This window comes from Microbacterium sp. MYb54 (assembly GCF_002979515.1).
Lineage (GTDB): Bacteria > Actinomycetota > Actinomycetes > Actinomycetales > Microbacteriaceae > Microbacterium.
The window spans coordinates 1-217,640 of record NZ_PCPA01000006.1 but is presented as its reverse complement, the minus strand read 5'-3'; the positions used below and the strand labels follow the sequence as shown (position 1 = coordinate 217,640).

Genomic DNA, 217,640 nt, shown 5'->3' with positions numbered 1-217,640 from the left:
CCGCTCCTCCCGCTGCTCCCGCTCCCCCTCCCGCCGCCGCTCCCGCTCCCGCGTGGGACGCCGCGCCGAGCGCCACCCCGGCCGCACCGGCCGCTGGCTATCCGGCTGCGGGTTACCCAGCGCCCGAGGCGCCCGTCTACCCGCAGCCCCAGCCCACTCCGCCCGGACGCGTGCTCTCGATCGTCGGTCTCGTGCTGGCCTTCCTGGTGGCTCCCGTCGGCCTCATCATCAGCATCGTGGCGGCCGTGAAGCTCGGCAAGGCCAAGCAGCCGAAGGGTCTCGCCATCGCCGGCATCATCGTCGGCGCGCTCGTCACCATCTTCTGGATCATCCTCGTGGTCATCCTCGTCGCGGTGGCGGCAAGCCTCGTCGGGATGTGCGGAGAGCTCGGCGCCGGAGTATGGGAAGTCAACGGCGTCACCTACACCTGCGGTTGATCCGCACCTGACGCGAACAGCGAGAGGGACCGGATGCGCATCGCATCCGGTCCCTCTCGCTGTGTCGGTGTCGACTACTTCTTGTAGTTCGGAGCCTCGACCACGATCTGCACGTCGTGCGGGTGCGACTCCTTGAGCCCCGCCGAGGTGATGCGTACGAACTTGCCGCGCGTCTTGAGCTCTTCGATCGTGCGCGCACCCACGTAGAACATCGACTGCCGCAGGCCGCCGACCAGCTGATACGCCACGGCGGCGAGGGGTCCGCGGTACGGCACCTGTCCCTCGATGCCCTCGGGGATGAGCTTGTCGTCGCTGGGGACGTCGGCCTGGAAGTAGCGGTCCTTGGAGTATGAGGTCTGCTTGCCGCGGGTCTGCATCGCACCGAGCGAGCCCATGCCCCGGTACTGCTTGAACTGCTTGCCGGACTGGAAGACGATCTCACCGGGCGACTCGTCGGTACCGGCCAGGAGCGAGCCGAGCATCACGGCGTCAGCACCGGCGACCAGCGCCTTGGCGATGTCGCCCGAGTACTGCAGGCCGCCGTCGGCGATGACCGGGACCCCGGCGGGACGTGCGGCGAGGGAGGCCTCGTAGACCGCGGTGACCTGGGGCACACCGACACCGGCCACGACACGCGTGGTGCAGATGGATCCGGGACCGACACCGACCTTGACCGCGTCGACGCCGGCATCGATCAGCGCCTGTGCGCCTTCACGGGTCGCGACGTTGCCGCCGATGATGTCGATGTGCTCGAACGACGCGTCGGCCTTCAGTCGGCGGACGATGTCGATGACGCCCTGGGACTGGCCGTTCGCGGTGTCGACGACGAGCACGTCGACCCCTGCATCGCGCAGCGCCTCTGCACGCTCCCAGGCGTCGCCGAAGAAGCCGATCGCCGCACCGACGCGCAGTCGACCCTGATCGTCCTTGGTGGCGAGCGGATACTTCTCGCTCTTGTCGAAGTCCTTGATGGTGATGAGACCGGCGAGCTTGCCCTCGTCGTCGATCAGCGGCAGCTTCTCGACGCGGTGCTTCGCGAACAGCGCGATGACCTCGCCTGCAGCGACGCCGACCCGAGCCGTGACGAGGTTCTCGCTCGTCATGACGTCTTTGACGAACGTCGTCTGGCGCTCGAAGCCCGAGACGAAGCGCATGTCGCGGTTCGTGATGATGCCGACCAGCTTGCCCTCGTCATCCACGACGGGAAGACCCGAGATGCGGTACTTCGCACAGAGGTTGTCGACCTCTTCGACCGTCGCGTCCTGCGTCGTCGTGATCGGGTCGGTGATCATGCCGGACTCGCTGCGCTTCACGCGGTCGACGTGCGCGGCCTGGTCGGCGATGGCGAGGTTGCGGTGCAGGATTCCGATGCCGCCCTCACGAGCCATCGCGATCGCCATGCGCGACTCGGTGACGGTGTCCATCGCACTCGAGAGCAGCGGAGTGGCGACCGAGATACGCCGGGTGATGCGCGAAGACGTGTCGGCTTCGCTGGGGATGACGTCTGTGTGCCCGGGGAGCAGCAGCACGTCATCGTACGTCAGTCCGACGAAGCCGAAGGGATCGTGCTGTTCCATGGATTCTCCTTCTGCGCGAGTCGCGCATGTCCGAGTGCGAGGGGGGTGGTCGACGTCGGCCGGTGCGGGGCCTCGGCCCGTATGAAGATTCTAAGCGAGACACGCCCGAGAACATTCCCAGAAGCCCGTCGTTACCGGACTGTTGACACGGACCGTAGGTGAATCGCCGATCGCGCATTACGCTCAAATGCGTCGTCCATCCCTGCGGTCGAACCCGACACCGCAGAGACACAGCACTCATAGTGGAGGTTGCGTGGGACCCACAACAATCGTCGTGCAGCGAAAGCGCCCCTGGGTGGTCGCGCTGCTCGCTATCCTCATGGCGCTCACCGCGTTCGTGTTCCTGCCCCCCTCATCGGCTTCGGCCGAGACGACGGACGACGGACAGGAGGTCACAGAGTTCTACCTCGCCGGTGTCGTCACCTTCGATGATCAACCCGTCGAAGGCGTGGTCATGTCCATCGATGGCAAGGGCTTCAAGGGCGAGACCGAGACGGACGCCGAGGGCAAATGGCGTCTCTACGTGCCCGAGAAGGCGAAGTACACCCTGACGGTCGACGAGTCGACCCTTCCCGACGGCGTCATCGTCGACGCGTCACTCCTGCCACCGGGGACGCAGCCGATCTCCGGCACGACGGCCTCCTTCGAGGTCGAGTTCGGTCTCACCGGAACCAAGATCATGAATCTGTTCCTCGGTGAGGGCGAGCGGGTCACCGTCTCCTTCATCGACCAGCTGCTCTCGCGGCTGGTCGGCGGCCTGAACTTCGGCCTGCTGCTGGCGCTCGCCTCGATGGGTGCAGCATTGATCTACGGCACCACGCGGCTGTCGAACTTCGCGCACGCCGAGATGGTGACGTGGGGCGGATTGGTCGCGCTCGTCACGACCACGTTCTGGCACCTCCCGCTCTGGGTCGGCATCGCCGCGGCCGTGATCGGCGGCGGGCTGTTCGGCTGGGCGCTCGATGCGGGCCTCTGGCGTCCGCTGCGAAGGCGCGGCCTCGGGGTGGTGCAGCTGATGATCGTCAGCATCGGGCTCTCGCTCGCGCTGCGCTACGTCTTCCAGTTCATGATCGGCGGCGGCACCTACCAGCTGCCCGGCGCCAGTCCGACGCCCATCCAGTTCGGACCGATCTCGCTGTCCTACATCGACATCATCGCCATGAGCGTGAGCATCGTCGTCATCATCGCTGTCGCCTTCTTCCTCACTCGAACCCGCATCGGCAAGGCGACCCGCGCGATCTCCGACAACCCGCAGCTCGCTGCGGCATCCGGTATCGACGTCGACAAGGTCATCCGGTACGTCTGGATCCTCGCCGGCACTCTCGCCGCGATCTCCGGTGTGCTCTGGGGCTACTTCCGCCCGGGCGTGAAGTGGGACATGGGTATGCAGATGCTGCTGCTGATCTTCGCCGCCATCACGCTCGGTGGCCTCGGTACGGCCTTCGGCGCTCTCGTCGGCTCTCTCATCGTCGGTATCGCGGTCGAGGTCTCGACGCTGTGGATCCCGTCGGACCTGAAGTACGCGAGCGCGCTCGTCGTGCTCATCGTCATCCTCCTCGTGAGACCGCAGGGTCTGCTCGGACGCAGGGAAAGGTTGGGCTGATCGCCATGGACTTCGGAAGCATCTTCTCCAACACGGCCGTCTACCTCTTCAGCCCGGTCACCATCGCCTACGCGCTCGCGGCGACCGGTCTCGCCGTGCACTTCGGATACGCCGGCCTGCTCAACTTCGGCATGGCCGCGTTCATGGCGATCGGCGGCTACGGCTACGCCATCTCGGTGCTCAGCTTCGGCCTGCCCTGGTGGATCGGCATGCTCATCGGATTGCTGGGAGGCGCGTTCTTCGCCGTCCTCCTCGGCATTCCGACGCTGCGCCTGCGCGCCGACTATCTCGCCATCGCGACGATCGCCGCCGGCGAGATCGTGAGACTGCTGTTCACGACGCAGCTCTTCGACGAGTTCACGAATTCGGCCGACGGGCTCGCGCAGTACAACGGCGGATTCCGCGACGCGAACCCCATCCCCCCGGGCACATACGGGTTCGGGCCGTGGATGTACAGTGCGAACGACCTGTGGAACCGCGTGTTCGGCGTGATCGTCCTCGCCGTCGCCATCCTGCTGGTGTGGGCGCTGATGCGCAGCCCGTGGGGGCGAGTCCTCAAGGGCATCCGCGAAGATGAGGACGCCGTGCGCTCGCTCGGCAAGAACGTCTTCGCCTACAAGATGCAGGCGCTCGTCGTCGGTGGTGTGATCGGCGCGGCCGGCGGGATCATCTTCGTCCTCCCCTCGGCGGTCGTCCCCGGCAGCTATTCGACGTCGCTGACGTTCTTCCTGTGGACGATCCTCCTTCTCGGTGGCGCCGCCACGGTGTTCGGACCCACGCTCGGTGCCGTGCTCTTCTGGGTCGTGTTCGCCTTCATGGCCAACCTGCTCCCATCCCTGGCGAAAGCGGGCCTCCTGCCGATGTCCGACAGCCAGGCGTCGACGCTCGTCTTCGTCTTCGTCGGCGTCGCCCTGATGCTGCTCGTGATCTTCCGCCCGCAGGGAATCCTCGGAGACAAGAGGGAGATGACCTTTGTCAAGTGAACTGACCCCAGAATCGGTCCCCGCGTCCGGCGACGCGATGGTGACCGCCGCACCCGCGACGGGAAGCATCCGACGCCCGAAGACGACCGGCCTCACGAAAGGCGAGGTGAAGCCGGGCGTCGCCAAGGTCGATCCGATCCTCATCGTCGATGCCGTCCAGCGCCGCTTCGGCGGTCTGACCGCCGTCGACGTCGACCACGTCGAAGTGCCTCGGGGTGCGATCACCGCGCTGATCGGCCCGAACGGAGCGGGAAAGACCACTCTCTTCAACCTGCTCTGCGGATTCGACAAGCCCAACAGCGGAACCTGGTCGTTCGACGGCCACAGCCTCTCCGGCGTCCCTTCCTTCAAGGTGGCCAGGATGGGGCAGGTCCGCACTTTCCAGCTGACCAAGTCGCTCTCGCTGCTCACGGTCCTCGAGAACATGAAGCTCGGCGCTCCTCACCAGCGTGGCGAAGGCTTCTGGGCCAGCCTGTTCCCGTTCCTGTGGCGGGCGCAGGACACCGAGATCGAGGGCAAGGCGCGAGAACTGCTCGCACGCTTCAAGCTCGACGCGAAGGAGAAGGACTTCGCCGCATCGCTGTCCGGCGGTCAGCGCAAACTCCTCGAGATGGCGCGAGCGCTGATGAGCGATCCGACGCTGGTGATGCTCGACGAGCCCATGGCCGGCGTCAACCCCGCCCTCACGCAGTCGCTGCTCGACCACATCCTCGACCTCAAGGAGCAGGGGATGACCGTGCTGTTCGTCGAGCACGACATGCACATGGTCCGCCACATCGCCGACTGGGTGATCGTGATGGCCGAAGGACGCGTCGTCGCGGAGGGGCCTCCCGACGAGGTCATGGAGAACCCCGCGGTCGTGGACGCCTATCTGGGCGCGCACCAGGATCTCGACCTGGGAGCCGTCACCGGACGCATCCCGGTGCTCGAGGATGCCACCGCGATCCGCCTCCGCGAGAAGATCGAAGCAGAAGCCGAGGCCGAGCTCGAAGCGAGCGATACGGACCCCGGCACCGACGGGAAGGGCGCCGCATGAGCGCGGAAACGCCGACGAACGCATCACAGGCCCCCTCACCCGACGACATCGTGGTCGAGCTGAAGGACGTGCACGCCGGGTACCTCCCGGGCGTGAACATCCTCAACGGCGCGAACCTCGTCGCCCGTCAGGGTGAGCTGATCGGCATCATCGGTCCGAACGGCGCCGGTAAGTCGACTCTCCTCAAGGCGATCTTCGGACTGGTCAACGTGCGAAGCGGCGACATCACGGTGAAAGGCGAGAGCATCGTCGGTCTGAAAGCCGACAAGCTCGTCCGGCGCGGGGTGGCCTTCGTGCCGCAGACGAACAACGTGTTCCCGTCGCTCTCGATCGAGGAGAACCTGCAGATGGGGCTCTATCAGAACCCCAAGATCTACCCGGAGCGGCTCGAGTTCGTCACCGGCATCTTCGCCGAGCTGGGCAAGCGCCTCAAACAGCGCGCCGGGTCTCTCTCCGGCGGTGAGCGCCAGATGGTCGCCATGTCGCGCGCGCTGATGATGGACCCATCGGTGCTGCTCCTCGACGAGCCGTCTGCCGGCCTCTCCCCCGTGCGTCAGGACGATGCGTTCATCCGGGTCTCCGACATCAACAAGGCCGGCGTCACGACGATCATGGTGGAGCAGAACGCCCGCCGCTGCCTGCAGATCTGCGACCGCGGCTACGTGCTCGATCAGGGTAAGGACGCCCACGAAGGCACCGGCCGGGATCTGCTGAACGACCCGAAGGTGATCGGTCTCTACCTCGGAACGCTCGGTACCGACGCGGCCTGAGCCGCGCAGTCAGCACCCACGACAAAGGCCCCGGATCAGATCCGGGGCCTTCGTCTTGTGATCCTGAGATCAGTTGGTGCGGGTGATCATGTTGTCGGCACCGTACTTGTAGATACCGATCGAGGCACCCTGGGGGTCGCCTGCCTCATCGAACGTGATGTCGCCGGAGTACCCGTTGTAGTCGGCCACGCCGCCGTCGTTGATGATCTTGGCGCACTCGGCGAAGGTGGTGCACTCCTTGCCGTCGCCGGAACCGCCCGACACTTCCTGCATCTTGCCGGCGATGTCCGTGCCGGTGGTGGAACCGGCCGCGAGCGAGGCGAGCGCCACGAGGATGACGGCGTCGTAGGCCTCAGCCGCGTAGGTGAAGTCCTTGACCTCGGGGTTGCCCTCACCGGTCCAGTAGGCCTGGAGTCGGTCGGTGAAGTCATCTGCGAGTGCCGGACCGGCCTTGGTTCCCTGCGCGCCTTCGAGCGAGACCGGGATCTCGGTGCCGTAGTCGGACAGGTTGCCGTCGACCATGTAGAACTTGTCGGCGGAGATGCCGGCGTTCACCAGCAGCGGCGCGATGGTCTTGAACTGATCGAACGACACGATCGCGACAGCGTCGGGGTTCTGAGCCTTGATGGACTCGACCTGCGCGTCGAACTGCGCATCACCGACGTTGAACGAGACCGACTCGACGACCTCGCCACCGGTGCCCTCGAACGTCGACGTGATCGCGTCGTTCAGGCCGGTGCCGTAGGCGTCGTTCTGGTAGATGATCCCGAGCGTCTTGGCGCCGTCCTCGGCGATCAGGTTGCCGAGCACCTCACCCTGGAGCAGGTCGCTGGGGGCGGTACGGAAGTACAGGCCGTTGTCGTCCCACGTGGTGAAGTCGGGCGACGTGTTCGAGGCCGAGATCTGCAGGATCCCCGCACTCACGTTGCCGTCGAGGATGAGCTTGGAGACACCGGATGCGGCGGCTCCGACGATGGCGGAGACGCCGGCGCCCTGCAGCTTCGTGATCGAGGTCTCGTAGGCCTTGGTGTCGGTGTCGCCCTCGTCTTCGGCCGTCAGGTCGATGGTGACTCCGGCGGCAGCGTCGTTGACCTCCTGCACCGCGAGTCCGACACCGGACTCCATGGGCGGTCCGAGGAACGCCAGCGAACCCGTCTGCGGAAGCAGCGATCCGAGCTTGAGCGTCAGGTCGGCAGCTGGCTTGTCGCTGCCGCCGTTCTCCGAGCTCGGCGTGCTGCTGCAGCCGGCGATGACGATGGCGGATGCACTGATCAGTGCGATCCCGGCGAAGACCTTCGCTGTGCGCGAGCCCTTCAATGCGTTCAGGATGCTCCCTTGCGTAACTGAACGTGGATTGTGACCACAATCGGGTGCTCTAACACTAGGCCGTGAGGTCTGCGCGCAGGGGTCGCAAGTATCTCGGTGCGTTAACGATCCGACACCGGGTTTCCGCGCTGGTGAGCCTCGGGATCAGACCGCGGCGACCTGCGGGATCCTGCGCCCGCGACGCGCATTGAGCAGCAGATCGACGACGAAGACCGCGATCGCGATCCACACGATGATGAAGCCCGCCCAGCGCTCGGCCGGCATCGGCTCATGCAGGACCAGCAGGCCGATGAGGAACTGCATCACCGGGGTGATGAACTGGATCATCCCGATCACGGTGAGGTTGATCCGGCGGGTGCCGGCTGCGAAGAGGAGCAGGGGCACGGCGGTCGCGACGCCGGCGAAGGCGAGCAGCAGGGCGTGCGTCCACCCGTTCGTTCCCATCGTGATTCCGGTGGTCTGCGCGACGACGATCAGCTGAACCACCGCGATCGGGATCAGCCAGAACGATTCGAGGGTCAGGCCGCTGACCGCGTCGACCGCGGGACCGATCTTCTTCTTGATGAGCCCGTACACCCCGAAGGAGGCGGTCAGCGACAAGGCGATCCACGGGACGTCGCCGTACGCGACGACGATCACGACGACCGCGATCGCCGCGATCGCGATGGCCGCCCACTGCAGTCTGCGGATGCGTTCCTTCAGTACGAAGACGCCGAGCAGCACGGTCGTGATCGGGTTGATGAAGTAGCCCAGGCTCGTCTCGATCACGTTGCCGCTGAGTGTCCCGATCAGGAACACCTGCCAGTTGACGTAGATCAGGAGGCCTGCGAGCGCCGTCCACCCCAGCAGTCTCGGCTGGCGGAGGATCACCCCTAGCGCCGCCCAACCACGCATCACCGTGAGCAGCAGAAGACAGAAGACGAACGACAGCAGCACCCGCCACGCCACGACCTCCCAGGGCCCGGTCGGCAGCAGGAGGAGGAAGTAGAGGGGAAGCACACCCCAGAGGAGATAGGCGGCTCCGGCGTACGCGACTCCGGCTGTCTGGGTCGCGCGGGTCGTCTCGGGAGTCACCGCACAACCCTATGCCCGCCCCGAGTGCTCGAACTTCCCGTGCGGTGGGCCCGGCGGAGTTTGGCAGAAAACGGATGGCCGCTGGCGGACGCAGAAGGGGGCTCGGATGCGATGCGCATCCGAGCCCCCTTCGAGGACCATGGCCCTGACCCTTCGAGAAGGGCCGGAAGCCGGGTTCAGCAGATCAGCGGACGACGACCGCGAGGACGTCGCGAGCGGACAGGACGAGGTACTCGTCTGCGCCGAACTTCACCTCGGTGCCACCGTACTTGCTGTACAGGACACGGTCGCCGACGGCGACGTCGATCGGAACGCGGTTGCCGTTGTCGTCGATGCGGCCGGGGCCGACAGCCACGACCTCGCCCTCCTGGGGCTTCTCCTTGGCAGTGTCGGGGATGACCAGGCCACTCGCGGTGGTCTGCTCGGCCTCGACCTGCTGGATGACGATGCGGTCCTCGAGCGGCTTGATGGAAACCGACACGGTCTACCTCTTCTTTCTTGACGCTGACACGAAAGACTTGTTCGCACTCTCAACCCGAGAGTGCTAATCCAGTCTAGGCGCTCCGCTGGCACTCATGCAATGCGAGTGCCAGTGCGCGCCTCGGTTCGCCCCACCGAGCGGGGAATTAGGCTGAGGGCGTGGAGATGTCCGAGCTGCGTGCCCTGCTGACCCCCGCCGGTCTCGAGCTGCTCGATGCGGTCGGGCCGATCGGATCGACCGCCGACGTCGCCAGGGCCGTCTCGCGGCTGCGCGCCGAGGGGCACTCCCCCGAACTGGTCTCCGCGGTCGTCGGGCAAGCTCATCTGCGATCCAAGGCGACGGCGAAGTTCGGACCGTTCGCGGCGCGGATGCTGTTCACTCGCGCGGGCCTCGAGCAGGCGACGAGACTCGGCGTCGCCGCCCGGCATGCGCAGCGGATCCGCAGCGCGGGCCTCACCCGGGTCGCCGATCTGGGCTGCGGCATCGGGGGCGACTCCCTCGCCTTCACCGGAGCAGGACTCGACGTGATGGCCGTCGACGCCGACGAGGTCACCGCAGCGATCGCCGCCTACAACCTGGCTCCGTTCGGGGACAGCGCGGTGGTGCGTCACGGCACCGCAGAAGACGCCCTGCCCGCATCGGAGAGCCCGAGCACCCGCGCGATCTGGATGGATCCGGCCCGACGCACCTCCGGACACAGCGAGACCCGGCGCGTCTCCGCCGACGATTACTCGCCCTCGCTGGAGTGGGCGTTCGACGTCGCGGCCCGCCATCCGACCGGCATCAAGCTCGGACCGGCCCACGACCGCGACACGCTCCCCTCCGACGCCGAGGCGCAGTGGGTGAGCGCCGACGGCAGCGTGGTCGAACTCGTCGTCTGGAGCGGTGTCCTCGCCAGAGAAGGAGTGCGCCGCTCGGCCCTCGTGATCCGCGACGACCGCTCGCACGAACTGACCGCGCCCGCAGATGCCGCCGACGAACCGGTGCGCGAGCTCGGAGCCTTCCTGCACGAGCCGGACGGGGCCGTCATCCGCGCACGCCTGATCGGCGACGTGGCCAGGAGTCTCGACGCCGGAATGCTCGACGAGCACATCGCCTACCTGACATCGGACACGGCGCTGACGAGCCCGTTCGTGCAGTCTTTCCGCGTGCGTGAAACTCTTCCAGCAAGCCCCAAGGCGATCAGTGCCGCACTCAAGGCGCACGGCATCGGACGCCTCGAGATCAAGAAGCGCGGGGTCGATGTGGACCCTGCGACGTTCCGCAAGAAGCTCGTGCTGCGCGGCGACAAGGAGGCGACGCTGATCCTCGCACGAGTGGGCGACAAACGTCTGGCGATCCTCGCCGACCGGGTGCCGGCCGCAGGCTGATCAGCACTCAGCCGCCCGTACCGCGCCCCGGTGGCTCGACCTCGATCGGATCACCGGGAGGGGCCTCCACGAGAACGGAATCCCCCGGCGTGACGCTGAGTTGCGCAGGCGCTGCGGTGACGACCAGGTACGGGGTCTGCCACCTCGTGAACCTCGCCTCGAGCATCGACGAACCGACCACCGCACCGTCGGCTACGCCGACGTCGTCGACCCGGGTCCCGATCCCGGACTCCAACGCCGCGGCGAGGGGCATGCACGTCGTCTGGTCACGGGCATCGACGATGAGGCACTTCTCGATATCGCCCTGATCCGAGAACCTGTCGCCGATCCATACGGGCGCCGAACGGAAGTAGCCGAGGATCGCGATCGAGAAGGCGAATCCCTCGTCGGCGAGCTCTTCTGCACGAGCACGCTCCTCGCCCGCGAACTGTGAGGACGACGTGGGTGACATCGTCCATCGCTGCAGAGCGACCATGGGCTCACCCGCCGTCGAGACGAGCATCGTGGCACCCACACCCTCCATGCCGGAAGGGTCATCGTCCGAGTCGTCGCGTGCGATGGGGAACGACACGTTCAGTCCCCGCCCGACGTCACCGCCTCTGAGGCAGCTCGACTGCGATTGTTCGCCGACATCGAGGATCAGACACACGAAGGTGGCATCGTCTTTGGTGGCATACCAGGCCAGGGCGTTCTCGTCGCGGGCGACTGCACGGAGCGAGCCGGGATCGAAGTCGGCCGCGGCGAGCACGTCACGGCGCTCCTGCTGCGCCGCCGTCAGCACGATACCGTCGGCGCGCGGCGCGAACAGCGCCCATCCGGTGATGACGCCGGTGGCCAGAAGCAGCACGGCGAGCACGGACACGCCCACCCGATACTGCCGCAGGGCACGACGGATGGTGCTCCGTGCGTTCGACGTCGCCGGCACGGGATCAGCCGCCTGTGCGAACGCCTGCTCGTCATCCTCCCCCTGATCCGGGGCATCATCGTGCGGGGACTCCGGCCGCTCGTCTGCGGAATCCTCGCTCGACGATGGGGACTCCGCTGGCGTCGACAGCGATCGGTACCGGTCTTCGAGTTCGCGCAGCCGCTTCATCTCGTGGTCCGCCATGAGGCCATCACGGCTGTAGGCCTTGCGCTGGAGCGCCCGCAGCTCGTCGGCGTCACTCTCTGGCAGCATCGTCGGCACCTCCCACACGCGTGACCATCAGAGACGAGCTCCCGTTGCTCGCGGTCGGAAGCTCGAGGCGGGTGACGTCGCCGCTCTCGTCGTCGACCACGTTCAGCACCAGCGTGGCGCTCTGCTCCTGCATCGTGAGCGCGTCGGCGCAGACCCGCGGGAACTGCTCATCGGAGCCGTCGTAGATGAGGCAGGTCTGGAAGCCCTTGACCTCCATCCCCGTCCACACAGGCACCTCACCGTCGTAGCCGATGACCCAGAGCGAGTTGATCTCGAACCCCTGCGCCGCGATCCGCTTCGCCTTCTCCGCCTCTTCGGCGTTCGCATACATCACACCATTGGTGGTGCCGGGGCCGTATTCTTCCGTGCGGGCGGCGACGGCAGGTTCGCCGGATGCGGTGAACATCATCTGCACGTTGAGCTCACGTCTGACCTCGTCGCTCGATTCCAGAGTGACTGCTCCGAACAGACCCGTCTTCTCGACCGTCTCGGTGAGCTCGCAGTTGGGCAGCGCCGACGCGGATTTCGCCACGAGCAGGCACGTCCTCTCGCCGTCGTCTTTGGTCGCCGTCCAGATCACCGCTCCCTGCTCGACCGCGAGGGCGCGCACGGATCCCTGGTCGTAGAGGTCTCCGGCGAGCAGAGCGCCCTGCCACTCCTGCTGCTGTGCGGACAGAGCGACCGGAGCAGGACCAGACCTGCCGAAGAGCATCCATCCGACCCCTGCACCGACCACCACCAACGCCGCGGCTACGAGCACGGCCGGGCGCCAGTGCGCGCGCAGCAGAGAGCGTACGGTCTCCACGGGATCGCGTGTGTCTCCCCCGGCTGTCGACGAACCGGCATCCGCGGCGGCGAACGACTCAGCAGCATCGTCCTGCCGATGCTCTGCCTCAACGCCGCGGAGTTCGCCGGCCCCTTCGCCGGGCAGCCGTGCCGTGGCCGGCGACGACGCGACATCGAGCGGTGTCGCCGAGTCGAGCGGTGTCGTCGTGTCGACGGACGCAGCGGCAGGCACGAACCGACGCCCCTCGAGGTCGTCCAGCCTGAGTGCTTCTGCCTCGGTGAGCGCCGCGTCCCGGCCGTAGGCCCGCGCCTGCAGGGAGCGCAGTTCCTCGACCTCGTCGGCACCCAGCATCGCGTCAGCCGAGCCTCTCGAACTGCATGCCTGCCCAGACCAGCCACCCCAGGCTGTACACGGTGGCGCAGAGCCCGAGCACGAGGGCCCAGCGCGCGATCGCCCGGCTCTCAACGGGGCGACGCAGCGACATGATCGCGGCGATGACCGCGACGACGGCGACCGGGATCCCCCAGCCGACGAAGAACGAAGCTCCGAGTGCCACGATCGCGGCGAGCAGGGCCCACGGTGCGAGCCTGGTGTCATCGATCTGGGCGGCTCCCGTCGACGGCTCCCACTCGGTCTCATCCGGAGCATCGATGTCGGGCCCGCTCGCCACCACCGGTTCGATGCCGACGGGGCCGGTCGGCAGCCTGGTGTAGCCGTCGCGGCGGGCGCCCGGGAGTCGCGCCGACCCTGCCGGGTGCTCGACCTCGTCGCTGGGGCGTTCGATGCGCGCCGACGGCGTCGTCGAGTCCTTCGCGTCGGCGAAACCTGGGGCGTCGCTCATGCCGGCACCGCCTCGGCGATCTGGATCTCGGTCACCGGGAGGGTCGAGTCCGCACCGAACGCCAGCGTCGATGGACGGCGGCCCGACGAGATCAACTCAGATGCGAGTGCCGCGATCATCGCGCCGTTGTCGGTGCACAGCGACAACGGCGGGATGCGCACCGTGACACCCGCTGCTTCGGCTCGTTCGAGAGCGACCTCGCGCAGACGCCGGTTCGCGATCACTCCTCCGCCCAGCAGCAGTCGCGGGACACCGAGGTCGGCGCAGGCGGCGAGCGCCTTCGTGACGAGCACGTCGACGACGGCCTCACGGAAGCTCGCGGCGACATCGGCGACCGGGACATCGATGCCGTCGGCCTCGCACCGCTCGACCCAGCGGGCGACAGCCGTCTTCAACCCGGAGAACGAGAAGTCGTAGCGGTGCTTCGCCAGGTCTGACGCGCGGGAGAGTCCCCGCGGGAACCGGATCGCGTTCGGGTCGCCGTCAAGAGCCGCACGGTCGATCTCCGGACCACCCGGATACGGCAGCGACAGGAGGCGGGCGACCTTGTCGAAGGCCTCTCCCGCCGCATCGTCCATCGTCTCGCCCAGCAGCTCGACGTCGGTGGTGAGATCGCGCACGTGCAGCAGCGAGGTGTGCCCGCCCGACACGAGCAGCGCGATGGTCGGGTATTCGAGAGGAGCGGAGTCGGCGGTGAGGATGTCGGCAGCGATGTGCCCGACGAGGTGATTCACCGCGTAGAGCGGCTTGTCGATCGAGACGGCCAGTCCCTTCGCCGCTCCGACTCCGACCATCAGAGCGCCCGCGAGTCCTGGACCACTCGTGACGGCGACCGCATCGAGGTCGCCGAGGCGCACACCGGCCTCGGCGAGCGCGGCGTCGATCGAGGGTTGCAGCGCCTCGAGATGCGCGCGTGCGGCGACCTCCGGCACGACCCCGCCGTACCTGGCGTGCTCGTCCATGCTCGACGCGATGGTGTTCGAGAGCAGGGTGCGTCCGCGGACGATGCCGATGCCCGTCTCGTCGCAACTCGTCTCGATACCGAGGACCAGTGGTTCGCTCATGCGGTCGTCTCCTCGGCGGTTGTGGCGGATGCCGGGTGACGGCGCAGCTCCAGGCGCATCACGATCGCATCGACGTCGTCCGGCTGATAGTAGTGCGGACGACGCGCGAGCTCCTCGAACCCCTCGGCGAGGTAGAGCCCCTCGGCGGAGGGATTGTCGGCTCGGACCTCGAGGAACACCTCACGCGCGCCACGCTCCACGGCCGCCGAGAGTAACGCGCGAAGAAGTGCCCTGCCCCTCCCCTGCCCCCGGTGCTCGGCGAGGAGGGCGATGGTCTGGATGTCGGCATCGGCGCTGCCGCGAAGGGTGCGCACCCCGCCGTATCCGATCACGACGCCGTCGTGCTCGTCCACGAGATATCGGCCGTGCGGGCTCTGCAACTCGGCCGACATGGTCTCGGAGCTCCAGGCATCCGTGGGGAACGACCGCGTCTCGATGGCCATGATCGCGTCGAGGTCTTCGGGCGTCGCGTCGCGGAGAGTCATGTCCCCACCTTCTTCGGCGCACCGGGAAGGGTCACATCGGGGTGGCGCATGTAGAGGGGTTCATCGCCCGTGAGCGTGCGGCCCGCAGCGAGCGCCCGTGCTCCCACCCGCGCCAGGTCCGATGCGGACAGCGTCGTCACGTCGATGCGGCGGATGCCGTCGAGATGCGCGTCGGCATCCACAGCCCGCACCAGGACGGTCTCGGCGACGACAACCGGGATCCCGTCCGCATCGACACCGTCGAAGACCGTGATCGCGACTTCACGGCGGCGCGCGTCGGTGACGATCGCGAACGGCGTCGTCTCGGTCTCGAGCATCGTGAGTGCTGCCGCGAAGTGGCTGGGGACGGGGATGACCGGGAGCCCGCGTCCGAGCGCGAAGGCGCGTGCCGTGGCGATGCCGATCCGCAGCCCGGTGAAGGGACCGGGGCCCATGCCTGCGACGACATGTGTGACGTCGCCGTCACCCGCCTCCTGGAGCGCATCGACGAGCAGGTCGCCGATCACCTCGGCGTGGCCGAGGGGGTCGGCGGCGCCGACTTCGGCCCGTCGTGCCCCGTCGGCATCGATGAGGGCGACAGCCGTGCCCAGAGAAGTGTCGACGGCAAGGATCACGACTCCAGATTAGCCGTCGTCACGCTGGGAAAGCGGTCAGCGCCGGCCCGGGCCGCGTATCAGCCGAGCGGAGCGCGCAGGGGGTAGTCCTGGTCCTCGAGGATCACCTGCGAGGCGGCTCCCGTCGTGCGGTTGACGATCACGGGAGCCAGCAGGTTCACGCTCACACCATCGGCTGCGGGGTGGGCGACCACGAGGATCAGCGCGTCTTCGGCCGATCCGAGCGCCAATCCGCCGGCCTGCTCGTCGGTGAGGATCGGCGCGTACTCGCTCAGCACCGAACTCGGGTCGATGAGGTACAGGCGCAGGTCGGCGTCGTCGACAGCCCGCATCGCGAACAGGCCGTCCGCACCGTCGATCGGCGCGAGGGCGAAGTCGACATGCGGCGCGAAGCCGGGCGGCGGCGCGAGGAAGGTCAGCGCGACGGTCATCGCAGGAAGTCCATGAGCGAGGGCTGGAGGACGCGCGCGTTCACGGCGAGCGCCGAGCGGTACACGAGCTCCTGCGCCTGCAGGCGCACGAGCACCTCGATCGAATCGACGTCCTCGACCGCGACTCTGCGGGATTCGAGGGACACGGAATTCTGCACTGCCGCCTCCTTGGCGCGTTCGATCTGAGATTGCCGGGTGCCGACCGAACCCTGCACTCCCAGCATGGCAGTTCGACGGCTGTCGATCTCTGCCAGCCGGGGACCGACGTTCGTGCCGGAGCGAAGGTCGGCTACGATCTTGTCGACGAGGGCGAACACCGAATCATCTCCGGTGCCGTAGACGGCGGCGCCGTCGGTGTCGACACGCACCGATGCCGCGTCGGACACCCGCCGGGAGACTTCCGCCCCCGGCACACCGCTGTGGCTGTAGTCCGCGGCGAACGCGGCCGTGTCAGAGGTCCCGGCGAACACCGAGCGGCCGAGCAGCCGGGTGTTGGCCTGGGAGAGCAGCTCTTTGCGGATGCCCTCGAGCTCGACGGCCAGGGCCTCTTTTGCCGTGGCGTCGAGAGCGCCGTCGTTCGCGCCCTGAGCCGTCAGGTCGCGCACCCTCCCCAGCAGAGCAGTGCTCGCGGTGATGGCGCTGTCGGCCGCGGTGACCCAGGCCAGTCCGTCGTCGATGTTGCGCGCATACTGCTCGATGCGGCGCTGCTCCGAATGCAGAGCCATGGCGGTGGCCGCGGCCGCCGGATCCTCGGAAGGGGTGGCGAAAGCACGCTGAGACGTCGCCTGCTCCTGCAGACGCGCCAGCTCGGTGAGGTTTGACTGCAGCTGGCGCATCGCCGTCTGCGTCATGGACGATGACGTCACTCGAGAGATCACGGTGCTCCTTCGATCAGCGTCCGACGAGACCCGTGCGGTTGATGAGCACGTCGAGCGCCTCATCCACCGCGGTCATCACGCGGGCTGCGGCCTGATAGGCGGTCTGGTAGGTGAGCAGGCTGATGGTCTCCTCGTCGCCGTCGACGGCGGCGACCGACTGCTGCGCCCCGACCGCGGCGACCGCGGCGGAGTCCGAGAGCTTGGCGCGCTGCACATCGGCGGCCGTCGCGACCCCGAACCGGGTGACCTGATCCGACCACAGCGCATCCGGAGAACCGGCACGACGGCCGATCTGGGAGATCAAGTCGGCGTTCGTCGCATCCAGCGCACCCGACCCGGGCGCTGCGAGCGCCAGCTCGGAGGCCGATCCGACAGCGACCGTCAAGCCGAGCGCTGCGGATCCGGTGGTGGGGAGGGTGAAGAAGTCGCCGCCGGCCTGGCCGGTGGAGGTGACGCCCGCCCGGTGCTGCGTGTTCATCGCCTCGGCCAGGGCCGTCGCCACCTTGTCGTAGGTCGCCGCGAGACCGGCGAGCATGCCGCCATCGGCTGCGGGGGCGAGGACCGAGAGTGAAGCACCCAGCTCGCCGCCGTCGATCGAGACGGGAAGGTCGGGTGCGGAGGCCCAGGAGAGGCTGAAGCGCTGACCGGAGTCGATCGAGGCCGGCCCCGTCAGCACGAGGTGGCGGGAATCGGAACCGGCGACCAGCGCATTGCCGCCGAGCCGGACGGTCATCGTGCCGTCGCTCTCGATCGTCGCCGCGGCCCCGGACATCCTGGCCACGTTCTGCGCGAGGAGACTCCGCTGGTCCATCAGCTCGTTCGCCGAGCGGCCGGACGCGAGGGCGTCACGGATCTCGCCGTTGAGCACGGCGATCTGGTCGGCGGTCGCATTCACCTGTGAGACGGTGCGATCGGCGGAGTCACGCGCGTTGCTCCACTGGGTGGCGACGTTGCGGTACCCGCCGGCGATGTGGGAGGCGAGCTCCTTGGCTGATTCCAGGATGCTGGATGCCGCGGCCCCCGAGTCCGGAGTGTTCGCGAGGTCCTGCCATCCGGACCAGAACTTCGACAGCCTGGCGGCCAGTCCGTTCGCGGTGGGCTCGGCAAGTGAGGCCTCGATCGTGGTCGCGGCCACCGCCCGCGTGGACCAGTAGCCCGACGCACCGAGTGCGTCGCGGACCCTGGCGTCGAGCAGAGCGTCACCGAGGCGGGCCACGCCGTCGATCGAGACGCCGTGCCCCGGCAGGGCTCCGACGCTGAACCGGCCGGTCTGCGCGACGGCTGAGACGGCTGAGGTCATCACGCGCTGGCGGGTGTATCCCTCGGTCTTCTGGTTGGCGATGTTCTGCCCCACCACGTCCATGCCGCGGCGAGCGGCTGCCAGCCCACTGGCCGCCGTGTTCAATCCACTGAAGGTCGACATGATCCCCTCTCGGTCACATCTCGGTATCGATGATGCGCGCTGCGTCGTCGCGGGCGCGGTCGCCCTTGGTCGTGTATTCGCCGGTGTCGTGTCCGAGCGCGGCGATCGTCTCCTGGGTGGCGCGGAGCACTCCGCTGAGCTGCTCTGCGTTGGCGTCGCGCATCTGCTCGACCTCGGCGGCGAGCCTCGTGAGCGCGCGCATGTGGTCTGCGAACACCTCCTGCCACGCGCCTTCCGGCGCGTGCTCGATCAGCTCGCGGATCGTCGCCGTCTCGGGAGCTCCCCACTCCTCGGCGACGGTCGCGACCTCGACGGTGCGGGCGAGTCCCGCGCCACGCAGCCGGTCGAGCACCTGGTCGATCTCACGCGCGGCAAACTGTATCCACTGGGATCGTCCGGCTGCGAGAAGCAGCTGCTGTTCGTCGAGCTTGAAGAGCAGCATCTCGAGCAGTTCGCGCTCGCGCCACAGCTGTATCGATAGTTCGTTGGCTCCCATGATCCCCTTTTCCCCAGTGATCGCCCCGCCTGACAACGCGGCCAAAGGTCACTATCGGCCAGCGCTTGGCTAACGTTACTATGTGGAACGGCGATGGATAGTTCTCCCCATGTACAAATTACGACCTATGTGATATGTGCATCTATTCATCTCCTTGGAACTCCCGGAGTGCATCCAGAGAGGTGGATCATCCCCCATGTCGTCGCGCGCTGAGCGCAATCTGCTCGTCGAGAGCAACCTCCCCCTGGTCGGATACCTCGCCGCCGAAACCCACGCCCGTGCAACCCACATCCCCCGCGACGAGCTCGCCGCCGTCGGAGCGCTCGCGCTCGTGACGGCCGCCGATGCCTTCGACCCCGCACTGGGCGTCCCGTTCGGCGCCTACGCACGCCGCCGCATCCTCGGTGCGTTCGCCGATGAGATGCGCTCGATGGATTGGGCTTCCCGCGGCATCCGCAAGCGCATCAAGGAGACGGTGGCGGTTCGCGAGACCCTCACCGCCGGACTCGGCCGGACGGCGACAGCCACCGAGGTCGCCACCGCGATGGGCGTGACGAAGGAGGTCGTCCTCGAGGCGTTCGGGGATGCCGCGCGAACCGTGACCACACTCGAAGATCCCGGCGCACGCGACGTGGCGGCCGAGATCCCGCTTCCCGAGGAGTCGGCGCTCGTCGGCGAGCGGCGCGAGGTGCTCGAGCAGGCCGTCGGCGCACTCCCCGAGCGCATGCGCCGGATCGTGCAGGCGGTGTACTTCGACGAGCGACCGGTCAAGGAGATCGCCGAGGAGCTCGGCGTGACCCACTCCGCGGTGTCGCAGCAGCGCTCGGAGGCGATCCGATTGCTGCGCGATGCTCTGGATCGATACTTCGCGGAAGGCGCAGCCCCCGTCACCACGACGCGCGTCTCCCCCGCAGCCCGCGATGCGTACTTCTCCCGGATCGCGGATGCGAGCAGCTCCCGGATCGCAGATGTCTTCCGGGAATCGACGCCCGCCTGACCGCTATCACCGCCCGCTCTGCTAACGGGCGCGTTCCCTCCGCCGATAGGTGTGGACGGGAGACCACGGATGGTCTCCCGCACAACAACATTCACGGAGGAGAACCCTTATGGGTATGCAGATCAGCACGAACGTGTCGGCACTCAACGCCTACCGCAACCTGTCCAACACGCAGAACGACCTGTCGAAGTCGCTCGAGAAGCTGTCCAGCGGATTCCGCATCAACCGCGCAGCCGACGACGCTGCAGGCCTCGCGATCTCCGAGGGCCTGCGTTCGCAGGTCAACGGCCTGAACGTCGCGGCCCGCAACGCCCAGGACGGCATCTCGGTCATCCAGACCGCGGAAGGCGCCCTGACCGAGGTCCACTCGATCCTGCAGCGCGTTCGCGACCTGACCGCTCAGGGTGCGAACGACTCGAACAACGCGAAGTCGCGCGACGCGATCCAGAAGGAGATCAACACCCTCGGTGATGAGCTCACCCGGATCGCCGGCAGCACGAACTTCAACGGCATCAAGCTGCTCTCGGGCGGCGACACGCTGACGTTCCAGGTCGGTGCGGGCTCCGTCGCCGCTGAGGACCAGATCTCGGTCGCCCTGACCGACTTCGCCACCCTCGGCGCCGACATCAAGACGCTCGCGGCGACCATGACGGACGCTGCGACGTACGGAACCGCGCTCGCGGGCATCGACACGCAGATCCAGGCGGTCTCGACCGCACGCGCCGGCTACGGTGCGCTGCAGAACCGCTTCGAGTCGACCATCAACAGCCTCAACGTGTCGGCGGAGAACCTCGCCGCTGCCGAGAGCCGTATCCGCGACACCGACATGGCGTCCGAGATGGTCAAGTTCACGTCGAAGAACATCCTGTCCCAGGCAGGTACGGCGATGCTGGCCCAGGCCAACCAGGCCAACCAGGGCGTGCTCCAGCTCCTGCGCTGAACCACGTCATAGGGTCCGGGCGCCCACCGGCGCCCGGGCCCTGTCCGCTCCCGACTCGGAAAGGCGACCATGTCTCTCTCGCTCGACGGCCTCGTGTCCGGCCTGAAGACCACAGAGGTCATCAAGGCCCTGATGGAGGTGCACGCCATCCCCCGCTCGCTCCTCAAGGCGAAGATGGATGACAAGAACGGCATCGTCTCCCAGCTGCAGACCCTCAACACCGCGGTCCAGAACCTCGCCACCGCCGCCGAGAAGGCAGCCTCGCGCGACGGATTGGCCCGCTTCACGACCTCCTCGTCGTCGCCCACCGTCACCGTCGCCACGCGAACGGGCGCCACTGCACTCGCAGCCGACATCGTCGTCGACAAGGTCGCCAAGAACCACACCATCGTCTCCGCCGCTTCGAAGGGCTGGCCGGTCGACCCGCCGGTGATCACCCTCCAGAATGCGAAGGGCGAGCGCGTGCAGGTCACGGCCGACTCCACCTCGATGCAGGATGTCGCCCAGGCCGTCAACGAAGCAGGCTTCGGCATCGTCGCCACCGCCGTGCCCGCCGGGCGCGACGCCGACGGCAACATGACGCACCGTCTGCAGCTGCGCGCGGCCGACTCCGGCGAGGCAGGACAGTTCCACGCCTACCGCGGCGACCTCTCCGCCGTCGAGGCCGGCACCGCATCCGACCTCTCCACCGAAGCCGGAGCGGCCGTGATCGACGTGGGCAGCAACGCCCAGCTGCGGCTGTGGGCCGGCACGAGCGCGGAGCAGGTGCTGACCTCATCGAGCAACACCTTCACCGATCTGTTCGACGGCGTCGACGTCACCGTCTCCGCCGCATCAGCCACCCCGGTCACGATCGGCGTCGCCGTCGACACCGCGGCACGCACCAAGGCCTCAGCCGACTTCATCGCCGCGGTGAAGGACATCCTGACTCGCATCGACAACGGATCGAAGGCGACCGTGGCGGCGAACCAGGGCGAGAAGACGAAACTCGGCGTCTTCACCGGCGACAGTGCGATCCGGGGCCTCCGCAACGCCCTCGCCGACGCCGTGCAGCACCCGGTCGACGGGGTCTCCCCCTCATCCATCGGCATCTCCTCCGACATGTACGGCGTGATGAGCTTCGACGAGGAGAAGTTCGCCGAAGCCCTCGCGAAGGATCCTGACGCGGTAGCCGGACTCTTCTCCGACATCGCCTCACGTGTGCAGGACACCGCCAAGGTCTACTCCGACAAGTACGAGGGTCTGCTCACCACACGCATCACCGGGCAGCAGAGCGAGGTCAAGGGCCTCGGCGAGCAGATGGAGCGCTGGGACGTGCGCCTCGCACAGCGCAAGGCCTCGCTCGAGCGCACCTATGCCCGCCTCGAGGTGATGCTGTCGCAGATGCAGTCGCAGTCGTCGTACCTCACCTCGCAGATCGCCGCCCTGCCGGGCTCGAGCTCAGGGAAGTGAGCATGAACGCCGCACTCCGCGCCCAGCAGCGCTACCGCGAGGATGCCGTCCTCTCGGCACCGCCCGAGCGTCTGGTGACGATGCTCTACGACCGCCTCCTGCTCGACATCGAACGCGGTGAGAACGCGCAGCGGGCCGAGGACTGGGTGGAGGCGAACGCGCAGCTGCAGCACGCGCAGGCGATCGTCTCCGAGCTGTCGTCGTCGCTGACCGACGACTGGAACGGCAGCGCCGGCCTGCGCTCCCTGTACGTGTTCCTCTCGCAGACGCTCATCGGCGCCAACATCGGTCGCGACCCCGAGCGCACGCACGCGTGCCACGAGATCATCTCCCCGCTGCGGGACGCCTGGCACGAAGCCGCACGGACCGTGGCCGAGGCGCGGTCGTGAGCGTCGCCGAATGGACCCTGATGCTCGATCGACTCGAGAGAGACGCTGAGCGGATCCTCGCCTCAGCGCCGGGCACCGCCGATATCGACGACATCGCACCGTGGATGCCGCCGGCCACATCGCTTCCGCCCGCACTCGCCGACCGGGCGCGACAGGTGGTCGAGCTCCAGCGTTCGGCGATGGAGCGCACCAGGGCCGATCTCGACGGCCTCAAGCAGCACCTCGGCGCCGTGAGTCGCATCCCGAGCACCCGGCGGCCGGAAGAGCCCGCCTACCTCGACGTCGACGGGTGAGACCGCTCTCTAACATCGCGGATCCTCCTGCCGATAGAGCAGTGAGAGCACGGATGGCTCGCAAGACTCGGCCATGGATCGGCCACACCAGCCACACACGGGGAGCCGGTTCGTGTTCGATTCTGTGACCATCAACGCGCTGACGAGTGCGCTCGACGGCCTCGCGCTGCGCCAGCGCGCGATCTCCGACAACATCGCCAACATCAACACTCCGAACTATCACGCCAAGCGCGTGCAGTTCGAAGATGCGCTCGCCCGCTCGATCGATGCGGGCGACGGGCGGGTCGGGGCATCGGTCGGCACCTCCCTCGAGCCGACGCGCCTGAACGGCAACAACGTCAACCTCGACACCGAGACCCTGTCCAGCATCGACACGATGCTGCGCTACCAGTTCGCCACGCAGGCCGTGAACGGTTCGTTCACGTCGATGCGCACCGCGATGAGGACCTCATGACCTTCGACGCGATCGGCATCGCCGGCACCGGACTGACCGTGCACCGCAAATGGCTCGACGCCATCAGCGACAACATCGCCAACATCAACACCGCCGCGCCGAGCAACGGGGCCGCTTTCCGCCAGCGATACATCCTGGCCCAGACCAGCGACCAGTCACCCGGCGTGTACGTGGCAGGCACCGTGCAGGGCAGCGCGCAGGGACGCCTCGTGCACCAGCCCGACCACCCGCTCGCGGACGCGGACGGGTATGTGCGCTACCCCGACATCGACCTCGGCGACCAGATGAGCCAGCTCATCCTCGCCCAGCGCGGCTACCAGGCCAGTGCGGCGATCGTCGACCGCGCACGCAACTCCTACGAATCCGCACTGCAGATCGGACGCAGCTGATGCCCCCCATCTCCGGCATCGAGGGCATCTCCTCGGCGTTCACCCTCGCCCCGCCGACGGGCCCCGCGAAAGCGACGGACGACACCGCCTTCGCGAACAGCGTGACCGGTGCGATCGACGAGCTGCGGTCGCTGCAGTCCGAATCCGACAAGCTCAAGGTCGCCGCCGTCACCGGCGACCTCGACGACATCCACTCGGCGATGATCGCGTCCTCGCGCGCGTCGGTCACGCTCGAACTCGTCGCCGCCGTGCGCAACAAGGGCGTCGACGCGTTCAACGAGATCATGCGGATGCAAGCCTGATGCCCCAGGCCGTCACGAACGTGTTCCAGCGGATCGGACGCGTGATCGCGGGCTTCTCGCTCGCGCAGCGCACGATCGCGATCATCGGCGTCGCCGTGCTCGCGCTCGGGATCGTCGCTCTCTCCAGCTGGCTCAGTCGTCCCACCTACACCCCGCTGTTCTCCGGCATGAGCGCCTCCGATGCGAACGCCGTCGTCGAGCAGCTGCGGTCGTCTTCGGTCCCCTACGAACTGGCCGACGGCGGGGCGACCGTGCTCGTTCCCGAGAAGGACGTCTACGACCAGCGGCTCGCCGCCGCCTCCGCAGGGCTTCCCGGCGCCAGCTCCGGCGGGTACTCGCTGCTGGACAAGATGGGCGTCACGACGAGCGAGTTCCAGCAGTCCGTGACCTTCAAGCGCGCGATCGAGGGTGAGCTCGCAGCGACCATCTCGTCGATCAAGGGTGTGACCGCGGCATCGGTGCAGCTCGCGATCCCGGAGGAGAGCGTCTTCGTCTCGGAGACGGTCGATCCCACCGCATCCGTGTTCGTCGAGACGTCCGGCAGCTCGACGCTCTCGCCGAAGCAGGTCGAGGCGATCGTGCATCTGACCTCAGCGGCGGTCAGCGGCATGAAGCCCGAGAACGTCGCCGTCGTGGATCAGAGCGGTCAGACGCTCTCGGCTGCAGGCGTCGGGACCACCGGCGGCATGGACCAGCAGGCCAGCGACTACGAGGCGCGGGTGACGGCGAGCGTGCAGCAGATGCTCGACACCGTCGTCGGGCCGGGCAACGCCAAGGTGACGGTGGTCGCCGAGATCGATCATTCAGCCAACGAGCGCGTCGAGGAGACCTACACGCCGGCCGAGGGCGCTCCCCCGCTCACCGAGCAGACCAGGACCGACCGGCAGAACGGCTCGAGCTCGAACGCCGGTGTGCTCGGTCCCGACAACATCGCGGTGCCATCGGCCGACGGCGACGGGACGTCGGAGTCCACCGAGACGTCGAAGACCAACGCGGTCAACAAGAGCACGCAGAGCACCTCCACTCCGGCCGGATCGCTGCTGCGCCAGTCGGTGTCGGTCGCGATCGACTCCGGTGCGGGCGGCGACCTGAGCACCGCGCAGCTGAGCGACCTGGTCGAGACCGCTGCCGGGATCGACACCGATCGCGGTGATTCGATCGCCGTCGAGCTCGTCTCCTTCAACCAGACCAGCTCCGAAGCAGCGCAGACCGCACTCCAGGCGGCCAAGGAGGCCGAGGGCGCTGAGCGCCAGGCGGGCCTGCTGAACACCATCATCATCGCCGCGGCGATCGCCATCCCGCTGCTCGCAGGTCTCGCAGCCCTCATCATGCGCGCGCGGCGACGCAGCAGTGCCGCCACCGAGTTCGACCAGCTCTTCGGCGATCGTCCGCCCGCGCTCTCCGCCCTCGACGCGGGCGCGACCGCGGCGATCGATCAGTCCCCCACGACGCCCCTGGCGTTCCTCGAGACGGCGCCCGATCCGGAGCCTGAGCCTGACCCCGAGCCCGCACAGGTCAGCCTCGAGCGCCGTAGGGCGGAGATCGACTCCCTCACCCGGCAGGACCCGAAGCGCACCGCCGACCTGCTGCGCACACTCATCGACGACAGGCAGCAGGTATGACCGCACTGACCGACCGGCAGACGGCGGCCGTCGTGCTGATGAACCTCGACCGCGCCCAGGCCATTGAGGTGATGAAGCACCTCACGGAGGCGGAGGCGGAGGCCGTAGCCGCCGAGATCATCGACCTGCAGAATCTGGATGCGGCGACCACCGCCCAAGCCCTCGGACAGTTCCACCGGATCGCGTCGGGGCACCTGCCGCCGGCACGTGGCGGACGCGATATCGCCGCCGGCCTGCTGGAGGCCACTTTCGGCGCCGAGCGCGCCGCCGCTGTGCTGGGCAGAGTCGGCTCCTCCTCGATGGCTTCCTCCTTCGAGTTCCTCGGATCCGCCGATCCGGCGCAGCTGGCGACGATGCTCGACGGCGAGCTCCCCCAGACGGTCGCCCTCGTGCTCGCGCACCTCCCCACCGATCGGGCCGCAGCCGTGCTTGCCGCACTCCCCGACCCCACCCGCACCGATGTCGCCCACGCCATCGCGACGATGGGGACCGCATCGCAGGAGGCGATCGCGATCGTGGCCGACGCGCTCAGATCACGGACCGGAACCTTCGCCACCCGAGATGCACCCGAAGTGCTCGGCGGCGTCGAGCCTCTGGTGGAGATCATCGCCCGTTCCGGCGCGACCGTCGAGAAGGCGCTGCTGGCGAGCATCGAAGACCGGGACAGTGCGCTCGCGGAGGACATCCGCTCGCGCATGTTCACCTTCGCCGACATCGTCAAGCTCGACGACCGCGACACCCAGCGCGTTCTGCGGGGCATGGACATCCGTTCGCTGGCACTCGCGCTGAAGGGCGCACACCAGCCGATCGCCGACCTCATTCGTCGCAACGTCTCCGAGCGCAACCGGGAGAACCTCGACGAGGAGGCCCGCACGATCGGCCCGGTGCGCGTGTCGCAGGTCGAGGAGGCCAGAGCCGAGATCGTGCGCACGATCCGGGCTCTCGAGGCCGCAGGCGACATCACGGTGCAGCGAGCCGACGAGGACGAGTATGTCTACTGACGCCTTCTCGCCGGTGCTGTTCCCGCGTCTGGACGCAGGCGGGGGCGGCGAGGAGCATGCCCGCGCTCGGATGCGCGGCTACGCCGACGGGCACGCGGAGGGCTTCCGCGCCGGTCTCGCCGAGGCCGAGTCGGCGCAGCGCCTCGCCGAAGACGAACGGAACGTGCGCGCGAGAGCTGCAGCCGACGAGCTCGAGCACGCGATCGCGACGCTCCACGCGGCGGCCCACTCCCTGGGTGATCGGGAGCGCGAGCTGACATCGGCAGCGCAGGAGCAGGTGCTGAGCTGCGCGATCGAGCTCGCAGAGCTGATCATCGTCGGCGAACTCTCCGACGCCGGAGCCTCTGCGGCCGCTGCGGCCCGACGTGCGATCGCCGGCGTCGACCCCACCGAGATCCGCGAGGTGCGCCTGCATCCGGACGACCTCCGCACGCTTCAGGCATCCGCTGACGGGCTGGCCGCCTTCGCCCTCATCCCCGACGACACACTCGCGCGCGGCGACGCGGTTGCGACACTGGACCACGGCCACATCGATGCCCGGATCGGGAGCGCACTCGAGCGCGCCCGTCTCGCTCTGACCGAGGCCGGTGCATGAGCGCCTGGGGCGCGGTGCGCGAAGCGGTGCGACCGGAGCGGGTCGGTGCGGTCTCGCAGGTACGCGGTCTGAGCGTGCAGGTGCGCGGACTCGAAGGCGCGGTCGGTGATGTCGTGACACTCGACGGGGTCGATGCGGAGGTCGTCGCCATCGGGGAAGGGGGACTCCGGTGCATGCCTCTCGGAGCAGTCGCCGGCCTCACGGTCGGGGCCCCGGTGCGCGGCCGCGGAGGTGCACTGCGCGTGCCCACCGGAAGCGCCCTGCTCGGACGCGTCTTGGACGGTCTGGGACGACCGATCGACGGCAAGGGACCGCTCACCGGCGCGATCCCGGTGTCCCTGGACCACCCCACGCCCTCGATCATGGGGCGCGACCGGATCGACTCGCCGCTTCCGCTCGGAGTGCGCGCTCTCGACACGCTCGTGAGCGTCGGGCGCGGCCAGCGCGTCGGACTCTTCGCCGGCTCCGGAGTGGGAAAGTCCTCTCTGCTGTCGATGATCGCTCGGGGAACCGAAGCAGAGGTGACGGTGATCGCGCTCGTCGGCGAGCGCGGCCGTGAGGTGCGCGAGTTCATCGAGGACGACCTCGGGCCCGAGGGACTCGCCCGCTCCGTCGTGGTGGTCTCGACCTCGGACCAACCGGCCATGGCGCGCATCCGTGCGGCCTACACCGCCACGCGGATCGCCGAGGCCTTCCGCGATGACGGCGCCCACGCCATCCTGATGATGGACTCTCTCACCCGCGTGGCGATGGCACAGCGGGAGATCGGCCTGTCCGCCGGGGAGCCTCCGGCCACCCGCGGGTATCCGCCGTCGACGTTCTCGCTCCTTGCCGGACTGCTCGAGCGGGCGGGTACCGACAAGCGCGGCTCGATCACAGGTATCTACACCGTGCTCGTCGACGGCGATGACCACAACGAGCCCATCGCCGACACCGTCAGGTCGATCCTCGACGGTCACGTCGTGCTCGATCGTGCGCTCGCGCTGTCAGGTCACCATCCCGCGATCGATGTGCTCGGCTCCGTGTCACGAGTGGCCGGCAAGGTCACCGTCCCCGAGCGCAGGGCGCACGCGGCGACGCTGCGTGCTGTGCTCGCGGCCCGGCGCCGCGCGAACGACCTCATCGACATCGGCGCCTATCAGCCCGGCGCAGACGCCCGTATCGACGCCGCGATCGCCAACGAACGGGCGATCAGCGCCTTCCTCACCCAGCCCCTCGACGAGACGAGCGAGATCGGCGAATCATGGCGGCGACTGGACGAGCTCGTCGCAGCCTTCGGAGGAGTCTCATGAAGCGGTCCTTCTCTCTGGCCGGTCTCCTGCGCGTGCGCGAGATCCAGGAGCGTGCAGCGGCGCAGCGGCTCTCCCGTGCAGTGCTCGACGCCCGACACACCGAGGCCCGGGACCGATCGCTCCGCGCGCACCTGTCAGGAGTGGGAAGCGAGGCCGTCGATGTCCGCTCCCTCGCCGCCCTCGCCGCGGCCAGAGTGGCAGGCCGGTCCCTGCTCGCCGACCTCACGACACTGTCTGAGCTTCAGGAGCAGATGGTCGACCAGGCTCGCAGCGAGCATGCCGAGGCAAGGAGGGCGATGCGCGGACTCGACCGCCTCGCCCAGGCGCACGCCGTGCAGGTGCGCGCTGCCGAGCTGCACGCCGAGCAGTCGGAGCTCGACGAGATCGGATCGCGGACCAGCGCGGAGGGCCAGCAATGACAACTCTCGGCATCATCGACCTGCTCGACGCGCGGGGGCCGCGACTGCCCGGATCGGCGTCGTCGTCGCGGAACGTCACGCCCGGAGCTGCGGCCTTCGCCGACGTCATCCAGGACGCCTCGCGCGCCTCAGCCGAAGACACGGATGGGGCTCCCTCCGGCACGACGACCGATGATGCCTCGGCTGATTCGGCGAGCACACCCCCGGCCACCGCCGCACCGGTCCTGCCGACGATGCTCCCGACACCGGGCACCGCACTCACCACCGGCGCGCACGGGGTCGCAGAGGCACCCGACGACGAATCGGCAGCCATCCTGCCCGCTGTTCCGGTGGAGTCCACGGCCGAGAGCACCGGTTCGACGAACGCCGAGGGGAAAGCCGCCTCGGTCATCGCCGACGCCGCGGGGCTCACCGCTGCCACGACCGGATCGACCAGCTCGCCGGCGAACGCTACGGGAGCGGCCGCCGCGGCCACGCCAGTCGAGGCCACCCGTATGCAGCCGCCGCCCGAGTCGGCACTGAACCGCGCCCCTGCGACGACGAGTGCTGCCGCGCCCGCTGGAGTCACCGCCGCCGCTGCCGCCACCGCTCGCGGTGCAGCTCCGGCCACCGAAGCAACGCCCCTCGTCGGCACGGTCGACGACGACGCAGAAACCGCCGCCGCTGCCCCGCGCCTCGCCGTCGACAGCTCGACGCCCAGCGGCGCGGTCGCATCCGGACGGCCAGGCATCCGGACGGAGGCCGACCGACCGGGAACACTCGATGCGGCGACGACCGGCCCCGACGCCTCGCCGGATGCTGCATCCACACCTCTGCCGGCCGGCACGACATCCGCTCCGGCCCCCGTCTCCGCGCCGACGCAGACCGCCACCACGGGCGGAGAGCTCACCCCGCCGCCCGCCGTCGGCAGCACCGCTGCGTCTACGGCTGCGGCACCAGCAGCTCCTCCGGTCGCCGTCTCCGTCGCCCGCCCCGTGCTGCTCCCCCAGATCACGGCGCCCGTTGTCTCGCTCGCGCAGGCTCCGGACGGCGACCACAGTCTCACGCTGACCGTGTCACCGGAGAACCTCGGTCCCGTGACGGTGCGCGCACACATCTCGGGCGGCGCCATCCACATCGAGCTCCACGCCCCGAACGAGCTCGGCCGCGAAGCGCTGCGTGCGATCCTCGTCGACCTCCGGCGCGACCTCGCCGCGGCAGCACCACACGCATCGCTCCTGCTCTCGACCTCGGATGACGGCCCCGGCTCGTCGAACCCGCAGAACTCCGCGAACGGCGGTTCTGCGAACGGTACGGCGACGGGAACGGCCGGTGGCCAGCCCCACGGTAGAGCAGCCGCGGGCCGAGGGGGCACCGGCACCCATCCCGGACCGGACGGCGACCCGCCCCTCCCCGACGGGACAGCTCCCGCCCCCTTTGTCTCGCCGCACGGCGGCATCGAAGTCTTCGCCTGATCCGAGAGGAAATCCATGACCGCGGTCGAACCCATCTCCGGCACCATCCCGCCCACCGGCGTGCAGACGGGCAGCACCACGCCTCCTGCCGAGCGCAAGAAGACACTCGACTCCGAGGTCTTCCTGAAGCTGCTGGTGACGCAGTTGACCAATCAGGACCCCAGCTCGCCCATGAACACCAACGAGATGATCTCGCAGACCACGCAGCTGGCCTCCATGGAGCAGCTGACCGCGCTCACGGCGACCTCGACCGAGAGCTTCGCGCTCAGCATGCGTCAGACCGCCGCCGCGCTGATCGGCCACGAGGCGCAGTACGTCGATGAGAAGGGCGTGACGCAGAAGGGCATCGTCACGTCGGTCTCGTACGCCGGCCCCATCCCGCTCGTCACCATCGGCGAAGCATCCATCCCCCTCGATGCCGTCTCCGGCGTCTCCGTCGCTCCCCGCCCGCAGTCCTGACCAGCCCCCTTCCAGAAAGGCATCACCATGCTCCGCTCTCTGTTCGCCGGAATCTCGGGTCTGCGTTCGCACCAGACCATGCTCGACGTCACGGGCAACAACATCGCCAACGTCAACACGACCGGGTTCAAGGCCTCGGCCGTGCAGTTCCAGGACTCGCTCTCCCAGCTCGTGCGCAACTCGATGATGCCGCAGCAGGCCGCCGGCGGTCAGAACCCCGCCCAGGTCGGTCTCGGCGTGCAGGTGGCCGGCATCAGCACGAACTTCGCCTCCGGAGCTCCCCAGCCCACCGGCGTGCCGACCAACCTCATGATCTCGGGCGACGGGTTCTTCGTCGTCCGGTCGGGCGGCGAGACCCTGTACACCCGCAACGGCGGCTTCTCGTTCGACGCGAGCGGCAAGCTGGTCTCGGCCGACGGCGCTCTCGTGCAGGGGTGGACTGCACAGAACGGCGTCATCGTCCCCGGTCAGGGCATCGGCGACATCCGGCTGCCCGTCGGAGCCCTGAGCCCCGCCACGGCCACCACCACCGCCCGAGTCACCGGCAACCTGCCCTCCGGTGCCGCGGTCGGCGAGCAGCTGGTACGCGACATCAAGACCTACGACGCCGAGGGCACGGCCACCTCTCTCCGCCTCACCTTCACCCGCACCGCCACGGGATGGAACGTCACCGAGCCTGGCGGCACGAACACCGCCCTCACGTTCGTCGACGGCAAGCAGGCCGGTGCCTCTTCCATCGTCTCCGGCGGCGTCGCTGTCGACCTCTCGGCGGTCACCGGGTTCGCGGATGTCAGCGACCTCGCGATCAAGGAGCAGAACGGCAAGCCCGCCGGCACCCTGAGCTCGTACGCCCTGATGAACGACGGCAGCCTCGTCGGCACGTTCAGCAACGGCGACACCGAGGTGCTCGCCCGCGTGGCGCTGGCAGGCTTCGTCAACCCGGGCGGGCTCGAGAAGGCCGGCTCCTCGCAGTTCCGCCCGAGCGGCAACTCCGGTGAGCCGACGCTCGGACAGGCGGGCACCGACGGCCTGGGCGGCATCATCAGCGGCGCGCTCGAGATGTCGAACGTCGACCTGTCGCAGGAGTTCACCAACCTGATCGTCGCGCAGCGCGGCTTCCAGGCGAACGCCCGCATCATCACCACCAGCGACGAGGTGCTGCAGGAGCTCACGAACCTCAAGCGCTGAGTCGTCGGAGGCCGCGGCAGTTCGTGAGATCACGAGCCGCCGCGGCCTCCGTGCTGTCAGACCAGTTCGCTCACCAGCTGCTCGATGCGCGCCCTGATGTCGTCGCGGATCGGGCGCACGGCGTCGATCCCCTGGCCTGCCGGGTCGTCGAGCTTCCAGTCCTCGTAGCGCTTGCCGGGGAAGAACGGGCAGGCATCTCCGCATCCCATGGTGATGACGACGTCCGATGCCTGCACCGCTTCGGTCGTCAGCACCTTGGGCTGTTCGGCGGTGATGTCGATTCCGAGTTCACTCATGGCCTCGACGGCGGTCGGGTTGATCTGGTCGGCCGGCATGGAGCCTGCGGAGCGGACTTCGATGCGGTCTCCGGCTATGTCGCGGAGAAACCCTGCGGCCATCTGTGAGCGCCCGGCGTTGTGCACGCAGACGAAGAGGACGGAGGGTTTGGTGGTCGTGTCGGTCATGATTGCTCCTGGTCGGAGGGCGGTCAGGCGGGCGGTCAAGGAAGAAGGTCGTCGACGAGTGCGCGCACACGTCCGGCGATGTCGTCGCGGATGGCTTCCACGCCTTCACGAGAGGCGAGTGCAGGATCACCGACCGCCCAGTCGTCGTAGCGGACGCCCGGGATGATGGGGCAGACGTCGCCGCAGCCCATCGTGATGACGACGTCGGCGGCGCGGACCGCGTCGTCGGTGAGCGGCTTCGGGAACCTGTCTGCCGCCCGGTCGCCTTCGATCTCGGCGAGCAGCGAGCGGACGTGTGGGTGGATGACGTCGGCAGGAGCAGACCCTGCCGAGCGCGCGACGACCTTGCCGGCTGCGAGTTGGTTCACGAGCGCGGCGGCGAGCTGCGAGCGTCCGGCGTTGGCGACGCAGACGAAAAGCACCTGTGGCACGGAAGCATCGCGGTCGCGGGTCAGGTCTGCGAGGCGCTGACGGGCGAAACGCTCGGTGAGGGGAACGAGCGCTGAGGTGACGCGGGCGGTTCGTGCCAGTGCGGTGTAGGACTCGCGGACGGTCGTGAGGACGACGTCGGCCTCGAGCTCAGGAACTTCCACTGCCAGCTCCTCCGCGAGACGGGTTATCCGGGCGTCGAAGTCTGGCCGAAGCTGATCTTCATCGGAATCGCTCCACGGTGAGACCGTAGCCGGAGCGAATGAATCCAGCAGGGCCGTGACGGCGCTGCGACGACTCGGGTCGATTCGGTACCAGACCCAGGTTCCACGGCGCTCGGAGGTGAGGACATCGACGCCCTTGAGCACCTTGAGGTGATGCGACACCGTGGGCTGCGAGACGTCGGCGAGCTCGGCGAGGTCGCACACGCAGGACTCTCCGCGCGGGTCGGAGGCGATGGCCGACAGCATCCGCAGGCGGAGCGGATCCGACAGCGCCTTCAGCGTGGCCGCTACGGAGGTGGCAGCTTCCAGCCCGATGGCGTGGGTGGCGACGGGACTGCAGGTGTCGGTGTCGGTCGTGACGGTGACGTTCATGACAGCATCCTCTCAGCGGTGTACGGGTCGGTGTGGAACCAGCGACGAGCGGCCCAGAGCGAGACATAGACGAGTCCGACCAGGACCGGGACCTCGATCAGCGGGCCGACGACTCCGGCGAGGGCCTGACCGGAAGTCGCCCCGAAGGTGCCGATGGCGACGGCGATGGCGAGCTCGAAGTTGTTCCCGGCCGCAGTGAACGCCAGCGTCGACGAACGCGCGTACCCGAGCCCGAGCGCCTTTCCGATCAGAAGGCCGACGAACCACATGACCGCGAAGTAGACCAGCAGCGGGAGCGCGATCCGCGCAACGTCCCACGGCCGGCTGGTGACCTGTTCGCCCTGGAGGGCGAACAGCAACACGATGGTGAAGAGGAGGCCGTAGAGCGCCCACGGGCCGATCTTCGGCAGGAAGCTGTCTTCGTACCAGTCGCGCCCCTTCATCCGCTCACCGATGAGGCGAGAGGCGAAGCCGGCGACGAGAGGGATACCGAGGAAGATCAGGACATTCAACGCGATCTGCCAGACCGAGATCTCCAACCCCTGCGAGTCCAGCCCCAGCCACCCGGGGAGGACTGTCAGGTAGAACCAGCCGAGGAATGAGAACGCGACAACCTGGAAGACCGAGTTGATGGCGACGAGGACCGCTGCGGCTTCGCGGTCGCCGCAGGCGAGGTCGTTCCAGATGACGACCATCGCGATGCAGCGCGCGAGCCCGACGATGATGAGTCCTGTCCGGTACTCGGGCAGGTCGGGCAGAAACACCCAGGCGAGGGCGAACATGAGCGCCGGGCCGACGAGCCAGTTGAGCACCAGCGAGGAGGCGAGGAGCTTCTTGTCTCCGGTGACCGCAGCGACCTTGTCATAGCGGACCTTCGCAAGCACCGGGTACATCATCACCAGCAGGCCGAGGGCGATGGGGATGGAGATTCCACCGACCTCGAGGCGGGCCAGAAGGTCGGAAACGCCAGGGATGAAGCGACCGACGACGATGCCGCCGACCATTGCCAGACCGATCCACAGCGGCAGCCAGCGGTCGAGAGCGGACAGGCGGCGGGTGGCCGGCGCGGCGGTGGGCACGGTTGCGGTGCTCATGCGAAGGCCTTCTCGTTCTCGGTCGTCGCCACCGGTGCGGGCTCGTCAAGCGCGGCCAGGTAGTGCTGGGCATCCTGAGCTGCGGCGCATCCGGTGCCGGCTGCGGTTATCGCCTGCCGGTAGGTGTGGTCGACGAGGTCGCCGGCGGCGAACACTCCTGCGAGGGTGGTGCGGGTGGAGGGGTGCTCGACGAGCACGTATCCATCGGCGTCGGTGTCGACGAGCCCGGCGACGATCTCGGAGCGCGGGTCGTGACCGATGGCGACGAAGACGCCGGTGGCCGCCAACTCGCACTCATCGCCGGTGACGGTGTCGCGCAGGGTGACCGCTTCGACCTTCTCGGCCCCCACGAGGCTTGCGACTTCGCTGTTCCAGGCGACGTCGATCTTCGGGTGATCGAGCACACGCCGGGCCATGATCTTCGAGGCGCGGAACTCGCCGCGGCGGTGTACGACCGTGACTTTCGATGCGAAGCGGGTGAGGAACAGTGCCTCCTCCATCGCGGAGTCCCCGCCGCCCACCACGACGATCTCCTGCTCACGGAAGAAGAAGCCGTCGCACGTCGCACACCAGGACACGCCACGACCGGTGAGGCGCTCCTCATCCGGCAGCCCGAGCTTGCGATAGGCGGAACCCATCGTGAGGATGACGGCGCGGGCGAGGATGGTCTCTCCGGCGCCGGTCTCGATGGTCTTGATCGGTCCGTCGAGGTCGACCCGAATCGCGTCGTCGAGGAGGATGCGTGCGCCGAAGCGCTCCGCCTGCGCACGCATCGACTCCATCAGCTCAGGCCCCTGGACGCCATCGACGAACCCAGGGAAGTTCTCGACCTCCGTCGTGGTCATCAGTGCCCCGCCCGCAGTCACGGAACCGGCGAGCACCACGGGCGCGAGGCCGGCGCGAGCAGCGTAGACGGCTGCGGTGTACCCCGCAGGACCGGACCCGATGATCGCGAGCTCAACTTCTTGAATCGACATGTATCTATATTGACATTCATCGATACTGTGGGCAAGTGGGACAGGACACGGGATCCCCCATGGACACACAAGAGGGAGCCTGTCCGCGTCCGGCGAACAGGCTCCCGCAACACTCCTGACGGCTAGTTGGCCGAGACGCGGGTGGGCTGAAGCTGCACAAGCGGGGTCGTACAGCAGCTTCCGCCGCCGCTCGTGTCGAAGTCGCCCGCTCCACCGCAGACGCCGGTGTCCGGGAGGACGAGTTGGTTGCTCTGGGCGGCGATCACGTCGCCGGCGAGATGCGCGGCGACGCTTCGCGCCTGCTCGAAGCCGGTGAGGGCGAGGAAGGTCGGAGCTCGTCCGTAGCTCTTCGCCCCGATGATGAAGAAGCCCTCTTCCGGCTGGGTGAGTTCGCGCGCTCCCGTGGCACCGATGGATCCACAGGAGTGGATGTTCGGATCGATCTCAGCAGCTATCCCGGCCACCGCTTCCAGCGAAGCATCCAACGCCACTCGCAGCTCGGACAGGATGCTGAGGTCAGGGCGGAAGCCTGTCAATGCAAATACGCGAGAGACGCCGGTCACCTCATTCCCGTTCTCCGCCGTGATCGTGAGCGCGCCTCCCACGTCGCGAATCTCGGACACGCGGAAGCCGCCGACGACTTCCACGAGTCCGGACTCGATGGCCTTTCGTGCTCGCCCGCCGAGGGCGGCACGTTCCGGGAGTTCATCCGCAGCACCGCCGCCGAACGCGTGCATCGTCGCCCCGCGGCGCATCAACCAGGTGATTCTCGTGTCCGGGTTTCGCCGAGCGAGTTCGCTCAGCCGGAGCACGGCATGGGTGGCGGAGTGCCCGGACCCGATGACGACGACGTGCTGTCCCGCACATGCAGTCGCATCATCGGGGATGCGATACGAGATCCGAGATGCTGCACGCTTCTCTCCGAGCGCGGGGAAGCCATCCGCCCCCGCAGGGTTCGGAAGCTCCCAGGTACCGCTGGCGTCGATGACGGCGCGGGCGACGAGTCGGGCCTCGTTGCCGTCGGCGTCGACGGTGTGCACGATGAACGGCTGGCTCTTGCGGCCTCCATCGACGACCTTGTCGCGGCCTTGACGCGCGACTCCCGTGACGGTCGTCGCGTAGTGAACCCGCTCGCCCAGCGCATCCGCGAGCGGGGCCAGATAGCCGCTCACCCATTCCGCTCCGGTCGGATACCCCGAGGACGGCGCAGCCCATCCCGTCGGCTCGAGCAGGCGGCGCGCGGCTGTGTCGGTGAGCTCCGGCCAGGCCGAGAACAGGCGCACGTGTCCCCATTCGAAAACCGCGGCGGCAGGGCCTTGCCCGCGCTCGACGACGATCACGTTCTCGTCGCGTTCGACAAGATGCGCCGCTGCGGCGAGACCCTGCGGGCCCGCTCCGATGACGACGACAGGAAGCTCAGACATCACATCTCCTCAAATTGAAAAACTTCAATATGAAGACTGTCGTTCATCTATCGAAGATTGTCAATACGTGCCAGAATAGACCTGTGCGCTTGCCAATGACGATCGAATCGACCAGTTGCTGCGTCCCGCCGATCACCCCTTCGATGACGGTCGAGGATGCCGAACGCGTCGCCCGGGTCTTCAAAGCGCTCGGCGATCCCACACGCGTCCGGTTGTTGTCACTCATCGCCGCCGGAGCGGGCGGAGAAGCGTGCATCTGCGATCTGACCGAGCCCGTCGGCCTCTCCCAGGGCACGGTCTCCCACCACATGAAGCTCCTCGCGGAGGCAGGCCTCGTCACCCGTGAGCAGCGCGGCAAGTGGGCCTACTTCGCTCTCAACGTCGACGCGATGGATGCTGCCGCCGGCGCCCTCCGCGCGGTGTGAGCCCAGCCAGCACTCCGCCCTACTGGAAGCCGCGCCAGGGGAAAAAGGCATCGACCGCTTCACCCGATGAGGGTGATTGACGGGCGACGGACGACGGACGACGGGCCGAGACCGCACCATTGGCTATGGAGAAAGAAGCCCCCGCGGAGACGACCCGCACCTCTCGTGTCGTCGACATCCTCACCGTGATCCTTCTCTCGGTGACAGCGGTGTTGACGGCCTGGTGCGGATTCGAAGCGTCGAAGTGGGGCGGCGAGATGTCGATCGCGTTCAGTCAAGCTTCCAGCGCTCGGATTCAGGCAGCCTCAGCGGAGTCGACGGCCCAGGCGGCACGTCAGTACGACCTGACGCTCTACACCGAGTGGGTACTGGCAGAAGCCAACGGGCAGGACGACCTGGTGCGCTTCGTCGAGGAACGCTTCACCGAGGAATTCGCCGTCGCATTCGACGCGTGGAACGCAGAAGGACGCGCCTCACGCGGCCCTCTCGCCATGTCGGAGTATGTGCCGCCCGGCACAGTGGAGGCCCAGGAACTCAGCGCACGCGCCGATACGAAGTTCGATGAAGCCCTCACCAACAATCAGCGTGGTGACGACTACTCGCTGTTGACGGTGCTCTTCGCGCTCGTCCTGTTCTTCGCCGCGATCTCGCAGCACCAATCCGCCCCGTGGCGACGCCGAGTATTCCTCAGCCTGGCCGGCGTCATCGCCATCGGCGGGATCGCCACGTTGCTGACATTCCCCATCAAGATCTGAGCGCCATGTGGTTGCGGAACCTATCCGAACTCGCGAAGCTCCGAAGTCATATCGCCACCGGCGTCGCCCGTGTTGACGGTGCCCTTGGGCTCGAAGAGGATCGCATGAACTTCTTCGTCGGCGCGTGGGCAGTGCTCGACGCCCTGGGGAACGACGAAGACATCGTTCGGTCCGAGCACGACATCGCGGTCGCGGAACTGGATCGTCAGCTGCCCCTGCACCACCATGAAGAGCTCGTCGGTGTCGGGATGGGTATGCCAGACGAACTCTCCGAGCAGCTTCACGACCTTGACGTCGTAGTCGTTGATGCTCGTCAGACGGTGCGGCTGCCAGTGCTCGGTGATGTCCGCCAGTGCCGCCTGCACGTTCCGCATGCCTTCATCCATATCGCCAGCCTACGGGCGTGACATCGAGCGTTGCGGGGCCGGTACTGTCGTCTCTGGGAGAAACGGAGCCGGTCATGAATGCGGTCGACGCTGTCGGAACCATCGCCGAGGTCCTCTCGTGGATCGGCCTCGGGGTCGGGCTCCCTCTGCTCGCCATCGTGCTGCTTGTGAAGGTGCACGACGACTCCTGGCTGCCGCAAGAGGTCGTGGTCGTCGAGGACGAGAGCGGCCGGGCGCGCGCCCGCTGGTTCGCCGCGGGCGACTTCCGCGAACGCCCGCTCCGTGCGGACGAAGCCCACCACTGGCACGGACGCGAAGATGTCGATGCCTTCGTCAGTGAGCGGCACCCCTCCCTGATGCGATTCGAACCCCGACGGCCACTCCTGCATGCGTTCCAGGTGCTCGGGATCACGCTGGCCGGCGTCGGTGCTGCCGCAGTCGCCCTGTCGATCGTGCTCCTGTTCGTCGGTTGACGGGTGCGGTGTCCGTGGAACGCGATCCCGGGCAGGATGGAGACATGCCTGAATCTCCGCTCGCCGCTCGCCCCTGGCTCGACTCCTATGCGGAGGGCGTCCCCGCCGAGATCGAGGATCCGTCGCAGACGTTGCCGGAGATGCTCTCGGCGAGCGTGAAAGCTTTCGGCAGGCGTCCGGCACTGGACTTCTTCGGTGCTGTCACGACCTACCGGGAGCTCGGAGAGCAGGTCGAGCGCGCCGCCGAGGGTCTGCGGCGGCTCGGGGTCGGCAAGGGCGATCGCGTCGCTCTGGTGCTGCCCAACTGCCCGCAGCACGCCGTGGCCTTCTACGCGATCCTCCGACTCGGCGCGATCGTGGTCGAGCACAACCCCCTCTACACCGCCCGCGAGCTGCGGCACCAGTTCGAGGATCACGGTGCGCGCATCGCCATCGTGTGGGACAAGGCCGTCGACACGATCGCCGGCTTCCCGGCAGACGTCAGGGTCGAGCACATCGTGAGCGTCGACATCACCGCGGCGATGCCGCTTTCGAAGCGCCTCGCTCTTCGCCTGCCCGTGCCCAAGGCACGCGAGTCGCGCGCGAAGCTGACCGGTGCCCCGAAGGCTCGGCATCTCATCGCGTGGAAGAGCCTTGCCGATCACCGGCGGATCTCACGGCGGGTGCCGGGACCGACGCTGGACGACACCGCCCTGCTGCAGTACACCAGCGGTACCACGGGTTTGCCGAAGGGGGCGATCCTCACTCACTCGAACCTCCGCGCCAACGCGATGCAGGGACGAGCATGGGTGCCCGGCCTCGTCGACGGCGAGGAGACGTTCTACGGCGTGCTGCCGTTGTTCCACGCCTACGGAATGACCCTGTGCCTGACCTTCGCGATGAGCATCGGGGCGAGACTCGTGCTCTTCCCCGCGTTCGATCTGGGTCTGGTCACGGCGGCGACACGTTCGGCTCCGCCCACCTTCCTCCCCGCCGTCCCGCCGATCTATGACGCTCTGGCTCGCGCGGCCGCCCGCGGCACGATCGACCTCTCGACGGTCCGCTTCGCGATTTCCGGAGCCATGAGCCTTCCGGTCGCCACCGTGCAGCGCTGGGAGGAGGCGACCGGAGGCCTCCTCGTCGAGGGCTATGGAATGACCGAGAGTTCACCGGTCGCGCTCGGCAACCCGATGGGACCGACGCGTCGTCCCGGCACGGTCGGCGTGCCGTTCCCGAGCACGGAGATCCGTGTCGTCGATCCCGCAGACCCGACCGTCGACAGGCCGGCCGGCGAGGCGGGCGAACTCCTCATCCGCGGACCGCAGGTCTTCCAGGGCTATTGGGGGCGTCCGGGCGAGACGGCGGATGCCCTGCTGCCTGATGGCTGGCTCCGCACCGGCGACATCGCTCAGGTCTCGCCCGATGGATTCGTGAGCATCGTCGACCGCCTGAAAGAGCTCATCATCACCGGCGGGTTCAACGTGTCGCCCAGCGAGGTGGAAGACGTGCTGGCTGCGCACCCCGATGTCATCGCCGCCGCGGTCGTCGGCCTTCCGCGACCCCATGGTGGCGAAGACGTCGCCGCCGCGGTCGTCCTCCGCGACGGCGCTGCCCTCGACGTGGAGGCACTGCGCGACTTCTGTCGCACGCGGCTCACCCCGTACAAGGTGCCCCGCCGCATCAGCGCCGTCGACGACCTTCCCCGATCGCTCATCGGCAAGGTGCTGCGTCGTCAGGTGCGGGATCGACTGCTCGCCGATCGCTGAGGGCTGCAGCTGCTTGTGGCGCAGACTTACAGTTCACGGCAAGTGTGTTTCTGCGCCACGAGATCGAACTTCGAGCTCCTCCGCCATCCGCCTGACTAACGCCCAGCGACCTCCGGCCGACAGTCACCCCCGACAGCCCAGGACGGGCCGTCGGGTCCGTGCTCCCCGGAACGCGGACGGATCTTTCCAGGATGGAGCCCATGATCGTCCTCACGCGCCTGAACCGTTCTCGGTTCGCGGTGAATCCCGACCTGATCGAACGTGTCCAGGCGACGCCGGACACGACGCTGATCATGGTCGATGGCGCGACCTTCGTCGTCACCGAGACGATGGACGACGTGATCGCGCAGATCACCCGCTTCCGCGCCGGAGTGCTCGCCGCAGCCGCCGCCATGATCAACGCTGCCGGAACGGATTCCGCGGCCCCCGCTTCTGAGGCCGGTCTCTGATGGATCCGTCTCTCATCCTCGGGCTGGTCCTCGCGTTCGGCGCCCTGATCGCCATGATCAACCTCGAAGGCGCGACCATCGGATCGCTGCTGATCCCCGCCCCGATGGTGCTGGTCTTCGGAGCCACGATCGCCGTCGGCATCGCGAGCGGCACCGTGCGCGATGCACTGCATGCGGTCAAGTCGCTCCCCCGCGCCTTCCGCGGCGAGCGCCGCACCGCGTCGAGCATGATCGACACGGTGGTCGGCTACGCCGAGAAGGCGCGCGCCGAAGGGCTCCTCGCCCTCGAGCAGGGGCTGGAGGACGAGAAGGATCCGTTCCTGCGGCAGGCTCTGCAGAGCATCGCCGACGGCACGGATGCGGAAGACCTGCGGACCCTGCTGGAGGATGAGCTCACCTCGACCGCCGCCCGCAACCGCACCGCCTCACGCTTCTACATGACGCTCGGCGGCTTCGCGCCCACGGTCGGCATCATCGGCACCGTCGTCTCCCTCACGCATGTGCTGGAGAAGCTCGACAAGCCCGACACCCTCGGTCCCATGATCGCGACGGCATTCGTGGCGACGTTGTGGGGTCTGCTCTCGGCCAACTTCATCTGGCTGCCCATCGGCGGACGCCTCCAGCGTCTCGGCGAGCTCGAGCTCGAACGCATGACCGTGCTCATGGAGGGCATGCTCGCGATCCAGGCCGGCGCCCCGCCGCAGTTCGTCGGAGAGCGCCTGCGCGCCCTCGTGTCCGAGCGCCCCTCCGCCCGCTCCGGCCGTCACGCCCGCACCCGAGCAGCCGAGGAGACGGAGCAGGCGTCATGAGCGTCCGTGCCCGTCGCCGCGTGCCCCAGGAGGAGCACAGCGGTCCGGACGAGCGGTGGATGGCGTCCTACATGGACATGGTGACGGTGCTGATGTGCATGTTCATCGTGCTGTTCGCGATGTCGACCGTCGACCAGGAGAAGTTCGAGGCCCTCAGCGCCTCCCTCGCGACCGGCTTCGGCCAGGAGCCGTCCGACGACGTCGATGTCACGACGGGTGTGGTCGTGCCTCCTGAGCTGGTCGACGAGAAGGGCGAGGACTTCGCCGACGTCGACCTCGCCGCGGCGCAGACCGAGTTCAGTGAGCTCTCCGCCCTCCGCGAGCGGTTGCGCCAGGTGCTCGCCCAGAACGGACTCGAAGCCGATGTCACCTTCACGATCGACGAGCGGGGCCTCACGATCGGACTCGTGAGCGCCGAGACGTTCTTCACCACGAACAGCACGACCCTCAGCTCCACCGCCGTCCTGGTGCTCGATGCGCTCGGGTCGGTGCTGGTCACCACCCCGAACGAGATCTCGGTCGAGGGCCATGCCGACGTCCGCGGATCGGTCGCCCCCTACCCCACCAACTGGGAGTTGTCGTCGGGCCGTTCCACCCAGGTGCTGCGGCATCTCGTCGAGGCCTCGGGACTCCCGCCTGCACACCTGAAGTCGGTCGGATTCGGCGACACCCGTCCGGTCGCCGCGGGCGACGCGCCCGAGGCGCTGGCGCAGAACCGCCGGGTCGACATCGTCATCCTCTCCGATGCCAAAGAGGAGGTGCGCGCGCTCATCCCCCAGGCCCAGGCGGGAAAGCCGTCTTCCTGACCCGCTCTTCCACCTAACGCACGCCGATCACCGCCCGATAGTCCGGTTCGTGGTGATCGAGGACAGCGTGCGCTCAGATGTGCGCGCAGGGACGGCGACGAAGACCGCCGAAGTCGAGGTGTACGACTTCGGCCGCTCGGCGACCCTCTCGCGAGAGCACACCCGGTCCCTGGAACTCGCTTTCGAGACGTTCTCCCGGCAGTGGTCCGCCCAGCTCTCGGCGAAGATCCACGTACGCGCCACCATCGCCGTCGAGCACGTCGGCATGATGACCTACAGCGAGTACGCCCAGTCGCTGCCGACGACCACCACCATGATCGTGTGCGCGCTGCCGGACTCCGAAGAGCGCCTCATCGTGCAGCTGCCGACCTCCGCCGCAACGGCCTGGATCGTGCAGATGGTCGGCGGGCGAGCAGCGTCCGCCTCAGAGGAACGCACGTTCACCCCGATCGAGCAGGCCCTGATCAGGTCGCTGATCGTCGACGCGATCGACCACCTCACCGGAGCGCTGGACGGCCTGCTGCCGGTCGGGGTGACCGTGAGCGGCATCCAGTACAGCTCGCAGTTCGCCCAGGTGGCTGCGGCCGGCGAACCGGTCATCGTCGCGCGATTCTCGATGCGCCTCGCCGGCCGGACAGTGCCGACGAGCGTCATGCTGCCGGCCTCCGTCATCGCCGGCTTCACCGTGCGCCCCTCCGACACCGACCGTTCGGCGGCCCCGGGCCTCGTTCGCCGCCAGGTGGAGGTCACACCGGTCGAGCTCGCACTGCGACTGGCTCCGCGTGCTGTGCTGCCGCGCGAGGTGCTGGATCTGGCAGTCGGCGACATCATCGCGTTCCCGCACTCGGCCGACCGGCCGATGGTCCTCGCCGTCGACGACCAGATCGTCGCCACGGCCGCCGTCGGCAGCGCCGGGGCGCGACTGGCATGCGTCGTCACCACCACCGTTCCCGATCCCGCCTTCGCCGAGGAGCCAGCGTGACAACCACCACCACCTACGAAACCGCCGTCGCGGCCGCCTTCGCCGCGTCGCTGCCGACCGCCTCTCCTCTCGTCGCCCGCGCCTCGCAGGTCTCCGGCGACACCGGCGACGCCGTGATCGTGCAGTTCGTCGGCGAGGCGAGCGCGCAGTTGGCCGTGCAGCTGTTCGAACCCGAGATCCTCGTCGACGGCCTCGGTGGCACCCCGCTCACCGACCGGCTCCGCGATGCCCTCGACGCCTCGACGAGCGCTCTCGGATCCGGTGCCCTCGGCGACGCCACGATCGGCGATGCCTCGGCTCTCTTCGCCGACCCGGCAGCGCAGCTCTTCGACCTGCAGGACGACGCTGATCACACGATCGGGCGTCTCGCCGTGATCGTCACCCGCGCTCCGGCCGGAGCCTCGAACTCCTCGCGTCGGCTGCACCGCATCGCGGGCGTCGAGATGGAGCTCACGGTGGAGATCGGACGCACCAGGATGGCGGTGCGTGACGTGCTCGATCTGGAGCCTGGGCGCATCGTCGAGCTCGACCGCTCTGCCGGCGCTCCGGCCGACATCAAGCTCAACGGACGCATCATCGCGCACGGCGAGGTCGTCGTCGTCGACCAGGACTACGCGGTGCGCATCACCCGCATCCTCGAGAACGTCGAGGCCTGACCCTGGACGACCTCATGCTCGGCCTCCGGGTCGTGCTCTCGCTCGCGGCCGTGCTCGGGGTGCTCTGGTTCCTGCAGCGCCGCATCGCACGCACGCAGGCGCGCCGTCGCGACGGTGAGGTCATCACGGTGCTCGGACGCCAGGGCGTCGGCCCGAAGGCGCAGATCGTGGTCATCCAGACCGATGACGCCCGGTACGTCCTCGGCGTCACCGAGCACGGCGTGAGCGTCGTCGATCGACTGCCGGTCAAGGCCACCGGCCTCGCGGACGAACAGGCTCGTCCTGCGTGGTCGGAAGCCACATCGGACGCGGCCTCCGACGCCGAGGAGTTCGACCGCATCCTCGCCGCCACCGCCCTGACCGAGACGGCGCGCACCACGTCGATGGAACCTGCGCCTCAGCGCCGCGTGCGCCACCGCAACGATCCGCTGCGCGGTTCCATCCTCTCCCCCGAAACCTGGCGGCAGACCGCCGAGGCCATCCGGCGCACGCGATGAGCGCTCCCCGTGGGGTCGTCGACGGGCGAGCGCTGCGAAGAATCGCGCTGATCCTCGCCGCCGCATTCGCGCTGGTCGTCGTGATGACGCTCCTCACGGGCACCGCGGCCCACGCCCAGGTGACGCCGGATGATCCCGGTGAGGGCGTGACGATCGACATCAACGGGGTCGACGGCGGTCCCTCAGGATCGATCCTGACCCTGCTGGGCATCACCCTGCTCTCGGTCGCCCCGGCTCTGCTTCTGATGATGTCGTCGTTCACGAAGATCTTCGTCGTGCTCGCGATGACCAGGAACGCCCTCTCGCTGCCGACCATCCCGCCGAACCAGGTGCTGGCCGGCCTCTCGCTCTTCCTGTCGTTGTTCATCATGTGGCCGGTGCTCACCGAGATCAACACGGTCGCCGTGCAGCCATACATCGACGGCACCCTCACCTTCACGCAGGCGATCGACATCGGTCAGCTGCCGCTGCAGGAGTGGATGCTCCGCTTCACGCGCGAAGAAGACCTCGCCCTCATGACGCGGATGGCCGGTCAGCCCAACCCCGAGGACCCCTCGAGCGTTCCGATGTACACGCTCATCCCCGCGTTCATGATCTCCGAGCTGCGGGCCGCGTTCATCATCGGCTTCGTGATCTTCATCCCGTTCCTGGTCATCGACCTCGTCGTGGCTGCGGCCCTGATGTCGATGGGCATGATGATGCTCCCGCCCGTCATGATCTCGCTGCCGTTCAAGATCCTGCTGTTCATCCTCGTCGACGGCTGGGGGCTCATAATCCGTGCCCTCCTGGAGAGTTACGGAGGGGTCGGATGAGCCCGGAGGCTGTCATCGACATCGGCACCCAGGGGCTGATCATCGCGGCGAAGCTCGCTGCACCGGTCCTCGTCACCGCGCTCGTGGTCGGGTTCGCCATCTCGCTGCTGCAGTCCATCACCCAGGTGCAGGAGGTGACGCTGTCGTTCGTGCCCAAGATCGTCGCGGTCGGAATCGCGCTGCTCATCTCGGGGAACTGGATGATCGCGGAGATGATCGCCTTCACGAACGAGATGTTCGCCCGCATCCCCTCGCTGCTGAGCGGATGACCGCGTGTACATCCCGATCGACTTCGCCTGGCTGGAGGCCACGATGCTCGCCGCCGTGCGCATCACGGCGTTCATCATGATCGCCCCGCCCTTCTCCTACGGGGCGATCCCGGTGCGGGTGAAGGCGATGCTCGCGATCGGTCTCTCGCTCGCCGTCGGCACGGCCGTCGCCCCCGGCTACGAGAATCTCGACACCGGGCCCTTCCTCGGCGCCCTGGTGCTGCAGCTGGTCACCGGTTCCCTCCTGGGCTTCCTCGTGCTGGTGTGCTTCGCCGCCCTCCAGGCCGCTGGCAGCCTGATCGACGTGTTCGGCGGGTTCCAGCTCGCGCAGGCCTTCGACCCGCATTCGCTCGTGAACGGCGCCCAGTTCACGAGGCTCTTCCACCTGACGGCGCTGACCCTGCTCTTCGCCTCCGGGGGCTACCAGCTGATCCTCGCGGGTCTCGCCCGCAGCTTCGAGGCCGTGCCCGTCGACGGCATGTTCGAGATAGCAGGCCCCGCCGAGCTCCTGGTCGACGGTGTGACCCAGCTGATGCTCGCCGCCGTGCAGATCGCCGGCCCGCTCGTGCTCGTGCTGTTCCTCGCCGACGTCGGCCTCGGACTGATCACGCGTGTGGCACCGGCGCTGAACGCCTTCGCCATGGGCTTCCCGGTGAAGATCCTGCTGACGCTGCTGCTCGCCGGCACCGTCTACGCCGTGCTCCCCGGCATCGTCGATGCCCTCGCCGCACAGGCGCTGCGGATGATGCAGGGGGTGCACGAGTGAGCGGCACCGACAGCGGAGAACGCAGCGAGAAGGCGACCGACAAGCACCTCGGCGAAGCCAGGAAGAAGGGGCGTCTGTCGCGCAGCCAGGACCTCACGGCCTGGTTGGGGATCGGCGCAGCGGCCGTCACGATGCCCGCAGCCATCGCCCTCGGCGCATCAGCCGGCACGGAACAGCTGCTCACGCTGACCTCCCTGGTCGACGCCCCCACGCCTGAGGCGGCACTCGCAGCCCTCGGCCGGGGCCTCGCCTCGGTGCTCCCGACGCTCACGGTGATGCTGGCCGCCGTCGCCATCGTCACGCTGATCGGAGCCGTCATCCAGGGTGGCGTGCACCTGAAACCGCTCAACGGACGCTTCGAGCAGTTCAACCTCGTCAACGGGATCCGCCGGGTGTTCGGCATGCAGGCGCTCTGGGAGGGCGCCAAGGCCCTGCTGAAGACCGCCGCCATCGGCATCGCGCTGTGGTTCGTGATCGCGAGCCTGATGCCCGTGCTCACCGCCAGTGGAGCGCACTCGATCTCGCGTCTTCTCGGCACCGCGTCCGAGGGCACGATCGCGTTGCTGCAGACCGCGATCGGCGTCGGGCTCGCTCTCGCGGCGATCGACATGTTCGTCGTGATGCGCCGCAACCGCAAGCACACCCGCATGACCAAGCGCGAGATCCGCGACGAGAACAAGAACTCCGAGGGTGACCCGCTCATCCGCCAGCAGCGGCGTTCGCGTCAGCTCGCCGTCAGCCGCAACCGCATGATCGCCGCCGTCGCCGGCTCCGATGTCGTCGTGGTCAACCCGACCCACATCGCGGTCGCGCTGCGGTACGAGCCCGGCCGCGCAGCCCCCAAGGTCGTCGCGAAGGGCAGCGGCGTGATCGCGGAGCGCATCCGTGACGAGGCCGTGCGCGCAGGGGTGCCGCTGGTGCGCGAGATCACGCTCGCCCGAGCCCTGCACGCCGCGTGCCAGCTCGGCCAGGAGATCCCCGAAGACCTGTACAACGCCGTGGCCCGCGTGCTCGTGTTCGTCGACTCGCTGCGACGACGCGGAGCCGCCCGCGGCATCCACTCCCTTCCCTACCGGAGGACCGCATGAGAGCGCTGCTGACCAAGTTGATGGTGCCGATCGGAGTCGTGGGCATCATCATGCTGCTCGTCGTCCCGATCCCGCCGTTCCTGCTCGACATCCTCATCATCCTGAACATCATGTTCGCGCTCGTGATCCTGCTGACGTCGATGTTCGTGAAGAAGCCGCTCGACTTCTCGGTGTTCCCCTCGCTGCTGCTCGTGGCGACACTGTTCCGGCTGGGGCTCAACGTCGCTTCGACCCGTCTCGTGCTCGGCGAGGCGTACGCGGGTCAGGTGATCGAGGCGTTCGGGGCGATCGCCGTCGGCGGCTCGCTCATCATCGGTGCCGTCGTGTTCCTCATCCTCGTCGTCATCCAGTTCGTCGTCGTGACCAAGGGCGCCGAAAGAGTCGCCGAGGTCGGCGCCAGGTTCACTCTCGACGCGATGCCCGGTAAGCAGATGGCGATCGACGCCGACCTCAACGCGGGACTCATCACCGACACCGAGGCGAGGGAGCGCCGAGCCGAGGTGGCCGCTGAGGCCGACTTCTACGGCGCCATGGACGGTGCTTCCAAGTTCGTGAAGGGCGACGCGATCGCCGGGCTCGTCATCATCATCATCAATATCGTCGGCGGCATCGCGATCGGCATCGTGCAGCACGGCATGACGATCGATGAATCCGTGAGCACGTACAGCCTCCTCACGATCGGCGACGGACTCGTCACGCAGATCCCTGCGCTCCTGATGGCCGTCTCCACCGGCATGATCGTCACCCGCTCCACGGCCGAGGCGGAGATGGGCACCGCGGCATCGGCCCAGCTCGGCCAGTCCCGCAACGCGTTGATCATCGCAGGATGCGCGGCGATCATCATGTCGCTCATCCCGCACATGCCGATGTTGCCGTTCGTCGCGATCGGCGCACTGCTCCTGCTGATCGCACAGCGCATCAAGGCGAACCAGAAGCGCGAGGAGGCGGATGCGGCGCAGAGCCCGACCGTCGCACCGACCGATCAGCCGGAGGAGCTGATCGAGAAGATGCGGGTGCACCCGCTTGAGATCCTGCTCTCCCCCGACATCGTCGACCTCGTCACCGGCGGCCCAGACGACCTGCTGGCACGAGTGAAGGCCCTCCGTCGCCGGATCGCACTCGATCTCGGTCTCATCACCCCGCCCGTGCGCACCCGCGACAGCATCGAGCTCTCGCAGTCGACCTACGTCATCCGCATCGCCGGAGTCGAGACCGGCAGAGGCACTGCACCGGTCGGCTCGGTGCTCGCTCTGGGGCAGGGGCTCGATTCACTTCCCGGCAGCGCGACGCTCGATCCGGTGTTCGGGCTCGAAGGCAAATGGATCCCGATGGAGATGCGTCACAGCGCCGAGTTCTCCGGCGCCACCGTGATCGACCGCGCGAGCGTGATCATCACGCACCTCTCCAGCGTGATCCACGCGCACGCCGCACGCCTGCTCAGCCGTGAAGACGTGCGCCAGCTCACCGATGCCCTCAAGCAGGTCTCCCCCGCCGCGGTCGAAGAACTCACCCCGGCGCTCCTGTCGCTGGCCGAGATCCAGCGCGTGCTGCAGGGCCTTCTCGCGGAGCGCGTGCCGATCAACGACCTCAGCCGCATCTACGAAGCGCTCGCGCTGCGGGCCAGGACCTCCACCGACCCCGAGGGCCTGATCGAGGCGGCCCGCGGCGCACTCGGACCCGCGATCGCCGCCCGGTTCGCAGAAGCCGGCACGTTGCGCGTGGTGATGATCAACCCGCTCCTCGAACAGGCGATGCTCGAGAGCCTGCGTCCCGGCGACGACGGCACCCAGATCGTCTTCGATCCGCAGCGCATGGAGGCCGTGGTCGAATCCGTGAAGCAGGCCGTCTCCTCGGTGCGTGAAGGCGGGGAGCCGGTTCTGGTCTGCGCCCCGTCGCTGCGGCCGGCCGTGCGCCGCCTGGTCTCGGCCCAGACCGATGGGCTTCCGGTGCTCTCGTACACGGAGGCGACGTCCGCAGCCCTCACGATCGAGACCGTCGGAGTGGTGCGAGACATCCCCGCGCCGGCGGTCGGCGTCGTCCCGGCAGCACTAGGCTGAACGAATGCTGGTTTTGACGAGGCGGATCGGTGAGAGCGTACGCATCGACGGCGACATCGAGATCACGCTGCTCGAGATCAAGGGCGACAGCGTGCGGATCGGTGTGAAGGCGCCGCGCGAGACGCGTATCCAACGGACCGAGATCATCGAGGCGGTCGTCGCCGAGAACGTGTCGGCTGCGGCCGAGACCGGTGCCGGTGCGGAAGACGCGATCGCCGCTGCCCTCGCACGCAGTCGCGAGACCCGTACCTCGTAGCCCCAGCGCGTCTCAGACGCGCGTCAGATCCGCTGCCGTGGCCCGCTTCCACTGGTCGCCGCCGGCAGCCCGCGCCCTGGCCGCCGCCCTGCCCGCAGCGGCCACGAGCGCGTCGTAGTCGTAGCCGACGACCGATGCGGTAGCCCAGCCGATACTCGCAGACGACCTGATCCCCGTCACCGTTGTCTCTCTGTCGATCACCGAGATGCGCGTCAGGATCTCGCGCAAGTGGTGGCGCACCGACTCGTCGCCGCCGCGGATGACGACGATCGCGCGGCCGTCAGCGACCCGATCGGCGTCTGCCGACGCCGGGAGGGCCTCCTGGATGTCGTGATGGAACCGATCGACGATAAGGGCGAACGCCGAACCCGTCGACGCCTCTCTGAGGTCCTCGGGGTCGTCGAGGCGGATGTCGAGGATCGACCATGGAAGGTCCTTCTGCTCCTCGGCCTTGCGGAGCCGACGACGTGCCCGGTCCGCGATGTCGTCGGCGTCTTTCTTCTTCTGCTCCGACCGCACCATCAGCACCAGGGTGAAGGCCGCGCAGGTGCTCACCACCACGGTGCCGACGGCGTTCATCCCGCGCAGCGCACTCAGCTGAGCCTCGGTGCCGGCCCCACCGGATACCAGAGCGGATGCCGCGCTCACGACAGCGACCACGACGAAGCCGCATGAGGCGAGAGCCAGCGGAAGCTCGATGTCTCTGACCGCCGTCCTGTCGCGCAGCAGCTCGTAGGCCACCAGCCCCGCGAAGACGGCGCTTCCGAGGAAGACGAGCTGGAACGAGGGCAGGTACCAACCGCTGCCGGCCGTGGCCACCAGGAGCGTGGGGGCGATCAGGACGAACAGGATGACGGGCCACCAGCGCGCCCGCCGCCCCAGATGCATCCGCAGGCCGATCCAGACCAGTGGTTCGAAGCACAGCAGCAGCGCGGATGCCGCCCCTCGCAGCACCGGCTCCTCGGTCTGCTGGCCCGCGAGCCAGAGGTAGGCCCCCAGCATCCCCAGGCCGAAGGCCGCTCCCCAGGTCACGGTCGCCCTGCTCGGGCGCGCGAGTGTGGCGAGGCCGATCACCATGGCCGTGAGCACGGTGACGACGGCCACCATGCTCGTGGTGATGTCGACGTTGACGGGAACGAGAGGGCTCACGCCTGCACCTCCTCGAGGGAACGCGGCGGAAAGCGGAGTGTCACGCGGGTGCCGACCCCGATCTCGCTGGCAACGTCGATGCTTCCCTCGTGCGCGGCGACGATCTCCCGCACGATCCCCATGCCCAACCCCGTCCCGCTGATACCGGCGCGCACGGCGCTCTCCGTGCGGAAGTACGGCTCGAACACGCGTGACAGCTCCTCCGGCGTCATACCGAACCCGTCGTCGGCGATCGTGACCTGCGCCTGACCGGTGCTGGCGGTGTCGAGGCCGACGTCGATGCGCCCGCCGGCCGCGGTGTACTTGGCGGCGTTGCTGAGAAGGTTGTCGAGCACCTGTCGCAGCCGGAAGGGGTCACCGGCGATCACGAGACTCGTAGCGCCTGCGATCTCGAGCTGTTGCCTGTTGCCCGAGATGACCGGCGCATACGAGGCTGCGGCCGCTTCGACGACCTCGCGCAGATCCACGGGGGCGAACGGCTCCTGAGCGGCGCGACTCGTCTGCTGCAGGATGCTCGCGACCAGGTCCTGCATGCGCTCGCCCGCGTGCGCGATGATGTCGAGTTGCGCCGGCACGCGCCCTGGGAGGTCGTCGCGCTCACGGAGCAGTTCGACGTGGCCGATGATCGCGGTGAGGGGGTTGCGCAGCTCATGGGAGACGACGGCGTTGAAGGTGCGCCTCTCCTCGTCGACCTCGAGCAGTGCCGTCACATCATCGATCACGACGAGAGTGATGTCCTCACCCTCTCCCACGCTCGCCATCGGCTGCGTGCTCACCTCCAGCGCACGCCACTGTCCCGTGCCGTCGAACAGCCACACCCTCTCGGCATGCAGCTGCTCTCCGCCGGCGGCCCTGGCCAGCGAGGTGCGCGACGGCGGCAGAGCCGTGCCGCGCCTGGCGTCGTACTCGACCGCGGCCGAGGGCAGCGCGGCGCCGAAGCGATCGCGTCCGTAAAGCGCCCGATAGGCGTCGTTCATCTGGAGGATGCGTCCGCCCGCCGTGACGACGACGAGCGCGATGCTCAGCGCATCGACGATCTGGATGACTCGGTGCTGGTTCGCCTCGGCACGTTCGGCTGCGCGGTTGACCTGCTCGGAACGGCGTTGCAGGAGTCGGCGCGCGGCACGGGAGCGCTGCGAGCCGATGCGGACCGTCACGCCGAGGAAGCCCAGGGTGATCACGAGGGTGAGCAGCCGCAGCAGGATGTCGGCCGGGGTGCCGCTCTGGTCGGCGAACAGCACGAGGGTCGCGCTGATGAAGGCGATCCCGCCGAGAACCCAGGGCATCGTGAAGTACGTGGCCAGCCAGACGACGGGGAAGACCCAGAGGAAGCCGAGCCTGAGATCGGGGGCGTTGGTGGTGAGCCCCACCGCGAGTGCATCCAGGAGCGGCACGACGGTCGCCGCGGTGCGCGGGAGCCGATGCCAGGGCACGGCCAGGGTCACGAGGGTGGTGACGATCACGAGACCGGCACCGGCGACGACGAGCTGGTTCGCGAAGGTCTCCGGTTTGAACGCGGTGAGCATGACGACGATCGCCACGATGCTGCCGGTGAAGACGAGTTGCCAGCGCCAGATAGACACGGTGCGGACCATCAGCGCTCACCCTCTCCGTCGAACCTCAGCTTTGCCGCAAGATTACTCAAAGATCGTTCGAGCCCGCTCTTCAGGCGACCTCGCACCCCTAGCATTCTGAGTGGGGGCCGACACTGCGACTGGGGAACAACGCAGACGCTGGGGCCACGCGAGTGGGGATTCGCAGGCAACCGGGACCGTGGTTGGGGAACCACGGTCCCGCCCCTCGGCGTTCACGGACCATCGGCCGACGTGAGTCGATAGCCGACGCCGCGCACCGTCTCGATATACCGCGGCTGCGTCGTGCTGTCGCCGAGTTTTCGTCGCAGGTTCGCGATGTGCGTCTCTATCGCCCGTTTGTCCGGCTCGCTCACGTAGTCGTTCGACCCCTCGGGGGCGCCACGCAGCCCGCGGGCGAGATCCGCTTTGCTGCACACCCGGAGTCCGGCCTCGAGCAGCATCGCGAGCAGATCGAACTCGGTCGGTGTGAGGTCGATCCGCCGCTGTCCGATCAGGACCATCCGCGTGTCGAGGTCGAGGCTGAGGTCCCGATGCACTCGGCCCCGCCAGGTGAGGACAGTGGCTCCATCCAGCGCCTGGTCGGCGTGTGCCACCGACCGGAGGGCATCCGCGACTCGCGGTCCCGCGACCTGGGCCTCGGGGAGACCGGTGCCGGGAAAGCGAGGATCCGGAAGCCGGTGGCGCCGGAGCAGAGCCTCGATGCGGGCACGGAGCTCGCGCGGCCGGAACGGCTTCACGAGATACTCATCCGCTCCCGAGGTGAGCCCGAGCACGACGTCGGACTCGTCGGACAGCGCGGAGAGCATGATGATGAACGTGTCACTGATCCGCCGGATGCGCTTCGCGACCTCGAACCCGTCGATACCGGGGAGGTTGATGTCGAGCGTCGTGATCACCGGGTGGTGCTCTTCGATCGCCGCGAGCCCGTCCAGCCCGGATCCGGTGAGGATCGTCTCGAAGCCTGCCGCGAGGAAGACCTCGTCCAGCAGCGACCGCACGTCGGAGTCGTCTTCGATGATCACGGCGACCAGCGCGGGGTTCGCTCCTTGGGTCATGAGATGCTCTCGCGCACGATCGTCACGATCCGCGGTGCATCGGCATCGAGTTCCGAGGGGTCGAGTTCCGAGGGGTCGAGGTCCGATGCGCCGATCGGGCGCTCGAGCTCGATGTCCCACCAGGAGTCGGCCAGCTCCTCCGCCATGCCACGGCCCCACTCGATCACGACGACCGAGCGCTCGAGGTCGAGATCGAGGTCGTCGAGTTCTGCCGCCGACCCGAGCCGATACGCGTCGACATGCACGAGCGGCGCCCGGCCGACCAGCGACGGATGCGTGCGGGCGATCACGAAGGTCGGGCTCTGCACGGGGCCGCGCACTCCGAGCCCCTCGGCGAGTCCGCGGGTGAAGGTGGTCTTACCTGCTCCCAGAGGACCGGTGAGGATGAGGAGGTCACCGGGCTCCAGCTGTTCGCCGATCCGAAGACCGAGCTGCTCCATCGCCTCGCTGGTCGCGATCTCCCGGCGTCCGAGGAAAGCGGGATCGACACTCATACGGTCCGCCGGGGTACGCGCGGGCCGATGCGCGTCACGATCTCGTAGTTGATGGTGTCTGCCGCGTCCGCCCAGTCTGCGGCGGACGGCACCCCGAGAGTGGGATCACCGAACAAGACGACCTCGTCGCCGATCGACACCGGGGTGTCGCCGACGTCGACGATGAACTGATCCATCGCGATGCGTCCGACGTTCACGAACCGGCGCCCGCCGATCGAGACGGGAAGCCGGCCGGAGGCGTTGCGCGGCACACCGTCGGCGTAGCCGAGCGGCACGAGCACCAGAGTCGTGTCGCGGTCAGTGCGATGGTCATAGCCGTAGGAGACGCCGGTTCCGGCGGGAACACGACGGACGGCCGCGATCGCTCCACGGAGCGTCATCGCCGGGCGCAACCCGAGCTCGGCGGAACTGCGGTCGTCGAACGGCGACAGCCCGAAGAGCCCGACACCGATCCGCACGGCGTCGAGCCGCATCTCCGGCAGGTCGATCGCCGCAGCAGTGGCGGCGATGTGCCGGATCTCCGGGTGGATGCCGAAGGATTCCGCAGCCACGACCCCCTCCTGGAATTTCGCGAGCGCAGCTCTGTCGTCTTCCACCGAGGTGTTGGAGAGGTGGCTGAAGAGTCCGACGATGCGCAGGCGTCCGATGCGCTCGAGACGCGCGGCCTCGGCCAGCACCCGCCCCCAGTCCGCCGGGGCGATGCCGTTGCGCGACAGTCCGGTCTCGAACTTCAGGTGCACGCCGACCGGACGGTCGACCGCGGCTGCCGTGGCGGCTGCCTCGAGCTGGTCGAAGGATGAGATCCCGACCTCGATGTCTTGCGCGGCGGCATGCTCGAACCGCTCCCCCGGCGCGTGCAGCCACGCCATGATCGGGGCATGAACGCCCTGCCTGCGCAGCTCGAGCGCCTCGGGGATCTCTGCGACGCCGATGCGCGTCGCACCGGCGGAGAGCGCGGCGACGGCAGCGGCAGCCGCTCCATGTCCGTAGGCGTTGGCCTTGACGATCGCGATCACGTCCACGCCGGTGAGCCGGCGGAAGTGCCGCACGTTGTCGGCGATCGCGTCGAGGTCGATGGTCGCTTCACGGAACGGGACGGTCACAGCGGTGCTCCTTCGGCGACGACGAACGCGGCGGCGAGGCCGGCATCGTGAGTGAGGGTCAGATGAAGCGTGAGGATTCCCCGTTCCTGGACGACGGCTGCCGTCGAGCCGGAGAGAACGAAATGGGGGCGACCCGAGGGCTCCGATGCGATCTCGATGTCGGTCCAGTGCACACCGTCCGAGCCGCCGAGCGCTTTGATCAGCGCCTCCTTGGCGGCGTAGCGCGCCGCGAGCGACGGGAGTCGCAGAGCGCGCTCCGACGGGGCGAAGAGTCGCTCTCGCAGTCGTGGCGTCCGTGCCATCGTCCGCTCGAATCGCGGGATGTCCACGAGGTCGATGCCGGTGCCGATGATCACTCGCTCAGCCTATCGAGCATGCTTCCGGTTGAGATCGCCCAAATGGCCCCGTTTCCGGTGGAAACGAGGCCATTTGCGCGATTCGGAGAAGGGCTTACTCGACCGTGACGGACTTCGCGAGGTTGCGCGGCTGGTCGACGTCGAGTCCCTTCGCAGTGGCCAGAGCCATCGCGAAGATCTGGAGTGGGACGACCGCGAGCAACGGCTCGAACATCGCACCGGCGAGCGGGATGTGGATGACCTCGTCGGCGAACGGCAGCACGGCGGCGTCGCCCTCCTCGGCGATCACGATCACACGGGCACCGCGGGCGCGGATCTCCTGGATGTTCGAGACGACCTTGGAGTGCACGAGTGCCGAATGACGCGGAGACGGCACCAGGACGAACACCGGCTGCCCCGGCTCGATCAGCGCGATCGGGCCGTGCTTGAGCTCGCCGGCCGCGAACCCCTCGGCGTGGATGTAGGAGATCTCCTTGAGCTTGAGCGCACCCTCGAGCGCGATCGGGTAGCCGACATGGCGACCGAGGAAGAGCACCGAGCGGGTGTCTGCCATCCAGCCGGCGAGCTGGGTGACGTGCTCGTGCTCGCTCTCGAGCACCTTCGCGATCTTCTCCGGAAGAGCCGCGAGCTCGGCGACATCGACCGATGCGTCTGCCACCGCACCACGCACCCTGCCCATGTGCAGACCGAGCAGCAGCAGCGCGGTGATCTGGGCGGAGAACGCCTTGGTCGAAGCGACCGCGACCTCGGGCCCGGCGTGGGTGTAGACGACGGCGTCCGACTCGCGCGGGATCGTCGCGCCCTGCGTATTGCAGATGGAGAGTGTGCGCGCGCCGCGCTCTCGGGCGTACTTCACGGCCATGAGCGTGTCCATGGTCTCGCCCGACTGGCTGATCGAGACCACCAGGGTGTCGGCGCCGATGACCGGATCGCGGTAGCGGAACTCGTGCGCGAGCTCGACGTCGACCGCGACGCGCGCCCACTGCTCGATCGCGTACTTGCCGACGAGCGCCGCGTACGACGCTGTGCCGCAGGCTGTGATGATGACGCGGTTGATGCCGATGAAGAGCTCGTCGAGGCCTTCGAGCTCGGGGATGACGACCTGGCCGTCCTTGATGCGACCGCGGATCGTGTTGGCGACCGCCTCAGGCTGCTCGGCGACCTCCTTGGCCATGAAGCTGGACCATCCACCCTTTTCGGCAGCAGCGGCGTCCCACGACACGTCGAACGGCTCGGGCTCGACCGGAGTACCGGCGAAGTCCATGACGGTGACGGCGTCCGGGGTGATCGAGACGATCTGATCCTGACCGATCGCAAGCGCCTTGCGCGTGTACTCGATGAAGGCGGCGACGTCGGAGCCGAGGAAGTTCTCCCCCTCGCCGAGTCCGATGACGAGCGGGGAATTGCGGCGGGCGCCGACCACGAGACCAGGGTGGTCCTCATGCATCGCGAGCAGGGTGAAAGCGCCCTCGAGGCGGTTCACGACGCTGCGGAACGCCAGCTGCAGGTCTCCGCCGTTGTCGGCGTACGCCCGGCCGAGGAGGGCGGCTGCGACCTCGGTGTCGGTCTCGCTGCGGAACACGACGCCGTCGGCGAGCAGCTCTTCGCGCAGCGCGGAGAAGTTCTCGATGATGCCGTTGTGGATGACGGCGAGCTTGTCGTCGTCGGCCAGGTGGGGGTGCGCATTGCCGTCGGTCGGCCCACCGTGCGTCGCCCAGCGGGTGTGTCCGATGCCGGTCGACCCATCGGGGAGCGGCGCGTCGGCGAGCGAGTCACGCAACACGGCGAGCTTGCCCGCCTTCTTGCGCATCCCGAGCGAGCCGCCGCCGTCGATGACGGCCACTCCCGCAGAGTCGTACCCGCGATACTCCAGGCGGGCGAGGCCGGCGAGAAGGATGTCCTGGCTGGGGCGCGGGCCCACGTATCCGACGATTCCACACATGCGGTCAAGAGTAAGCCGGAATTTTTGGGAGCCGTCCGTACATTCTCGGGAGGCACCGTCGATCATCGACCGGACCGCATCGGTGCGCTTGCGAGCCGTGTCAGAGCTTGCGCAGCAGCACGGTCTCGACGTCGTGGTCCGCGCCCTTGCGCAGCACCAGACGCGCACGATGCCTGGTGGGCATCACGTTCTCGACGAGGTTGGGCATGTTGATCTCGTTCCAGTACCCGAGCGCCGTGGTGATCGCCTCCTCGTCCGTGAGGTGCGCGAACACGTTGAAGTACGACGAGGGGTTGCTGAACGCGGCCTGGCGCAATGCAAGAAAGCGGTCGACGTACCACTTCTCGATGTGCGAGGTGTCGGCGTCGACGAAGATCGAGAAGTCGAACAGGTCGCTGACGGCGACGTCGTTCGGAGCCGGCGGCGGCTGCAGCACGTTCAGTCCCTCGACGATCACGACGTCGGGGCGACGCACCACGACGTTGGCGTCCGGCACGATGTCATATCGCATGTGGGAGTAGAACGGGGCGCGCACTTCGGTGGCGCCGCTCTTCACCTCGGTGAGGAAATCGATCAGCGCACGGCGGTCGTACGACTCGGGAAATCCCTTGCGGTCCATGATCCCGCGACGCTCGAGCTCGGCGTTCGGGTACAGGAACCCGTCGGTGGTGACCAGCTCGACCCGGGGCGTCCCCGGCCAGCGGCTCATGAGCTCGCGCAGCAGACGCGCGATCGTCGACTTGCCCACCGCCACGGATCCTGCGACGCCGACGACGAACGGCGTCGTGGTGTCATCCTCTTGGAGGAAAGACGACGTCGCGGCACCGAGGCGCTTCGTCGAAGTCGCGTACAGGCTGAGCAGCCGACTCAGCGGAAGGTACACCTCGCGCACCTCGGTGAGGGAGAGGCGGTCCCCGATGCCCCGGAGCTCCACGACCTCGGTTTCGGTGAGCGGCTGATCGAGCCCGGCCGCGAGCCGAGCCCATTCTGCGCGGCCGATCTCCCGGTAGGGCGACAGCGGCAGCGTGGGGTCGGCGGTGGTCACGGAGTACATCGTATCGGGGGGCGAGTATTCTCTTCCCGTGCGCCTAGGAGTCCTCGACATCGGATCCAACACCGTCCACATGCTGGCGGCCGATGTCCGCCCAGGTGGACGTCCGCTCGCGACGACCAGCGACAGGACGGTGTTGCGCCTCATGCGCTACCTCGCACCTGACGGCTCGATCTCCGAGGAGGGCGTGGTCGCACTCGAAGTCGCGGTCGCCCAAGCGCGCCGCGTCGCCGAGAGCGAGCGCGTCGACGCATTGCTCGCGACGGCGACGAGCGCCGTTCGCGATGCACGCAATGGTGCAGACGTGATCGCCCGCATCGAAGCAGCCCTCGGTCAGCCCCTGCAGGTGCTCGACGGCGAGACCGAAGCCGAGCTGACGTTCCTCGCGGTACGCCGCTGGTTCGGCTGGTCTGCCGGGCAGATCCTGCTGCTCGACATCGGCGGCGGCTCTTTGGAGATCGCGGCAGGGGCCGAGGAGATGCCCGACGCCGCGGCATCCGTACCCCTCGGCGCAGGACGCATGACCGTGCAGTTCCTGCCGAACGATCCTCCAGGCGAGGTCGACGTCGAGCGATTGCGCGCCCACGCCGAGACCACTCTCGCGGCAGTACTGCCCCCGTTCGCAGCACTCCCCCGCCCCGACCACGTCGTCGGATCGTCCAAGGCGATCCGCTCGCTCGCTCGACTGGTCGGCTACCCGGTGCCCGGATGGTCGGGAAGCGAACGGATGCTGCTGCCTCGGCCAGCACTCGGCTCCTGGATCCCGCGGCTCGCGCGCCTCCCTGCCTCAGCCAGGCAGGAGCTGCCGGGCATCACGCCGGACCGGACGTTCCAGATCGTCGCCGCTGCGGTGTCGTTGCACGCGGCGATGACCGCGCTGCAGATCGACGAGCTGGAAGTGTCCCCATGGGCTCTGCGCGAAGGCGTGCTGCTGCGATACATCGAGCAGCTGAAGTGGAGCGATACTCGAAGCTGAAGAGCGACAGGGAGCCCGACGCAAGAGGCACTGTTGCCTTCCCCGTCCGCGCCGGTATCCTCTGACGAAGCGAGCACTTCCCCGTCCGCATCATCCGCTGGTCGGTGAGGAACGAGCCCGGCGAGCACCGGCCATGGTCGGTGTCGTCCCCACGGTCATCAGCGTCGGGGGGTGCTGCATGGGTCAAGGCAACATCAGAGAGATCAGCACTGCGGAGTTGATCGCCCACGGCGTCCGCGCCGTCGGCGCCCGCTCGCCGCTTCACGCCTTGGAGCGGACGCCGGGCCCGGTGATCCTGCTGTCACTGCATGGCACCACCACCGAGTTGGCGATCGACACCACGACGGCTCACCCCGAGCACGCCGTCTTCGCGTTCGTCGACGCAGCAGGACTGTCGACGAAGACACCGGACGGGCCGTGGACGCAGATCGAGGGCGGAGTCGTCCTCGCCGCGCCAGGGGTCACCCACCACGTGCGCTGCGAAGGCGCCTGGCGCGTGACAGCCGCCTACGTTCCTCGCGCCGCGCTGGGGGCCTTCGTCGCTGCTCTGCCGACTGTCGCCTGGATCCTCACCGAACGTCGGCCACTGGATCGGGCGATGCAGGCCTTCATCGAGCAGATCCTCGACACCGATGACCCGGCGACGTCGATCGAACGGTATGCGATCGAGCACCTGATCGTGGAGATGAGCGGTGCGATCCTGCTCGACCGTGTCGGCGCGGCTTCCGGTCAGCGCTCCCCGAGGGCTGCGCTGCGCGACCGAGCCGTGGCGGTCATCGCGCAGCAGTGCGGTGACCCCGCTCTGAACCCGACGCTGGTCGCCCGTGAGGTGCAGTCTTCACTGCGTCAGCTTCAGCTGGTCTTCGCCGAGGCGGAGAACAGCGTGGCGGGCGAGATCCGGCATCAGCGCGCACGCCTGGCCAAGTCTCTTCTGATCGACAGCCGATTCGACGTGCTGAGCATCGAGCAGATCTCGCAGCGTGCGGGATTCCACTCGCCGATGAGTCTGCGCCGCGCACTCGACGACGACTACGGCACGACGCCGCGGGCACTTCGCGCGCACCGCAGCGAAGAACGCGAAACGGCCGTCCGCTGAGATCAGCGACCGGCCGTTTCCGAAGCACTTCAGGCGTCAGAGCGCGAGGCGCTCCTGCACGACCTCTGCAAGGCGTCCGGCGTAGGCGTGCACGGACTCCGCGTCGGCAGCCTCGACCATGACCCGCACCAGAGGCTCGGTGCCGGACTTGCGCAGCAGCACCCGTCCGGAATCGCCCAGCTCGGTCTCGATTTCGCGCACGGCCTGCTGCACGACCTCGTCGTCTGCGACGCGGTCCTTGTCGACATCGCGCACGTTGATGAGAACCTGCGGGTAGATGGTCATCACCGAGGCGAGCTCGGCGATCGTCTTCTTCTGACGTGCCATCTCGGCCACCAGGTGGAGGCCGGTGAGGATGCCGTCGCCGGTGGTCGCGTACTCGCTCATGATGACGTGACCGGACTGCTCGCCGCCGAGGGCGTAGCCACCCTCGTTCATGTCTTCGAGGACGTAGCGATCGCCGACCGCGGTCTGACGCACCGTGATCCCGTGCTCACGCATCGCGACATGCAGACCGAGGTTGCTCATCACGGTCGCCACGAGGGTGTCGTCGGTGAGGTGACCGCGCTCCTTCATCGACACAGCGATGATCGCCATGATCTGATCGCCGTCGATGTGCTTGCCTTCGGCGTCCACAGCCAGGCAGCGGTCGGCGTCACCGTCGTGGGCGATGCCGATGTCGGCCCCCAGACGCACGACAGCCTCTGCGAGGTTGTCGAGGTGCGTCGAGCCGACGCCGTCGTTGATGTTCCAGCCGTCGGGGTCTGCCCCGATGACCGTGACCTCGGCGCCCGCATCGCGGAACGTCTCGGGAGAAACGCCTGACGCTGCGCCGTGGGCGCAGTCCAGCACCACGTGGATGCCGTCGAGGCGGTTCGGCAGCGAGCCGAGGAGATGCACGACGTAGCGATCCTCCGCGTCGGAGAACCGGTCGATGCGACCGACACCGGCACCCGTCGGGCGCAGCATCTCGCCGGCCATCGCCTCTTCGATGCGCTGTTCGACGACGTCGGGAAGCTTGCGGCCCCCGCGAGCGAAGATCTTGATGCCGTTGTCGGGCGCGGCGTTGTGCGACGCCGAGATCATCACGCCGAAATCGGCGTCACGGTCGGCGACGAGGAAGGCCAGCGCGGGTGTGGGGATGACCCCCGCCTCGAGCACATCGACGCCCGAGGAGGCGAGCCCTGCGGAGACGGCTGCGGTCAGGAAGTGCCCGGACACCCTGGGGTCGCGGGCGACCACTGCGAGGAGTCGTTTGCCTTCTGACTTGCGAGCCTCCGCAGTACGCCCCTGGCCCAGGACGACAGCAGTCGCCTGGGCCAGGGTGAGCGCAAGATCGGCGGTGAGGACGCCATTGGCGAGTCCTCGCACACCGTCCGTGCCAAAGATCGGCATCGGAGCAGTGGACCTTAACGCTTCGAGTACTGAGGCGCCTTGCGGGCCTTCTTGAGTCCAGCCTTCTTGCGCTCCTTGACGCGAGCGTCGCGCGAGAGGAAGCCGGCCTTCTTCAGAGTCGGACGGTTGTTCTCCTCGTCGATGCCGTTCAGCGAACGGGCGATGCCGAGACGAAGCGCACCGGCCTGGCCCGAGGGGCCACCACCGGAGATGCGTGCGATGACGTCGTATGCACCGGTGAGGTTCAGCACCGTGAACGGGTCGTTGATCAGCTGCTGGTGCAGCTTGTTCGGGAAGTAATCCTCGATCGTGCGGCCGTTGACCGTGATCGTGCCCGAGCCGGGGACGATGCGCACGCGGGCGATGGCCTGCTTGCGACGGCCGACAGCGGCGCCCGGGACGCTGAGGACGGGGCGGGGAGCCGCCTCGACCACGTCGGTCTCGGGAGTCGACGTCGAGAAGTTCTGCGGGGTTTCGGTGGTGTCCTGGATGTCAGCCACGAGTATGTCCTTAAGTCTTTACGGCGCTTACTGGGCGACCTGGTCGAGGGTGTACGTCTGCGGCTGCTGAGCGGCGTGCGGGTGCTCTCCACCGACGTAGACCTTGAGCTTCGAGAGCTGCTGGCGGCCGAGGCTGTTCTTGGGGAGCATGCCACGGATGGCCTTCTCGACAGCGCGGACCGGGTTCTTCTCGAGGAGCTCGGCGTAGGTGACCGACTTCAGACCACCCGGGTAACCGGAGTGGCGGTAGGCCAGCTTCTTCTGGAGCTTCTGACCGGTGAGCGCGACCTTCTCTGCGTTCACGATGATGACGAAGTCACCCGAGTCGATGTGGTTGGCGAAGGTCGGCTTGTGCTTGCCCCGCAGGAGCGTAGCGGCGTGCGAAGCCAGACGGCCGAGAACGACGTCGGTGGCGTCGATGACGACCCAGTCGCGCTGGACTTCGCCAGCCTTGGGGGTGTAAGTGCGCGTCACGATAGTGCTGCTTTCTTGTGTCGAACGGAGAAGTTCGTGAATCCCACTCCGGGGTGGTTCTTCCCGACAGGGAGGAACACGCCAGTGGAGGGCTCACGTTCGGACGATGCCCCTTCACCGCGAACGGGAAAGGCACCAAAGAGAGATCATACGCCACCCGACGCCTGATGCCCAAACCACCGGCTCAGTCGGGCTTCACCGTGACGAGGATCGGACGGTGATCGCTCGCTCCCTGCGGCAGGGTCGTGATGCGTTCGATCTCGAATCCGGTCGAGGTGGCGAAGTCGTAGTGCCCACGGAACACCCGGTAGCGCGTGTAGGTGTGATCGTCGCTGAGAGACAGCGCGTAGCCGTGGTCGCGCACGGCCTGACCGAGGTTCTCTTTGAAGATGGGGTAGTTGTAGTCCCCCACCATGAGCTGCGGCAGCCCCTCCCCGAGCGCTGCCAGCTCGGTGAGCGCGGCGCGGATCTGGTGGCGTCGCAGCGAGTTCAACGCCGTCAGCGGAGCGGCGTGGAACGAGGCGACGATGAAGTCCTGGCCGTCGTCGATGTCGCGCAGCCGCGCCCCGAGCACGCGCTCGTGCGCCGGCTTCGCGATGCGGTCGTGCAGCGACTTCTTGAGACCGAGCATGCGGATCGAGTGCAGGTGGAACCTGCTCGCGCGATGGAACAGCGCGAGCCCGAGCCGATTCCCTTGGGTGGCGTCAGCCAGCACGAGGTCGCCGATCTGCGCGGGTAACTCCGGGACGTCGCACTCCTGCAGGCAGAGGATGTCGGGGTCGTGCTCGCGAACGAGGGCCGCGAGCTCGCCGGCCGCTCGATGCTTCTGGAGGTTGTACGAGATGACCTTCATGACCGTCTTACGCTACTCGTCCCTGCTGTGTCCCGGCTCCGGATCGCCGTCATACCCCCAGCGAATGCCCAGCACGCCAGGGCCGAATCCATGACGGGACACATGGACGGATCCGCTGCGCACCGACCGCATCACGCACACGTAGTCGTCTTCCGTCTCCACGTACTCCTCGCACCAGCTCGGCTGCGCGTCCGGATGGAACCGCACCCAGATGAGGGTCTCGCGTGCCGGACGCGAGGTCGCGTGCCACGCCGACTGCCGCGGCGGGTACCCGGGCGGGAACGTCTCGGTGAACTCGACGAGGGTCGTGTCTCCGACGGTGATCGGCTCGTCGAGCGCGATCACCACGCCGGAGAGCAGACGCCCCGGGTGCAGGTACTCCCTGTCGATGCGGCCGCCGACGACGTCCGAGATGACGGAGAGCGCCTCCGTCTCCTCGGGAGCGACGTCGACGAGCGGGAGCTCGGTGATGATGCCATGGGTCGCCTGGACGAGAGATCGCATGACGATGCTCTCCACCGCGCCTTCCGCGCCCACCTGCACAGTCATCTGGGTGGAGAGATCTCGCAGAACGTCCTGAGGTGAGGATCGCAGGGCGGCCAACGTCTCCGCAGTCTCGCGGTTCTCGCGCTCCTCGTCGAACGGCAGCCGCGGCGGCGGCACGGCACCGAGCCGAGCGGAAGGGCCGAGCAGTGCGCTCAGATGACCGCGGCGAAGTCGAAGGCGATCCTCGATGCCCTCGACCACGCCCAGGGACTGCGCACCTTCCGGCTGCCGGGCTCCCGATCGCCAGTAGCTGAGCGTCGCCATGGATACGGCGTTGCCATCGTCGGCGAGCTGTTGCCGCAGACGTGCGAGGGTGATGCCGCGCTCGGAGACCGCCGCCCGCAGAGCCGCCGCGAAGGCGTTCGGCCGGTCGCCGGTCGGCGCGGTCATGTCAGCTGCTCGCTCCGTCACGGCGTGCGCGGGTCTGCGTCGCCCGCGCCGCGAGCAGCTCATCGACGGGGTACCCCACCTCGGTGAGGATCAGTCCGCGCGCCGCCAGCACCTTGAACTCGCTGGTACGCGTCACGGCGTCGCGCAGGACCACGAGGTCGTCGACGTCGAGGCGCCCCTCCCCGACGGCCGCGCAGGCGCCGACGAGAGCACGCACCATGCTGTGGCAGAACGCATCGGCTTTGACCTCCGCGACGAGCACGCCTTCGGCGTCGCGCTCCCAGCGGTAGTCGAGCAGGGTGCGGATCGTCGTCGCCTCCTCGCGGGGCTTGCAGTACGACGCGAAGTCGTGCAGCCCGATGAGGGTGCGGGCGGCGGCATCCATGGCCCGTTCGTCGAGGCGACCGCGGATGGTGGTCGTGTCGTGGCGGCGCAGCGGATCGAATCCGGCCTGCGCATCGGCGAGACGGTAGCGGTAGCGGCGCCAGACGGCGGAGAACCGTGCATCGAAGCCGTCGGGAGCGATGGACGTTCGGGTGACCGCGACGTCGGAATAGGCCCCGAGCACGCCGCGCATGCGGCCGGCGATGGTCTCGGCGGGCTCCAGCGGTGCGCGTCCTTGTCTGGCCTCGATGCGAGACCACTGCTTCTCGTCGAGATCGACGTGCGCGACCTGCCCGCTCGCGTGCACGCCGGCATCGGTTCGGCCGGCGACGACGAACTGCACGTCGGAGCCCACGATTCGAGCGAGGGCGGCCTCCAGCGTGCCCTGCACTGTGCGCAGCGTCGGTTGCTTCGCCCACCCGCGGAAGTGGGTGCCGTCGTAGGCGATGTCGAGCCGGATGCGCACGGAGCAAGCCTAGGACAAGCACCCCCACCCCACCGGGCGACCCTCAGTGTTCGACGAGGATCCCGTCTTCGTCGCTGTACAGGTGCGCACCGGGCCGGAACACCACTCCCCCGATCACGAGCGTGACATCTACCTCGCCGGCGCCGAGCCTCGTGCTCTTGCGCGGATTGGTGCCCAAGGCCTTGACCCCGAGGTCGAGCGCATCGATCGCGACCCGGTCGCGGACCGCCCCGTTGATGACGACGCCCGCCCAGCCGTTCGCCACCGCCGAGGCGGCGATCATGTCGCCCATGAGCGCTCTTTCCAGCGACCCTCCCCCATCGACGACGAGTACGGCGCCCTCGCCGGGCGAGGCCAGCACGGACTTCACCAGCGCGTTGTCCTCGAAGCAGCGGACGGTGCGGATCGGACCGTCGAACGCCGGCCGCTGCCCGAACGAGCGCAGCTGCAGCGAGAGCGACTGGATTCCCTCTTCGAGTTCGTCGTACAGGTCGGCAGTGGCGACCGGCATCCTCAGATGCCTCCGTCGATCGAGCGGATCGTCACGGCGGGCTCATCCGGCACCATCACCTGGGTCTCGCGGTTCAGGCTCTCGCCGCGGAAGAACCGCTTCGACCGCGGGAACAGGTACCAGACGAACATCAGCACCAGGCCGAACGCCAGCGAGCCGACGCCGATCACGAAAGTGCCGCCGATGCCGAACAGGACCGTGTATCCGTAGTCGACGTCCCACATGTCGATCGCGGACTGGATGAACGCCCACGCCAGCATGAGACCGCCCAGCAGTGGGAACAGGCCCTTGAAGAAGAACTCGCGGGCGGAGTTCGTCAGGTCCTTCCGGAAATACCAGACGCACGCGAAGCCGGTGATGGCGTAGTAGAACGCGATCGCGAGGCCCAGCGACAGGATCGAGTCCTGCAGGATGTTGTCGCTGATCAGGGTCATGCCGACGTAGTAGACCGTGGCGACGACACCCATCACGATGGTCGAGAAGGACGGCGTCTTGAAGGTCGGGTGCACTTCTTTGAACTTGGCGGGCAGAGCCCGGTACACCCCCATCGCGAGCGTGCCGCGGGCCGTCGGGAGGATCGTGGTCTGGGTCGACGAGATCGCCGAGATGATCACCGACACCACGAGCACCCAGCCGAACGGGCCGAGCAGTCCGTCCTTGATCGCGAGGAAGAAGTCGTCGGCGTTCGCCTCGTTGCCGAGGCCCGTGCCGTCTTCTCCGAGACCGGCGTACATCATGGCCGCGATCGTCACGGCGACGTAGGTGAACAGCAGGATGACGGTGGTCAGCAGCGCTGCGCGACCGGGGATGCGCTTGGGGTCCTTGGTCTCCTCATTGAGGGCGAGGCAGGTGTCCCAGCCCCAGTAGATGAAGAGTGCGAGCAGGATGGCCTCGGTGAAGCCCGACCAGTCGGTGAACGCGAAGGGGTTCACCCACTCCCAGTCGAAAGGAGTGGGGTTCGGTGCGGTACCGGCGAAGAACTGCCAGAGCGCTGTGACGACGAAGATCGCGAGAGCGAGGTACTGGATGCCGAGCAGGATGTTCTGGATGCGTTCGCCGATCTCGACGCCGCGCCAGCTGACCCAGGTCATCGCGGCGATGAAGGCGACCGCGACCAGAACCACACGCCAGTCGTTGTTCTCGAGGTCTTGGCCGATCAACGACCAGAAGTACACCGAGGCGATCTGGGCGAGGTTGGCGAGCACGACCATGCCGGCGACCGCGACGCCCCAGCCGCCCATCCATCCGACCCAGGGGCCGAAGGCCTTGGTGCCCCAGGTGAACGTCGTCCCGCAATCGGGCACCGCGTTGTTGAGCTCCCGATAGGCGAAGGCGATCAGGAGCATCGGCACGAAGGCGATGATGAAGGCGATCGGTGCCTGCGCACCGACCGCGAGCACCACGAAGCCGAGGGTCGCGACGAGCGAGTAGACGGGAGCCGTCGAGGCCAGACCGATGACGGTCGACCCCCAGAGTCCCAGTGTTCCCGCAGCCAGACCCTTGCCGTCGGGTCGTTCCAGATGAATCGGCGTCGTTGCTGCCATGTCAGAACAGTAGAGCCACCACGGTTATCGCGTCAACGGCTTTCTGCGACAGCATGAATCCGAAGCCCAGAACAGGCCCTGACGACGGAATCCGCAGAATCAGGGTCTTTTGAGCATGCCGTCGGCGTGGTCGGCCACCCACTCCATCAGGGGCAGCATCCGCTCCATCAGATCTCGCCCGAGCGGGGTCAGGCTGTACTCCACGTGCGGGGGCACGGTCGGGAGGGATTCCCGGTGCACGAGTCCGTCGTCGACGAGGGTGCGCAGCGTCGAGGCGAGCATCTTCTCGCTGATGCCGTCGACCTCACGACGCAGCGCGCCCCAACGATGTGTGCCGTCGGACAGGCACGAGAGCACCAGCACGCCCCACTTGCTCATGATGTGGTCGAGCACCACCCGCGTTCCACAATTCTGATCGAAGACGAACGGTGTGGATTCCTTTATCTGCGCGAAACTAACCGTCATGTGGGTACCTTACTCCAAAGTGGGTACCCACAGATTGGAATGCTAAAGTCCCCGCCGCGGGTTGTCGAGGATGTCACTTACGAAAGGACCCCTCATGACCATCCTCGTCACCGGCGCGACCGGCAACCTCGGACGCCTCATCATCGCCAGCCTCATCGAGCGCGGAGCCGATCCGCAGTCGATCGTCGCCGGAGCCCGCGACACGACCAAGGCCGCTGATCTCGGCGTGCGCGTCGTGCACCTCGACTACACCGACCCCGCCTCGGTCTCCGCAGCCGTCGAGGGCATCGATACCGTGGTGCTGGTATCCGGGTCCGAGGTCGGTCAGCGCGTCGCCCAGCACCAGGCGGTCATCGAGGCGGCCAAGGCCGCCGGCATCTCCAAGTTCGTCTACACGAGCGCCCCCAAGGCGACCACGAGCGACCTGATCCTGGCGCCGGAGCACAAGGCGACCGAAGAGCTGATCACCGCCGCGGGTCTGCCCGCCGTGATCCTCCGCAACAACTGGTACACCGAGAACTACGCCGCCGACCTCACCCGCGCCGCCGAGACGGGCGTACTCGCCGCCGGCACCGGCGAAGGACGGGTCGCCTCGGCCAGTCGCAAGGACTTCGCTGACGCCGCCGCCGTCGTGGCGCTGGAAGACGGTCACATCGGCGAGGTCTACGAACTGGGCGGCGACGTCGCCTGGACCTACACCGATCTGGCTGCGGCCTTCGCCGAGGTCACCGGTCGCGAGGTCTCCTTCGTGCCGGTCGGCTTCGAAGACCAGATCGCAGCGCTCCGTGACGCCGGCCTCGACGAGGGAACGGCCGGATTCGTCGCTGCGCTCGACGCCGGCATCAAGAACGGCGCACTCGCCGACACCGACGGCACGCTCGCACGTCTGATCGGCCGCCCGACGACACCGCTCGTCGAAGGGCTGCGCGCCGCCTCCGCCTGATCGCCGCAGGAAGACCGAGTGCCGCCGTCCCCCCGGACGGCGGCACTCAGTGGTTTCAGGACCGGATCATGAGGTGCCGCTGGTCTGCACGTGTGCGACGGTCAGAGTGATGCTCTCCCGCCGCACGCCTCGTGCTCCCAGCAGCGCATCGATCGCGGTGTGCACGTCACGAAGGATGTCTGCCGACCTCGCGCCGGAGTCCACACCGAGCGTCGCTTCCACCGCCACTGCGTCGCCGGCCGCGACCACCGAGACGATCGGCTCGTCGTCCTTGCGAACGCCGATCGCCTCAGCCCCCACGCGCAGCAGGTTGGAGATCAGCGAACCGGATCGATAGACGCTGCGGACGCCAGGAGTAGACCGCAGGGTCGCTTCGACCGCCGCTGCGAGCTCTTCGCGCTCTTGTGTCCCCATCAGCTCTCCCCCGCCCACGATGACACCTCACGGATGTCTCGGATCGCGATGTCGATCGCGACGACGTTCAACTCGGTGTGTGCGCGAAGGCCCCGATCCACCTCGGCTCGCAGCTCAGCGGCGACCTTCGGGATCGACTGTCCGTGCAGCGCGCTCGCCTCGATCGCTACCCGGATCGGGGTTCCCGGCTGGGTCACGTCGCCATCGAGTCGGCACCGTCCGATGAGGAGTCCCGGCACGGCGTTCTCCGCAGAACGGATGAGACCGCGCACGGCTCCCTCGGTGATCGCGAGATCCGCCTTCGGGTCGGGAGAGCCGAAAGGGATGCGCCTTCCGGCGCGGGCATCCATCGCGATGCCACTGAGGATGCGATCGACCCAGTTCTCGTCGACCGCGGGTTCGGCGGCAGCTTCCGCGGCGATGAGCTCAGCGCCGAGCCCTTGCAGCCGGGTCAGTGCGTCCAGCGCCAGCTGGCAGCCGGGCGACTCGTCGATCGAACGATCGGCGGGCTGTCGCCCCGCGTCGAGATAGTCGGTGAGCTCGTCGAGCGTGTGCCCGTCGAGATCGGTCGGTTCCAGGCCGAGCCGGCGGACGTCAGGTGTGTCTCTCTCGTCGGTCATCGCCACTCCTCCATCCGTACGATCATGTATTTTCGGGCCCGGGCGAGCAGCCCGCGCGCGGTCGAGACGGGGATGTCGAGTTCCTCGGAGATCTCCTCGTAGGAGTACCCGCCGATCTCGCGCAGCACCCAGCATTCGCGCTGCGCATCCGGCAGCTCGCGAAGCGCGGCTCCGAGGGCGGCGACACTCGCTCGCGCCTCGACGACCGCGGTCGGCGAGGCATGCAGCGGGGCGGGACGGTCGATCGAGTCGATGTCCACCGCCGGGCGGATCGCACGGATGCGATCCACCGCCTTCCGACTGACGATCCTCATCAGCCAGCTCTTGACCTTGGCCGGGTCTTCGAGTTCGCCGAACCGCTGCCAGGCGGTGACGAACGATTCCTGCACGATGTCGTCGACGTCGGCCGATGCATTCAGCATCCGCTGCGTGTACGCGCGCATCATGGGCGTGTACCGGCGCACGAGGACCGCGAACGCCTCGACGTCGCCGTCCATCGCCCGACCGGCGACGATCCCGTCGTCCGCCTGCTCGAGCGCTGTGCGAAAGCGTTGGTCTTCCATCTACCCCACCCCTCGATCCGATCTCCAGAGAGATTCGGAACAGATGCCCCACCGGATCGGATCATTTCTCACGCACCTGTGAGAGATCGGGGAGAGGCCGCACGGGCCTCTCCCCCGCCTCATCACTTCTTGAACGCATCCTTCACGTTCTCGGCGGCATCGCGGACGTTGCCCTTGGCCTGCTCCGCCTTGCCCTCGGCGACGAGCTTGTCGTCGTTGACGACCTTGCCGACGGTCTCCTTCGCCTTGCCGGCGACCTTCTCCGCTGCGGCCTTGATCTTGTCTTCAGCGCTCATGGCTTCTCCTTCTCCCATACCGGCCCCGGGTCTCGGGGCCGAGTCCTCGACGAGGCGTCTATGCAGTCGGCGCCTCGTCCGTGTCGTCCTCGTCGTCCGAGGGGACGTGCACGTCGTCGATGGTGACGTTCACCTCGACCGCGGCCACCCCGACCAGCTCGACCATGTCTCGATGGATGGCCGCGCGAACGTCGTCCGCGACCTTCTGCAGCGAGACCGGGTACTCGGCGACGATGGTGACGTCGACCGTGATCTGTGCTTCGCCGACCGCGACACTGATCCCCTGCGAGAGGTCGGTCGTGTTGAGCGCATCCCGAATAGCGCCCACCATACGCGCGGCACCCCCGCCGAGCGCGTGGACCCCACTGACGTCACGCGCGGCGATGCCGGCGATCTTCGCGACCACCGCATCCTCGATCGTGGTCGTTCCCACTGCAGCCCCCTGCAGCGGGGCGACGACCTGGATCTCGGGCTGAGTGCCATCCGTCGTGTTCGCCATCGTGAGCTCCTTCATCCGTATGCCGCCCGCAGTGCGGACGCAGGTCGCGGTCGGCGACGCCATCACTAGGACGGATGCCGGACGGCGAATGTCACAGATTGATCGAAAGAAATCTTCGAGCAGGTGCCATGAGTCGCTCTCAGTGCACTCCAAGGTTAAGAGTGCAATATTGCACTCCATGAGCGACAGTGCAGATTCACTGCGAGAGCAGCGCAAGCGCGAGACGTCTCGTGCACTCACCGACACCGCCCGCCGCCTCACCACCGAGCTGGGCTTCGCCGGGTTCACGATCGAGGAGTTGTGCAGCGAGGTCGGAGTGTCCCGGCGCACGTTCTTCAACTACTTCGAGAGCAAAGAGAACGCGGTCTTCGGGTTCGCGACGATCGACTCCCGGCAAGAGGCACTCGAAGAGGAGTTCGCCACCGAGCACGGAGACCTCCTCGACGACTTCATCCAGTTGACGATCCGCAGGTTCGAGCTCTTCAACCCGGTCGAGGACGCTCCGGCCCTGTTCGCCGTGATCGAGCAGGAGCCTCGGCTGGTGAAAGCCGCCTTCGAGCAGCTCGCGAAGAACGAGCGACGTGACGTGGGGTTGATCCTGCGCCGCACCGACGACGCCCCTGACGCCGAGCTCCGGGCAGAGGTGATCGTGCACACCGTCGGCGCGCTGGTCCGCATGAGCATGGACCAGCTCCTGCACCACCAGTCCACCGAGCCGTTCGCCGACCTCATCACCCGACGCCTCGAGCTCGCTCGCTCCCTCTACGCACCGTCACAGAAAGACCACTGAATGTCCGCCACCGCCACGAAGGATGCGCCCTTCCTGCTCACGAAGCGCCGCATCTGGATCATCTTCAGCGCCCTCATCGCGGGCATGCTGCTCTCCAGCCTCGATCAGACCATCGTGTCCACCGCCATGCCGACCATCGTCGGACAACTCGGCGGCGTCGACCACCAGGTCTGGATCACCACCGCCTACCTGCTGGCCACCACCATCGTCATGCCGATCTACGGCAAGTTCGGTGATGTCCTGGGCCGACGCAACCTGTTCCTGATCGCGATCGCGTTGTTCACCCTGGCTTCGGTCGGCTGCGCCTTCGCCACCGACTTCTGGATGTTCGTCGTGTTCCGCGCCCTGCAGGGACTCGGCGGCGGCGGTCTGATGATCCTGTCGCAGGCGATCATCGCCGATATCGTCCCCGCCAACGAGCGCGGCAAGTACATGGGCCCGCTCGGCGCCGTCTTCGGGCTGTCGGCCGTCGCCGGCCCGCTGCTCGGCGGCTACTTCGTCGACCACCTGACGTGGCAGTGGGCGTTCTACATCAACATCCCGGTCGGCATCGCGGCGTTCATCATCGCGCTGGTCGCCCTGAAGCTGCCGAGCAAGAGGGCTCAGAAGCCGATCGACATCTTCGGCGTGATCTTCCTCTCGACCGCCACCACCTGCCTCATCTTCTTCACCGACTTCGGCGGAGACAAGGAGTTCGGCTGGGATTCGCTGGCCACCTGGGCCTGGGGCGCCGGGCTCGTCGTCGCGGCGACCGCGTTCGTGATCACCGAGTCGCGTGTGCAGGACCCGATCATCCCGCTGAGCCTCTTCCGCAACCCGATCTTCGTCAATGCCACAGCGATCGGGCTCGTACTCGGGATCGGGATGTTCGCCGCGATCGGGTTCGTGCCGACGTTCCTGCAGATGTCTTCCGGCACGTCAGCCGCGGAGTCCGGCCTGCTGATGATCCCGATGATGGTCGGACTCATGGGCACGTCGATCTTCTCCGGTATCGCGATCTCGAAGACCGGCAAGTACAAGATCTATCCGATCCTCGGCACGATCATCACCGGCATCGCGATGGTCTCGATGACCACGCTGTCGGCGGCCACCCCGATCTGGCTGATCTGCGTGTTCCTGTTCGTGTTCGGAGCCGGGCTCGGCCTCATCATGCAGGTCGTCGTCCTGGTCGTGCAGAACGCGGTGCCCGCCGGCGAGATCGGCACCGCGACCAGCACGAACAACTACTTCCGCGAGGTCGGTGCGTCGCTGGGAACCGCGGTGTTCGGCACCATCTTCACCACACGGCTGACCGAGAACCTGCTCGGCGTCTTCGCTGGAGCCGGAGCCTCGCCGGACGCCGCATCGCTAGCCGCATCGACGATCGACCCGTCGACGCTCAGCTCGCTGCCCGACGAGGTCCGCGAAGGCATCGTCACCGCCTACGCCGACGCACTGGCCCCGGTGTTCTGGTACCTCGTACCCTTCATCGTGCTCGCGCTGCTGCTCTCGCTGTTCCTCAAGCAGATCCCGCTCTCCGACACGGCGGGACTCGTCGCACGCGGCGAAGCCATCAGCGGCGAGGAAGCAGAGCGGCTGGAGGCCGAGCAGCGCGGCGGTGGGCGGGCAGCGGCGGTCCTCACGGATACGGGCCCGGTGGATACCGACTCCACCCCCGCAGCTCGCTGACGACCGAGGCCTCCACCCCTTCCCTGGGGTGGGGGCCTCGATCTGTCAAGGGGCTCCCTTTCGGCGGACGGATCGATCATCATTCACCGTGGGGACAGCTAGGAGAATGATGGAGCACGATCCACATCGGAGGTTCACGTTGGTGGAGGTCAGCCCGACCGACTGGGCGATCCACGATCTGCAGTACCCCGAAAACGACCACCGCAGAGTCGTCTGCACGATCTTCGAGGATGCCCCGACCGAGGTCGAAGTCCTATGGCGGCGCGACCTTCCGCTCGCGCTGCGCTACTCCTCCGCCGGCGATGTCCTCGACGCCGTTCGAACGTTCCAGGACACCTCGCGCGCCACGCGTCCGATCCCGATCCCGCACCTTCCGCCGGCACGCGGCTCGAAGGGATTCCGTGGGTGACACCTCCGACACTCCCCAGATTTTCCGGATGGACACCGCCCGCCGCCGTGCGCCAAACTGACGGGTAGTCGGCCGCCCCCACCCGCCGACAGTCTGGAGTTCCCCATGTCTGCACCCGCGACCGCCCCCACGTTCTGGAAGCGCTTCTGGGAGAAGGGCGGCTGGTGGAGGGCGCTCCTGCTCACCGCCGTGTACTTCATCCTCTTCCAGCTGCTCTCACTGCTTTTGACTCCTCTGGCCGTGCAGATCGAGGAACCGGCGAGCGCGGCCGGCATCGCCGTGTTCTATGTGCTGCCCGAGCTCCTGGGCGCCATCGTCCTGACCGCCTTCACCCTCTCGGTCGGCTGGTGGCGGCAGCTCTTCGCTCGACAGCCGATCACCGGTCGCGGGTGGATGTGGATCGCCATCGTCGTCGTGCTGCTGTTCAACATCCTGCGGTTCGCGACGATCGACTACGGCAAGGCCGGCTTCGACGTGGTCCTCACCTGGCTTCTCGCCGGTCTTCTCATCGGATTCACCGAGGAAGTCCTCACGCGTGGCCTCGTCGTCAACCTGATGCGCAAGGCCGGCTACCGCGAGATCGTCGTCGCGGTGATCTCGGCGACGCTCTTCGCCGCCCTGCATGCCGGCAACCTCCTGAACGGACAGCCGCTGCTCGCAACCGCGTTCCAGATCGTCTACACCTTCGCATTCGGCATCCTGATGTACCTGGCGCTTCGCGTCACGGGGACGATCATCGCGCCGATCCTCCTGCACGCCAGCACCGACCCGAGCATCTTCCTGCAGACCGCGTATCCCGCAGAAGGCGCACTCACGGGTATCGCCGGTCTCGGCAACATCGCCGTCATCGCCGCTGCCGCGGTGCTGATCTTCTTCATCCGCGGCCGCGTCGGGGAAGCGCAGCCCTCCTTCTCCGAGGAGCGTTCCGCGTGACGGCTTCCCCGCTCCGGGTCGCCCCACGGGTCTGGATCGGCCTCGTGGTGTAGGTGCTCATCGGCATCGTCGGGCTCGCCGTCGTCGCCTTCGTGATCCGGGGAGCGCACGAGCGCCTCCCCTCGATCGGAGCGACACCCGCCTGACCCCGGCTCAGGCCCGACGCGGGTGGTCGTCGACCGTCACCAGGGTCCGACCACGAAGCGTGTAGATCACACCGTCGTCATCGACGTTGAGGTGGGGACCGCTGTACCAACCGCCGTTGATGGCGGGGACGACGGTGGTGACCTCGAAAGTGCGCGGGTCGATGCGGAAGAGGGTGGTGTCCGAGACGCCGTAGATCACTCCCCTGGCCGCCTTCATCGCGGCGAACCCTGGCACGAGCGCGGCAAGATCGCCGGTGTGCACGATCGCGCGGCGGCGTAGATCGATCACCACGAGAGCGCCCTTGATCGTGAGGGCGAAGAGGTGCCGTCCGTGGCTCGCGAGAGCGGCGATGCCGTTCGGCTGGTTCGTCTCGACGCGCCACAGCTCACGATGCGCGATCGGATCCCACGCCACGATCGTCCCTCGCCGGCCGGTCTTCTGGGCGTTGTCGCCGCCGAGGTAGGCCACGCCATCCACCGAGACGACGGCACGGACGAGCTGCACCCCATCGATCGGGTTGATCACATGCGTGCTCTTGTTCCGCCGGGGATCGTAGGTCCACAGCGAACCGCCGCCCTCGGTGTCGGCCTGTGCCGCGACGAGCAGTAGCCGGTTGCAGTCGTCCCAGTGCGTGTCGAGCGGGCGGTTCTGCGCCGAGGGGAACTCCGCGACGCGATGGATGGGATCGCCGGAGCGCGGGTCGTACGACCAGATGCCCTGCGAGCTGTACTGCCCCGTGTAGAGCACGCCGCGGACGACCTCGGCGTCCTTCGCCTCGCCGGGTGCACGCAGGTTGATCACCCCGCCACGTCGCAGATCGTGCCGGGCGATCCCTCCGTTGCCGCCGACGTAGGCGTAGCCCGCACCGACCGCGATGCCCATGCACGTCTGGGCGCTGACGGGTGCGCCGGCCTCACCGAGGTCGTACTCGCCGCGGACACCGCCCTCCGCGTCGAGCACAGCCACGAAGCCATAGCCGGAGACGACCACGAGCCCGTCCTCGTGCGCGTCGAGCCCCCACACCTCACCGAGGTCGATGGTCAGGGGCAGCTGCTGCACGGCAGCCTCGCCGGGAATCCATCGCAGCACGCCGGTCTCGTTCGCACAGTAGACGGCACCGGCGATCACGGCGAAGTTCTTGGCGGTCTTCCCGATCGAGGTCACGATCTGCACCGACGAGTGGTCGGCGAGCGCGACGGTGGCGAGCTTCGACGACTCGGCCGATCCAGCGGTCGACACCAGCAGCCGGTCGCCGTCGATGTCGAGCTCTCGGATGCTGGGGTCGTTCACCATCGCGGCCGGTGTGATGTCGCTGAAGGAGCCCGCTGCGCGGTCGAATGCGTAGAGCGCCGCCCTGCTGGTGCCGGAGCCGCCGCCGAGCGTGCTGCCTGCCCCGAAGTACACGGTCGCATCGGTCGCGGCGACCGCTCTGGCGAGCGTGGCCTTCGCATCCGGCACTCCCAGGCTCGTGATCGCTCCCGTCGCCGGGGTGTACTGCCAGAGGGCCGGAGCGCCGGTACCGCCGCCGCCCACCGCGAACAGCGTCCCGTCGGGTGAGACGGCGAGGTCACGCACATCACGGTCCCCGATCTTCCCGATCGCGACAGCGGGCGATCCGAGATCCGACAGATCCCAGCGGTAGAGGTTGTCGCCGCCTGCTGCCTTCTGCAGGATGCCGGCGTAGAGGAGCTTGCGCACCGGATCGACCGCGAGCGCTTGAATGCTGTGGCCGGTCGCCAACGTGGTGGAGTGCACGACAGTGCCGGAGGCGATGTCGAAGGCGATGATGCCGGTGGGTTCCAGGTTGCGCGACCCGATGTACGAGATGCCGTCGAGGACGACACCGCTCATCAGCGAGTACTGCATGATCCCCGGTCCGATCTCGGTGATCGTGGTCGCCTCGCGTCCGGTGCGCAACAACGACGATGCCGCCTGCGCAGGCTGCGCCGCAACCACCCCGGAGGCTGCGGCGAACAGTCCGCCTGCGCCTGCGAGGAGGACGGTCCGTCGGGAGATCTTCGGGGAATCTGACATGGGGATGCTCCTTGTGTCGTCGTTGAACGGGAGTGGGTCAGGGTCGTCGGCGAGTGGTGCGAAAAGGGGGAACGAGTCAGGCCGTGATGGCGAGGAGCTCGGGTTCGATCTCGTGCGCGAGCGGCTCTCCGCGGGCGATGCGGCGCAGCTCGTCGAGCATCGCCCCGGACAGCCTTCCGAGTTCGACACCGAGAGAGCCCGCGATGTGCGGGGTGAGGAGCACGTTCTCGGCCGTGTACAGCGGATGCTCCGCCTCGAGGATCCAGGGCACCGTCACGTCGAGGATCGCGAACAGCTCGCCCGCGACGACCCTGCGGGTCAGAGCCTCCTGGTCGATGATCTCGCCCCGCGCCGTGTTCACCAGGGTCGCCCCCGTCGGCATGAGGTCGATGCCCCGCGCGTCGAGGAGGTTCCTGGTGGAGGGCAGCGACGGCGCATGCACTGACACCACGTCGCTCGTGCGCAGCAGCTCATCGAGCGACACGGCAGCGACACCGAGATCGGCGGCTTCGCCCTCCGTCAGATACGGGTCGTGGACCACCACCTCGAACGAGTACGCCTTGAGCATGTCGATCACGATCCGGCCGATCTTCGACGCGCCGACGATGCCGATGCGCTGGCCGAAGTTGCCCATGCCGGGGAACGTCGCCTCGACGTCGAAGTCATCCTGGAGCTCGCGGTACCTGCGGGCGATCGGAAGCACCCGCTTGCCGGCCAACACGATCATCGCCACGGTGTACTCGGCCACAGGCACCGCGTTCGCCGCGGCGGCCGAGCTCACCCGCACCCCTCGGGCGAGGAGCTCGGGCGTCAGATACGGCTTGACCGTTCCGGCTGCGTGGAGCACCGTGACGAGGCGGGGCGCCGCGTCGAGCAGCACAGCATCGAGGCGCGGTGCGCCCCACCCGGTGACCAGCACCTCGACGTCGGCGAGGATCGCCCGTGCCTCTGCGGACGCGAACTCGGTGACGAAGCCGGCGACATCCGCCGCTGCCTCGAACTCGCCCATCAGCACCTCCGGGAACACGCGCTCGCGCACGGATGCCGCCATCGCGAAGGCGATCACCGGACGCCGCGCACTCACTTGACGCTCCCTGCGGAGAGGCCAGCCCGCCAGAACCGCTGCAGCATCACGAAGGCGATGATCAGGGGGACGACCGACACGAAGGATCCGGCGATGACGAGGGTGGCGAACTCGGGGTTCTGCTGCACCTGGCTCTGCCAGAGGGCGATGCCGACACTCGACGGGAACAGCTCCCGGTTCTGCAGCATGATCAGCGGCAGCATGAAGTTGTTCCAGATGCCGACGAACTGGAAGAGCGCGATCGTCACGAAACCGGGAACCAGCATCGGGAATCCGACCTGGAGGAAGCTGCGGATCGGCCCGGCTCCATCTACGCGAGCCGCCTCGAGCGTCTCCCCCGGCAGGTAGCCCGAGGAGAACACCCTGGCGAGGTACACGCTGAAGGGGTTGCACAGCGTCGGGATCACGACAGCCCAGATCGTGTTCGTCAGCCCGACCGATGCCGCGAGGAGGTAGAGCGGGATCACCGTCGCCGTGTTCGGGATGAGCACGCCGACGAGCACCGACGCGTAGAGGCCGCGCTTGCCCCGGAACTCGAACTTGTCGAAGGCGTAGCCCGCCATGAGCGAGACGAAGCCGCCGATGATCGCTCCGATACCCGCATACAGGATGCTGTTGCCGAGCCAACGGAGGAAGATGCCGTCGTCCTGCGCGAGCAGCCGCTGCATGTTGGCGAGGAAGTCGGTCCCGAAGGCGAAGGCGTTGCCGGAGTACAGGTCGCCCGCGTCCTTGGTCGCGGCGAACACGAGCCACAGCAGCGGCAGCACCATGTAAGCGGAGCCGAGGATGAGCAGCCCGTTGACCCCGACTTTGGCCGGGAGATTGCTGCGGCCGCCGGCACCTCGGGTCCGAGGAGTGCGCGGTGGTTTGGCAGATGCCGGAGCGTGCGGCACCGGACGATCGATCACGGCGGTCATCGCGTCGGCTCCTTCGAGGTGAATCGTGTGACGACCCAGGACAGCAGGCCGGCGAGCAGGGCGAGGATGATGGAGGCTGCTGCGGCTTGCGGCAGGTTGTTGCGGTTGAACGCCGCGTCGTAGGCCCACATGTTCGGCACCCAGGTGCTGGTCACCGCCGTCGTCGCCGAGGAGAGGATCTTCGGCTCGGTGAACAGCTGCAGCGAGCCGATCACCGTGAACAGCAGCGCGACGCCGATCGCCGGCCAGACGAGCGGGGTCTTGATCGAGAAGGCGGTGCGGATCTCCCCCGCGCCGTCGACCTTGGCCGCCTCGAGGATCTCGCGGGGCACGGCCTGCAGAGCGGTGAAGAGGATGATCACGTTGTAGCCCGCCCACTCCCACACCGCGATGTTGACCATCGAGGGGAGCACGAGCTGCACCGAGAGGAAGTCGATGGCGATGCCACCCGACTCGAGCGCCTTCACGATGGGGCTCACCCCCGGGGTGTACAGATAGGCCCAGATCAGTGCCGCGATCACACCGGGCACCGCATGCGGGAGGAACAGCAGCAGCTGGAAGGTGCGTTTGGCGTAGGCGACCGTCGCATCCAGCAGCAGGGCGAGCACCAGCGCGACGATGAGCAGCGAGGGGACGTACAGCAGGCAGTAGAGCGCGAGACGTCCGAAGCCGTCGGTGAACGTGCGGTCCGACAGCACTTCGAAGTAGTTGCCGAGGCCGACGAACTCGGTGGTCGCTCCCCCGAAGCCGAGGCCGCTGCGCTTCTCGGCGAACAGGCTCATCCCGATCGCGTAGATGACCGGAGCGATCATCGTCAGCGCGAACAGGGCGAAGAAGGGGATCAGGAAGACGGAGGCCGTGCGACCGCCCGTTCCCGGGATGGTCTTCCTCGTCCGCGTCTTCGCGGGTGCGGGAGCTGTCATTCTCGTTGTCCTTCGGTCTGGTCCGTCGGGCGGGCGGGGTGCCCACCCGCCCGACGCATCCGTCATTCCTTGATGTCGAGGCCGAGCTTTCCGAGCCCGTCCACGGTCGCCTTCTGGGTCACCTGAAGCGCGTCGCCCAACGTGGGAGAAGCGGTGACGGCATCCTTGAGCGCAGTGGCCGTGAGGTCGTACTTCGGCCCCCAGGCCCACGGACCGAGGTTCGCCGACGCCTCGTCGAACACCTCGTAGATGTCGTTCGCGTAGTAGTCGGTGGGGGCCACGGAGGCCGCGACATCATTCAGCCCGGGATAGGCGAGGTAGGCGGTGCCGACGGCACCACGTGCCTCGATGGCCTCGGGCGACGTGACGAGCCATTCCAGGAAGACGGCGGCCGCGGCCGCGTTGTCGGAGTTCTCCGGAATCGCGAAGCTCGTTCCCCCGCTCAGCGCCCCGGTGGGCTTTCCGTCCCATGACGGCGGAGCGGCCGCGATCCACTTGCCCTGCTGACCCGAGGCCTCGGTCCGCGTCTTGAGCGCGGAGGCGCTCCAGGATCCACCGACCCAGGCGTTGACCACGCCGCTGTTGAGATCGGCGGTCCACTCGTCACTGAATCCGAGCTGCTTCTTGACCAGGCCCTCGTCGATCAGGCGCTGCCAGTAGTCGGCGACCTTCTGCGACTCCTTGTCGTCGATGGCCACCTTCCAGCTGTCGTCCTCGACCGTGAACCATTCGGCGCCCGCCTGCCACGACATCGGCGCCAGCTGGGGCTCGTTCGTGAAGAAGCTCGTGAGGTAGGCGTCAGGGTTCACGGCCTTCACCGCACGGGCAGCCTCCTCGAACTCGTCCCAGGTCTTCGGAACCTCCACGCCTGCGGCCTCGAGCACGTCCTGGCGGTACCAGATGACCATGGGTGGCGCATCATAGGGAAGCGCGTAGGCCGCGTCGCCGAACGAAACCAGGCTTCGCACCTGCTCGTCGTACTTGCCGAGCAGGTCGCCCGAGACCAGGTCATCCACCGGGGCGAGCTGTTCAGCGGCGACGAAGCCGGGGAGCCGGTCGTACTCGATGCCGACGACGTCGGGGCCGCTGCCGGACTCGATCGCGGCGGACAGTTTCGTGTAGCCGCCGTTCGCACCGTTCGGGATCTCCTCGAACTTGACGGTGATGTCGTCCTGGCTCGCGTTGAACGCGGCGGCGACATCGGACATGCCACTGAGGAAGGACCAGAAGGTGACCTCGCCCTTCGGGGCGGCCGAGGGCTTGTCAGGTTCGGCGGTCGCACCGCCGCCGGCGCAGCCTGCGACGAGAGCGGACGTGGCGACCAGGGCCGCCACCGAGAGGGAAGTTCGACGCAGGGACATCGCGGGTTCTCCTTTGAATCGTTGACCGTGCGGATTCGATCTTTCGGCACGCCGCGCGATTCACCAACACCAGGGCCCGAGTTATAACAAAACCTAACAATCAGTGCGGGCGAACGCTGGAGTCCCTGACGACGAGAGCGGGGAGCAACGCCATCCGCACGGGCGTGTGCGTGGCACCGGTCGCCTGCTTCAGCCGATCGACGCACAGGCGCAGCGCGGCGTGCCCCAGCTCGTGCTTCGGTGGGGCGACGGCCGTCAACGGCACGGTCGCGAAGGCTGCGACCTCATCGTCGTAGGCGACGACCGCGAAGTCGTCCGGCACACGCAGACCGCGCTCGAGCACCAGATCGAGGAACGCCATCGCATCCGCGTCGCCGAGCAGGATCGCAGCCGTCACCCCCTGTGCGATGCAGTCGTCGAGCAGATCGTCGAGCTCGGCGATGTTCGCGTTATCGCCGAGTTGAGGGTCGGAGAGCTCGCGGCGGAGCGCCACGGCGGAGACGGGATCCATCGCGGCCATCGCCCGTCCGAACCCCGCATCCAGTCCGGCGGCGGTCGCAGCGGGACGCGCAGCCAGGACGATGCCCGTATGCCCCTGCTCCGCCAGATGTCGCACAGCCACCTCGGCTCCGTGGGCGTGATCGGTGCGGACCCATTCGAGCCGCCCGGCGTGCCGGTCCTCGACCGAGCGCTCCACCATCACCACCGGGACACCCACCTCAGCGAGCATCCGCTGCAGAGGCGAATCCCCCGCGAGGGTGTCGTGCGGAGTGATCATGAGCGCGTCGACGCCACTGGCGATGAGCCGCTCGGCCTGCCGGAACTCCTCCTGCGGCGAGTAGTTCGAGGCGCCGACCACGAGCCGGCAGTTCGACTCGTGGGCAGCCTGGCTCGCACCGCGGATCACTTCGGGGAAGTAGTACTGCGTGGTCGGAACGATCATCCCGATGGTGGCCACCGGGCGCGGCCTCGCTCCCACGGCATCACGCGCACCGCGCGACTGCTGCTGTGCCACCTCGAGAGAGACCGCGCCGCCGTGCACGCGCACCAGGAGTTCGCGCTCCTCCAACGCGACCAGGTCGCGCCAGAGCGTCATGGGCGTGATCCCCAGCCGGGCGGCGTACGGGGTGCTGGAGAGCGACCCCCGCAGCTCCAGCTCGCGGAGGATCGCATCGTGACGGGCAGCGGCGGTCATATCGCTTTCACGATAGTTGATGCGCCTCCGGCCAGTCGGTCACGACGACCTTGCCGATGGTGCGGGACGCCTCGACGATCTCGTGGGCTCGGCGCAGGGTCGCCGCATCCAGTGGGGTGAGATGGGTCGTGAGCGTCGTGCGGATCACGCCTTCGTCGACGAGTTCGGCGACCCGTTCCAGCAGGTCGTGCTGGTAATCGTCTGCGGGATCCGTCACGGGCCTGGTGAACATGAGCTCCCAGTGCCACGTCACGCTCTTCGCCTTGAGCGCGTCGATGCTGCCACCGGTCTCGTCGATCGACACGACCTGCCCGCGCGGACGGATGACCTCTGCGATCGACTTGACGTTGCCCGGCGTGAACGAGGTGAACACGTAGTCGACGCCGGCAGGCGCGATCGCCGACACCTCTGCCGCGAAGTCACGGCCGACCACGTGGTCGGCCCCCATCTGCCGTACCCAGTCCGCCGTCTCGGGGCGTGACGCGACGGCGATGACCTCCAGGCGCGTGAGGGCCTTCGCGAGCTGGATGATCAACGAGCCGACGCCGCCCGCCGCACCGATCACGAGGAGGAACCCCTCGCTCTCGCGGCCGAGGGCGAGCCGATCGAACAGGCTCTCCCATGCGGTGATGGCCGTGAGCGGCAACGCGGCCGCCTCGGCGACGGAGAGCGTGCGCGGCGCATGGCCGACGATGTTCTCGTTCACGAGGTGATAGCGGGAGTTCGTACCGGGGCGATCGATCTGCCCCGCGTAGTACACGTGGTCCCCCACCACGAACCGGCTCGCCTGCTCGCCCACCGCGACCACGACGCCCGCGGCGTCGTAGCCGAGGATCCGCGGCGTGCCGGTGGTGGACGCTCCGGCTCGGACCTTCACGTCGACCGGGTTCACCGAGACCCCCTGCACCTCGACGAGGAGGTCTCTCCCGCTCGGAGTCGGCACGGGCAGGGAGATGTCGACGAGCGCGTCGGGGTCGGTCACGGGGCGCCGTCCGCGCGCGCCGATCGCGGACATGCGGTCAGGGATCGACGCCTGGGAGGAAACGGGTTCCGGAGTGTTCGTGGTTGCCATGCGCGTCACGCTATCCGAAGGCCTCTAGTTACCCGCAAGGGCATCTGGTATCCAAAAGATACTGCCCGCCCGTGTCAGGCTCCGCTCTCGGCACCTCGCTGCGTCGAGAGAGCCCAGACCTGCTCGATCGGAGTGAAGCCGTCTTCGCCGTCCGGCCCGTGGAATCCCTCGACGAATCGGCCGATATCGGCCTGCCAGGCGTCGTTCGCCGGCGAGGCGTTCACCACCTGCATCGCCGCATCGAAGTCGTCGCACTCGACGAGGTGGAACAGGTTGCGCCCGGAGCGCCAGATGGTCCAGTCCTGGATGCCGGCTACGCCGAAGAGTTCCCGCAACGACTCAGGGACCCGGGCGTGATGAGTCCGGTAGTCGTCGATCGCACCTTCTGCGATCACCGAGTGCAGTGCGATGCGCATGCCGCTCCTTGTCCGTTCACGATCGATGTCAGTTCACAATCGATTCCACTGCCACGATATGCCCCGCAGCGGTCAGAGCAGTCCACAGCTCCTCGGGGATCTCAGCGGTCATCCGAGCTGCCGCTTCCGCGGCCTGCTGCGCCCCACGCACCCCCACGACGGATGCGACGACCTGCGGCATCCGCAGCGGGAACTGCACGGCCGCGGTCGGGAGCGACGTGCCGTGCTCACGGCAGATGCGCTCGATGTCGCGAGCTCGCTCCACGATGCCGTGCGGAGCTTCCGCGTAGTCGTACGTGCCCCGATCGGGCACGGTCTCCCGTGCGAGTAGACCCGAGTTGTAGACCGCGGCCGCGACGACGGCGACATCGCGCTCGTGCGCGGCCGCCAGCATCCCGAGGCTGCTCGTCTGCTCCAGAAGAGTCAGACGTCCGGCGCACATCACGATGTCCGCATCGGTCTGCTCGATGAGGTCCACGAGCATCGCGGCCTGATTCATCCCGGCGCCGTATCCGCCGATCACACCCGCGGCGCGCAACTCCGACAGCGTCCGCGCTCCCGTCGTGAGTGCAGCTTCCACGTGATCGTCCGGGTCGTGCATGTAGACGATGTCCACGCGGTCGAGTCCGAGCCGCTCGAGACTGGCTTCGACCGATCGCAGCACACCGTCGCGGCTGAGGTCGTACACACGGCGCACGTCGGACGGCACGTCGAAGAGATTCGCCAGGTCGCGCTCGTGCGCGGTCTCGGGGCTCGGCACGAGCAGCCGGCCGACCTTGGTGGAGACGACGTAGTCGTCGCGTGGATACGCGGCGAGCGCGCGGCCGAGTCGGCGTTCGGAGAGCCCGAGCCCGTAGTGGGGCGCGGTGTCGAAGTGGCGGATCCCGGCGTCCCAGGCCGCGTGGACGGTCGCCTCCGCCTCGTCGTCGGTCAGCACGCTGCCGAGGTTGCCGAGCTGCGCGCACCCCATGCCGAGCACGCTGACGTCCATCCCACGATGGGTCCTGCGCGGAATCACCGCGCCGGCTCCGAGGCGCCATGGATGTGGCCCATCACCTCCGCGCTCATGGGCTGGTAGTCGTGCGTGTTCTCGACGACGCCACGGACGATGTACTGGTCCATCACGACGATCCGGTCGGCGAGCGTGACCATCTCGGCGAGGTCGCTCGAGATGAGCAGGATGGCCATGCCGTCGTCGGCGAGACGCCAGATGAGCTCATAGAAGGCGCGCTTGGTGCGCACGTCGATCCCGACCGTCGGCTCGTCGATGATGAGCACCTTCGTGCGAGCGGCGAGCCACTTCGCCAGTGAGACCTTCTGCTGGTTGCCGCCGGAGAGCTGCCCTGCGAGCTGCTCCTGCGAGGAGATCTTGATGTCGAGCGCATCGACCTGGGCCTGCACAGCTTCGCGCTCCTTGCGCCCCGGCACGAAGCCGAGCACCTTCGCGAGCTCCGACCAGATGGTGACCGCCACGTTGCGCGTGATCGACTGGAGGAGGAAGACGCCCTCCTCCTTGCGGTTCTCGGTGACGTAGCCGATGCGGAACCTGCGGAGGGCATCGCGGACGGAGCGGATCCGCACGGTCTCGCCGTCGATGCGCACCTCTCCCCCGGTGACCCGATCGAGGCCCAGCACAGCGCGCGCGAGTTCGGTGCGTCCGGCGCCGACGAGTCCGTACATGCCGAGCACCTCGCCGGGATGAACCGCGAGCGAGATGCTCCGGTGCCCCGCGGCTGTGCTGACATCGACCAGTTCGAGTGCCGGAGTGGCCGTGCGGTCCACCTCGCGCTCCTCGACCTCGAGATCTGCGAGCGTGCGCCCGACCATGCGCGAGACGACCTCGTCGCGACTCGTATCCGCGATCGGCTGCGACGGCATCACGGTGCTGCCGTCGCGAAGCACCGTGATCGCGTCGCAGTGCGCGAACACCTCGTCGAGCTTGTGGCTGACGAGCACGATCGCGGTCCCCTCCGCACTGAGCTGGCGGACCACGGTGTAGAGCCGCTCTGCCTCGTCGTTGCTGAGCGAGGCGGTCGGCTCGTCGAGCAGCAGCACCTTCGCGCTCCGGTACAGACCGCGAGCGATCTCGACGAGCTGGATCTGCGCGGCTGAGAGCTCGCGCATCGGGGTGCGCGGATCGATGTCGAGGTCGAGCATGTCCAGGCACCGCTTCGACTCGCGCCACACCCGACGCCAATCGACGGTGCCTGCGCGCCGCGGCATCGCGGAGAGGGCGATGTTCTCCCCCACCGTGAACTCACGGACGACATTGCGCTCCTGGTGCACGACACCGATGCCGGCCGCCATCGCCTCCAGCGGATTCGCGAACGACACCTCTTCACCGCCGAGGATCAGGCTGCCGGAATCGGCGCCCTGCACCCCGGTGACGATCTTGATGAGCGTCGACTTCCCTGCACCGTTCTCCCCCATGAGGGCGTGCACGGATCCCGCCTCCAGGGTGAGATTCGCGTCTGCCAGGGCTGTCACCCCGGGGAACGTCTTCCGCAGATTCCGGATCTCCAGTGCGACGGTCATCGCTTCACCTCCGCCAGTGCGGCTTCCGCGCGCAACGATCTGATCCTGCTGGCATGGCGCGAAGCCTGCACCTCGCGCAGCTTGCCGAGCGCGACTGTGCCGAGCACGACAGCGCCGACGACGAAGTTGACGACCTCCGCGTCGAAGCGGAAGATCGGGCTCGCCGCATCCACGAGCCGCACGACCATCGCCGCGAGAACCGTGCCGAGGACCGCGACCGTTCCGCCGACGAGAGCGACTCCGCCGATGATGGGGGCCGCGAAGCTCGGCAGCAGCCAGTCTCCGCCGACCGTCGTGTTCACGCCGGGCAGGAACGAGATGCTCACCATCGCAGCGATACCGCACAGCAACCCGGAGAGGGTGTGCGCCACGATGAGGGCACGGTCGGTCGAGATGCCGGCGAGCTGGGCCGCGGAAGCATTGCCTCCACTGGCGAGCAGCTTTCGACCCGACACCGTCTGCGCGAAGTAGAGGGCGACGATCGCGGCGACGACGAGCGTCATCAGGAAGATCGTCGGAATGCCCAGGATCGCCGATCGCCCGAAGGCGGCGAGCTCTGGCCACGCCTTGCGCTCGATCGTGCGGGTGCCGACGAGGGCGTACTGCACACCGATCAGGATCTGCGACATCGCGAGCGTCACGATGAAGCCGTTGATCCGGGTCCCGACGACCAGCAACCCGTTCGCAAGGCCGAGGACCGCACCGGTGAGCACGGCCACCAGCGCACCGATCCACGGCGGGACGCCCCAGGACGTGACGATCACACCCGTGAAGCAGGCCGCGACGCCGCCGATGGCTCCGACCGCGAGGTTGAGCTGTCCGACGCAGAGAGTGATCATCTGCGCCAGCCCGATCAGGATCGGCACGCTGACGAAGCGGAAGAAGCTCGTCATCGAGACAGGACCGAAGAACTGACCAGAAGTCGCCATGCCGAGGACGATGGCGCCGACGACGACGATCCCGACGAGCAGGACGTTGTTCGCGCTGATGATGCGTTTCATCGGTGGGCCTCCGCCTCATCCAGTTCGACGGCGAGGGTCGCGGCGGACTCCGTGGCTTTGGCGGGTCGGCGTCGCGCGAAGAGCAGGCGCAGACGGTCCGTGGCGAGTGCCGCCAGGAGGATGAATCCGAGCAGGACGTTGAGAGTCTCGAGGCCGACACCGAACAGCTCGAGCCCCTTGCGGATGACCGAGGTGAGCGTGATCCCGAGTGCGGTGCCCACGATCGACACCAGGCCGCCGGCGAGGAGCGTGCCGCCGAGGATCGGTCCGAGGAAGGAGGAGAGCATGAACTCGCTTCCGATCGCCGGGGTGAACGAGCCGGTGCTCGCGGCGAGCAGGAACCCGGCGATCGCGGCGAGGAGTCCGGACAGCGCGTGCGCCAGGATCGTGCGGCGCGCCGTCGGCACTCCGGAGAGCTCCGCGGCCCGCACGCTGCTGCCGGTCATCAGCACCTCACGACCGCTGCGGGTGCAGGTGTAGAAGTACCAGATGACCGCCATGCAGCCGAGGGCGGGGAGGACCATGAGCGGAACCGCGTTCGATCCGCAGTAGCCGAACATGCACACGTCGGCGAACGTGCCGCGGCCGATCGTCTCGAACCCCGCCGGTGCCACCGTGAAGGCCTGGCCGGTGCTCCACGACTTGTAGAGCGTGGGGATCAGCCCGAGCAGGGTGAAGCTCATCGCCAGGGTGACGATGAACGAGTTCACCCCGGTCTTGGCGATGATCCACCCGGCGAGGGCGCCGAGCGCGGTGCTGGCGAGGATTCCCAGAGCCAGCCCGACGAGCAGCGGCATCCCGAGGTTCTCGAACGATGCCCCCATCACGAGGGCACCGATCCCGGCCAGCTGCCCGACCGCGAGATTCATGTGCCCGACCGAGAGCACGACCATCTGGGCGAGGCCGACGACCGTGAAGATCGCGATCGAGGTGAGCAGCGGTGCGATGACGAACGGTCCGTTGAGGAACGCCGGTTTGAGGGTCGCGATGATGACGACGAGGACGATGATCAGGATGACGAGGAGCGCACGAGGTGAGCGGAGTTCGGCGCTCACGGCGTGACGCACGCGCGACATCAGAGGACCGTCCTGTCATCCATCGCATCGCGATCCCAGTCGATGCCGAGCCCGAGCGTCTCCGGGGCGAGTGCACGGCCGTCTTCGATGGTCATCCCGGTGCGGGTGATCGCCCGCAGCTGAGGGATGTGCTCGACATACCGACCGTTGGGGACGGCGGCGACCAGGCTCACGTGCAATTCCATGAGGAAGTGCGGGCAGACGTGCACGTTGAACGACTCGGCGAGATGGGCGACCTTCAGCCAAGGCGTGATACCGCCGATACGAGCCACGTCCACCTGGACGATTCCTGCGGCACCACGGTCGAGATACTCCCGGAACTGCGCGATCGAGTACATCGACTCACCGACCGCGATCGGCGTCGAAGTCGACGCTGCGAGCCGCACATGCCCTTCGATGTCGTCGGCCGGGAGGGGTTCCTCGATCCAGCCGAGGTCGAGGCCGTCGAAGAGCCGCGCCCGACGGATGGCCTCCGCGCTCGTCATCGACTGGTTGGCATCGACCATGATGTCGAAGTGCGAACCGACGGCTTCGCGAACAGCCGTCAGGCGCTCGCGATCCTCCTGGCCGCTCGGCTTGCCGATCTTGACCTTGACGCCTTTGAGGCCTGCCTCTTTCGAGGAGAGAGCGCCCTTGACCAGGTCGTCGGTGCTCAGATGCAGCCAGCCGCCCTCGGTGTCGTAGAGCGGGATATCGCGGCGGAAGCCCCCGGCGAGGCGCCAGAGGGGCAGGGCCGCGCGGCGGGAGGCGATGTCCCAGAGAGCCGTGTCGACCGCGGCGAGCGCGAGCGAGGTGATCGCGCCGGTCGTGGTGGCGCGGGTCGAGGAGAAGAGGCGGTACCAGACAGCCTCGATGCGGTCGGCGTCCTGGCCGACCAGGATCGGGAGCAGGTGGTCGCGCAGCATCGACAGCACGGCGCGACCTCCTGTCCCGATCGTGTAGGAGTACCCGAGGCCGTGCAGGCCATCGCTCGTGGTGAGTTCCACGAAGATCGTCTCCTGCGAGACGAAGCTCTGCACGGCGTCCGTGCGTTCCGTCTCCACGGCGACGTCGACGAGGAACGCGCGAGCATCGGTGATCGTACTGGCCATCGGGTACATCTCCTGGGGTAGGTCAGTTCACTTGCAGGTGAGCAGGTCGTCTTCGAACTTCTTCTTCACCGTCTCGGCGAAGGTGTCCTGCTCATCGCCGTAGGTGTCCACGTTGTCCTTGGTCACGACGAACGATCCGGAGTCGACGATCACGCCGGGGTCTGCCATCTCGCATGCACCGCTCGCGAGCTGCCCGAGGACCCAGCTGCCCACGTAAGCCTGTCCGACCGGGTTCTGCGCGACGGTGCCGTAGATCGAGCCGTCGCGGATGCCGTCGAGGATCGTGGGGTCGTCGTCGATGGCGATGAGCTGGATGTCGAGGCCGGACTCGGCGATGGCCTCTGCACTCGCCACCGCGGGGTTGTAGGCGGTCGTGACGATCGCGCCGATCTCGGAGCCGCTGGCCGCCAGCAGGTCGGACGCGGCCTTCTGCGCCGTGGCGAGGTCGGTGTCGACGTCGGTGATCGTCTGCAGCAGGGTGACGGCACCGTCGGTCTCGTCGATCGCGCGCTGGACGCCCTCGATGCGACGCTGCGTGTTCGAGTCGACGTTGTTGCCGGTCATGTGCACGATCGTGCCCTTGCCACCGATCGCGTCGATCGCCGCGGCGGCCGCCTGGTACGCGGCCTCTTCGGTGTCGGTCGACAGGCAGAACGCGGCGAGGTTCTCGTCGCCGGCCGGGCACGAGGCGATCGATCCGACCGCGATGCCCGCGTCCGTGAGCTTCTTGAACGTCGAGTTGATGTCGGTCGGCGACACCCCGAAGATGCCGAAGGCGTTGTACCCGTTCGCAACGAGTGAGTTGATCACGTCGTTCTGCTTGGTCTGGTCCCACTCGGAGGTCTCGTTGAAGGTGACCTCGCCGAGGCCGAAGTCTTTCGCGGCCTTCTCGCCGGCAGCGATCCACGGCTGGAAGTACGGGTGCGCGCCACCGGGCACGAGGGCGACGCGGACGTCGGAGAGGTTTCCGCTGCCACCGTCGCCACCATCGGCGGAGCCGGAGTTCTGCGGGGTGCAGCCGCCGAGAGCGAGAGTGAGCGCGGCGGCCGCCGCGATGACGGCGCCGAGCCGCACGTGCTGTGTGATGCGCATCTTTGAGCCTCCAGTGAAGAATTCAATCTGAAATATCGTATTTGATCTTTCAAAGGCTATGATGGGCCGCACACACTCGTTCTGTCAAGCAGGAGGTCGGATGTCTGCACTCGATCAGTTGCCCTCCTTCACGCCCGGAGCCCGCACGATGCTCGGCGACGAGGTGTACGGCTCTCTGCAGCAGTCGATCCTCGACGGCACCTTCCCGCCCGACGCGCGCATCAACGCGGGCGAACTCGCCCGACACTTCGCGGTCTCCCCCACCCCCGTGCGCGAAGCCCTGGCGCGGTTGGAGTCCGACGGCCTGGTCGAGAAGCTCCCGCTCCGCGGCTATCGCACGACAGATCTCCTCGACCGCCGACGCCTCGGTGAGCTGTTCGAACTGCGCCTCCTGCTCGAGCCCGGCACAGCGGCCAGTGCCGCGGAACGCCGCTCAGCGTCCGACGTCGCTGATCTCACGAAAGAGGTCAAGGCAGGCCGTTCGGCCGTCGGCGAAGACGACGCGTACCGACTGCTGTCGCAGCACGATGTGCGTCTGCATGACCTGGTGTTCCGTTCGGCGCAGAACGAGACGGTGCGGCAGGCCTATGCACGCACCCACTGCCACCTGCACACGTTCCGCCTGGCCTACACGGGCGCGTACGTGACGGACACGGTCGATGAACACGCCGCCGTTGCCGAGGCGATCTCCGCCGGCGATGCGAACGCTGCGGCCGACGCCATGCGCACACACATCGAGCACTCTCGCGACCGCCTGATGCGCGTCATCGATTGACACCGGCCGCGCGTCTCGGCGCCCTGCGTTCGTCGTCGTAGTCTCGAACGCATGACCGTCGAGTATCTCGGGACCGTCGTGTCCGCGATGTGGCTGACCGTGGCGATCCTCGCGGGCGGATTCGCTCGGACCCGGAACAGATCCGCATGGGCGTGGTTCCTGCTGACGCTGCTGCTCGGCCCGATCGCGGCTTTCCTCCTCGTCGTGTGGCCTCCGCTCCCCCGGGCTCAGCGCCCGTAGTCGCGCCCCAGCACCTCTCGGATACGACAAAACCCCCGGGAGAACCGGGGGTTTTCATCTGTAGCAGGAGCGGGGCTTGAACCCGCGACCTCACGATTATGAGTCGTGCGCTCTAACCAGCTGAGCTACCCTGCCGCGAGGCATCCGTCCGCGTGAGAAGAATGCTGCGAGCCCCGAGTCAGGATTGAACTGACGACCCCTTCCTTACCATGGAAGTGCTCTACCACTGAGCTATCGGGGCGTGCTGCCCCTCGCGGGGCAACCGTACGAGAATACCATCACAGTGGCGTCCTCATGAAATCGAGCCGGTCAATACGAGGTGCGGCCCGCATTCTCTTTGAGCCACGGCATCGGATCGATGGTCGTTCCGTTGACGATGAGCTCGAAGTGCAAGTGTGCGCCGTAGGAACGGCCGGTGTTTCCGGTCTTGCCGACGATGGTGCCGACCTTCACGGTGTCGCCGGCCTTGACGTTGAGCGAGCCGTACTGCATGTGCGAGTAGTGGCTCGTGATGACCGAACCGTCGATGACGTGATCGATGTAGACGGTCACGCCGTAAGCGCCGCCCTGCTCGGTCGCGATGCGGACCGTGCCGTCGGCGATCGCCTGGATCGGTGCACCGTTGCCCGGCACGAAGTCGATGCCCTCGTGCAGGCGACCGCTTCGCATTCCGTAGCCGTAGCTCATGCCGACACCGACGAGGAACGGCCACTGGATCGCCGCATCGGGATCGTTCGTGAAGATCTCACCGGAGTAGTTGATGCCCTGCTCGGCTGCGACCTCGGCCAGCGAGACCGTGCTGAAGTCATCGGCACGAACGAGCGATTCGCTCTCGACGCCGGAAGGCGCGACGAATGCCTGGATCTCTCCGGCGGCACCGCCCTTGGCCTCGTCAGCGGAGGCCGAAACCAGAGACATGGAGGCGACCGATGTTCCCTGCACGCCGGCGACAGCCTCAGCCGGAAGCGTCATCGACACCGCAAGGAGGCCCGCGAGGCTCATCACGCCGACTGTCGCACCGACGGTCACGACCTTGCGGATGCTGCGCGGACGGCGGGGAGCGACATGCGCGGGCGCTTCGGCCTCTGCGGCATTCGTCGGCTCGGCCGGAACCTGCTCGGAAGCAGTCACGGTCGGGATCGATCCCGTGATGCGGAAGGCACGAGAGGCGCGTTCGAAGGCGTCGGCACCGTCATCGACCGGCGGATCCTGCTGCGGGCTCTGAGCTGATGCGGAAGACCCAGCGGGTTCAGCGACCTCGACGAGCTCCTCGATCGCTACCTCGACGATCCCTTCGACGTTGTCCGCAACGGCGGAAACATCGGCGATGATCGGCTCGGGCGAGGCGATGAAGGGCTCGGCGGGTGCCTCCACGGCAGCTTCGCCGGAGGATTGACGCTGACGGGTGGCGCGTCGCGAAAGAGGGGCGACTGCGGCGAAAGCGATGGCGGACTCTGCGGCAGAGATAGGAGCCGTCGTTCCCGCCGCGGGGGCCTCAGAGGCCGCTATGCGGTGTCGACTGGAACGGCGCGTGGGCGCAGAGGCAGCCTGGGAATTATCGAAGGGCAAAAGGTTTCTCTCGGTCGTGCGTCAAGCTCGGGGGGCGCAAACTTAGACTTTCACCTTCGGGTGGCGAAAGTAACGATCGCATAAACCATACCTTGATCAGTCTGGGAATGCCATGAATCGTTCAGTGTTTCTCGTCGAGGATCGCGACCAGCTGCGCGTGCACATCGGGCCCGCCCGCGATCAGCATCGGACGTGACGAGTCGACGTCGATCCGCGAGACGACACCGCCCGCTTCCTCGACCAGGAGTGCGCCTGCGGCGAAGTCCCAAGGACGCAGACCCCGCTCGAAGTACCCGTCGAGGCGTCCTGCCGCAACGTAGGCGAGGTCGAGCGCCGCGGCGCCCATCCGCCGGAGATCGCGCGCCATCGGCATCACCCGACCCACGGTGGCGAGATCGCCTTCGTGCGTCGCGGGGTCGTAGCCGAAGCCTGTCGCGAGGAGCGCGCCGGCCGGAGTCTCGTCGGTGACCGCGAGGCGATTCCCGTCCGACCACGCCCCGTGACCTCGCGCCGCCGTGAAGATCTCCCCGAGGGCCGGTGCATTCACCGCTCCGGCGAGTGCCTCCCAAGACCGCGGGTCGGGTTCACCACGAACAGCGGCGATGCTCACGTTGTACGCAGGGATGCCATATGCGTAGTTGACGGTGCCGTCGATCGGATCGACGACCCATGTGATCCCGCTGCTGCCGCCCTCAGCACCCGTCTCCTCGCCGAGGAAACCGTCCTCTGACCGTGCGGCGCGCAGGCGTGCACGGATGAGAGCTTCGACCTCTCGGTCGGCATCCGTCACGATGTCAGCGAGAGACGACTTGGTTGCGGCGAGGCGCACGCCTTCCTGCCGACGTGTGCGTGCGAGCTCCCCGGCTTCACGAGCGATCTCGGTGGCGAGCTCACTGAGCTCGAGTGCGAGGCTCACTGCGCGGACTGCTGCGGCGCGGGCGGCGGCGCCGGGAACGCAGGGGGTGATCCCTGCGGGGCTGCCGGCAGTGTGGGGGCAGATGGCGGCACCGGGTGCTCGCCAGGAGCGGCCGGCTGCGCGTATTGCACAGCGGCGGGCTGCGGAACCTCGGGGAACCCCGGGAACGCCGAGGTCGGCGTCTGCGGAAGCGCCTGCTGGGGCGGAGCGACGGTCGGATAGCCCGTGTAGTAGGCGTTCCAGTCGGGGCTCGCATCGGGCAGCGCCGGGAGGGGGGTGATGCCATCGGCGTATGTGGGCCACGACGGCGCCACCGCAGCTCGGTCGGCCGGGGTCTTCTTTCTCGGCGCGAAGAGTGCGTTCAGCAGCGGGATGAGCGTGGTGCCGACGGCTACGAGAATCGTGAGTGCGACCACGATGCGCCAGTACAGCTCGCCGTAGAAGAAGGTGTTCGGGAACGCGAGGAAGAACACGAGCATGCCGACGAGGCCGCCGAGGAACACGATCGTCACGATGTAGATCACCCGCGTGAAGGTGGTGACGTATCGCTGAGCGGCAGGCGTGAACAGGCGCACGTGCACGAGGGCGAGCTGCAGGATGCCGATGACGAGGAGCAGCTGGAAGAAGCGCTCCGCACCGAAGTAGAAGCCGTCTTCGGGGAGCCAGATCTTCACGGCGCCGACGAGGAGCGCGATGATCCAGCTCACCATGCTGGCCAGTTGCAGCCAGTCGGGGCGGTTCGGCGCGAGGCCGGCTTCGAGGATCGCGATACCGGCGAAGGCCGCGAGCAGCAGGATCGTGAGGAAGGCTCGACCGATCAGACCGTCTTGATCTCCGATGAGCACCCAGACGACGCACACGAGTGCCGCGGCGATCAGCGCTCCGATGGCGATCCAGAGGGACCCCCTGATGAGCAGCGACATGTTCTTCTTCTCACCCTGCGTCTGATGCGTGGTGATGTCCGGCTGGGACATGGCGATCCTCTCGTCGAGCGGCGATGCCCTCATCCTGCCACGCGCGCTGCCGGTTACCAGGGCCGCCGCCCCGCCTGGGGAAACCTGCGGCCCCAAACCCTGTCCGGGCAGGAAGAGTCAGCCTGCCTTCTTCGCCGATGCTGCAGCGAAGGCCGCGACTCTGGCCTGCGCATCCGGTGTCTCCAGAGACGCCCCGATCGAGCGCGCCTCTTCGCTCAGCTGCTCGACGAAGGTGCGCTCGGGCTGCGAACGCACCAGGCGCTTGGCCTGCCCGTACGCATCCGCAGCGCCCGCAAGCCAGAAGCGGGCGATCTCCTCGCCGCGTGCCCGTACGAGCGCCGCCTCGGCCGCGGCATCCTCACCTTCGACAGCCTCTGCGACGAGCCCCCACTCCACGGCTTCCGCCGCCGACAGCAGACGGTCCTGCAGCACGAGCTGAAGCGCGCGGCGCTGGCCGACGGCGCGTGCGAGCTGTGCGGAGACAGAGAGATCCGGGGTCAGACCGATGTTCGCGTACAGACTGCCGAGCTTCGACCGCGATCCGACGACGGCATAGTCGCTGGAGAGCAGGACGCCGAGTCCGCCACCGGCCGTGGTGCCGTGCGCGGCCGCGACGACAGGAACAGCCGACTCCGTGAGCGAACGGATCCCGGCGTTGATGACCTCGGCGAGGGCAGTGATCTCCGCACCGGACGCACCCATCGTCGTCGCCATGTCGATCACATCGCCGCCGGCGCAGAAGGCCGGGCCGGCGGCATCGATCAGGATCGCCTTGACGTCCGCTCTCGAGGTCGCCTCCGCCGTGGCATCTCTCCAGGCGTGAGCGAGGTCTGCGTTGAAGGCGTTGAGACGAGCAGGGCGGTTCAGAGTCAGCCTGGCCATCCCCTCTTCGACGGCGAACAGGATGGCATCACTCATGGCTTCTCCTTCGAGCACAGGACGTTCGTCCAGCGTAACCGCGATCAGGCGTCAGCCCAGACCTGCGAGACGAAGCTCTCCATCCGGCGCCGCGTGCCGTCCAGACGAAGATCGGCCTGACCAGGTGCCCTGACTTCGTTCGGCGCGAGCGGGTGCGCCAGGCGCACATTGTCGTGGCAGGAAAGGTCGGCGCACATGTAGGTGCCGAACGAGTCACCTCGTCGACCCGCCTCGCCGGATCGACGTGCGGAGAGGAGCGCGATCTGGTTGCCCGGCTGCATCGTGTGGCAGATGTTGCACATCCCCGATCGACCGCGACCGGGTTCCGTGGCACGCAGCACGATTCCGACCACGCCATCGTCATGCGGGATGAGCACGTAGCCACGGCGACCTGCGCCGGGATCCTGCCAGGCGAAGAAGTCGAGATAGTCCCAGTCCACGAGCAGGAAGTCGTGAGGCATCTCCATGAGCCGCAGTTCGTCGGCATCCGCGTTGACGAACGATGCCCGAACGTCGGCTTCGGTGAGCGGTCGCATCGTTCCAGTCTAGGAACCGGGGGCGGGTGCGGGTGCATTGACGCCCTCAGCGGACTCGTCCGTGCGATCGCGGATCAGGAAGCCGAAGCCGAACGCGATGAAGAACATCAGCACGCCGTACACGGCCGCAGGCAGACTCAGCTCCACCGAACCGAGGACCGACTGTGCGATCACGATCGCCAGTGTGGCGTTGTGGATACCGATCTCGAATGACGTCGCGATCGCCTGCCGCTTCCCGACCCGGAGCATCCGCGGCACGAGGAAGCCGATGGCGAGGCTGATCAGGCAGAACAGCACGGTGATGAGAGCGAGCTGCGTGAAGTTGGCGACCAGCAGGGTCCAGTTCGAGGCGACGGCGCCCGCGATCACGACTATCAGGATCACGACGGAGGCGATCCGCACCGGCTTGTCCATGCCGGCCGCGAATCTCGGCCAGAAGCGTCGCACGATCATGCCGAGCGCCACCGGCAGGAGCACGATCGCGAACACCTCGAGGGCCTTCGACCATTGCAGCCCCAGACGGTTGTCGAACGGCTCGAAGTAGGCGATCGCGAAGTTGGTGATCACCGGGAGCGTGATCACGGCGATGACCGAGTTCACCGCGGTGAGCGAGATGTTGAGGGCGATGTCGCCGCGGAACAGGTGGCTGTACAGGTTGGCGGTCGTGCCGCCGGGAGACGCGGCGAGCATCATCATGCCGACCGCGAGGATCGGCGGGAGCTGGAAGGCGAGCACGAGGCCGAAGCAGATCGCCGGCAGGACGATGAGCTGGCAGAGCAGCGCGATGATCACCGCCTTCGGCTGCTTCAGCACCCTCGCGAAGTCGGCGAGCGTGAGGCTGAGCCCGAGCCCGAGCATGATGATCCCGAGAGCGACGGGCAGTCCGATGGTGGTCAACGCTGATCCCATGGGACTCAGTGTGGCGGATGGAGGGCCCCGGTGTCACGGGATCCCCAGGTATCGCGGCTGCGCCCCGCTCTGTCAGTTCATCTCGGTGCGATCATCGCGGCGGGATCATCGAGAAGACGGTCTCGAACATCTGGCTCACGAAGACGGACACCCAGACGGTCAGCGCGATGAGGGTCACGACCTGGATCGCGATGGTCACGATGAGCGGCGCCGAGCCTCGCCCTCCCCGTCGACGGATCACGACGTGGCGACCGATCACGTAGACGAGCGGCGAAAGGAACGTCCACGCCCAGTGGAAGGGACGAACGAAACCCCGCGCCTTGAGATCACGGACGTCGAGAGCGGCGAACCAGGCCGAGAGCCCGTAGATCGCCCAGCCCAGCAGCAGCAGAACCAGGTACCACGGGGTGAGGAACATCCCGAACTCTGCGGCGATGAACCTCTCCACGTCCAGAGACGTCGAGCCGTCGAGCGGAATGAGCGCGAGCATGTCGAACATCCCCCGCTGCATCTGTGCCAGGTAGCCGATGGCGGCGATCGTGCTGAGCAGCGGCAGCAAGACGATGAGCCACACCCAGACCGTGCTCGAGCTCGTGCCCGGCGATACCTGTGGCGGCTCCGGCGACGTCGCGGGGACAGGAGCCCCATCCACCCATCGGTAGCCATCCCACCAGCGGGTCGCGCCGGCGTCGTCGACGTACCACCCGGCAGGCGCACTCATCGTCGGCTTTCGGGGCCGACATCGGTAGGGATCGCGTAGAGCATGGGTCCACCCTATTCACCGCGTCAACCGTTCCGGCGCCGGCGTGATCGCCAAGGCCAATACCAAGGCTGGAACCGAAGCGGGCGTCGGGCCGCCGTCGGCCTGAACGTCGGTCGAGACGCCGCAGAGACGAAGGAAGGCCCCCGCGTGATCGCGTGGGCCTTCAGTTTCCGCAGTGCTTCGCGGAAGTGGTGGCGAGTGAGGGATTCGAACCCCCGAATGCTGAGCAGTCTGATTTACAGTCAGATCCCTTTGGCCGCTTGGGTAACTCGCCAGAGCGCACCCGTCCGACTTGAACAGCCAACCGGGGGCACGATAGACAAGCATACCTGTCCGAGGCAGGTGCAAGAAATCGAACAGTCAGCTGCCGTTCACGCCGCGCCCGGCATCGGCCAACGACTCGGGTGTGCGCAGCAGACCGCCCTCAGCACGACACGTCGCAGCGGCAACATCCATGGCTCGCAGCAGCAGCGTGCGCCACTCCCCCAGCTCGGTCGGCGACTCAGAGACCAGGCCTTCCGCAACCGCGGCGAGTGTCGCGTCTCCCGCCCCGACCGTGTCGATCACGGCTCCGTCGAGTTGCGAGATCGGCGCGGAGGCGACGCCGTCCTTCGTGTCTATGGTTGCGCCCTCGGCACCGGCCGTCGCCAACACCGCAGCGGCGCCGAGTCCGCGAAGGCGCAGGCGCAGGGCATCGAGATCACCGTCGTAGAGGATCGCCGCGTCATCCGCTCCGACCTTGACGATGGCCGCCGAGGCAGCGAGCCGCTCGAACCCGCGGACGAACTCTTCGCGATCGCTCAGCATCCCGGTGCGCGGGTTGGGGTCGACCGCCACGCGCGCATCGCCCAGGGCCTCGACCAGTGCGTCGACCTCGGCCGGAACGTCGAAGGGGAAGCAGCTGATCGCGACGAGCCCGGCCGCGGCGATCGCCTCTCTGGCCTCGTCGGAGTACCGGATGCTGCGCTTCTGCGCGGCCTCGTTGAAGACGTACTGGGGCTCGCCGTTCGCCGCCCGCTGCACGATGGCCCGTGAGGACCCTCGCGGGGCATCACTCGAGATCAGGCGCACGCCGTGGTCGGACAGGTACTCGCGGATGTGCGCCCCGGCCTCGTCGTCACCGACCATCGCGATCAAAGTCGTCCCGACCCCCAGTCGGCGCAGACCGACAGCGACATTCAGCGCCGCACCGCCGACGAGCTCGCGCACACCGGAATCGTCACGGATCTCATCGATCAAGGCGTCGCCGATCACGACCACGGAACCGGCAGAAGTAGTCTCGTTGCTCACTCGCTGACACTACCGCGCCCGGCAACCGCCGCGGCGGCACCGCGATCCTCCCGCACACTGTTGCGCCTGAGCACTACGGTGTGGCTATGAAAGCTCGACTCACCGGCGCTGCTGCGGCTCTCATCATCCTCGCTGCCCTGACGGCCTGCACTCCGCAGTCAGACGCCGGCGGTGATCCCGCTCCGAGTCCTACAGGAAGCGCGACCTCCAGCGCCGAGCCGACCGATACGCCATCGCCCTCCGCGAGCCCGACCAGCGCTCCGGTCGCGCTCCCGACGGACTGCCGCGCGATCCTGTCGGAAGCCGTCCTCGCCGAGCTCGGCGACACCCCACTCAACGACGCTGCTTTCGGCCCGTCCGGCGTCGCTGCCGATGGGTCGCTCACCTGCAACTGGGCCGACCCTCGCGCCGACACCACGAGACTCACGACGAAGATCTCTCACATGAACCGCGGCCCCGCACTCGACATGCTCAACGCGTTGGCCACCACCGAGGGCTTCTCCTGCTTCACCCCCGATGGCGGCACCCGCTGCGAGAAGACCTGGCCGAACGAGCAGTACCCGGTGACCGACGGCCGCACCTTGTTCTGGCGTGACGACGTGCTCATCGACACGCGCTACTCGAACCTCGCCCCCGCCGGCTACACCTCCAGCATCGTGGAGCACATCTTCGACTGACGCCCGGCGCGGTTCCCTCGTCGAGTGAACGTCGAGTGCACCGCTTCTCGCCGAGTGCACGGCTTGGCGGCGCACGTAACCCGTGCACTCGGCGGCTTCCCGTGCACTCGCGCCACTTCCAACGCACGCGGGCACGAAGAAGGCCCCAGGCGAATCGCCTGGGGCCTTCTCAGTCACTCAGTACTCAATCAGTTGTAAGTACCGGGGGTGATGTCGTCCGTCGAGAACGCGTCGAAGTCGACGTAGCCGAAGTCGCCGTCAGCGTACGCGCCGTCGGATGCGAAGATCCGGTTCGGGTAGCGCTCGCTCTTGGCTTCCTCGGTGGCCTCGACCGTGACGTCGCGGTACTTCGAGAGACCGGTTCCGGCGGGGATGAGCTTACCGATGATGACGTTCTCCTTGAGACCGACCAGCGGGTCACGCTTGCCCTGCATCGCAGCCTCGGTGAGCACGCGGGTCGTCTCCTGGAAGGAGGCGGCCGACAGCCACGACTCGGTCGCGAGCGACGCCTTCGTGATACCCATCAGCTCCGGTCGGCCGGACGCGGGGCGCTTGCCCTCTGCCACGGTCTCGCGGTTGATCGACTGGTAGCGCTTGAGGTCGACCATCTCACCCGGCAGCAGGTTCGTGTCGGCGTGATCGACGACCGTGACCTTGCGGAGCATCTGACGGACGATGACCTCGATGTGCTTGTCGTGGATCGGCACACCCTGCGAGCGGTACACGCCCTGGACGCCGCCGACGAGGTAACGCTGCACCTCGCGAGCACCCATGACGCGCATGATCTCCTTGGGGTCGAGCGTGCCCACCAGGATCGGCTGACCGACCGTGACGTGCTGGCCGTCCTCGACGAGAAGCGTCGCACGCTTCAGCACCGGGTAGATGACGGGCTCGTCACCGCTGTCGGGCGTCAGGATGACCTTCTTGCCCTTGTCGGTCTCGTCGATCGCGATGCGGCCATCGGCCTCGGCGATCGGCGACGCACCCTTGGGGGTACGCGCCTCGAAGAGCTCCTGCACGCGGGGAAGGCCCTGCGTGATGTCATCCGCCGATGCCGAACCACCCGTGTGGAAGGTACGCATCGTCAGCTGGGTACCGGGCTCACCGATCGACTGGGCCGCGATGATGCCGACGGCCTCGCCGATGTCGACGGTCTTGCCGGTCGCGAGCGAACGGCCGTAGCACTGCGCGCAGACACCGACGGCGGAGTCGCAGGTCAGGACCGAGCGCACCTTGATGCTCTCGACACCCAGACCGACGAGCTTGTCGATCAGCACGTCACCCACGTCGTCACCGGCCGAGGCGAGAACCTCGCCCGACTCGCTCACGACGTCGGAGGCCAGCGTACGAGCGAACACCGAGTTCTCGACGTTCGCGTCGCGCACGAGCTCACCCTGCGAGTTCGGAGCGGCGATCGGGAGCTCGAGGCCCTTCGACGTGCCACAGTCCTCTTCGCGGATGATGACGTCCTGCGAGACATCCACCAGACGACGGGTCAGGTAACCCGAGTCGGCGGTACGCAGAGCGGTGTCGGCCAGACCCTTACGGGTACCGTGCGTCGCGATGAAGTACTCCGCAACCGACAGACCCTCGCGGTACGAGGAGATGATCGGACGCGGGATGATCTCACCCTTGGGGTTGTTCACGAGCCCTCGCATACCGGCGATGTTCCGGATCTGCAGCCAGTTACCACGAGCACCGGAGGACACCATGCGGTTGATGGTGTTGTCCTCGGGGAAGTTCGCCTTCATGGCGGCCTGAACCTCGTCGGTTGCCTCGGTCCAGATCTTGATGAGCTCCTGGCGACGCTCCGAGTCGGTCGTCAGACCCTTCTCGTACTGCGACTGGACCTTCGCGGCCTGCTTCTCGTAGCCGGCGACGATCTCCGCCTTGTTCGGCGGGGTCAGGATGTCGCTCAGGGCGACGGTCACACCGGAGCGCGTTGCCCAGTAGAAACCGGCGTCCTTGATGCGGTCCAGCGACGCAGCCGTCTCGACCTTGGGGTACTCCTCGGCCAGCTTGTTGACGATCTGCGACAGCTTGTTCTTGTCAGCCTGCTCGCGGACGAACGGGTAGCCCTTGGGCAGCGTGTCGTTGAAGATCGCCTGACCCAGCGAGGCATCGACCAGACCGTGGCGCTCGTAGCCCTCGGGAGCTTCGCCCTCGAGGAACGTCAGACCGGGGATGCGGATGCGGATCTTCGCCTGCAGGTCGAGGGTGCCCTCGTCCTTGGCCAGGATCGCCTCGCCCACCGAACCGAACGCGCGGCCCTCACCGGCTGCCCCCGCCTTGACCGTGGTCAGGTGGTGGAGACCGATGATCATGTCCTGCGAAGGCAGGGTGACCGGACGACCGTCAGACGGCTTCAGGATGTTGTTCGACGCGAGCATCAGCACGCGGGCCTCGGCCTGAGCCTCGACCGACAGCGGCAGGTGCACAGCCATCTGGTCACCGTCGAAGTCGGCGTTGAACGCCGCGCAGACGAGCGGGTGCAGCTGGATGGCCTTGCCCTCGACGAGCTGAGGCTCGAACGCCTGGATACCCAGACGGTGCAGGGTGGGTGCACGGTTGAGCAGCACCGGACGCTCGCGGATGATCTCCTCGAGCACGTCCCAGACCTCGGGACGGGTGCGCTCGACGGCGCGCTTGGCAGCCTTGATGTTCTGCGAGTGACCGAGGTCGATCAGGCGCTTGATGACGAACGGCTTGAAGAGCTCCAGAGCCATCTGCTTGGGCAGACCACACTGGTGCAGCTTCAGCTGCGGTCCGACGATGATGACCGAACGGCCCGAGTAGTCGACACGCTTGCCGAGCAGGTTCTGGCGGAAACGACCCTGCTTACCCTTCAGCATGTCGCTGAGGGACTTCAGGGCACGGTTGCCGGTACCGGTGACGGGGCGACCACGGCGACCGTTGTCGAACAGTGCGTCGACGGCCTCCTGCAGCATGCGCTTCTCGTTGTTGACGATGATCTCGGGGGCACCGAGGTCGATCAGACGACGAAGACGGTTGTTGCGGTTGATCACACGGCGGTACAGGTCGTTCAGGTCGGAGGTCGCGAAGCGGCCACCGTCGAGCTGGACCATCGGGCGCAGCTCCGGCGGGATCACCGGGACGACGTCGAGGACCATCGCGGCCGGGCTCATACCGGTCTCGAGGAACGAGCTGACGACCTTGAGGCGCTTGATCGCACGGATCTTGCGCTGGCCCTTGCCCTCGGAGATCTGCAGACGCAGGTTCTCCGCCTCGGCGACGAGGTCGAACGCCGCGAGGCGACGCTGGATCGACTCGGCGCCCATGTAGGCCTCGAAGTACTGACCGAAACGGTCCTGCAGCTCGTGGAAGACGTCGTCCTCCGGGCGGAGTGCGCCGACCTCGAGCGTGCGGAAGTCTTCCCACACGCGCTCGAGCTTGGCGATCTGCTCGTCGGCACCCTTGCGGATGAGGGACATCTCCTTCTCGGCGGCGTCCTTCACCTTCTTCTTGACGTCGGCCTTGGCGCCCTCTGCCTCGAGAGCAGCGAGCTCCTCCTCCAGCTTGGCCAGGCGCTCCGCGATCTTGGAATCGCGGCGGTCGCCGAGCGTCTTCAGCTCGAGACGGACGTTGTTCTCCTGCGTACCCAGGTCGCGGTGACGAGCATCCTCATCGACCGAGATGACCATGTAGGCGGCGAAGTAGATGACCTTCTCGAGGTCCTTCGGCGCCATGTCGAGCAGGTAGCCCAGACGCGAGGGCACGCCCTTGAAGTACCAGATGTGGGTGACGGGAGCGGCGAGCTCGATGTGACCCATGCGCTCACGACGGACGGAGCTCTTGGTGACCTCCACGCCGCAGCGCTCGCAGACGATGCCCTTGAAGCGGACACGCTTGTACTTGCCGCAGGCGCACTCCCAGTCGCGGGACGGGCCGAAGATCTGCTCTCCGAAGAGACCATCCTTCTCCGGCTTCAGGGTGCGGTAGTTGATGGTTTCGGGCTTCTTGACCTCACCGTACGACCACGCGCGGATGTGGTCCGCGGTGGCCAGGCCGATGCGAAGCTCATCGAAAGTGTTTGACTCGAGCACTGATTCTCCTGTGTCGGAATTCTTTTTGAGAAGTCTGCTTCAGTGTGCTCGGGAGTTGCCTCCCGAGCACACCAGCGGATTAGATCTCGTCGATCGAGGCGGCCTCGAAGCGGCTGGAGATGTTGATACCGAGCTCTTCTGCGGCGCGGAACGCCTCGTCGTCGGTGTCGCGGAGGTTGACCAGCGTGCCATCGGCCGAGAGGACCTCGACGTTCAGGCAGAGCGACTGCATCTCCTTCATGAGCACCTTGAAGGACTCGGGGATGCCGGGCTCCTGGATGTTCTCGCCCTTGACGATCGCCTCGTACACCTTGACGCGGCCGAGGATGTCGTCGGACTTGATCGTGAGGAGCTCCTGGAGCGCGTATGCGGCGCCGTAGGCCTCGAGGGCCCACACCTCCATCTCACCGAAGCGCTGTCCACCGAACTGCGCCTTACCACCGAGCGGCTGCTGGGTGATCATCGAGTACGGACCCGTGGAACGTGCGTGGATCTTGTCGTCGACCAGGTGGTGCAGCTTCAGGATGTACATGTAGCCGACCGAGATCGGAGCCGGGAACGGCTCGCCGGAGCGGCCGTCGAACATCTGGGCCTTTCCGGTGGAGTCGATCAGACGGACACCGTCGCGGGTCGGGGTGGTCACGTCGAGGAGACCGGCGATCTCCTCCTCGCTCGCACCGTCGAACACCGGGGTGGCGACCTTCGTACCGGGAGCCGCCTCGAAGGCCTGCTCCGGCAGACGAGAAGCCCACTCCGGGGTGCCCTCGACCTTCCAGCCCTGCTTCGCGATCCACCCGAGGTGGGTCTCGAGGACCTGGCCGAAGTTCATTCGACCCGGGATGCCGAGCGGGTTCAGGACGATGTCGACCGGGGTGCCGTCTGCCATGAACGGCATGTCCTCGATCGGGAGGATCTTCGCGATGACACCCTTGTTGCCGTGACGGCCGGCGAGCTTGTCACCCTCGGTGATCTTGCGCTTCTGGGCGATGTAGACCACGACGCGGCGGTTGACGCCGGAGCCGAGCTCGTCATCGCCGTCTTCGGCGTTGAACTCCTTGACCGCGATGATCGTGCCCTGCTCGCCGTGAGGCACCTTCAGGGACGTGTCGCGAACCTCGCGGCTCTTCTCGTTGAAGATCGCGCGGAGCAGACGCTCCTCGGCCGACAGCTCGGTCTCGCCCTTCGGCGTGACCTTGCCGACGAGGATGTCGCCGGGGCGGACCTCGGCACCGATGCGGATGATGCCGCGCTCGTCGAGGTCCTTCAGCAGCTCCGGGCTGACGTTGGGGAGGTCACGGGTGATCTCCTCCTTGCCGAGCTTGGTGTCGCGGGCGTCGACCTCGTACTCCTCGATGTGGATCGAGGAGAGGGTGTCGTCCTTCACCAGGTCCTGGCTCAGGATGATCGCGTCCTCGAAGTTGTAGCCCTCCCACGTCATGAAGGCGACGAGGAGGTTCTTTCCGAGGGCCAGCTCACCGTTCTCGGTGGCGGGGCCATCGGCGATGACCTCTCCGACCTCGACGCGCTCACCGGCGTTGACGACGACCTTCTGGTTGTAAGACGTGCCCTGGTTGGAGCGGTCGAACTTGCGCAGGTGGTATTCCTGCGTTCCACCCTCGTCGAGCATGACGACGACGCGGTCTGCGGAGACCTCGGAGACGACACCGGGCTTCTCGGCCGTGAGCACGTCACCGGCGTCGATGGCCGTGTAGCCCTCCATACCGGTTCCGACGAGCGGCGAGTCGCTGCGCAGCAGCGGCACAGCCTGACGCTGCATGTTGGCACCCATGAGGGCGCGCTGTGCATCGTCGTGCTCGAGGAAGGGCACGAGCGAAGTCGCGACCGACACCATCTGGCGCGGGGAGACGTCGATGTAGCCGATGTCCTCCGGCAGGAACATGTCGACCTCGCCGCTGCCGCCCTTGGGGCGGGCCAGGACGTGGCTCTCGATGAAGCGACCCTTGGCATCGAGCGGGGCGTTGGCCTGCGCGATGTTGAAGTCGACCTCTTCGGAAGCCGTGAGGTAGTCGATGTGCTCGGTGACGACGCCGCCGGTGACCTTGCGGTACGGGGTCTCGATGAAGCCGAACGAGTTGATGCGCGCGAAGGTCGCGAGAGCACCGATCAGACCGATGTTCGGGCCTTCAGGAGTCTCGATCGGGCACATGCGGCCGTAGTGCGACGGGTGGACGTCACGGACCTCGACGCCGGCGCGGTCACGTGAGAGACCACCGGGTCCGAGCGCGGACAGACGACGCTTGTTCGTCAGACCAGCGAGCGGGTTGTTCTGGTCCATGAACTGCGACAGCTGCGACGTTCCGAAGAACTCCTTGATCGCGGCGACGACGGGGCGCACGTTGATCAGGGTCTGCGGCGTGATCGCCTCGATGTCCTGCGTGGTCATGCGCTCGCGGACGACGCGCTCCATGCGGGACAGACCGGTGCGGACCTGGTTCTGGATCAGCTCGCCCACCGCGCGGATGCGACGGTTGCCGAAGTTGTCGATGTCGTCGGTCGCGAGACGGATCTCGGCCTTCTTGCCACCGCGGATGCCGCTGAAGGTCTCCTCGGTGCCGGCGTGCAGACGCACCAGGTACTTGATCGTGGCCACGATGTCCTCGACGGTCAGGACCGACGAGGACATCGGCTGGTCAAGGCCCAGCTTCTGGTTGATCTTGTAACGACCCACCTTGGCCAGGTCGTAGCGCTTCGGGTTGAAGTAGAAGTTGTCCAGCAGCGCACGGGCGGCCTCGGCAGCGACCTGCTCGCCCGGACGGAGCTTGCGGTAGATGTCGCGGAGCGCATCTTCCTTCGTGACGATCGTGTCCTTCGCGAGCGTCTCCTCGATCGAGGTGTAGCCGGCGAACTCGGCGAGGATCTCCTCGCTGGTCATGCCCAGCGCCTTGAGGAAGACCGTGACCGACTGCTTGCGCTTGCGGTCGACGCGCACGCCGACCTGGTCGCGCTTGTCGATCTCGAACTCGAGCCATGCACCACGGCTCGGGATGACGCGCGCCGACACGATGTCCTTGTCGGACGTCTTGTCGGGGGTCTTGTCGAAGTAGACACCCGGCGAGCGCACCAGCTGCGAGACGACGACGCGCTCGGAGCCGTTGATGATGAACGTGCCCTTGCCCGTCTGGAGCGGGAAGTCGCCCATGAAGACCGTCTGGGTCTTGATCTCACCCGTGAGGTGGTTCATGAACTCGGCCTCGACGTACAGCGGAGCGGCGTAGGTCTTGCCACGCTCCTTGCACTCCTCGATCGAGTACTTCTCCGGCTCGAGGTACGGGTTCGTGAACGAGAGCTGCATCGTCTCGCCGAGGTCTTCGATCGGAGAGATCTCCTCGAAGATCTCGCCGAGACCGCTGTTCTCGTTGACGTCGGTGCGACCGGCCTTCTTAGCCTCGGCGACGCGCGCCTTCCAGTCGTCGTTACCGACGAGCCAACCGAAAGACTCGGTCTGCAGGGCGAGAAGGTCTGGGACAGTCAGCGTGTCGGAGATCTTGGCGAACGAAAGACGGGAAGCTCCGCGTCCGTTCTTGGTGGTGGTGGATGTGGATGCGTTGCGAGCAGCAGCCAAGGGAATAACCTCCGTGAGCCCCGCAGGGCTTCTCGATTCCTTTGTCGTCAGGTGGAGTGTGCGCCCGGGAACTCAACAATGCCGACCACCATATGAGGGCAGGGAGAAACGAGCGCAACTACCAACTATACGCACGATTGTGCGACATGGCAAGCGCAGTCCTTGACCAATCTTGGAAGCTGCGGTATGAGTGCCCGATCACCGGGCCGGATCGCGTCCGGCCCGGTGATCTCAGGACGCGATGCCCAGCTCGTTGCCGGGGATCGAGGCCAACAGGCGCCGCGTGTACGGGTCTCGCGGATTCGTGAAGATCTCCTCCGAGGTGGCCGCTTCCACGAGTTTGCCGTCTTTCATCACGCACACGTAGTCGCTGATCAGTCGCACCACCGCGAGGTCGTGCGAGATGAACAGGTAGCTCAGGCCATACTCCCGCTGCAGGTCGCCGAGCAGCTTCAGGATCTGGTCCTGCACGAGCACGTCGAGCGCCGACACCGGTTCGTCGCACACGATCAGATCGGGCGAGAGGGCGAGGGCACGGGCGATCGCGACGCGCTGCCGCTGGCCTCCCGAGAGCTCGGACGGGTACCGCCGCAGCATCGACTGGGGCAGCGCCACGTCATCGAGCAGCTGCCGCACGCGCGTGCGACGATCGGCGCCGCTCCCCCGTTTGTAGAACTCCAACGGCTCGGCGATCAGCCGTTCGATCGTGAACATCGGGTTCAGACTCGAATACGGATCCTGGAAGATCGGCTGCACCTGCTGCCGGAAGTTCCTTGTCTCCGCGCGGGAGAGCGTGGAGATGTCCTTGCCCTCGTAGCGGATCAGACCCTTCGTCGGCTCGATCACCTTCAGCAGCATCCGTGCGGTCGTGGTCTTGCCCGAACCGGACTCCCCCACGATCGCGACGGTCTCCCCGCGCGGGATCACCAACGACACGTCGTCGACGGCGACGAAGTCCTCGCCTCGTCCCCGCACCGGATACACCTTGGTGAGGTTCTCGATCTCGACGATGTTGTCGGCCGGCGCGACCGGAGCGGCGGGGTCAACCTCGGCGGGCCGATCCTGCACCCGGAACGCCTCCGGCTGCAGGCGGGCCGCAGCCACCGACGGCGCCGCCTTCACGAGCGACTGCGTGTACGGGTGCTGTGGATCCTCGAGGATCTGCCGCGCGTCGCCCTGCTCCACGACCTTGCCGCGGTGCATCACGATCACCCGCTCCGCCCGCTCGGCCGCGAGCCCCAGGTCGTGCGTGATGAGCAGCACGGCCGTTCCCAACTCGCGCGTCATCTGTCCGATCTGGTCGAGGATCGTCTGCTGCACCGTGACGTCGAGGGCGCTCGTGGGCTCGTCGGCGATCAGCAGGCGCGGCTTGCAGGCCAGACCGATCGCGATGAGCGCGCGCTGGCGCATGCCACCGGAGAACTCATGCGGATACTGCTTCGCACGTCGCGCCGGATCGGGGAGGCCGGCGGCGGTCAGCGCCTCGACCACCTTCGCCTGCACGTTCTGTCGCGTGGCGAGGCCGTGCGCGAGCAGCGTCTCCGCCACCTGCGTGCCGATCTTCGCGACCGGGTTCAGGTTCGACATCGGGTCCTGCGGCACGAGGCCGATGTCGCGACCGCGGATCGCGCGCAGCTCGTGCTCCGACGCCCGAGAGATCTCCTTCCCGTCGAGGCGGATGCTGCCGGCGGCGATCTTGCCTCCGCCGGCGAGCAGCCCGATGATGGCCATCGCGGTGGTGGACTTGCCCGAACCGGACTCCCCCACGATCGCGACGGTCTCACCGGGGCGGATCTCGAGGTCGACACCCTCGACGGCGTGCACGACGCCGTCCATGGTGGCGAAGTCCACGGCCAGCCCTTGTACCGACAGCAGCGGCTCGGTCGACATCTGATTCTCCTTCGCGGCGCGCATCGCGCCGTCGTCGCGCGCGTTCATCGCGCCCTCGTCCGTGGATCCATCGCCTCGCGCAACGCCTCACCCAGCAGGGTGAAGCCGAGCGCGGTGACGGCGATGCAGATGCCGGGGAGGAAGGCGAGCCACGGTGCGATCGCGAGCTCGGACTGCGCGTAGGTGAGCATGCGCCCCCACTCCGCCGTCTCCGGGCGTCCGCCGCCGAGGCCGAGGAAGGACAGTGCCGCCGCATCGATGACCGCGGTGGCGAGCGTCAGGGTCCCCTGCACGATCACGGGACCGATGGCGTTGGGCAGCACGTGCGACATCGTGATCTTGCCGCGGCCGAGACCGAGGGTCTGCGCGGAGAGCACGTAGTCGCTCGAACGCTGCTGCAGCATCGACGCCCGCAGCAGCCGCGCGAAGATCGGCACCTGCGACGCCCCGATCGCGATCATGATCGCGAAGGGGGTCTGCCCGAGGATCGCGGCGATCGAGACCGCCAGCAGCAGGTTCGGCACCGAGAGGATGATGTCGACGATGCGCATGATGAGCGTGTCGACCCATCCACCGAACGTGCCGGCGAGCAGTCCGAGGATCATGCCTCCGACCAGGCCCATCGCGGTCGAGATGACACCGATCATGAGCGATGCCTGCGCACCCCAGATGAGCTTGGAGAGCACGTCGCCACCGAACCGATCGAGGCCCAGCGGGAACTGCGGAAGCTCCCCGGGGCCTGGGATGTAGGTCGGGGTGATGTACTTCGCTCCCGGCAGAGCCGTCTCCGGATAGGGCGCGAGCAGTGGGGCGAGGGCTGCGACGAGCAGGAACGCCACGACGATGGCCGCGCCGATCCACGCGGTCGGATTGCGGCGGAGACGGCGGAACACGTCCCGCCAGAATCCGCCGGAGCCGTTCTTCAGATCGGCCTGGGCGATGGCGACGGTGTCGATGCTGCCGCCGCTCTCCGCCGACGGGCCCTGAGCGGGCGGGAGTGCGATGGTCATGCGACCGACTCCTTTCGGACGATGGGGAGGGACATCACTGCACCCTCACTCTCGGATCGATGAAGCTGTAGGAGACATCGACCGCCAGGTTGATCAGCGCGTACGCGATCGCAATGAAGATGATGAAGCCTTGGAGGACGGGGAAGTCCCTGGTGAAGATCGCCCTCGCCAGGAACGAGCCGATGCCCGGGAAGGCGAACACCGTCTCGGTGAGCACCGCCCCCGAGATCAGGAGTCCGGTCTGCAGACCGATCGTCGTGATGACGGGGAGCATCGCATTGCGCAGGATGAAGCGGTTGCGCAACGTCGGCGAGCCCACGCCCTTGGCACGCCCGGTGCGCACGTAGTCCGCGTTCTGCACCTCCAGGACACTGGCCCTGGTGATGCGGACGATGATGGCGAGCGGGATCGTGCCGAGCGCGAGCGCCGGCAGGATCAGGTGCAGGATCGCATCCCACGCGGCATCGAACTCGCCGGTGATGATGCCGTCCCACACATAGAACCCGGTGGGATGGGTCGCGTCTATTCGTGGGTTCTGGCGTCCGTCCGACGGCAGCCAGCCCAGTTGCACCGCGAAGACGTACTTCAGGATGAACGCGAGGAAGAACACCGGGATGGTGATGCCGATCAGGCTCAGAACCACCGAGGCGTGGTCGGTGAACTTGCCGTGGCGGCGGGCGGCCCAGTATCCGAGCGGGATGCCGATGCCGACGGCGAAGATGAGCGCCATGACGCTCAGCTCCAGCGTCGCGGGGAACCGGCGGAGGAACTCCTCCGTCACCGGCCGGTTGGTCTGGATGGACGTGCCGAAGTCGCCCTGGAGGAGGCGGCCGATCCAGATGAAGTACTGCTCGATGAGGGGCTTGTCGAAGCCGTAGAGCTGGTTGACTCTCGCGACGGCCTCGGGTGTGGCCTTCTCTCCGAGCAGGGCGACCGCGGGGCCGCCGGGGAGGGCCCTGACCCAGGCGAACAGCAGGATGCTGAGCCCGAACAGGGTGGGGATGAGGAACAGCAGTCGCCTGCCGATGGTGCGCAGCACGAAGATCTCCGTCGATCAGAAGGTACGCCGTTCCCCGGTCCCGCAGATGGCGCGGGACCGGGGTCGGGCATATCAGGTGGTCAGGCCTACTTGGTGAGGACGATGTCTGTGAAGACCTCGTCGTTCACCGGGCTGGCGGGATAGCTCTTCACGCGCGGGTCGAACGCCAGGGTCGGCGCCGGGTGCGCGAGCGGGACGCCCGGGATGAACTGGGCGACCATCTCGTTGATCTCCTCGTACAGCGCCGTCTGGTCCTCGAGCTTGGAGACGCCGCGCGCCTCGTTCAGCTTCTGGAACAGCTCGGGGTTGTCGAAGCCCCACTCGGAGCTCTGCTGGCCGAAGAAGACGCCGACGAAGTTGTCGGTGTCATTGTAGTCACCGGTCCAACCGAGCAGGTGGATGCCGTGATCCGAGGTGCCGGTGGTGCGGTCGAGGTACTCGACCCATTCCTCCGAGACCGGGGTGGTCTCGACGCCGACCTCGGACAGCTGCGACGACAGCACCGTGAAGATCTGCTCGGGGTCCGGCATGTAGGGACGCGAGACGTTGACCGGGTAGTTGAAGGTGAGCTTCAACGGGTTCGCCTCGGTGTAGCCCGCCTCGGCCAACAGCGACTTGGCCTTCTCGGGGTCGTAGTCGTACGTCGTGACGTCGGGGTTGTAGCCGTTGACGACCTCGGGCACGAACTCGATCGCCTTCTGCGTGCCTTCAGGCAGCACCTGGCTGATCAGCGCGTCCTTGTCGACCGCGTACGACAGAGCCTCGCGGACCTTCGGGTCCTGCAGTTCCGGGACCGCCTGGTTGAACGCGAGGTAGAGGATCGTGAACGGCGGACGCGACACCATCGTGAAGCCGTCGTCCTCGAGTGCCTTGGTGTCGGCCGGTCCGACGAGGTCGTAACCGTCGATCGAGCCGGACTCGAGCGCCTGGCGGCGAGCGGTCGGGTCATCGATCGTGCGGAAGATGATCTCGTCGACCTGCCCCTTGTCGCCCCAGTAGCCGTCGTAGGACTTGAGCGTGACCTGCTCGCCCGGCGCCCACTCGTCGAACGCGTAGGGGCCGGTGCCGACCGGGTGTCCCATCGCGTACTCCGACAGCTGCGGGGCCTCGGCCGAGCCGCTGACCTCGTCAGCACCGAACTCCTGCATGGCCGAGGGGCTCTGCATCGCGAACGACGGGAGCGACAGCGAAGCGACGAATCCGGCGAACGGCTTGTTCAGCTCGATCGTGACGGAGTTCTCGCCGTCAGGGGTGCAGGACTTGTACACGGCGTCGGCCGCATTGGAGGCGTACCCCTTGAAGAGCTTGTTGTAGTAGTAGCCGAACGCCTCGGACGCGGCGAGGCCGGTCCAGTTGAACCAGCGGTCGAAGTTGACGCACACGGCCTCGGCGTTGAACGGCGTGCCGTCCTGGAACGTGACGTCCTTCTTGAGCTCGAAGGTGTGGGACATGCCGTCCTCCGACGACTCCCATGACTCGGCGAGGAGCGGTGCGGGGTCGGCGGTGCCGGGTTCGGTGCCGACGAGCCCCTCGAAGATCTGACGCGAGACGCGGAAGCTCTCGCCGTCCTGCGCGAAGGCGGGATCGAGGCTGGCCGGGTCCGATGATGCCGCGAAGACGAACGTTCCGTCGACATCGCCTGACCCTTCGGAGCCCTCATCCCCTCGCTCGCTGGCGACGCACCCCGCGAGGGCGAGAGCGGCGATCGTGGCTCCGGTTACGGCGATGAGTCCTCGCCGACGCTTGACTGATTGGTGCATTGTGTGACCTTCCCTGTCGGGCGCTTCTTTGCGCGTCCCGAGGCTTCTTCGCCTCGGGGCGGTGATGCATCGACGGTACCCAGCAGATCCTCAGATTCCAAACGGATCCAGGTTGCAATCCGGTATCGGCATGAGCGGCACTGATCCGGTAGTGTCCAGATCGTGCCCGACTCCACCCCGCTCGCCGTCTGCTTCGGCGAGGGCATGGTCGCCCTCGTCGCCGCCACCGCAGGACCGCTGGAGGACTGCCGCAGCTTCCATCGCTCCCTGGCCGGAGCCGAGTGGAACACCGCGATCGCTCTCGCGTCTGCCGGCATCCGCACGTCTGTCCTCTCGCGCGTCGGAGACGACGGCTTCGGGCGGTTCCTCACCGCCGAGCCGCGTGCGCACGGCGTCGACGACTCTGCGGTCGAGGTCGACGACGGTGCGCCCACCGGCCTCTACGTGAAAGAGCTCTCGGCGCGAGACGACGGCGCCGTCGACGGAACCATGCACTACTACCGCGCAGGCTCCGCCGCTGCGGCCCTGTCGCCGCAGACCCTGGCGACGCCCGTGGCGTCCGGCCTCCTCGCCGAAGCGGCCCTCGTGCACACCTCGGGCATCACTCCTGCGCTCTCGGCCTCGGCTCTCGCGGCTCAGGAGGCGCTGTTCGCGCAACGGTGCCCCGGCCGACTGCTCAGCTTCGACCTGAACTGGCGACCTGCGCTCTGGCGCGGACGCGAGGCGGAGGGCCGGAGGATCGTCTCGGACTTCGCCGCCCGCGCCGACATCGCGTTCTGCACCCGCCCCGATGCAGAGGCCGTGTTCGGCACGAGTGATCCACAGCAGTTGCGCGCCCTCTTCCCGCAGCCGCGGTACCTGCTCGTCACCGATTCGAGCGGCGCCGTCGCGTTCGACGGCACGGAGACCGCGGAGAGCGACGCGCTCGACGCCCCGGTGGTGGAGACCATCGGAGCGGGAGACGCCTTCGCGGCCGGCTTCCTCGCCGGAGTCCTCACCGGGCTGTCGCTCACGGGAAGCCTCGCGCGAGGACACCGCATCGCGACACGCGCCCTGGTGAGCACCCGCGACCACGTCGACTGAGCACGCCGCCCCGGGCGGAGAACTCGCCGTGGGGAGGAGTGTCTGCGCGCGCATCTCCGCCTGACACGGAGATCTCCGCTCAATGAAGCGGATGCCGAGCCTCAGGTGCGACGGCGTGCGGGCACTGCGTCGTGGGTCCGCTGCAGCGAGACGGCGACCGGCTCGCCACGGTGCTGCACCACACGCACGAACAGCACATCGACGAGGGCGAGCTGCGCGATGCGACTCGACATCGCCGCCATCCGGAACGGGGATTCGTGCGCATGCGTGAGCAGCACGACCTCCGCCGCCAGCGCCAACGGCGAGTCGGGCGCGCTGGTGACCGCGACGGCGAGTGCTCCGGCATCTCGCGCGACCTCGAGCGCACGCAGCGTCTCCGCGGTCTCGCCACCGTGCGAGAAAGCGATCGCCACGTCGTCGGCGGTCCGCAGCGAGGCGGTGGTGACTGCGAGATGCGGATCCGGCGAGTGCGACACCGAGCATCCGATCCGCGAGAGCTTCAACAGCAGATCCTGCGCGGTCAGCGACGACGCCGCCTGTCCGAAGAGGTCGATGTGCCGCGCGGCGACGACCGCACGGGCGACCCGGTCGAGGGCGACCGCGTCGAGGGCGAGTGCGGTCTTCTCGATCGCATCGATCTCCTGCGCGGCGAGCTTGGCGGCGATCGCCGTCGGACCGTCGTCGGGATCGATCGCCGTGGTGTCGAGACCGAACCGCGCCTGCTGCGCCTGGGCGAGCGTGATCGCGCGGGCGACCGCGACGCGGAGCTCGCGATAGCCGGTGTACCCGAGTGACTGGGCGTAGCGGGCGACCGTCGACAGCGAGGTGTGGCAGAGCTGGGCGAGATCGTTGATCGCGAGGTCTACGACCAGCGTCGGGTCTCCCAGGATCGTCTCCGCGACGCGCGCCTCGGCAGCGCTCACCTTGGGGAGCGAGCGTCGCACCCGAGCGAGAACGTCATCGTCCATGGAGGGATCCTGTCTCAGCCGGCGCTGGTCATCCTCTGCTGCACCGTGAAGTGCCCCAGGAGTGCTTCGCGCGCCATCTGCGCACCGAGCCTACTGGCTGCGGCGACCTCGATCGTCGGCAGCGGCAACGGGTTCACCGTGGGAAGGCCGACATTGACGACGACCGCACCGGGATCGCGCAGAGCAGCACGTTCGACGAGCGAGCGCTGCGCGGCGTCCGTATCCGGCCTGTCGATCAGCAGCACGGTGGTCCCGGCAGCCGCCGCGACCTCGTCGAGTACGCGGTCCTGTTCGGACACCGGGGTGGAGGCCACGTCCAGGCGCTCGCGCAGACCGTCGCCCGCAAGCGCACTCGCGACGTAGGAACCCGCACTGTCCACGGCGAGCGTCGACCGGCGACGAGCATCGATCACGGCGAGCTCGGATGCCGCTTCCGGCGCTTCGCCGGAGACGCGGACCACACGACGCACGATCTCGGCGGCGTCGAAGTCGTCGGTCGGCTCGTGGTCGCGGTCAGCCGCGGCACGGAGCTTGACCGCGAGATTCGCGACCCGGCCGGCAGCTTCCTCGACGCGAGCCCTGGAGAGCGAGCCGTCACGGAGAGCTGCGACGATCCCGTCCCTCGCGGCACGGAAGTCCTGCTCGTCCTGATCCGGGAGGGCGGCGTCGCCAGGATTGGTCGGGTTGCCGATGCAGAGGAGGTCGGCTCCGGCAGCGAGTGCCAGGGCTGCTCCCCCGCCGAGTCCGACGGTCTCGCGGATGGCGGCCATGTCGAGCGCGTCCGTGATGATGACGCCGTCATAGCCCCAGTCGCGCAGCATGCCCAGCACGCGCGGATTGAGGGTTGCGGGCTGCTCGCCCCATGCCGGGACCACGATGTGCGCGGTCATCACGGCATCCACACCCGCGTCGACCGCGGCGCGGAACGGCTCCAGGTGCACGCGTTCGAACTCTTCGAGGTCGAGCGTGATCTCCGGAAGCGAATGGTGCGAGTCCATATGGGTGTCGCCGTGGCCGGGGAAGTGCTTGACGCAGGCAGCGACGGCCTCATCCTGGATGCCGTCGATCGTCGCGACGACGTGACGTGAGACGAGCACCTCGTCGTCGCCGAACGCCCGCACACCGATCACCGGGTTGCGGGGGTCGGTGTTGACGTCGGCGACCGGGCCGAGCACGACGTTCGCACCGGCCGCACGCACCCGGCGAGCGAGCTCCGCGCCGGTCCGCTCCGAAGCGACCAGATCATCGAGCAGACCGAGCTGGGCGGCTCCCGGCACCGTGGAACCGGTGGCGGACTCGAGCCGGGTGACGCTGCCACCCTCCTCGTCGATGCCGATGAGGGCAGCGGGGTTCGCGTCGAGGATCGCCGCGCTCAGCGCCGGGAGCCCCTCGCCGACGTTCTGCCCGAAGTACACGACTCCGGCCAGGCCGTCACGCAGTTCATCGCGCAGCCACTCGGGCGCTTCGGTGCCGAAGAACCCCGGCCACAGCACGCCGTTCGCGAGGCGTTCGAGCTCGTCGGTCATCCCTTCACCGCTCCTGCCACCATGCCGGAGGCGAGCTTGCGCTGTACCAGCACGAAGAAGATCATGACCGGGACGGTGATGATGGTCGACGCGGCCATGATGCTGCCCCAGTCGTTGGAGTGCAGACCGAAGAACGACTTCAGACCGATCGAGACCGTGTACTGGTCGGTCTGGGCGCCGAGGATCGTCATCGCGAAGATGAACTCGTTCCACGCGGTGATGAAGCTGAAGATGCTGGTCGCGACGAGGCCGGGCATGACCAGCGGCAGCAGCACCGAGCGGAACATGCGCCACCAGCTCGCACCGTCGATGTAGGCGGCCTCTTCGAGCTCGACCGGAACGGCGGCCACGAAGCCGCGCAGCATCCAGATGCCGAACGCGAGCGAGAGGGCGACGTAGACGACCATGAGGCCGAGGATGCTGTTGAGCAGACCCAGGCTCTTGACCTGCAGGAACAGCGGGATCACGAGCGCCTCGAGCGGCACCATCTGCACGATCAGGATCATCATCAGGATCGTGGTGCGGAACTTGAACTTGAAACGCGCGACCGCGACCGCGGCGAGCAGACACACGAGGGCGCTCACGAGAACCGTGACGAGGGCCACGATCGCCGAGTTGCGCAGGTATGTGCCGAATCCGCCGTCGGTGAGCACGAACGCGAAGTTGTCCCACGTGAACTCCTGCGGGATGAGCGACTGCCCACCGCTGGAGGCCTTGCCGTCGAAGGCGCTGGAGACCATCCAGTACACGGGGAACAGCGTGAAGATCAGGACCGCGGCGACCGCGATTCCGATTCCGATGCGGGAGCGGAGCCTCGGACGCGGGTTCACAGCTCATCCTCCTTCATGAGGGAGCGGATGTAGACGATCGTGATGCCGATCAGCACCAGGGTGAGCAGCACGGCGAGCGCGGCACCGAAGCCGTAGCGGTTCTGGCCGAAGGACTCCACATACGACCAGACGCCGAGGTTCAGCACCTGACGGTTGCCACCACCACCGCCGGGCATGAGGTACACCTGGGCGAAGACCTTGAAGTCCCAGATGGTCGAGAGGATGATCACGACCGAGAAGACGGGCTTGAGCGTCGGGAAGATGATCTTCCAGAAGCGGCGCCAGGCGCCGGCGCCATCGAGGGCTGCCGCTTCGAGCATCTCCTTCGAGACGCCGAGGAGTCCGGCGAGCACCGTGATGGCGACGAACGGGAAGCCGTGGTGCACCACGTTGAGGAGCACGATGGCGTAGAAGGACCACTGGTTCGTGAACCAGTTGACCGGGTCGTCCATGAGGCCGAGGTCGCGCAGGACAGCATTGAAGATGCCGCGGTCGGCATCGAAGATGAAGGTCCAGACGTATGTTCCGGTCACGGCGGGCATCGCCCAGGCGACCATGATGCAGCTGGAGACGATGACGCGCCACGTGGTGCCGAGGCGTGCGAGCAGCAGCGCCACGAGCGTGCCGACAGCGACGGTGACGAAGACCGCGACAGCGGCGAATCCGACCGTGTTGGGCAGCACCACCGTCCAGAGAGTCGGGTTGGTGAGCGCCTCGACGTAGTTGTCGAGACCGATCCAGTTGCTCTCACCCGTGTTGATCTCGCGCAGACCGTAGTCCTGCAGCGAGTAGATGACCACCTGGATGAGCGGCCAGAGCATGAGCACCGCGAGGATGGCCAGCCCGGGCGCGAGAAGGAGCCAGGGGCGGGCCGCGACGACCGAGAGGCCGCGTCGCTTCCGGCCGCCGGCCACGGAGGCGGAGGTGGACTCCGCCTTCGTGGCCGGCAGTGGCGCTTGCACCATCGACATGGAAGGAATGCTTCCTTACTTCTGGTTGAGCAGATCGGTCATCTCGGCGGCGGCGTCCTTCGTCGCGGTCGCGACGTCCTTCTGCCCGCTGAGGATGGCCTGGATCATGGAGTTGGTGGTCTTCTTCGCCTGCACAGCGCCGAAGTTGGGCGTGACGGGCACGGAGGCGCCGCCGTCGACCATCTGCTCGGCGAACGGTGCGACCAGCGGGTCGGTCGAGGCCAGTGCCTCTTCCATCGCGGACTGGACGCCCGGGAAGTAGCCGGTCTCGTCGGACCACTGCTCGGCGAACTCGCCGGTGCTCATGAGCTTGACGAACTCCCACGCCAGGTCGGCGTTCTTGGTCGTGTTGAAGACCGAGAGGTGCGATCCGCCGAGGACGGACGGAGCGATGCCGCCGTCTTCGCCGGGGATGACCGCTGCGCCGATCTTGCCCTCGAGGTCGGGGTTCGCCTCGATGAGCGACTTCGGCGTCCAGGAGCCGGAGAGCATCATGGCGACGTTGCCCTGCGTGAACGCGTCACGGAGGTCGGTCTCCTTCCAGGTGGTGGCACCTGCGGAGGAGAAGCCGTGCTCGGTGGCCAGGCCCGTGTAGAACTCGATACCGGCCTGCGACTGCTTGCTGTCGAGCTCGCTGGTCCAGGTCTTGCCGTCCTTCGTGGCGATCTCGCCACCGGCGCCCCAGACCCAGGGGTAGACCTGGAACTCGGCGTCACCAGGAACCGGGAAGGGGAGCATGTCGGGCTTGGCGGCCTTGATCGCATCTCCAGCGGCGACGATGTCATCCCACGTCTTCGGAGCCTCGAGACCGAGCTCCTCGAACACGTCGGCGCGGTAGACGAGCGAGCGGACACCCGCGTACCACGGCATGCCGTACAGCTCGCCGTCGTAGGTGCCGGCGACCTCGAGGCCCTCGACGAGGTCGTCGCGGAGGCCCTTCTCGGCGTCGACGTACTCGTCGAGCGGCTCGAGCGCGCCGGCGTCGGCGAACTCAGCGGTCCAGGTGGTGCCGGTCTCGGCGATGTCGGGGGTCGTGCCACCGGCGATGGAGGTCACGAAGCGGTCGTGGGCGTCGGCCCACTGGATCTCCTCGATCTTGACCGTCGCACCGGTCTCCTTCTCGAAGGCGTCGGACACCTTGTCGTAGAAGGCGGACGCGTCGGGGTTGGTGCCCTTCATGATCCAGACGGTGAGCTCCTGGCCCTTGCCGTCGGCAGAGCCGGTGTCGCTGCCGCCGGCGCAGCCGGCGAGGGCGAGCGTGGCCACGGCGCCGAGCGCCACAGCCGAGAGAATGCGCTTGTGCATTGCGGGGATCTCCTCTTTGAAAAGTCCTGGCAAGCATCGGGTACTCACCGGGGGTTAGGAAAAAGTATCCACGACTAACTAATTACCTGCAAGTTCCTCCCACAATCGTCATGCGGCCGTAACATCAGGTTCCCCCGATAGGCTCCCCGGATGGCTCGCCGCACCCCTGACAAGGACCGTTCGACGGTCGCCCGCCACGCGACGCTCCCCTCTCCAGGGCCCGCCAGAGGATTCCTGAAGATCGCCGGAATCACGCTGGGTGTCGTGCTCGTCTCCGCGATCGCCGTCGCCGCGTTCGTCGTCACCGACTACTTCAATCGCTTCAACGAGGGCGCTGTCGAGCTGGAGGGCGCTCCCGAGGTCGAGCCGCCCTCGATCAGCGCCTACCCCGGCGAGTTCAGCATGCTCATCATCGGCACCGACGAGTGCGGTGCGGTGTCGACGGGCCTGCTGGGCGAGCGCTGCTCCGAGGCCGACGGCGGGATCCTCAACGACGTGAACCTGCTGGTGCACGTGTCTGCGGAGCCGCGCAAGGTCACCGCGATCTCGTTCCCGCGCGACCTGATGATCGAGACTCCTGAATGCAACCTGGCTGACGGATCCGTCGCCTCGGCGACGAGCAAGACGCAGATCAATTCGGTCTTCCAGCGCGCCGGCCTGTCCTGCGTGGCGAAGACGGTGACCGCGCTCACGGGCGTCGAGATCCCCTTCGCCGCGAAGATCGACTTCGACGGGGTGATGGAGGTGACCGATGCGATCGGCGGGGTCGAGGTGTGCATCGGCGGCGACGGCATCCGCGACAGGCACACCAACCTCGACTGGGCACCGGGCCCGCGCACCGTCTCCGGCTACGAAGCCCTCCAGTTCATCCGCACGCGGCACGGCGTCGGGGATGAGAGCGACATGGCGAGGGTCTCGAACCAGCAGCAGTACATGTCCCGTCTGGTGAAGAAGATCATGAGCGACGAGGTCCTCACCGACCCCGGCAAGGTGCTCGGGCTCGCCAACACCGTCGTCGACAACATCGACCCGAGCGACCAACTCGCGAACCCGGTCCGTCTCGCACAGCTCGCGCTCTCCATCAAGGATGTGCCGTTCTCGGAGTTCGTCTTCCTGCAGTACCCGGTGTTCGAAGACCCGGATGATTCCGACCGCGTGATCCCCAACCGTGCGGCTGCAGCGACGATCTGGGACGCGCTGGAGGCCGGCCAGTCCGTGCAGCTGACGGGCAAGGCCAGCAACAACGGCGGCGTCGAGCTCGTCGATCCTGCTCCGGGAACCGATCCGGAGGCACCGACGACAGAGGCTCCCACCACCGACGACCCGTCGACCGGGACTCCGGCGCCGCGTGCGACACTCGACTCCGCCATCTCAGGTCAGACGGCCGAGCAGGAGACCTGCGCCAACGGCAAGCAGCGCTGAGCACCGATGACCTGCGCGTAGGCTCGTGCCATGGGCCGGACGAGATCGCGTGACACGGAGCATCCCCAGGCCCGACTAGACCACGGCGGCATCGCGACCATCGTGCCGTCGGAGTTCACGAGCGGCTTCGAACTCGTCGTCGACGGCACCCCGCAATCGCATGTCGACCTCGACGACCCGACCCATCTGCACTTCGAGTACATCGTGCGGATGGGAGCGGTGATCGACCAGCTCGCTCCCGGCCCCCTGACCGCTGTGCACCTCGGCGCCGGCGCGCTGACGATCCCCCGCTACATCGATGCGACGCGCCCCGGCTCCCGCCAGCAGGTCATCGAACTCGAGGCCCCGCTCGCCCAGTTGGTGCGTGAGCATCTCCCCGTGCCGAAGGGCGCGCCGATCCGGATCCGGATCGGCGACGCGCGTGAAGGAGTGCGCAAGCTACCGAGTGCTCTACACGCGAGCTGCGACCTCGTCGTCTCCGACGTCTACTCAGGGGCGCAGACGCCCGCGCACCTCACCAGCGTCGAGTTCTACCGTGAGCTCGCCGAACTGCTCGGATCGGGTGGCGTGCTGCTCGTCAATGTCGCAGACGGGCCAGGACTCGCGTTCGCCCGCCGCCAGGCCGCGACGATCGCGGAGGTTCTCCCCGAGATCGGCATCCTCGCCGATACCCAGGTGCTCAAGGGCCGGCGGTTCGGGAACCTCGTGGTCGCGGCGTCCGCCTCTCCCCTGCCGACCGAATGGCTGCCGCGGATGCTGGCTGCGGGCCCCCACCCCGCGAAGATCGCCCAGGGCGCCGAGGCGCATGCCTTCATCCAGGGCGCACGGATCGTGACCGACGCGGATGCCGTCGCCTCGCCCCGCCCTGACGCCTCGCTCTTCCTGCGCTGAACGATTCCTCCGCCCTCGAGTCGACGTGCGGGGAGCCCATCGGCGACCCGCGCGCCTGGTCCTCGGCGTGTCGAGAGCCGGATGCGGCGACCAGGGCGCGCCGCCCCGACGACCGTGCGACCGGAAGGCAGACTGGATGGGCACGCTGCGGAAGGAGAGCAATGAGTTTCATCCGGGGATACGACCAGGAGACCCTCCGCGAAGAGGTCGATCTCGACGAATGCGCGACGCGTCTCGCAGAGATCGAGTCGCAGCGGAGTCTGCCCGCTCTGCTGGAGCGCGTATGGCTGCTCAAGGTGCTCGATCGGCTCGACGAGTCGCTCGCACTGGCAGACGAGACGGTGCGTCAGGCGCGCATGGCCGGGACCCGCAAAGACGTCCTCCGCGCACGCGTGCTGCATGCGACCGTCCTGCAGTACCGCGGTGCGCACGCCGCCGCCGAGCAGGAGCTGGCGACCTGCGCGACCGAGGCCGAGGGCCAGCGGTGGGCGTCGATCGCGGCTTTCGCGTATCAGCACCACGGCAAGAACGCCTATGACGCCGGCGACTACGAGACGGCGCGCGAGAGCTTCAAGCAATCGTTGTTCCTGCGTCGCGAGTCCGGTGCCGAGGACAGCGAACTCGAGACCGCGCTGCTCGCGATCGAGGCGGCCGAACGCCGCCGCCCGCCGCAGCTCATCGCCGGCTGAGCCTGTCGACGACCGGGATGTCGGTCGTAGGGATTAGCCTTGGCGCATGGCGGAACTTGACCGTGTGCGCGTCTGGGGCGAGGCACTGATCACACTGCATCTCGACGACAGCTGGTCGTTCGGATTCGACCATGCCAAACGTCGGGCCGGGCAGTGCGACTACACGAAGAAGCGCATCACGGTGTCGCGCTACCTCGCAGCGCGCTTCGACGACGACGAGATCCATCAGGTACTGCTGCACGAGGTGGCACACGCTCTCGCCGGGCACAAGGCAGCGCACGGTCCGGCGTGGAAGCGCGTCGCCCGAGACCTCGGCTACGTCGGCGGCACGACGCACCACGGCGAGACCGCCGTCGAACTCGCCCCCTGGGTGGGCAACTGCCCTGCCGGGCACGTGACCTATCGGCATCGCCGGCCGACGAGAGCAACCTCGTGCGCACGCTGCTCACGTACGTTCGATTCGAGGCACCTGTTCGCGTGGACCCGCCGAGAGATCTCGACCGACGCGCGCCTCTCGGCGCAGATGCCGCGCTGACCCCGGCTCAGCTGATCGAGTCGTCGAGCCCTTCCGGGTCGTTGGCCGCAGCCGCTTCATGGGTTCCGGCGGATCGACGTCGTCGCAGCAGCGCCGCGATCGCGCGCCAGCCGACCAGGAAGACCCCGAGCACGAGGGTCGCCACGATGATGAACGGCACCTCCGCCGTGTCGCCGCTGAGTACGCGGATGAGCATTCCCCCCGCGACCGTCACGACCCAGACCACAGCTCCCCACAGCAGAGACCATGGTCGTCGGGGCCGACCCGGAAGCAGGGCAGCGACCAGGTGACCGATGACCAACGCGATCAGGAAGGGCCACGCGGTGAGCAGGAACCCGGCGGGGTTCTCGTCATGCGAGGCGCGACCGATCGCGGCGAAGATCAGCACGAGCACGACGTCGACGATGACAGCGGGGAGGTACCTCATGCCACGACCCTACGTGCCCGGAGCCGCAGCCACGCCTCCCCCGCGGCATCCGGCGGATATCGACGTCTCGAACGGGCTCGGTCGCTGATCGCTCAGTCGAAGCGAACGAATGAGCCGTCGCGCAGCACCGGGACGACGTCGACGGCGTCGACCGCAGCGGCATCCTTCACCTCTGTCGGCACCAGGCCCGCTGCCTCGATGCCGGCGGTCGCCGCGACACCTTCGGCGAGTTCACGGCCGGATCCACTCGCACCGACCATGTGCCGCAGCGCGCTGCGAAGGGCACGGAAGCCCTCGGCGGCCACAGCGGCGTCCGGGGCCGTGTGATCGATCCCCCTGTCCGAAAGAGCCGACACGATCGCACCGGCTCCGAGCTGGTCTTCGACCGCGAACCGCAGCACGCCTGCGTCATCGAGCTCTCCTGCCGCGATGACCGCGACCGCGGTTCGTGCCTGTCGACGCTCCTGGATCGTCTGCACCACCCGCGCGACGGCCGAGGCGTTGCGGAGGCCGCCGACGAGCACGATCGCACCCGACGAGGCCGCGGCAGCCACGGCCGCACCGTTGCGCGACCAGGTCTCCGCCTCGCTCAGCACGACCTCGACACCGGATGCTGTGGCATCGATCACCGTGGAGGAGAAGCGCAGCACGTCCACGACCACGACGACGTCGACGGGGGCGAGACGGGCAAGACCCGCCGTGCCCCAGTCGAGGCGGACCTGATACGTGGACTGATCGAACGGCGAGGGCACCCGACCAGCCTAGAGGCGTCAGTCCGCCGCGAGCGCCTCGACGGGGGCCACCCTCGTGGCCAGCCGCGTGGGCGTCGCCGCTGCGACCAGAGTGAGGACGGCTGTCGCGACGACGATGATCGCCACCGGGATCCACGGGATCTGCGGGGCGACGAGCCCGGCCGGAGTGAAGTCAGGCAGGGTCGGCACCGAGCCGAGGAGCGACTGCGCCGCGACCCAGCCGTACAGGACACCCAGTACGAGCCCGGTCAGTGTCGCCGCCACCGTGATGTGCGTGGCCTCGAGCAGCACCATCCGGCGCACCTGGCGGTTCGACAGGCCGATCGACCGCAGCAGCCCCAGCTCGCGGCGACGCTGCACGACGCCGATCGTGAGCAGGTTGACGAGACCGACCGCCGCGATCACGGCGGAGACGGCGACCAGCACCATCATGACCGCCGCGAAGGCATCCATCGGGGCGAAGAACTCCTCCGGCACCTCCCCCGTGACCTGGCTCATCATCAGACGCTTGGCAGACTCGAGCGCCACGGCGAACATCGTCACCAGCGTCACGCCCATCACCACGCCGATCGCCATCCTGGATGATCGCTCCGGGTAGCGCAGCGCGTTCTCGGCGGCGAGTCGCGCGGTGGCGCTCGACCCGAACATCCGCCCGACCAGGCGCAGCACCGGCGGCATGAACAGCACGGATCCGAGGGCGAGCCCCGTGAACGAGAGCACGCCTCCGACGAAGGCCACCACCACACCGAGCGGCGTCATGAGCCCGACCAACACGCCACCGACGAGAAGCACCGCACCGGCGATCAGCAGTACCCAGGCGCCGATGTGCCGCCCCTGCTTGCCGGAGACCTCGTCGTGCGTGCGCTCGACCGATCCACCCAGCGCCTGCAGCGGGGTCACCGAGAGCACGCGGCGGGATCCGGCCCACGCTGCAGCCCAGGTGGTGAGCGCCACCCCGACCGCCGGCAGCACGACGAACGGCTGCGCGAGCGAGAAGCTCGATGGTGCGTTCTCGATCAGCTGCGCCCCGATCTGCACGCCGAGCGCCGCAAGCCCGAGGCCGGCGAGCACACCGATGACCGCCCCGAGGAGCCCCACGACGAGTCCCTGCTTTCCGACCTCGGCCCGCTGCGAGCGTGCCGTCGCCCCGATCAGTCGCATGAGCGCGATCTGGCGGGTGCGCCCGGCGATGATCGTGGAGAAGGTGTTCGCGGTGACGATCGCCGCGACGTACATCGCGACCACAGTCAGGAGCACCGACAGCAGCGCGACGACGAAGGCCAATGTGCCGCTGTCGCCGATGAAGGGGTCGGCTTGCAGCACCGCGCCGATATACGCCGTGATCTCGACCAGGAGCACGCCGAACCCGGCCGACAGCGCGGCGACCAGGATGCTGGCGCCCATCCCGCGATCACGCAGCCACCCCAGGCGCGGTCCGGTCGCCCGAGTCTCGGGAACGACCGTGGCGATGGCGGTCATGCTGCCACCTCTGCGGCGAGCATGTAGGCCGAGATCTCCTCGGCGCTCTGGCGCGGGTGGTCGGCGACGATGCGTCCGTCGCCGAGGTACAGCACGCGATCGGCGTGGCTCGCGGCGATCGCGTCGTGCGTGACCATCGCGATGGACTGACCGTGCTCCCTGCTCGCGGTGGCGAGCAGACGCAGCACTTCGCGGCCGGTCTTGGAATCGAGGTTGCCGGTGGGCTCATCCGCGAACACGAGATCCGGAGCGGTGGCGAGGGCGCGGGCGATCGCCACACGCTGCTGCTGCCCGCCGGACAGCTGATGCGGGCGGTGGTTCAGGCGCGAGCCGAGTCCGAGCGACTCGATGAGCCCGTCGATGCGCGCACGCTCGATCGCACTCGGGCGGCGGCCGTCGAGCTCGAACGGAAGCATGATGTTGCCGAGAGCATCGAGCGTGGGAACGAGGTTGAAGGCCTGGAAGATGAACCCGATGCGACGTCGCCTCAAGATCGTGAGGTCGATGTCGCCGAGACCGGTGATGTCGGTGTCGCCGATCCACACCCGTCCTTCGCTGGGGCTGTCGAGGCCCGCCATGATGTGCATCAAGGTGGACTTGCCGGATCCGGACGGCCCCATGATCGCGGTGAACTGTCCGCGACGGATTCCCACGCTGACATCGTCGAGGGCGCGCACGGTGCTTTCACCCGAGCCGTAGGTCTTCTTCAGGTGCTGGACACGGGCGGCGAGCCCCAGGTCGGTTGTCGTGATCTCCATGACTCCGACGCTATTTCCGCCGCCCCTCGCCGGTCATCGCCCGGGGGAATCATCCGCGTACATCGCAAGGATGATCTGCTCCACGCCTCGCAGAGGCTCGATGCTCAGGCGAGGCCGTGCTCGAACGCGAAGACCACCAGCTGCACGCGATCGCGCAGTGCGAGCTTGCTGAGGATGCGGCTGATGTGCGTCTTCACCGTCGCCTCACTCAAGTACTCGCGCCCGGCGATCTCTGCGTTCGAGAGTCCGCGGGCAGCGAGCGCGAAGATCTCCCGCTCGCGGTCGGTGAGATCGGCGTACTGCGGGGGAACGGGCTTCGGCGCCTCGGCGAAGTGCTCGAACAGGTCGCGGGTGGCCGAGGCTGCGATCACGCTCGACCCCGAATGCACCGTGCGAATCGCGGCGAGCAGGAACTCCGGGTCGGCGTCCTTGAGGAGGAAGCCGCTCGCTCCCTGGCGGATGGCGCGCGCCGCTGCCTCGTCGAGGTCGAACGTCGTGAGCATGACGATGCGCGGCGGTTCCGGTCGCGCCAAGATCTCCGCGGTCGCGGTGAGCCCGTCCATGACCGGCATCCGAATGTCCATGAGCACCACGTCAGGGCGCGTCGTGCGCACGACCTCGAGCGCCTCCTTGCCGTCGCCGGCCTCTCCGACCACATCGAGATCGGGCTGCGAAGCCACGAGCATCCGGATGCCGGCGCGGAAGAGTGCCTGGTCATCGACGAGCACGACTCTGATCATTCCGAGACTCCGATCGGGAGCGTGGCGTGGACGACGAACTGTGCCCCTCGACGCTCGGCTTGCAGACTACCGCCGACGAGTTGCGCACGCTCTCGCATCCCGATGACGCCGTGTCCACCGGGTGCGACCGACACATCTCGTGCGACCGTGTTGCGCACATCGACGTCGACGCGATCCCGCAGCCAGGCGAGGTGCACGTCGACCGCGCCGTCGCCGTGTCGGATCGCATTCGTGAGGGCCTCCTGAAGGATGCGGTAGACCGCGAGCTGGATGGCGGCGGGGGGTTCTCCCGGCGGCATCGGGTCTACCGTGACCCGCGGTTCGATGCCCGCCTGTCGCACCTGCGCGAACAGCGCTTCGAGGTCGGCGAGAGTGGGCTGCGGCCCTTGGCCCTGTCGGTGCCGGAGTTGCGTGAGCAGCATCCGCACGTCGCTCAGCGCCCCGCGTGCCGTCTGCGCGATCGTGCCGAGCGCTTCGGTCGCGACGTCCGGATTCACCGCGGCAGCATACCGAGCACCATCGGCTTGGGCGATCACGACCGCCAGGGAATGGGCGACGACGTCGTGCATGTCGCGCGCGATGCGCACCCGCTCCTGCTCCTCCGCGGCGAGGGACTCGGCCTGCAGCTGCGCCGCTCTGGTGCCGCGAGCACGCAGGATCACTCGCCAGAGCAGCCCGCACACCCACGCGAAACCGAGCGCCATCACCGAGACGATGAGGAGGAGCGTACCCGCCGTGACCTTCTCCCACCCGGTGCCGGTGCCGAAGGCGACGCCGTTCACGATCACCATGAACACGGCAGCGACGAGCCCGCCGAAGAGCGCGGAGCCGAATCCCCACCAGAGCACGCGCCTCGTGCCCCAGGCAGCGGTGGCGTACAGCACCAACAAGATCGCGAAATCGATCGGCAAGGGCCCGAATCCGGCCAGCATCTGCAGCACTGCACCGGCCCACGCCGCGGCGAGCGCCCATCCCGGCGCGAGCCGGCCGATGGCGACACCTGCGGACATCAGCACGCTCGCGAAGACGACGAGCGCGATCGAGACTCCTCCGATCGGCGTGTCCGTGGTGCCGTAGAAGACGATCGATATCGGCGCCAGGACGACTAAGAGCAGCGCCGCCCCGACGATGTCGAGGGTCAGCGCCGTGCGGGAGAGCGGGCGGATCACTCCCCCACGCTACGCGAGGGCTCCGCAGCAGGCATCCGTCGCAGGATGTATCCCTGCCCGGTCAGGCGCGGGCGAGGATCTCGCCGTGCGGCACCAGATACCAGCCATCGCCGTCGTCGGCCCAGCGCTTCCACGCGTCACTGATCTCCTGCAGATCGGCGCCGGTCGCCATGCCGCTGTCGACGAGCTGCCGCGCGAGCGCGGACTCGAGGATGCGGTCGGCCCACATCCCTCCCCACCACGCACGCTCCGAGGGAGAGGCGTAGCACCAGGTGGATGCCGTCGCCGTGACGTCGGTGAAACCCGCGGCGCGCGCCCACGACAGCAGCCGTCGTCCGGCATCCGGCTCGCCTCCATTGGCCTGCGCGGCCGCACGATACAGGGCAAGCCAGCGGTCAAGCGCAGGCAGCACGGGGAACCAGACGAAGCCCGCGTAGTCGGCGTCGCGAGCGGCGACGATCCCGCCGGGCGCGGCGACACGGCGCATCTCGCGAAGCGCCTGTACCGGGTCGCCGACGTGCTGGAGCACCTGATGCGCGTGCACGACGTCGAAGGAATCGTCGGGAAAGCTCAGCGCGTGCACGTCCTCGACCGAGAACGCGAGGTTCGTGTGGCCGCGCTCGGCCGCAAGGCCTCGTGAGAGCGCCAGGGCGCCGTCATCGATCTCGGTGGCGGTGACGTGCGCGACGACGCCGGCGAAATCGACCGTGATGCTGCCGGGGCCGGCTCCCACGTCGAGGAGACGCGTGGTGGCCGTGAGGTGCGGGCGAAGGTACTCGGCGGAGTTCGCGATGTCGCGCACGTTGTGCGACCGGAGGACGGATTCGTGGTGTCCATGCGTGTACGAGGCCATGCGGTTCAGTCTGGCAGAGGGCTCAGCGCAGGTCGGCGACCATGCGGCGGATGGCCTCGCGATCGGGCTTGCCGGAGGAGAGGACGTCGAGCTCATCGACCAGGATCAGCCTCGCCGGGCGGGCGTGTCTGCCGAGTTCCTCCTCGACGGCATCGCGAGCGTGCGCGAGCTGCTCGGACTCGCTGCGCCGCAGCACCTCGCCACGGGCCGCGACGATCACGGACGCCTCGCCCCAGCGCTCGTCATCCACCCCGACCACCACGGCCTCATGCAGGCCGGCGATCCGGCGGACGGCCCGTTCCACGCGGTCCAGCGAGATGTTGATCCCGCCGGAGACGATCACGTTGTCGGCGCGGCCATGCACCCGCACCACCCCGTCCTCCACGAGACCGAGATCACCGGTGCGGTACCAGCGGATGCCGTGCTCATCGCGGACGAAGGTGCGCGCGGTCAACGAGCCATCACCGAGATATCCCTCCGCGAGCATGGGGCCTGCGATGCGCAGCTCGCCGTCGACCGTGCGCACGCCGACCGTGTCGAGGGGAACGCCGTCGTAGACGCACCCGCCGCTGGTCTCGGTCGAGCCGTAGGTGCGCACCAGCCGCGCCCCGAGGTCGGCTGCCCGTTCCCGCAACGGCTCCGGAAGGGACTGGCCGCCGACCAGGATCGCGCGATAGGCCGTCAGCGCGGCGCGGACGGCGGTGTCATCCGCCGCGTCGAGCAGCGTCGCGACCTGCGCGGGTACGAGCGAGGTGTAGAGCTCGGGGATCCCCGCGCCTGCCGACGGCCGCAGCATCGAGAATGTCGCCTCGGCGAACGACAGCGGTGAGAATCGTCCCTCGAGCACGGTCGGCCGGGTATCCGCGAGGATCGAGCGCACGATCACCTGGAGTCCTGCGACGTAGCTCGCCGGAAGCGCGAGCAGCCAGCGTCCGCTGCCGATGCGCGCCGCCGTGGCCTCGGCACTCGCCCGCAGAGCCTCGCCGCTCAGCGCCACCCGCTTCGGGATGCCGCTCGATCCGGAGGTCGCGATCACGGCAGCGAGTCCGTCTGCTACGTCCTCGGGAGCACCGGTCACCATCCCGAGCCCCAGAGCGGGACCACCGTCGAGCGCACGTTGCAGGGCCTCCCGCAGCAGCACCGGATCTTCGGCATCCGTGGGGATCAGGGCGGTCATGCGCGTCTCCGACTCAACGGTGCGGCGGGCTCAGTAGTGCCAGGGGAACGATGACCAGTCGGGGTCACGCTTCTCGAGGAACGAGTCGCGGCCCTCGACGGCTTCGTCGGTGCCGTAGGCGAGGCGGGTGGCCTCACCGGCGAAGACCTGCTGGCCGACCAGCCCGTCATCGACCGCGTTGAAGGCGAACTTCAGCATCCGGATCGCCGTCGGCGACTTGGTCAACACGGTGCGCGCCATCTTCAGCGCCTCGCGTTCGAGTTCGGCGTGCGGCACGACCCGGTTCACGGCGCCTGCTTCGTAGGCGCGCTGGGCCGAATACTCCTCCGCGAGGAAGAACACCTCGCGGGCGAACTTCTGCCCGGTCTGGCGCGCCATGTACGCCGAGCCGTATCCGGCGTCGAAGCTGCCGACGTCGGCGTCGGTCTGCTTGAACTTTCCGTGCTCGGCCGAGGCGATCGTCAGATCGCACACGACATGCAGCGAGTGCCCGCCGCCCGCCGCCCATCCCGGTACGACCGCGATGACGACCTTGGGCATGAAGCGGATGAGTCGCTGCACCTCGAGGATGTGGAGGCGTCCGACCGCCGCGCGGCTGGCCCCGTCGACGATCCCGGTCTCCGCGTCGGAGTACTTGTACCCGTCACGACCTCGGATGCGCTGGTCGCCACCCGAGCAGAACGCCCAGCCGCCGTCCTTCGGGCTCGGACCGTTCCCCGTGAGCAGCACCGCACCGATGTGCGCATCCTGTCGGGCGATGTCGAGCGCGCGGTAGAGCTCGTCGACCGTGTGCGGTCGGAACGCGTTGCGCACCTCGGGACGGTTGAACGCGATGCGTGCGACCCCGCCGTCGTGCGAGACGTGCGCGGTGATGTCGGTGTAGTCCTCGGCGCCGGGCGCGAGCACCCATTCGGCCGGGTCGAAGAGATCTGAGACGAATGCGGTGGTCACGGCGTCCAGCCTATTCCTCGGCTCGTCTCGTCGACGGAGGAAGCGCCGCCCCCGAAGGGACGGCGCCTCCTCGACTGCGGTCAACTACGACGGGCGCGGACCGTCTTGATCCAACCGTCGACGATGTCCCACACGACTCCGGCCGCGACGCCGAAGCCCAACAGCACGGCGAGGATGCGGAACAGTCCGCCTTCGCCGGCCGATTCGACCTGCCCTGCGGCGAAGCCCTCTCCGCCGGCCGCTGTGACGTAGGCGAGGAAGTCCGGATTGACGAGTTCGCCGCTCAGCAGCAGCACGAGCACCCACGCGAGGAACGCCAGCGCGAGGATCGTGTTCGCCACAGCCAGGCCCGTGTTCCATCTGCCCTTGCGGTAGAGCACCACGGCGAACACGGCCTCCGCGGCGATCAGCAGGAACAGGACGCCCATGCCCCACGGCCACAGCTGCGGGTCGAGGAGGGGAAGACCCTCGCCCTCGACGACGACGAAACCGCGGAAACGGTCCCAGAGCAGTGCGCCGACGGTGATGCCGAGGAAGACCAACGAGGCGATCAGCTCGCTGCGGCCCGCGGCGTTCTGCGTCGGCTCCGGGAGCTGATCGAGATCCCACTGCTCGATCGCCGTCGAGCTGTTGCTGCGCTCCAGGATGACGAACACGAGCGTGGTCCAGAAGCAGATGTGCAGGATCGCGCCTCCGGTCGCGAGGAGCGACGTGGAGATGATCTCGCCCACGGGCGCCCCGGAGATGGTCTGCCCCAGCGCGACACCGCCGAGCACACAGACCGGGACGATGATCAGCAGCAGCTTGAGCAGTCGCCACCAGGTCAGGTAGAAGCGCGGACCGATGAGGTACAGGGGGCGGTCGGCGTATCCTGCGGCGAGGACGCCCGGATCGCCGAGCTCGGTGAGCACCGCGCGCTCGGCGGCATCCGCCGTCTCCCCCTGGTCGACCCGCGCCTCGATCGCGTCTGCGATGGAGGCTTCGAGCTCGGCGCGGACGTCGTCCTGTGCCTCTGGGCGCAGGCTGCGGATCGTCGCGCTGACGTATCGCTCGGTGAGCGTGGTCGTCGTGGTCATGTCAGATCTCCTCTGTCGTGAGGGATGCGATCGCCGTGGTGAGCGAGCGCCATTCGTCGGTGAGGGTGTCGGCGAGGCGGATGCCGGCATCCGAGGTGCGGTAGAACTTGCGGGGCCGTGCCTCGTCGGTGTTCCACTCGCTCGTGAGGTACTCCTGCTTCTCCAGCCGTCGAAGCAGCGGATACAGCGTGTTGGCGTCTGTCGCGAACCCCTGCCGCTCGAGCTGCTCGAGCAGTCCGTAGCCGTAGCCCGGCGTGCGCAGCAGCTGCAGGCACGCGAGCACGATCGTGCCGCGACGCAGTTCCTGCAGATGCGTGTCGAGGGTCTCGTTCATGTCGATCACATTACTGTGTGTAACACACTATTGTCAATCACACGTTTATGCGTGGTTCAAGATCCGGATGGCAAGTACCGTGGAGCCATGACGCTCGAGATCACGCGCATCGACCCGTTCGACTCCGCCGCAGTGGACGCCTGGTGGGATGCGTATGCGGCCGCCGAGTGGGCCGACCGCGGACTCGACGTCCCGGTCTGGTCCCGCGAGGAGACGCGCAGCGCGATGCAGCAGCAGTCGCAGGTTCTCGAACGACGCCCCCACCTGGTGCGTGACGGCGACGAGGTCGTGGCGGCGGCGGGGCTCGCGCTCCCCCTGAAGGACAACACGCACGTCGCGCATCTCGCCATCCACGTGCCGCCGGGGCATCGACGACGAGGGGTCGGCTCCGCCGCCCTGGCATTCCTCGAGGAAACAGCGATCGCGGCCGGACGCACCGCGGCGCAGGGCGACACGTCCTGGCGGTACGAGCTCGGAGCCGATGGAGACGGCGCACCCGGCCGCGAGTTCGCTCGGCGTCACGGCTACTCGCTCGCGCTGGGCGATCTGCAGAATCGCCTCGCGCTCCCGGTCGAGCCCACCACGCTCGACCGGATCGACGCCGACGTCGCCGCGGCGATCCGGGGCTACACGATCCGGAGTTGGAGCGGCCCCGTGCCCGATGACGTCGTCGAAGGCTGGACGATCCTCGACGCCTCGATCGATACCGAAGCCCCCAGCGGTGATCTCGACATCGAGCCGGCGAAGCCCGACGTCGACAGCATCCGCGAGCAGGAGGAGCTCCTCGTCCGACAGAACCGGCGCTCCTTCGGCTCCGTCGCGCTGACGACGACCGGCCAGGTCGCCGCGTACACCCAGCTCGTGGTGTCCGGCGACGACGGCAACGCCTACCAGTGGGGCACGCTCGTGCGCACCGCCGACCGCGGTCACCGCCTCGGCACGGCTGTGAAGATCGCAAACCTCCGTCTGCTGCAGCAGGAGTCGCCGCATGCACGAGCCGTCTACACGTACAACGCCGAATCCAACGCGCACATGCTCTCGGTGAACACCCTGCTCGGGTTCGTTCCGACCGAGCGGATGGGCGAGTTGCAGAAGCACCTCACCTGAGCGCCCGCGACTCACCCGACCGACGAGCGGCGCTCCGAGGCGCGCACGGAGCAGAATGGGCACATGATCCCGCCGCTCGCAGACCTGCTCGACTCGGCCAGGGTCGTCGCCCTCCCCATGCACAGCCGCTTCCGCGGCATCGACGTGCGGGAGGCGCTGCTCTTCGAAGGACCGGAGGGATGGGCGGAGTTCTCCCCGTTCCTCGAGTACGAAGACGCGGAGGCCGCCACCTGGCTCGCCGCCGCGATCGACTTCGCCTGGCACGAGCAGCCGACGCCGTTGCGCGACCGGATCGGCGTCAACGCCACGGTGCCGGCGATCGAGGCGGCGCGCGTACCCGAGCTGCTGGCGCGCTTCCCCGGATGCCGCACGGCCAAGGTCAAGGTCGCAGAACCCGGCCAGACGCTCGCCGATGACGTGGCCCGCGTCCGGGCCGTGCGCGAGGTGATGGGCCCGGAAGGACGCATCCGCATCGACGCGAACGGTGCGTGGAACGTCGACGAGGCCGAGCATGCCGTCCACGCGCTGGGCGAGTGCGACCTGGAGTATGTCGAGCAGCCGTGCGCGACGGTGCCGGAGCTCGCCGATCTGCGCAAGCGCGTGAAGTACATGGGCATCCCGGTAGCCGCTGATGAGAGCGTGCGCAAGTCGTCCGACCCGCTCGCGGTCGCGCGCGCGGGTGCTGCCGACCTCCTCGTGATCAAGGCGCAGCCGCTGGGCGGCATCACGCACGCCTTGCAGATCGTCACCGCCGCGGGGCTCCCCGTCGTGGTCTCGAGCGCCCTGGACACCGCGATCGGCCTCTCTCAGGGAGCCGCGCTCGCAGCGGCGCTGCCGACGCTGGACTACGACTGCGGGCTCGGCACGGCCTCGCTGTTCCTCGACGACGTGGCCGACCTGCGCCCCGTCGACGGCTCGATCCCGGTCGGGCGCCTGACGCCGGATGCCGAAGCGCTCAGCCGTCTCGCCGCCTCCGACGAGCGCCGCGAATGGTGGCTCGCCCGCCTCGCCCGCTGCCACTACGAGCTGACGGCAGCCACGCACTGAGCCGGACTACGGCGCCGCTGCCACCTCTGCTGCCTGCCGGAACCGCGGGTGCAGCCAGACGAAGAGAGTGACCAGCCCCATGATCACAGCGCCGATGATGATCGGCAGCGCCGGCCACACCCCGTAGAGCGCGGTGCCGAGCGTCGGCGCGACGACGAACGTGAGTCCCGTTGTCGCTCCGATGAGTCCGGCGAGTCCGCCCTGTTCGTCACGGCGCACAAGCAGGGTAGGGCCTGCCGTATAGCCCGGCATCGCGGTGCCGAGGCCCAGCCCGATGATCAGGATCGCCGCGAACAGAGCCACGGCGCCGAGATCGACGATGAGCAGGCCGAAGCCGACGAGGGCGGTGAGCCCACCGACACGGAGCAGGGTCGGCGGCGTCCATCCGCTCCTCGGAACGATCACGGCCTGAGCCGTGACCATGCCCACCCCGGCTGCGAGGAGCGCCCCACCTGTGACCAGACCGGTCTGCGCCGCGGCGAGGTGCAGCCGGTCCTGGACGATGAACCCGGTGATCACCTGGATGAACCCCAACGCGGTGAACATCCCGAACCCTGCGACCAGGAACGGCCAGACGCGCGTGTCGAACGGACGGACCCTGGCGGGCTTCTCGATCAGCTCCGTGCGGGTCTCCCTGCGGAGCCGAAACGCCACGACACCGAGGCCGGCCAGAAGCAGGAACGGGACCACGATCAACGGGGTGATCAGCCCGAAGGCCGAGAGCACACCACCGACCACGGATCCGGCGATCATCGCGATCCCCTGCACCGCACCGACCCCGGCCATCCCCTTCACGCGCGCCTGCTCGTCGGTGGTCACATCGGCGATGTATGCCTGTGCGGTCGGTGGAACAGCCGCGATCGCCGCGCCGAACCCGATGCCGCGAAGCAGGACGAAGAGGAGGAAGAGCACCGTTCCGCTGATCGCGCCGCTCATCCCCCAGAAGGCGGCGAGCGCGAAGAGTGCCATCGTGACCACCGCCAGCGTGAAGGCGAAGACCAGGACCGGCTTGCGCCCCCACGACTGCGAACGCCGACCCCAGAACTGGCTGGTCAACACGATCATCGCCGCGGCGACGCTGATCGTGACGCCGATCTGCCACTCCGCGAGTCCGACCTCGCGGGAGAGTGGCGCAATGATCGGGTTCAACGTCATCTGTGCGAGGTAGGCGAGGAACACCGCCCCGAGCAGGAGCGGCACCTGTGAGCGCGGCGCCCCGTCGACTGTGGGGACGGATGCGGTGTCGGGACTGGTCATCGGGATGTTCCTGTCGTTCTGGTCGATTCGTCATCGTGAGACCGCTCGCCGTCGCCGGCCAGCTCGTGTGCGATCCCTGCGAGTACCACCCGGAGCTTCCCGCGGAACCAGTCGAAGGGATCGGCGGTGATGGCGAGGATCATCTCGTCGTGCACCTGCGCCTCGACGCTGTCCGCCCGCTCTGTGGGCGGTGTCCGCCACTGCTTCTCGAGGACCTCGCGGACCCTGCCGTCCTGAGTGACCATGGGAGCGTCGAGGATCTCGACGCCTCTCCTGCTGTCCGCGGTGAGATCGAACACGAGGTCGACGGCCTGCACTGCGGCGCGAGCGGTGAACCCGCGCTCCACCAGTGCCGTACCCACTCGGTCCGAGAGCATCACGATGGACCACGGCACCACGCCTCTGGTCAACTCCAGCACGGCACCCGGGTGCTGTTCCCAGACGTGCCAGGCAGCGACGGCCCACCGTTCGAGCAGCGGACGCCACTCCCCGTCCACGTCGGGCCATTCTGCGGTGCGCAGCACCTGATCCAGCCCAAGCCGCACGAGCTCGTCGCGGTTGCTCGCATGCCGATACAACGTCGCCTGCCCCACACCGAGCTTCTCGGCGACGGCAGCGAAGGTCAGGTCACGGAAGCCCACCTCGATCACGGCGGTCGCGATCGCCGCAGCATCCACCGCCGGCGGTCGCCCGGGGCGTCGACGTGGCAGGGGCTGGTCATCCGGCGCGGTTAGGGTCACCTAACCATGTTATGAGAGTTAACTCTCATAATCAAGGATTCCCTACGTCCCCACCGAGAACCTCGGCGAGATGGCGCGTCGCCAGTGCGGCGTCTCGGGCGCCGTGATCACCGTTCGTCCCGAAGATCGTCAGGATCTCCGCATCATGCTCCCCGTCGGCTCCGAACCAGTGCGGCGTCCGCGTATCGAACTCGGCGACCTCGCCCGCCTCGAGCATCACGTCACGATCGCCCACGATGAGCCGGATGCGACCGGCGAGCACGTACATCCAGGAGGCGCCTTCATGCGACGTCAGCTTCGGCTCCGACGCATCTCGGGGCACGATGATCTTCCACGCATGCCTCTCGCCGGGCTGGCGGGTCAGCGCCACCACCGTGCGGCCGTTCACACGGCGCGGACGCAGCCGCACCCGCGGGTCACCCATCTCGGGCGCACCGACGAGGTCGTCGAGCGACACCCGGTACATCCGCGCGAGCGGCAGGAGCAGCTCGAGGCTCGGACGCCGCTGACCGGTCTCGAGGCGCGACAGCGTGCTCTTCGAGATCCCCGTCCCCGCGGCGACCTCGGCCAACGTCGCTCCTCGGCGAGCGCGCAGCGCCTGCAGTCGCGGACCGACCTGTTCCAGCGTGACTCCGACGACCACGTCCTGCTCATCCATGACCTCATGACACCACGTCCATCCCGGTTTCAGCAACGCGAGTTGCCATTCGAACGCAACGAGTTCGATGCTGAAGACATGACGGAGATCCCCCGCACCGCGTCCCCCCTTCGCTCCGGAACGGCCGGGCTCGCCCTCAGCGTGCTCGTCGCGTCCATCGGGACCAGCGCTGCCAATGTCGCCCTCCCGACGATCGCTCGAGACCTCGACGGGACCTTCGCGCAGACGCAGTGGGTGGCCCTCGCGTATCTGCTGGCGATGACGGCGACGAGCCTCACGGTCGGACACCTGGGAGACCTGCTCGGTCGACGCCGCGTGCTGTGGATCGGCATCGCCGTCTTCACCGTCGCCGCCGGCCTCTGCGCGCTCGCGCCGACGCTGTGGATGCTGATCGCCGCACGCGCCCTGCAGGGCATCGGCGCCGCGGTCATGATGGCACTCCCCCTGGCGCGTGCTCGCGACATGGTCGCCCCGGAACGACTCGGCCGGGTGATGGGCCTGCTCGGCACGACAGCCGCTGTCGGAACCGCTTCCGGTCCCGCGCTCGGTGGCCTGCTGATCTCGGCGGCAGGGTGGCCGACGATCTTCGCCGCCATGGTGCCCCTCGGCCTCCTCGCCGCAGCCCTGACCGGCGCCACCGATCGCGATGCAGACGGCGAGCGCGCCTCTCGTCGCGCATTCGACGTCGGCGGCGTGCTGTTGCTCACAGCAGCAGTGGCCTTCTACACCCTCGGCGTGACCGCACCCGGTGCCGAAGGGTCCTGGCCGACATTGCTTCTCCTCGGCGGCGCTGTCGTCACGGTCGCCCTGTTCCTGCTCCGCGAGAGCCGCGCCGCTCACCCCCTGCTGCCACCCGCGCTGCTGCGGAACCGCAGCGTCGGCGTCGGTGCGATCCTCAACCTCATCGTCGGCACGGTCATGATGAGCACGCTCGTGGTCGGCCCCTTCTTCCTCGCGGGCGGACTGCACCTCGCCCCGGCCGCCATCGGCGCGACGATGGCGGCAGGACCCGTCGCATCGATCTGTACGGGAGTCATCGCCGGCCGCGCGGTCGACCGGTTCGGCACGCGCCTGATGACCACGTTCGGGCTCACTGCCATGATCATCGGCGCGCTCGCCCTCGCCCTGCTGCCCGCGTGGTGGGGTCTGCTCGGATACATCACCGGCACCGTGCTGCTTGCGCCCGGCTACCAGCTGTTCCTCGCCGCGAACAACACCGGGGTCCTGAGCGCGACGCCCGCCGAGCGACGAGGTCTGACCTCGGGGCTGCTCGGCCTCTCCCGCAATCTCGGGCTGGTCACCGGCGCCTCCGTGCTCGCGGCGCTCTTCGCCGCGGCCTCCGGTTCGCCCGACATCACGACAGCCTCGCCGGAAGCACTCACCTCCGCACTGCAGGCGACATTCCTCGCGACTGCCGCACTCCTGACAGCCGCCGCCCTGCTCTCACTCGCGGCGAACCGCGACGGCTCGAAGGCTCGGGAATCGGCGGTACCGACTACGGCTCGATGAGCAGCTGCACCAGACGGCCGAGTTCTTCCCCACCGGAGTGCCGCAGCTGCGCGTCGTCCTGGCCGGCCATCGCCCCTCGCACGGTCATGCCCTCCCAGATGATCATGAGCATGCGCGCCGCGGTCTCCGCCGGCAGGCGCAGACGCAGCAATCCGGCGGTGACGATGTCATCGACGATCTGGGCGATGCTCGAGACCATCTCGCGCTCCTGTGCGAGATACGCCTCGCCGAACTTCGCATCACGGAGCGCGCGGATGCGGATCTCGCTCAACAGCATCACTCCGAGGCGGTCGTCGCCACCCAGCTCCATGATCTGCTGCACGAGATCGATCGGATCGCATCCTTCGACCAGGGCGCCCGCAGCGGTCAGCTCCTCGACGCGGGTGCGCACGGCGCTCACGCGCACCTCGGAGACGCTGGCGGCGAGCATGAGGAACAGCTCGTCCTTGGACTCGAAGTTCGAATAGAAGGCACCGCGGGTGAAACCGGCGCGCTCGCAGACGGCCTCGACCGACGCTCCATCGAGGCCGACCTCGGCGAAGACCTGCGCTGCAGCGTCGAGCAGACGGGCGCGCGTGTTCTCGCGACTGCGGGTTGCTGGTGTCGACATCGAAACCTCCTGACCCTTCACTCTCGCATGATTCACACCCCGCACACAGGCTTGGCCGGGCGGGTCACCTTACGATACATCTATGTATTGGATACACCTGTGTATCCACCTCGTACCCCTCGGAGGAACGCGTGTCCACACTCCTGTCGTCGCTCGGACGCTGGTCCTTCCGGCACCCCTGGCGGGTTCTCGTCTCCTGGCTGCTCGCGCTCGGCATCGCCGGCGCGGGAGCACTCGTCCTGGGAGCGGGAACGGACAACACGTTCTCCATCCCCGGTACGGAGTCGCAGGCGGGGCTCGAGCAGCTCTCCCGCTCGTTCCCGCAGGTGAGCGGCACGAACGCGCAGTTCATCGTGGTCGCCGCCGACGGCGACAAGATCACGGATGACGAGTACCGAGACGACATCGAGGGGGCGGTCGACGAGCTCGGCGACCTCGACGGTGTCCTCGCAGCCACATCGCCGTACGACGAGATGGTCAAGGGCATGATCAACGACGACGACAACGCCGCCATCGTGCGCGTGCAGTTCGACGGCGAATCCACCGACGTCTCGGACACCACGAAGGATGCGCTGCGCTCCGTCGTGAGCGACCTCGACGCAGAGCTTCCCGCAGGCTCGCAGACCTCCCTCGGCGGCGACCTCTTCGCGATCTCGATCCCGGGGGTCACTCTCACCGAGGCGGTCGGACTCCTGATCGCACTCCTGGTGCTCATCGTCACGTTCCGCTCGTTCGTCGTGGCGGGCCTCCCCCTGCTCACCGCGATCCTGGGCGTCGGCATCTCGATGGCGGGCATCTTCACCGCGACCGCGTTCGCGACCGTCTCCTCGACCACCCCGCTGCTGGCGCTCATGTTGGGCCTCGCGGTCGGCATCGACTATGCGCTGTTCATCATGGCGCGACATCAGGATCAAGTGCGCGAAGGCATCGATCCTGAGGAGTCCGCCTCGCGCGCCGTCGGCACCGCAGGTTCCGCCGTCGTGTTCGCCGGTGTCACGGTGCTCATCGCGCTGATCGGCCTCGGCTTCGCGGGCATCCCGTTCCTGACCACGATGGGTATCGCCGCCTCCGCCGCAGTGGCCGTCGCCGTGGCGATCGCCGTCACCCTCACCCCTGCCCTGCTCGGATTCATGAAGGGCAAGGTCGTCGGCCGCCCGAAGAAGGTCAAGGCGCCGAAGACGAAGAAGAACACCGACGGCTCGACCGACGAATCCGCCCCGTCGAAGCCCGCCGCTCCGATCAAGGGCAGCGCCCGCTGGGTCGGCGGCGTCATGAAGCATCCGGTGCTGGTCTCGATCGCCGTCGTCCTCGGACTCGGGATCGTGGCCGTCCCCGCCCTGAGCCTCGACCTCGCACTGCCGAACGCCGGAGTGCTTGCGAAGGACTCCGAGGCCCGTCAGAACTACGACCTCGTGGGCGAGGAGTTCGGGCCCGGTTTCAACGGCCCGCTGATCCTCACCGGCACGATCGTCACCTCCACCGACCCGCTCACCCTGATGGAAGACCTCGGCGACGCGGTCGCGAAGGTCCCCGGTGTCAAGGAGGTCGCCCTCGCGACCCCGAACGAGACCGCCGACACCGGCATCGTGCAGATCATCCCGGAGACCGCCCCCGACGACCCGGCGACCGCCGACCTCGTGCGAGAGCTGCGCAGCCACCACGACGAATGGCTCGACGAATTCGGCATCGACCTGAAGGTCACCGGGTTCACGGCCGTCGGGATCGACATCTCCGATCAGCTCGGCAATGCGCTCCTGCCGTTCGGCATCTTCGTGATCGGCCTCTCGCTGATCCTGTTGACCATCGTGTTCCGCTCGCTCTGGGTGCCGATCACCGCGGCTCTCGGCTACCTGCTCTCGATCGTCGCCGCCTTCGGTGTGGTCGGCGCCGTGTTCGAGTGGGGCTGGTTCGCCGACCTCCTGCACGTCGCCAAGGTCGGACCGATCATCAGCTTCATGCCGATCATCCTGATGGGCGTGCTGTTCGGTCTCGCGATGGACTACCAGGTGTTCCTCGTCTCCCGCATGCGAGAGGACTTCGTGCACGACAAGGAATCGACGAGCCCGAACCGTGCGACCAGACGTGCCGCCGCACTCCGCGCCGTGCGCAGTGGCTTCACAGGATCGGCGAAGGTCGTCACCGCGGCCGGACTCATCATGTTCGCGGTGTTCGTCGCGTTCGTCCCCGAAGGCGACTCGTCACTGAAACCGATCGCGCTCGGCCTCGCCGCCGGCATCGCGGTCGACGCCTTCCTGGTGCGGATGACGCTGATCCCCGCGCTCATGGCGATCCTCGGCGAACGCGCCTGGGAACTCCCCCGCTGGCTGGAGAAGATCCTCCCCCGTGTCGACGTCGAAGGCGAGGCCGTGGAACGCGAACGCCACCTGGCCGCCTGGCCGGGCGACGGATCTGTCGTAGCCGCCGACGACCTCGAGATCAGCGCCGATGCGCCCGTCATCGAGGGACTGTCGATGCGCATCCCTGCCGGCGGTGCGGTCATCGCGACCGGCAGCGACCTGCGGACGCGCCGGGCTCTCGCCCTCACGGTCGCGGGACGCCTGACCCCCACCGACGGACGCCTCCGCGTCTCGGGCCACCTGCTCCCCGGCCGTGCCGCCTGGGTGCGCTCGCACGTCGGCTGCGTGCTGGTCGACGACGCGGATGCCGCGCTCGACGACCTCGCCGAAGCCCTGCGCGGAAAGTCGCAGATCGTCGTGATCGACGGGATCGACCGCCTGACCGGCGGACAGCGTGACCAGGCGACAGCGATGCTGCGCGATGCTGCGGCCTCCCGCACGCTCGCGGTGTTCGCCACCGCCTCCGATGCCGATTCGGCACGGACCACCCTCGCCGAGGCCGGATGGCCCGACGCACAGACTCTCGACACGCGTGCTCCTCGCCGGAGCGCCGCAGAATCCACCGAGGTGACCGCATGACCCTCCCCATCGAGCGTGCGCGCTCCCGCAAGCCCATCACGTGGCTGACCATCCTCGGCGTGCTGCTGCTGCCGGCGGCGGTCGGCGGCATCCTGGTCGCGGCCCTGCAGAACCCGACCGAGCGTCTGGACTCGATGACCGCGGCCATCGTGAACCTCGACGAGCCGGTGACCATCGACGGACAGCTGACCCCGCTCGGACGCCAGCTCGCCTCGGGGCTCGTGGAGGGGTCGGACGACCTCGATTCGAACCTCACATGGGTGATCTCCAACAAGGACGACGCCGCCGACGGGCTCGCCGACGGCTCCTACCAGGCCGTCATCACGATCCCCGAAGAGTTCTCCGCAGCAGCCACGTCGGCCGGCACCGCGATCTCCGACGGCGGCGGCAAGGCCGAGCAGGCCACCATCACCGTCACCACTCCTGACGACGGACTCGTCGCCGACGACCTCATCACGGGTCAGATCGCGGACGTCGCCGCCTCGACCATGGGCACGATGCTGTCGGAGGCGACGACCGAGAACATCCTCGTCGGCTTCACCACGATCGGCGACCAGATCGGCGATGCGGCGGACGGCGCCGTGAAGCTCGCGAACGGCGCGCGTGATGCCGCGACCGGAGCCGCCGCGATCCCTGACGGCGCCACGAAGCTGGCATCCGGTGCGGGTGAGCTCGGCGCGGGTGCGTCGTCGCTCGCCTCGGGACTCGACACGATCTCTGGCAAGACCCGTGAGGCCGCGGCCGGTGCGGCGCAGATCGGCTCGGGGCTGACCGCCGGCGGAGCGACACTGCAGCAGAACGTCGGCGGCACTCAGAAGCTGGTCGAGGCGATCCAGGGCGCATCCGCATCGGCACAATCGGCTGCGAGCGACTCGGTAGCGCTCGCGCAGCGACTGGGCGGCCTGGCTCAGACAGCATGTACGCCGCCCATCACCGACCAAGCGCAGTGCGACCTGTATTCCTCCCTCGCCGCCGACGCAGGAGCCGTGGCGACGAGCGCAGGCACGGCATCCGGCATCCTCAGCAACGACGATGTCGCCGGTGGCGTCGCCGCGCTTCCCGGCACGTTCAGCACTCTCGCGTCGAGCATGACCCAGGCCGGCGCCGGCGCCACCCAGCTCTCCTCCGGCCTCACCCAGCTGGCCGATCAGGGCATCGGCGCATCCGCCACCGGTGCGCGCGGCCTGGCCTCCGGTGCGACGCAGCTGTCCAGCGGAGCGACCGCTCTCGCCGACGGCGCCACCGAGCTCACGACCGGGCTCGACACCCTGGCGACCGGCACCGGCGACCTCGCTGGCGGGCTGCGCACGGCATCGGACTCGCTCCCCTCGTTCAGCGACAACGAGTCGAAGTCGATCGCCTCGGTGATCGCCGACCCCGTGTCGTCGAACTCGTCGATGAACACGATCTTCGGCCCGACCGCCATCCCGCTGCTCGCTGCCGTGGTGCTCTGGTTCGGCGGACTCGCGACGTTCGTGGTGATGCGCGCCCACACCGCTCGCACCCTCACCTCTCGACGGTCGTCGGCCACCCTGACCCTGCGAGCCTTCGCGCCCGCCGCACTGATCGGTGCAGGACAGGGTCTGCTGGTGTCACTCATCGTGCAGATCGTGGCGAGCTACGACGCGGGAACCTGGTGGGCGTTCGCGGGCACAGCAGTGCTCGCCGGTGTGGTGTTCGCGGCAGTGAACCAGGCACTCGTCGCCCTGTTCGGCGGCGTCGGACGCTGGATCTCCGCCCTCGTCGGTGTCCTCGCCGTCGCGACCGGCCTGATCTCGACCGTGCCCGGCTGGTTGGCCGGGATCGGCGCCGCCCTTCCGACAGCCCCAGCCTTCGCCGGCCTGATCGCGGGCAGCGGTTCCGCGGTCGCGGCCCTGGTCGTCTGGGGCGTGCTGTCGCTCGTGGCCACGACGCTCGCGGTGACGCTGCGACGCACCACCTCGGCCAAGGCGGTCCTGGCCACGGCCTGACCCGCCCGCCCTCTGCCCTCCAGCCGCCCTGCCAAAGCGGCAGTCCATCCACTTCCGGTCCGGCGCATCGAAGTATGACGCGCCGGGCCGTTCGTGTGTCGGTCACTGTTTCGCGCGCACGACGCCGCGTCCTAGGCTCGGGCCATGCGTCGACCGTTCATGGACACCCCCGACCAGCTCGCGAGCCTCGAAGGTCAGCAGTACCTCGTGCTCCGGCCCACCGCCGACGTCGGCACGGTGTATCGGGACGTCCAGGACGCCGCGCTCGAACGCCTCGGCATCCCGGCGCGGCGTCCGCACACCGGACACGTCACGCTCCGTGGGTTCTACGAGCCGGAACGGCGCGAGGAACTCGCCGAGCTGATCCGCACCTGGGCCGCACAGCAGTCGCCGATCGAGGTCAGGGCCGAGGCCGTCGACGAGTTCCCCGCGCCCTGGCAGATCCTGATCGTGCGCCTCGCCCGCAGCGCCTCGCTGGTATCGGCGTATTCGAGCCTGACCGCCGCGCTGGATGCCACGGACTTCCGACGCCTCGGCGAACTGCCGTTGGAGGACTGGACCTTTCACCTGTCGGTGCTCTACGGCAAGACGCTCGACCCAGCGGAGTGGTCGCGATTCGCCCAGGCCGAGACCCGCACCTTCGCCTCAGAGCCGGCCGAGACCATCACCGAAGCCGAACTGGTCTGGTACCAGGGCGGCATCGAGCACGCCGAGATCCTGACCTTCGGCGGCTGACAGCCGTCGGGAACCCGACTCAGCTCTCGCCCGAGGCTCAGCTCAGGCCGGAGTAGGCGTGCAGGCCCTTGAAGAAGACGTTCACGATCGTGAAGTTGAAGATCACGGCGGAGAAGCCGACGATCGCCAGCCACGCCGAGGGGTTGCCGCGCCAGCCGCGGGTCGCACGGGCGTGGATGTATCCGGCGTAGATGACCCAAATCACGAACGTCCAGGTCTCCTTGACGTCGAAGCCCCAGAAACGGCTCCAGGCGTAGTACGCCCAGATCGATCCGGCGATGAGCGTGAAGGTCCAGAGGATGAAGCCGATGATCGTGAACATGTACGCCAGGCTCTCCAGGCGCACCGAATTCGGGAAGGTGCGGAGGAAGCCGGGACCGGTCTTCGTCGCACCCTCGCCGAGGAGACGCTCGCGGCGCGACTGCATGAGCTGGATCACCGAGAGCGCGAAGGCGAGTGCGAAGAACGCGGTCGCGAGCGAGGCGACGAACACGTGGATGACGAGCCACACGCTCTTCAGCGGGTCCATCAGCGGCGAGACCTCGACGTAGAAGTTCGTCGCCCCGAGGCCGAGCAGCACCACGACGAGACCTGTGATGAACGTGCCGAGGAACCGCAGGTCGATGCGGGTGAGGACCACGAGGTACACCGCGATGATGAGCAGGGTGCCCATCATGGCGAACTCGTACAGGTTCGCCCAGGGCACTCGTCCCGCTGCGAGGCCACGGGTGACCGCGGCAGCGAGGTGGAAGAGGAAGCCGAGCACGGTCAGCGAGGTGCCGATCCGGGCCATCACGAACCGTTGCGGAGCGGGGGTCGCGTCGGAAGACCCGGCGGAGGCGGTGACGCTCCCACCGCCTGCCCCGACGAGCACCGACTCCTTGACGGTCTGCGCATCGGCCGTGGCCTGCGAGCGCCGCGCGAGATCGAAGGCGTAGGCCACGAAGGCCGCCGCGTAGATCGCGATCGCCGTCCAGAGCAGGACCGGCGAGATCACGTTGAGCTCGAGCATGGTGTCAGTCTACTTTCCGGGTGTCGGTTGCCGGGGCTTCCGGCTCGGCGGACTCGCCTGCAGACGTGTCGGCGGTGTCATCGATCGTGGGGCGCACTGTCGTGCCGCCGGCCGCGTCGAGCAGCCGGGTGTGACCGGCGACGAGGTCTTCCACTGCTGCGGCGAGAGTCGGGTCTTCGCCGCGAGCGAGCGCGGCGTACTCGAGTGAGACCGCATCGTCGTGCGCCGTCGCCTTGACCCACACCCGTCGACGGGGCACGAACAGGGCGATCATCAGGCCGCCGAGCGCCAGCAGCGCGAAGCCGAGCACCCACACGCCGGACTCGTCACGATGGATCTGCAGCGAGGCGAAGCGCTTCACCGACTGCGAGGCGTCGGTCGCGCCTGCCGGAGAGTCGTCCTCGAAGGTCACCGACCCGAGGCCGTTCGGGAGCTGGGCCGTCTGGCCGGGGGCGAGCTCGATCGACTCGACATCGGTGCTGCGACCGGTGAGCTTGGTCATCCCGGTGGTGTCGAGCACGTAGACCGAGCGCGGTACTCCCTCGTTGATCCCGAGGTCTCCCGTGTACACGTCGAGCGTGAGCGTCGGGTTGGTGAGGTCGCCGTAGGCGGAGAAGAACGCGCCAGTGTCGAGGACGCCGGTCGTCGGGTAGAAGAATCCGACCAGCCCGACCTGCTCGGCCAGTCCGTCCGGCACCTTGAGCACACCGAGCGAGGTCATGTTGTTGTCCTGCGGGAGAAACGGCGTGCTGTTGGTGAACACGACGTTGCCCTCCGGATCGCGCACCGTCACGGTCGGCGCGTAGCCGTTGCCGAGCAGGAACACGTCGTCGTCGGCGACCCCGAGCGGCTCGTTGACCTTGACGGAGCCCGTACGCTCCTCGCCGTTCTCCTTCACCGTGACGTTCGCGGAGAAGTTGCCGGCCTGGCCGGAGCCCGGCTCACCGAACGGCTGGTACGTCACGTCGAACGAGTCGAGGCGCATCGAGTACGGCGAGAAGGCGTCGTCGCTCACGAAGCGACCGCGGTTCATGGAGTCGTAGTCGAGGAGCGTGTTCGCGAAGGTCTCGCCCTCGACCAGCACGCGCTGGCCGGTGTACGAGAACCCGCCGCCGATGCCGACCGTGACCAGCACACCCACGAGCGCGAGATGGAACAGCAGGTTGCCGGTCTCGCGCCAGTAGCCGCGCTCTGCGGAGACCGAGAAGGTGCGCCCACGGTCATAGCGCTCGACACGATAGCCGAGCGCTTTGAGCTGCTTCGTCGCTATATCGATCGACGCCGCGGCCTCCGCCTCGGCATCCCCGGTCTTGGTGCCGGAATCGGCCGTGGCATCGCGCGTGATCGCACGGTAGTCCTCGAGCCGCTGCAGGCGCGCGGGAGTGCGGGGCGGACGCGCACGCAGCGCCTTGGCGTGGTGCCTGATGCGCGGGATCACGCAGCCCACGAGCGAGGCGAACAGCAGCAGGTAGATCGCCGAGAACCACGGCGACAGGTACACGTCGAACATCTTCAGCCCGTCGAGCACCGGGAAGAGATCCGGGTTGTCGCGCTCCCACTGCGTGACGCCGTTCGGGTCGGCCATCCGCTGCGGGAAGATCGAGCCGGGAATCGCCGCGATCGCGAGCACGAGCAGCAGGATCAGCGCCGTGCGCATCGAGGTCAGCTGACGCCAGCCCCAGCGCAGCCAACCGACGAACCCGAGCCGCGGCTGGGCGATCGAGTCATCGCCGTCGACGTGGTCGGACGGACGGAGCGGATCGCTGGAGTCGCTGTTCGCGTCACCCTTGTTCTTGGTCATGGCCTTCTCAGTGCGGGGGTTCTTCTCAGAGCCGGTGGATTTCACGGGGCGGTCAGAGCGGGAGGAGGACACTGCCCATCACCGCCGTCAAGCGCGACATGATGTCTGTCCAGAGCCCGGTGACCATCAGGATGCCGAGCGCGATGAGCAGGATTCCACCGATGACGTTGACGATGCGGATGTGACGGCGGAGGAAGCCGATCGCCTTCGTCGCCCACCCGAAGCCGAGGGCGACGAGCAGGAACGGTATGCCGAGCCCGAGCGAGTAGGCGAGCCCGAGGAAGCCCGCGCGCACGGGGTCGCCGGCGTTGAAGGACAGCGCGAAGATCGCCGTGAGCGTCGGGCCCAGGCACGGCGCCCACCCGATGCCGAGCGCGATGCCCAGCAGCGGGGCGCCGATGATGCCGGCTTTCGAGTCCACATGGAAGCGGAGCTCGCGCTGCGCGAACCCGAACAGGCCGAGGAACACCAGGCCCATCACGATGATGACGACGCCCAGGATGCGCGTGATGAGTTCGCCCCATTGCAGGAGGAAAACGCTGGCCACACCGCCCAGGGCCGTGATGGAGACGAAGACCAGGCTGAAGCCCAAGATGAACAGCAGCACGCCCAGCACGAGTCGGCCGCGTGTCGCGGTCTCAGTGGTCTGGGTCGTCGTCTGGCCCGGCGCTCCGGAAACGGCGGCCGCCCGCGGCGCGACCGCACCGCCGAGGAAGCCGAGATAGCCGGGAACGAGAGGCAGCACACACGGAGAGAGGAACGAGACGAGTCCCGCGAGCATCGCTACCGGGATCGCGATCCAGAGGGCCCCGGAGCCGATGATCGCTTCGGGATTCATGAAGTGCCCTGGCCGCTCACGAGTCCTCCGCCAGCGCGTCCTTGACGAGCGTGGAGAGGATCGACTTCCCATCGATCGGGCCGATGATGCGCGCGGCGACGCGGCCCTGCTTGTCGAGCACCAGCGTGGTCGGCGTCGCGGCGATCGGCGTCTCCTTGGCGAAGGCGAGCTTGGCCTGGGCTGTGTCGACGTCGATCAAGCTCGGGTACGTGATGTCGTATTCCTTGGCGAACGCGACGGCGGTATCCGCCTGATCGCGGGTGTTGATGCCGATGAATGCGACGTCCTGATCGCTGAAGTCCTGCCAGACGCCTTCCAGATCGGCGGCCTCGAGACGGCACGGCGCGCAGCCGGCGTACCAGAAGTTGATCACGGCGACCTGTCCGGCGATGTCCTTGCTGTCGAACTTCTCGCCCTTCTCGGTCACCCCGCTGAAGACGACGGGTTCGCCGCGATCGGCGACGGGGATCTCGACGATCGCACCGTCGGCTGCGACGTAGCCGGTGTTCTCGCCGTTCAGGAAGGATTCACTGACCGGATCGGGAGCGCACGCGCTCAGACCGATGGCGAGCACCGCAGCGAGCGCGGCACCGACCGCACGACGCGAACGCCGGGTGCGGGAGGAGCGGCCGCTGCGGATAGGACGGACCGTCGAATCGCTTGGCACGACTCCGAGTTTACGCAGAAGATCCTATGCACGAGCCGGAAACGAGCCCTCCGCGGAGGGGGCGTCAGAAGCGCGCCAGAACGTCATCCACACCTGCCCGGAAGCGCGGGCAAGTGGCGATGTCATGGGCCCGGCAGCCCATCGCGTGCTCGGTCATCTCTCGGGATCTGCGCATCTCCTCCATGCGTCGATCGAGGTCGTCCAGGTGCTGCTGCAACACCTGGTGCCGCCCGGCGCTCCCGTCGTCGAGCAGCACCGCGATCTGTTCGAGGCTCATCCCCGCGGCCTTGCTGCGTTGGATCACGGCGATGCGTACGACCTCGTCCTCGCCATAGCGCCGTCGCCCCGCGGAGTCGCGAGGAGGAGTGAGCAGCCCCACCGACTCCCAGTGCCGCAGCACGTTCGTCGGCAGCTCGAAACGGGCCGCGACATCACCGACGGACCACGGATGCTCAGAACTTGACTTCATGTTGACATGAAGTCACAGACTGGCGTGGAACGCAACATCCAGCGGGAAGGACCACCCATGTACGACGCCATCGTGATCGGCGCAGGACCGGCAGGACTGCAGGCCGCCCTGACCCTCGGACGGATGCATCGATCGACACTGCTCCTGGATTCCGGCGAATACCGAAACGGCAAAGTCCTGCACATGCACAACATGGTCGGTGCCGACGGCGCTCCCCCGGCCGAGTTCCGCGCGACCGCCCGAGCGGAGCTTTCCGCCTACGACGATGTGGAGATCCGCGACGCGGCAGCGACGAGCGTCTCGGGTGTCGAGGATGCGTTCGTGGTGGGCATCGCCGACGGGTCGGTGGTCGAAGCGCGCAGGGTCATCATCGCCACGGGCGTCGCCGACGACCTCCCCGACGTGCCCGGACTGCAGGACTTGTGGGGAACCCTCGCGTTCAGCTGCCCGTTCTGCGACGGACACGAGCATGCCGGCAAGCCGATCGCCATCGTCGGCGCAGCCGCGAGGGCTGAGCACCTCATCGGCCTCCTGGGCCGGATCGTCGGCGACATCACCGTCTTCCCCGTCGCGGAGTTGTTCGCCGATGACGACATCCTGATGCTCCAGGCGAAGGGTGTGCAGGTGAGCTCCGCCCCGGTCTCCTCGGTCGAAAAGGTCGATCACGGGGTCAGCATCCGCACGGATGACGGTGAGCGTGTGGTCGCCGGCGTCTTCGTGGCGGCGGGATCGATGCGTCAGCGGTCATCGTTCGCCGCGCAGCTCGACCTGCAGATGCTCGCGTCCGGCTGCATCGAGATCGACGAGTTCGGGCGCACCTCCGTGCAGGGCATCTTCGCCGCGGGCGACCTCGCCCACCGCGCGACGCTCCCTGGCCCGATGGCGTCGGTGCTGCTGGCTACTGCCGCCGGTCAGCTCGCCGCGGTCGGCATCATCCAGTCACTCCTGGCCGCCGAGCACTGACCTCGGCCGTTCGAATCGCGCAATTGGTCGCATCCATCGTGGAGATGGGGCCAGTCGCGCGATTCGAAGGCCGGGAGCGGTTCAGACCGCGCCGACGTCGACCGCGCCGCCGGTCGCCGCGGGCTCCGCGTACGCGACCTCGCGCCAGACGTCGCCGACGCGCTCGAACGAGGTCACACTCGACAGAGCGCAGCGACGGGTGCGGGGATCGTGCCGCAACGGCAGGCCTGCCACGCGCAGGTGGGTGATCCAGATCGACGCCTGGTGCGACACCATCACGACGTCGCCGTCGGCTGACGCATCCCACGCCTCGTCCATGATGCCGAGCATCCGCTCCGCGATGGAGGAATACGGCTCACCCCAGCTGGGGACGGACGGCTGGCGCAGGTGCCACCAGTTCAGGGGGTTCATCAGCGACCGGCGCATCTGCGTACCCTCGAACACGTTCGTCGGCTCGATCAGACGGATGTCGATCTCGGGGACGAGGTCGAAACGCTCGGCGAACGGTTCGGCCGACTCCTGCGCACGCTCCAACGGCGAGGCGTACAGCGCGGCGATCGGCCGATCCAGCGAGGCCACATGGTCGGCGGCCGCTGCAGCCATCTCCCGGCCCGCGTCGCTCAGGTGGTAGTCGGGAAGCCGACCGTAGAGCACGCGAGCCGGGTTGTGCACCTCGCCGTGTCGGACGAGGTGCAACCGCGACGCCGTCATCTCACGCCTTGCTGTAGCGCGCGTCCCCGAAGCCGAGGATCAGGTACCCGATGTAGGGGAAGAGGAGCAGCAGGAAGAACGAGAAGACCCCGCCCTTTCCGAAGCGCGCACCGAGCTTGAACGCGACGATGATCGCGAGGACCAAGTTCACGATCGGGACGAGGTACAGCAGCGCGAACCAGCCGGACATTCCGGCGATCTTCACCAGGAAGACGAGGTTCACGAACGGGATGATCGCGAGGATGCCGGGGTAGCCGGCCTTCGTGGACACCTTCCACAGCCCGACCGCGACGAGGATGTAGAAGACGAGCGCGATCAGACCGGTGGTGCCGGAGAAGATCGATGCATAGAGATCGGAGATGCCGTTGTTGTCCATGGGGGTGCACGCTTTCTGTGTAAAGGCTGTGTCGTGGCGATCATACTGATCCGGCGACTCCGGCACCGCCAACGGGGCCGATGGCGTTCTGCCCGCCCCCGTAGAATGGGCGGGTTCCCCATTTCCCAGATCAGAAGGAATACTCCGTGCTTCGCACCCACTCGGCAGGCTCACTGCGAGCCGAGCACATCGGTCAGACCGTCACCCTCGCGGGTTGGGTCGATCGCCGTCGTGACCACGGAGGAGTCGCTTTCATCGATCTGCGGGATGCCTCGGGCATCGCCCAGGTCGTCATCCGTGACGAGGAGATCGCCCACCCGCTGCGCAACGAGTTCGTGCTCCAGGTCACCGGTGTGGTCTCGCAGCGCCCTGACGGCAACGCGAACCCGAACCTGCCCACGGGCGAGATCGAGCTCATCGCGAGCGACGTCGAGGTGCTCAACGAGTCCGCGCCGCTGCCCTTCCAGGTCTCCACGGCTCTCGCCGAGACCGAGACCGTCGGCGAAGAGGCACGCCTCAAGTACCGCTACCTCGACCTGCGCCGTCCCGCGCCGGCATCCGCCCTGCGCCTGCGCTCGAACGTCTACAAGGCGATCCGCGACGTGCTGCACGCCGACGACTTCACCGAGGTCGAGACTCCGACGCTCACCCGCTCGACCCCTGAGGGCGCCCGCGACTTCCTGGTGCCCGCCCGCCTGAGCCCGGGCAGCTGGTACGCGCTGCCGCAGTCGCCGCAGCTGTTCAAGCAGCTGCTGATGGTGGGGGGCGTGGAGAAGTACTTCCAGATCGCGCGCTGCTACCGCGACGAAGACTTCCGCGCCGACCGTCAGCCGGAGTTCACGCAGCTCGACATCGAGATGAGCTTCGTCGACCAGGAAGACGTCATCGCACTGATGGAGACGCTCATCCAGGCGATGTGGGCGACGATCGGCGTCGAGGTCGCCACCCCGCTGCCGCGCATGACCTACGCCGAGGCGATGGCCAAGTACGGCTCCGACAAGCCCGACCTTCGCTTCGGACTCGAGCTCGTCGAGATGACCGAGTACTTCAAGGAAACCCCGTTCCGGGTGTTCCAGGCCGAGTACGTCGGCGCGGTTCGCATGCCCGGCGGTGCCTCGCAGCCGCGCAAGCAGCTCGACGCGTGGCAGGACTGGGCGAAGCAGCGCGGCGCGCGCGGTCTCGCCTACGTCCTGTTCAACGAGGACGGCTCCCTCGGTGGCCCCGCTGCGAAGAACCTCTCCGAGGCGGAGCAGGCCGGACTCGCAGCGTTCGTCGGCGCTGAGCCGGGCGACTGCGTGTTCTTCGCTGCCGGTTCCACGAAGGAGAGCCGTGCGCTGCTCGGCGCTGCGCGCGTCGAGATCGGTCGTCGTCTCGGCTACCTCAACCCCGACGAGTTCGCCTTCACCTGGGTCGTCGACGCCCCGATGTTCGAGCCTGCGGCGGATGCCGTGGCATCCGGTGACGTGGCCGTCGGCGCCGGCGCCTGGACCGCAGTGCACCACGCGTTCACCGGTCCGAAGCCGGAGTTCCAGGACACGTTCGACACCGACCCCGGTTCGGCCCTCGCCTACGCATACGACATCGTGTGCAACGGTTCCGAGCTCGGCGGCGGGTCGATCCGCATCCACCGCGAAGACGTGCAGAAGCGCGTGTTCGAGGTCATGGGCATCAGCGACGAGCAGGCCGATGAGCAGTTCGGCTTCCTGCTCGACGCGTTCAAGTTCGGCGCACCGCCGCACGGCGGGATCGCGCTCGGCATGGACCGCGTGCTGCAGCACCTGACCAAGACCGAGTCGATCCGCGAGGTCATCGCATTCCCGAAGTCGGGCAACGGCTACGACCCGCTGACCTCCGCCCCGGCACCGATCACCGACGCGCAGCGCGCCGAGGCCGGAGTCGACTTCGAGCCCGAGGACGACGAGGCCTGACCTCCCCGCCCTTCGCGGGCACAGGCACACGCGCCGGATCAGGCGGTTCCGCGAGGAACCTGCCTGATCCGGCGTTTCTGCCTGATCCGGCAGGCCGCGCGCGCGGCCTGCATCGCGCGCGGTAGAGCATCGCGCGCGGCAGAGCATCGCGCGGCTAAGACGAGAGCGCCGCGAGCGCGGGCACGATGTTCTCGTTCCACACATCGACACCGAGCTTCGCGATCAGTGCGATGACGACCACGAGGAACACCACGCGGATGAACGTGGTCCCGCGCGAGATCGCCATCCGCGACCCCAGGTAGCTGCCGGCGACGTTCGCGACCGCGAGGATGCCACCGAGCAACCACAGCACCGCGCCGTGCGGGATGAACAGCATCAGGGCGCCCGCGTTCGTCGCGAGGTTCACGATCTTGGCCTTGGCGCTCGCCTGCAGGAAGTCGTAGCCGAGCAGGGCGACCAGGGTGATCACGAGGAAGGTTCCCGTTCCCGGCCCGATCATCCCGTCGTAGAAGCCGATGCCGAGTCCCGCCACGCCCGCCATGATGTGGTGCTTGTGCCCATGGAACCGCAGCTGGGTCGCCGCGCCCATCTGCGGCTTGAACGCGGTGAACAGCGCCACCACGAGCAGCGCGATCACGATGATGGGTTTGAACGCGGCCGGCGGCAGCACGGTCGCGACCGCCGCTCCGCCGAAGGAGCCGATCAACGCGATGATCGCCATCGGCAGCGCGGTGCGCAGGTCGGGTTTCGCTCGGCGATAGTAGGTGACGCTGCTGGTCGCGGTACCGAAGACCGAGGCGAGCTTGTTCGTCGCGAGCGCCTGCACCGGGGAGATACCGGGAATCAGCAGCAGAGCCGGTAGCTGCAGCAGCCCTCCCCCACCGACGACCGCGTCGATCCAGCCGGCGCAGAACGCGGCGATGACGACGAGCAGCAGCATCCCCCAGGTGAGCTGCTCGAGTCCGAGCACGGCGCCGATATCCACCTCGCCATGATTCCAGAGAGTCGACGTTGCCCTCGCATCGGCGCCGGGAGCCACAGCGCGCGCTGGCAGACTGGAGCCATGCTCGATGCCCTCCCGCTGCCCCACTCGTTCGAATCGCGCATCGGAACCGCGCTCCTCCGCCGCGCGACGGCCGACGACACCGATGCCGTGATCGCTCTGCTCGCCGACGACCCGATCAGTGCAGCACGTGGTGATGTGGCGTCTGACGAAGACCGTCCCGCCTACGAGCAGGGGCTCCTCGAGATCCTGGCCGAGCCGTCGAACGACCTGCTCGTGGTCGAACTCGACGGTGCGATCGTCGGCACACTGCAGCTCACCTCGATCCCGGGGATGGCGCGGCGCGGCGCACGGCGACTGCTCGTCGAGGCCGTGCGGGTGCAGAGCAGCCTGCGCTCGTCGGGCATCGGCTCCGCCGTGATGCGCTGGGTCGGCGAAGTCGCGGCCCCCGCAGTCGGCGCGACCATGGTGCAGCTCACCTCCGATGCCGCCCGCACCGACGCCCACCGCTTCTACGAGCGCCTGGGCTACGTCGGCTCGCACCGCGGATTCAAGTACACGGTTCCCCAGGGCTGAAACCCGGCGGCCCCGACCGGCCACCGCCTCGCCACCATCCGTTCACCAGACCCGCGACGGGCGGCAACCTCCGCCTCATAGTGTCCTCTCGCAACCCGAAACCGGCTCACAGCGCCGGACACCGAGAGGACACTCATGGCTCGCTTCACCCGCCGCGCGCGCATCGGCGCCGGCATCGCCCTGGCCACCACGGCCGTACTCGCGCTGACCTCCTGCGCAGGGGCGACCGACGCTCCCGCTGCCGGCGACTCCGACGTGGACGCTTCCGCCGCGACCGCCGTCGCCGACTTCGGCACGTTCGCCGACCTCGAGGCCGCCGCCAAGGCCGAGGGCTCGCTCAACGTCATCGCGCTGCCCCGTGACTGGGCGAACTACGGCGAGATCCTCGATCTCTTCGCCGAGAAGTACCCCGAGATCACGATCAACGAGGCCTCCCCCGACGTCTCGAGCGCCGAGGAGATCCAGGCCGCGAAGACGAACGAGGGCCTGGACACCGCCCCCGACGTGTTCGACATCGGCCTCACGGTCGCCCTGCAGAACACCGATGTCTTCGCCCCTTACAAGGTGCAGACCTGGGATGACATCCCCGACGAGCTGAAGGAGCCCACCGGTCTCTTCGTCGGCGACTACGGCGGATACATGTCGATCGGCTACGACTCGTCGAAGTTCGAGGCTCCCGCCGAGCTCTCCGACCTGCTCTCGGCCGACTACAAGGGTGCCGTCGCGATCAACGGCGACCCGACGCAGGCCGGTGCCGCGTTCGCCGCGGTGGGCCTCGCCACCGTGCAGTCCGACGGCACGCTCGACGACTTCCAGCCGGGCATCGACTTCTTCTCGGAGCTGCAGAAGGCCGGCAACCTGCTCAAGGTCGACGTCACGACCGCGACCATCGCGAGCGGTGAGACCCCGGTCGTCTTCGACTGGGACTACCTGAACGCCTCGCACACGGCCGACAACAAGGACTGGAAGGTCGTCGTGTTCGACGGCACCGGCTACGCCGGCTACTACAACCAGGCCATCAACGCCGATGCCCCGCACCCGGCCGCCGCACGCCTGTGGCAGGAGTTCCTCTACAGCGACGAGGTGCAGAACCTCTGGCTGAAGGGTGGCGCCCGCCCGGTGCGCATGGAGGCCATGACCGACGCCGGCACGATCGACGCCGACCTGGCAGCCGCCCTCCCCGAGGCACCGGAGGAGACGGTCGTCCCGACCGAGGAGCAGTCGACGAACGCCGGCGCGCTGCTCGGCGAGAAGTGGGCCGCGGCGGTCCAGTGACCACCCTCACCGCAACGGGGGCGGATGCTGCGGCGTCCGCCCCCGCCACCCCCGCCGGGTCCTCGCAGCACGCGAGGGCCCGGCGGTCCGCTCCGTCCCTCGCCTGGCTCGGGCTCGTCCCGTTCGCCGCCTATGTCGTGCTCTTCCTGGCAGTCCCGACGATCCTGTCGATCGGCTCCGGCTTCTTCACGAAGGACGGCACGTTCACGTGGGCGAACCTGTCGGCCCTCGCCGACCCCGTCGTGCTGAACACCTTCGCCAACTCCGCCGGCCTCTCTCTGCTCACCGCCGTCGTCGGCGCGCTGGTCGGCGCCCTCGTCTGCTACGCACTGCTCGGCATGGACCCCGAGGGCAGAACACGCTCGGCGGTGGATGCCGCGGCGGGTGTGCTCGCGCAGTTCGGCGGCGTCATGCTGGCGTTCGCCTTCATCGCGACGATCGGCATCCAGGGCGTCGTCACGGTCTTCCTGAAGGACTCCTTCGGCGTCAACATCTTCGAGAACGGCACCTGGCTCTATGAGCTGCCGGGCCTCATCCTCCCCTACTTCTACTTCCAGATACCGCTCATGGTGATCACCTTCATGCCCGCCCTCGCCGCTCTCAAGCCGCAGTGGGCGGAGGCCAACCTCACCCTCGGCGGCACGCGATCGAGCTTCTGGCTTCGCATCGGCATCCCCGTGCTCGCCCCGTCGTTCCTCGCCAGCCTGCTGCTGCTGTTCGCGAACGCCTTCTCCTCGTACGCCACGGCCGCCGCCCTCGCCAGCCAGGGTGCGCAGATCGTGCCGCTCCAGATCCGCACCGCTCTCACGAGCGAGACGGTGCTCGGCCGCGAGAACCTCGCGGGCGCCCTCGCGCTCGGCATGATCGTGATCGTCGGGATCGTGATGGCGCTGTACTCCCTCGTGCAGCGACGCGCTGCGAGGTGGCAGTCATGAACCGCCTCGGTCCCTCGCTCGCAACCCGCTGGATCATCGGCATCCTGGTCGGCGCGTTCTTCGCGATCCCCCTGGTATCGACGTTCCTGTTCACCCTGCGCGACCCTGAGGGCGGATTGTCATTCGCCCGCTGGACTGCGCTGTTCGACCCCGCGGCCGCGGCGACCCTCAAGCCGATCTGGACGGGGCTGGGCAACTCGATGATCCTCGCGGTCGTGACGGTCGCCATCGTCCTGCTGCTGCTCGCACCGACCATGATCCTGGTGAACCTGCGCTTCCCGAAGCTCAAGCCGGCCTTCGAGTTCGCGGTGCTGCTTCCCATCTCGATCCCGGCGATCGTGCTCGTGGTCGGCCTCGCGCCGATCTATCTGCAGATCGGCCGCGCGTTCGGCACCGGCACCTGGACGCTCGCCTTCGCCTACGGGATCACGGTTCTGCCGTTCGCGTTCCGCTCGATCCAGGCATCGATCGATGCGGCGGATCTGCGCACGCTCTCCGAAGCGGCGCGCTCGCTCGGCGCGAGCTGGCCGACAGTCGTCCTGAAGGTGCTCGCGCCGAACCTCCGCCAGGGACTGCTCGCCGCATCGCTGATCTCCATCGCGGTGGTGCTCGGGGAGTTCACGATCGCCTCGCTCCTGAACCGCCAGGTGTTCCAGACCGCCATGGTCGTCGTGAACAAGCAGGATCCCTACGCCCCGGCGATCTTCACCCTGCTGGCGCTGCTGCTCGTCTTCCTCCTGCTCCTCGTCATCGGCCGCGTCGCCCGCGGCTCCGGAAAGGCCCGCTCATGACCCTCGACCACGCGCTCCCGCGCACCAAGGACAACCTGCTCCTCGCCCAGGCCGGCGAGGGCACCCGCGTCGAGCTGCAGGGCATCGTCAAGAGCTACGCCGGCAACCGGGTGCTGCACGGGGTCGACCTCGACATCGCGCCCGGCGAGTTCGTCTCCCTCCTCGGCCCTTCCGGTTGCGGCAAGACGACCCTGCTGCGAGTTCTCGCAGGTCTCGAGGGCGCCGACGAGGGCGCCGTGCTCCTGGGCGGCGGTGACGTGTCGCGAGTGCCGACCAACAAGCGCGACATCGGCATGGTCTTCCAGTCGTACTCCCTGTTCCCCCACCTGCGGGTCGCCGAGAACACCGCTTTCGGCCTGCGTCGACGCGGCGTCGGCAAGGCGGAGGCCGCACGACGGGCCCTCGACGCCCTCGCGCTGGTCGGCCTCACAGAGTTCGCCGACAGGTTCCCGCACCAGCTCTCCGGCGGGCAGCAGCAGCGTGTGGCGCTCGCGCGCGCACTGGTCACCGAGCCCAAGGTGTTGCTGCTCGACGAACCTCTCTCGGCCCTCGACGCGAAGGTGCGGGTTCAACTGCGCGACGAGATTCGCCGCATTCAGTTGCGCCTCGGGATCACGACCGTCTTCGTCACGCACGATCAGGAAGAGGCGCTGGCCGTCTCCGACCGGATCGCCGTCATGAACGCGGGTCGCATCGAGCAGATCGGCTCGCCCGAGCAGCTCTACACGATGCCCTCCACGGCCGGGGTGGCGGCGTTCGTCGGTCTCTCCAGCGTCGTGTCGGGGGTGGCCGAGGGCGATCACGTCATGGTGTGGGGGCAGCGGCTCCCCCTGCAGTCGCCGGCAGACGGTCCGGTCGACGTGTACCTGCGGCCGGAGAACGTCTACTTCGCGTCAGAGGCCGACGCCGCAGCCGACGCCCTGGTCGAGGAGAGCACGTTCCTCGGCAGCATGCGTCGTACGCTCGTGCGCACCGAGTCGGGCGAGCTCGTGCGGGTGCAGCACTCCCCGGGGACCCACCCCGCGTTCGGCGATCGTGTGCGCATCGCGATCGCCCCCGAGCCGGTCGCCGTGCATCCGCGGGGCTGAGTCATCGCTCTTCCCCCGGGCCCGCTCTGAGCGCTAGCGTGAGGCCCGAGGGGCGGGGTTCCCTCTGTTCAAGAGAGAGAAAGGACGCCTCATGGCAGGCAAGTTCGAGTTGTACACCGACAAGTCCGGCGAGTACCGGTTCCGTCTGAAGGCCGGCAACGGCGAGACCATCGCGGTCAGCGAGGGATACTCGTCGAAGTCCGCCGCGCTGAACGGCATCGACTCCGTCCGCCGCAACGCCGCAGACGCCGAGGTCGTCGAGGCCTGACCTCACCGATCCACGTTTCACGACGAGACCCCCTGTCACAGACATCTGCGACAGGGGGTCTCGTCGATTTCGGCTCAGAGCACGCGCGAGAGGAAGTCCTTCGTGCGCTGATGCTGCGGGTTGCCGAGCACCTCGCGCGGATCGCCCTCTTCGACGATGTGCCCACCGTCCATGAAGATCAGGCGGGATCCGACCTCGCGCGCGAAGCCCATCTCGTGCGTGACGACGAGCATCGTCATCCCCTCGTCGGCCAGCGAGCGCATGACCTGCAGCACCTCGCCGACCAGTTCGGGGTCGAGCGCCGATGTCGGCTCGTCGAACAGCATCATGTCCGGGTTCATGCACAGCGCCCTGGCGATCGCCACACGCTGCTGCTGTCCGCCAGACAGGTGCCCGGGGTAGGCATCGGCCTTCTCCGCCAGGCCGACCCGATCGAGCATCGCGTGCGCGATCAACTCGGCCTCCTTCTTCGACCGCTTCTTCACCCGCTGCTGCGCGATCGTGAGGTTGCCCAGCACATCGAGGTGTGGGAACAGGTTGAAGCTCTGGAACACCATGCCGATGCGGGTGCGCACGCGGTCGATGTCGACATCGGGGTCGGTGATGTCGATCCCCTCGATCAGCACCTTGCCGCCGGTGGGCTCCTCGAGCAGGTTGACCGAGCGCAGCAGGGTCGACTTGCCGGAGCCCGACGGCCCGATCACGCACACGACCTCGCCCTTGGTGACGGTGAGGTCGATGCCCTTGAGCACCTCGTTGTCGCCGAACGACTTCACGAGCCCCTGCAGGTCGATCGCCGGAGCATGGACATCAATCAGGTCCGTGATCATCGCTGCCTCGCCATCCGACGCTCCAGCCACGCGCTGAAGCGCGTGAGCGGGATCGTCACGATCAGGTAGAGGACCGCCGCCATGATCAGCGGCGTTCCGTTCGCGTTCTGCGTGCTCGCGTCACGGGCGAAGTTCGTCAGCTCCTTCGACCAGATGAACGAACCCGCGATGAAAAGAAGCGAGGTGTCCTTCAACAGCAGCACGAACTCGTTGGTCAGCGGCGGGATGATGATCCGGAACCCCTGCGGCACGACGATCCAGAAGGTCGTCTTCATCGGCGACATGCCCAGAGAGCGTGCGGCCTCCGTCTGCCCCTTCGGCACAGCCTGGATACCGGCGCGGATCGTCTCGGCCATGTAGGCCGAGGCGACGAGCACGAGGCCGATCAGACCGAGCACCACTGGTCCGCCGAGCTTGGTCCCCGGAACACCCAGGGCGATCGGCAGGATGAATGCGATGGCGAAGATCGTGAGGATCGCGGGAAGCCCACGGAACAACTCGATCCAGCACGTCGCGATCCACCGGAACGGTGCGATCACCGAGAGCTTCATCAGCGCGAGTACGACGCCGAGCAGCAGCCCGCCGGCGAACGCCACGGCCGTGAACCACAGTGTGTTCACCAGGGCGGTCGTGATGATCCCGGGGAACATCTTCGCCGCGACTTCAGGATTGAAGAACAGCGGTCCGATCTTCGCCCAGTCGGTGCTCACGATCGCCCAGACGGCGATCGCGATCAACACCACATAGACCGAGTACCGATACAGCCTGCTCTTGGTGGTACGCCTCAACGCCATCGTCGAGGTCCTCCCGCTCTACCGACGCCGCCGGTCACTTGGCCGCAAGGTACTCGTCGTAGATCTTCTGGTATCCGCCGTCGTCCTGGAGCTCCTTGAGCGCCTTGTTGACCGCGTCGCGCAGCTCGTCCTTCTCGCCCTTGGCGAAGGCGAAGCCATACGTCTCGTCGGTCGGGTACGTCTCGACGATCTTGTAGTCGGGGTCGTCCTGCTCGTGCACGTAGTTGACGGGCTGGTCCTGCAGGATCGCGTCGATCTGACCCGCCTGCATGGCCGGCCACAGCTCGCCGTCCGAGGGGTACTGGACCAGCTGAGCCCCGGGAGCGTTCTCGCCCGCGTAGGTCTCGCCGGTGGTTCCCTGCTGCACACCGACGTTCTTGCCGTCGAGGTCGTCGATCGACTTGATGTCCGAGTCGGCACGCACGAGAAGCGACTGCAGCGAGTCGACGTACGGGTCGGAGAAGTCGATGTTCGCCTTGCGCTCGTCGGTGATCGTCATCGCCGAGGCACCGATGTCACACGTGCCGGCGGCGAGAGTGGTTCCCGACTGCAGAGCGTCGAAGCCCACGTCCTGCACAGCGAGCTTCAGGTCGATCTTCTCGGCGATCGCGCTGAGCAGGTCGATGTCGAAGCCCGAGTAGCCGGTCTCGGAACTGGTGTCCTCGACCTCGAACGGCGGGTAGGGGACGTCGGAGCACACCGTGAGCGTTCCGGCCTCGACGAGACCGTACTTGTCGTCGGCGGCGGGAGCGTCACTGCTTCCCGCGTCGGATGATCCGGTGGCGCAGCCGGCGAGCGCGAGGGTGGCCGTCGCCACGAGGGCGAGACCGGCGATGAGGTTGCGACGAGGCATGTCGGCTCCTGTGAGTCGAGGGCACGGAGGCCCGCTGACGGATAGGAGTTCATCTAAACATGCGGCTCGTCGCGTGACCAATGACATCGGCACCCGCGCGCATTACGTTTGTGTTGCAAGTACGCCCCGATCACACACGGAAACCGAGTTCCGGGGCCGGTGCGACGCAGTCTCAGACCTCGAAGTCGACGGCGACGCGCGAGGCGACCACCGAGCGGATGTAGCCGGCGACCTCCTCATGCGCGGGGTGCACCTGGTACTCCTCGATCGCCGCGACGGACGCGAAGTCCGCGACGAGAGTGACATCCCAGTTCGTCTCGGGGTATGCCACGTTCGCTCCTGCCGAGATCGAGAGGAGCTGCGGCACCACGCCGTCGAGAGCGTTGAGGCGGCGGGCGACCTCGAGTGCCTGCGCACCGCGCTCCGCGGCGTCTTCGGCGGCGAGCTTCCAGGTCACGACATGGCGGATGGTCACAGAGATTCCTTCGTTCCGGTCAGCGCGTCTGCGCGAACAGACTCCTCGAGTGCTTCGCGCAGTCGATCAGGCGCCACGCGCCAATGTGCGTGCAGTTCGCCGTCGATCAGCACGACCGGGATCTTCTCCCACCACAGCTCGTAAAGTGCAGGGTCGTCGTGGATGGAGGCCTCGACGATCTCGATCTTCTCGGCCGCTGCGTCAGGCAGCTCGGCGACGACAGCATCGATGACGTCGGAGGCGACAGCGCACAGGTGACAGTCCGGCTTGCCGATCAGAGTCAGCGTGGTCACGCCGCAGGCACCTCGACCGCACGCCCCTGCGAGATCCACTCGCCGGTGCCGCCTTCGACGTTCGTGGCGTCGAAGCCGCGGGCTTCGAGCGCCTCGACGACGCGTGCCGACCGACCACCCGCTTCGCAGATGACGTCGAACGCCTCTGCCGGAAGATCTTCGAGTCGATTGCCGATCTCAGACATCGGGATGTTGACGGCACCGGGCACGTGGCCTGCGGCGAACTCGTCCACCTCCCGCACGTCGATGAGCGGGATACCGGTGCGCTCGGCGAGCTCGGTGACGGTGATCGACTTCATGACATCCTCTCGGCAGGGCTGAGCTGCGGGCAGAGACACAAAGCGCCCGTCCGAAGACAGGCGCTCGTGTCTGGCCGCTTACTTCTTGTTGCGACGCTGGTGGCGAGTCTTACGAAGCAGCTTGCGGTGCTTCTTCTTCGCCATGCGCTTGCGGCGCTTCTTGATGACAGAACCCACGGAAACCTCACTAAGTCAGTGGCTGGGTGTCGCCGAAATCGGACACCCGGGTACGGGCACGGAAAATGCCTCGGGTCAGTCTAGCAAACCCGGCGGCCTCGGCTGTCACACTCATCGACCGCCCGAAGGCTGTCGAACGGTGAGACAGCTGCCGACGTCAGCCGACGTCGGCGATCGGGCGCTGCAGCGCGTCGGCCACAGCGGACTCTGGAACGCGATAACTGCGTCCGAAACGGACGGCTGGCAGCTCCCCAGCATGAACCAGCCGATACACGGTCATCTTGGACACGCGCATCAACTCTGCGACCTCAGCAACGGTGAGGAATCGGACGTCTGGAACCTCGGGCATCCCACGTACCCCTTTCTCGATGTGCACACTCTATGTGGTAGCTGGGACGCGTGTAAACCCATGTGGCCCATGTGATCAGTGAGGCGCCGACACGGTGGCGAAGGCCCGAACCGGGAACGTGCCGAACCCTCGCACCGCCGGCGGCGCCGCAGTGAACCTCGCTCCGCGCGCCGGAACCTCGTCGAGATTCGCCAGATGCTCGACCACATGCACCCCTCCGGCGAGCAGGATGCTGTGCGCCGGACGCTCCCCTCCACTCTCGGTGTCGTCGATGTTGAGCGAGTCGATGCCGACGAGACGTACTCCGGCATCGACCAGGAAACGGGCGGCGTCCTCGGTGAGGAAAGGGGCGCCAGAGGCATACTCCGGCCTCCCGAAGTACCGATCCCACCCGGTGTCGAGGAGCACGGCCGCACCATGAAGCTCCCGATCCGCAAGGGTGGTCGCCTGGATGCCGCGACGCTCGGGCGCCCACGCGTCGCGCAGATGGAACACCTCGGCCGGCAGGCCCACCAGGGTGCGCAGCTCCAGCGAGGCGAGATCGCCACCGTCTGCATATCGGTGGAACGGAGCATCCAGGTAGGTGCCGGTGTTGCCGATCATCGTGATGACATCCATCTCGAACTCGGTTCCCGGCGCGTATCGCGCGCGAGAGTCCTCCCGCGTGAGGTAGGGCGTGATGATCGGCGCCGGGAGACCGGGGTACGTCACGAGTCCGGCCTCGATCGGATGGCTGAGATCGATCACGCTGTCCTCGACTGCGTCGCCGACAGCATCCACGCCACGGCTCCCCCGGTGCGGCTCTTCGACTATGCGGAGATCGTGGAGTTCGACGGTGCTCACCAGCGCCAGCCCGAGGTGCCGGATGAGGAGCGCACCGATCTCCTGCGCCGACACGTCCTCGCGAGGGAGGTCGAGGCGGAAGCCATCGCCCTGCATACCGCCGCCGTTGGCGAAGGCGATCGTGAAGTCGAAGTGCGCTCTGCGGTCGGCAGTCATGCCCACATCATGGCAAGAGTCGACGACGTCGAGGCCGAATCAGCCGGACTTCTTCGCCTTCGCCAGTCGATCCCCGGCTTCGCGCAGGGTCTGCCGTTCGATCTTGCGTGCCGCGCGAAGCATCTTCTCGGCTTCGCGCACCGCCTTCTGCGCCTCTTTGAGTCGACGGTCGCCCGCCAACTCGGCCGGATCGATGCCGATCCACTCGGTCACCTCGGCGTGAGCTTCACCGCGGTCGAGCCCCGCGATGTATCCGGCGACACCGTCGAGAGTTCGCTCGACGGCGAATCTGAACGGATCGGCTTCGGAGAGAAAAACGTCGTCCTCGATCGCGCGCCGCAGGGCAGGGAACTCCTCTGCCGTGATCACCCGATCGAAGAGAGCCGCTTCGCGCGCCGCCACTTCGTCAGCGGTGATCCCGCTCCGCCGGGACTCCTCGGTGTAGCCGGCCTGCACGATCCCGCACCAGCGGGCATGCCCGGTCACCGCGAGCGCGACAGCCATCCGCTCGTCCGCCGACAGCGGGGTCTCCTCGAGGGAGGCGAGGCCGGCATCCAGCCACGCCGAGCTGTTGGGCGTGATCGGAGAACCTGCGATCGGCAACGAGAGCATCCATGGATGACGGAGATACAGCAGGACCTGCGCCTCGTACAGGGCGAGCATCCGTCCACGCCAGCCGTCGACTTCGAGGTGGCTTGCCGGAGGGAGCCCGGTCGCCTCTTCCTGCATGAGCAGCAGCAGGTCGTCTTTCGCGGTCACGTAACGGTAGAGCGACATCGGGGTGAAGCCGAGGCGCGCGGCCACGGCGGCCATCGACACGGCGCCGATCCCCTCGGCATCTGCCAGCTCGACGGCAGCGTCGACGATCTTCTCGACGCTCATCTCACGCTTCGGTCCGCGCTGCGGATTCGCGGCGACTCCCCAGGCGAGCGCGATGCCCCTCGGCAGCTCCGGCGGCTCGATGTCAGTCATGCGATCATCCTACTTCTGTTTATTAAGTAAACAGTGTGTTACGGTCATACACAGTTGCGTTGGTCATACACAGTTTCTCACATACACAGAAAGGGGCACCGTGATGGAGACAGCAATCGAGGTGCAGGGTCTGCGCAAGGCCTTCAAGGAGAAGACCGTCGTCGACGGGTTGGATCTCACGGTCGCACGCGGCGAGGTCTTCGCCCTGCTCGGGCCGAACGGAGCCGGCAAGACGACGACGATCAACATCCTCACCACCCTCGCCGCCGCCGACGCCGGCTCGGCGAGAGTCGCAGGATGGGATATCCGGACCCAGGCGATCGAGGTCCAGCGACGGATCAGCCTCACAGGTCAGGCCGCCGCGGTCGACGACGCGCTGACCGCGACCGAGAACGTCGTGATGTTCGCCAGGCTGGCCGGTCTCGGCCGGGCGGCGGCGAAGCGGCGTGCCGCAGACCTCATCACCCAGTTCGACTTGACGGATGCCGCATCCCGCATGGTTCGCACCTTCTCCGGAGGCATGCGTCGTCGCCTCGACCTCGCGCTCAGCTTCGTGGTCACCCCCGAAGTGCTGTTCCTGGACGAGCCGACCACGGGTCTCGACACCCGCAGCCGCCGCGCGCTATGGGACATCATCCGCATGCTCGCGAGCGCGGGGACCACGGTCTTCCTCACGACGCAGTACCTGGAGGAAGCCGATCAGCTCGCCGACCGGATCGCCGTGCTGCACGACGGCAGGATCGCCGCGCTCGGCACCCCAGCGGAGCTGAAGGCGCGAGTGGGGGGCGACACTGTGGAGCTGCACGACGACCACGGCGACCTCCTCAGGGAGATCCCCACCGACGGCACGGTCACCGACCTCCGGCGAGCGCTCGATCTACTGGACGAAGCCGGAGAAGACGGCGTCGTCACCCTGCGCCGCCCCACCCTCGACGACGTGTTCCTCGCCGTCACAGCCCCCGCCGACAGCACCCGCCCCATCAAGGAGCTCGCATGAACGTCACCGTCGCCGCGCCTCGAGCCACGGCATCCGCCCTTCCGACTCCCTCACCCCGTCCGCGCCTGCGCGGCATGACCGCCGAGGCCGTCTTCGTCGGCCGCAGCCTCCGGCACTCGTTGCGCGACGGTGAATCCCTGCTCATGGCGATCATGCTCCCCGTGATGCTCATGCTCATGTTCACGTGGGTGTTCGGCGGGGCGATCGATCCATCCGGCGCCTACGTCGACTATGTGGTGCCGGGCATCATCCTCACGTGCGCCGGCTTCGGCGCCTCATCCACCGCCGTGTATGTCGCGAACGACATGCGCACGGGCATCATCGACAGATTCCGCACCATGCCTCTTCGAGCCGGCGCCGTGCTGACGGGGCACGTCGTCGCGAGCGTGCTGCGCAACCTCATCGCCACCGCGATCGTGATCGGCGTCGGGGTGCTCGTCGGTTTCCGTCCGAGCGCGAACGGCTGGGAGTGGATCGCCTTCACCGGCCTCATCGCGCTCTACATCCTCGCGATCACCTACCTGTTCGCCGCGATCGGCCTCGCGGCGGGGAGCCCGGAGGGCGCGAACGGCTATGGCTTCGTGCTGCTCTTCCTCCCCTACCTGTCCAGCGCATTCGTCCCGGTCGCGAGCATGCCTGATTGGCTGCAGCCCGTGGCAGCCAATCAGCCGATCACGCCCATCGTCGAGACGATCCGCGGGCTGCTCATGGATGCTCCGCTGCAGGGCGAGGCATGGTGGGCGATCGGCTGGTGTCTGGCCATCCTCGCGATCGCGGCGACTTGGGGCGCGTGGCTGTTCCGCCGCAAGGCCGGACGCCGCTGACTGGGCCGGAGATGGCCTTCATCACAGCTGAGGCATAGACGTTCTCCGGCTTTCGCCCATCCGGGACTGCCAGTGTGCAGGAAGGACTCGTGTCGGCACCGCCGAGTCCGCCCCCTGGGTCTGGGGACCCGCACCTCGCCCCTGACGACAAGCCCCCTGTCGTCAGGGGCGAGTCATGCCCGGCGCCTGCCAGGTCACGGGGATGTCGCGCATCACCAGAACGCTGTCGATCTCGGCAGACCCGCTCGGAAGGCGATCGAAGAACGAGGAAGACACCTCTCTCACCCGCCCGGCCTCGACCTCCCACCGCGTCGAGGTCAACTCCAGCGCTTCGGCGCCTCGGTCGTCACGGCGCGGTGACCAGCCGATCGCACCAGCCCGATAGAACTGCGAGGCGTCATCGATCGTGGAGAAGAGCGTACTCTCCCACTCCTCGGTCAGCTCGATGTCGGCCTCGACGTGCGCTCCCGGTGCGTCCATTCGAACCTGGAAGCGCGATCCGCTCTCCTCGACATCGAATCGTGCTCGCTGCTGCACCCCGGGGAAGAACCGGCCTCCCCCGATGACAGGAACGACGCCAGAGGTGTGGCGTTCCATGACGTAGACGCCCGTGCGAGTCTCTTCGCCCTCATCCCATTCGACCGCGAATCGGTGCGCGGCATTTTCGGCGGAAACACCGATTCGCGGCAGGACCCAGCCAGGACGGAGCTCGGTCAGCGCGATCAGGCAGACGCCTCCTACGGCGCTCCCGTCGACGATCTGCGGGCGGAACGGCGCGGGAATGACGCTCCGCGCCACTGTTGGATCCACTCGAGACGTCAACAGCAGTCGACGCCGCATGCGGCCACGGATCGTGCTCATCGAAATACTCATGAGCTCAATTTAACAGTTTCGCTAAATAGCTACAAGCCTCTGCGAGTGCTGCTCTCCGACATTGCGATGGGTCAGGCGCCCAGCCTCTTGAGGGCGGTCGCGACCACATGTTTGGCCGAGGCTGCCGCACGACCGACGACCTCAGCGGCATGCGCCGCGCTGTCGGGGAGCGGGATGCCCGGGTAGTCGATGTCCGGCGCACCGTTGCCGAACGCGTCGACCAGGAACGGCACCAGCCAGTCGTCGACGACCTCGAGCGGCTCGACGGCGAGACTGTAGAACCGGCGTTGCCCGTCTTCGCGGACGGTGACGAGCTCGGCATCGCGCAGCACCTTCAGATGCTTCGACACCGTGGGCTGACTGATGCCGAGGTCGGCCACGATCTGGCTGACGCTGGTGCCGGTCTCGCCTTCGGCCGTGCGTCGCAGCAGGAGCTGGAGGATGTCTCGCCTCGTACCGTCTGCGATCACGTCGAAGATGTCCGTCATGAGATCAGGGTAGTCGTCCCCGGCACGGAGTACCATGACGAAGGCTCGGCGACAGACGTCGCGAGACCGCTTGCGCGGATGAGGCAGGAACGAAAAGGGGGGGAAGCGATGTCGGGCATCGTTTCGGCGTCGTCCCCGCGGCAGAGCCTCAAGAGCGCCGCCGGCTGGGCGAAGCACCTCGTCACCTCTTCGCCCTCGCGCTTCGCGATCGTCATCTTCGCTCTGCTGATCCTCGTCTTCACAGTCCTGCTCTCGCTGCCGATCGCCTCCGCCAGCGGCACGGTCACCCCGCTGAGCGACGCGCTCTTCACGGCCGTCTCCACCATCTGCGTCACCGGGCTCGCGACGGTCGACATGGCGAACTACTGGTCACCGTTCGGGCATGTGCTCATCTTCCTCGGCGTGAACATCGGCGCCCTCGGCGTCCTCACCCTCGCCTCCCTCATGGGCATGCTCATCTCGAAGCGCCTCGGGTTGCGCGCCAAACTGATGGCAGCCGGCGACACGAATCCGATGCGCGCACACGGCGGCGTGGTCAACGAGAGTCAGACCGTGCGGCTGGGCGAAGTCGGCCAACTGCTGACAACGGTCGCCGTCTCCGCGCTGATCATCGAAGCCTCGCTGGCGATCCTCCTGTACCCCGCGCTCGTGATGGCGAATGTCCACCCGATCGCGGCGCTCTGGGAGGCCCCCTACTTCGCCGCGATGGCTTTCACGAACACGGGCTTCGCCCCGAACGACGGCGGCGTCGCCGTGTTCGCCGACGACTACCTCGTGCTCTCCCTCCTCATGGTGGGCGTCTTCCTCGGCAGCATCGGCTTCCCCGTCATCTACACCCTCGCCAAGCACGTCTGGCACGTGAAGCGCTGGTCGCTGCACACCAAACTCACCCTCGTCACGACCGTGCTGCTGTTCTTCCTCGGGGCCGTGGTCTTCGTCGTCCTCGAGTTCAACAACCCGAAGACCTTCGGCTCCATGGATGCCGCCGACACCACGTTCCAAGCGTTCTTCCTCTCGGCGATGACCAGATCCGGTGGCTTCAACGTGATCGAGATGGACGACCTGAACGGCTCGTCCCTGCTCGCCGCCAGCATGCTGATGTTCGTCGGCGGCGGTTCCGCCTCGACCGCCGGCGGCATCAAGGTCACAACGCTGGCCGTGCTGGCGATCGCCGTCTGGTCGGAGGCGAAGGGCCGCCAGTCGGTCGAGGCCTTCGGTCGCCGCATCCCGAGCGACGTGCAGCGCGTGGCCCTCAGCGTCGTCGCGTGGGGTGCGACCATCGTCGCGCTCTCGACGATCGTGATCGCCCAGATCACGAAAGCCGACATCAGTCATGTCCTTTTCGATGTCATCTCGGCGTTCGGCACGGTCGGTCTGTCGACCGGCCTCACAGCGGAGCTCCCCGATTCGGCGTCGTACGTCATGGCCGCGACCATCTTCATGGGGCGCGTTGGTACAGTGACACTCGCCGCGGCAGTCGCCGCGACATCACGAACGCAGTACTACTCACTGCCCGTGGAAAGGCCGATCGTTGGTTGAAGTCCTCCGGGGCGATGCGCCCGTCCTCGTCATCGGCCTCGGCCGATTCGGTGCTGCCTGCGCCGGAGAGCTCGATCGCCTCGAGCGCGAGGTGCTCGCGATCGACGACAACCTCGAGCTCGTGCAGAAGTGGTCCGATAGGGTCACGCACACCGTGCAGGGTGACGCGAAGAACATCGATGCACTGCGGCAGATCGGTGCGCAGGACTTCCAGGTCGCCGTGGTCGCGGTCGGCTCCTCGATCGAGGCCTCTGTGCTCATCACCGCGAACCTCGTCGACCTCAAGGTCCCCCAGATCTGGGCCAAGGCCGTCTCGCAGTCGCACGGCAAGATCCTCGCCCGTGTCGGGGCGAACCACGTCATCTACCCCGAGCGCGAAGCCGGCGAACGCGTGGCGCACCTCGTGAGCGGACGGATGCTCGACTTCATCCGCTTCGACGACGACTTCGTGCTGGCCAAGATGTACCCGCCGAAGTTCATCCGCGGCGTCGGCCTGAACGAGTCCGGCGTGCGCTCGAAGTACAAGGTCACCGTCGTGGGTGTGAAGAGCCCGGGCAAGCCGTTCCGCTACGCCGAGGCGAACACCATCGTCACGAACCACGACCTCATCATCGTGTCGGGCACCAACAGCGACATCGAGCGCTTCGCCGGCCTCGACCGCTGACACCGCACCGCCGGTTTCCGCCCTCCCCCTCGCGGCGGATGTGCCGGCTCCCGCCGTCGTGGTGGGATGGGAGCCATGACCGACCCCACAGCGGCCCCACCCGTCCTCGCCCTTCGCGGGCTCCACAAGCAGTACGGGCAGAAGGTCGCCGTCGACAATCTCTCCCTCGACGTGCCGGCCGGGTCCATGTTGGGCCTGCTCGGTCCGAACGGTGCGGGCAAGACGACGACGCTCGCCATGACGACGGGCCTGCTGCGCCCTGATGCCGGTACAGCCTGGGTGCTCGGCGCGGATGTCTGGCACGACCCCGCACAGGCGAAAGCGCGCATGGGCGTGCTTCCCGACGGCATCCGCATGCTCGACCGGCTCACGGGTGCCGAGCTGCTGCGGTACACCGGCCTGCTGCGAGGCATGGCCGAGGCCGAGGTCGTCTCCCGGAGCGGTGACCTCCTCGATGCGCTGGGGCTCGCCGACGCGCGGGACACGCTCGTCGTCGACTACTCCGCCGGCATGCGCAAGAAGATCGGTCTCGCCTGTGCGCTGATCCACGCACCCCGGCTGCTCATCCTCGACGAGCCGCTCGAGGCCGTCGATCCGGTCTCGGGAGAGACGATCCGTCAGATCCTGCGATCGTTCGTCGACGGCGGCGGCACCGTGGTGCTCTCCAGCCATGTGATGGAGCTCGTCGAATCGCTGTGCGATCGGGTCGCCATCGTCGCCGAAGGGCGCTTGCTCGCCCACGGCACCCTCGACGAAGTGCGCGCCGGGCTGTCTTTGCAGCAGCGCTTCCTCACCCTCGTGGGAGCACACGACCTCGGAACGGAGACGCTCGCGTGGTTGCGCTCCTCGTAGGCCTGCGCTGGCGCCAGCTGCGCCATCAGCTGTCACGGAACCCCTGGATGCTGGTCACCCTGATCATCACCGGGATGGTCGCTCTGGGATTCCTGGCCGGTCTGACGGCGGGTCTCGTCGCCCTGCGATTCGCGGCGCCGGATGGTGCGGTCACCGCCATCGTGCTCGCAGGGTCAGTGATCGTGCTCGCGTGGTGGGTCGGCTCGATCCTGGTCAGCGCAGACGATTCACTCGCCCCCGAGCGCTTCGCACTGCTGCCGGTGACCGCACGATCGCTGCTGCCGGGATTCGTGGTGGCTGGGGCGACGACCATCGGCGGCATCGGCACGACGTCCGCTCTGGTGCTGATGCTCCTCGGCTGGTCGGTGAGTTTGCCGGCGATGCTCACTGCTCTGATCATGATCCCCGTCACCGTCGTCACCTGTGTGCTCGGCGCCCGCGTCGTGAGTGGCGTCCTCGCGGGGTGGCTGGCCCGACGCAGCACCCGCGACCTGGTGGTGACGCTCGGCATCGTGCTCTTGGCATCCTCGGGGCTTCTGCTCAATCTCGGAATCGGGGCGCTGTCCAGAGTGGGCGACATCGGCGAAGCGCTCACCAGGATCGCCGACGTCGTCGGCTGGACACCGGTCGGTGCGGTGTTCGGCGTTTCGGCATCCGTCGCGCAGGGCGACCTCCTCGCCGCCGCGTTGCGTCTGCTGGTCACCCTCGCCACGGTCGTCGCCCTGTGGTTCGCAGCGCAGGCGCTGCTCGCCGCACGTCTCGTCTCACCGATCCAGAGCAGCGGTGGCGGACGAGTACGATCGGGCGGTCTGCTCGATCGCATACTGCCGGCCAGCCGGACGGGGGCGATCGCCGCCCGGACCCTCCGATACTTCCGGCGAGACCCCCGGCAGGTCGTGAACATCGTGATGCTCCTGCTGCTGCCGGCGATCTTCATCGGACTCGCCCTCATGAACGGCCTGCAGGAGCCGTCGGTCGGCCTCGGCCCCGCCATCGTGCTGATCCCGGCCATCAACGCCCTGCTCACCGGAACGATCATGCAGATGGCGATCGCCTACGACAACGACGCGATCGCAGCCCACATCCTGGCTGGCGTGAGCGGCGCAGCAGACCGTGCCGGGCGCCTGCTCGGCTTCGGGTTGGTGGCCGTGCCGGTGACCATCGCGCTGTGCGTGGCGACCTGCCTCATCGCCGGACGGCCGGATCTGCTTCCGGGCAGCCTCGGCGCAGGGCTCGGCATGACCGCGATCGCGGCAGCCGCCGGAGTCTGGGTGGGCAGCTTCCTTCCCGGCCGTGCACCCGCACCGGAGGCCAATCCGCTCGGTCGCGGCTCGTCCGGTGGAGTGCAGTCGCTGCTCGCGATGATCATCGTGGGACCGATCACGCTCGCGCTCGGTGCTCCAGCTCTCGGATTCGCGATCGCCTCGATCTGGAATCCCGCCCTCGGATGGGTCAGCCTTGCGTGCGGTGTCGTCTTCGGCGCGCTCGCGCTGTGGGGTGGCACGGTACTCGGCGGAAGCATCCTCGACCGTCGCTGGCCCGAGGTGCTCGCCGAAGTGTCCAGCGAGAGCTGACCGCCAAGCCGGGCGCGACAGGGCGTGCACTCAGGCGTCGATGTCGAGGAGAAGATCCACGACATCATCGACGCCGAGGCCCTCGCGATCCTGGAGCGCCTTCTTGATCGGCACGATGTACCCGCCGTCCTTGGGCCAGAGGGCCGTGGTCACGGTGGTGGAGCCGATCGTGACGGATGCCGGGATCATCCCCCAGCCGTAGGTGACGACCGAGGCGATGTCGTGGATCATGTCGCTCTCGACCGGCGGCACGGTCACGAAGTGGAACGGTGCGGGGCCGCGCCAGAACCAGATCGCCCCCTCGATGCGCAACTGCACGGGCTCAGGATCCGGCGGCGAGTTCCTTCGCCCTGGCGAGGGCGGCGGCTGCGGCATCGGCGAACGTGCGGTCGAGGTGAGCGTCCTGAAGCACGGCGACCGCGCGCTCCGTCGTGCCCTTCGGACTCGTGACACGGCGGCGCAGTTCGGCGGGGTCCTCGCCCGAGGCATCGAGCAGTGCGGTCGCGCCGATGAAGGTCTGCTCCACCATCAGCCGGGCGTCTGCATCGGTGAAACCCATGCCGACAGCGGCCTTCGTGAACTCCTCGATCAGCAGGTACACGTACGCGGGGCCGGATCCCGAGATCGTGGAGAGCGCGTCGATCTGCGACTCCGGAACCTCGACGACCGCGCCGACGGTCTCGAACAGGCGGCGGACGAGAGCGAGGTCTTCAGCCGTCGTCGCGGCACCGGCGGCGAGACCGGTGACGCCCTTGCGCACGGTCGACGGAGTGTTCGGCATGGAACGGATGACACGGGCCTCCGCCCCGAGCACATCGGCGAAGGTCTGCAGAGTGACGCCGGCCGCGACACTCACCACGATCGCATCGGTCGCCAGGTGCGGGGCGATCTCGCGGAGCAGGTCGGGCACCATCGCCGGCTTCACACCGACCAGCACGATACGTGCCCCCGCTGCCGCTTCGGTGTTGCCCTCCGGCTGCTCGGCGAGCGCGATGCTCGTGACGCCGTCGAGGTCGGAGAACGCCTCGGCCTTCTCCGCGGTGCGGTTGGTCGCGGTGATCCCGCCATCGATCCGGATGCCGGACGCGATGACTCCGCGGAGGATCGCACCGCCCATGGAGCCGGCACCGAGGAAAGCGAGAGAAGGAAGCGAGTCAGCCATGTCGTCATCCTACGGCGGGCACTCCCGCATCCTCGGGCACGCGGTTCTAGACTCGTTCCATGAGTGCATCCGGAGGCAACAAGGCCATCGTCGCGGCGTTCCTGGCGAACATGGGCATCGCGCTCGCGAAGCTCGTCGCCTGGGCGCTCTCCGGGTCGGCCTCGATGCTCGCTGAGGCGATCCACTCCATCGCCGACTCCGGCAACCAGCTGCTGCTGATGCTCGGCGGACGCAAGGCCCGCCGTGAAGCCGACCGCGCACACCCGTTCGGATACGGCCGTGAGCGCTATGTGTACGCTTTCGTCGTCTCGATCATCCTCTTCTCCGTCGGTGGCCTCTTCGCGATCTACGAGGGCGTCGAGAAGCTCACCAACCCGCACGAGCTCGACAAGACCTGGTGGTGGCTGCCTCTCGTCGTGCTCGTCGTCGCGATCGGACTCGAATCGTTCTCGCTGCGCACGGCCGTGCGCGAGAGCAACCTCGTGCGCGAGAAGGGCCAGTCCTGGGTGTCGTTCGTGCGTCGCGCGAAGGCTCCTGAGCTTCCGGTCGTGCTGCTCGAAGACGTCGGCGCACTGACCGGGCTCACCTTCGCTCTGCTCGGCGTCGGTCTCACCTTGATCACCGGCAACCCGATGTTCGATGCCCTCGGAACCGTGATGATCGGTGTGCTGCTGGTGCTGATCGCGATCGTGCTGGGCGTCGAGACGAAGAGCCTCCTGGTCGGTGAGGGCGCTACCCAGGCCGACCACGACCGGATCGTCGACGCCATCAACGCGGGGGACGAGATCGAGAAGATCATCCACATGAAGACCCTCTACCTCGGACCCGACGAGCTCATGGTCGCCGCGAAGATCGCCCTCAACGCCGACAAGCCGCTGCGCGAAGCGGCCGACGACATCGACGCCATCGAGGCGCGGATCCGTGAGGCCGTACCGGTAGCGCGGGTCGTCTACATCGAGCCGGACATCTATCGCCCGGCGATCGACCCCGAGCCCTCGACCGACGTCTTCGTACTCAAGTCTTCGGACTGACCGCCAGCCTGCGGGCTCAGCGACGCTGTTCGAAGAACGTGCGCAGCAGCGCCGTCGATGCATCGACCTCGACGCCACCGATCACCTCGGCGCGATAGGGCAGCCGCCGGTCGCGCAGCACGTCGTACATCGACCCCGCGGCTCCCGCCTTGTCGTCCCAGGCGCCGAACACCACACGGCCGATGCGCGCCTGCAGGATCGCTCCCGCGCACATGACGCACGGCTCGAGGGTCACGACGAGCGTGTGCCCCTCGAGGTTCCAGGAGCCTACGGATGCCGCGGCACGACGCAGCGCCTCGATCTCGGCGTGACCGGTCGGATCATGAGTCGCCTCACGTGTGTTGCGCCCTTCGGCGATGATGTGTCCTTCGCCATCGAGCACCACCGCGCCGACGGGTATCTCGGAGGCCGCTGCAGCCTCGGCAGCGAGAGCGAGCGCACGCTGCATCGCAAGGTCGTCGGCAGCGGTCATGCGTCGAGCCTACGACAGCCACCGAACGCGGCAGGGGTTTCCGATGTCGTACCAGGCCGCGCCGCGCATTACCCTGTATCCATGCGTGTTCACGTGGCCGACCACCCTCTCATCACTCACAAGCTCTCGGTGTTGCGCGACGTGCGCACCCCGTCGCCGGTCTTCCGGCAACTGACGGAAGAGCTCGTCACGCTGCTCGCGTACGAGGCGACGCGCAACGTGAAGGTCAGCCCGGTCGAGATCACGACGCCAGTGACCAAGACGATGGGCGTGAAGATCTCGGAGCCGCGCCCGATCGTGGTGCCCATCCTCCGTGCCGGCCTCGGCATGCTCGAGGGCCTCGTCAAGTTGCTTCCGACCGCGGAGGTCGGCTTCCTCGGAATGGTCCGCGACGAGACGACCTTCGAGCCGACGACCTACGCCGAGCGCCTCCCGGACGACCTGAGCGACCGCCAGTGCTTCGCGATCGACCCGATGCTCGCCACCGGAGGCTCGCTCGCAGCCGCGATCCAGTTCCTGTTCGACCGGGGCGCGAAAGACGTCACCGCGATCTGCCTGCTCGGCACCCCCGAGGGCGTCGCGGCGATCGAGGCGATGGCGGGTGACCGCGACGTCACGCTCGTGCTCGGCGCGCTCGACGAGCGCCTGAACGAGAAGGGGTACATCGTGCCCGGTCTCGGTGACGCCGGCGATCGACTGTACGGAACGGTCTGATTCAGACCTACTCCTCGAGAGTCAGGCGGTAGGCGCGCTCGTCTCCGTAGTGGGTGAAGCCGGCGCGCGCCAGAATCGGCGCCGACGTCGAGATGCGTCCTTTGACGAGCGCCGTCTTCGCACCCCAGGCGGCGCTCTGCCGGAGGCGCTCCGCGAGGACGGCGCGGTAGGCCCCGCGACCGCGGTCTCCCTCGAGTGTGGAAGCACCCCAGAGCCGGACGAACCCGTCGTCGATCGTGCACCCTCCCGTGCTGACCGCACGGCCGCCGATCCGCGCGAGGACCCGGAAGCCCTCGCGAGCCTCGAGTGCCGCGGCCACTTCGGCGAACTCGGCCTGAAGCCCTTCCGCATCGAGTGGCTGCTGCTGCCACACCGGCACATTGACGGCGTCGACGTCGAGTACCTGTCCGAGTGTGCGCACGACCTCGACCGTCACATCGTCTGGCACGTCGACCGCTGCGTCGTCGAGAGGACGTGCGAACACCGCCACCGTGTCGATGTGCTCCGCGCCACGCCGGCGCAGCTCGTCTTCGAGGTCCGGCCGGTCAGCAGAGCTCGTCCAGAACGTGAGTCGCGGCGCGCCCCATGCTTTCGTCCTCGCCAGAGCACGGTCGACCACTCCAGCGGGGTCGAGGCGCGAATCCACCTGAGAACCGCGCACTCCGCCGCCGAACCTCTCCGGGTCTCGCACGAGCAACAGATCTTCACGTTCGTGCTCGCTGTCGCGGGGGAACCATACCCACGCCGCCGCCGCGCGCAGGATCTCGTCGACCGTGTGGGCGCTCACTCGGCCGCTCCGACCAGGCGGGCGAAGGCGCTGAGCCGGGCGACTCCTTCCGGCGTGTACGGCAGATCATCGAGCAGCGCCGGCGAATGGACCAGGTAGGCGACGACCTGGGCTCGGGAGATCGCCACATTGAGCCGGTTCTGCAGCAACAGGAACTCCGGGCCGCGAGGTGCATCTCGGCCGCTCGATGCCGCGAGCGACGTGATCGAGACGACCGCCTCCTTGCCCTGGAAGTTGTCGACCGTACCCACGGGCACCTCGGGGAAGCCCGCGTCGGCGAGCGCATCGAGCACCAGTTGACGCTGGGCGTTGTAGGGCGTGACGACGATGATGTCGGACTGCGTCAGCGCTCTCGTCGAGGCCTCTGGGTCGTTGTCGGTGAAGGCTCGACCGATCAGATCCCGCACGAGACGTACGACCTCGGCTGCCTCTTCCGGTGACTGGGTGGCGTTGCCGCGATGTCGGAGCGGCACGACGTGCAGCCCCGGGTCGATGCCGTCGACGGATCGAAGCTCGGTACCGGGTGCCGATGCGAGCTGTCCGGCGTAGGCGAGCTTCGACACCGGAGCGGCCACGAACGGATGCATCCGCCACGACCGGGCCAGGAAGTAGCCGTACTCGGGGCGCACGACCGGATCGCCGTCCATCACCCAGCCGAGGGCGGAGGTGTCGACCGGCTCCGGGTGGGCGCCCTGGCTCACCTGCGGGAGCTGCTGCGGATCGCCGAGGAGCAGGAGCCGCTTCGCCCCTGCCGCGACGGCGATCGTCGACGCGAGCGAGAACTGTCCTGCCTCGTCGATCACGAGGAGGTCGAGTCCTGCGCGGGCAACCCTCTGGATGTTGCTGAAGTCCCAGGCCGTACCGCCGACGACGGCGCCTTCTCCTGGGTGCTCAGCGAGGAAAGACGCCATGCCGTTCTTCGGAATCACCGTGTACGGCGGCTCGGCTTCGGGGTCCTTCGGCGCCTTCGCGACCTGGGCGGGCGCGACACCGTCGGCGACGACGCGCGCGAGGAGCGTCTCGATGATCGCGTGCGACTGCGCGACGACGCCGATCTTGAAGCCGTGCTCGTTCACGAGACGTGCGATCACCCGGGAACCCGTATAGGTCTTCCCCGTCCCCGGAGGACCCTGCACCGCGAGATAGCTGCGGTCGAGGTCGAGGATGCCGCGCACGATCGCGTCGATGGTGTCATCTCCGGCATCGGGCAGCGTGCTCCCCGAGACCGTGCGCGGAGGGAAGCGACGCAGGATGTCGGTCGCAGCATCCGCGGGGAAGTCCGGAGCAGTTGCGTGCACGGTATCGGCCCATTCGTCGATCGCACCCTGCAGCGACACCACGCGCGGAGGGGCAGCCGGCGTGAGTGCGAGCGGCAGCTCGTCCCACGTCTGCCCCTGTACAGCGGACTCGGTGACGAGATAGCCGTCGTCGAGCATCTGGGTCACTGTGACCGTATGCGGAACGTGCACCGCCCGCGACGGCACCTCGGTGTCGAAAGGGGCAGGAACCTCGTAGAGGGCGAAGGGCTGGGCCCCCGGGCCGAAGGTGGTCCCCGGCGACACTTCTCCCCGGATCTCGATATCACGTGAGATCACCCGACGCCCCTCGCCGATGCTCCAGTCACGGCGGACAGTCGACGACGGGCGGTCGATCCGCACCACGTCACGAGTGCCGTCCCACATCGTCACCGGTTCGCGGAGTCGCTGGAAGTGCGACACCCAGAAGCTCTTCGCCTCTCGCGGGAAGTAGTCGATCGCAGCGGCGGCGATCCGGTGCACCAGCCCGTCACCGCCGGCCTCTACAGCACGCTCCGCATCGGCGAGCAGCGCCACCGATCGGGGCGAAGGCTCGTAGATGACCTCGTCGGCATCGTCGGGCGGCGCAGGAGCCACGCCCTTCGCCCTGGCGATGTCGATGAGCCAGTTGCGCAGCCGCCGTGTCGACACGCAGTCATACCTGTTGTAGTCCGCGAGGTCGGCGAACACCGCATCCGCCTCGCTCTGCTCCCCTGCCGCTGCGAGCTCGCGTGCCGCGACGTACTGCACGATCGAGTCATCGCCCTTCTGCACGTCGCTCGTGCGCACGTCTTCGCCCATGTAGAGCGGCTCGAGCTTCTTGATCGAGTAGGACCGGGAACCGACGCGGACGGTGCGCAGCACCAGCGGGTAGAGGTCGACGAACACGCCTTCTCTCAGGAGCCTGTCGACCTCTCCCTCGCGCACGCCGTGCCGAGCCGCCATCGCCACGAGGTGCGAGGTCTCGTACGGCGCGTAGTGGTAGATGTGCATGCCGGGGTGAGCGGCCCTGCGCACATTCACGAAGTCGAGGAAGGTCTCGAGAGCGCGCTTCTCGTCTGCGAAGGTGTGCGCCCACAGCGCCGAGTACTGATCGGCGTTGTCGACCCAGCCGAAGAGGTAGTCGATCCCCCAGTGCGCCTCGCCATCGGGGGCGGGTTCGGTATAGAGGGGATCGCCTTCGAAGTCGAAGAAGATGTCACCGTGACTGGGCAACGGGAGGGTGTGGATCGCCGGGGCGTAGTGCACATCGTAAGTCGGCACGCCCTCTGCATCGGCGCGCAGCTGCAACCGCGCCTGCGCGCGAAGGGTCTCGAACGTGTCGACGTTCATGCCCTCCGGCGCCTCGGAGGCAGCGGCAAGCCCATCGATCGTCTCGATTCCGGCTGCCCGAAGACGCGCCCTCTGCACCGGACGCATGCGTGCGACCATCAGCAGATCCCGGTGCGCGAGCACCTGCTCCTCGCAGGTCGCGCACCGACCGCAGGCCACCACCTGCAGATCGCCCCGGTCGTCGCCCCAGGCGAGTGGAGCACCAGTCGCACCATCGGCGATGCGGCGATCTGCGATGAGGGCACGAAGCCGCGCCCGACGCACCTGGAACAGCGGAAGCAGATCATCGACCGCGTGGGTGCTGAGCGTGCTGTCGCCGAGAATGAGGTCGACCTCATCGGACCGAGGAATGCCCAGACGGTCGAGCTGATCGACATATGCCGCGAGCTGCATGAGTGCGGTGACTCGGGCCTTGCGTGCGAGCTTCGAATCCTGAACCCGCCAGCGCCCGTCGTGGTCCTTACGCAGGAAGTCGGCGAACCCCACGAACTCCTCGGTCGCGAACGCCGCCTGGAAGACCACCTGCACGTCGGAGCGGAGTGCCGTCACCGTCTCGTCGATCGCGGCGGCCAGAGCCTCGGCGTCGACGGAGGACACCTTCTCGACGCGATGGACGTTCTCGTCGCCGAGATCTTCGATGTAGCGGGCGAGCACGTTCTGCTCATGCACGTCACCGAGCTGAGCGGCCCGCTTCAGCGTCGCATCTTCGGGTTCTTCGACGGCGGGCACCCTGCCCAGCTTCGCGTCGATCGCCCGACACCACGCGAACTCGCATTCCGCGGCCGCCTTGAGGTCGCTCGCGCTCCAGATGACGCGCTGCGCCTGAGTGTCGATCCGCACGATGCTCCCGTTCTGTCGGATGCTTCGACACTATCCGCGGCATCCGACACGGGCGAAAGCGTGTGGCTCTCGAAGGCGCGAGGTCAGCGCCACCAGGTGTCGTCGGGAGTCACAGGGAGGTGGCGCTTGTGCTGCGTCGCCAGGTATCTCGCCTCGATACGACCGGCGACCTCGGGGTCGACCTGACGACCTTCGAGGAAGTCATCGATCTGCTCGTAGGTGAGGCCGAGCTCGTCCTCATCAGCCCGGCCGGGCTGACCGTCGAGGAGATCTGCTGTGGGCACCTTGAACGCGAGACGATCCGGCGCGTCGAGGAACTGCAGCAGCGAACGCCCCTGCCGCTTGCTGAGCCCCGACAGCGGGAGGATATCGGCCGCACCGTCGCCGAACTTCGTGTAGAAGCCGGTCACCGCCTCGGCGGCGTGGTCGGTGCCGATCACCAGCATCCCGTCGTGGCCTGCGAGCGCGTACTGCGTGACCATGCGCACGCGTGCCTTGATGTTGCCCCGGTTGAAGTCGCTGATGTCGCTCGTGACCGCGAACTCGATGTCTTCCTCGACACCGTCGACCCCGTTCTGGATGTTGACCTCGACCGAGGAGTCGGGCGCGATGAAATCGAGCGCGGCCTCGGCATCTGCGGCATCGTGCTGCACCCGGTAGGGCAGTCGCACCGCGAGGAACTTCGCCTCTCCTCCCTCGGCTCGCACCCGCTCCACCGCGAGCTGCGCGAGGCGGCCCGCCAGCGTGGAATCCTGCCCGCCGGAGATGCCGAGCACATAGCCCTTGGCTCCGGTCGTGCGGAGGTAATCGGTGAGGAACCCGACCCGGCGCTCGATCTCGGCCTCGGGGTCGATCTCGGGCCTGACGCCGAGGTCATCAGAGATCTGCTTCTGCAACGACATGTCATCCTCCGTCTTGTCCTCGAATCAGTATCACCCTTCCGTGTTACGCCCGGGTGACGCCGCGGCGTTCGTACGCTCCTGCCAGCGAAGACCTGAGAGAATGGGGCAGTGAAACTTCTCGTCGCTGCCCTCGAATCCGAACTGACCGCATTTCCGGAGGAGCTCGACGGCTTCGACCGCCTCGTGACCGGGCCGGGGAAGCTGCAGGCGACGTACGGGCTGACCCGCGCACTCGACGCAAACGTCTATGACGAGATCGTGGTCGTCGGCACCGCCGGAGCGATCGATCCTGACCTCGAGGCGACAGTGCACGAGGTCGGCACCGCGTTCCAGCACGACGTCACCGACCTCGACGGCGTCTCGGGGCAGCACGTCTCTCTGCCGGCGCGCGTCAGCACCGGGCGTGATGGCGTGCTGATCGCGACGGGCGACCATTTCGTCGAGGACGCCGAGGTCACCTCCTTGATCCGTCCGTCAGGCGCGGCCCTGGTCGACATGGAGACCTACGCCTACATCTGGGTGGCCGGGCAGTTCGATGTGCCGATCCGCGTGTTCCGGGCCGTGTCCGACCAGGCCGAGGATGGCGCACTGACGGACTGGCGCGACGCAGTCGCACGCTGCAGCGTTCAGCTGCGTGACTTCATCCGCAGCGAATACGGAGTCTGAGCGGGCGGCGCTCCCGCCGCCCTCCTCGTGACGTCAGCGGGCCTCGATCACGCTGGGCCCATTCGGCAGCGCTCGCACGGTGAGCTGAGCCGGGATCTGCTCCTGCATGGCTTCGACGTGGCTGATCACGCCGACCGTACGACCGCCCTGCCGCAGTTCATCGAGCGTGCGCATCGCCACGTCGAGTGTGTCGCCGTCGAGCGAGCCGAAGCCCTCGTCGATGAAGAGCGTGTCGAGACGGATACCGCCCGCGCGCGCCGTCACGACCTCGGCGAGGCCCAGGGCCAGGGCGAGGGAGGTGAGGAACGTCTCGCCGCCGGAGAGCGACTGCGGCGGCCGCGTCTGCCCGGTGAAGGCGTCCGACACGAGGATGCCGAGACCGCTCGCCGCACCACGAGCGGCGAGCGCGTCGGAATGCTGCAGCTGATAGCGGCCCGTCGACATGTCGTGCAGTCGGCGATTGGCAGCCTGCACGATCTCTTCGAGCTCCGCAGCGAGGACGAAGGTCTCCAGCGTCATCTTGCGGGTGTTCGCTCCCCGGCCCGCGATCGTGTCCGCGAGGTTCTGCAGCACTTCGAACTCGGCGGCATCGCCGGCGGTTCGAGCCTGTTCTGCTGCGGCGGACTCGATCAGTCCTCCCAGTCGCTCGGCGGCGCCGGCAGCCCGAGCCGCCTCGTCGACCGAGGCCGTCCAGATCACCCTGGCGGCAGCCGCGGCCTGCTCGGCGGGAGCGAGATCGATCGGGTCTTCCGGCAGCGTCCGAAGTTCGAGATCGAACAGGACGGCCCGTTCCTTCTCGCGCTGCACGGCGTGCTGCGAGATCCGCGAGTCGAGCGCTTCCTGCGCCGCCGAAGATCGCAGTGCGTGTTCGACGGCGGCCGCATCGTCGAAGGCCGAACCGGCGAGTGCCGCATCACGCTCGGTCTCCGATTCGAGGAGCACTTTGCTCCTGCGGGTGCGCTCCGCGATCGCATCCGCGAGGGTACCGGCCGCTGCGATCCTCGCCGTCGTGGCTGCGAGTCGTGCTGCGACGGTTTCGAATCCGCCGCGGGCTTCGGCTATCAGCGAATGCGCCTCCACGCTCCGCTGTCGCAGCAGCGCGTGATTCTCCCGCGCGTCGGCGAAAGCCGTCGCGTTGTCGGAACGCTCGGCCTCGAGCCGGCCGATACGGGCGACGAGCTCGTCCAGCTGCGCATCGATGGTTGTGAGTTCTTCGCCAGCCGCGAGGCTGCGGGCGTGGAGCGCAGTGGCCTCGGCGCACTCGCGCTCCGCCTGTTCGACGCTGCGCCCATCGGCCCGGGCAGTGACGGCGGCGAACTCGGCGCGCACTGCCGATGCGGTCGACGAGAGCTCCCGCTCTCGCTGCGCCGCCGCATCGCGGGCTTCTTCGGCGTGATCGATGTCTTCAGGCGAGACGGGATCCGAATGCGTGGCGGGAGCTGGATGCTCGAGAGAGCCGCAGACGGGGCAGGGGTGCTCGTCCCGCAAGGTCGAAGCCAGCTCGCCGGCCATGCCGTCTGTTCGGCGCTGCCGCAGTCGAGCGAGCGTCGTCTGCGCCGCGGCATGCCGTGCGGTGGCCTCGGTGAGCTCGACCTCGGCCGACGTCTGCGCCGCCTGCAACCGCTCGCCCTCACTCGCCGCCGCACGTCGAGCCTCAGCCGCCTCGCGCGCCACCTTCAGGTCATCGGCGCGGTCGGCGAGGCGACGTCTCTCGTCACGCTCGGCCGTCAGCGCGGCGGTCGCCGCAGGTAGGGATGCCCGCTCCGCTTCCCCGGCCTCGATGCGTGCGGACACCGCGGCGACGGACTCCTCCGCAGACCGCAGTTCGGCGTCGAGCGTCGGTGCATTCTCCTCGAGCTCGCGCGCCCGCACCCACGAGCCGCTCTCCCTGGTGCGCTCAGCGGCCCAGACCGCGAGATCTCCGTCGACGGAGATCTCGAACACCTCCCACGCTTCGCGCGCGGCATCCTCGTCTGCGGAGGCTTCGAGAAGGGCGGTCTGCGCTCGCGCAGCAGCGGTGATCGTCGCCCGCAGCACCTCAGCAGTACGGGCGGCTGCGAGCTCGGCGCGAGCCTCGTCGATCAACGGCATATCCGCGTCGAGGCGATCAAGGGCCGCTCGTGCACGGTCGCGTTCGCGCTGCGCTCGCTGCTCCTCGCGGGTCGCCGCGAGCACCGCGTCGGCATCCGCCGATCGCTTCTCCGCGTCTGCCCGCTCCGAAGCGCGGCGCTCGGCGCGATACTCGGCACGCGCTTTCGCCCGCCGAAGGGCTTCGAGACGGTCGTCGATCGATGACGGCACCGGCAGCGCCTCCGTCAGTGCCGAAGCCTCGCCTTCTGCTTCTCCCGACAGCCCACCGGCGATCACGAGTCGTTCAGCCTCGTCGACTCGCGCTTCGACTGTCGCCAGCCGAGAGCCGAGCGCCTGCTCCGCGGCCCGGCGATGCTCGTCGAATCGCGCCTGCACGTCTTCGAATCGCTGGGTACCGAACAGACGACGCAGCAGCACCTGACGGTCACGGCTTCCGGCGAGCAGGAACTCCGAGAAGCGGTTCTGCGCAAGCAGGATCACCTGCAGGAACTGCTCGCGGCTGAGCTGCAGGATCTCGTCGAGCTCGTTTCCCACGTCGACCGCTCGCGCGGCCCGCCCGATCCAGCCGGCATCCGTCCACTCGTCGAGCGCAACGGCCGACGCCTGCTTCGTCATCCCCCCGCCACGCTTGGCCGGACGCAGATACTCGGGCGACCGGGTCACACGGAACCGACCGGTCGGGGTGCTGAACTCGACCACCACCTCGGAAGGGTCGTCGGGTTCGCAGTGGTCGCTGCGAAGGCGCTTCTCGCCGCCGTCGTAGCGCGGCACTCCCCCGTAGAGCCCGAAACAGACCGCATCGAGGATGCTCGACTTGCCCGCACCGGTGCGCCCTGCGATCAGGAAGATCCCATCATCGGCGAAGGCATCGAAATCGACCGTCTGCCGAGACCGGAAGGGACCGAAGCCTTCGACCTCCAGGCGATGGAGACGCATCTAGACGAGCGCCTCGGCACGCACGCGCTCATCGAGCACCGCGCGGATCAACTCTGCCTCTGCCTCGGTCGGCCCGTGCCCCGCCCGCACATGCTCGAGGAAGGCTTCGATGCGGTCGGCGTCGGTGACCGCGGCGCGCAGACGCTGCACATACGACCGCTCATCGGCTGGTGCTGCGACCGCGGGCTGGTGCTGCACCATCGCACAGTGCGGGTAGCTCTCGCGAAGGCGTCGCATGGGCTCGGTCTGCGGCACCGCGTCGGTGTAGATCGCGCAGACCCAGTCTTCCGCGTGCTCGGCGACGAGATCGGCGGACAACAGCTCTTCGAGGGTCCCGGTGAGGGTGACGAGGCGGCGCGGCACAGGCAGCTCCAGCCACTCGACCGCGGCGAGCCCCTCGGCGTCGATGTCGACGAGCCAGGAGCCACGCGGCTTGTTCTGCTCTCCGAAGCTGTAGTGCAGAGGCGCCCCCGCATAACGAACCCGATCGCTGAGCTGTTGACGCCCGTGGATGTGGCCGAGCGCTACATAGTCAGGCCCGTCGAAGACGCTCAGCGGCACCACGTCGAGGCCTCCCTGTCGCACCTCACGCTCGAGTCCGGCGGTGGCGTCGACACCCGCGGCGAAGCAGTGCGCGATCGCCACCGAGCGTCCTGCGTGCTGCTCGATACCGGCGCGCACCAGGTCCATCGCGTGAGCCATGGTCTGCGCCTGAGTGCGCAGCTGACGCCCGGAGCTGTCACCCTCGGGCCAGTGCTGACGGACGATCGCCGGCTCTAGATAGGGAATGCCGAAGAAGTGCACCGGGCCGTCGGCATCGGACACCGTCACGGGCACGCCGACCGCGAGCGGGTCGGTCAGCACATGGATACCCTCGCGCAGCAGCCGAGCCTGGAAACCGAGTCGCGCGGCAGAATCGTGGTTGCCACTCGTCACGATGACGCGGGCACCCGTGTCATGCAGAGCCACCAGCGCATCGCCGAGGAGCGTGTAGGCGGCACCCGACGGGGTCGCGGAGTCGAACACATCGCCCGCGACGACGACGACATCGACATCTTTCTCGCGAACCTGCTCGGTGAGCGCCCCGAGCACCTCGGCGAGGGCGTCCATGGTCGAGTTGCCATGGAACGTCCGGCCGATGTGCCAGTCGGAGGTGTGCAGGATCCGCATACTCACACGGTACGAACCCCCTCCGACATTCCGTCCGAGGCGTGCCGCAGCACGCCCGTACAGCCTGCCGAGGAGGAAGCGGAAGGTCCCCTGACCCACCCTCGTCACGATGATCGGCACGCGGTGATGCGAGATGCTCAGTGCACCTTCACCTGTGCGGCATGCGGGGCTGCGCGATGCGATTTCCGGGCTGCCCTCCGCCCAACAGGTGCCGGCTTGCCCCGCCGGCTGAGGGTTGTGCCCGCCTCGTCGTGACTACCGACTTCCGCTCTCCTCCTCGAGGTCGTTCGACCAGTTCGCCTGCTGGATCCGGTTGTCGAGCTCACGCAGCTCCTGCGCGACGGCATCGGCCCTCGAGCGCAACTGCGCGACCGGAAGTGCGGAGACCTGCCGCAGCTCCGAGCGCATCTGACGCATGAACTGGTCGTTCGCCCCGGATGCCGCGACCGCGGCATCGGTCAGTACCGAGTGCCGCAGGCGCAGCACGTCGCGGGCGGCGAGGGCATCGGTCATCGTGCCGTCGGCGCCGAGTTCGAGACGCGCGTTCGTGGCGTTGATGCGCCGGATGAGGCCGCGCAGCTGCGTCAGCGCGGCATCCGCTTCGACGATCAGTGCGGCCGCATCCTCCGCCGGTTCCTCACCCTCCTGGTACCGGGCGTTCGCGACGATGCGCGCCCGCAGCTGCTCGATGCGGCGCTGCAGATCGGCGCGTGCGGTGAGGGCTTCGGCGAGTTTCATGGCCTCATCCTGGCAGGCGGCGGCCGTAACACTTCGTCACATGCCCGGAGAGTCAGCGTGTGCGAAGCAGAGCGGACTTCTCGGGGTGGGCGGAGAACCAGTCGGCCACGTACCAGCACACGGCGTCGACCTTGCGGTCGCCGCGCTCCTCGATGTCGGCGACTGCTCCCTCCACGACCTTCCCCGCATACCCGTTGCCGCGGAATGTCGGGATCGTGAAGGCTCTGGTGAGCGCGATCGTGTGACCGTCGTCGCGGTAGTCGAGGACGCTCACGAGCTTGCCGTCGCGCATGAGCGTGTAGCGCGAAGCATCCTTCTCATCGGTCAGGATGAAACCGCCGACAGTGTGCGAGATCGTCATTCGCCCCACGTTACGCCCGCTGGAGACGCCGGGGCGTTTTGACATGAGGGGTCACGATCGGACATAATCCCCCCATGACCACCAACGCAAGCCCTTTGTCCGCCCAGGAGGCGAACAGGACTGCCGGGATGATGATGCCCGGTCGCGTTGGCATGTGTTGCCGAATGTGTCGCTGAACGAACAGCCACCCCGCCTGACCTGACTTCTCGCGATCTGCGAGGCCAGTGTCACCGAGCATCCACCCTTGCTCGCTTCCCGGCTCCGCCGGTCATTCATGCAACGCATCAGAGCCCCGCTCGATTCGGGCTCACGTCCTGAGGACTTCATCATCATGTCGAACACCGCACTTCTCGAGCGTCCCGCCACCACCGCCGCGATCCGCACGCAGCCGGAGGGCGCAGCACCGCTGGCCACCGCCGGAGCCGACCTCCCCGCCGTCCGCTCTCCCCGCGGCTTCGCCCTCTACGTCGGACTCGACGAGATCAAGGCAGCCGAGGCCGGAGTCAGCCTCCCCCTCCTCGTCGACGCCCTGCGTCGCACCCTCGCCGAGCTCGCTCCGGGCGCCGAGACCCACGCCACGGTCGCTCTCGCGCCTCACGGCTCGGGAGGCCGCGACCTCGATGTCGTCCGACTGGCGCTGCAGGAGCCGGGTGCGATCGCGCGCACCAAGGCCGCCGCTGAAGAGGACATCACCGAAGAGGAGAGCGGCGTCACCGTCGACATCTCCCGCAAGCGCGTGCTGATCGACGGCGAGTCCGCCGCGTTCACCTACAAGGAGTTCGAGCTCCTGCAGTACCTCGTGCTCCGCGAGGGCCGCACGATCGAGCGCAGCGAGCTGGTCTCGGCGCTCTGGCAGGCGCAGGACGACGAGACGCCCGGCGAGCGCACGATCGACGTCCACGTACGTCGCCTCCGCGCCAAGCTCGGTCGCTACGAGGACATCGTCCGCACGGTGCGCGGCATCGGCTACCGATTCGACCGTCACGCCGACGTCGTCATCCGCTACGGTCACGGCACCCCCTCTCCCGACCGCTTCTGAGCCGTCTGGAGCCGGTGTCAGAACCGGCGCGTAGGGTGGGCGCATGACCCTGGCAGCGGACTCGACAGCGGCAGACGCCGCTCGCACGGCCCCCGCTCACGAGACCGTCTACCGCCCGCCGCACGAGCTCGATCTCGGCCGCACCGTCGGCATGCTCCGTCGCGGGCGCACCGACCCGACGATGGTCATCGACGGCGCCGTCATCTGGCGCGCGATGCGTACGCCTCTCGGACCGACGTCACTGGCGCTGCGCATGACCGGCGGCGAAGTGCGCGCGACCGCGTGGGGCCCCGGATCGGACTTCGCGCTCGATCTCGTGCCCGCACTCTGCGGTGCCCGCGACGATGCCGGAGACTTCGACGCGTCGCTGCATCCCCTCGTCGCCGATTCCGCGCGACGTCACCCCGGCCTGCGGCTCACCCGCACCGACGAGGTTTTCGACGCGCTCGCCTGCGCGATCATCGAGCAGAAGGTCACCGGCATGCAGGCCTTCGGCGCCTGGCGATGGCTGGTGTCGCGCTTCGGCGAGCGCACACCCGGCCCGACGCCGCGACCCATGTTCGCTCCGCCCTCCCCCGAGCAGTGGTACCGCATTCCCTCGTGGGCGTGGCACCGCGCCGGAGTCGAGCCGCCGCAGTCCCGCACCATCGTGCGCGCAGCCGAGCGCGGCGACCGCATCGCGCGTGCCGTGCTTGCGGGCGCCACCGGGGTCGACCGCGACCGCATCCTCACGAGCCTTCCCGGCGTGGGGGCGTGGACATCGGCTGAGACCCGCATCCGTGCGCTCGGTGATCCGGATGCGGTCAGCGTCGGCGACTTCCACCTCGCACACGAAGTGGGCTTCGCACTGACGGGGACGCGCACCGACGATGCCGGGATGATCGACCTGCTCACGCCGTGGGCGGGCCAGCGGCAGCGCGTCATCCGCCTCATCTTCGCCAGCGGGGTGCAAGAACCTCGTCGCGGACCTCGGCTCGCCCCCGAGAACCATCGCGACCGCTGACGCGGCCTATGCTGGGGGCCATGTCCCGTACCGCACTGCGTATCTTCGTCACCGTCGGCCTGCTGATCGTCGGCGTCGTTGTCGGACTGATCTTCCAGAACGTCTGGCTCGGCGTGCTCCTCGCCGCGATCGTGTGGCTGGGCTGGTTCCTCGGCTACGAATCGCGCCGCGGCAACAACGCCGGCGTGAACGACGAAGACCACGGCATCGAGCTCTGAGCGAAGACTCCCTCAGTAGTAGACGGCGAGCGGCCCCGACGGCCCGTCGACGACGCGCACCGGGGTCTCGAACACCCGCGTGAGCACATCGTCGGTCATGATCGCGGCGGGCGTCCCGAACTCCACCACCGCACCGTCTTTCATGGCGCAGATGTGGTCGGCGTAGTGACCTGCGAAATTGATGTCGTGCAGCACGATGACGATCGTCCGTCCGAGCTCTTCCGCTGCCCGCCGCAGGTGCTTCATCATCTGCACGGCGTGCCGCATGTCGAGGTTGTTCAGCGGCTCGTCGAGCAGCACGAACTCGGTGTCCTGAGCGAGCACCATGGCGACATACGCGCGCTGGCGCTGCCCGCCGGAGAGCTCGTCCAGATAACGGCTCTCCAAGGCGCCGAGCTCGAGGAAGTCGATCGCCCGACTGATGATCTCCTCGTCGGACCTGTTCAGCCTGCCCTTCGAATGCGGGAAGCGCCCGAAGCCGACGAGCTGGCGCACGGTGAGCCGGGTGACGAAGTGGTTCTCCTGGCGAAGGATGGACACGACCTTCGCCAGATCCTTCGACTTGGTCGAGGCCACGTCGAGTCCCGCGATCTCGATGGCACCGGCATCCATCCCGCTCAGGCGGCCGATCATCGTGAGCAGCGTGGACTTGCCCGCGCCGTTCGGACCGATCAGCGCGGTGATCCCGCCGGCGGGTATCTCGAGGTCGACCGGGCCGATCGCGACCTCGATGCTGTAGTCCCGACGAACGCCTTCGAGTGCGATCACAGCCTGCCCTTTCTGAGGATGACGATGAGGAACACGGTGCCGCCGACGAGCTCGATCAGGATCGACACCATGCCCTGCGCGTAGAACACGTTCTTCATCACGAAGTACGCACCGGCGAGGATCGTGAAGGCGGTGAGCACCGCGACGGGGAAGATCAGCCGGTGGTCGTACGTGTCGGCGAACTGGTACGCGAGTGTCGCCACCAGGAAGCCGAGGAACGTCATCGGTCCCACCAGCGCCGTCGAAGTCGCCATCAGCACGGCGACCAGGAACAGCACGATGAACAGCTCCCTACGGTGATCGACGCCGAGCGAGCGGGCGGCATCGGGACCGAGCGCCATCAGGTTGAGTCTCCGGGAGCGCAGCCACAGCAGCGCGGATGCCGCCACCACGAGCGGGATCGCCAGCGGCAGGTAGGAGGGGTCGGCGTTCGAGACGTTGCCGAACAGACGCGCGGCGAGCACATCGAACTCACTGGGTGTGAGCAGACGCTGCATGAATGTGGCGATCGCGCCGAGACCGCCGCCGATCACGATGCCCACCAGGAGCATGATCTGCAGGTTGCCGTAGCGCCCCGAGAGCAGCCACCCGTACAGCGCCACCGCGAGGGCGACCATGATCGCCACCTGGATCGCGAACTGTCCGATGCCCTGGATCGCCACGATTCCGGCGACCCCGAACAGGTACACGGTCGAGGTCTGCACGACCCGGTACAGCGATTCGAAGCCCATGATCGACGGCGTGATGATGCGGTTGTTGGTGACGGTCTGAAAGCTCACCGTGGCGACGGCCTGGGCGACGGCGACGAGCGCCATCACGGTGACATCGGTCGCGCGGTGCCGAGCGATGCGCCAGAACCCCGTCGAGCCGACCGGCATCGGATTCGCCCACGCCAACAGGCCGAAGCCGGAGACGGCGGAGAGGACGACGAGGATGCCGAGCACGACGAAGTAGCGCCGACGCGCACGCGGGGTCGTGAACGCCCCCGCGGATCGTGTCGAAACCGGAACTTCCACGCCGCTCACCCCGCTAGCCACGTCGACGCTGCCTGAGCAGGAGGAGCACGAACACCACGGCGCCGACGACCCCGAGGATCAGCGACACCGGCACCTCGAACGGCATGATGATCGTTCGGCCGATGATGTCGCAGACGGTGACGATCGCGATGCCGAGCAGGCACACCCACGGCAGGTTGCTGCGCAGATCGTCGCCGCGCACCATCGAGACGATGTTCGGCACGATCAACCCGAGGAACGGGAGGTTTCCGACGACCACCGTCACGACTCCCGTGGTGACGGCGATGAGCACTGTACCCAGCAGGATGATGCGGTTGTAGTTCACGCCGACGTTGGTGGCGATCTCCTCCCCCAGTCCTGCGATCGTCAGTCGGTCGGCGACGACGAAGACGATCACGCCGATGAGCGCCACGATCCAGAGCATCTCGTACTGACCACGCATGACCGATGTGAAGCTGCCGGCGAACCAGACCCCCAGGATCTGCAGCGAGTTGGTGGCCAGGGCGAGGTATGTCGACAGCGCACCGACCACTGCCCCGAGCATGATCCCGACGATCGGCACGATGAGCGACGATTTGAGGGCGACGCGGCGGAGGAACGCGAAGAACACCATCGTGCCGATGAAGGCCGCGACCACGGCGCCCGCCATCCGCAGAGGGAGCGACGGCTGCGGCACGAGGATCATGACCAGGAGCAGCCCGAGCCCCGCCCACTCGGTGGTGCCGGTGGTGGTCGGCTCGACGAAGCGGTTCTGGGTGAGCAACTGCATCACGAGACCGGCCATCGCCATCGAGGCGCCGGCGAGCACGAGCGCGATCGTGCGGGGGATGCGCGTGATCTGGAACATCTGCGCGCCGTCTTCCGCCCCGGTGACGTCGTACACACCCGTGAAGAGCGAGATCACGAGCAGCGCGGCGACGACGAGCACGCCGATGAGCAGTTTCACGTCGAAGAGCCGCCCGGCGTAGCGGGGCGGCTGGGTGATGTCGGTGGAGACCATGATGGCGATGCGGCGGCACCCGGATCATCCGGATGCCGCCGCACGATGTCAGTTCTTCGCGCTCGTCTCGAGGGCGTCGGCGAAGTCGTTGAGGAACGTCGTGTACGTCTGAATGCTTTCGTTCAGGTAGGTGTCGGTGGGCATGTAGACGATCTGCTTCTCCTTCACGGCGGTGACACCGGCCAGCGCCTCGGAGTTCTCGAGGATCTCGGCTGCCTGCACGTAGTCGGGGGTATCGGCGGCGAACACGGCGTCGCGGTCGAGCACCAGGACCCAGTCGGGGTTCGAGGCCGCGATCGCCTCGACCGAGATGTCGTCACCCTGGTGGTCGTCGGTCGCTTCGTCTACCTCGAGCGCCGGGGTGAGGCCGAGAATGTCGTAGATCGGGCCGAGCGAGCGTCCGACGGTCGGCGCGAGGTAGCCGATGGCTCCGCCCGAGGTGTTCACGGCCATGACGGTGTCGGCGTCGTCGTACGCTGCCTTGGCGCGCTCGACGGCGGCATCGAAGTCGTCGACGAGCTTCTTCGCCTCATCCTGCTTGCCGAAGATCTCGCCGAGCACGGTGACCTGACGCTTGAGCTCGTCATCGAAGGGCTCGCCATCGCGCGGCTCGAGGTCGATGATCGTGGCGTCCGGCACGAGGTCGGCGATCGCGGTGTTGTGCTGTGTGAACCGCTGGCCGCTGATGATGAGGTCCGGCTCCACGGCGACCACTGCTTCGAGGTCGGGCTCGCTGTGGAGCCCGATGTCGACGATCGCGTCATCCTTCACGTACGACACGGTCTCCGGCATGAGCGCCACGGCGCCGGCCGAGAGCTCGACGCCCCAGTCGGAGAGCGTCTGGAACGTGCGGTTGTCGAGGGCGACGACAGATGTCGGAGGGGTCGCGATCTCGTGCGTGCCGGTGTTGTCCTCGATCGTGACGGATGCTGCTGCGGGTTCGGTCTTCTCCGGTTCAGCCGTGCTGCCGGACGCGCAGCCGGCGAGGGCGAGGAGGCCGACGAGAGCGACGCTCGTGGCGGTGAGGGTTCTGGGCACGGACATGGAGAGACTCCTGTTCTGCGGGGCTGTGTGCACACGCTGCGGGTGCGGGAACGGCGAAGTTAGGGTGACCTTCCCTCGCTACATTTAGGTTAGCCTTACTTCATGAGCGATACGAAATCCGGTTTCTCGATCGAGCGTCGCGGCCTCGAGCTGCGCTTCCGCAATGTCACACTGAGCGCCCGCGAATGGCTGGCCCCGGACTTCGTACGCGTGCGCCTGACAGGCTCCGACCTCGCCGGCTTCGATTCCCTCGGCTCCGACGACCACATGCGTCTGTTCTTCCCCGCAGGCCCCACGAACTCGGTCGAGGAGCTGCGCGCCTCGCCGAGCCGTGAGTACACCCCGCTCGCCTGGGGTGAGGACTGGCTCGATGTCGAGTTCGCGGTGCACGGAGACCAGGGCGTCGCGGCCCCTTGGGCGGCGACCGCTCCCCTCGGATCCACGATCGGCGTCGGCGGCCCTCGCGGATCAGCGGTGCTGGTGGGCGAGCCCGGGTCTTGGCTACTGGTCGGCGACGAGACGGCCATCCCCGCGATCCGCCGCTTCGCGGCACTCATCCCCGACGGCATCCCCGCCCGCATCGTGATCGAGACCGTGAACCAGGGGCGCGAGTTCGAGATCGAGACTCCGGTGGACGTCGAGTGGCTGCATCGCGGCGAGGCTCCCTCCGGCTCCGCCCTCATCGCATTCCTTGAAGGACTGAGCGCCGAGGACACCGTCGGGGCCGACCCGTTCGTCTTCATCGCCGCCGAGCAGTCGATCGTCAAGCCGGGCCGAGCACTGCTCGAGCGATGGGGCGTCGACACTGCGAACGCGGTCGTGAAGGGCTACTGGAAGCGTGGCGAAGCCGAATACCACGCCCCGCACTAGTGCCTGATTGCTACTCGGTTTGTGCGGCGCACCCGCAGAGGGGAAGCGTGCCGCACCGGGATATCTGACTGAGCCCGGGCTGCGCTCGGTCTACTGTTCCCCGAACACGACGAGCAAATGGCACACCGCCGCCAGAAGCCGTTGCCTGCACCTGCCGCCACCCCGTTGGGCCACGTTCAGACGCGCGTGAGTGGAAAGTGCGGTGTCGGCGGCAGCTCGACCTCGACCGCGTCTCCGGCGGTCACGTGTCCGCCGCGGGAGACGATACCCATGACCCCGGCAAGTCTGACGACTCGGCCCTCATCATCGGTCTTGACCAGTTGCTTGAGCAGGCCAGATTGAAAATCGTTGATCTGCTGGCATGGGTTGCGCAGGCCTGCGATCGTCACCACCGCATCGCCGAAGTACAGTCGAGCGCCGACGGGAAGTGACAGCAAGTCGATGTCCCGAGTGGTGATGTTCTCGCCGAGTTGACCGGGTACGACGCTGTGACCTCTCTCGCGCAGCTCGTCGAACAGCTCTTCATGGATCAGGTGCACCTGTCGCAGGTTCGGCTGTGACGGGTCGGCGGCTACCCGTGAGCGGTGCTGCACTGTCGCACCGCAGTGCGCGTCCCCTTCGACACCGAGCCCCTCGAGGAGCGTGATCGACTCACGTGCCAACTTGCTGAAGGTGTGCGAGGCGTTGGAATGAACAGCGACAACCCGAGGAGCCATACCTCAATCGTTCCACGAGACATCTGGGCTCTCGACCAGCCCGCCTTCATCGCCCCGCACTAGTGCGACGTCGGCCGTTGCTGGAAGACTCGGTGCATGGCTCTTCTCGACCACCTGGGCATCACCGTCGACGACCTCGAGCGCGGACGGGCGCAGTTTCACCCTGTCCTCACCGCTCTCGGGTATCGGAGCGGTGGCGCGAACGACCATTCGATCTCGTGGAACAACGGCGACGAGACCGAGATCATCCTCTACACCTGGGATGAGGACTCCGCCCCGCACCGTCACGGTCGCATCGGCTGGCAGCACATCGCCTTCGCGGTGCCCACACGCGAGCAGGTCGAGCACCTGCACGCGGTCGCGGTCGAGGCCGGGTGGACAGCTGTCCGCGACCCCAAGGAGTACCCGCGCTACTCGGAGCGCTACTACGCCTCGTTCGTCGAGGACACTGACGGCATCCGGGTCGAGTTCATGTACAACCCGCCCCGCGAGACGGCTTGACTCCCGGGCGTGTCGCCCCCTAGGGTTGCAAAGCTGTGCCGATCGGCGCAGCACACCAGCCGAGGAGTCGACGGATGACCGCGCAGCGGAACCTTCCCATCGCAGCGGTGTTGCAGCTTCAGCAGAAGCGCAATGACCGCTACGAGTCGTACCCTCCGGCACGCGCCGTGTGACAGCATCCGCTCTCGCAACGCCCCGTACCGACAGGTCCGGGGCGTTTTCCGTTGGAGACTCCCCTGACCTGTGGCTGGACACCACCACAAGGAAAGGAATCATGGAGAGGCTCTCCACACGGCTGCTGTCGTGGGCATCGCTGATCGACGAGAAGACACTCGCTCAGGCGTACACCACGGCCCGCATGCCGTTCATCCACCCGCACCTGGCGCTGATGCCGGATGCACATCTCGGCAAGGGGGCGACGGTCGGCTCGGTCATCCCGACGCTCGGCGCGATCATCCCCGCGGCCGTCGGCGTCGACATCGGCTGCGGCATGATCGCCGTCCGCACCCGGTTCACGAGGAGCGACCTCGAAGGTCGCGACCTCGCTGAGCTCCGGGAGCAGATCGAGCGCGCCATCCCGCTGTCGGCCGGTCGGTACAACAACAAGGTCGTCGCGACCGCCGAGCCGCGCATCGCTGAGCTCGAAGCACTCGCCGAGAAGAACGGCTTCGACCCAGCGCAGTACGCCGGGAACTGGCGCCTTCAGCTGGGCACGCTCGGCTCGGGCAACCACTTCATCGAGGTGTCGGTCGACGAGCTCGACCGGGTCTGGCTGTTCCTGCACTCGGGCTCGCGAGGAGTCGGCAACAAGATCGCCATGAAGCACATCTCGGTCGCGCAGCGGCTATGCAAGCAGTGGTGGATCGACCTCCCCGACCCCGACCTGGCGTACCTGGTCGAGGGCACACCGGAATTCACCCGGTACATCCGGGAGCTGCGGTGGGCCCAGCACTTCGCCCTGCTGAACCGGGAGGAGATGATGGATCGGGTGATCCGTCAGGTGTCCGAGTTCCTCGGCAGCACTGTCGACGAGCAGGAGCGCATCAACTGCCACCACAACTTCACCGAATCGGAGAAGCACTACGGCAAGCAGGTGTGGGTGTCGCGGAAGGGCGCCATCCAGGCGGATGCCGGTCGGCCGGGGCTCATCCCCGGATCGATGGGAACCGCCTCGTACGTGGTGGAGGGACTCGGCGACCCGCAGTCGCTGAACTCCTCACCTCACGGCGCCGGACGGGAGTACTCCCGGTCGGCGGCGCGACGGACCTTCACGCACGATGAGCTGCGGGAGGCGATGACGGGCATCGAGTTCCGTGACACCGCTGCCTTCATCGACGAGATCCCGCAGGCGTACAAGCCGATCGACCAGGTGATGGCGGATGCCGCGAGCCTCGTGTCGATCCGGCACACGCTGCGGCAGCTCGTCAACGTGAAGGGCGATTGAACAGGACCGGGCGGCGGAGTCCCCGCCGCCCGGTGCTGTTCTCGATGTGCGGAGCGAGTTTCTCGCACAACCCGCAGGGATGGGGGTGACTTCTCCTCCCCCGGGATGCGCGAAAACGTGTTGTCCCCATCTCCTGCGCAACCGATATCTTCGTCTCGCGCGCTCTGGCAGGCTCGCCTGATCGATGCGACGATGAGGGAGTGGGATTCATGAATGACGCGCAGATCTGGACCATGATCGGGTCTTTCACGGTACTGATGTTCAGCACGCTCACGGTCGTCTCGACCCTGTTCGTGCGGATCGTCCGCAGCGAGATCGGCGGACTTCGCACCGAGATGAACGGACAGATCGGCGGCCTGCGCACTGAGATGAACGCGCGCTTCGACGCCGTGAACACCCGCATCGACGGTCTCGATCGCGATGTGCAGGCCATTGTGAAGCGCACGTTCGGGCTCGATCGGGAATGATGGCGGCGCCTGGCCGCAGAACCTCGATCGACCGGGCCGACTCGCATGACGCCTTCCCCGAAGTCGCCTGCGGCACAGCCGTCCTGCTCCTCGCCGGCTCCAGCGGGCGCGTGGAGACCGAACGGGCGGAGCTGCTGGCGCGGCGCGGCGCCCGCGTCCGCGCCATCCGCTGGTTCGGCGGCGTCGGCCAGCGCCCTGCCCCGCACGAGGTGCCGATCGAGACGTTCATCGACCAGCTGGATCTGCTGCGCGCCGACGCCGACCGCGTCGCGGTCTTCGGGACATCCTTCGGAGCTGAGGCGGCCCTGGTGACGGCATCCCTTCACCCGGTCGATGCGACTGTGGCGGTAGCTCCGTCATCCGTGGTCTGGGCGGGGATCGCAGACGGAAACTGGTCGTCGCACTGGACCCACCAGGGTGTTCCACTCCCCGCCGTGCCGTTCGATCCCACCTGGTCGCCGTTGACCGAGCCGCCCGAGTACCGATCACTGTACGCATCGAGCCTCGATCGCGACCCGGACGGCGCCGCCGCGGCAGCGATCCGCGCCGAGAGGATCTCCGGTGACGTCGTCCTGGTCGCCGGAGGCGATGACCGCGTATGGCCGAGTGACAGATTCGCCTCGGAGATCGCACGGCGCCGTACGATTCACGGGCGACGGGCGATCGTCGTCACCCACCCGACCGCCGGACACCGGATGACTCTGCCCGGCGAATCTGCCACCAGCGGCGGCGTGGCGATGGCGCGAGGAGGCACCCCATCGGCCGATGCCGCACTCGGCGCGCTCGCCTGGCCCGAGATCCTGAGGGTACTCGAGCTGCGCGAGTGACTCTCAGAGCGCCGGCGCGGCCTCGGTTTCGACCGACCGGTCGGTGAACGCGGTCTTCGGGACGAACACGAGGATCACCGCGGCGACGAGCGCTGTCACGCCGCAGACGATCCACACGGTGAAGTAGCCGGCGAGCGAACCGGCGGTCCCCTCGGTCGCACCCGCTGTACTCACCACCCCGTGCAGGAGCGCGATGCCGAACACGCACGACGCGATCGCACCACCCACGGTCTTCACCGAGTTGGTCAGCCCCGTCGCGACGCCGGTCTGTGTCGCCGGAGCCGCGGATGCCGCGGCGGCGGGAAGCGCCGCGACCAGCGCGCCGGACCCGAGACCCACGACCACCATGTTCGTGATGACCTGCGCGTAGGTGTCGTGGAACGGGAGGAACAGGAGGAAGCCGACACCGACCAGCACGGACGCCCCCATCAGCGTCAGACGTGGGGTGGCCCACCGCGCGATCGTCGGGAACAGCAGCGCACCCGCGATCATGGCGATCAGATAGACGCCGATGATCAGCGAGGTCGCGAAGCCGCTCGTGCCAAGACCGTAGCCGTAGACCGTCGGATCGGTACGCGCGAACGTCGACAGAGGGGCCTGCGCGCCGAGCACGCTGACTCCGAAGAGTCCGGCCGTGAGGAACACCGGGCCGAGCGCGGGTGAGCGGAACATGCGCACGTCGATCAGCGGGTCATCGCAGCGGAGCTCCCAGAGCACGAACGGGATCACCAGCAGGACGCCGAGGACCACCACCGCCCAGGACCACGGGTTCACCAGACCGCCCTCGAGGCGGAGCAGGCTGAGACCACCGGTGAAGCAGACGAGGGCGAGGGAGATGAGCACGAGGCCGACCGTGTCGAAGATGCCACCCGTCGGCTCCGGCGACTCCTTGACACCGAACAGGATCACGAAGAAGCACACCACGATCAGGACGGCCGGGATCAGCAGCACGACTGTGAGCGGGAGCACGTCGATGAGGGCACCGCCGACGAGCGCGCCGATGATCGCTCCGCCTTCGAGGGCGGCGACGAGGAGACCTGCCGCCTTGGCGGTGATCGTGGAACGGCCCTCCATCCGACGCGAGCGCGACCAGATCAAGGCGATCTCCAGCGGAAGCCACACCACGTAGAAGCCCATCAGCGCCCACGCCGCGAGGAACACGGGGAACGAATCCGTGAAGGGCAGCACCAGGGCGGCCGCTGCGGTGACCGCAGTCGAGATCAGCAGCATCCGCTTGTGCCCGACCATGTCGCCGAGCTTCGCGAACGCCGGGACGACGAGCGCCGACAGCATCAGCTGCGTGCCCTCGAGCCAGTTCACGTCGGCGTCGTGGATCCCGAGGTGACGGGCGATGTCGGTGAGCATCGGGGTGTAGTACCCCTGCAGCACGCCGCTCGTGAATTCCACGAAGGCAAGGAAGCCGACGACGGCGGCGAGGGTGCCCAGGGTGCGGGTGCGCGTCATCGCGTCTCCTGCTTCTCGTACGGGTCCTCCAGCGCACGGCCGGAGGCGGGTGAGATCACCCTAGCCGTTCGAGAAGCGCCCGATGGAATCGCTCCCCGCGCTCCAGGGCGGCGATCTCGACGCTCTCATCCACACCGTGGATCGAGGCGCGCTGCGCGTTCGACATGTCCAACGGCGCGAAGCGGTACACGGCCGGAGAGAAGCGGTGGAAGTGCCGAGAATCGGTGGCCGCCATCATCACGTAGGGCACGGCAGGGACGCCGGGATACGAGACGTCGAGTGCCGCCGCGAGCAGGGCGAACTGCGCGTTGTCGGTCGGCGATTCCGGCGACGGCTCGCTCGCCTCGACGACCTCCACGGCGACGAGCGGATCGCGGATGCGGCGGCGCACCCGGAACACCGTCTGCTGCGTCGTCTCCCCGAGCGCGATGCGCAGGTTGACGGTGGCGGATGCCTGCGACGGCAGCACGTTCGCCGCGGTGCCACCGGACTGCATGGTCGGGGCGACGGTGGTGCGCACGAGGGCCGCCGGCTCGCCGCCGAGTGCGGCGAAGACCTGTGCCGTCAGCAGAGGCGTCGATCCGAGAAGACGCAGCAGATGACGAGCGGGTCCGGGCGTCTGCGCGGCCAGCTGGGACAGCATCCGGAGGATCGCCTTCGAGGCGCGGGGGCGGAACATGGTCGGCCCCAGCCGATCCACGGCCCTGGCGATGCGCCGGACAGCGGTCAGCGACGGCGGCGCGGACGCGTGCCCGCCCTCACCACGCGCGGACAGCCGGAGCGTCATCACACCCTTCTCGCCGACACCGATCATCGCCGCACGACCAGGAACGAAGGGCAGGGGTGCGTCGACGACGGCCCCGCCCTCATCGATCACGAGCCAGGGAACGATGCCGCGTTCGCGCAGCACCCGAGCGATCTCCTCGGCTGCGCGGCCGTAGGTCTCCTCGTTGCCGCCGAAGGAGAGGTACACGTCACGGGGAGGGATGAAGCCGTCCACGAGCAGATTCTCGACCGCTTCGAGGACAACGATCAGTGGGCCCTTGTCGTCGAGGGCCCCGCGCCCGTACACCGAGCCGTCGGCGATCACCCCGGCGAAGGGCGGATGGGTCCAGGCGTCGCTCTCATCGACAGGGACGACGTCGTAGTGCGCCATCAGCACGACGGGTTCATCGGACGCCGGACCGCTCCCCTGCCAATGGAACAGCAGCCCGAAGTCGGTGTGCCGTTCGAGGCGCAGCTTCTCGTGCGTCAACGGGTAGAGCTCGGCGATCAACGCGACGAACTCCTCGAACGGAGCCGAGCCGCGTTCGTCGAGCTCGGCCGAGACCGTCGGGATCCGGATCATCTGCGAAAGCCGCTCGGCGATGCCCGGGCGCACGGTCGATGTGGTCACAGTCGCCATCGTACCCAGCAGGGATCACGTCCACTGCGTGAGCCTGTCCGGATCGTGCAACGGGTGAGCGCATCGCCCTCTTTCGGCCGATACCTCACGATTCGGTCACCTGCATCGCCGAACTAGGAGAAGGATGTACGAGGACGAAGGAGAACACACATGAGGATCGCCGTCGCAGGAGGAACCGGGACCGTCGGTCGACACACCGTCGAGGCGGTGCGCGCAGCGGGGCACGACGCGGTCGTCCTCAGCCGATCGCAGGGAGTCGACCTGGTGACCGGAAAGGGTCTGGACTACGCCCTGGCCGGCGCCGACGCGGTGATCGACGTCGCGAGCATCGAGACCCTCAAGGCGAGCGCGGCCATCGAGTTCTTCACCGCCGCGACCGGGAACCTCGTCTCAGCGGCCGCGAATGCGGGGGTCGGACATGTCGTGCTGCTGTCGATCGTCGGGATCGACCGCATTCCCTACGACTATTACGCCGGCAAGATCGCCCAGGAGAAGATCTTCGAAGCATCGCGCGTGCCGTGGACGATCCTGCGGGCCACGCAGTTCCATGAGTTCGCGGGGCAGATGTTCGAACGCGCGAAGCTGGGACCCCTGCACGTCGCCCCGAACGCGCGTACACAGCCCGTGGCTGCGAGCGAAGTGGGCGAGCGTCTCGCAGAACTCGCCGCTGCCGATCCGCAGGGACGCGTGCGTGACCTCGCCGGCCCTCGGGAAGAGCAGTTGTCTGACATGGTGCGCGCGTTCGCGCGGCGGACGGGATTCCGCGGATGGATACCGAGAATCAACGTGCCGGGGCCGCAGATGGCCGGCATGAGAGCGGGGCATGCTCTCCCCGGTCCTGACGCAGATCTCGGGCGTCAGAGCTTCACCGAATGGCTCGCCGCGCGCTAGCGTTGCCCGCGCTCCAGTCCCCCTCCACATATTGCTCCGAGACAGGTTTCTCCCCGCTCGCCGCATACTGGTTCGCGGTCTTGGCAGGATGAGATCATCCGACGAGAATGAGAGCGTGATCACCATGACCGAGCCGCAGATCTGGACCATGATCGGTGCCGTCATCGCGCTGATGTTCGGGATGGTCACGGTCGTCTCGACCCTGTTCATCCGGGTGTTGCGGGCCGAGATCGGCGGCGTGAGGTCAGAGATCGACGGGATGAGCACGGGGATCGGCGCTCAGATCGGCGGGCTGCGCGCCGAGATGGTCGCGCGATTCGAGGCCGTCGACGCGCGCTTCGAAGCGGTCGATGCACGATTCGTCTCGGTGAACACTCGCATCGACGCCGTGGAGACCCGCATCGAAGGTCTCGACCGCGACGTGCGCGCCCTTGTGAAGCACACCTTCGGCCTAGACCGTGGATGACTCCTTCGGCTGATCCGACCGAGCGTACGGCGTCCCGTCGTCTGAGCCCACCTCCGCCGTCGCACGGGAACACCACGAACCGGTTGCAGGTTGCAATTGTGGTGGCGCGATGGGCGCCCGAGGAGGCGCGCATGGAGTTGACCCTGGTGTCATCGTCGTTCTGCGGCGCCTGCGCACGCACGCGGGCAGTGCTCGCCGAGGCCGTGCGATTCCTCCCCGATGCGACGGTCACCGAGATCGACGTCGCACAGGATCCGGATGCCGCCGAGAAGCTCGACATCGGGTTCACGCCGACCGTGATCATCCGCGATGCCGCCGGAGCCGAGGTCTTTCGCGCCACCGGGGTGCCGACTGTCCCCCAGGTGCTCACCGCCGCGGTCAAAGCTCTCCCGGTCTGACCCTCCGTCTGGCCCTATCGCCGCTCTCGATCCCTCTTGCGGGTCCCACGCCCCGGGCGCAGACTGAGGCTCAGCGGTGCCGGTCGTGACACCTTTCACACACTCCTGGAGTCTTCATGCCTGCTCTCAACCCGTATCTGTCCTTCCGCACCGAAGCCCGCGAGGCGATGGAGTTCTATCAGAGCGTCCTCGGTGGCGAGCTCGTGATCAACACCTTCGGGGAGTTCCCCGATATGGTGCAGGATCCGAGCCAGAAGGACCTCGTGATGCATGCCCAGTTGGACGCACCGGACGGCCTGGTGCTGATGGCATCCGACTCTCCCGATGGGATGCCGTACGAGAAGCCGCAAGGGTTCTCGGTGTCGTTGAGCGGCAACACTCAAGACGCGACGCGCACGGTGTGGGACAAGCTGTCCGACGGGGCGACGATCACGATGCCATTGGATGTGCCCCCGTGGGGTGGGCTCTTCGGGATGCTCGTCGATCGCTTCGGCATCCCGTGGATGCTGCACGGCGACCCGGAGGAATGAGTCAGGCTCCGCTCAGCGCGGCTGCACGGCACGACACGCGAGGTGCAGCGCCAGGCGGGCTTCGGGGTCGGTCATGTCGATGCCGAGGAGTTCCTGCACCCGCCTGATCCGCACGGTCACGGTGTTGCGGTGCAGACCGAGCGCCATCGCAGTCGCGGCGATGCCCGACTCGTGGTCGAGGTAGGCGGAGAGGGTGGCGAGCAGTTCGCCGCCCCCTTCCCGCAACGGAGCGAGGAGCGATTCCGCTGCCGGCACGAACGTGTCGTTCCCCGTCCACGCGAGCAGCAGCTGTTCCAGACCGAGGCTGTCGACCCGGACGAACCACCCCGTCGCCGAGCGCGAGGCCGCTATGCGCGCCGCATCCCCTGCCTCGTCGAGCGTGGTGGCGAGTCCTTCCGATCCACCCTGCAGCGAGCCGACTCCGGTCGCGACCGCGAAGTCGCGCAGTGCGCCCAGGTGAAGCTCCCGCAGGGAGACGACGGCCCTCTCCACCCGGTCCGGATCCGGTGACTCGGGGAACGTCAGCCATCCGGTCAGTCCACGGCCGGCGGTCGTCGCGTGCGCATCACCGTCGATCGTGCTGAGCCCCGCACTGACCGATCGCAGCAGCGAGAAGGAGTCGAGTCGTCCCCTCGCCACCATCCGGAACCCGAGGTGATGACCTCCCGTGCGCCAACCGCGCTCGGCCATCCGTCTCTCGACATCGGCATCCGCCGCCCCGTGCAGGTCGACGAAATCGCGCAGGAGTCCGGATGACACCGCGACGTCGTTCACGGCCGCCACCTCGTCGATCAGGATGCGCGCGGCGACCGCGGGCATCGCGACCTCGGCGGCCACGGAGAGCGACTGGAGCTGGGCCTCGCCGAGCCCACGCCCGAACAGCACCAGTCTCAGGCCGCTGCGCCCCGGACTGTCGACCCGCACGGATGCGGCCGCCTCCTCACCGGCGCCGGCCCGATCGAGCCACGAGTCGAAGCCGATCGCGGCGTGCAGTCGTGCATCGAGATGAGCTCCTGCCTCCTGCAGCACCCCGGAGGAGTCGATGAGTGCCGCGCCGACGCCGAGGTTCGCAGCGATGTGCCCCAGAAGGTCGGCGAGGTCATCTGCGGCGTACTCGAACGACTGGGCGACCTTTCGAACCTGGCTGAGTGTCAGCGCGTCTCGAGCCTCGATCAGCATCCAGCACGCCTTCGCGAGTTGAATGGGTCGTTCGACGTCGAGCAGGCACAGACCGATCCGATCCGCGAGCCGGAACGCCCCTGCGTCGAACCCGGCCGCGCCCGAGAGGGCGAGGCCGGTGTAGCCGCGGTCACGCAGCCGACGCAGCAACGCGTCCTGCTGCCAGGTCGAGGTCGGTGCCGCCGCTGTGACTATGGCGAGTCGATCGGCGTCGCCCTCGACCAGCTCCGCCTCTCCGGCACCGACGGCCACGGCCTCCCACGCGACGCTCGCGGGGCCGCCGACCCGCCGCAGCCCCCCGTTCTCGGGGTGGGCGAGCAGCGCGCTCAACTGCAGCCGCTCGTTCACGCCGCGTCCAGGTCGTCGAGCCCGTAGGCGGAGGGCAGCACCTTCGCACGCCGGTCAGGTCGGGCATTCCACCATGCCGGGGCGGGGATGGCGAAGACCGCGACGTTGCGTGCCAGGCGGAGCTCGGTGACCTCCAGGATCTCGCGGGACACCGCGTCGATGATCACGATGATGGTCGGGGCGGAGGCGACGAGCAGACCGTCGGTGAGCACGGCGAGCGTCTCCGAGCGGGTGACGATGCGGTGCACGGCACCGGCGAGCCCACTGATCTCGACGGCGTTCACGTGGGGGTCCTTCGCGAACGGGGCGACGGATACGATGCGCCCCTCTGCGAGGAGCTCCGCCCCCAGCACCTCGGCCAGCAGCGGCAGCGGGAGCGGCGCGGCGACTGACGCGAGGTAAGCCCTGCCCAGCTCGAGTGCATGTTCGAGATGACCGCCGATCGCGTGCTCTCGCAGGTCGCCGACCGTGAAGCCGCCGAGCACCGCACAGCCGACCCCGCCGGCCTGGACGATCGCCGAGCGCACGACTCGCTCGGCGTCGATCGCCCGGTGCGCCTCGACGAGTGCGACTCCGTCTGCACCGGTGTCGCACGCGAACACGAGACCGGGGACGCGGTCTACGAAGAGTGACATCTGGTCGAGCCCTGGCAACGCACGGCCGGTGCAGTCCGCATCGACCACGATGTGAGACTCGGACAGGGTCAGCGGCGCGAGGCCGTTCATTCCGCCGCCTTCGAGGGAACAGACGGCGGGTACCGGGTGACCGATCCACCGTTCGACGGCGCTGAGGAGCCGAGCGAAGGGTTCCGCTCCCGGAAGCCGTTCCCCCAGCAGCATGGTCGAACCGACGAACGCGACGCCGAGGCAGGGTGTGGCAGGGTCGAGCGAGTCGATCGAGGAGACCTCCATCGGCCAATCCCCGGCTCCGGCGAGCATCAGCTCGAGCATGGTCGTCGAGCCCCCGCCGCCGGAGCCGAGCAGCGCGTAGCCGCGTGCGAGCGCCGTGAGGTCGTCGCGCTGCAGCATCATGCGCTCCAGCCTAGGGAGAAACGCCCTCGGTCGCGGCCAGCTCCTCGACGGGGATGAACTGCTCCCCCAACCCGAATGCCGAAGGGCCGAAGGCGGTGAGCGCGTCGGGGGTGCGCATCATCTCGGGCGTGGAGATGCCGAGCACCCGTACGCGTTGCCCGTAGCGAAGACCCTCGGTCGTGATCGGCTCTGCCGTCTCGTGGTCGACGACGCAGATCAGGTCGGGCACGATCGCCACGAGCGTCTCCCCGCGGTGCGCGATGAGGTTCTCATTCTGGAAGGAGATCTCGAACGTGTCGCCTTCGTCGGCTCCGAGCGGTGCGATGACGGCACGCCCCTTGGCGAAGCCCTCGGTCGTGCGCCGTTCGACGTCGATGACCTTGCCGACGCAGAGCTCGCGCAGGTGCGGGTAGAGGGTGCTCGAGAGGGTCTCGGCGATCGCGTCGAACGGTGAGCGGTGCTCCTCACGGGCGATGCGGATGGCGCGGCCCAGCGCGAGCGCCATCGAGATCGTGCGCGGAACGGCCGTGCGTCGGACGTCGGCTCCGGTCATCGCGTACTCGGCGATGTGCCCGACTCCGCCGAGACGGATGGTGATCCCACGGGCGAGCCATTCCATCTGCCGGTCGTCGTCGCCCGTGTCGATCACGACCTTCTCACCGCGTTCTCCGGCGAGCGCGAGCGGCGACCCATGCACGCCGTACACGGCGAAGGTCTCCATCGACAGCTCGGGGAACGCACGGCCCATGCCGTCGGCGTCGACCACGGGCAGCCCGGTCTCGGCTGCGACGATGAGCGGGATCATCGAGTTGATGCCGCCGCACTCGATCGGCATCGTCGCATCCGCCTTCCTACCCAGGTGCTCCTCGAGGGTGCGCAGGGCGAGGGTGGGCTCGGTGCCTGCCGGGATCTTCTCGATCATCACGGTGGGCGCGCCCATCTGCGCGGTCGGGATCACGAACAGGTCGTCGGGGAGCTCGTCCGGGTCGAGGATCGTGATGCTTCCCGCTCCCAGCACGCGCTCGACGAGCATCTTGCCGATGTAGGGGTCTCCACCCCCGCCGGTACCGAGCAGCGTCGCGCCGCGGGCGAGGTCGGGGAGGTCGGCGGCGGTAAGCTGCCAGCTCATGCCGCAGCTCCCGCAGACACGGTTCCGTGGGAGATGCTGCCGTCGAAGCGGTGCGCTGCCATGTCGTAGCCGAAGTACCCGGGGCCGACCATCGCGAGCGCCGCGTCGGAGTGCCACCGTTCATCGGCCGGTGCGGCGATCACCCGCACCCGCTGCCCGTAGCGAAGTCCCTCGGTCGTGATCGGTTCACCGGACTCGCCGTCGAGCACCATGATCAGGTCGGGGGTGGTCGCGAGGACCACGCCGTCGGCCTCGGCCACCAGGTGCTCGTTCTGGAACTGCAGGGTCAGCGTCGCGCCGGCGTCTCCGTCGATGCGCGCACGTCCGCGGGCGAAGCCGGTCGTCGTGGCCCGGTGCACGTCGACGACTTTGCCGTCGAACAGCTCGCGACCGCCGAGAAGGTCGACCACAGCCTCGACGGGGTCGGACTTCTCCTCCCGCGCAGAGGCGATGCGCTTCCCGATCTCGATGCAGCGGGAGAGCGAGCCCGAGACGAGAGACTCGCGGGCTGCGGTGCCCGACATCGAGAACCCGGAGATCATGACCGAGCAGCCCATCTCGACGCAGGCCACTCGGGCGATGCGCTCGGTCCACGAATTGTCGACAGTCTGCAGCACGCCGGTGTTGCCCTTCTCGTCGCTGAACGCGAGGGGCGAGGCGGTGACGCCGTAGAGCGTCGGGAGCACCATCTGGAGCTCGGGGAACGCACGCCCCATGCCGTCGGCGTCGACCAGCGGAAGACCGAGGGCTGCGGCCGCGGCGATCGGGATGGTCGAGTTCACCCCGCCCACCTCGGCGCACGCGATGTGGGTGATCGGGCGGCCCAGGTGGATGCTGAGCGCCTTGACCGGCTCGATGACCTCGGCGAGGCTCGGGAGCTTCTCGACCATGACGGTCGGCGCCCCCATCATCGCGACGAACAACACGAGTGCGTCATCGGGCACCTCGTCGAGGTCGACGACCGTGACATCTCCGGACGACAGCGCCTGGCGGGCGAGGAGCGCACCGATGTAGGGATCTCCTCCTCCTCCGGTGCCGAGGACGGCGGCGCCGCGGGCGAGTCCGTCGATGTGGGCGGGGGTGATCGTCCAGCTCATGTCACACTCCCATGTCGAGGTCGCCGACGGCCTTGACGCGGATTCGCGTCGCGTTGCCGGGGAGGTACGGGATCGGCACCTCGTCGAAGTCGATGATCGACACGGTCGACGGCTTGGCACCGGCGGCGATCGCCTTGTCCACCGCCTCTGCCCGCACCTCGGCGAGCGTCTCCTCGCGACGACCTGGCTCGATCGCATAGACCTTGTCGATCTCGCCGCCGACCTGAGCGATCGAGGCGCCGATGGCGTTGGCGACCGCGTAGTTCTCGGGGCGATGCACCGTGCCGAACAACGGCAGCTCGTCCGGGAGCAGGATGGATCCGCCGCCGACCGCGACCACCGCGATGGGCTCGGGTGAGGTGCGCATGCGGTCGACGGCCTCGGACACGCGCTCGGCGATACGGGCGAGAACCCGCTCGACGAACACGGGATCGAGATGGGCGACCTTGCTGGCATCGCCGATCTGCGCACGACCTGCCGCGACGGCGATGTCGGTGGCGGTCAGGATCGAGCCGCCGAAGACGAGGGCATCCGTGGTCAGTCTGTAGCCGACGGATGCCGGTCCGACCTCCGCGGTCTCCTCGTCGACGATGCTGCCGCCGCCGATGCCGAGCGAGAGCACGTCGGGCATCCGGAAGTTGGTGCGGATGCCGGCGACCTTGACCTCGTTCGCCGTCTCACGCGGGAAGCCGTTGATCAGCAGACCGATGTCGGCCGTGGTGCCGCCCACGTCGATCACCGCGCAGTCGTCGAGGCCGCTCGTGGCCGCCGCCCCGCGCATCGAGTTCGTCGGCCCGGAGGCGAAGGTGGCGACCGGGTAGCGGCGCACGTACTCCTCGTCCATCAGCGTGCCGTCGTTCTGGCTGAGGAAGATCGGTGCCTCGATTCCCTGGGCCCGCACGGCCGACGTCAGCCCATCGACGATCTCGGAGGCCAGCTCGCGCAGAGCGGCGTTGATGATCGTCGCGTTCTCGCGCTCCAGGAGTCCGATGCGCCCGATCTCGTGCGACAGCGATATCGCGGCATCCGCGCCGAGCACCTCCGCGACGATCTCCGCCGCCCGCACCTCGAGGTCGTGGTTCACAGGGCTGAACACCGAGGAGATGGCGACCGAGCGGATGCCGTGAGCCTTCATGTCCTCCGCGTGCGCCCGGATCTCGTCCGGGTCGAGCGGCGAGATCGGGCGTCCGTCGAACTCGTAGCCACCGTGCGCGAGATAGCTGCGCGCCTGCGTCGCTTCGACCAGCACCTCTGGCCAGTCGATCAGCGGCGGCAGCGCCCGCGTGGCGGGGAGGCCGAGTCGGAGGGCAGCGACCGGTGCGAGGCGAGTGGCCTGCACGAGCGCGTTGATGAAATGCGTCGTGCCGATCATGACGGCGTCGATGTCGGTGCCCTCGAAGGCGTGCCCGGCTCGCAGATCCTCGATCGCCTGGATGATGCCACTGGTGACATCGGGGGTGGTCGAGTGCTTCACTCCCGCCAGCGTGCGGGTGCCGTCCATGAGGACTGCGTCGGTGTTGGTGCCGCCGACGTCGATGCCGATATGCATGATTCTCGCTTTCCTGTGGTGGATGTGTGTCTCGGCGGCTCAGGCCGCTGCGGTCTCTTCGACCGGATTCGCCTGCCGGGTGGTTGCGACGCCGACGCCGCGCACCCAGCCGAGCTTGCCCGCCACGATGTAGAGCGCCATCGAGAGGAAGAGGCTGAGCAGCGACGGGATGCCCCAGGTCACGAAGTAGCCGACCAGCGCGGAGACCAGCCAGACGATGATCGTCGCCGGCACGATACGCGGAGCGGTTGCCGGGAGGGTGCCCGCTTCACGGGTGGCGTCGAGTTCGGGACGCCACCGTCGCACGATGTAGTACTCGGCGACCATGATCCCCGCGATCGGCGGGAACGCGACGCTCAGCACGATCAGGAACTCGGTGAACTGACCGAGGATGCCGACTGCGGCGAGCACCGATCCGACGATGCCCAGCACGATCGTCGTGGTGACGCGGTGCAGGTTCTTTCCGAAGGCCGTGGAGATGAAGTTCACGAGCCCGAGGGTGGAGGAGTACAGGTTCCAGTCGTTGATCTTCAGTGTGCCGGTGAGCACGATGAACAGACCGATGAAGCCGACCGACGAGGTCACGATCGCGACGATGTCGCCGCTGGCGGCCGCGTGGGCGAGGAGCACACCGGCGAGGCCGATCACGAACTCGCCGAGCGAGACGCCGAGGACGGTCTGCTTGATCACGTCGGCGCGCGAGCGGTTGAAGCGGGTCATGTCGCCGGTGATGATCGCACCGACGATGAGGCCACCGGCGACGATGCCGGTGCCGGCCCAGACGCTCATGGTCGGGCCGGGAGCAGGCCCCGTGAGCAGTTCGCCGATGTCGTGGCGGGTGAGCTCGGAGATGACCGACCAGCCGACCAGGATGAGGAACAGCGGGACCGTGATGTTCGCGAGCCACTGCATCCCGACGAAGCCGAAGGCCACGATCGCGGTGACCGCGAGGCCGAAGATGAGGCTCCACGCCCAGACCGGCAGGGCACCGGGCATGAGGGCGTCGAGCGATTGCGCGGAGATCGCCGACTGGATGCCGAACCAGCCGATCAGACTGATGCCGATCGCGAGGCCGACCAGCGAGGCGCCGATCTCGCCGAAGCCGGTCCAGCGGGCCAGGAGTGCGGTGTTGAGGCCCTCGCGCTGACCGATGAAGCCGACCACGCACATGATCACCTCGAGGATGAGCGAGCCGAAGAGGAAGGCGAGGACGGCCTCGCCGAAAGTCATGCTGTAACCGAGGGTCGCGCCGAGGAGGAACTGCGAGAGGGCCGAGACCTGTCCGAATCGCTGCACAGCGATTCCGAACCAGGGTTTGCGGGCCTCCGGAGTCACTCGGGAGAGCGCGAAGTCGTCTGCGTGCGCCGTGCGTGCCATGAGGATCCTTCGGGAGGAGGGAACGGGTTGTGCGCCACAGTAGCGACGCCTGGCACGCCATCGACATGTGCATATCGCACGAGCATCCCTCACAGATGTGCATATCGCACATTCGCTCACTCGGTATCGAATCCCTCACAAACGCCGAAACCCACCCCCGCCCGACGTGGGCAGGAGTGGGTCTCGGTGCGGAACGTGTTCTCGGCGACCGGCGTCAGTGCAACGCGTTCGTCTCGATGAAGGCGCGGAGCGCGTTCTCGTCGTCGCCCATCTCGGTCACGTGCTGCGGTGCGTCGAGCATCTCCTGCAGCTCCGGTGCGTAGCCCAGCTCGACGCCGATGGCCTCGTGGATCGTCTCGGCGAACTTCTCGGGCTTCGCGGTCTCGAGCACGAGCATCGGCACACCGGGCTCGACGTATTCGCGCGCGACCTTGACGCCGTCGGCCGTGTGCGGGTCGATGACCTCGCCCGTCGCCTCGTACACCGAACGGATGGTAGCCAGGCGGTCCTCGTGCGTCGAGGTGCCGCTGACGATGCCGAATTCCTCGAGGAAGCGCTCCTGCTCGGCCGAGAAGTCGAAGTACCCCTGCGCTTCGAGGTCGTCCCATGCGCCGACGACGCGGGCCGGGTCACGGCCGACCAGTTCGAAGATGAAGCGCTCGAGGTTCGATGCCTTGGAGATGTCCATCGACGGGCTCGAGGTCGCGAGCGTCTGGGCGGCGCTGCGCGGGCGGTAGACGCCGGTGCGGAAGAACTCGTCCAGCACGTTGTTCTCGTTCGCGGCGAGCACGAGGCGACGGATCGGCAGCCCCATCTGCTTCGCGAAGAGCCCGGAGAGGATGTTGCCGAAGTTGCCGGAGGGCACGGTGAACGACAACTCGGTCCAGCCACCGGCATCCGTCGCCCGTAGCCAGGCCCAGAAGTAGTAGACGGTCTGGGCCGTGATGCGCGCGAGGTTGATGGAGTTCACCGCTCCCAGGTGCTGGGCGCGCTTGAAGTCGAGGTCACCGGCGAGCTTCTTCACCAGGTTCTGGCAGTCGTCGAAGACACCCTCGACCGCGATATTGTGCACGTTCGCGTCGTCGAGCGAGAACATCTGCGCGCGCTGGAAGGCACTCATGCGCCCCTGCGGCGAGAGCATGAACACCGCGACCCGCTCCTTGCCGCGCAGGGCGTGCTCGGCGGCCGAACCGGTGTCGCCCGACGTGGCGCCGAGGATGTTGAGCACCGCGTCGTTGCGCTCCAGCGTGTACTCGAGCACCTGGCCGAGGAACTGCATGGCCATGTCCTTGAATGCGAGCGTCGGCCCCTCGGAGAGTCCGACCAGCGTCAACTCGTCGTCGATCGCCCGCAGCGGCACGACGCCGTCGGGGAAGTCGGCGTAGGCCGCATCCGTCATCCGGGCAAGGTCCGCGCGCGGAATGTCGGTCGCGAACAGGCCCAGCACCTCCGCCGCCAGCTGCGGGTAGGTCAGCGCACGCCAGCGCTCGAGCGTCTCACCGTCGACCGTCGGCATGACCTCGGGCACTGCCAGGCCGCCGTCGGGCGCGAGGCCCTCCAACAGCGTCTCGCTGAACGGCTGCGGCTGCATGCCGCCGCGGGTGGAGATGAACTGCACGTTGGCTCCTCGGCTCGGGACTCGGCACGTCCATTCTCGCAGGGTGTTCCCCGCCGTATTGACGCGATGACGGCTGCCCTCGTCCCAAGGGTCAGAACAGCGAGGTCGGCAACGCCCCTTCGTGTTCCAACAGCCAACGCTTGGTCTCGAGACCGTGCCCCGCGTCTCCCCCGGAGTAGCCGCCGAGACCGTCGCCGGCCACGACGCGGTGGCAGGGCACGATCAGCGGGACGAGGTTCGCACCCATGATCGACCCGATCCCCCTCGCCGGAACCTCGGTGCCGCTGCGGGCGGCGAGTCCCCCGTAGGTGATCGTCTCGCCATGCGCGACCGTCTCGTAGAGGGCACTGAGAACGGCGCGCGTCGCCACCGTCTGGTCGCCGAGGTCGACCGGCAGGTCGAAGTGGCGCAGGGTGCCGTCGAAGTAGGCGGCGAGCTGCGCGAGGGCTTCGGTGAGCAGCGGGTCGGAGTCGGGGCCCGACGGAAGACTGCTGCCCTCGGGCGGAGTCGATCGCCACATGACACGGGTGATCGCCGCGCCGTCGCTCACGACGCCGATGACACCGACCGGGGTCGCGAGCGTTCCGAAGGCGGACATGCCTCGAGGGTACTCCGAGGCACCGACCCCGAGATCACCCGATGGAGCCGTGCTGAACCTGCTGAACCTGCTGAACCTCGACCTCACCGCTGCAGAAGAACTTTCCGAAATCGCCGTCATCATCCGCCTCCGAAACCGTCTTGCTTATGTGACAAGGAACGAATCTCTCGGCAGCGTTCGTATCCGCGTCCGGGCCTCATCTCCCCCCACTTGACGGCCCGCGGGTGGGGCTCCCCAGGCCCCACCCGCTCTCCACCTCATCGCGGGCGACGCTTTCTGTGTCACTGCGGCCGCCGTCATACGATGACTTCACGCGAGCAGCCCGAGGTAGTCTCGCATCCATCGGAGCCACCCCAGCCGGTCGCCAGAACGAGGTCTCATGAACGGTCCCAGCGACAGCGCGGAGTCAGACGGCGAAATCCTCCAGCGCAGTCGCGACGGGGACCGCAACGCATTCTCAGAGCTCTGGCGCAGACACGCCCCCGTCGCCCTGGCCTATGCGCGCACCCTCGGCTCTGCGCCGCCGGATCCTGAAGACATCGTCTCCGATGCGTTCCTCAGCATCCTGCGGCAGATCCGCATGGGCAAGGGGCCGCAGCGCAGTTTCCGGCCGTACCTCCTCACGACCGTGCGGAACACCTGGGTGAGCGAGAGCCGCCGTCGAGCGTCGACGAGTTCCCTCGAGGAGATGGAACACCCTCATTCGACGATCGGCACGATCGACATCGATTCGATGGTGAACTCGGCCGCGCTCGTCGATGCGTTCGGCTCTCTTCCTCGTCGCTGGCAGCACGCGCTGTGGCTGAGCGAAGTCGAACGACTACCCGCCAGGCAGATCGCCGAGGCTCTGCAGATCCGCCCGAACACAGCCGCCGCGCTGACCTATCGCGCGCGCGACGCCTTGCGCAAGGCATGGATCCGAGCGCACCTTCGCGACGCACCGGACGGCACCGATCATGCCCGGGTGATCGAGCAGCTGGGCGCGTACGCCCACGGTGGTCTCGCTCCCCGATCAGAGCGGTTCGTCACGGCTCATCTCGCCGCTTGCCCGAGTTGCCGTGCAGCGGCCGGCGAGGCGACGAATCTGTTCCGCGCATTGACCATCGGTCCGCTCCTCGCCGGCGGCGTCGGCCTCGTCATCGCACCGACTCTCTTCCTGCCCGACAGAGTCGAGGCCATGACCGACCCGACGGCCTCCCCGTCTGCTGCCGTCCCCGCGCAGCCGGTACTCGACGCCGCAGGCCTCTCCGGCCCTCTGCTGTGGCCGGTGGCAGCGGTGACAGCCGTCGCCCTCGCCGTCGGCGGCAGTCTCTTCTTGCGGCCGATGACGGAGACGGATGCCACGGGTATCGCCATCCCGTCCGTGCCCGCACCGATTCCCTCCACCTCAGTGCCGGCCCCGGCCGCGCCGGGAGTGGGCCTGCGCCCCGGCGTTCCCCCG

Annotated in this window: 225 protein-coding genes and 3 tRNA genes; 90 read left to right on the top strand and 138 right to left on the bottom strand. The window is 67.8% G+C overall.

Translation table 11 applies throughout. The annotated features are described in order from the left end of the window. A partial coding sequence (locus CQ040_RS20665) for a hypothetical protein (RefSeq protein WP_181157660.1) occupies nucleotides 1-437 on the top strand: 437 nt, incomplete at its 5' end. 74 nt (nucleotides 438-511) lie between these two features. Here CQ040_RS20665 and guaB read toward each other — a convergent pair. Continuing rightward, nucleotides 512-2,014, bottom strand: a complete 1,503-nt coding sequence (gene guaB, locus CQ040_RS09370) for an IMP dehydrogenase (protein ID WP_105527637.1) — start codon at nucleotides 2,012-2,014, stop codon at nucleotides 512-514. 319 nt (nucleotides 2,015-2,333) lie between these two features. On the opposite strand from guaB, the gene CQ040_RS09365 reads away from it, so the two are divergent. Genes CQ040_RS09365 through CQ040_RS09350 form a run of 4 tightly spaced genes read left to right on the top strand, consistent with a single transcriptional unit; the run spans nucleotide 2,334 to nucleotide 6,406 of the window. Further along, nucleotides 2,334-3,617: a branched-chain amino acid ABC transporter permease gene (locus tag CQ040_RS09365; protein WP_258131232.1), complete on the top strand. Its 1,284-nt coding sequence runs from the start codon at nucleotides 2,334-2,336 to the stop codon at nucleotides 3,615-3,617. 5 nt (nucleotides 3,618-3,622) lie between these two features. Continuing rightward, the gene (locus tag CQ040_RS09360) at nucleotides 3,623-4,600 is read left to right on the top strand and encodes a branched-chain amino acid ABC transporter permease (protein WP_028502316.1); all 978 of its coding nucleotides are present in this window, start codon (nucleotides 3,623-3,625) and stop codon (nucleotides 4,598-4,600) included. A 37-nt stretch (nucleotides 4,601-4,637) separates the two neighbouring features. Then, nucleotides 4,638-5,636, top strand: a complete 999-nt coding sequence (locus tag CQ040_RS09355) for an ABC transporter ATP-binding protein (protein WP_105527635.1) — start codon at nucleotides 4,638-4,640, stop codon at nucleotides 5,634-5,636. Next, nucleotides 5,633-6,406, top strand: a complete 774-nt coding sequence (locus CQ040_RS09350; RefSeq protein WP_105527634.1) for an ABC transporter ATP-binding protein — start codon at nucleotides 5,633-5,635, stop codon at nucleotides 6,404-6,406. Before CQ040_RS09355 ends, CQ040_RS09350 begins: the two co-directional genes overlap by 4 nt. A 69-nt stretch (nucleotides 6,407-6,475) precedes the next feature. Here CQ040_RS09350 and CQ040_RS09345 read toward each other — a convergent pair whose 3' ends face one another. From CQ040_RS09345 to groES, 3 genes are all read right to left on the bottom strand, one after another. After that, nucleotides 6,476-7,732, bottom strand: a complete 1,257-nt coding sequence (locus tag CQ040_RS09345; protein ID WP_105527633.1) for an ABC transporter substrate-binding protein — start codon at nucleotides 7,730-7,732, stop codon at nucleotides 6,476-6,478. A gap of 144 nt (nucleotides 7,733-7,876) precedes the next feature. Then, on the bottom strand, nucleotides 7,877-8,806 hold the full coding sequence (rarD, locus tag CQ040_RS09340; protein ID WP_028502312.1) for an EamA family transporter RarD: 930 nt from the start codon (nucleotides 8,804-8,806) through the stop codon (nucleotides 7,877-7,879). Between the two features lie 184 nt (nucleotides 8,807-8,990). Continuing rightward, entirely contained in the window at nucleotides 8,991-9,287 is a 297-nt protein-coding gene (gene groES / locus CQ040_RS09335) for a co-chaperone GroES (protein WP_028502311.1), read from the bottom strand. A 164-nt stretch (nucleotides 9,288-9,451) separates the two neighbouring features. Here groES and CQ040_RS09330 point away from each other — a divergent pair, with 164 nt between their 5' ends. Then, on the top strand, nucleotides 9,452-10,657 hold the full coding sequence (locus CQ040_RS09330) for an SAM-dependent methyltransferase (RefSeq protein WP_374954139.1): 1,206 nt from the start codon (nucleotides 9,452-9,454) through the stop codon (nucleotides 10,655-10,657). Nucleotides 10,658-10,664: 7 nt separating this feature from the next. Here the strand turns inward: CQ040_RS09330 and CQ040_RS09325 are convergent, their stop codons facing one another. The 10 genes from CQ040_RS09325 to CQ040_RS09280 are packed head-to-tail and all read right to left on the bottom strand — an operon-like array spanning nucleotide 10,665 to nucleotide 18,853. Continuing rightward, nucleotides 10,665-11,834 (bottom strand): hypothetical protein, encoded by a 1,170-nt coding sequence (locus tag CQ040_RS09325; protein ID WP_146113913.1) that lies wholly within the window; start codon nucleotides 11,832-11,834, stop codon nucleotides 10,665-10,667. Further along, nucleotides 11,818-12,972, bottom strand: a complete 1,155-nt coding sequence (locus CQ040_RS09320) for a hypothetical protein (protein ID WP_105527630.1) — start codon at nucleotides 12,970-12,972, stop codon at nucleotides 11,818-11,820. Before CQ040_RS09320 ends, CQ040_RS09325 begins: the two co-directional genes overlap by 17 nt. A 4-nt stretch (nucleotides 12,973-12,976) precedes the next feature. Beyond that, the gene (locus CQ040_RS09315) at nucleotides 12,977-13,462 is read right to left on the bottom strand and encodes a hypothetical protein (protein ID WP_105527629.1); all 486 of its coding nucleotides are present in this window, start codon (nucleotides 13,460-13,462) and stop codon (nucleotides 12,977-12,979) included. Beyond that, on the bottom strand, nucleotides 13,459-14,526 hold the full coding sequence (gene tsaD / locus CQ040_RS09310; protein WP_105527628.1) for a tRNA (adenosine(37)-N6)-threonylcarbamoyltransferase complex transferase subunit TsaD: 1,068 nt from the start codon (nucleotides 14,524-14,526) through the stop codon (nucleotides 13,459-13,461). Before tsaD ends, CQ040_RS09315 begins: the two co-directional genes overlap by 4 nt. Continuing rightward, on the bottom strand, nucleotides 14,523-15,011 hold the full coding sequence (gene rimI, locus CQ040_RS09305) for a ribosomal protein S18-alanine N-acetyltransferase (RefSeq protein ID WP_105527627.1): 489 nt from the start codon (nucleotides 15,009-15,011) through the stop codon (nucleotides 14,523-14,525). The genes tsaD and rimI overlap by 4 nt, the downstream gene beginning before the upstream one ends. After that, nucleotides 15,008-15,625 carry a tRNA (adenosine(37)-N6)-threonylcarbamoyltransferase complex dimerization subunit type 1 TsaB gene (gene tsaB / locus CQ040_RS09300; RefSeq protein WP_105527626.1) on the bottom strand — a complete coding sequence of 206 codons (618 nt, stop codon included), beginning with the start codon at nucleotides 15,623-15,625 and terminating at the stop codon, nucleotides 15,008-15,010. The genes rimI and tsaB overlap by 4 nt, the downstream gene beginning before the upstream one ends. A 59-nt stretch (nucleotides 15,626-15,684) precedes the next feature. Continuing rightward, entirely contained in the window at nucleotides 15,685-16,056 is a 372-nt protein-coding gene (locus CQ040_RS09295; protein WP_028502303.1) for a flagellar assembly protein FliW, read from the bottom strand. Further along, nucleotides 16,053-16,934 carry a flagellin gene (locus tag CQ040_RS09290; RefSeq protein ID WP_105527625.1) on the bottom strand — a complete coding sequence of 294 codons (882 nt, stop codon included), beginning with the start codon at nucleotides 16,932-16,934 and terminating at the stop codon, nucleotides 16,053-16,055. The genes CQ040_RS09295 and CQ040_RS09290 overlap by 4 nt, the downstream gene beginning before the upstream one ends. A 13-nt stretch (nucleotides 16,935-16,947) precedes the next feature. Beyond that, the gene (flgK, locus tag CQ040_RS09285; protein ID WP_105527624.1) at nucleotides 16,948-18,357 is read right to left on the bottom strand and encodes a flagellar hook-associated protein FlgK; all 1,410 of its coding nucleotides are present in this window, start codon (nucleotides 18,355-18,357) and stop codon (nucleotides 16,948-16,950) included. 13 nt (nucleotides 18,358-18,370) lie between these two features. Further along, nucleotides 18,371-18,853 (bottom strand): flagellar protein FlgN, encoded by a 483-nt coding sequence (locus tag CQ040_RS09280; protein ID WP_105527623.1) that lies wholly within the window; start codon nucleotides 18,851-18,853, stop codon nucleotides 18,371-18,373. A 196-nt stretch (nucleotides 18,854-19,049) separates the two neighbouring features. Between CQ040_RS09280 and CQ040_RS09275 the strand changes: the two genes are divergently transcribed. The 16 genes from CQ040_RS09275 to CQ040_RS09200 all read left to right on the top strand — a co-directional run bounded on the left by CQ040_RS09275 (nucleotide 19,050) and on the right by CQ040_RS09200 (nucleotide 32,099). After that, nucleotides 19,050-19,850 (top strand): sigma-70 family RNA polymerase sigma factor, encoded by an 801-nt coding sequence (locus CQ040_RS09275; RefSeq protein WP_105527622.1) that lies wholly within the window; start codon nucleotides 19,050-19,052, stop codon nucleotides 19,848-19,850. 109 nt (nucleotides 19,851-19,959) lie between these two features. Further along, a complete protein-coding gene (locus CQ040_RS09270) occupies nucleotides 19,960-20,790 on the top strand; it encodes a flagellin (protein ID WP_021198928.1) in 831 nt (276 codons plus the stop codon). Nucleotides 20,791-20,859: 69 nt separating this feature from the next. After that, nucleotides 20,860-22,242 (top strand): flagellar filament capping protein FliD, encoded by a 1,383-nt coding sequence (gene fliD / locus CQ040_RS09265; RefSeq protein ID WP_105527621.1) that lies wholly within the window; start codon nucleotides 20,860-20,862, stop codon nucleotides 22,240-22,242. A 2-nt stretch (nucleotides 22,243-22,244) separates the two neighbouring features. Beyond that, nucleotides 22,245-22,631: a flagellar export chaperone FliS gene (gene fliS / locus CQ040_RS09260; RefSeq protein ID WP_105527620.1), complete on the top strand. Its 387-nt coding sequence runs from the start codon at nucleotides 22,245-22,247 to the stop codon at nucleotides 22,629-22,631. Continuing rightward, the gene (locus CQ040_RS09255) at nucleotides 22,628-22,924 is read left to right on the top strand and encodes a hypothetical protein (protein WP_105527619.1); all 297 of its coding nucleotides are present in this window, start codon (nucleotides 22,628-22,630) and stop codon (nucleotides 22,922-22,924) included. The genes fliS and CQ040_RS09255 overlap by 4 nt, the downstream gene beginning before the upstream one ends. Before the next feature lie 112 nt (nucleotides 22,925-23,036). Continuing rightward, complete coding sequence (locus CQ040_RS09250) at nucleotides 23,037-23,378, top strand: flagellar basal body protein (RefSeq protein WP_105527618.1); 342 nt, start codon at nucleotides 23,037-23,039, stop codon at nucleotides 23,376-23,378. Beyond that, entirely contained in the window at nucleotides 23,375-23,767 is a 393-nt protein-coding gene (locus CQ040_RS09245; RefSeq protein WP_028502294.1) for a flagellar basal body rod protein FlgC, read from the top strand. The genes CQ040_RS09250 and CQ040_RS09245 overlap by 4 nt, the downstream gene beginning before the upstream one ends. Continuing rightward, a complete protein-coding gene (gene fliE / locus CQ040_RS09240) occupies nucleotides 23,767-24,069 on the top strand; it encodes a flagellar hook-basal body complex protein FliE (protein ID WP_105527617.1) in 303 nt (100 codons plus the stop codon). Before CQ040_RS09245 ends, fliE begins: the two co-directional genes overlap by 1 nt. Further along, a complete protein-coding gene (fliF, locus tag CQ040_RS09235; RefSeq protein ID WP_105527616.1) occupies nucleotides 24,069-25,691 on the top strand; it encodes a flagellar basal-body MS-ring/collar protein FliF in 1,623 nt (540 codons plus the stop codon). Before fliE ends, fliF begins: the two co-directional genes overlap by 1 nt. Next, nucleotides 25,688-26,692, top strand: a complete 1,005-nt coding sequence (gene fliG / locus CQ040_RS09230; RefSeq protein ID WP_028502291.1) for a flagellar motor switch protein FliG — start codon at nucleotides 25,688-25,690, stop codon at nucleotides 26,690-26,692. The genes fliF and fliG overlap by 4 nt, the downstream gene beginning before the upstream one ends. After that, on the top strand, nucleotides 26,682-27,287 hold the full coding sequence (locus tag CQ040_RS09225) for a FliH/SctL family protein (protein WP_105527615.1): 606 nt from the start codon (nucleotides 26,682-26,684) through the stop codon (nucleotides 27,285-27,287). The genes fliG and CQ040_RS09225 overlap by 11 nt, the downstream gene beginning before the upstream one ends. After that, entirely contained in the window at nucleotides 27,284-28,579 is a 1,296-nt protein-coding gene (locus CQ040_RS09220; RefSeq protein WP_105527614.1) for a FliI/YscN family ATPase, read from the top strand. The genes CQ040_RS09225 and CQ040_RS09220 overlap by 4 nt, the downstream gene beginning before the upstream one ends. Next, a complete protein-coding gene (locus CQ040_RS09215; protein ID WP_105527613.1) occupies nucleotides 28,576-28,998 on the top strand; it encodes a hypothetical protein in 423 nt (140 codons plus the stop codon). Before CQ040_RS09220 ends, CQ040_RS09215 begins: the two co-directional genes overlap by 4 nt. Then, nucleotides 28,995-30,452, top strand: a complete 1,458-nt coding sequence (locus CQ040_RS09210) for a flagellar hook-length control protein FliK (RefSeq protein ID WP_105596225.1) — start codon at nucleotides 28,995-28,997, stop codon at nucleotides 30,450-30,452. Before CQ040_RS09215 ends, CQ040_RS09210 begins: the two co-directional genes overlap by 4 nt. A gap of 15 nt (nucleotides 30,453-30,467) precedes the next feature. Then, nucleotides 30,468-30,911 carry a flagellar hook assembly protein FlgD gene (locus CQ040_RS09205; RefSeq protein ID WP_028502286.1) on the top strand — a complete coding sequence of 148 codons (444 nt, stop codon included), beginning with the start codon at nucleotides 30,468-30,470 and terminating at the stop codon, nucleotides 30,909-30,911. 27 nt (nucleotides 30,912-30,938) lie between these two features. Beyond that, nucleotides 30,939-32,099, top strand: a complete 1,161-nt coding sequence (locus CQ040_RS09200; RefSeq protein ID WP_105527282.1) for a flagellar hook protein FlgE — start codon at nucleotides 30,939-30,941, stop codon at nucleotides 32,097-32,099. Between the two features lie 56 nt (nucleotides 32,100-32,155). On the opposite strand, the gene CQ040_RS09195 is transcribed toward CQ040_RS09200, so the two are convergent. The 5 genes from CQ040_RS09195 to CQ040_RS09175 form a co-directional block, all read right to left on the bottom strand. Beyond that, on the bottom strand, nucleotides 32,156-32,563 hold the full coding sequence (locus tag CQ040_RS09195; RefSeq protein ID WP_105527283.1) for an arsenate reductase ArsC: 408 nt from the start codon (nucleotides 32,561-32,563) through the stop codon (nucleotides 32,156-32,158). A gap of 35 nt (nucleotides 32,564-32,598) precedes the next feature. Continuing rightward, entirely contained in the window at nucleotides 32,599-33,588 is a 990-nt protein-coding gene (locus CQ040_RS09190; protein WP_105527284.1) for a metalloregulator ArsR/SmtB family transcription factor, read from the bottom strand. Then, the gene (arsB, locus tag CQ040_RS09185; protein ID WP_105527285.1) at nucleotides 33,585-34,682 is read right to left on the bottom strand and encodes an ACR3 family arsenite efflux transporter; all 1,098 of its coding nucleotides are present in this window, start codon (nucleotides 34,680-34,682) and stop codon (nucleotides 33,585-33,587) included. Before arsB ends, CQ040_RS09190 begins: the two co-directional genes overlap by 4 nt. Next, on the bottom strand, nucleotides 34,679-35,659 hold the full coding sequence (trxB, locus tag CQ040_RS09180; protein WP_105527286.1) for a thioredoxin-disulfide reductase: 981 nt from the start codon (nucleotides 35,657-35,659) through the stop codon (nucleotides 34,679-34,681). Before trxB ends, arsB begins: the two co-directional genes overlap by 4 nt. Nucleotides 35,660-35,781: 122 nt before the next feature. Further along, the gene (locus CQ040_RS09175; protein WP_181156775.1) at nucleotides 35,782-37,083 is read right to left on the bottom strand and encodes an NAD(P)-binding domain-containing protein; all 1,302 of its coding nucleotides are present in this window, start codon (nucleotides 37,081-37,083) and stop codon (nucleotides 35,782-35,784) included. Between the two features lie 95 nt (nucleotides 37,084-37,178). Here CQ040_RS09175 and CQ040_RS09170 point away from each other — a divergent pair, with 95 nt between their 5' ends. Then, nucleotides 37,179-37,508 (top strand): helix-turn-helix transcriptional regulator, encoded by a 330-nt coding sequence (locus tag CQ040_RS09170; RefSeq protein ID WP_105527288.1) that lies wholly within the window; start codon nucleotides 37,179-37,181, stop codon nucleotides 37,506-37,508. 125 nt (nucleotides 37,509-37,633) lie between these two features. Then, the gene (locus tag CQ040_RS09165; protein ID WP_105527289.1) at nucleotides 37,634-38,263 is read left to right on the top strand and encodes a hypothetical protein; all 630 of its coding nucleotides are present in this window, start codon (nucleotides 37,634-37,636) and stop codon (nucleotides 38,261-38,263) included. Nucleotides 38,264-38,283: 20 nt separating this feature from the next. Here the strand turns inward: CQ040_RS09165 and CQ040_RS09160 are convergent, their stop codons facing one another. Beyond that, nucleotides 38,284-38,649 (bottom strand): cupin domain-containing protein, encoded by a 366-nt coding sequence (locus CQ040_RS09160; protein ID WP_105527290.1) that lies wholly within the window; start codon nucleotides 38,647-38,649, stop codon nucleotides 38,284-38,286. Between the two features lie 74 nt (nucleotides 38,650-38,723). On the opposite strand from CQ040_RS09160, the gene CQ040_RS09155 reads away from it, so the two are divergent. From CQ040_RS09155 to csrA, 14 genes are all read left to right on the top strand, one after another. Beyond that, complete coding sequence (locus tag CQ040_RS09155; RefSeq protein ID WP_105527291.1) at nucleotides 38,724-39,122, top strand: hypothetical protein; 399 nt, start codon at nucleotides 38,724-38,726, stop codon at nucleotides 39,120-39,122. A gap of 44 nt (nucleotides 39,123-39,166) precedes the next feature. Next, nucleotides 39,167-40,867, top strand: coding sequence for a long-chain-fatty-acid--CoA ligase (locus CQ040_RS09150; RefSeq protein WP_105527292.1), 1,701 nt, complete (start codon nucleotides 39,167-39,169; stop codon nucleotides 40,865-40,867). Between the two features lie 200 nt (nucleotides 40,868-41,067). Then, nucleotides 41,068-41,316 carry a flagellar FlbD family protein gene (locus CQ040_RS09145; protein WP_105527293.1) on the top strand — a complete coding sequence of 83 codons (249 nt, stop codon included), beginning with the start codon at nucleotides 41,068-41,070 and terminating at the stop codon, nucleotides 41,314-41,316. Beyond that, complete coding sequence (locus tag CQ040_RS09140; RefSeq protein WP_028502277.1) at nucleotides 41,316-42,125, top strand: motility protein A; 810 nt, start codon at nucleotides 41,316-41,318, stop codon at nucleotides 42,123-42,125. The genes CQ040_RS09145 and CQ040_RS09140 overlap by 1 nt, the downstream gene beginning before the upstream one ends. After that, the gene (locus CQ040_RS09135; RefSeq protein WP_105527294.1) at nucleotides 42,122-42,931 is read left to right on the top strand and encodes a flagellar motor protein MotB; all 810 of its coding nucleotides are present in this window, start codon (nucleotides 42,122-42,124) and stop codon (nucleotides 42,929-42,931) included. Before CQ040_RS09140 ends, CQ040_RS09135 begins: the two co-directional genes overlap by 4 nt. Nucleotides 42,932-42,980: 49 nt before the next feature. After that, nucleotides 42,981-43,913, top strand: coding sequence for a flagellar motor switch protein FliM (locus CQ040_RS09130; RefSeq protein WP_105527295.1), 933 nt, complete (start codon nucleotides 42,981-42,983; stop codon nucleotides 43,911-43,913). Further along, the gene (fliN, locus tag CQ040_RS09125) at nucleotides 43,910-44,569 is read left to right on the top strand and encodes a flagellar motor switch protein FliN (protein WP_105527296.1); all 660 of its coding nucleotides are present in this window, start codon (nucleotides 43,910-43,912) and stop codon (nucleotides 44,567-44,569) included. Before CQ040_RS09130 ends, fliN begins: the two co-directional genes overlap by 4 nt. 14 nt (nucleotides 44,570-44,583) lie before the next feature. Further along, a complete protein-coding gene (gene fliO / locus CQ040_RS09120; protein WP_105527297.1) occupies nucleotides 44,584-45,066 on the top strand; it encodes a flagellar biosynthetic protein FliO in 483 nt (160 codons plus the stop codon). Further along, the gene (fliP, locus tag CQ040_RS09115) at nucleotides 45,063-45,878 is read left to right on the top strand and encodes a flagellar type III secretion system pore protein FliP (protein ID WP_105527298.1); all 816 of its coding nucleotides are present in this window, start codon (nucleotides 45,063-45,065) and stop codon (nucleotides 45,876-45,878) included. Before fliO ends, fliP begins: the two co-directional genes overlap by 4 nt. Next, nucleotides 45,875-46,147: a flagellar biosynthesis protein FliQ gene (gene fliQ, locus CQ040_RS09110; RefSeq protein WP_028502271.1), complete on the top strand. Its 273-nt coding sequence runs from the start codon at nucleotides 45,875-45,877 to the stop codon at nucleotides 46,145-46,147. The genes fliP and fliQ overlap by 4 nt, the downstream gene beginning before the upstream one ends. Before the next feature lie 4 nt (nucleotides 46,148-46,151). Continuing rightward, nucleotides 46,152-46,913: a flagellar biosynthetic protein FliR gene (locus CQ040_RS09105; protein ID WP_105527299.1), complete on the top strand. Its 762-nt coding sequence runs from the start codon at nucleotides 46,152-46,154 to the stop codon at nucleotides 46,911-46,913. Beyond that, nucleotides 46,910-48,001 carry a flagellar biosynthesis protein FlhB gene (locus tag CQ040_RS09100; RefSeq protein WP_028502269.1) on the top strand — a complete coding sequence of 364 codons (1,092 nt, stop codon included), beginning with the start codon at nucleotides 46,910-46,912 and terminating at the stop codon, nucleotides 47,999-48,001. Before CQ040_RS09105 ends, CQ040_RS09100 begins: the two co-directional genes overlap by 4 nt. Continuing rightward, nucleotides 47,998-50,058, top strand: a complete 2,061-nt coding sequence (locus tag CQ040_RS09095; protein WP_105527300.1) for a flagellar biosynthesis protein FlhA — start codon at nucleotides 47,998-48,000, stop codon at nucleotides 50,056-50,058. The genes CQ040_RS09100 and CQ040_RS09095 overlap by 4 nt, the downstream gene beginning before the upstream one ends. A 4-nt stretch (nucleotides 50,059-50,062) precedes the next feature. After that, nucleotides 50,063-50,314 (top strand): carbon storage regulator CsrA, encoded by a 252-nt coding sequence (gene csrA, locus CQ040_RS09090; protein ID WP_105527301.1) that lies wholly within the window; start codon nucleotides 50,063-50,065, stop codon nucleotides 50,312-50,314. 12 nt (nucleotides 50,315-50,326) lie between these two features. Here the strand turns inward: csrA and CQ040_RS09085 are convergent, their stop codons facing one another. From CQ040_RS09085 to coaA, 8 genes are all read right to left on the bottom strand, one after another. Next, nucleotides 50,327-51,463: a hypothetical protein gene (locus CQ040_RS09085; RefSeq protein WP_105527302.1), complete on the bottom strand. Its 1,137-nt coding sequence runs from the start codon at nucleotides 51,461-51,463 to the stop codon at nucleotides 50,327-50,329. Then, a complete protein-coding gene (locus CQ040_RS09080) occupies nucleotides 51,460-53,058 on the bottom strand; it encodes a cell wall metabolism sensor histidine kinase WalK (protein ID WP_105527303.1) in 1,599 nt (532 codons plus the stop codon). Before CQ040_RS09080 ends, CQ040_RS09085 begins: the two co-directional genes overlap by 4 nt. Nucleotides 53,059-53,270: 212 nt before the next feature. Beyond that, entirely contained in the window at nucleotides 53,271-54,113 is an 843-nt protein-coding gene (locus CQ040_RS09075; RefSeq protein WP_105527304.1) for a response regulator transcription factor, read from the bottom strand. After that, the gene (gene tsaE / locus CQ040_RS09070; RefSeq protein ID WP_105527305.1) at nucleotides 54,110-54,607 is read right to left on the bottom strand and encodes a tRNA (adenosine(37)-N6)-threonylcarbamoyltransferase complex ATPase subunit type 1 TsaE; all 498 of its coding nucleotides are present in this window, start codon (nucleotides 54,605-54,607) and stop codon (nucleotides 54,110-54,112) included. Before tsaE ends, CQ040_RS09075 begins: the two co-directional genes overlap by 4 nt. Further along, nucleotides 54,604-55,710 (bottom strand): alanine racemase, encoded by a 1,107-nt coding sequence (alr, locus tag CQ040_RS09065; protein ID WP_105527306.1) that lies wholly within the window; start codon nucleotides 55,708-55,710, stop codon nucleotides 54,604-54,606. The genes tsaE and alr overlap by 4 nt, the downstream gene beginning before the upstream one ends. After that, entirely contained in the window at nucleotides 55,707-56,066 is a 360-nt protein-coding gene (locus CQ040_RS09060) for a holo-ACP synthase (protein ID WP_105527307.1), read from the bottom strand. The genes alr and CQ040_RS09060 overlap by 4 nt, the downstream gene beginning before the upstream one ends. Before the next feature lie 94 nt (nucleotides 56,067-56,160). Beyond that, nucleotides 56,161-58,008 carry a glutamine--fructose-6-phosphate transaminase (isomerizing) gene (gene glmS / locus CQ040_RS09055; protein ID WP_105527308.1) on the bottom strand — a complete coding sequence of 616 codons (1,848 nt, stop codon included), beginning with the start codon at nucleotides 58,006-58,008 and terminating at the stop codon, nucleotides 56,161-56,163. 100 nt (nucleotides 58,009-58,108) lie between these two features. Next, nucleotides 58,109-59,062, bottom strand: coding sequence for a type I pantothenate kinase (gene coaA / locus CQ040_RS09050; RefSeq protein ID WP_028502259.1), 954 nt, complete (start codon nucleotides 59,060-59,062; stop codon nucleotides 58,109-58,111). 28 nt (nucleotides 59,063-59,090) lie between these two features. On the opposite strand from coaA, the gene CQ040_RS09045 reads away from it, so the two are divergent. Together CQ040_RS09045 and CQ040_RS09040 are read left to right on the top strand one after the other, a co-directional pair. Beyond that, entirely contained in the window at nucleotides 59,091-60,035 is a 945-nt protein-coding gene (locus CQ040_RS09045; protein ID WP_105527309.1) for a Ppx/GppA phosphatase family protein, read from the top strand. Between the two features lie 178 nt (nucleotides 60,036-60,213). Next, nucleotides 60,214-61,131 (top strand): AraC family transcriptional regulator, encoded by a 918-nt coding sequence (locus CQ040_RS09040; RefSeq protein WP_181156773.1) that lies wholly within the window; start codon nucleotides 60,214-60,216, stop codon nucleotides 61,129-61,131. A 36-nt stretch (nucleotides 61,132-61,167) separates the two neighbouring features. On the opposite strand, the gene glmM is transcribed toward CQ040_RS09040, so the two are convergent. From glmM to CQ040_RS08995, 9 genes are all read right to left on the bottom strand, one after another. After that, entirely contained in the window at nucleotides 61,168-62,526 is a 1,359-nt protein-coding gene (gene glmM, locus CQ040_RS09035; RefSeq protein ID WP_105527311.1) for a phosphoglucosamine mutase, read from the bottom strand. A gap of 14 nt (nucleotides 62,527-62,540) precedes the next feature. Then, complete coding sequence (gene rpsI, locus CQ040_RS09030) at nucleotides 62,541-63,026, bottom strand: 30S ribosomal protein S9 (protein ID WP_028502255.1); 486 nt, start codon at nucleotides 63,024-63,026, stop codon at nucleotides 62,541-62,543. A 27-nt stretch (nucleotides 63,027-63,053) separates the two neighbouring features. After that, nucleotides 63,054-63,500, bottom strand: coding sequence for a 50S ribosomal protein L13 (gene rplM, locus CQ040_RS09025; protein ID WP_028502254.1), 447 nt, complete (start codon nucleotides 63,498-63,500; stop codon nucleotides 63,054-63,056). 184 nt (nucleotides 63,501-63,684) lie between these two features. Beyond that, nucleotides 63,685-64,353, bottom strand: a complete 669-nt coding sequence (locus CQ040_RS09020; RefSeq protein WP_105527312.1) for an endonuclease/exonuclease/phosphatase family protein — start codon at nucleotides 64,351-64,353, stop codon at nucleotides 63,685-63,687. Between the two features lie 12 nt (nucleotides 64,354-64,365). Further along, nucleotides 64,366-65,289: a hypothetical protein gene (locus CQ040_RS09015; RefSeq protein WP_105527313.1), complete on the bottom strand. Its 924-nt coding sequence runs from the start codon at nucleotides 65,287-65,289 to the stop codon at nucleotides 64,366-64,368. A 1-nt stretch (nucleotide 65,290) separates the two neighbouring features. Next, a complete protein-coding gene (gene truA, locus CQ040_RS09010) occupies nucleotides 65,291-66,139 on the bottom strand; it encodes a tRNA pseudouridine(38-40) synthase TruA (protein ID WP_105527314.1) in 849 nt (282 codons plus the stop codon). A gap of 43 nt (nucleotides 66,140-66,182) precedes the next feature. After that, on the bottom strand, nucleotides 66,183-66,650 hold the full coding sequence (gene rraA, locus CQ040_RS09005; protein WP_105527315.1) for a ribonuclease E activity regulator RraA: 468 nt from the start codon (nucleotides 66,648-66,650) through the stop codon (nucleotides 66,183-66,185). A 2-nt stretch (nucleotides 66,651-66,652) separates the two neighbouring features. Beyond that, nucleotides 66,653-68,194, bottom strand: coding sequence for an APC family permease (locus tag CQ040_RS09000; protein ID WP_105527316.1), 1,542 nt, complete (start codon nucleotides 68,192-68,194; stop codon nucleotides 66,653-66,655). A 99-nt stretch (nucleotides 68,195-68,293) separates the two neighbouring features. Further along, on the bottom strand, nucleotides 68,294-68,659 hold the full coding sequence (locus CQ040_RS08995; protein WP_105527317.1) for a helix-turn-helix domain-containing protein: 366 nt from the start codon (nucleotides 68,657-68,659) through the stop codon (nucleotides 68,294-68,296). Nucleotides 68,660-68,753: 94 nt separating this feature from the next. On the opposite strand from CQ040_RS08995, the gene CQ040_RS08990 reads away from it, so the two are divergent. Beyond that, nucleotides 68,754-69,602: an SDR family oxidoreductase gene (locus tag CQ040_RS08990; RefSeq protein WP_105527318.1), complete on the top strand. Its 849-nt coding sequence runs from the start codon at nucleotides 68,754-68,756 to the stop codon at nucleotides 69,600-69,602. A gap of 66 nt (nucleotides 69,603-69,668) precedes the next feature. Here the strand turns inward: CQ040_RS08990 and CQ040_RS08985 are convergent, their stop codons facing one another. From CQ040_RS08985 to CQ040_RS08965, 5 genes are all read right to left on the bottom strand, one after another. Continuing rightward, entirely contained in the window at nucleotides 69,669-70,016 is a 348-nt protein-coding gene (locus CQ040_RS08985) for a hypothetical protein (RefSeq protein ID WP_105527319.1), read from the bottom strand. Continuing rightward, nucleotides 70,016-70,636 (bottom strand): Asp23/Gls24 family envelope stress response protein, encoded by a 621-nt coding sequence (locus CQ040_RS08980; protein WP_105527320.1) that lies wholly within the window; start codon nucleotides 70,634-70,636, stop codon nucleotides 70,016-70,018. The genes CQ040_RS08985 and CQ040_RS08980 overlap by 1 nt, the downstream gene beginning before the upstream one ends. Next, entirely contained in the window at nucleotides 70,633-71,199 is a 567-nt protein-coding gene (locus CQ040_RS08975) for an RNA polymerase sigma factor (protein ID WP_105527321.1), read from the bottom strand. The genes CQ040_RS08980 and CQ040_RS08975 overlap by 4 nt, the downstream gene beginning before the upstream one ends. Nucleotides 71,200-71,321: 122 nt before the next feature. Beyond that, the gene (locus CQ040_RS08970) at nucleotides 71,322-71,495 is read right to left on the bottom strand and encodes a CsbD family protein (protein WP_028502239.1); all 174 of its coding nucleotides are present in this window, start codon (nucleotides 71,493-71,495) and stop codon (nucleotides 71,322-71,324) included. 58 nt (nucleotides 71,496-71,553) lie between these two features. Beyond that, nucleotides 71,554-71,994, bottom strand: a complete 441-nt coding sequence (locus CQ040_RS08965) for an Asp23/Gls24 family envelope stress response protein (RefSeq protein WP_258131228.1) — start codon at nucleotides 71,992-71,994, stop codon at nucleotides 71,554-71,556. Nucleotides 71,995-72,172: 178 nt separating this feature from the next. Here CQ040_RS08965 and CQ040_RS08960 point away from each other — a divergent pair, with 178 nt between their 5' ends. The 4 genes from CQ040_RS08960 to CQ040_RS08945 all read left to right on the top strand — a co-directional run bounded on the left by CQ040_RS08960 (nucleotide 72,173) and on the right by CQ040_RS08945 (nucleotide 75,794). Next, nucleotides 72,173-72,784: a TetR/AcrR family transcriptional regulator gene (locus CQ040_RS08960; protein WP_105527322.1), complete on the top strand. Its 612-nt coding sequence runs from the start codon at nucleotides 72,173-72,175 to the stop codon at nucleotides 72,782-72,784. Further along, nucleotides 72,785-74,452, top strand: coding sequence for an MDR family MFS transporter (locus tag CQ040_RS08955; protein WP_105527323.1), 1,668 nt, complete (start codon nucleotides 72,785-72,787; stop codon nucleotides 74,450-74,452). It begins immediately after the preceding gene. 109 nt (nucleotides 74,453-74,561) lie between these two features. Next, nucleotides 74,562-74,861 carry a hypothetical protein gene (locus tag CQ040_RS08950; RefSeq protein WP_105527324.1) on the top strand — a complete coding sequence of 100 codons (300 nt, stop codon included), beginning with the start codon at nucleotides 74,562-74,564 and terminating at the stop codon, nucleotides 74,859-74,861. A gap of 105 nt (nucleotides 74,862-74,966) precedes the next feature. Then, complete coding sequence (locus CQ040_RS08945; RefSeq protein ID WP_105527325.1) at nucleotides 74,967-75,794, top strand: CPBP family intramembrane glutamic endopeptidase; 828 nt, start codon at nucleotides 74,967-74,969, stop codon at nucleotides 75,792-75,794. 153 nt (nucleotides 75,795-75,947) lie between these two features. Here the strand turns inward: CQ040_RS08945 and CQ040_RS08940 are convergent, their stop codons facing one another. From CQ040_RS08940 to CQ040_RS08875, 14 genes are all read right to left on the bottom strand, one after another. Further along, the gene (locus CQ040_RS08940) at nucleotides 75,948-77,975 is read right to left on the bottom strand and encodes a WD40 repeat domain-containing protein (protein WP_105527326.1); all 2,028 of its coding nucleotides are present in this window, start codon (nucleotides 77,973-77,975) and stop codon (nucleotides 75,948-75,950) included. A 76-nt stretch (nucleotides 77,976-78,051) separates the two neighbouring features. Next, nucleotides 78,052-79,059 (bottom strand): hydroxyacid dehydrogenase, encoded by a 1,008-nt coding sequence (locus CQ040_RS08935; protein WP_258131227.1) that lies wholly within the window; start codon nucleotides 79,057-79,059, stop codon nucleotides 78,052-78,054. Beyond that, nucleotides 79,056-79,976: a carbohydrate ABC transporter permease gene (locus tag CQ040_RS08930; protein ID WP_105527327.1), complete on the bottom strand. Its 921-nt coding sequence runs from the start codon at nucleotides 79,974-79,976 to the stop codon at nucleotides 79,056-79,058. Before CQ040_RS08930 ends, CQ040_RS08935 begins: the two co-directional genes overlap by 4 nt. After that, the gene (locus tag CQ040_RS08925) at nucleotides 79,973-80,899 is read right to left on the bottom strand and encodes a carbohydrate ABC transporter permease (RefSeq protein WP_219844720.1); all 927 of its coding nucleotides are present in this window, start codon (nucleotides 80,897-80,899) and stop codon (nucleotides 79,973-79,975) included. Before CQ040_RS08925 ends, CQ040_RS08930 begins: the two co-directional genes overlap by 4 nt. A 62-nt stretch (nucleotides 80,900-80,961) precedes the next feature. Then, nucleotides 80,962-82,260, bottom strand: coding sequence for a sugar ABC transporter substrate-binding protein (locus CQ040_RS08920; RefSeq protein WP_105527329.1), 1,299 nt, complete (start codon nucleotides 82,258-82,260; stop codon nucleotides 80,962-80,964). Nucleotides 82,261-82,360: 100 nt separating this feature from the next. Beyond that, a complete protein-coding gene (locus tag CQ040_RS08915; protein ID WP_105527330.1) occupies nucleotides 82,361-83,455 on the bottom strand; it encodes a LacI family DNA-binding transcriptional regulator in 1,095 nt (364 codons plus the stop codon). 7 nt (nucleotides 83,456-83,462) lie between these two features. Continuing rightward, a complete protein-coding gene (locus CQ040_RS08910) occupies nucleotides 83,463-84,527 on the bottom strand; it encodes a zinc-binding alcohol dehydrogenase family protein (protein ID WP_258131226.1) in 1,065 nt (354 codons plus the stop codon). Nucleotides 84,528-84,601: 74 nt separating this feature from the next. Beyond that, entirely contained in the window at nucleotides 84,602-84,943 is a 342-nt protein-coding gene (locus CQ040_RS08905; RefSeq protein ID WP_105527332.1) for an L-rhamnose mutarotase, read from the bottom strand. A 28-nt stretch (nucleotides 84,944-84,971) separates the two neighbouring features. Then, on the bottom strand, nucleotides 84,972-85,934 hold the full coding sequence (locus tag CQ040_RS08900) for an aldo/keto reductase (protein WP_105527333.1): 963 nt from the start codon (nucleotides 85,932-85,934) through the stop codon (nucleotides 84,972-84,974). A gap of 23 nt (nucleotides 85,935-85,957) precedes the next feature. After that, the gene (locus CQ040_RS08895) at nucleotides 85,958-87,478 is read right to left on the bottom strand and encodes a sugar ABC transporter ATP-binding protein (RefSeq protein WP_105527334.1); all 1,521 of its coding nucleotides are present in this window, start codon (nucleotides 87,476-87,478) and stop codon (nucleotides 85,958-85,960) included. Continuing rightward, complete coding sequence (locus CQ040_RS08890; RefSeq protein WP_105527335.1) at nucleotides 87,475-88,479, bottom strand: ABC transporter permease; 1,005 nt, start codon at nucleotides 88,477-88,479, stop codon at nucleotides 87,475-87,477. Before CQ040_RS08890 ends, CQ040_RS08895 begins: the two co-directional genes overlap by 4 nt. Next, on the bottom strand, nucleotides 88,476-89,555 hold the full coding sequence (locus tag CQ040_RS08885; RefSeq protein WP_105527336.1) for an ABC transporter permease: 1,080 nt from the start codon (nucleotides 89,553-89,555) through the stop codon (nucleotides 88,476-88,478). Before CQ040_RS08885 ends, CQ040_RS08890 begins: the two co-directional genes overlap by 4 nt. Next, nucleotides 89,555-90,646, bottom strand: a complete 1,092-nt coding sequence (locus CQ040_RS08880; RefSeq protein WP_105527337.1) for a mandelate racemase/muconate lactonizing enzyme family protein — start codon at nucleotides 90,644-90,646, stop codon at nucleotides 89,555-89,557. The genes CQ040_RS08885 and CQ040_RS08880 overlap by 1 nt, the downstream gene beginning before the upstream one ends. 27 nt (nucleotides 90,647-90,673) lie before the next feature. Next, the gene (locus CQ040_RS08875; RefSeq protein WP_105527338.1) at nucleotides 90,674-91,738 is read right to left on the bottom strand and encodes a substrate-binding domain-containing protein; all 1,065 of its coding nucleotides are present in this window, start codon (nucleotides 91,736-91,738) and stop codon (nucleotides 90,674-90,676) included. 100 nt (nucleotides 91,739-91,838) lie between these two features. Between CQ040_RS08875 and CQ040_RS08870 the strand changes: the two genes are divergently transcribed. Beyond that, nucleotides 91,839-92,513 carry a GntR family transcriptional regulator gene (locus CQ040_RS08870; RefSeq protein WP_181156771.1) on the top strand — a complete coding sequence of 225 codons (675 nt, stop codon included), beginning with the start codon at nucleotides 91,839-91,841 and terminating at the stop codon, nucleotides 92,511-92,513. Nucleotides 92,514-92,564: 51 nt separating this feature from the next. Further along, nucleotides 92,565-92,753 carry a hypothetical protein gene (locus CQ040_RS08865; RefSeq protein WP_105527340.1) on the top strand — a complete coding sequence of 63 codons (189 nt, stop codon included), beginning with the start codon at nucleotides 92,565-92,567 and terminating at the stop codon, nucleotides 92,751-92,753. A gap of 61 nt (nucleotides 92,754-92,814) precedes the next feature. On the opposite strand, the gene CQ040_RS08860 is transcribed toward CQ040_RS08865, so the two are convergent. From CQ040_RS08860 to CQ040_RS08810, 11 genes are all read right to left on the bottom strand, one after another. Then, nucleotides 92,815-92,888, bottom strand: a tRNA-Met gene (locus CQ040_RS08860). A gap of 34 nt (nucleotides 92,889-92,922) precedes the next feature. Further along, a tRNA-Thr gene (locus tag CQ040_RS08855) sits at nucleotides 92,923-92,994 on the bottom strand. A gap of 68 nt (nucleotides 92,995-93,062) precedes the next feature. Further along, nucleotides 93,063-94,127, bottom strand: coding sequence for a M23 family metallopeptidase (locus CQ040_RS08850; protein ID WP_258131225.1), 1,065 nt, complete (start codon nucleotides 94,125-94,127; stop codon nucleotides 93,063-93,065). 316 nt (nucleotides 94,128-94,443) lie between these two features. Next, the gene (locus tag CQ040_RS08845; protein ID WP_105527342.1) at nucleotides 94,444-95,238 is read right to left on the bottom strand and encodes an inositol monophosphatase family protein; all 795 of its coding nucleotides are present in this window, start codon (nucleotides 95,236-95,238) and stop codon (nucleotides 94,444-94,446) included. Continuing rightward, on the bottom strand, nucleotides 95,235-96,212 hold the full coding sequence (locus CQ040_RS08840; protein ID WP_258131224.1) for a hypothetical protein: 978 nt from the start codon (nucleotides 96,210-96,212) through the stop codon (nucleotides 95,235-95,237). Before CQ040_RS08840 ends, CQ040_RS08845 begins: the two co-directional genes overlap by 4 nt. A 117-nt stretch (nucleotides 96,213-96,329) precedes the next feature. Then, entirely contained in the window at nucleotides 96,330-97,130 is an 801-nt protein-coding gene (locus tag CQ040_RS08835) for an enoyl-CoA hydratase/isomerase family protein (protein WP_105527343.1), read from the bottom strand. Nucleotides 97,131-97,174: 44 nt separating this feature from the next. Then, nucleotides 97,175-97,666 (bottom strand): FBP domain-containing protein, encoded by a 492-nt coding sequence (locus tag CQ040_RS08830; RefSeq protein WP_028502221.1) that lies wholly within the window; start codon nucleotides 97,664-97,666, stop codon nucleotides 97,175-97,177. Between the two features lie 9 nt (nucleotides 97,667-97,675). After that, the gene (locus CQ040_RS08825; RefSeq protein ID WP_105527344.1) at nucleotides 97,676-98,575 is read right to left on the bottom strand and encodes a bile acid:sodium symporter family protein; all 900 of its coding nucleotides are present in this window, start codon (nucleotides 98,573-98,575) and stop codon (nucleotides 97,676-97,678) included. Nucleotides 98,576-98,666: 91 nt separating this feature from the next. Continuing rightward, a complete protein-coding gene (locus CQ040_RS08820; RefSeq protein WP_105527345.1) occupies nucleotides 98,667-99,296 on the bottom strand; it encodes a DUF2510 domain-containing protein in 630 nt (209 codons plus the stop codon). Between the two features lie 231 nt (nucleotides 99,297-99,527). After that, nucleotides 99,528-99,612: transfer RNA gene (locus tag CQ040_RS08815), tRNA-Tyr, on the bottom strand. An 86-nt stretch (nucleotides 99,613-99,698) separates the two neighbouring features. Then, entirely contained in the window at nucleotides 99,699-100,628 is a 930-nt protein-coding gene (locus CQ040_RS08810) for a PfkB family carbohydrate kinase (protein ID WP_105527346.1), read from the bottom strand. A gap of 86 nt (nucleotides 100,629-100,714) precedes the next feature. Here CQ040_RS08810 and CQ040_RS08805 point away from each other — a divergent pair, with 86 nt between their 5' ends. After that, nucleotides 100,715-101,305, top strand: coding sequence for a hypothetical protein (locus CQ040_RS08805; RefSeq protein ID WP_105527347.1), 591 nt, complete (start codon nucleotides 100,715-100,717; stop codon nucleotides 101,303-101,305). 188 nt (nucleotides 101,306-101,493) lie between these two features. On the opposite strand, the gene rpoC is transcribed toward CQ040_RS08805, so the two are convergent. The 6 genes from rpoC to CQ040_RS08775 form a co-directional block, all read right to left on the bottom strand. Further along, a complete protein-coding gene (gene rpoC, locus CQ040_RS08800) occupies nucleotides 101,494-105,369 on the bottom strand; it encodes a DNA-directed RNA polymerase subunit beta' (protein ID WP_028502217.1) in 3,876 nt (1,291 codons plus the stop codon). Between the two features lie 79 nt (nucleotides 105,370-105,448). Next, on the bottom strand, nucleotides 105,449-108,952 hold the full coding sequence (locus CQ040_RS08795; protein ID WP_105527348.1) for a DNA-directed RNA polymerase subunit beta: 3,504 nt from the start codon (nucleotides 108,950-108,952) through the stop codon (nucleotides 105,449-105,451). A gap of 231 nt (nucleotides 108,953-109,183) precedes the next feature. Beyond that, nucleotides 109,184-110,890 carry an ABC transporter ATP-binding protein gene (locus CQ040_RS08790; protein ID WP_105527349.1) on the bottom strand — a complete coding sequence of 569 codons (1,707 nt, stop codon included), beginning with the start codon at nucleotides 110,888-110,890 and terminating at the stop codon, nucleotides 109,184-109,186. Next, on the bottom strand, nucleotides 110,887-111,852 hold the full coding sequence (locus tag CQ040_RS08785) for an ABC transporter permease (protein ID WP_028502214.1): 966 nt from the start codon (nucleotides 111,850-111,852) through the stop codon (nucleotides 110,887-110,889). Before CQ040_RS08785 ends, CQ040_RS08790 begins: the two co-directional genes overlap by 4 nt. A 34-nt stretch (nucleotides 111,853-111,886) precedes the next feature. Further along, nucleotides 111,887-112,891: an ABC transporter permease gene (locus tag CQ040_RS08780; RefSeq protein WP_105527350.1), complete on the bottom strand. Its 1,005-nt coding sequence runs from the start codon at nucleotides 112,889-112,891 to the stop codon at nucleotides 111,887-111,889. Nucleotides 112,892-112,977: 86 nt separating this feature from the next. After that, complete coding sequence (locus CQ040_RS08775) at nucleotides 112,978-114,651, bottom strand: ABC transporter substrate-binding protein (RefSeq protein WP_105527351.1); 1,674 nt, start codon at nucleotides 114,649-114,651, stop codon at nucleotides 112,978-112,980. Nucleotides 114,652-114,813: 162 nt separating this feature from the next. Here CQ040_RS08775 and CQ040_RS08770 point away from each other — a divergent pair, with 162 nt between their 5' ends. Further along, a complete protein-coding gene (locus CQ040_RS08770; protein WP_105527352.1) occupies nucleotides 114,814-115,734 on the top strand; it encodes a sugar kinase in 921 nt (306 codons plus the stop codon). Between the two features lie 101 nt (nucleotides 115,735-115,835). Here the strand turns inward: CQ040_RS08770 and CQ040_RS08765 are convergent, their stop codons facing one another. From CQ040_RS08765 to CQ040_RS08745, 5 genes are read right to left on the bottom strand one after another with little or no spacing between them, the layout of a single operon-like run. Beyond that, nucleotides 115,836-116,702, bottom strand: a complete 867-nt coding sequence (locus tag CQ040_RS08765; protein ID WP_105527353.1) for a MurR/RpiR family transcriptional regulator — start codon at nucleotides 116,700-116,702, stop codon at nucleotides 115,836-115,838. Between the two features lie 14 nt (nucleotides 116,703-116,716). Further along, on the bottom strand, nucleotides 116,717-118,228 hold the full coding sequence (locus CQ040_RS08760; RefSeq protein ID WP_105527354.1) for a glycoside hydrolase family 3 protein: 1,512 nt from the start codon (nucleotides 118,226-118,228) through the stop codon (nucleotides 116,717-116,719). Next, the gene (locus CQ040_RS08755; RefSeq protein WP_028502208.1) at nucleotides 118,225-119,058 is read right to left on the bottom strand and encodes a carbohydrate ABC transporter permease; all 834 of its coding nucleotides are present in this window, start codon (nucleotides 119,056-119,058) and stop codon (nucleotides 118,225-118,227) included. Before CQ040_RS08755 ends, CQ040_RS08760 begins: the two co-directional genes overlap by 4 nt. After that, nucleotides 119,055-120,029, bottom strand: coding sequence for a carbohydrate ABC transporter permease (locus CQ040_RS08750; protein WP_028502207.1), 975 nt, complete (start codon nucleotides 120,027-120,029; stop codon nucleotides 119,055-119,057). The genes CQ040_RS08755 and CQ040_RS08750 overlap by 4 nt, the downstream gene beginning before the upstream one ends. A 15-nt stretch (nucleotides 120,030-120,044) precedes the next feature. Beyond that, a complete protein-coding gene (locus CQ040_RS08745) occupies nucleotides 120,045-121,334 on the bottom strand; it encodes a sugar ABC transporter substrate-binding protein (RefSeq protein ID WP_105527355.1) in 1,290 nt (429 codons plus the stop codon). Between the two features lie 150 nt (nucleotides 121,335-121,484). Between CQ040_RS08745 and CQ040_RS08740 the strand changes: the two genes are divergently transcribed. The 4 genes from CQ040_RS08740 to CQ040_RS08725 all read left to right on the top strand — a co-directional run bounded on the left by CQ040_RS08740 (nucleotide 121,485) and on the right by CQ040_RS08725 (nucleotide 124,871). Next, nucleotides 121,485-122,756, top strand: coding sequence for an LCP family protein (locus CQ040_RS08740; RefSeq protein ID WP_105527356.1), 1,272 nt, complete (start codon nucleotides 121,485-121,487; stop codon nucleotides 122,754-122,756). A gap of 30 nt (nucleotides 122,757-122,786) precedes the next feature. After that, nucleotides 122,787-123,647 carry a spermidine synthase gene (locus CQ040_RS08735; RefSeq protein ID WP_105527357.1) on the top strand — a complete coding sequence of 287 codons (861 nt, stop codon included), beginning with the start codon at nucleotides 122,787-122,789 and terminating at the stop codon, nucleotides 123,645-123,647. A 161-nt stretch (nucleotides 123,648-123,808) separates the two neighbouring features. Next, entirely contained in the window at nucleotides 123,809-124,336 is a 528-nt protein-coding gene (locus CQ040_RS08730; RefSeq protein WP_105527358.1) for a hypothetical protein, read from the top strand. 46 nt (nucleotides 124,337-124,382) lie between these two features. Further along, nucleotides 124,383-124,871, top strand: coding sequence for a SprT-like domain-containing protein (locus tag CQ040_RS08725; protein ID WP_105527359.1), 489 nt, complete (start codon nucleotides 124,383-124,385; stop codon nucleotides 124,869-124,871). A gap of 7 nt (nucleotides 124,872-124,878) precedes the next feature. Here CQ040_RS08725 and CQ040_RS08720 read toward each other — a convergent pair whose 3' ends face one another. From CQ040_RS08720 to CQ040_RS08670, 11 genes are all read right to left on the bottom strand, one after another. Further along, complete coding sequence (locus tag CQ040_RS08720) at nucleotides 124,879-125,298, bottom strand: DUF3054 domain-containing protein (RefSeq protein ID WP_105527360.1); 420 nt, start codon at nucleotides 125,296-125,298, stop codon at nucleotides 124,879-124,881. Nucleotides 125,299-125,390: 92 nt separating this feature from the next. Next, nucleotides 125,391-126,050, bottom strand: a complete 660-nt coding sequence (locus CQ040_RS08715; protein ID WP_105527361.1) for a 2-phosphosulfolactate phosphatase — start codon at nucleotides 126,048-126,050, stop codon at nucleotides 125,391-125,393. 18 nt (nucleotides 126,051-126,068) lie between these two features. Then, nucleotides 126,069-127,529, bottom strand: coding sequence for an FtsX-like permease family protein (locus CQ040_RS08710; RefSeq protein WP_105527362.1), 1,461 nt, complete (start codon nucleotides 127,527-127,529; stop codon nucleotides 126,069-126,071). Beyond that, nucleotides 127,526-128,287 carry an ABC transporter ATP-binding protein gene (locus CQ040_RS08705; protein ID WP_028502198.1) on the bottom strand — a complete coding sequence of 254 codons (762 nt, stop codon included), beginning with the start codon at nucleotides 128,285-128,287 and terminating at the stop codon, nucleotides 127,526-127,528. Before CQ040_RS08705 ends, CQ040_RS08710 begins: the two co-directional genes overlap by 4 nt. 104 nt (nucleotides 128,288-128,391) lie before the next feature. Next, entirely contained in the window at nucleotides 128,392-129,027 is a 636-nt protein-coding gene (locus CQ040_RS08700; protein WP_105527363.1) for a response regulator transcription factor, read from the bottom strand. After that, complete coding sequence (locus CQ040_RS08695; protein ID WP_105527364.1) at nucleotides 129,024-130,196, bottom strand: sensor histidine kinase; 1,173 nt, start codon at nucleotides 130,194-130,196, stop codon at nucleotides 129,024-129,026. The genes CQ040_RS08700 and CQ040_RS08695 overlap by 4 nt, the downstream gene beginning before the upstream one ends. A gap of 61 nt (nucleotides 130,197-130,257) precedes the next feature. Then, nucleotides 130,258-131,049, bottom strand: a complete 792-nt coding sequence (locus CQ040_RS08690; RefSeq protein ID WP_105527365.1) for a class I SAM-dependent methyltransferase — start codon at nucleotides 131,047-131,049, stop codon at nucleotides 130,258-130,260. A 22-nt stretch (nucleotides 131,050-131,071) separates the two neighbouring features. Further along, complete coding sequence (locus tag CQ040_RS08685; RefSeq protein WP_105527366.1) at nucleotides 131,072-132,226, bottom strand: AMP-binding protein; 1,155 nt, start codon at nucleotides 132,224-132,226, stop codon at nucleotides 131,072-131,074. A gap of 30 nt (nucleotides 132,227-132,256) precedes the next feature. Beyond that, nucleotides 132,257-133,177: a 1,4-dihydroxy-2-naphthoyl-CoA synthase gene (locus CQ040_RS08680; RefSeq protein WP_105527367.1), complete on the bottom strand. Its 921-nt coding sequence runs from the start codon at nucleotides 133,175-133,177 to the stop codon at nucleotides 132,257-132,259. A gap of 80 nt (nucleotides 133,178-133,257) precedes the next feature. Next, nucleotides 133,258-134,253: a permease prefix domain 1-containing protein gene (locus tag CQ040_RS08675; protein WP_105527368.1), complete on the bottom strand. Its 996-nt coding sequence runs from the start codon at nucleotides 134,251-134,253 to the stop codon at nucleotides 133,258-133,260. A gap of 1 nt (nucleotide 134,254) precedes the next feature. After that, a complete protein-coding gene (locus CQ040_RS08670) occupies nucleotides 134,255-134,587 on the bottom strand; it encodes a PadR family transcriptional regulator (protein ID WP_036274178.1) in 333 nt (110 codons plus the stop codon). A gap of 87 nt (nucleotides 134,588-134,674) precedes the next feature. Here CQ040_RS08670 and CQ040_RS08665 point away from each other — a divergent pair, with 87 nt between their 5' ends. Together CQ040_RS08665 and CQ040_RS08660 are read left to right on the top strand one after the other, a co-directional pair. Next, on the top strand, nucleotides 134,675-135,694 hold the full coding sequence (locus CQ040_RS08665) for a GNAT family N-acetyltransferase (RefSeq protein ID WP_105527369.1): 1,020 nt from the start codon (nucleotides 134,675-134,677) through the stop codon (nucleotides 135,692-135,694). 63 nt (nucleotides 135,695-135,757) lie between these two features. After that, nucleotides 135,758-136,741: an o-succinylbenzoate synthase gene (locus tag CQ040_RS08660; protein WP_105527370.1), complete on the top strand. Its 984-nt coding sequence runs from the start codon at nucleotides 135,758-135,760 to the stop codon at nucleotides 136,739-136,741. 6 nt (nucleotides 136,742-136,747) lie between these two features. On the opposite strand, the gene CQ040_RS08655 is transcribed toward CQ040_RS08660, so the two are convergent. Genes CQ040_RS08655 through CQ040_RS08645 form a run of 3 tightly spaced genes read right to left on the bottom strand, consistent with a single transcriptional unit; the run spans nucleotide 136,748 to nucleotide 139,396 of the window. After that, on the bottom strand, nucleotides 136,748-137,998 hold the full coding sequence (locus tag CQ040_RS08655; protein WP_105527371.1) for an MFS transporter: 1,251 nt from the start codon (nucleotides 137,996-137,998) through the stop codon (nucleotides 136,748-136,750). Then, nucleotides 137,995-138,738 (bottom strand): TetR/AcrR family transcriptional regulator, encoded by a 744-nt coding sequence (locus CQ040_RS08650; protein ID WP_105527372.1) that lies wholly within the window; start codon nucleotides 138,736-138,738, stop codon nucleotides 137,995-137,997. Before CQ040_RS08650 ends, CQ040_RS08655 begins: the two co-directional genes overlap by 4 nt. Nucleotides 138,739-138,769: 31 nt before the next feature. After that, a complete protein-coding gene (locus CQ040_RS08645) occupies nucleotides 138,770-139,396 on the bottom strand; it encodes a helix-turn-helix domain-containing protein (RefSeq protein ID WP_105527373.1) in 627 nt (208 codons plus the stop codon). A 78-nt stretch (nucleotides 139,397-139,474) separates the two neighbouring features. Between CQ040_RS08645 and CQ040_RS08640 the strand changes: the two genes are divergently transcribed. Next, nucleotides 139,475-140,905 carry an MFS transporter gene (locus CQ040_RS08640; protein ID WP_105527379.1) on the top strand — a complete coding sequence of 477 codons (1,431 nt, stop codon included), beginning with the start codon at nucleotides 139,475-139,477 and terminating at the stop codon, nucleotides 140,903-140,905. Here the strand turns inward: CQ040_RS08640 and CQ040_RS08635 are convergent. Next, complete coding sequence (locus CQ040_RS08635; RefSeq protein WP_028502189.1) at nucleotides 140,892-141,515, bottom strand: TetR/AcrR family transcriptional regulator; 624 nt, start codon at nucleotides 141,513-141,515, stop codon at nucleotides 140,892-140,894. The genes CQ040_RS08640 and CQ040_RS08635 overlap by 14 nt on opposite strands. 131 nt (nucleotides 141,516-141,646) lie before the next feature. Here CQ040_RS08635 and CQ040_RS08630 point away from each other — a divergent pair, with 131 nt between their 5' ends. The 3 genes from CQ040_RS08630 (at nucleotide 141,647) to CQ040_RS08620 (ending at nucleotide 147,156) form a co-directional block, all read left to right on the top strand. Further along, entirely contained in the window at nucleotides 141,647-144,451 is a 2,805-nt protein-coding gene (locus tag CQ040_RS08630) for an efflux RND transporter permease subunit (protein ID WP_105527374.1), read from the top strand. Further along, nucleotides 144,448-146,421 (top strand): YhgE/Pip family protein, encoded by a 1,974-nt coding sequence (locus CQ040_RS08625; protein ID WP_105527375.1) that lies wholly within the window; start codon nucleotides 144,448-144,450, stop codon nucleotides 146,419-146,421. Before CQ040_RS08630 ends, CQ040_RS08625 begins: the two co-directional genes overlap by 4 nt. Nucleotides 146,422-146,565: 144 nt before the next feature. Then, complete coding sequence (locus tag CQ040_RS08620; protein WP_258131482.1) at nucleotides 146,566-147,156, top strand: 2'-5' RNA ligase family protein; 591 nt, start codon at nucleotides 146,566-146,568, stop codon at nucleotides 147,154-147,156. A gap of 37 nt (nucleotides 147,157-147,193) precedes the next feature. On the opposite strand, the gene ccsB is transcribed toward CQ040_RS08620, so the two are convergent. From ccsB to CQ040_RS08595, 5 genes are all read right to left on the bottom strand, one after another. After that, complete coding sequence (ccsB, locus tag CQ040_RS08615) at nucleotides 147,194-148,168, bottom strand: c-type cytochrome biogenesis protein CcsB (RefSeq protein ID WP_105527743.1); 975 nt, start codon at nucleotides 148,166-148,168, stop codon at nucleotides 147,194-147,196. Nucleotides 148,169-148,172: 4 nt separating this feature from the next. Beyond that, entirely contained in the window at nucleotides 148,173-149,969 is a 1,797-nt protein-coding gene (locus CQ040_RS08610) for a cytochrome c biogenesis protein ResB (protein ID WP_258131480.1), read from the bottom strand. A 52-nt stretch (nucleotides 149,970-150,021) separates the two neighbouring features. Further along, nucleotides 150,022-150,807 carry a cytochrome c biogenesis CcdA family protein gene (locus CQ040_RS08605; RefSeq protein ID WP_105527745.1) on the bottom strand — a complete coding sequence of 262 codons (786 nt, stop codon included), beginning with the start codon at nucleotides 150,805-150,807 and terminating at the stop codon, nucleotides 150,022-150,024. A gap of 16 nt (nucleotides 150,808-150,823) precedes the next feature. Further along, nucleotides 150,824-151,474 (bottom strand): TlpA disulfide reductase family protein, encoded by a 651-nt coding sequence (locus CQ040_RS08600; RefSeq protein ID WP_105527746.1) that lies wholly within the window; start codon nucleotides 151,472-151,474, stop codon nucleotides 150,824-150,826. A gap of 64 nt (nucleotides 151,475-151,538) precedes the next feature. Then, a complete protein-coding gene (locus CQ040_RS08595; protein ID WP_105527747.1) occupies nucleotides 151,539-151,943 on the bottom strand; it encodes a MerR family transcriptional regulator in 405 nt (134 codons plus the stop codon). Nucleotides 151,944-151,949: 6 nt separating this feature from the next. Here CQ040_RS08595 and CQ040_RS08590 point away from each other — a divergent pair, with 6 nt between their 5' ends. Beyond that, a complete protein-coding gene (locus CQ040_RS08590; protein ID WP_258131479.1) occupies nucleotides 151,950-152,906 on the top strand; it encodes an NAD(P)/FAD-dependent oxidoreductase in 957 nt (318 codons plus the stop codon). Between the two features lie 81 nt (nucleotides 152,907-152,987). On the opposite strand, the gene CQ040_RS08585 is transcribed toward CQ040_RS08590, so the two are convergent. Continuing rightward, entirely contained in the window at nucleotides 152,988-153,617 is a 630-nt protein-coding gene (locus CQ040_RS08585) for a histidine phosphatase family protein (RefSeq protein WP_105527749.1), read from the bottom strand. Between the two features lies 1 nt (nucleotide 153,618). Then, a complete protein-coding gene (locus CQ040_RS08580; RefSeq protein ID WP_105527750.1) occupies nucleotides 153,619-153,993 on the bottom strand; it encodes a DUF5684 domain-containing protein in 375 nt (124 codons plus the stop codon). Nucleotides 153,994-154,139: 146 nt separating this feature from the next. Here CQ040_RS08580 and aspS point away from each other — a divergent pair, with 146 nt between their 5' ends. After that, nucleotides 154,140-155,921 carry an aspartate--tRNA ligase gene (gene aspS, locus CQ040_RS08575; protein WP_105527751.1) on the top strand — a complete coding sequence of 594 codons (1,782 nt, stop codon included), beginning with the start codon at nucleotides 154,140-154,142 and terminating at the stop codon, nucleotides 155,919-155,921. 154 nt (nucleotides 155,922-156,075) lie between these two features. Here aspS and CQ040_RS08570 read toward each other — a convergent pair whose 3' ends face one another. Next, complete coding sequence (locus CQ040_RS08570) at nucleotides 156,076-156,861, bottom strand: TSUP family transporter (RefSeq protein WP_105527800.1); 786 nt, start codon at nucleotides 156,859-156,861, stop codon at nucleotides 156,076-156,078. Nucleotides 156,862-156,984: 123 nt separating this feature from the next. On the opposite strand from CQ040_RS08570, the gene CQ040_RS08565 reads away from it, so the two are divergent. The 6 genes from CQ040_RS08565 to CQ040_RS08540 all read left to right on the top strand — a co-directional run bounded on the left by CQ040_RS08565 (nucleotide 156,985) and on the right by CQ040_RS08540 (nucleotide 161,857). Further along, nucleotides 156,985-157,500: a GNAT family N-acetyltransferase gene (locus CQ040_RS08565; protein WP_105527752.1), complete on the top strand. Its 516-nt coding sequence runs from the start codon at nucleotides 156,985-156,987 to the stop codon at nucleotides 157,498-157,500. Between the two features lie 135 nt (nucleotides 157,501-157,635). Beyond that, nucleotides 157,636-158,775 (top strand): ABC transporter substrate-binding protein, encoded by a 1,140-nt coding sequence (locus tag CQ040_RS08560; protein WP_105527753.1) that lies wholly within the window; start codon nucleotides 157,636-157,638, stop codon nucleotides 158,773-158,775. Next, complete coding sequence (locus CQ040_RS08555) at nucleotides 158,772-159,710, top strand: ABC transporter permease subunit (RefSeq protein WP_181156770.1); 939 nt, start codon at nucleotides 158,772-158,774, stop codon at nucleotides 159,708-159,710. Before CQ040_RS08560 ends, CQ040_RS08555 begins: the two co-directional genes overlap by 4 nt. Further along, nucleotides 159,707-160,501: an ABC transporter permease gene (locus CQ040_RS08550; protein ID WP_105527755.1), complete on the top strand. Its 795-nt coding sequence runs from the start codon at nucleotides 159,707-159,709 to the stop codon at nucleotides 160,499-160,501. Before CQ040_RS08555 ends, CQ040_RS08550 begins: the two co-directional genes overlap by 4 nt. Beyond that, nucleotides 160,498-161,589, top strand: coding sequence for an ABC transporter ATP-binding protein (locus tag CQ040_RS08545; RefSeq protein ID WP_105527756.1), 1,092 nt, complete (start codon nucleotides 160,498-160,500; stop codon nucleotides 161,587-161,589). The genes CQ040_RS08550 and CQ040_RS08545 overlap by 4 nt, the downstream gene beginning before the upstream one ends. Nucleotides 161,590-161,680: 91 nt before the next feature. Continuing rightward, entirely contained in the window at nucleotides 161,681-161,857 is a 177-nt protein-coding gene (locus CQ040_RS08540; protein ID WP_081663082.1) for a YegP family protein, read from the top strand. 74 nt (nucleotides 161,858-161,931) lie between these two features. On the opposite strand, the gene CQ040_RS08535 is transcribed toward CQ040_RS08540, so the two are convergent. From CQ040_RS08535 to CQ040_RS08490, 10 genes are all read right to left on the bottom strand, one after another. Then, nucleotides 161,932-162,687, bottom strand: a complete 756-nt coding sequence (locus CQ040_RS08535; RefSeq protein WP_105527757.1) for an amino acid ABC transporter ATP-binding protein — start codon at nucleotides 162,685-162,687, stop codon at nucleotides 161,932-161,934. Continuing rightward, complete coding sequence (locus CQ040_RS08530; RefSeq protein ID WP_028502169.1) at nucleotides 162,684-163,481, bottom strand: amino acid ABC transporter permease; 798 nt, start codon at nucleotides 163,479-163,481, stop codon at nucleotides 162,684-162,686. The genes CQ040_RS08535 and CQ040_RS08530 overlap by 4 nt, the downstream gene beginning before the upstream one ends. Nucleotides 163,482-163,515: 34 nt before the next feature. Further along, nucleotides 163,516-164,334: a basic amino acid ABC transporter substrate-binding protein gene (locus CQ040_RS08525; protein ID WP_028502168.1), complete on the bottom strand. Its 819-nt coding sequence runs from the start codon at nucleotides 164,332-164,334 to the stop codon at nucleotides 163,516-163,518. A 172-nt stretch (nucleotides 164,335-164,506) separates the two neighbouring features. Continuing rightward, nucleotides 164,507-164,809, bottom strand: coding sequence for a Dabb family protein (locus CQ040_RS08520; RefSeq protein WP_105527758.1), 303 nt, complete (start codon nucleotides 164,807-164,809; stop codon nucleotides 164,507-164,509). Continuing rightward, nucleotides 164,806-165,102 carry a glutaredoxin family protein gene (locus CQ040_RS08515; protein ID WP_028502166.1) on the bottom strand — a complete coding sequence of 99 codons (297 nt, stop codon included), beginning with the start codon at nucleotides 165,100-165,102 and terminating at the stop codon, nucleotides 164,806-164,808. The genes CQ040_RS08520 and CQ040_RS08515 overlap by 4 nt, the downstream gene beginning before the upstream one ends. Continuing rightward, complete coding sequence (locus CQ040_RS08510; RefSeq protein WP_105527759.1) at nucleotides 165,099-165,401, bottom strand: rhodanese-like domain-containing protein; 303 nt, start codon at nucleotides 165,399-165,401, stop codon at nucleotides 165,099-165,101. The genes CQ040_RS08515 and CQ040_RS08510 overlap by 4 nt, the downstream gene beginning before the upstream one ends. Nucleotides 165,402-165,479: 78 nt before the next feature. After that, entirely contained in the window at nucleotides 165,480-165,578 is a 99-nt protein-coding gene (locus CQ040_RS08505) for a 30S ribosomal protein bS22 (RefSeq protein WP_003792170.1), read from the bottom strand. Between the two features lie 157 nt (nucleotides 165,579-165,735). After that, nucleotides 165,736-165,927, bottom strand: coding sequence for a helix-turn-helix domain-containing protein (locus CQ040_RS08500; protein WP_017204627.1), 192 nt, complete (start codon nucleotides 165,925-165,927; stop codon nucleotides 165,736-165,738). 75 nt (nucleotides 165,928-166,002) lie between these two features. Next, a complete protein-coding gene (locus tag CQ040_RS08495; protein ID WP_105527760.1) occupies nucleotides 166,003-166,926 on the bottom strand; it encodes a cyclase family protein in 924 nt (307 codons plus the stop codon). Nucleotides 166,927-166,965: 39 nt separating this feature from the next. Next, nucleotides 166,966-167,898, bottom strand: a complete 933-nt coding sequence (locus CQ040_RS08490; RefSeq protein WP_105527761.1) for a TetR/AcrR family transcriptional regulator — start codon at nucleotides 167,896-167,898, stop codon at nucleotides 166,966-166,968. Between the two features lie 103 nt (nucleotides 167,899-168,001). Between CQ040_RS08490 and CQ040_RS08485 the strand changes: the two genes are divergently transcribed. Then, nucleotides 168,002-168,895 (top strand): ATP-binding cassette domain-containing protein, encoded by an 894-nt coding sequence (locus tag CQ040_RS08485; protein ID WP_181156768.1) that lies wholly within the window; start codon nucleotides 168,002-168,004, stop codon nucleotides 168,893-168,895. Next, the gene (locus tag CQ040_RS08480; protein WP_105527763.1) at nucleotides 168,892-169,719 is read left to right on the top strand and encodes an ABC transporter permease; all 828 of its coding nucleotides are present in this window, start codon (nucleotides 168,892-168,894) and stop codon (nucleotides 169,717-169,719) included. Before CQ040_RS08485 ends, CQ040_RS08480 begins: the two co-directional genes overlap by 4 nt. A 162-nt stretch (nucleotides 169,720-169,881) precedes the next feature. Here the strand turns inward: CQ040_RS08480 and CQ040_RS08475 are convergent, their stop codons facing one another. Beyond that, the gene (locus tag CQ040_RS08475) at nucleotides 169,882-170,592 is read right to left on the bottom strand and encodes a DUF2071 domain-containing protein (RefSeq protein WP_105527764.1); all 711 of its coding nucleotides are present in this window, start codon (nucleotides 170,590-170,592) and stop codon (nucleotides 169,882-169,884) included. A 71-nt stretch (nucleotides 170,593-170,663) separates the two neighbouring features. Then, nucleotides 170,664-171,080, bottom strand: a complete 417-nt coding sequence (locus tag CQ040_RS08470) for a helix-turn-helix transcriptional regulator (RefSeq protein WP_028502160.1) — start codon at nucleotides 171,078-171,080, stop codon at nucleotides 170,664-170,666. Between the two features lie 108 nt (nucleotides 171,081-171,188). Here CQ040_RS08470 and CQ040_RS08465 point away from each other — a divergent pair, with 108 nt between their 5' ends. From CQ040_RS08465 to CQ040_RS08450, 4 genes are all read left to right on the top strand, one after another. Further along, the gene (locus CQ040_RS08465; protein ID WP_105527765.1) at nucleotides 171,189-172,619 is read left to right on the top strand and encodes a TrkH family potassium uptake protein; all 1,431 of its coding nucleotides are present in this window, start codon (nucleotides 171,189-171,191) and stop codon (nucleotides 172,617-172,619) included. Beyond that, a complete protein-coding gene (locus CQ040_RS08460) occupies nucleotides 172,612-173,283 on the top strand; it encodes a TrkA family potassium uptake protein (protein ID WP_028502158.1) in 672 nt (223 codons plus the stop codon). The genes CQ040_RS08465 and CQ040_RS08460 overlap by 8 nt, the downstream gene beginning before the upstream one ends. 75 nt (nucleotides 173,284-173,358) lie before the next feature. Continuing rightward, nucleotides 173,359-174,135 carry an ABC transporter ATP-binding protein gene (locus CQ040_RS08455; RefSeq protein WP_028502157.1) on the top strand — a complete coding sequence of 259 codons (777 nt, stop codon included), beginning with the start codon at nucleotides 173,359-173,361 and terminating at the stop codon, nucleotides 174,133-174,135. Further along, on the top strand, nucleotides 174,117-175,709 hold the full coding sequence (locus CQ040_RS08450; protein ID WP_105527766.1) for a hypothetical protein: 1,593 nt from the start codon (nucleotides 174,117-174,119) through the stop codon (nucleotides 175,707-175,709). Before CQ040_RS08455 ends, CQ040_RS08450 begins: the two co-directional genes overlap by 19 nt. A 30-nt stretch (nucleotides 175,710-175,739) precedes the next feature. Here the strand turns inward: CQ040_RS08450 and CQ040_RS08445 are convergent, their stop codons facing one another. Beyond that, entirely contained in the window at nucleotides 175,740-176,027 is a 288-nt protein-coding gene (locus CQ040_RS08445) for a DUF1905 domain-containing protein (protein WP_028502155.1), read from the bottom strand. 4 nt (nucleotides 176,028-176,031) lie between these two features. After that, a complete protein-coding gene (gene proC / locus CQ040_RS08440; protein ID WP_105527767.1) occupies nucleotides 176,032-176,871 on the bottom strand; it encodes a pyrroline-5-carboxylate reductase in 840 nt (279 codons plus the stop codon). 59 nt (nucleotides 176,872-176,930) lie between these two features. On the opposite strand from proC, the gene CQ040_RS08435 reads away from it, so the two are divergent. Next, nucleotides 176,931-177,902: a cation diffusion facilitator family transporter gene (locus tag CQ040_RS08435; RefSeq protein WP_028502153.1), complete on the top strand. Its 972-nt coding sequence runs from the start codon at nucleotides 176,931-176,933 to the stop codon at nucleotides 177,900-177,902. A gap of 16 nt (nucleotides 177,903-177,918) precedes the next feature. Here CQ040_RS08435 and tadA read toward each other — a convergent pair whose 3' ends face one another. Next, entirely contained in the window at nucleotides 177,919-178,374 is a 456-nt protein-coding gene (gene tadA, locus CQ040_RS08430) for a tRNA adenosine(34) deaminase TadA (RefSeq protein WP_028502152.1), read from the bottom strand. Nucleotides 178,375-178,455: 81 nt separating this feature from the next. Between tadA and upp the strand changes: the two genes are divergently transcribed. After that, the gene (gene upp, locus CQ040_RS08425) at nucleotides 178,456-179,088 is read left to right on the top strand and encodes a uracil phosphoribosyltransferase (protein ID WP_028502151.1); all 633 of its coding nucleotides are present in this window, start codon (nucleotides 178,456-178,458) and stop codon (nucleotides 179,086-179,088) included. A 7-nt stretch (nucleotides 179,089-179,095) separates the two neighbouring features. On the opposite strand, the gene CQ040_RS08420 is transcribed toward upp, so the two are convergent. The 3 genes from CQ040_RS08420 to nadE form a co-directional block, all read right to left on the bottom strand. Then, entirely contained in the window at nucleotides 179,096-179,875 is a 780-nt protein-coding gene (locus CQ040_RS08420) for a hypothetical protein (RefSeq protein ID WP_105527768.1), read from the bottom strand. After that, the gene (locus CQ040_RS08415) at nucleotides 179,872-183,342 is read right to left on the bottom strand and encodes a bifunctional RecB family nuclease/DEAD/DEAH box helicase (RefSeq protein WP_105527769.1); all 3,471 of its coding nucleotides are present in this window, start codon (nucleotides 183,340-183,342) and stop codon (nucleotides 179,872-179,874) included. Before CQ040_RS08415 ends, CQ040_RS08420 begins: the two co-directional genes overlap by 4 nt. A gap of 83 nt (nucleotides 183,343-183,425) precedes the next feature. Next, the gene (nadE, locus tag CQ040_RS08410; protein WP_105527770.1) at nucleotides 183,426-184,244 is read right to left on the bottom strand and encodes an ammonia-dependent NAD(+) synthetase; all 819 of its coding nucleotides are present in this window, start codon (nucleotides 184,242-184,244) and stop codon (nucleotides 183,426-183,428) included. Between the two features lie 108 nt (nucleotides 184,245-184,352). Here nadE and CQ040_RS08405 point away from each other — a divergent pair, with 108 nt between their 5' ends. Then, on the top strand, nucleotides 184,353-184,910 hold the full coding sequence (locus CQ040_RS08405) for a nucleoside phosphorylase (RefSeq protein ID WP_105527771.1): 558 nt from the start codon (nucleotides 184,353-184,355) through the stop codon (nucleotides 184,908-184,910). A gap of 33 nt (nucleotides 184,911-184,943) precedes the next feature. Here CQ040_RS08405 and CQ040_RS08400 read toward each other — a convergent pair whose 3' ends face one another. From CQ040_RS08400 to CQ040_RS08385, 4 genes are all read right to left on the bottom strand, one after another. Beyond that, entirely contained in the window at nucleotides 184,944-187,937 is a 2,994-nt protein-coding gene (locus tag CQ040_RS08400) for an AAA family ATPase (protein ID WP_105527772.1), read from the bottom strand. Then, on the bottom strand, nucleotides 187,938-189,107 hold the full coding sequence (locus CQ040_RS08395) for an exonuclease SbcCD subunit D (protein ID WP_105527801.1): 1,170 nt from the start codon (nucleotides 189,105-189,107) through the stop codon (nucleotides 187,938-187,940). It lies immediately after the preceding gene. A gap of 255 nt (nucleotides 189,108-189,362) precedes the next feature. Next, nucleotides 189,363-189,845 (bottom strand): DIP1984 family protein, encoded by a 483-nt coding sequence (locus tag CQ040_RS08390; protein WP_105527773.1) that lies wholly within the window; start codon nucleotides 189,843-189,845, stop codon nucleotides 189,363-189,365. Nucleotides 189,846-189,897: 52 nt separating this feature from the next. Beyond that, nucleotides 189,898-190,206, bottom strand: coding sequence for a GNAT family N-acetyltransferase (locus CQ040_RS08385; RefSeq protein WP_105527774.1), 309 nt, complete (start codon nucleotides 190,204-190,206; stop codon nucleotides 189,898-189,900). A gap of 331 nt (nucleotides 190,207-190,537) precedes the next feature. Between CQ040_RS08385 and CQ040_RS08380 the strand changes: the two genes are divergently transcribed. From CQ040_RS08380 to CQ040_RS08370, 3 genes are read left to right on the top strand one after another with little or no spacing between them, the layout of a single operon-like run. Then, nucleotides 190,538-191,245 (top strand): winged helix-turn-helix domain-containing protein, encoded by a 708-nt coding sequence (locus CQ040_RS08380; RefSeq protein ID WP_028502142.1) that lies wholly within the window; start codon nucleotides 190,538-190,540, stop codon nucleotides 191,243-191,245. 43 nt (nucleotides 191,246-191,288) lie between these two features. Next, nucleotides 191,289-192,248 carry a DNA-3-methyladenine glycosylase gene (locus CQ040_RS08375; protein WP_105527775.1) on the top strand — a complete coding sequence of 320 codons (960 nt, stop codon included), beginning with the start codon at nucleotides 191,289-191,291 and terminating at the stop codon, nucleotides 192,246-192,248. Nucleotides 192,249-192,268: 20 nt separating this feature from the next. Beyond that, nucleotides 192,269-192,466, top strand: a complete 198-nt coding sequence (locus tag CQ040_RS08370) for a hypothetical protein (protein WP_028502140.1) — start codon at nucleotides 192,269-192,271, stop codon at nucleotides 192,464-192,466. Between the two features lie 12 nt (nucleotides 192,467-192,478). Here the strand turns inward: CQ040_RS08370 and CQ040_RS08365 are convergent, their stop codons facing one another. From CQ040_RS08365 to CQ040_RS08350, 4 genes are read right to left on the bottom strand one after another with little or no spacing between them, the layout of a single operon-like run. Continuing rightward, on the bottom strand, nucleotides 192,479-193,234 hold the full coding sequence (locus CQ040_RS08365; RefSeq protein WP_105527776.1) for an ABC transporter ATP-binding protein: 756 nt from the start codon (nucleotides 193,232-193,234) through the stop codon (nucleotides 192,479-192,481). Beyond that, on the bottom strand, nucleotides 193,231-194,250 hold the full coding sequence (locus tag CQ040_RS08360) for an iron chelate uptake ABC transporter family permease subunit (RefSeq protein ID WP_258131471.1): 1,020 nt from the start codon (nucleotides 194,248-194,250) through the stop codon (nucleotides 193,231-193,233). Before CQ040_RS08360 ends, CQ040_RS08365 begins: the two co-directional genes overlap by 4 nt. A 13-nt stretch (nucleotides 194,251-194,263) precedes the next feature. Next, a complete protein-coding gene (locus CQ040_RS08355; RefSeq protein WP_105527778.1) occupies nucleotides 194,264-195,250 on the bottom strand; it encodes an ABC transporter permease in 987 nt (328 codons plus the stop codon). Between the two features lie 48 nt (nucleotides 195,251-195,298). Beyond that, nucleotides 195,299-196,294: a siderophore ABC transporter substrate-binding protein gene (locus tag CQ040_RS08350; protein WP_105527779.1), complete on the bottom strand. Its 996-nt coding sequence runs from the start codon at nucleotides 196,292-196,294 to the stop codon at nucleotides 195,299-195,301. Nucleotides 196,295-196,396: 102 nt separating this feature from the next. Here CQ040_RS08350 and CQ040_RS08345 point away from each other — a divergent pair, with 102 nt between their 5' ends. Next, nucleotides 196,397-197,164 carry a siderophore-interacting protein gene (locus CQ040_RS08345; RefSeq protein WP_105527780.1) on the top strand — a complete coding sequence of 256 codons (768 nt, stop codon included), beginning with the start codon at nucleotides 196,397-196,399 and terminating at the stop codon, nucleotides 197,162-197,164. Between the two features lie 176 nt (nucleotides 197,165-197,340). On the opposite strand, the gene CQ040_RS08340 is transcribed toward CQ040_RS08345, so the two are convergent. Continuing rightward, on the bottom strand, nucleotides 197,341-197,880 hold the full coding sequence (locus CQ040_RS08340; RefSeq protein ID WP_105527781.1) for an MOSC domain-containing protein: 540 nt from the start codon (nucleotides 197,878-197,880) through the stop codon (nucleotides 197,341-197,343). A gap of 96 nt (nucleotides 197,881-197,976) precedes the next feature. Between CQ040_RS08340 and CQ040_RS08335 the strand changes: the two genes are divergently transcribed. The 4 genes from CQ040_RS08335 (at nucleotide 197,977) to CQ040_RS08320 (ending at nucleotide 201,119) form a co-directional block, all read left to right on the top strand. Beyond that, nucleotides 197,977-198,381 (top strand): VOC family protein, encoded by a 405-nt coding sequence (locus CQ040_RS08335; RefSeq protein WP_105527782.1) that lies wholly within the window; start codon nucleotides 197,977-197,979, stop codon nucleotides 198,379-198,381. Nucleotides 198,382-198,655: 274 nt separating this feature from the next. Next, on the top strand, nucleotides 198,656-199,825 hold the full coding sequence (locus tag CQ040_RS08330; RefSeq protein ID WP_105527783.1) for an RtcB family protein: 1,170 nt from the start codon (nucleotides 198,656-198,658) through the stop codon (nucleotides 199,823-199,825). 209 nt (nucleotides 199,826-200,034) lie between these two features. Beyond that, a complete protein-coding gene (locus tag CQ040_RS08325) occupies nucleotides 200,035-200,292 on the top strand; it encodes a hypothetical protein (protein WP_258131470.1) in 258 nt (85 codons plus the stop codon). Then, nucleotides 200,289-201,119 (top strand): acyl-CoA thioester hydrolase/BAAT C-terminal domain-containing protein, encoded by an 831-nt coding sequence (locus CQ040_RS08320; protein WP_105527784.1) that lies wholly within the window; start codon nucleotides 200,289-200,291, stop codon nucleotides 201,117-201,119. Before CQ040_RS08325 ends, CQ040_RS08320 begins: the two co-directional genes overlap by 4 nt. A 3-nt stretch (nucleotides 201,120-201,122) precedes the next feature. Here CQ040_RS08320 and CQ040_RS08315 read toward each other — a convergent pair whose 3' ends face one another. After that, a complete protein-coding gene (locus CQ040_RS08315; RefSeq protein ID WP_105527785.1) occupies nucleotides 201,123-202,583 on the bottom strand; it encodes an MFS transporter in 1,461 nt (486 codons plus the stop codon). A 55-nt stretch (nucleotides 202,584-202,638) separates the two neighbouring features. After that, nucleotides 202,639-203,988 carry a M20/M25/M40 family metallo-hydrolase gene (locus CQ040_RS08310; RefSeq protein ID WP_374954145.1) on the bottom strand — a complete coding sequence of 450 codons (1,350 nt, stop codon included), beginning with the start codon at nucleotides 203,986-203,988 and terminating at the stop codon, nucleotides 202,639-202,641. Nucleotides 203,989-204,138: 150 nt separating this feature from the next. On the opposite strand from CQ040_RS08310, the gene CQ040_RS08305 reads away from it, so the two are divergent. From CQ040_RS08305 to CQ040_RS08290, 4 genes are all read left to right on the top strand, one after another. Beyond that, nucleotides 204,139-204,879: an SDR family oxidoreductase gene (locus CQ040_RS08305; RefSeq protein WP_105527787.1), complete on the top strand. Its 741-nt coding sequence runs from the start codon at nucleotides 204,139-204,141 to the stop codon at nucleotides 204,877-204,879. Between the two features lie 124 nt (nucleotides 204,880-205,003). Continuing rightward, nucleotides 205,004-205,345, top strand: coding sequence for a hypothetical protein (locus CQ040_RS08300; RefSeq protein WP_258131483.1), 342 nt, complete (start codon nucleotides 205,004-205,006; stop codon nucleotides 205,343-205,345). A 131-nt stretch (nucleotides 205,346-205,476) separates the two neighbouring features. Continuing rightward, complete coding sequence (locus CQ040_RS08295; protein WP_105527789.1) at nucleotides 205,477-205,743, top strand: thioredoxin domain-containing protein; 267 nt, start codon at nucleotides 205,477-205,479, stop codon at nucleotides 205,741-205,743. Nucleotides 205,744-205,859: 116 nt separating this feature from the next. Next, nucleotides 205,860-206,273, top strand: a complete 414-nt coding sequence (locus tag CQ040_RS08290; protein WP_105527790.1) for a VOC family protein — start codon at nucleotides 205,860-205,862, stop codon at nucleotides 206,271-206,273. A gap of 12 nt (nucleotides 206,274-206,285) precedes the next feature. On the opposite strand, the gene CQ040_RS08285 is transcribed toward CQ040_RS08290, so the two are convergent. The 8 genes from CQ040_RS08285 to CQ040_RS08250 all read right to left on the bottom strand — a co-directional run bounded on the left by CQ040_RS08285 (nucleotide 206,286) and on the right by CQ040_RS08250 (nucleotide 216,199). Further along, nucleotides 206,286-207,800 carry a CdaR family transcriptional regulator gene (locus CQ040_RS08285; protein WP_105527791.1) on the bottom strand — a complete coding sequence of 505 codons (1,515 nt, stop codon included), beginning with the start codon at nucleotides 207,798-207,800 and terminating at the stop codon, nucleotides 206,286-206,288. After that, nucleotides 207,797-208,831 (bottom strand): DUF917 family protein, encoded by a 1,035-nt coding sequence (locus CQ040_RS08280; protein WP_105527792.1) that lies wholly within the window; start codon nucleotides 208,829-208,831, stop codon nucleotides 207,797-207,799. The genes CQ040_RS08285 and CQ040_RS08280 overlap by 4 nt, the downstream gene beginning before the upstream one ends. A 10-nt stretch (nucleotides 208,832-208,841) precedes the next feature. After that, the gene (locus CQ040_RS08275) at nucleotides 208,842-209,960 is read right to left on the bottom strand and encodes a DUF917 domain-containing protein (protein WP_105527793.1); all 1,119 of its coding nucleotides are present in this window, start codon (nucleotides 209,958-209,960) and stop codon (nucleotides 208,842-208,844) included. Next, nucleotides 209,957-211,057 carry a DUF917 domain-containing protein gene (locus tag CQ040_RS08270; protein ID WP_105527794.1) on the bottom strand — a complete coding sequence of 367 codons (1,101 nt, stop codon included), beginning with the start codon at nucleotides 211,055-211,057 and terminating at the stop codon, nucleotides 209,957-209,959. Before CQ040_RS08270 ends, CQ040_RS08275 begins: the two co-directional genes overlap by 4 nt. A 1-nt stretch (nucleotide 211,058) precedes the next feature. Beyond that, the gene (locus CQ040_RS08265) at nucleotides 211,059-212,606 is read right to left on the bottom strand and encodes a hydantoinase/oxoprolinase N-terminal domain-containing protein (RefSeq protein WP_105527795.1); all 1,548 of its coding nucleotides are present in this window, start codon (nucleotides 212,604-212,606) and stop codon (nucleotides 211,059-211,061) included. A 39-nt stretch (nucleotides 212,607-212,645) separates the two neighbouring features. Continuing rightward, on the bottom strand, nucleotides 212,646-213,983 hold the full coding sequence (locus CQ040_RS08260; protein WP_105527796.1) for a cytosine permease: 1,338 nt from the start codon (nucleotides 213,981-213,983) through the stop codon (nucleotides 212,646-212,648). Nucleotides 213,984-214,197: 214 nt separating this feature from the next. Then, a complete protein-coding gene (gene thrC / locus CQ040_RS08255) occupies nucleotides 214,198-215,601 on the bottom strand; it encodes a threonine synthase (protein ID WP_105527797.1) in 1,404 nt (467 codons plus the stop codon). A 91-nt stretch (nucleotides 215,602-215,692) separates the two neighbouring features. Beyond that, nucleotides 215,693-216,199, bottom strand: coding sequence for a methylated-DNA--[protein]-cysteine S-methyltransferase (locus tag CQ040_RS08250; protein ID WP_105527798.1), 507 nt, complete (start codon nucleotides 216,197-216,199; stop codon nucleotides 215,693-215,695). A gap of 49 nt (nucleotides 216,200-216,248) precedes the next feature. Between CQ040_RS08250 and CQ040_RS20660 the strand changes: the two genes are divergently transcribed. Then, a complete protein-coding gene (locus CQ040_RS20660) occupies nucleotides 216,249-216,413 on the top strand; it encodes a hypothetical protein (RefSeq protein ID WP_181156765.1) in 165 nt (54 codons plus the stop codon). Between the two features lie 165 nt (nucleotides 216,414-216,578). Next, nucleotides 216,579-217,640 (top strand): sigma-70 family RNA polymerase sigma factor (locus CQ040_RS20445; RefSeq protein WP_146115301.1); only part of this gene is annotated, 1,062 nt, incomplete at its 3' end.

What these genes read in the sequence shown, in the direction of transcription:
- guaB (WP_105527637.1), bottom strand. Translation starts at nt 2,014, where the DNA reads ATGGAACAGCACGATCCCTTCGGCTTCGTCGGACTGACGTACGATGAC.
- CQ040_RS09365 (WP_258131232.1), top strand. Translation starts at nt 2,334, where the DNA reads ATGGCGCTCACCGCGTTCGTGTTCCTGCCCCCCTCATCGGCTTCGGCC.
- CQ040_RS09360 (WP_028502316.1), top strand. Translation starts at nt 3,623, where the DNA reads ATGGACTTCGGAAGCATCTTCTCCAACACGGCCGTCTACCTCTTCAGC.
- CQ040_RS09355 (WP_105527635.1), top strand. Translation starts at nt 4,638, where the DNA reads ATGGTGACCGCCGCACCCGCGACGGGAAGCATCCGACGCCCGAAGACG.
- CQ040_RS09350 (WP_105527634.1), top strand. Translation starts at nt 5,633, where the DNA reads ATGAGCGCGGAAACGCCGACGAACGCATCACAGGCCCCCTCACCCGAC.
- CQ040_RS09330 (WP_374954139.1), top strand. Translation starts at nt 9,452, where the DNA reads ATGTCCGAGCTGCGTGCCCTGCTGACCCCCGCCGGTCTCGAGCTGCTC.
- CQ040_RS09325 (WP_146113913.1), bottom strand. Translation starts at nt 11,834, where the DNA reads ATGCTGCCAGAGAGTGACGCCGACGAGCTGCGGGCGCTCCAGCGCAAG.
- CQ040_RS09320 (WP_105527630.1), bottom strand. Translation starts at nt 12,972, where the DNA reads ATGCTGGGTGCCGACGAGGTCGAGGAACTGCGCTCCCTGCAGGCGCGG.
- CQ040_RS09315 (WP_105527629.1), bottom strand. Translation starts at nt 13,462, where the DNA reads ATGAGCGACGCCCCAGGTTTCGCCGACGCGAAGGACTCGACGACGCCG.
- tsaD (WP_105527628.1), bottom strand. Translation starts at nt 14,526, where the DNA reads ATGAGCGAACCACTGGTCCTCGGTATCGAGACGAGTTGCGACGAGACG.
- rimI (WP_105527627.1), bottom strand. Translation starts at nt 15,011, where the DNA reads ATGACTCTCCGCGACGCGACGCCCGAAGACCTCGACGCGATCATGGCC.
- CQ040_RS09295 (WP_028502303.1), bottom strand. Translation starts at nt 16,056, where the DNA reads ATGACCGTCGCGCTGACCTTCCTCGCGCCGCCGCCCGGCTTCGCGCCG.
- flgK (WP_105527624.1), bottom strand. Translation starts at nt 18,357, where the DNA reads ATGTCGACCTTCAGTGGATTGAACACGGCGGCCAGTGGGCTGGCAGCC.
- CQ040_RS09280 (WP_105527623.1), bottom strand. Translation starts at nt 18,853, where the DNA reads ATGGGAGCCAACGAACTATCGATACAGCTGTGGCGCGAGCGCGAACTG.
- CQ040_RS09275 (WP_105527622.1), top strand. Translation starts at nt 19,050, where the DNA reads ATGTCGTCGCGCGCTGAGCGCAATCTGCTCGTCGAGAGCAACCTCCCC.
- CQ040_RS09270 (WP_021198928.1), top strand. Translation starts at nt 19,960, where the DNA reads ATGGGTATGCAGATCAGCACGAACGTGTCGGCACTCAACGCCTACCGC.
- fliD (WP_105527621.1), top strand. Translation starts at nt 20,860, where the DNA reads ATGTCTCTCTCGCTCGACGGCCTCGTGTCCGGCCTGAAGACCACAGAG.
- fliS (WP_105527620.1), top strand. Translation starts at nt 22,245, where the DNA reads ATGAACGCCGCACTCCGCGCCCAGCAGCGCTACCGCGAGGATGCCGTC.
- CQ040_RS09245 (WP_028502294.1), top strand. Translation starts at nt 23,375, where the DNA reads ATGACCTTCGACGCGATCGGCATCGCCGGCACCGGACTGACCGTGCAC.
- fliE (WP_105527617.1), top strand. Translation starts at nt 23,767, where the DNA reads ATGCCCCCCATCTCCGGCATCGAGGGCATCTCCTCGGCGTTCACCCTC.
- fliF (WP_105527616.1), top strand. Translation starts at nt 24,069, where the DNA reads ATGCCCCAGGCCGTCACGAACGTGTTCCAGCGGATCGGACGCGTGATC.
- fliG (WP_028502291.1), top strand. Translation starts at nt 25,688, where the DNA reads ATGACCGCACTGACCGACCGGCAGACGGCGGCCGTCGTGCTGATGAAC.
- CQ040_RS09225 (WP_105527615.1), top strand. Translation starts at nt 26,682, where the DNA reads ATGTCTACTGACGCCTTCTCGCCGGTGCTGTTCCCGCGTCTGGACGCA.
- CQ040_RS09220 (WP_105527614.1), top strand. Translation starts at nt 27,284, where the DNA reads ATGAGCGCCTGGGGCGCGGTGCGCGAAGCGGTGCGACCGGAGCGGGTC.
- CQ040_RS09215 (WP_105527613.1), top strand. Translation starts at nt 28,576, where the DNA reads ATGAAGCGGTCCTTCTCTCTGGCCGGTCTCCTGCGCGTGCGCGAGATC.
- CQ040_RS09210 (WP_105596225.1), top strand. Translation starts at nt 28,995, where the DNA reads ATGACAACTCTCGGCATCATCGACCTGCTCGACGCGCGGGGGCCGCGA.
- CQ040_RS09205 (WP_028502286.1), top strand. Translation starts at nt 30,468, where the DNA reads ATGACCGCGGTCGAACCCATCTCCGGCACCATCCCGCCCACCGGCGTG.
- CQ040_RS09200 (WP_105527282.1), top strand. Translation starts at nt 30,939, where the DNA reads ATGCTCCGCTCTCTGTTCGCCGGAATCTCGGGTCTGCGTTCGCACCAG.
- CQ040_RS09195 (WP_105527283.1), bottom strand. Translation starts at nt 32,563, where the DNA reads ATGACCGACACGACCACCAAACCCTCCGTCCTCTTCGTCTGCGTGCAC.
- CQ040_RS09190 (WP_105527284.1), bottom strand. Translation starts at nt 33,588, where the DNA reads ATGAACGTCACCGTCACGACCGACACCGACACCTGCAGTCCCGTCGCC.
- arsB (WP_105527285.1), bottom strand. Translation starts at nt 34,682, where the DNA reads ATGAGCACCGCAACCGTGCCCACCGCCGCGCCGGCCACCCGCCGCCTG.
- trxB (WP_105527286.1), bottom strand. Translation starts at nt 35,659, where the DNA reads ATGTCGATTCAAGAAGTTGAGCTCGCGATCATCGGGTCCGGTCCTGCG.
- CQ040_RS09175 (WP_181156775.1), bottom strand. Translation starts at nt 37,083, where the DNA reads ATGTCTGAGCTTCCTGTCGTCGTCATCGGAGCGGGCCCGCAGGGTCTC.
- CQ040_RS09170 (WP_105527288.1), top strand. Translation starts at nt 37,179, where the DNA reads ATGACGATCGAATCGACCAGTTGCTGCGTCCCGCCGATCACCCCTTCG.
- CQ040_RS09165 (WP_105527289.1), top strand. Translation starts at nt 37,634, where the DNA reads ATGGAGAAAGAAGCCCCCGCGGAGACGACCCGCACCTCTCGTGTCGTC.
- CQ040_RS09160 (WP_105527290.1), bottom strand. Translation starts at nt 38,649, where the DNA reads ATGGATGAAGGCATGCGGAACGTGCAGGCGGCACTGGCGGACATCACC.
- CQ040_RS09155 (WP_105527291.1), top strand. Translation starts at nt 38,724, where the DNA reads ATGAATGCGGTCGACGCTGTCGGAACCATCGCCGAGGTCCTCTCGTGG.
- CQ040_RS09150 (WP_105527292.1), top strand. Translation starts at nt 39,167, where the DNA reads ATGCCTGAATCTCCGCTCGCCGCTCGCCCCTGGCTCGACTCCTATGCG.
- CQ040_RS09145 (WP_105527293.1), top strand. Translation starts at nt 41,068, where the DNA reads ATGATCGTCCTCACGCGCCTGAACCGTTCTCGGTTCGCGGTGAATCCC.
- CQ040_RS09140 (WP_028502277.1), top strand. Translation starts at nt 41,316, where the DNA reads ATGGATCCGTCTCTCATCCTCGGGCTGGTCCTCGCGTTCGGCGCCCTG.
- CQ040_RS09135 (WP_105527294.1), top strand. Translation starts at nt 42,122, where the DNA reads ATGAGCGTCCGTGCCCGTCGCCGCGTGCCCCAGGAGGAGCACAGCGGT.
- fliO (WP_105527297.1), top strand. Translation starts at nt 44,584, where the DNA reads ATGCTCGGCCTCCGGGTCGTGCTCTCGCTCGCGGCCGTGCTCGGGGTG.
- fliP (WP_105527298.1), top strand. Translation starts at nt 45,063, where the DNA reads ATGAGCGCTCCCCGTGGGGTCGTCGACGGGCGAGCGCTGCGAAGAATC.
- fliQ (WP_028502271.1), top strand. Translation starts at nt 45,875, where the DNA reads ATGAGCCCGGAGGCTGTCATCGACATCGGCACCCAGGGGCTGATCATC.
- CQ040_RS09095 (WP_105527300.1), top strand. Translation starts at nt 47,998, where the DNA reads ATGAGAGCGCTGCTGACCAAGTTGATGGTGCCGATCGGAGTCGTGGGC.
- csrA (WP_105527301.1), top strand. Translation starts at nt 50,063, where the DNA reads ATGCTGGTTTTGACGAGGCGGATCGGTGAGAGCGTACGCATCGACGGC.
- CQ040_RS09080 (WP_105527303.1), bottom strand. Translation starts at nt 53,058, where the DNA reads ATGGTCCGCACCGTGTCTATCTGGCGCTGGCAACTCGTCTTCACCGGC.
- CQ040_RS09075 (WP_105527304.1), bottom strand. Translation starts at nt 54,113, where the DNA reads ATGACCCAAGGAGCGAACCCCGCGCTGGTCGCCGTGATCATCGAAGAC.
- tsaE (WP_105527305.1), bottom strand. Translation starts at nt 54,607, where the DNA reads ATGAGTGTCGATCCCGCTTTCCTCGGACGCCGGGAGATCGCGACCAGC.
- glmS (WP_105527308.1), bottom strand. Translation starts at nt 58,008, where the DNA reads ATGTGTGGAATCGTCGGATACGTGGGCCCGCGCCCCAGCCAGGACATC.
- coaA (WP_028502259.1), bottom strand. Translation starts at nt 59,062, where the DNA reads ATGTACTCCGTGACCACCGCCGACCCCACGCTGCCGCTGTCGCCCTAC.
- CQ040_RS09040 (WP_181156773.1), top strand. Translation starts at nt 60,214, where the DNA reads ATGGGTCAAGGCAACATCAGAGAGATCAGCACTGCGGAGTTGATCGCC.
- glmM (WP_105527311.1), bottom strand. Translation starts at nt 62,526, where the DNA reads ATGCCGATCTTTGGCACGGACGGTGTGCGAGGACTCGCCAATGGCGTC.
- CQ040_RS09020 (WP_105527312.1), bottom strand. Translation starts at nt 64,353, where the DNA reads ATGAAGGTCATCTCGTACAACCTCCAGAAGCATCGAGCGGCCGGCGAG.
- CQ040_RS09015 (WP_105527313.1), bottom strand. Translation starts at nt 65,289, where the DNA reads ATGACCGCGCCGACCGGCGACCGGCCGAACGCCTTCGCGGCGGCTCTG.
- rraA (WP_105527315.1), bottom strand. Translation starts at nt 66,650, where the DNA reads ATGCCGGTCGCCACTGCCGACCTGTACGACGAACTCGAAGAGGGAATC.
- CQ040_RS09000 (WP_105527316.1), bottom strand. Translation starts at nt 68,194, where the DNA reads ATGGCAGCAACGACGCCGATTCATCTGGAACGACCCGACGGCAAGGGT.
- CQ040_RS08995 (WP_105527317.1), bottom strand. Translation starts at nt 68,659, where the DNA reads ATGACGGTTAGTTTCGCGCAGATAAAGGAATCCACACCGTTCGTCTTC.
- CQ040_RS08990 (WP_105527318.1), top strand. Translation starts at nt 68,754, where the DNA reads ATGACCATCCTCGTCACCGGCGCGACCGGCAACCTCGGACGCCTCATC.
- CQ040_RS08985 (WP_105527319.1), bottom strand. Translation starts at nt 70,016, where the DNA reads ATGGGGACACAAGAGCGCGAAGAGCTCGCAGCGGCGGTCGAAGCGACC.
- CQ040_RS08980 (WP_105527320.1), bottom strand. Translation starts at nt 70,636, where the DNA reads ATGACCGACGAGAGAGACACACCTGACGTCCGCCGGCTCGGCCTGGAA.
- CQ040_RS08975 (WP_105527321.1), bottom strand. Translation starts at nt 71,199, where the DNA reads ATGGAAGACCAACGCTTTCGCACAGCGCTCGAGCAGGCGGACGACGGG.
- CQ040_RS08970 (WP_028502239.1), bottom strand. Translation starts at nt 71,495, where the DNA reads ATGAGCGCTGAAGACAAGATCAAGGCCGCAGCGGAGAAGGTCGCCGGC.
- CQ040_RS08965 (WP_258131228.1), bottom strand. Translation starts at nt 71,994, where the DNA reads ATGGCGAACACGACGGATGGCACTCAGCCCGAGATCCAGGTCGTCGCC.
- CQ040_RS08960 (WP_105527322.1), top strand. Translation starts at nt 72,173, where the DNA reads ATGAGCGACAGTGCAGATTCACTGCGAGAGCAGCGCAAGCGCGAGACG.
- CQ040_RS08955 (WP_105527323.1), top strand. Translation starts at nt 72,785, where the DNA reads ATGTCCGCCACCGCCACGAAGGATGCGCCCTTCCTGCTCACGAAGCGC.
- CQ040_RS08950 (WP_105527324.1), top strand. Translation starts at nt 74,562, where the DNA reads ATGGAGCACGATCCACATCGGAGGTTCACGTTGGTGGAGGTCAGCCCG.
- CQ040_RS08945 (WP_105527325.1), top strand. Translation starts at nt 74,967, where the DNA reads ATGTCTGCACCCGCGACCGCCCCCACGTTCTGGAAGCGCTTCTGGGAG.
- CQ040_RS08940 (WP_105527326.1), bottom strand. Translation starts at nt 77,975, where the DNA reads ATGTCAGATTCCCCGAAGATCTCCCGACGGACCGTCCTCCTCGCAGGC.
- CQ040_RS08930 (WP_105527327.1), bottom strand. Translation starts at nt 79,976, where the DNA reads ATGACCGCCGTGATCGATCGTCCGGTGCCGCACGCTCCGGCATCTGCC.
- CQ040_RS08925 (WP_219844720.1), bottom strand. Translation starts at nt 80,899, where the DNA reads ATGACAGCTCCCGCACCCGCGAAGACGCGGACGAGGAAGACCATCCCG.
- CQ040_RS08920 (WP_105527329.1), bottom strand. Translation starts at nt 82,260, where the DNA reads ATGTCCCTGCGTCGAACTTCCCTCTCGGTGGCGGCCCTGGTCGCCACG.
- CQ040_RS08915 (WP_105527330.1), bottom strand. Translation starts at nt 83,455, where the DNA reads ATGACCGCCGCTGCCCGTCACGATGCGATCCTCCGCGAGCTGGAGCTG.
- CQ040_RS08910 (WP_258131226.1), bottom strand. Translation starts at nt 84,527, where the DNA reads ATGGCAACCACGAACACTCCGGAACCCGTTTCCTCCCAGGCGTCGATC.
- CQ040_RS08905 (WP_105527332.1), bottom strand. Translation starts at nt 84,943, where the DNA reads ATGCGCATCGCACTGCACTCGGTGATCGCAGAAGGTGCGATCGACGAC.
- CQ040_RS08900 (WP_105527333.1), bottom strand. Translation starts at nt 85,934, where the DNA reads ATGGACGTCAGCGTGCTCGGCATGGGGTGCGCGCAGCTCGGCAACCTC.
- CQ040_RS08895 (WP_105527334.1), bottom strand. Translation starts at nt 87,478, where the DNA reads ATGACCGTCGCACTGGAGATCCGGAATCTGCGGAAGACGTTCCCCGGG.
- CQ040_RS08890 (WP_105527335.1), bottom strand. Translation starts at nt 88,479, where the DNA reads ATGAAACGCATCATCAGCGCGAACAACGTCCTGCTCGTCGGGATCGTC.
- CQ040_RS08885 (WP_105527336.1), bottom strand. Translation starts at nt 89,555, where the DNA reads ATGTCGCGCGTGCGTCACGCCGTGAGCGCCGAACTCCGCTCACCTCGT.
- CQ040_RS08880 (WP_105527337.1), bottom strand. Translation starts at nt 90,646, where the DNA reads ATGGCCAGTACGATCACCGATGCTCGCGCGTTCCTCGTCGACGTCGCC.
- CQ040_RS08875 (WP_105527338.1), bottom strand. Translation starts at nt 91,738, where the DNA reads ATGCGCATCACACAGCACGTGCGGCTCGGCGCCGTCATCGCGGCGGCC.
- CQ040_RS08870 (WP_181156771.1), top strand. Translation starts at nt 91,839, where the DNA reads ATGTCTGCACTCGATCAGTTGCCCTCCTTCACGCCCGGAGCCCGCACG.
- CQ040_RS08865 (WP_105527340.1), top strand. Translation starts at nt 92,565, where the DNA reads ATGACCGTCGAGTATCTCGGGACCGTCGTGTCCGCGATGTGGCTGACC.
- CQ040_RS08840 (WP_258131224.1), bottom strand. Translation starts at nt 96,212, where the DNA reads ATGTCCCAGCCGGACATCACCACGCATCAGACGCAGGGTGAGAAGAAG.
- CQ040_RS08835 (WP_105527343.1), bottom strand. Translation starts at nt 97,130, where the DNA reads ATGAGTGATGCCATCCTGTTCGCCGTCGAAGAGGGGATGGCCAGGCTG.
- CQ040_RS08830 (WP_028502221.1), bottom strand. Translation starts at nt 97,666, where the DNA reads ATGCGACCGCTCACCGAAGCCGACGTTCGGGCATCGTTCGTCAACGCG.
- CQ040_RS08825 (WP_105527344.1), bottom strand. Translation starts at nt 98,575, where the DNA reads ATGGGATCAGCGTTGACCACCATCGGACTGCCCGTCGCTCTCGGGATC.
- CQ040_RS08820 (WP_105527345.1), bottom strand. Translation starts at nt 99,296, where the DNA reads ATGAGTGCGCCTGCCGGGTGGTACGTCGACGACGCCGGCGCGACCCGC.
- CQ040_RS08805 (WP_105527347.1), top strand. Translation starts at nt 100,715, where the DNA reads ATGAAAGCTCGACTCACCGGCGCTGCTGCGGCTCTCATCATCCTCGCT.
- CQ040_RS08790 (WP_105527349.1), bottom strand. Translation starts at nt 110,890, where the DNA reads ATGAACGCGCGCGACGACGGCGCGATGCGCGCCGCGAAGGAGAATCAG.
- CQ040_RS08785 (WP_028502214.1), bottom strand. Translation starts at nt 111,852, where the DNA reads ATGACCATCGCACTCCCGCCCGCTCAGGGCCCGTCGGCGGAGAGCGGC.
- CQ040_RS08775 (WP_105527351.1), bottom strand. Translation starts at nt 114,651, where the DNA reads ATGCACCAATCAGTCAAGCGTCGGCGAGGACTCATCGCCGTAACCGGA.
- CQ040_RS08765 (WP_105527353.1), bottom strand. Translation starts at nt 116,702, where the DNA reads ATGGACGATGACGTTCTCGCTCGGGTGCGACGCTCGCTCCCCAAGGTG.
- CQ040_RS08760 (WP_105527354.1), bottom strand. Translation starts at nt 118,228, where the DNA reads ATGACCGACGAGCTCGAACGCCTCGCGAACGGCGTGCTGTGGCCGGGG.
- CQ040_RS08750 (WP_028502207.1), bottom strand. Translation starts at nt 120,029, where the DNA reads ATGTCGATGGTGCAAGCGCCACTGCCGGCCACGAAGGCGGAGTCCACC.
- CQ040_RS08745 (WP_105527355.1), bottom strand. Translation starts at nt 121,334, where the DNA reads ATGCACAAGCGCATTCTCTCGGCTGTGGCGCTCGGCGCCGTGGCCACG.
- CQ040_RS08740 (WP_105527356.1), top strand. Translation starts at nt 121,485, where the DNA reads ATGGCTCGCCGCACCCCTGACAAGGACCGTTCGACGGTCGCCCGCCAC.
- CQ040_RS08735 (WP_105527357.1), top strand. Translation starts at nt 122,787, where the DNA reads ATGGGCCGGACGAGATCGCGTGACACGGAGCATCCCCAGGCCCGACTA.
- CQ040_RS08730 (WP_105527358.1), top strand. Translation starts at nt 123,809, where the DNA reads ATGAGTTTCATCCGGGGATACGACCAGGAGACCCTCCGCGAAGAGGTC.
- CQ040_RS08725 (WP_105527359.1), top strand. Translation starts at nt 124,383, where the DNA reads ATGGCGGAACTTGACCGTGTGCGCGTCTGGGGCGAGGCACTGATCACA.
- CQ040_RS08720 (WP_105527360.1), bottom strand. Translation starts at nt 125,298, where the DNA reads ATGAGGTACCTCCCCGCTGTCATCGTCGACGTCGTGCTCGTGCTGATC.
- CQ040_RS08710 (WP_105527362.1), bottom strand. Translation starts at nt 127,529, where the DNA reads ATGACCGCCATCGCCACGGTCGTTCCCGAGACTCGGGCGACCGGACCG.
- CQ040_RS08705 (WP_028502198.1), bottom strand. Translation starts at nt 128,287, where the DNA reads ATGGAGATCACGACAACCGACCTGGGGCTCGCCGCCCGTGTCCAGCAC.
- CQ040_RS08700 (WP_105527363.1), bottom strand. Translation starts at nt 129,027, where the DNA reads ATGATCAGAGTCGTGCTCGTCGATGACCAGGCACTCTTCCGCGCCGGC.
- CQ040_RS08690 (WP_105527365.1), bottom strand. Translation starts at nt 131,049, where the DNA reads ATGGCCTCGTACACGCATGGACACCACGAATCCGTCCTCCGGTCGCAC.
- CQ040_RS08685 (WP_105527366.1), bottom strand. Translation starts at nt 132,226, where the DNA reads ATGACCGCCCTGATCCCCACGGATGCCGAAGATCCGGTGCTGCTGCGG.
- CQ040_RS08675 (WP_105527368.1), bottom strand. Translation starts at nt 134,253, where the DNA reads ATGACCACGACGACCACGCTCACCGAGCGATACGTCAGCGCGACGATC.
- CQ040_RS08670 (WP_036274178.1), bottom strand. Translation starts at nt 134,587, where the DNA reads ATGAACGAGACCCTCGACACGCATCTGCAGGAACTGCGTCGCGGCACG.
- CQ040_RS08665 (WP_105527369.1), top strand. Translation starts at nt 134,675, where the DNA reads ATGACGCTCGAGATCACGCGCATCGACCCGTTCGACTCCGCCGCAGTG.
- CQ040_RS08660 (WP_105527370.1), top strand. Translation starts at nt 135,758, where the DNA reads ATGATCCCGCCGCTCGCAGACCTGCTCGACTCGGCCAGGGTCGTCGCC.
- CQ040_RS08655 (WP_105527371.1), bottom strand. Translation starts at nt 137,998, where the DNA reads ATGACCAGTCCCGACACCGCATCCGTCCCCACAGTCGACGGGGCGCCG.
- CQ040_RS08645 (WP_105527373.1), bottom strand. Translation starts at nt 139,396, where the DNA reads ATGGATGAGCAGGACGTGGTCGTCGGAGTCACGCTGGAACAGGTCGGT.
- CQ040_RS08640 (WP_105527379.1), top strand. Translation starts at nt 139,475, where the DNA reads ATGACGGAGATCCCCCGCACCGCGTCCCCCCTTCGCTCCGGAACGGCC.
- CQ040_RS08635 (WP_028502189.1), bottom strand. Translation starts at nt 141,515, where the DNA reads ATGTCGACACCAGCAACCCGCAGTCGCGAGAACACGCGCGCCCGTCTG.
- CQ040_RS08625 (WP_105527375.1), top strand. Translation starts at nt 144,448, where the DNA reads ATGACCCTCCCCATCGAGCGTGCGCGCTCCCGCAAGCCCATCACGTGG.
- CQ040_RS08620 (WP_258131482.1), top strand. Translation starts at nt 146,566, where the DNA reads ATGCGTCGACCGTTCATGGACACCCCCGACCAGCTCGCGAGCCTCGAA.
- ccsB (WP_105527743.1), bottom strand. Translation starts at nt 148,168, where the DNA reads ATGCTCGAGCTCAACGTGATCTCGCCGGTCCTGCTCTGGACGGCGATC.
- CQ040_RS08610 (WP_258131480.1), bottom strand. Translation starts at nt 149,969, where the DNA reads ATGACCAAGAACAAGGGTGACGCGAACAGCGACTCCAGCGATCCGCTC.
- CQ040_RS08605 (WP_105527745.1), bottom strand. Translation starts at nt 150,807, where the DNA reads ATGAATCCCGAAGCGATCATCGGCTCCGGGGCCCTCTGGATCGCGATC.
- CQ040_RS08595 (WP_105527747.1), bottom strand. Translation starts at nt 151,943, where the DNA reads ATGAAGTCAAGTTCTGAGCATCCGTGGTCCGTCGGTGATGTCGCGGCC.
- CQ040_RS08590 (WP_258131479.1), top strand. Translation starts at nt 151,950, where the DNA reads ATGAAGTCACAGACTGGCGTGGAACGCAACATCCAGCGGGAAGGACCA.
- CQ040_RS08585 (WP_105527749.1), bottom strand. Translation starts at nt 153,617, where the DNA reads ATGACGGCGTCGCGGTTGCACCTCGTCCGACACGGCGAGGTGCACAAC.
- CQ040_RS08580 (WP_105527750.1), bottom strand. Translation starts at nt 153,993, where the DNA reads ATGGACAACAACGGCATCTCCGATCTCTATGCATCGATCTTCTCCGGC.
- CQ040_RS08570 (WP_105527800.1), bottom strand. Translation starts at nt 156,861, where the DNA reads ATGCTGCTGCTCGTCGTCATCGCCGCGTTCTGCGCCGGCTGGATCGAC.
- CQ040_RS08565 (WP_105527752.1), top strand. Translation starts at nt 156,985, where the DNA reads ATGCTCGATGCCCTCCCGCTGCCCCACTCGTTCGAATCGCGCATCGGA.
- CQ040_RS08560 (WP_105527753.1), top strand. Translation starts at nt 157,636, where the DNA reads ATGGCTCGCTTCACCCGCCGCGCGCGCATCGGCGCCGGCATCGCCCTG.
- CQ040_RS08550 (WP_105527755.1), top strand. Translation starts at nt 159,707, where the DNA reads ATGAACCGCCTCGGTCCCTCGCTCGCAACCCGCTGGATCATCGGCATC.
- CQ040_RS08545 (WP_105527756.1), top strand. Translation starts at nt 160,498, where the DNA reads ATGACCCTCGACCACGCGCTCCCGCGCACCAAGGACAACCTGCTCCTC.
- CQ040_RS08540 (WP_081663082.1), top strand. Translation starts at nt 161,681, where the DNA reads ATGGCAGGCAAGTTCGAGTTGTACACCGACAAGTCCGGCGAGTACCGG.
- CQ040_RS08535 (WP_105527757.1), bottom strand. Translation starts at nt 162,687, where the DNA reads ATGATCACGGACCTGATTGATGTCCATGCTCCGGCGATCGACCTGCAG.
- CQ040_RS08530 (WP_028502169.1), bottom strand. Translation starts at nt 163,481, where the DNA reads ATGGCGTTGAGGCGTACCACCAAGAGCAGGCTGTATCGGTACTCGGTC.
- CQ040_RS08525 (WP_028502168.1), bottom strand. Translation starts at nt 164,334, where the DNA reads ATGCCTCGTCGCAACCTCATCGCCGGTCTCGCCCTCGTGGCGACGGCC.
- CQ040_RS08510 (WP_105527759.1), bottom strand. Translation starts at nt 165,401, where the DNA reads ATGAAGTCGATCACCGTCACCGAGCTCGCCGAGCGCACCGGTATCCCG.
- CQ040_RS08500 (WP_017204627.1), bottom strand. Translation starts at nt 165,927, where the DNA reads ATGCCCGAGGTTCCAGACGTCCGATTCCTCACCGTTGCTGAGGTCGCA.
- CQ040_RS08495 (WP_105527760.1), bottom strand. Translation starts at nt 166,926, where the DNA reads ATGACTGCCGACCGCAGAGCGCACTTCGACTTCACGATCGCCTTCGCC.
- CQ040_RS08490 (WP_105527761.1), bottom strand. Translation starts at nt 167,898, where the DNA reads ATGACTGACATCGAGCCGCCGGAGCTGCCGAGGGGCATCGCGCTCGCC.
- CQ040_RS08485 (WP_181156768.1), top strand. Translation starts at nt 168,002, where the DNA reads ATGGAGACAGCAATCGAGGTGCAGGGTCTGCGCAAGGCCTTCAAGGAG.
- CQ040_RS08480 (WP_105527763.1), top strand. Translation starts at nt 168,892, where the DNA reads ATGAACGTCACCGTCGCCGCGCCTCGAGCCACGGCATCCGCCCTTCCG.
- CQ040_RS08475 (WP_105527764.1), bottom strand. Translation starts at nt 170,592, where the DNA reads ATGAGTATTTCGATGAGCACGATCCGTGGCCGCATGCGGCGTCGACTG.
- CQ040_RS08470 (WP_028502160.1), bottom strand. Translation starts at nt 171,080, where the DNA reads ATGACGGACATCTTCGACGTGATCGCAGACGGTACGAGGCGAGACATC.
- CQ040_RS08465 (WP_105527765.1), top strand. Translation starts at nt 171,189, where the DNA reads ATGTCGGGCATCGTTTCGGCGTCGTCCCCGCGGCAGAGCCTCAAGAGC.
- CQ040_RS08455 (WP_028502157.1), top strand. Translation starts at nt 173,359, where the DNA reads ATGACCGACCCCACAGCGGCCCCACCCGTCCTCGCCCTTCGCGGGCTC.
- proC (WP_105527767.1), bottom strand. Translation starts at nt 176,871, where the DNA reads ATGGCTGACTCGCTTCCTTCTCTCGCTTTCCTCGGTGCCGGCTCCATG.
- CQ040_RS08435 (WP_028502153.1), top strand. Translation starts at nt 176,931, where the DNA reads ATGAGTGCATCCGGAGGCAACAAGGCCATCGTCGCGGCGTTCCTGGCG.
- tadA (WP_028502152.1), bottom strand. Translation starts at nt 178,374, where the DNA reads ATGACCGCTGCCGACGACCTTGCGATGCAGCGTGCGCTCGCTCTCGCT.
- upp (WP_028502151.1), top strand. Translation starts at nt 178,456, where the DNA reads ATGCGTGTTCACGTGGCCGACCACCCTCTCATCACTCACAAGCTCTCG.
- nadE (WP_105527770.1), bottom strand. Translation starts at nt 184,244, where the DNA reads ATGTCGTTGCAGAAGCAGATCTCTGATGACCTCGGCGTCAGGCCCGAG.
- CQ040_RS08400 (WP_105527772.1), bottom strand. Translation starts at nt 187,937, where the DNA reads ATGCGTCTCCATCGCCTGGAGGTCGAAGGCTTCGGTCCCTTCCGGTCT.
- CQ040_RS08395 (WP_105527801.1), bottom strand. Translation starts at nt 189,107, where the DNA reads ATGCGGATCCTGCACACCTCCGACTGGCACATCGGCCGGACGTTCCAT.
- CQ040_RS08390 (WP_105527773.1), bottom strand. Translation starts at nt 189,845, where the DNA reads ATGAAACTCGCCGAAGCCCTCACCGCACGCGCCGATCTGCAGCGCCGC.
- CQ040_RS08385 (WP_105527774.1), bottom strand. Translation starts at nt 190,206, where the DNA reads ATGACGATCTCGCACACTGTCGGCGGTTTCATCCTGACCGATGAGAAG.
- CQ040_RS08380 (WP_028502142.1), top strand. Translation starts at nt 190,538, where the DNA reads ATGTCGAACACCGCACTTCTCGAGCGTCCCGCCACCACCGCCGCGATC.
- CQ040_RS08375 (WP_105527775.1), top strand. Translation starts at nt 191,289, where the DNA reads ATGACCCTGGCAGCGGACTCGACAGCGGCAGACGCCGCTCGCACGGCC.
- CQ040_RS08370 (WP_028502140.1), top strand. Translation starts at nt 192,269, where the DNA reads ATGTCCCGTACCGCACTGCGTATCTTCGTCACCGTCGGCCTGCTGATC.
- CQ040_RS08355 (WP_105527778.1), bottom strand. Translation starts at nt 195,250, where the DNA reads ATGGTCTCCACCGACATCACCCAGCCGCCCCGCTACGCCGGGCGGCTC.
- CQ040_RS08350 (WP_105527779.1), bottom strand. Translation starts at nt 196,294, where the DNA reads ATGTCCGTGCCCAGAACCCTCACCGCCACGAGCGTCGCTCTCGTCGGC.
- CQ040_RS08345 (WP_105527780.1), top strand. Translation starts at nt 196,397, where the DNA reads ATGAGCGATACGAAATCCGGTTTCTCGATCGAGCGTCGCGGCCTCGAG.
- CQ040_RS08340 (WP_105527781.1), bottom strand. Translation starts at nt 197,880, where the DNA reads ATGGCTCCTCGGGTTGTCGCTGTTCATTCCAACGCCTCGCACACCTTC.
- CQ040_RS08335 (WP_105527782.1), top strand. Translation starts at nt 197,977, where the DNA reads ATGGCTCTTCTCGACCACCTGGGCATCACCGTCGACGACCTCGAGCGC.
- CQ040_RS08330 (WP_105527783.1), top strand. Translation starts at nt 198,656, where the DNA reads ATGGAGAGGCTCTCCACACGGCTGCTGTCGTGGGCATCGCTGATCGAC.
- CQ040_RS08325 (WP_258131470.1), top strand. Translation starts at nt 200,035, where the DNA reads ATGAATGACGCGCAGATCTGGACCATGATCGGGTCTTTCACGGTACTG.
- CQ040_RS08320 (WP_105527784.1), top strand. Translation starts at nt 200,289, where the DNA reads ATGATGGCGGCGCCTGGCCGCAGAACCTCGATCGACCGGGCCGACTCG.
- CQ040_RS08315 (WP_105527785.1), bottom strand. Translation starts at nt 202,583, where the DNA reads ATGACGCGCACCCGCACCCTGGGCACCCTCGCCGCCGTCGTCGGCTTC.
- CQ040_RS08310 (WP_374954145.1), bottom strand. Translation starts at nt 203,988, where the DNA reads ATGGCGACTGTGACCACATCGACCGTGCGCCCGGGCATCGCCGAGCGG.
- CQ040_RS08305 (WP_105527787.1), top strand. Translation starts at nt 204,139, where the DNA reads ATGAGGATCGCCGTCGCAGGAGGAACCGGGACCGTCGGTCGACACACC.
- CQ040_RS08300 (WP_258131483.1), top strand. Translation starts at nt 205,004, where the DNA reads ATGACCGAGCCGCAGATCTGGACCATGATCGGTGCCGTCATCGCGCTG.
- CQ040_RS08295 (WP_105527789.1), top strand. Translation starts at nt 205,477, where the DNA reads ATGGAGTTGACCCTGGTGTCATCGTCGTTCTGCGGCGCCTGCGCACGC.
- CQ040_RS08290 (WP_105527790.1), top strand. Translation starts at nt 205,860, where the DNA reads ATGCCTGCTCTCAACCCGTATCTGTCCTTCCGCACCGAAGCCCGCGAG.
- CQ040_RS08280 (WP_105527792.1), bottom strand. Translation starts at nt 208,831, where the DNA reads ATGATGCTGCAGCGCGACGACCTCACGGCGCTCGCACGCGGCTACGCG.
- CQ040_RS08275 (WP_105527793.1), bottom strand. Translation starts at nt 209,960, where the DNA reads ATGAGCTGGCAGCTTACCGCCGCCGACCTCCCCGACCTCGCCCGCGGC.
- CQ040_RS08270 (WP_105527794.1), bottom strand. Translation starts at nt 211,057, where the DNA reads ATGAGCTGGACGATCACCCCCGCCCACATCGACGGACTCGCCCGCGGC.
- CQ040_RS08265 (WP_105527795.1), bottom strand. Translation starts at nt 212,606, where the DNA reads ATGCATATCGGCATCGACGTCGGCGGCACCAACACCGACGCAGTCCTC.
- CQ040_RS08260 (WP_105527796.1), bottom strand. Translation starts at nt 213,983, where the DNA reads ATGGCACGCACGGCGCACGCAGACGACTTCGCGCTCTCCCGAGTGACT.
- CQ040_RS08250 (WP_105527798.1), bottom strand. Translation starts at nt 216,199, where the DNA reads ATGTCCGCCTTCGGAACGCTCGCGACCCCGGTCGGTGTCATCGGCGTC.